This window comes from Rhizobium leguminosarum, from assembly GCF_019798305.1.
In the GTDB taxonomy this organism is placed as follows: Bacteria; Pseudomonadota; Alphaproteobacteria; order Rhizobiales; family Rhizobiaceae; genus Rhizobium; species Rhizobium leguminosarum_U.
The window spans coordinates 1-224,234 of the sequence record NZ_JAAXDD010000008.1; the positions used below are offsets into that span (position 1 = coordinate 1).

Below are 224,234 nucleotides of genomic sequence, written 5' to 3' on the forward strand. Positions count from 1 at the left end.
GCTCCTCAACACCGTCCTCACGATCAAATGGGCCGACCAACTTGGAATGCCCAGGCTCGCCTAACCTCAATCTCTCGAACCGCCCGGTGCGGACCCGCATGCCGGGTGGTGTGGCAGGGGTGCGATCACATAGGATCGCCCCCTATGCCGATTGGACGAATGGCACACAATGCCAACTACCCGGTGTCGGTGAGGCTATGGGCAGGTGGCGAGAAAAGCTCGAATGGCTGTGGGGATGTTATCAAGATGCAACAGCGGGGCATGTCCTTGCCCTTCGGCAGTATGTCGGATCAAGCCCGAATGCCGCCGTGCCATTTCGCCGGCGATTTCCTGTGAAAGCAGCGATGTATTTTCACCGCGGATCAGCATCAGCGGCAACCGGCTCAGGCTTTCGAATTGCCCCCAGAGATCAGGCAGAGGCTGGCTGAAATCGATCGATTTCAGTGCCTCCGCGATCGCCGGGTCGAAGTCGGCGACAGGCCTTCCATCGATATCGCGATAAAGGGCAAGCGCCATCTCGTGCCAATCTTCTTCTGCAAGCGCGGTAAATGACGCGCCATGATTTTCCTTCAAAATAACGGTCGCCTCGTTCCAGTCCTCCGGCTTCCTGCCGCTGTTGAGGTAGTCGCGGATCCGCGCCAGACCCTCAATCTCGAGCACAGGTCCGATATCGTTGAGGATGACGGCTTCGAGAAGATCCGGCCGTGTCGCCGCGATCAGATGCAGGATCAGCCCGCCCCGCGATGTGCCGATGAAGATCGCCCGCTCAATGCCGAACGCCGTGCAGGCGGCGATGACGTCGCCGGCCTCGATGGCGAGATTGTAGTTCGCCTTGTTCTCATCCCATGCCGAGTTTCCCCGTCCGCGCGAATCGAGCGCAATCACCCTGCGCGGCATTGTTGTGTCCTGGGAGAGAAGCAGCGCAAGCGGATGAAAGTCCCGCGTATTGCGGGTCAGGCCGGGCAGGCAGATCACCGGTAGCCGTCCGGCGGTTGCCGCCTGGTCGGGTCGGTAGTCGCGGGCATAAAGCCTCAGCCCATCGGAAGAAGTGTAAAATCGTTCCTGGAAACCGCCTGCATCTGTATCCAGCATCGCATCCTCGGGACCTGTTTGATCCCGAAGATGTAGCTTGCTTTTCGAGCCGCGCCAAACGGCTTCAGGAGGCGCTGCGTCCGCCGATGAGGTCGCGCTCGATGTCGGTGGGCTGGCCGAGACGGGCTTTATAAACTTCGTAATTCTCCATCACCCGCTGCACATAGTTGCGCGTTTCGGGGAAGGGGATGCGCTCGATCCAGTCGACGATCTCGTCGATCGGCCTGCCGCGCGGATCGCCGTAGCGGCCGATCCATTCCGGCACCCGCTTCGGTCCGGCATTATAGGCAATGAAGGTGAGGATATAGGAGCCGCCGAAGGCGTCGATCTGCTCGCCGAGATAATGCGCACCGAGAGTGGCGTTATAGCCGGCATCGGCCGTCAGCTTGTCCTTCGAATAGGCGATGTTGTGACGCTTGGCCACCGCCTGGGCCGTTCCCGGCAGAAGCTGCAGCAGGCCGCGCGCGTTCGCCGCCGAAACGGCGGCCGGGTTGAAGGCGCTTTCCTGCCGGGCGATGGCATAAGCAAGCGCCTTGCCGGAGCCTGTTATATTGGCGTTCGCCGGGATGACGCCGACTGGAAAGGCAAGCGCTGCGACATCGATGCCGCGTCCATAGGCGATCTTGCCGATCTGCAGTGAGAGATGATGATCGCCGGATTGCTCGGCCTGTGCCGCAAGCACAGCCAATTCACCGGGGCTTTGCAGTTGATCGGCGAGCGCGAGATAGAGAATGGCGGCCCGCCATCCATGGCCGGCGGCCTCCAGCCGGGCGATCGCCTGCACGGCTTCGCGTGCCTGGAAGCGCTGCCGGTCGGCCGTGCTCGGTGCGGGATAGGTGACATTAAGCGTCTTTCGCCCTAGCCTTTCGGCCGCGAGCTGTCCATAGAAGGTGCCGGGAATATTCGCGGCCTTCGCATAGAATTCGCTGGATTTGCCGGGGCCTCCGGCCTCCGCTGCTCGTCCCAGCCAATACCAGGCGCGTGAAACCGAGATCGGTCCGTTTGATGTCTGGAGGATCTTGCGGAAATGTCTTTCCGCCGTTGCCGGGTCCTGCAGACCGCGAAGCGCGTACCATCCGGCATGGAATTCAGCCTCGACGATATCCGTCGGGCTCGTTGCGGCGTAGTTTGCGACGATGCGATAGGCAGGCTTGAACTGTCCCTGGTCGACGAGACCACGGCTGATGATGCGCTGCTCGTTCCACCATTCGCCGGAATTGACGAGTTCGCTACGCTCTGGCGGCATCTGCTCCAGAAGCACAGCCGCTTCGGCATATTTGTCCTGCTTGCGTAGATATTCGATCCGCGCGAACAGCAGGCCGGCATCGCCGCGCCATTTCGCATCGACGGCGTTGAGCAAGGCGCTGGCATTGCCGGCTTTGGCGTCGACGGCAGCCCAGGCGGTGTAGAGTGACTGCGCCTGGCCCATGTCTCCGAAGCGCTTGGCCTGCGCCACCCGGCCGCGATACATCAGATAGTCCATCCGCGCCTTATGGTCGGCAGGCGTCAACAGCGCGGAAAACTCGATGAGGATCTTGTCCTCGGTCGCCTTGTCGAGCGCCTCTCCGCGCCAGACCTTGCGGATATATTTTGCCGCCTGCGCCTGCTTGCCTGACGCAACCAGCGCCCGGCCGAGGATGACGGCGCCCTGCATCGTCTCGGGCGCGGTATCGCCGAAAGCGGCGAGCACGGCGGAAGGGGCGGGATTTTCGTCATAGATCGCCCGTTCGGAATAGGCGCGCAGGCGCGAAAGGCCCGGCCAGCCCTTGAGCTCCTGCGCGGCGCTGGCGATTTCATAGGAGGGAACGCCCTTCAATCCGGAAACGGCAATCGCCCAGGTGAGGATATGGCGGTCGAGCGTCGCGTCGCGCATGCTATCGCGGATCGAAAGCGCCAGCTGCGGGTCCTTGTCGGAAAGCGCATCGAGGCCGGCTTTCAGATCGCCGTTGACGGGCGCGATTGCCGGGTTGCGCGGAATGGCGCCTGTCGTGATCGATTCCGGTATGGCTGTTTCGGGAATGAAGCCGAGCGGCTTGACGGCAGGCATGGGAGTGCTCTCGCCGGGAAGCGGCGACGCAACACTGCTCCACGCGGCGGCAATGAAGCCGAAGGCGGACAGAATCAGGACAGCTTTCTTCATCCGGGATCTCGCAACGAAAACACGCCCTGCCATTTGGCTAGAGGCATCTTAACGAAACCTTACCGTACCAGGTAAAATTCATTCATATCTGCTATCGGAATTTGCCCTAAACCGAACTCTGCGCGCTTGTCGCGATGATTTCGGCGCTCTATGGTGCGCAACTCATATTCATGGAATGCGGCCGAAGCAAGGATTTGGTCGTGAGGAGCTTTGCATGTTCAATGGGTCCATTCCCGCCCTCGTCACCCCCTTCACGGATGCCGGACTGATCGACGAAGACAGCTTCGCCGCTCATGTCGACTGGCAGATCAAGGAAGGCAGCGGCGGTCTCGTTCCGGTCGGCACGACCGGCGAATCCCCGACGCTGTCGCATGCCGAGCACAAACGGGTGGTGGAACTCTGCATCGAAGTTGCCGCAAAACGCGTTCCCGTCATGGCCGGCGCCGGCTCGAACAATACGCGTGAGGCGATCGAGCTTGCCCAGCATGCCGAAAAGGTCGGTGCGAACGCCGTGCTGGTCGTCACGCCCTATTACAACAAACCGACGCAGAAGGGTTTGATCGCCCATTTTTCGGCCATTGCCGGTGCCGTCGATCTGCCGATCTATATCTATAATATCCCCGGCCGCTCGGTGGTCGATATGACGCCGGAAACGATGGGTGCGCTCGCCAAGGCGCACAGGAATATCGTTGGCGTCAAGGATGCGACGGGCAAGATCGAGCGCGTTTCCGAACAGCGTATCACCTGCGGGACGGATTTCCGGCAACTGTCCGGCGAGGATGCGACGGCGCTGGGCTTCAACGCCCATGGCGGTGTCGGCTGTATTTCGGTAACGGCCAATGTGGCCCCACGTCTCTGCGCCGATTTCCAGGCGGCGACGCTGGCAGGCGATTATGCCCGCGCGTTGGAATATCAGGATCGGTTGATGCCGCTGCACAAGGCGATTTTCCTTGAGCCGGGCCTTTGCGGCGCCAAATACGGGCTCTCCAAACTTGGCCGGATGAGCCGCAACGTCCGCTCGCCGCTGCTTCCGACGCTGGAGCCGGCAACGGAATCGGCGATTGACGCCGCCATGCGTCATGCAGGCCTGTTGAACTGACGAGACCGGCCGTCTTCACAAGACGGAGTCTCTCCCTTACATAAAGGGCAAGGAATGAGGGCGCGGCTTTTCGCGCTCTAAAAAAGCAATTGGAATATCGTCATGGCCCCCAAAGGCAGCCAGCGCGTGGTGAACAAGATCGTGGCCGAAAACCGCAAGGCCCGCTTCAACTACGAGATCATCGATACTTACGAGGCGGGCATCGTGCTGATGGGCACGGAGGTCAAGTCGCTGCGCGAAGGCAAGGCCAATATCGCCGAATCCTACGCCTCGGATGAGGGCGGCGAGATCTGGCTGATCAATTCCTATCTGCCGGAATATCTGCAGGCCAACCGCTTCAATCACGAGCCGCGCCGGCGCCGTAAACTGCTGCTGTCGGGCCGTGAAATCCATCGCCTGCGCTCTGCCATCAACCGCGAAGGCATGACGCTGATCCCGCTGAAGATCTATTTCAACGATCGCGGTCGGGCGAAGATGGAACTGGCGCTCGCCAAGGGTAAGAAATTGCACGACAAGCGCGAATCCGAGAAGGAACGCGATTGGAACCGGCAGAAGAACCGCCTGCTGAAGGCTCATGGCTGACCGCGCTGCCGTGGTTGATGATCACGTCCTGATCGTCGCGGCCACTCCGGTTCGGGATGATGGATAGATCAATCCTCGAAATCGCTGGCCGGGGCGACTTCGGCCGGGCGTGGCGCCCGCTCCGAGGGATCACGACCGATTTCAGCCTTCAGAGACAAGAGATCGATGAAATGATCGGCCTGACGGCGCAGGTCGTCGGCAATCATCGGCGGCTGCGTCGCCATGGTTGAGATCACCGAGACCTTGCGGCCTCTGCGCTGCAACGCCTCGACCAGGTTCGTGAAGTCGCCGTCGCCCGAGAAGATGACGAGGTGATCGACCGTTTCGGATTGTTCCATGGCGTCGATCGCAAGCTCGATGTCCATGTTGCCCTTGATCTTTCGGCGACCCATGGAATCCGTGAATTCCTTGGCAGGCTTGGTGACGACTTTGTAGCCGTTATAGTCGAGCCAATCGATCAGCGGCCGGATCGATGAATATTCCTGGTCCTCGATCAGAGCGGTATAATAATAGGCACGCAGCAGATATCCGCGTTTCTGGAATGCTTTCAGGAGCTTGCGGTAATCTATGTCAAAGCCGAGGCTCTTGGATGCAGCGTAGAGGTTGGCGCCGTCAATGAAGAGTGCAATTTTCTCGCGTGGGTCAAACATCGCTTACCAATCCAATGAGAGCAATCGAAATCAGAAGGCACCAAACCTCAACAAAAACAATAGCTTGTGTTTCAATTTCGACCTGATCCTTACTTTATGAATTATTCATATATGAAAGATTTAGGGCACGATTCGACATATTCCAAGCAACCTTCGGTGGAATTATGACCTTCTCCATGGAAATTTAGCTCAGCCACGGATAAAGACGAGGGGAGCCGGAATGAAAAACTTGTATTTGCCCGGTTTTAATTGTATCGGGCGTGTTAATCCCGAAATGACGACCGTAAAGGACAGGCAATGGCCCGTGTCACAGTTGAAGATTGCATCGACAAGGTGGAGAACCGCTTCGAGCTGGTTCTCCTCGCCAGCCACCGCGCCCGGCTGATTTCCCAGGGTGCTTCGATCACCATCGATCGCGACAACGACAAGAATCCTGTGGTGGCCCTGCGCGAAATCGCCGACGAGACGCTTTCGCCCGACGACCTCAAGGAAGATCTGATCCATTCGCTGCAGAAGCATGTCGAAGTCGACGAGCCCGAGCCCGATCCGGCAAGCATGATCGCCGCCGGCGGTGTCGCCGCAGCCGACAGCGAGGAGCAGGACTACGTGCCGGAGACGATCACTTTCGACCAGATGTCGGAAGAAGAGCTGCTTGCCGGCATCGAAGGCCTCGTGCCGCCGGAAAAGAGCGACGACTACTAAGCGCGCAGGCGGGATCTCCGGTCGCATCGGTTAGCTACGACCCTGAAAAAGCTTCATGCGGCGCAAAAGAGCGACGATTACCAATCGTCAATCTTGCACCTTTATTGCTTAGGCATATTATTGCCCATGTGTGCGCCAATCGTTGATTGGCGCGCTTTTATTTTTATCGGAGTGGCTTTGGAATGATGCGGCAGTACGAGCTCGTGGAGCGGGTTCAGCAATACAAGCCCGATGCCAATGAAGCACTGCTGAACAAAGCCTATGTCTATGCCATGCAGAAGCATGGCCAGCAAAAGCGCGCGAGCGGCGATCCCTATATTTCCCATCCGCTCGAGGTCGCCGCCATCCTCACCGACATGCATCTCGATGAATCGACGATCGCGGTCGCCCTTCTACACGATACGATCGAGGATACGACGGCGACGCGCGCCGAGATCGACGAACTCTTCGGCGAGGATATCGGCCGGCTGGTCGAGGGTCTGACCAAGATCAAGAAGCTCGATCTCGTCACCAAAAAGGCCAAGCAGGCGGAAAACCTGCGCAAGCTGTTGCTCGCCATATCAGACGATGTGCGGGTGCTGCTCGTCAAGCTTGCCGATCGCCTGCACAATATGCGCACCCTCGATCACATGTCGGCCGACAAGCGTGCCCGCATCTCCGAGGAGACGATGGAAATCTATGCGCCGCTCGCCGGCCGCATGGGCATGCAGGATATGCGCGAGGAGCTCGAGGAACTCTCCTTCCGGCATATGAACCCGGAAGCCTACGAGACCGTCACCAAAAGGCTGGAAGAGCTTTCGAAGCGCAACGAGGGCATCGTCAAGAAGATCGAGGCCGAACTGCGCGACCTTTTGGTCGCAAGCGGCCTGACGAGCGCCTACGTCAAGGGCCGGCAGAAGAAGCCCTATTCGGTCTTCCGCAAGATGCAGTCGAAGTCACTTTCCTTCGAGCAGCTTTCCGATGTCTACGGCTTCCGCCTGATCGTCGAGGACATCCCTTCCTGTTACCGGGCGCTCGGCATCGTTCATACGCGCTGGCGCGTCGTGCCCGGTCGCTTCAAAGATTATATCTCGACGCCGAAACAGAACGATTACCGGTCGCTGCACACCACCATTGTCGGTCCCTCCAGCCAGCGCATCGAACTGCAAATCCGCACCAAGCGCATGCACGAAATCGCCGAATTCGGCATCGCCGCCCATACGCTCTACAAGGACGGCGCCACCAATGCCGATGGCGACATCCTGTCCCGCGAATCCAATGCCTATTCCTGGCTGCGCCATACGATCGAGGCGCTGGCCGAGGGCGACAGTCCGGAAGAATTCCTCGAACACACCAAGCTCGAGCTCTTTCAGGACCAGGTCTTCTGCTTCACGCCGAAGGGCAAGTTGATTGCCCTGCCGCGCGGCGCCACCCCGATCGATTTCGCCTATGCGGTGCACACCAACATCGGCGATACCACGGTGGGCGCCAAGATCAACGGCCGCATCATGCCGCTGGTGACGCGGCTTGCAAATGGCGACGAGGTCGAGATCATCCGCTCCGGCGTGCAGGTTCCGCCCGCCGCCTGGGAGGAGATCGTCGTGACCGGCAAGGCGCGCGCCGCCATCCGCCGCGCCACTCGCATGGCGATCCGCAAACAATATGCCGGCCTCGGCCACCGCATTCTCGAGCGCACCTTCAACAGGGCCGGCAAGATCTTCTCGCGCGAGGCGATGAAGCCGGCGCTGCACCGTCTCGGCCAGAAGGACGTCGAGGATGCGATCGCCGCCGTCGGCCGCGGCGAGATGTCCTCGCTCGACGTGTTGCGTGCCGTCTATCCCGATCATCAAGATGAGCGCGTCACCGTGAAGCCCTCCGGCGATGACGGCTGGTTCAACGTCCGCAGCGCCGCCGGTATGATCTTCAAGATCCCCGGCAAGACCAAGACAGGGCACGACGGCGGCCATTCGGAAATCGACGCCGATGCCGATATCGGGCCGATCCGCGGCCTGTCCGGCAATGTCGACGTCAAGTTCGCGCCGACCGGCGCCGTGCCCGGCGATCGCATCGTCGGCATCATGGACCAGGGCAACGGCATCACCATCTATCCGATCCAGTCGCCGAGCCTGCAGCGCTTCGACGATCAGCCCGACCGTTGGATCGACGTGCGCTGGGACCTCGACGAAGCCAATAAGTCGCGTTTCATGGCGCGTATCATGGTGAATGGGTTGAATGAACCCGGCACGCTTGCCAAGGTCGCTCAGACGGTCGCAGGCCTCGACGTCAATATCCGCTTGCTGAACACGGTGCGGGTGGCGGCCGATTTCACCGAAATGATGCTCGAGGTCGAGGTCTGGGACCTGCGTCAGCTCAACCAGCTGCTCGCCCAGATGAAGGAACTGGATTGCATCGCCACGGTCCGGCGCCTCTACGAGTAAGCTTTTGTTAAGCCGCGCCAGAGGGTTGGCCGAAAAATTGCACATTTTATAATCGGGATGACGTCTCAAAAAGGCAGGCGATGCGCTGAGCGCATGGCTGTCTCCATGTTGCGGCGGTGGTAATTAACCTCTTCCGGGCCTATCTTCTGGCTATCGAAACACAAACAGAAGATGAGACAAGATAATGTTTGACCCTATCAAGAAATTCGCACGTGCCTTCCGCGCTCCGACCACGCAGGAACGTGAAATGGCTTATTTGAACGGCTCGCTCGATCGTATTGATCTCGAGTTTCGTCAGCGCCAGGTCGACCGCGGTCTGTTCCGCAATCGCTGATACTGGACTTTATACTTGAGGTAAGTGAGGGACGTTATACATAACGGACGCCCCTCCGCATGAAGAAGCTCCTCTTCGCAGCGAGAACTGAGGGGCGGTTTTTCGAGCGGTATCATTTGCCGCTCTTGTCATGGTGGTGTGCGCTGCACTAAATACCGGCCATGTTGTTTCGCCGTCGCAAGCCTGCGGGATTCAAGGAAAAGATGCGGGAGCTTTTATGGCCTCGCAAGGGTTTCCTTCGCCCGCTCCGTTACCTGACAATGCGCATCCTGCGCCTGAGCGCTTCGCCGCATGCGGTTGCCGCCGGCGTCGCTGCGGGTGTCTTCGTCTCGTGGACGCCTTTCATCGGCGTGCATTTTGTCATGGCTTTCGTCATCACCTATTTCCTCTCCGGCAGCATGGTGGCCGCCGCCCTCGGTTGCGCCGCTTTCGGCAATCCCCTGACCTATCCCTTCATCTGGGGCATTACCTGGGAGATTGGGCATCTGCTGTTGAGCCGCGAGGATCAACTGGCCGGTCAGACGGTGGATCTCGCCGCCCTTATTCACAAGCTGAACTTCACCGAATTATGGAAGCCGGTGCTGGAGCCGATGCTGGTCGGCGCCATTCCGCCGGCAATGATCACCTCCGTTGCACTCTATGCGGTGACGTTCTACACCGTGAAGGGTTTTCAGACGCGCCGCCACATACGGCTGATGGAGCGGGCGCGCCTGCGTCTTGCCAGTCCGGCCGGCGACATGCAGAGCGTATGAACCTGATCAAGAATTCTTAAGCGACGGAAGGTTCCGCATGATCATCGGCATTGGCAGCGATCTGATTGACATTCGTCGTGTCGAGAAATCCATCGAGCGCTTCGGCGAGCGCTTCACCCATCGCTGTTTCACCGAGATCGAGCGCGCGCGTTCTGACCGCCGGGCAAATCGTGCCGCATCCTATGCCAAGCGTTTTGCCGCTAAGGAGGCGTGTTCCAAGGCGCTCGGCACCGGCATGGCGCAGGGTGTCTTCTGGAAGGACATGGGCGTCGTCAACCTGCCGAGCGGCAAGCCGACCATGCTTTTATCGGGCGGCGCCGCGCTGATCCTCGAATCACTGCTGCCCGTGGGCCACAGGCCCGCCATTCATTTGACAATAACGGATGATTATCCCTTGGCGCAGGCCTTCGTCATTATCGAGGCGTTGCCCGAGAGCCTCTGATCGCGACTTCGGGAGCTGTTGATCGCGACCCCTCGTCGCTTTTGATGTTGTCGCCATTGCCGCAACCGGTCGAAGCCGCTAGAACAGGATGATTTCAGGCCGACCGGCCTAAAATCTGAATCCTATTCTAGATTAAAGAATTAGAGCATGATGTCGTCCGAAAACCGCTCACACTTTTCGGCATCATGCTCTAGAGAGAAAGACAGAAAGAATTGCGCCTCCGCGGCGTCTTGAAGGAATAAGACTGCGTGTCCGAAAAAGTCGAAGCCAAGCCGAACGCCCTCTGGGAAAATATCAAAGTCATCATCCAGGCGCTGATTTTGGCGATGGTGATCCGTACGGTGCTGTTCCAGCCCTTTACCATTCCGTCCGGTTCGATGATGCCGACGCTGCTGGTCGGCGACTACATCTTCGTCAACAAGTTCGCTTACGGCTATTCGAAATATTCGCTGCCCTTCTCGCCTGACGTCTTCAGCGGCCGCCTGTTCGGCGCCGATCCGAAGCGTGGCGATATCGTCGTCTTCCGCTTCCCGCCAAACCCCGAGGTCGATTACATCAAGCGCTGCATCGGCCTGCCGGGTGACCATATCCAGGTTACCGACGGCGTGCTCTACGTTAACGGCAAGCCGGTTCCGAAGGTGGCGGACGGCAGCTTCACCTCTGATTACAAGCTTGATCCGGGTGCCGATGTGCCGGTGTTCCGCGAAACGCTCGACAACGGCAAAACCTATGACACTCTTGATCAGTCTCAGGTATCGCGCGGCGATAACACCCGCGAGTTCATCGTGCCCGAAGGCCACTATTTCATGATGGGCGATAACCGCGACAACTCGCTCGACAGCCGCTTTGACGTCGGCTTCGTGCCTGCGGAAAATCTTGTCGGCCGCGCCAGCGTCATCTTCTTCTCGCTCGGCAACGATACCTCCTTCCGCGAAATCTGGAAGTGGCCGACGAACATGCGTTGGGACCGCCTCTTCAAGGTTGTTGAATGAGTAAGGCGCAGACGCTTTCTGCGGCGGACCGCGCAAAGCTTGAAGGCCTGATCGGTCATGACTTCGCTGAAAAGGAACGCCTGGATCGCGCGCTGACCCATGCCAGCGCCCGCACGGAAAAGGGCAGCAATTACGAACGGCTGGAATTCCTCGGCGACAGGGTCCTCGGGCTCTGCATCGCCGAGCTGCTATTCCGCACTTTCGGCACGGCGGGAGAAGGCGAACTCTCGGTTCGCCTCAACCAGCTCGTCAGTGCTGAAACCTGTGCCGCGGTCGCCGACGAGCTCAATCTTCACCTCTATATCCGTACCGGCGCCGATGTGAAGAAATTGACCGGCAAGCGCATGATGAACGTGCGCGCCGACGTCGTCGAAAGCCTGATCGCCGCGATCTATCTCGACGGCGGCCTCGAAGTTGCCCGCCGGTTCATTCTGCGTTTCTGGCAGGGCAGGGCGGCGCGGGCCGATGGCGCCAAGCGCGACGCCAAGACCGAGTTGCAGGAATGGTCGCACGCGAAATTCGGCGTCACGCCAATCTACCGGGTTGATGAACGCAGCGGACCGGATCATGATCCGCGTTTCAAGGTGACGGTGGAAGTTGCTGGCGTTAAGCCCGAAACCGGCGTAGAGCGGTCGAAGCGTGCCGCCGAACAGGTCGCGGCAACGAAGATGCTTGAGCGCGAAGGCATTTGGCAGCAATCGCCTGCCGGAAACTGACGGGACAATGACACAAGAAGAAGATATCGCGGCCGAAGCTGCCGCAGAAACCAATGGTCCGACGCATTCGGGCTTCGTCGCGCTGATCGGGCCGACCAATGCCGGCAAGTCGACGCTGGTGAACCGCCTCGTCGGCGCCAAGGTCTCGATCGTCAGCCATAAGGTACAGACGACGCGGGCCATCGTTCGCGGCATCGCGATCCACGACAATGCCCAGATCGTCTTCATGGATACGCCTGGTATCTTCAAGCCGCGCCGCCGGCTTGACCGCGCCATGGTGACCTCGGCCTGGGGCGGTGCGAGGGATGCCGATCTGATCGTGCTGCTGATCGACAGCGAGCGCGGCCTGCGCGGCGATGCCGAAGCCATCCTCGAGGGCCTCAAGGAAGTCCGGCAGCCGAAGATCCTGCTGCTCAACAAGATCAACCGCGTCAACCGTGAAGATCTGCTGGCACTGGCCGCTGCCGCCAACGAGAAGATCGCTTTCGAGCGCACCTTCATGATCTCCGCCGAAAACGGCTCCGGCTGCGACGACCTCATGGACTATCTGGCGAAAACGCTCCCGGAGGGGCCGTGGTACTATCCGGAAGACCAGATCTCCGATCTGCCGATGCGCCAACTCGCCGCCGAGATCACCCGCGAGAAGCTGTTTCTGCGCCTGCATCAGGAGCTTCCCTACGCCTCGCATGTCGAAACGGAGAAATGGGAAGAGCGCAAGGACGGCTCGGTGCGGATCGAGCAGGTGATCTATCTTGAGCGCGACAGCCAGAAGAAGATCGCGCTCGGCAAGGGTGGTGAAACCATCAAGGCGATCTCGACTGCGTCGCGCAAGGAATTGTCGGAGATCCTCGAACAGCCGGTCCATCTCTTCCTGTTCGTCAAGGTTCGCGAGAATTGGGGTGATGATCCCGAGCGGTTCCGCGAAATGGGTCTCGATTTTCCGAAATAAGCATAGCAAGGATGTCATCGGGTAGACGCTGGCCCCTGTTGGCGCGCCGGTTTTGCGACGGCAAGGGCAAGTATGGCGACGTCGAGACCCATCAATTCGTTCAAGACCCCATGCGAGCAATGTCCTTTGCGGCCGTTGCCGCATTTCAGGGAATTCAGCCGCGACGAGCTGGCGTTCGTCTCGAGTTTCAAGAGGGGTGAGCTTGCCGTCGATGCCGGCTCCACCATTCTCGTCGAGGGAGCCCATAGCGCTCATCTCTTCACGGTGCTCTCCGGCTGGGGCTTCCGCTACAAGATGCTGGAGGACGGGCGTCGCCAGATTCTGAACTATATCATGCCGGGCGACCTGATCGGCCTGCAGGGAACGATTGCCGGTGAGATGCAGCATTCCGTCGAAGCGCTTTCACCCGTTTCGCTCTGTGTCTTCGAACGAGACAGGCTGATGACGCTCTACAACAAGCACGCCTCGCTCGCCTTCGATATCACCTGGATCGCCGCGCGCGAGGAGCGCATCCTGGATGAGCATCTCTTGAGCATCGGCCGCCGCACGGCGCTGGAAAGAGCAGCCTACCTGATCGCTTTCCTGTTTGAGCGCGGCCGGAAGCTCAATATTTTCAACGGCCGCAAATTTATCCCCATCACCCAGCAGCACATTGCCGACACGCTCGGTCTCTCCATCGTTCACACCAACAAAACCTTGAAAAAGCTCAGCGAACGTGGGTTGATCCGCTGGCAGGAGCGCGGCTGCGAGGTGCTGAACGGCGAGGAATTGATGGTCATCGCCGGCTGGGAAGGGCTTGGAGAGGGCAAACGCCCGTTTATCTAAAGCGCGTCGCGATCTTTCAGATTCGCTCCTGGCGCTTCAGGTCTTTGTTTTACGCATGTCGTTGTCGCAAAACCGCTGCACAGTTTCGCGCGACATGCATTAGCCAAGCAGTCCGGTTATGTCTTTTTTAAATGCAGATTAGCAGCAGGGAAAATAAGGTCAGTCGACATCTTTCCTCCGATTTTGATTCTTATCGACCGGGCAGAAAAATGGTTTATTCAGAAAAGGTGGCGGAATTCACCGATAGCGTGCCATGCGGGGCACCGGAGGGCAATGATGTTGGCGAAATGGCCGGGGCGCTGCGACAGGTGCCCGACGAGGGGCATGGAATCATGAGCGCAATCCGGGTTCTGGTTCTTGAAGACAGTCTGATCATCGCGATGGAGGCGGAAGATATTTTGCGCCTGGCAGGCGTCGAGAGCATAGATATCGTCGGCAGTTTGGAACAGGCGAGGGCTGCCATCGCTGCGGAGAAATATGATTTCGCTCTCCTCGACGTCAATCTCGGCGAGGGCATGAGCTTCGGATTTGCCCGCCATCTTGTCGATATCGGCATCCCCTTCGGCTTCGTCAGCGGCTATTCGGATACCGGCGATTTCCCGGTCGACTTGCAGCACATACCGCTTCTGGTGAAACCTTTCGACGAAACGGCGATGCGTGAATTCCTGCAGAGGCTTTTCCCGACTGTAGCCTGACGCGGTTCATCACAGAAGTGGTCCATGACAGAAACCGGCCCTTGGATTAGGATGGATTCGTCAGCCGCAGGGACTTCTTTCGATGCAATGGCAGGATCAGGCGATCATTCTGGGCGTCAAGCGCCACGGCGAGACGAGCGTCATTGCCGAGGTGATGACTCGTGATCGCGGCCGCCATCTCGGCCTAGTGCGTTCCGGCCGCTCGCGCGCCATGCAGCCGGTGCTGCAGGCGGGCAATGCCGTGGAGGTCATCTGGCGTGCCCGGCTTGACGAGCATCTCGGCGAATTCCGCGTCGAGCCGGTGACGCTGCGCGCCGCCCGCCTGATGGAAACGGCGACCGCCGTCTACGGTGTCCAGGCGATGGGCGCGCTGCTGCGGCTGCTGCCGGAGCGTGACCCGCATCCGCACCTCTTCGATGCGCTGGAGGTCATCCTCGATCACCTGCACAACCCGGCCGATGCCGGCGAACTCTTCGTGCGCTTCGAGCTCGCTGTGCTGAATGATCTCGGTTTCGGCCTGGATCTTGCCGAATGCGCTGCGACCGGCGCCCGTTCCGATCTCGTCTATGTCTCGCCGAAATCCGGCCGCGCCGTCAGCCGCAGCGCCGGCGCCCCCTGGGCGGACAAAATGCTGCTCCTGCCGCCGTTCCTCAGCATCGAAGGCAACCATGCCGCCGACTTTGATAGTCTCTCAGCTGCATTCCGCCTGACAGGGTTCTTTCTGCATCGTCATGTCTACGAGCCGCGCGGCATCGAGGCGGCAACTGCCCGCGACGGCTTCGTTCAGGCGGCGCTCAAGGCGCTTAATCCAGCCTTGCGGACGCTTTCCGGCCCGAATGGTATTTCCGACTGACCTCGTTTTTTACGGGTGCAAAACATCCTCCGGATTTGGCGGTTTACCTGCCGATGAGCGCTTCCTATGTCTTCACAGGATTGCCAATCAAGGAGGACCTCATGCTGACCAAGACCGCATCACCGACGACGATCACGCTCTGGAACGGCCGCGAAATTCCGCGCCTCGGCATGGGATGCTGGGCGATCGGCGGTCCCTTCTTCGCCGGCGACACGCCGCTCGGCTGGGGCGATGTCGACGACGATGAATCGGTGGAAGCGATCCACCGCGCCATCGAACTCGGCATCCGCTTCTTCGACACGGCCTCGAACTATGGCGCTGGCCACTCGGAGGAGGTGCTCGGTCGGGCGATCGGCAACCGCGAGGATATCGTCATCGCCACCAAGTTCGGCTTCGCCACCGATTCGGTAACCAAGCAGGCAATCGGCGCCTTTGCCGATGAGGCCTTCATCCGCCGTTCGGTCGAGACCTCGTTGCGCCGCCTCAAGCGCGATCGCCTCGATCTCCTGCAGTTCCATCTCAATGATTTTCCGCTGGATCGATCGGATACCGTCTTCGATACGCTGGAGGCGCTGCGCGCCGAAGGCAAGATCGCCGCGTTCGGCTGGAGCACCGATTTTCCCGATCGCGCCGCCCGTCATACCGGCCGCCAGGGCTACGTCTCGGTCCAGCATACGATGAACGTCTTCGAGCCGGTGCCGGAGATGATCGCGGTGATCGAGAGGAAGGGGCTTATCTCCATCAATCGCGGTCCGCTGGCCATGGGTCTGCTCACCGGCAAGTTCACCGCCGACAAAGCAGTGGGCGCCAAGGATGTCCGCGGTGCTGCGCTCGAGTGGATGGTCTATTTCAAGGATGGCCGCATGGCCCCGGAATTCGCTGCAAGGCTCAATGCCGTCCGCGATCTCCTGACATCGGGCGGCCGCACGCTGACGCAGGGCGCGCTTGCCTGGCTCTGGGCACGCTCGCCGCGCACCCTTCCTATTCCGGGCTTCCGTACCGTTGCCCAGGTGGAGGAAAACGCCGGCGCGCTGGAGAAGGGACCACTGCCGGCCGATGTCATGGCGGGGATCGATGCCGCGCTCGATCGCGCGTGACGCTCTAACTCTTTGTTTTCACGCAATTTCGGACGGAAAACCGCTTCGCACTTTTCCTGGAATTGCTTATGCTGCGGCGCGACGCTTTAGCGCCCAGCCTGCCGGCCTCTCTTCAATGATGCTGACGGTGTCACCGATCGTGATCCTGCCACTGCCGCGTGGGGTGACGTTCCAGCCGAAGAGCGGGCCGGGCACGCGCCGGTCGGCCGACATGCGGATGCGGGCCATGGCCGGCATCGGGTTTGGCCCCTCGCGTGAACCGGTCATCTGGTCCTGCGTCGTCATGATGCAGCGGGAGCAGGGTTTGACGAGATCGAAGCGGATACCGGCGATCTCGATCGCCGCCCAGCGATCCTCCGGCCAGGCTTCGTCCGTATCGATGACGATGTTCGGACGGAAGCGTTCCATGCCGACACTGCCTTCGCCATGGCCGGCGAGATCGGCATTCAATGCCTTCAGCGAGCCCGTTGTCGTCACCAGGATCTGATAGCTGTCGGTAAAGGTGACGGGCGTGCCTTCGCCGGCCCATTCGGCATTCGCCGTCCGCCGCGCTTGCCCGTCGAAGAAGACCAGCCGCACCTCGCGGCCAAGCCATTCGGAAAGCTGCCGGTTGCTCTCCGGATCGGCGACGGCGGCGCTGACGGCAGATTTCCACACGATGACATCCATGCGGTTTTCAGGCTGAGGCGCTGCTACGGATATGTCTGCTTTCCCCTGCATCAGCAGCCAAAAGGTGCTTGCCTCCGGTCGCACCTCGATGCGCGCGAGATCCGGCAGTTCGCGTTGGGTGATGAAGTGACCCTGCGCATCAGTGATCATCGCCCGCCGGTCACCGGGAAGCCCATAGGCGTCGATGTCGGCAGCCGGCAGCGCAATACCGCGGGCGCTCTTGAGCGGGTAGATGAAGAGATCGCTGACATGCATGTTGTGCTCCTAGATTTCGTCCATGAAGGCCGAGAGGAAGTCGCGCAAGCTTTTGTCGCGCGCAGCCGCCAGCCTGCGGCCGGTCTCGGTCTGGAATCCTTCCGCCAGTTTGAACAGCTTCGTCTGGAAATGGTCAATGGCATAACGCTTGTCATCAAGCGGGCGGTCTGCCGCCGCGGGGTCGAACGGATCGTAGAGCCCAGATCCCAGTCGCCCGGCAATATAGAAGCAGCGGGCGACGCCGATCATGCCGATCGCATCCAGCCGATCGGCATCCTGCAGGATCTTCGCCTCCAGCGTCTGTGGCGCCACCCCGGCCGAGAAACTGTGCGCGGTGATTGCGTGAGCCGCGGCTTCGATATCCACGTTGCTCCAGCCGAGTTTCGCCAGGATCGCCGATGCCTTCTCCGCCGCCAAAGCCGATGCTTTTGCCCGCAGCGGCGAATTCTTCTCGACGGCGACGCAGTCGTGCAGCAGCACGGAAGCGGCAAGCACCCGCCCGTCGCCGCCTTCTCCCGCATGAATGCGCATGGCATTCCTGAAGACGCGCAGGATATGGGCAAGGTCGTGCGAGCCGTCGTCGCCGTCGGCCGCATGCGCAATCAACGCCGCGGCAAGCGTTTCGTGTGGGGAGAAGGCTTCAGCCGCGAACATAGCGCCACCTGTCATGATGAAGATCGTTTTCCGCCGATAGAGCATCGGCGCGGAAGTGGATGCGGGCGGGTAAAAGAATGCGACAACCAGATCTCGGGATCGCAGCCGATTTTGTAGCGGCTTGCCGTGCGAGTCGCAATCGCGGGATCTCAGCGCTTGGCTTCAGGAAGCCGCATCATGCCGCCGTTCTTCGGCGGCAGGGAGAGAAGATCGGCCACCTCACGCGCCGGTCTCGGCGGACTGATGTGATAGCCCTGGATCTCGTCGCATTCCTCACATTCGAGCAGCGCCAACTGCGCGGCCGTCTCGACGCCCTCGACGGTGACGCGCATCCCGAGCGCATCGCCAAGCAGGATGATCGCGTGCATGATCGCATGCGCTTCCTTGTTGTCGACGATGTCGTTGACGAAGGATTTGTCGATCTTGATCTTGTCGAAGGGGAAGCTCGAGAGGTAACTCAGTGAGGAATAGCCGGTTCCGAAATCGTCCATCGAGATTCGGATCCCACGCTCCTTCAGCGCATGCAGGATCGGCAGCACTTCGTTCAGATTTTCCATCAGCACGCTCTCGGTGATTTCGAGTTCTAGCCGCGACGGCGACAGCGCGGCAGCGGCAAGCGCCTCGGCCACATCGCGCGTCAGATCGCTGCTGCTGAACTGGATTGCCGAAACGTTGACGGCGACCTTGATGCCCTCCGGCCATTGCGCCGCATCATTGCAGGCCCGGCGAACCCAACGGCCGATATCGACGATGAGGCCGACTTCTTCGGCAAGCGGAATGAAATCCATCGGTGGAACGCGGCCTCGAACCGGGTGGTTCCAGCGGATCAAAGCTTCGAAGCCGCAAATGCGCCGCTGCGAGAGGTCGTAAAGCGGCTGGTAATGCAGCTCGAATTCCTCGTTCTCCATGGATGCTCTAAGGTCCGCCTCCAGTGCGTGGCGCAGTTGCATCTGCGCTTCCATCTCGCTGGCGAAGAATCGCTCGCGTTTGCGCCCGTCGGCCTTGGCATGTGACAGCGCCACGCCGGCATTCTTCAGCAGGATATCGGTTTCCTCGCCATCATCAGGGGCGATTGCGATGCCCATGGAGACGCTGAGCTCCACCTGTTTTTCGCCGTGGAGGAATGGTTCGGAAAGCTCACGGCGGATCCGTTCGGCAAGCGCCGTCACGTTCCACGGCTGCTGCTTGCCCGCCTGCAAGATGGCGAATTCGTCCGAGCCGAGGCGCGCCAGGGTGTTTTCCGAACCGGCGGAGGCTCGGATGCGCTCGGTGACCTGCTGCAGGATCTTGTCGCCGGCCGACACGCCCATCGTGTTGTTGATCGATTTGAACCGGTCGAGATTGAGGTGAACGAGGGCGATCTGCTGATCTGGCCTGCGCTCTGTGAGCGTCGCATCGACCTGCTCGCGGAAATGGATGCGGTTCGGAAGGCCGGTCAGCGGGTCGTGGTGGGCGAGATAGGCAATACGCTCGGCCGCCCTTCGATCCTCGGTAATATCGGCATGAATGGAAATGTTGCTGCCGTCGGAAAGGATAGTCACCATGCTCTGGATGACGCGGCCATCGTCCATCAACCATTCGCGCCGACGGAGACGACTGCTTCTTGCGCTTGCGGAGGAATGCCGCCCGGTCCGCCGGCCAGGCTCGGCGGTGGCGTTCTCCGTGCCGTGCATTTTGGCCGTGAGGTCGGCGATTGTCGCGCCGGCAGTGACATCTTCTTCCGTAAGGTCGAAGAGCTGACGGAAGCGGGTGTTGGAAAGCGTCAGCCGCTGGTCGGCGTCGAAGACGCTGAGACCGAGCGGCAGGTTGTTGAGAATGATTTCGAAGAGTTTTTTCTGTCCGTCGAATGCCTGACTGAGGGCTGATATATTGCCTCTCAGCACATCGTTTTCCCGCAGCAGCGTTTCCACGCTTCTCTCGATCTCGTCATAGTTGCTTTCATGGACACGATAGGTCGCGATCACGAGATCCATCAGGCGCTGCGCATCGATCGATCCATCGTCGGTGACGGCCTGGGTGCATTGCTGCCAGAAAAGCGCTTCAGCTTTCATGTGCACGCGTCTTGCGCAGCGATCGCGACCGCCATGACCAAAGGCGTCTCTAATTGATGTACATGCCTCACTGCGCGTGAAAGACCTTTGTAAAGGAACACAGAAATTGCTTTTTATAAACCGGGACCGTGTGGTGTTGTGTGACGCCCATTTTCTATGGGCCGAATTAATATTCGGTTGCAGTGCAGCAGCGACATTCCCTTCGTCAGATAATTGTTTTGTATGTCAAAAATCGCGGAAATATGAGGGAAATCCGCCGGCTGGCGCAGGCGGCAGGTCACCCTCGCGGCGCTCCGTTAACTTTTGTCAATCATCGTTAATGAGAAGTTAACAGCTTATTGACGCACTGCGCAAATCAGTTTAACCACCGAGTCAGCACTGATTTTCCACGTTCGTATTGCGTACAAACGCCACCGGCAAAAGGCGGTGAATGGAGGTTTGTATGACCAGCACCACATCCGTTTCAGACACGTCATATGCATATCTGGCGACGCTGTCGCGGCTCGACGCCAACGGCGATGGCGTACTCAGCCGCGGCGAACGTGCCGCCGATGAGAAGCCCGGCATCATCAAAGAGATCTTGGAAGACGACACGAGCAGCGACACGCAGCCGAAATTTTCCGGCAGCCTGATTGCTCTGATGATGGACACGCACGACAGCGGCACGGCAAGCAGCATCGCCGTTTCCTATCCGTTGCAACAGATCGCGCCGACATCAGGCAATCAGTCCGACGATCTCTACCGCAACACTTACGGCCAGTTCGATTTCGACGCCGTCGCCTAGCTGCGACTCAATTCGGGTGATCTGCAAAGCCGGCCGTTTGGCCGGCTTTTCTTGTTCGGCTCGAAAATCGGAATGATTTCGGAAAGCATTATGCGCCAATAATGTCGTAGAGCGTCATTAGTGCGTCCTACCCGACGCGCGGCGTTTTAGATTAGGAACACCTTCCGGTTTGACACGTTCAGAAGGACAACCGCACGGAAGGAGATCTCCATGAAAGCCATGCGCACTATCGCCGCCTTGAGCCTGCTTGTGGTTGCATTGCCGGCAGGCGCTCAGGACAAGCAAACGGCGGTCGCCAATTTCGTCGGCAAGGACGGCAAGGAGGACGGTCGCGCGCAACTGACGGCTGCCGCCAATGGCGGCGTCCTCATCGAAGTCGAGATATCCGGACTGCCTGCGAACAAATGGGTAGCCTTTCATGTTCATGAGACCGGCCGCTGCGACGCTGCAACCCATCACGAGTCGGCGGGCGGTCACTTCAACCCTGAGAAGGCCGAGCACGGCATCCTTGCCGCTAAGGGTCCGCACGCAGGCGACATGCCCAATCAATATGTCGGGCAGGACGGCGTGCTGCGGGCGCAGGTCTTCGACAGCATGGTCACGCTCGACGGCAAGACCGACGGCATTCGTGGCCGCGCATTGATGGTTCACGCCAATTCGGATGATTATCGCAGCCAGCCTTCGGGTGATGCCGGGGAAAGACTGTCCTGCGGCGTCATCCAATAGCATTGGGCATAATCCTAAAATCGGAATCGATTGAAGGACAAAACTATGCAGCAATTCAAAGTGTACAGTGTCGCTGGTCTTAAAAGGACCCCGCGGCGCTGCAATGTCCTACTGCCGCGTCGGCATCGGCTTTTCGGCAGCCGTCTTGCCGTTGGACTTTTTTGCCGGCGCGGCATCTGAGGCATCCGGCGCAGCGTCAGGATTGTCGTCGAAGGCGAGTTTCACGCGCTTCACCATGTCACGGCTGACCAGCCACCAATCGCCGGTCTTTGCCCAGTAGCGCAGTGTTACGGAGATCGCGCTGTCACCGAGGCTGTCGATGAACACGCTGGGTGCCGGTGAGGTCAGCACTCTGGAATCGGCTTTGGCAAGGCCCATCAGCCTCTCCATCGCCAGATCGATGTCATCCTCATCGGCAACCCTGATTTTCAGCTCGTCCCGCCGCGTGGGCTCGCGGCTGAAATTGGTAATCGGCGTGTTCCAGAGCGTCGAATTCGGCGCCAACCGGTAGAGCCCGTCGCCGGTTCTGAGCTCGGTTGCAAACAATCCGATTTCGCGCACCGTGCCGGCCACGCTGCTGGTCTCGATATATTCGCCGACGCGGAAAGGCCTGAGGATCAGCAGCATAATGCCGGCGGCGATATTCTGCAGCGTGCCTTGCAGCGCCAGTCCGATCGCCAGGCCTGCTGCGCCGAGGGCTGCGATGATCGAAGCGGTCTGGACGCCGAATTGACCGAGGACGGTGATGAACACCAGGATGAGCAGCGCATAGCGCAGCACATTGGTGAAGAATCGCGCCAGCGTCTCGTCGATGCCATGAACGCGCGATAGGCCTTCATAAGCCCAGCGGCTGGTAAAACCGGCCAGCGCCCAGCCAAGAACGAGCAGGATCACCGCCCCGAGGACGGAGAACGAATATTGCACCGCAAGTGCGCTTGCCTGGCTGAGTGCCGTTTGCGTGGCGAGGAGGACATCGGCTGCCTGTTGTTCCATGATCTGGCCCTGTCGATTGTGCGTGGTCGGGGCCTAGATGGAGCGGCTGGCGGCAGCGTCAACCGCAGGCGGCGTCCCGGATCGCAAGCACGAAGGGCGCGTTGCCGTCGGCATCGGCGCCACGCCCGATTGCCCGTACTGCTGCGACCAGCCGGCCGCCGCGGCCGAGCAGCGCGTCACCGATCTCGATCAGCCGGGCATTCGGCGTCGCGAAAGGCGAGGCGGCCCTGAGCCGGCGGGCAAGCGCTTCCTCGCTCTGATCGGGTGCCAGCGACAGCGCGGCGATGAGGGCTGCCGCCGGCGATCGCGACACGCCCATCCAGCAATGGATGAGCAGCGGCGTCTCCTGTCGCCACGAGGCAGCAAAGTCGATAATTGCTCGCACATGCGTCTCGTCAGGCGCCACGAGATCGCCGGTGCCCTTGAAGACGATGTCGTTCATGCCAAGTGTCAGATGACGTTCGGCCGCGATCACGCCCGGTCGGTGAAAGGCCTGCTCCTTAGCGATCAGGCTGATCATATCGCGCGCCTTATGGCGCACTGCCATTTCGGCAATGCGCGACAGCGGCGAGACGACGATAAAGGTCACGACACCATCTCCCGCTCGGCCTCGATCGCCGCGAAACGTTCGCAGAACAATCGCTGCGCCTCGATCGCCGGCAGGGGCTCGATCATCAGTATGTCCTTGCTGATGCCGCGTGGCTGGCCGAAGAATTTCTGCGCCTCGGCGGGGGTGAAGCCGGCGAGCACCGTCGCCTCGAAATAGGCAGCGATGGTGTCGGCCTTCTTGATCCGGTCCTTGAGATCGCGCGAGGGATGCGGCGGCAGGCCGAAGCGCAGGTGCACGGCAGCTTCCAACCGCTTTTCCACCGTTTTATAGCCGCCGCCGACCACTGACTTGAACGGCGAGATCATGTCGCCGATCACATATTCGGGTGCATCGTGCAGCAGCGCCATCAGGCACTCCTGCGGCCGCGCATCGTTGAAGCGGCGGAAGATATCCTCGACGACGAGACTGTGCTGAGCCACCGAAAAAGCATGATCGCCGAAGGTCTGGCCGTTCCAGCGGGCCACGCGCGCAAGCCCATGAGCGATGTCGGCGAGTTCGACGTCGAGCGGCGAGGGGTCGAGCAGGTCGAGCCTGCGCCCGGACAGCATGCGTTGCCAGGCACGCGGCGCTTTCGTCGTTGTCACGCGCTGGCCTCGTCGGCGCTGGCGGGAAAGACAAGGCCGGACCATGCCGGCAGGGTGAGAGAAACGGGCGTTTCTCCGGCCAGCAGAGGTGTGCCTGCGGCCATCGCCGCGCCGGCGCGGTCGATGCGCACGATCGCAAGTCCAGTGCCGCCTTCGACCGAACCGAGTGTTCCCACAGGCTTACCGGCGGCGGTGATCTCCGTCCCGGTCCCCGGCAGGGCCGTTGCGGCGGACACTGTGACGACGCGCCGGCGCGCAGTGCCGCGATGCTGCATGCGCGAGACGACCTCCTGGCCGACGTAGCAGCCTTTCCGGAAGGAGAGGCCGCCGTTGAAATCCATCAGCACGTCATGCGGGAAGGCATCCTGCAGGGCGAAATCCGATCCTGAGCTGACGATGCCGTGGCTGATGCGCAGCGCGTCGTAGAGCGCTTCCTTGCCATCGCCGTGTCTTCCTGCCCGACGGGTCAGCGTGAGGCCCGCCTTGGCGAAACGGCTGTCTCGGACGCCCTGGCTGTCCCGGACGCCCTCGGCATCCTCGCCCCAGCAAACGGTGACGCCCTCTTCGGTGCTTGGCGCAAGTGTGATGGCGGCGCGCAGTTTGTACATCGTCAGCCGCTTCAGCAGGCTGTCGCGCTGGCCCGCATCGGTTTCGATCATGTAGCCGTCGCCGTCCTGCCAGATCATGAAATCGAACAGGATCTTGCCCTGCGGCGTCAAGAGTGCCCCGGGCCGCGCCTCGTCGGGCCCGAGCGAGCTGATATCGGTGGTGATCAGGTTTTGCAGGAAGGATTGGGCTTCCGCGCCGCTGACGAAGAGCAATGAGCGGTCTTTCAGGAATACGGCTGGCATGGCGGAACCTGTCGCGTTGGTCATCGCTCAGAGGTATGTCTTCATGAGCTCGATCGCAAGCGCCATGCGAGACGCACAAGGCGCAGCCAAGACGGGTCAGTCGCCCGCCGTGAAGAATTTCCATTTGCCCTCAGGCGTAATGCCGAGGCGATAGAAATTATATCCGCCGAATTCCTGCATGTCGGAGAGATCGCCGGCGGTGACGATGCGCAGCAGCTCGACGCGCTCCGGCGGCGTCAGCGACTTCAGGTCCTTTTCGGCAAAATAGGGCCAGACATACATGTCGTCTGCTGTGCCCTGGCCGACATGCACGAAGCCGGTCGAGACGATGTCGAGCATGATGGCAAGGATCTCGTCTCCGTCGGGATCGCCCGACAGATCCTTCAGCGTGCCGATAGCATCGTCGGTCGGCTCGCCCACAGTCACCTGCGTCTGGTCGGCGCCGGTGCCCATCAGTGGCCGCAGCCGCTCGAGATCGCCGGAGGCGGCCGCCTCGACGATCTGCTCTCGCATCTTGCGAACGGGCTCTGGCACCTTGCTGATGTCGTAGATCACCTCGACGGGCTTGGAACCGTCCTGAGCGCCCGGCGTCTTGTCGGCACCCTGATTGTTCTGGCTGTTGACCAGCGGATCGGCCATGGGAACACCGGGAGTCGTCCCGCCCTGCGACTGGCTCTGTCCCTGAGCGCTTCCCTGTGCGGGCGGCGTGTCGTTGGCCGCCTGGCCGGGGATCTTGTGCAGTTCGGAAAGCGCGTAGGCTGCCGGCGCAAGGAAAACATTGCCGGCGGCGAGGCTGAACGCAAGCAGCACCGGCGCGAGGGAAATTCGCGAAACGTTCTCTTTACCGGTGTGCATCAAACTCTCTGATAACAATTATTGCAGGGTGCGGTTCGCGGAGAATTCGCCGGCAAGCATGCGCTCACGCAGCGAATCCAGCAGGGCTTCGGCGCTCTTTTCCCCATGCAATCTGATCGTCTCGCGCAGCGCATGTGCAATGGCGGCATCAGCGATGATTTCAGGCTCGATACCGTCGGCCATGCCGTCGGCCCAAGCCTCGTTCTGGTACTCCAGAGCCGCCTGCATCTTTTCGTGGACGATCATGTCGTCGATGTCGTTGAGGCTTGCTTCCATTGTCTTTTCCTCAGAACTTCTCATGTCTTACTGCACCGTTAACAACACTAACAGCCTTTTCCCAAAACGACACGTCCGCATGCGAAAACAGGTTAATTAAACGTCAATTTCCAAACCGCGAGGTAATTTCTGTGGCAAGTGTTGCACCTTCGTTACGGTAGCGCTCTTCTGCCACGATGGCCGCCGGGGTGCAATCCGTATAGACCGAGGCGAAGGCGCGATAGCCGCGATTGAAGGCCGCTGTCAGCTTTTCCTTGCGCTGCGGCTCGTTGCCCGTCTCCGAATCGAGCAACTGCTGCATGCCGTTTCGCCACTCGTCGCCGCCAGGCGCCTTGCAGAGCGTTCTCAGATAATGCACCGAACCCAGCACCTCGGCGAACCGCGCCAGCTTGTCGTCATAGGGCACGCTCACGATCGGCGGCGCAATCTCCTCCTCCTGTGCAGGTGGCGTGTTCTTGCCCTGCGCCATCGTGGGGCCGGCGAGCACGAGCAGGGACAGAAAAACGCGTCGAACGGGAATCATGCTCGTAGTTGATACGTTCAGCATGACAGCAACAAGGCGTGGTTCAAAGTTTCCACGTCTATTCGCCGCCCGCCAGCCGCTCTGCGCATTCGAGCACGCTCTGCGGCACGGGCAGCCGCCGGATTTCCTCCACCGTGTACCAGCCGAGCGCGGCCGCATCGTCGGCGGCTTCCGCCACCGCGTCTTCGTCCGCATCGACGCGAAAGACCGACAGCAGGAAATGGCTGTTGACGCTGCCGTCGGCCGCATGCGTCTTCAGATCGTAGGTCGACAACAGCCGCGGATTACGTGCCGAAATGCCGGTCTCTTCATGAAGTTCGCGCAATGCCGTTTGCTCCGGCGTTTCGCCGGGCTCGGCGCGCCCGCCCGGAAAGGCGTACATGTCGGCGGAAGGCGGATTGCGCCGCAACACCAGGAGGAATCGCTTGTCTCGTTTGAGAATGGCGGAGGAGGCGGCTCTGGCGGTGGAGGTCATAGGTGGCCCGCTCTTGCTGTGGTCGCCCATCTTATCGGATGAAGAGTGCGACGGAGATTCGAAAGGTGCTTCCATGACCTACATCATCTTTGCGTTTGCTGCTCTCTTCGAGATCGCCGGCTGCTTTGCCTTCTGGGCATGGCTGAAGCTCGAAAAGCCCGTCTGGTGGCTGGCGCCGGGCATGGTCTCTCTGGCGCTTTTCGCCTGGGCTCTGACGCTGGTGCCGAGCGAGGCTGCCGGTCGTACCTTCGCGGCTTATGGCGGCATTTATATCCTCGCCTCGCTGCTCTGGCTGTGGCTGGTCGAGAGCCGCGTGCCTGATCGTTACGATATCGGCGGCGCGCTGATCTGCCTTGCCGGCGCCAGCCTCATCCTCTTCGCACCGAGAGGCTGAGGCGCCTTGACCGGACACGAGCCGGGTGTAAAGACAGCCCGATGTGTGGACGTTTCGCCCTGACAATCTCCAGCGCCGACCTGAGCGACTTCTTCTCCGGTGTCGATCTCGACGATTTTCCGGCGCGTTACAATATCGCGCCGACGCAACCGATCCTCGTCGTCATATCCGGCGAGGGCAGGGAGCAGGGCAGCAACCTGGCCGACCGGCGCGCCGTGCTCGTGCGCTGGGGCCTGACGCCGGGCTGGGTCAAGGATCCGAGAGATTTCCCGCTGCTGATCAACGCGCGCTCCGAAACCGCGATCGGCAAGGCTTCCTTCCGCGCCGCCATGCGTCATCGCCGCGTGCTGATTCCGGCCTCCGGTTTCTATGAATGGCATCGCCCGTCTAAGGAAAGCGGCGAGCTGCCGCAGGCCTACTGGATCAGGCCGCGCCAGGGTGGGGTCATCGCCTTTGCCGGGCTGATGGAGACATGGTCTTCGGCCGACGGCTCCGAGGTCGATACCGGCGCGATCCTGACGACATCAGCCAATTCAGCCATATCGGCGATCCACGATCGCATGCCCGTCGTCATCAAGCCCGAAGATTTCTCGCGCTGGCTCGATTGCAAAACTCAGGAACCGCGCGCAGTGGTCGACCTGATGCAGCCCGTTCAGGACAATTTCTTCGAGGCCGTCCCGGTCTCCGACAGGGTCAACAAGGTTGCCAATATGGGTCCCGACCTGCAGGAGCCGGTCGTCGTCGAAAAGCCGCTGAAGGCGCCCGAGAAGAAAAAGCCTGACAACGGCCAGCTCAGCTTCTTCTGAACACTATCCGCCGCACCAGCAGGCCCGTCGGCGACCTATCGGCGCCGACGTCTGACATAAGCGGCGGCGATGCGTCGCTTCGTCCATCCCGTTTTTCAGGTTGTGCTTATGTCGCCAGAGCGTTGTCAGGAGATTTCCGGCGATCACCTCGTCATTCACTTCGTCAGCGGTGCCTAACGCATGTAACCCGAAAGCACGCATGATTCCAATGTGAAGCCTTCCGCCTCACGCGGATTTCTTGACGCTGGTCGGCCTATGCTTCGCCATCAGCGATGCTGCGGCAACAGCCTTCAGGCCGACGGGGCGATAGTTTGCGGCGAGGTCTGGCTTGGCCGCCTGCTGTTCGCCGGTACTGCTCTTCTTCGAAGTCACGATACTCTCCTTACGTGGTTCTTCCCTGGGTATTTTATAGTTTTATGTTTCGTCACGAATAGCGACAAAATGGGGGCGTAGCTTATCAGGATTTGTAAACGCGCACCATAATTCGCGAGGCTTAACTGAAGCCTACGTTGGTTAAAACTTACTGAAGAGAGTAGTTCCAATAAAAGTGCGAAAGCGGTTTTCTGGGGAAAAGCGCGGAACAGTTTTCACCCGGATAAGCGCGCGGTTTCTCCGGGGAAAACGCATGCTTTTCCCGGGGATCCGTCAGAACGAAGGGAGAGAAGCATTTCCGTCATTTGGAGAAATCCGGAAATGCTCGGAGATCAGATGTGCCGGCCGATATCGTCGTCGCCGACGCCGGGGTCCTCGATCGTCAGCGTCCCATATTTCCGCTGCCATTTCCGCGCGCCGAAGGGAAGCGATAGGAGGTAGGCGGCAACGGTGAAGACCATAACCTGCCAGGTGTAGCTCATCAGCAGAGCCACATAGAGCACGACGCCGAGCATCATCGGCAGCACGAGATCGCGCCGCAAGCGGTTGCCTTCCGATTTGCCCGACCAGACCGGCAGCCGGCTGATCAGCAGGAAGGCGATAAGCACGGTATAGATCGACGAGAGATAGGCGAAGGTGCGGTCCGTCGCCAGCCCGAGGAATCCGAGATAGACCGGCAGCAGCACCAGCATAGCGCCAGCCGGCGCCGGCACGCCGACAAAATATTCCGATTGCCAGCTCGCCTTGTTTTCGCGTTCGGCCATGACGTTGAAACGGGCAAGGCGAAGCCCGGCGGCGATCGCATAGATCAGGGCGGCGATCCAGCCGAGCGAGCGCGCCTGGTCGAGCGCGAAGACATAAACGACGAGGGCGGGTGCGACGCCAAAATTGACGATGTCGGCAAGCGAATCCATCTGCGCGCCGAATTTGGAAGTCGCCTTCATCAGCCGCGCCACGCGCCCGTCGATACCGTCGAGGAAGGCGGCGAGCAGCACCATGGCGACGGCGAGCTCGTAACGATTCTCGAAAGCCAGCCGGATGCCGGTCAGCCCGGCGCAGATCGCTAGAATGGTAATGAGGTTCGGAAAGACGAGCCGGAGCGGGATTTCGCGCAGACGCGGGCCGCGGGCGGAATCATCCGGCCCATTGGGCTCGAAAGGCGGAAAAGGCGTTTCCATATCGCGTTCCAATCGTTCCTAAAGCAATTCCAGCAAAACTGCGCAGCGGTCGCTTCCGTGAAGCTGAACCGCTCTAGCTGCGGCGGCTGATGACGGGACCCTTGGCGGAGGCGAATTCGGCGATGACGGTTTCTCCCGCAACCGCCGTCTGGCCGAGCGAGACGCGTGGCGCAGCACCGGCGGGCAGGAATACGTCGAGCCGCGAGCCGAAACGGATCAACCCGAAGCGCTCGCCGGCATCCACCGGCTCGTTGGGGTTTGCCCAGCAGAGGATGCGCCGCGCCACGAGGCCGGCGATCTGCACGACGCCGATCTGCCCGTGGCGGGTTTCGATCACCAGTCCATTGCGCTCATTGTCCTCGCTCGCCTTGTCGAGCTCGGCGTTGACGAAACTGCCGGAGCGGTAGTTGATGCTGACGATTCGCCCGCGCATCGGCGCTCGGTTCACATGGCAATTGAAGACGTTCATGAAAACGGAGATGCGCAGCATCGGCTCGGAGCCGAGGTTGAGCTCGGCCGGCGGGGTCACCATCTGGATCGCCGAGACCTTGCCATCGGCGGGGGAGATCACCAGGTCGTCGTCCTGCGGGGTCACGCGCTCGGGATCGCGGAAGAAATAGGCGCACCAGAGCGTGAAGATCATGCCGATCCAGAAGAGCGGCTTGAAGATCCAGCCCAAGACCAGCGATGCGACGAAGAAGGCGGCAACGAAGGGATAACCCTCCTTGTGCACGGGGACGATCGTGTTGCGAACCGTGTTGAACAGGCTCATGGCTGCCGGTCTCCTTGCGTTTTCATTTTTGCTGGTTAGCGAAAAACCGTCTTCGGGGCAATGCTGCCGCCTCGGCCCTGGTTCCCACGCCAGGGTTCTGAACAACAAAAGCCGGCCGCCGTCGGTTTCCCCTCAGCTTGCCGGGGCAAGGCGAGTTATGACCCCCAGGTCGTCGCTTTCGCGCACCTGCTTCAGATGTTCTTCGGCCTGTGTCGCCTCGCGCTGGCGGTTCCACATCGAGGCATAAAGGCCGTTTCGTTCGAGGAGGGCGGCATGTGTTCCGCGCTCGGCAATCTCGCCGCTTTTGAGCACGATGATTTCATCGGCGCTGATGACAGTCGAAAGCCGGTGGGCAATAACAAGCGTCGTGCGGTTCTTCGAAACCAGGTCGAGTGCCTCCTGGATTTCCTGTTCCGTCGTCGTGTCGAGCGCAGACGTCGCCTCGTCGAGGATCAGGATCGGCGGTGCTTTAAGAATGGTGCGGGCGATCGCCACCCGCTGCTTCTCGCCGCCCGAAAGCTTCAGCCCGCGCTCGCCGACCTTGGTTTCGAACCCCTCGGGCAGCATTTCGATGAAATGCGCGATCTGCGCCACCTCAGCCGCCGCAAAGACCTCGCCCTCGTTGGCCGATGTGCGGCCGTAGCGGATGTTGTAGGCGACGGTATCGTTGAAGAGCACGGTATCCTGCGGCACCATCCCGATGACCGAGCGCAGGCTCTTCTGCGTCACCGTGCGGATATCCTGACCGTCGACGGTGATCGCGCCGCTCTGGATATCGTAGAAACGATAGAGCAGGCGCGACAGCGTCGATTTCCCCGCACCCGACGGACCGACGACGGCGACCGTCTTGCCTGCCGGCACCTCAAAGGAAATGCCCTTCAGGATCGGGCGGGCCGGATCGTAGGCGAAGTGCACGTCCTTGAAGGAGATCGCGCCCTGGCCGATCCGAAGTTCTGTCGCATCGGGCGCATCGTTGACCTCGGCTTTCACTTCAAGCAGGTCGAACATCTGCTCGATATCGGTCAGCCCCTGGCGGATTTCGCGATAGACGAAGCCGATGAAATTCAGCGGTGCGGAAAGCTGCAGCAGCATCGAATTGACGAAGACGAAATCGCCCACCGTCTGCTCGCCGCGCTGCACGGCCAGCGCCGACAGCACCAGCATGATCGTCGTGCCGATGCCGAAGATGACGCCCTGGCCGAAGTTCAGCCAGCCGAGCGAAGTCCAGACGTCGGTCGCCGCCTTCTCGTAGCGTTCCATCGATTTGTCGAAGCGCTTTGCCTCCATCTCCTCATTGCCGAAATATTTGACGGTCTCGAAATTGAGGAGGGAGTCGATCGCCTTGGTGTTGGCGTCCGTATCACTGTCGTTCATCGAGCGGCGGATGGCGATGCGCCAGTCGGAGGCGCGGATCGTGAACCAGATATAGGCCCAGACGGTAAAGGCGGTAACGGCGAGATAGGAGAAGCCGTAGCCCCACCAGAAGATCACTGCCGTCAGCAGGAATTCGATGACGGTCGGGACCGAATTGAGGATCGTGAAGCGCACGATCGTCTCGATGCCCTTGGTGCCGCGCTCGATGATGCGCGAAAGTCCGCCGGTCTTGCGCTCCAGATGGAAGCGCAGCGACAGCTCGTGCATGTGCACGAAAGTCCTGTAGGCAAGCTGGCGCACCGCATGTTGTCCGACGCTGGCAAACAGCGCGTCGCGCAACTGGTTGAGGCCAAGCTGGATCAGTCGGGTGATGTTATAGGCGATCACCAGCGCGATGGCGCCGGCCAGCAGCGGCGGCACGGAGCCTGCAAGATCCATTCTGCCGTTCAGCGCATCGGTCGACCATTTGAAGAAATAGGGAACGAGCAGCAATACGAACTTGGAGATCAGCAGAAAGACCGAGGCCCAGACGACGCGCATCTTGAGGTCGGGCCGGCCGGCGGGCCACATATAGGGCCAGAGGTTGAGAAGCGTCTGCAGCAGGTTGGATTCCGAGACTGTCTTGCCGTTTGCCATGCTTGTCTCCAGCCCGGATGGGCTTGCCGCGATTGCGGCGCTTCGATGCCGGCAAAAGCACGGAACCGGGACGTGCCTGAAAGCGCTTCCCACAACGCGCAGCCGCCACCGCCAGATAGGGTGCCAGGCGGACGAATACAACAAATGCAGGGGTAAGGAAACGACGAGGCCGGGCGCCTATCCCACCCGGCCTCGTCGTGTTGTCTTGCAGCTTAGAGATGATGGCCGGACATGCGCTTTCGGTGCAGCTCTTCGGCATTCGGCAACACATCCTTCGGTAGGCCGAAGATCTGACCGGGGCGGATGCGATCGGGATTGATGATCTTGTCCTCGTTGGCGATGTAGATCGTCGTGTAACGAACACCGAGGCCATAGGTGCGGCGCGAGATCTGCCACAGCGTGTCGCCGCGGCGAATGATGACCGCCGCATTGTTTGCCGTCAGCGGCGCCTGTTCGATCGTCTTCGGCTGGTTGCTTCCGACATCGTTTGCAGATGGCGTTGCCGGCGCGGGTGCAGCGGTGAGTTCGGCGATGATCCCGCCCAGCTTGTCGAGTGCGGCGCCGACGGACTTCGCATCCCCAGGCAGGCTCTGCAGCAGCTTCAGCGCGTTGCCGGCGATCCGAGAGGCGGAGCCTGACGTCTGCTTGAAGACATCAGGCGCATCGGCCGCAGGCCGGAAATCGGCGACGGAGCGAAGAGCGAATTCCGTTCCCGAGCGCGCCGCGGCGAGCTGCTCGGCACCTGGCAGCTTGCCATCGGCAAAGAGCCCCTTGAGCAGGCCGAAAGCCTTGCCGACTTCGGCTTTGAGTTTGCCGAGTTCGCCTTCGTCGAGCGGCACCATCGAGGAAGCGCCGTTGGTGTCGGCGGGGACCGATTGCGCGGCGACCCTCACCTGGTCGCCGGCTGGGCGATTGAAATTCACCGCCGCGCGCACGATCACCTTGCCTGTGGGATCAACGACATCGACGCGGATCTTGTGGTCGCCGACCGAGAGCGCCACCACGCCGTCGATGACAAAGTGGCCGTCGGAGCCGGCGGTATCCTGGCCGACGAGGCTGTCGTCGGCATAACCGATAACCTTGGCGTTGGGGCGCGTCGTGCCGGCAATAAAGATCTTGTTGCCCTCGATTTCGACGGCATTGACCATCACATCGGGCACATTCGTCTTATCCGATGGCGTAGCTGCGCCGCCGGAGGAGGTGTCGGTGAGGTTCGGCGTCTGCAGCGCCAGCTCGCCGGTTGGTGCAGCTGTTGCGGCAGGCGCAGCCGGGCTTTCGCCCGTTGCCGGCTTGTCCGCAGGCGGCGCCATCGGATTGGAGGCATCGGCAACTTCGGTTCCGGCCTTCGGCGCGGTGATGATGCGGCTCGCCGTCCCGGGTTTGGAGACCATGGCGAGCAGATTGGCGCCATTGCCGTCCTTCGGCACGGAAATGGTCGCGACTTCGTCGGAAAGCGTGCTCTTGCCGTCCTTGTCCGTGAACTTGAGCACGAGCTGGTGGTCGCCGGCCGGAAGCGGATCGTCGAGAACGGCAGCAAAATCGCCGCTCGCATCGACATTGGCCGTCGTCACCACCTTCTCGCCGTCGAGCACCTCGAGCTTGCCGTTCGGTTCGGCGGAGCCTGCAATCACCGTCGATCCGTCGGGCTCGACGCGCAAAACGTCGAAGGCCGGAAGTTTCGGCCCGGTATTCTCCGCTGCCGTGTTCGCTGCAGGGGCGGTCTCCGGCGCACCGGTCAAAGCAGCCTCTGCCTTGGCGATCGCGGCAAGCGCATCGGCAATGTTCTCAGGCAGCGACTGGACGATGGCGAGCGCCTTCGCGCCGCCATCCTTGGCCTTGGCGGCAAGGGTCTGGGTCGCGGGATCGAGGCCCTCGGGGATTGTAAAATCGGCAAGCGCGGTCAGCGCGCTGACGGCCTTGGTCTTGGCGGCGGTGAAGACATCGATGGCAGGGCCTTTGCCGTCGGCAAACAGCGCCTTGAGCTCGCTGAGCGACACGCCGGCATCGGCCGATAGGCGGCCCACCTGGTCGGCGACCGCAGCCGCGTCGCCCACAGCGGAGCGCGATGTCTTCGCCGCTTCGTTAACCGTGTTCTTGAGCTCCGTGCTCGCTTGGTTGATGGCGTCGCCGACCTTGGCTGCATCGCCGCCGATGCGCGGCATGACGAAAAACACCATCAGTATGATTGCGATTGCGAGGACTGCAAGAGCCAGCAAGCCGGCACGGTTCTTCATCATTATGTCTCCCAGAGCGGCAATTTGCCGTAATACCCAAAATTGCTAGCGATTCCCGTTGCTTTCCACAAGCATTCAAAGCAATTAGGCAAGCTAGGCACGCTGCTTTTCAGTCAATTTTCTTGACTGCATTGAAATGGAATAGTTGTTTTGCCCTCATGACCGAACAATCTGTATCGATTCGATCCATCTGCGTTTACTGCGGCTCAAGGCCGGGACGCGATCCTTCCCACATGGCGGCCGGGCGTGCTCTCGGAAGAGAGATCGCCGAATACGGCCTGCGCCTCGTCTATGGCGGGGGTACCAAAGGCATCATGGGCGCGGTTGCCAGCGGCGTGCTCTCAGGCGGCGGTCAGGTCACGGGCATCATTCCTGAATTCCTGATCGATATGGAAGCGACTCGCCACTCGCTCGGTCAGCTCAACGAACTCATTGTAACCCCTGACATGCATGCGCGCAAACACACCATGTTCGAGCGCTCCGATGCCTTCGTCGCGCTGCCCGGCGGCATCGGTACGCTGGAGGAGATCGTCGAGATCATGACCTGGGCGCAGCTCGGCCGCCACGAGAAGCCGATGGTCTTTGCCAACGTCAACGGTTTCTGGGATCCGATGATGGAACTGATGCGCCATATGACCGAAGAAGGCTTCCTGCACACCGCCCACCGGGTTCAGCCGCTCGTCGTCGATGACGTCTCGGGCATCATTCCGGCGATCATGGCCCAGGCAGCCCAACTCGCCGCCGATCGCGACGGCGAGGACGAGGTAATTTCGAAGATGTAGGCGGGCAGGCGGCCGCCCTGGCGCGGTCAAGCTATTTTGCAAGCGAATTCAGCTATAAGCCGAAACAAGCTGCGTCACCTGAGATCGCATCCATCGATTGGCGGGATCATTGTCGCTTGCCGCCGACCAGACCATCGATATCGGGCTTACCGTTAAATCGAGGGGAACGTCGGCGACTGCCAAGCCAAACAGGTCGGCATATCGCTTCACAATCCTGGTCGGCAGCGTCGCGATCAAGGGCGCTTCCAGGGCAGCGGTCAGCACAGTCAGGAATTCCGGCGCTGCCACCGACACGTCGAGCCGCACGTTGATCCGCTTCAACGCATCATCAATGCAGCCTTCGATGGCATCCTTCTGTGAAACCAGTGCATGCTTCAGCCCGACATAGCTGTCGCGGTCCAATGCTTGAGGAAGATCGAGAAGCTTCGGATTGTAGCAGCACATCAGTGATTGTTCGAACAGCAGACTGCGCCGATGTCTGTTGTTGCCGTCATCGTAGCAGCCGACGCCGAGATCGATGACGTTGTCGTCCAGAAGCTTGTGGACCATCTCGGGATTGACCGCACGGGCGAGCACTCTAATGCCGGGCGCCGTCTCGTTCAACATAGCGGCGAGACGCGGAACGAGCAGCACCTCAAGCTCGCTGGAAAAGCCGATACGGAATATCTGCTCGGCCTTGCCGGGCTCAAAGGCATTAGGCGTTACGATCGCCTGCTGCGTACGGCTAAGTATCTGCTCCACCGCCTCGGCGAAACGCAGCGCGCGATGGGTCGGCTGCATGACCTGGCCGACACGCACGAACAGCTCATCCTGAAGCAGTGTGCGAAGAGTTCCGAGATTGTGGCTCATGGCAGGCTGCTGGATTTTCAGACGAACAGCAGCTTTCGTCACGCTCCGCTCCTTCATGAGCGCATCGAATGCGACGAGCAGGTTCAAGTCGAAGGACCACAAATTGAAATGATCGATGGAGACAATTTCATTCATCGATTTGATCGTTGCACGGAATCTCCCTATTGTCCATAGGCATCAGACAGCGCTGTCCCCGGTTCCAGTTCAACTCGAAAGGAAATTCCATGAGCGATCTTGGAAAGGAATATCGTATTGCCGGCGTGACGGTGAGGAAGGTGCAGGAGCAGTATCTGCACAACGTCCCGCCCTCGTTTCTCTATCCGGCTGCCGCTTCTGAGGAATTCAGGGCGATCGAGCCGCGGCTTTCCGCCGTCGATATGGAAGAGGGCCGCGATGCCCTTGTGGTGAGTATACACACTTGGCTCATAAGGACGCCCGACCACATCATCCTCATCGATACCGGCTCGGGCAACGACAAGGAAAGACCACGTAATCCCGGCTTCCACCATCAGACCATCCCGTTTCTCGAGAGGCTGCGCCAGGCGGGGGTCGGGCCGGAAGACGTCGACTTCGTCATAAATACCCATCTCCACGTCGATCATTCCGGCTGGAATACCGTGCTTGAGGACGGAAGATGGATCCCCACTTTCAAAAATGCGCGCTACATCTTCCCCCGCGCCGAGCAGGAATATTACTCGTCAACGGCAAGCCACAACGACGTCAACATTCCTAGTTCCGGCGTCTATGAAGACAGCGTGCGGCCCGTTATCGAGGCAGGGCTTGCTGATTTCATCGATAGCGCAGGCGGTCCTTTCCAGGATCGATTCACCTTCTTGCCGACACCTGGCCACAGCATCGGCCATATGTCCGTTATTCTGGAATCGGACAAGGAAGCGGCGTTTTTTGGCGGCGATGTTATGCACCATCCGATCCAGGTGGAGCGTCCCGACCTCAACACGGTGTTCTGCGAATTCCTAGATCAGGCTGCCCAGTCCAGACGGCGTGTCCTCGAGTTCGCAGCCGATAATCGTGCCATTTACTTCTCCACGCATTTCCCCGGCTCGTCTGCTGGTTATGTGACCCGCGACGGCGAAAAATTCAGGTGGTCCTATGTCTGAGAACAAGCTCGCATCTTCAGCTTTTGACGCAGGCGAGATCGTATTCGACGAGCATTACGTCGATAGCGGAACCGATGGCATCAAGCTCTATCTCCGCAATAAGCGAAGGAGAGATCACAAAGCCTTTCTCGCGGAGAAAACAATCGTAATGGTGCACGGGGCGACCTTCTCGTCCGGAAGTCTTTACGATGTTCCCTTCAACGGGATGTCTTTCATAGACTTCCTCGCCCATCAAGGCTTCGATGTCTTTGCGGTTGATGTCCGGGGCTATGGAAAGTCGACCCGCCCGCCGGAAATGCAGACGGAGCCCGATCTCAACCCGCCGCTTGTCGGCACCGACACTGGCGTCATGGACTTCGCAACGGCTGTCGATTTCGTCCTTCGACTTCGCGGTCTCAACGCCGTCAACGTCTTCGCAATGTCCTGGGGCGGCACCGTGGCCGGCGCATATGCTGCGAGCAACGGCGACAAGATCGTCAAGCTTGCACTGCTCGCGCCGCAATGGCTGAGCGACGTTCCCATCCCGATCGACCAGGGTGGTGTCCTCGGTTCATATCGGCTTGTCCCAGTCCATGCGGCCTTGGCGCGTTGGCTGAGCACCGCACCCGAATACGCGCGTGAGCGACTTGTGCCGGAGGGCTGGTTCGACCTCTGGGCCAAACTGACCCTTTCGGAAGAGACGTCGCAGGCTGACAGGGAGCAAGGCAAACTTCGGGCCACGAATGGGCCGATCCAGGACATCCGCACCTACTGGCGATCTGGAAATCCCTACTATCGGCCGAGCGAAATCCGCTCTCCGGTGCTGCTGTTGCACGGCGAATGGGACATCGACGTTCCGCTTGATCTGGCGCGGACCTATTTCGAGCAACTGACCGGCGCCTCCTACAGGCGATGGGTGGGAATCGGGGAGGCGACGCACCTCGCTCTCATGGAAACCAACCGCATGCAGGCCTATTCCGAGGTTGCCCGCTTTTTCGATGAATCCTTCCAACCGGAATAGAATTTGAACGAACGGGCTCCGGGATCGGATTTCGGAGCCCGTTTCCTCCGTTAAGTCCGCCGCAAGTCCGGCGCGGCCATCAAGCCACTCGTTCCCATGACAATTCTGATCACCGCCATTCTGGATGCCGGACGAAGTGCCGTCGACATAGCAATATTCACCTTTCTGCCGTTGATGATCGTGACCTTCTCGCTGATGCGCTATCTCGAAGGCATGAGGGCATTGCGATGGATCGCCGGCAAGGCCAATCCGCTCTTCGGATTGTTCGGTCTGGACGGTTTCGGAGCCTTGGCGATTATCCAGCTCAGCCTCGTCAGTTCGGCTGCACCGGTCTCGGCCCTGTCGCTCATGGCGCACAAGGGGACGTCGGAGAGATGTCGGGCCGCTGCCTTTGCCGCGGTGCTTGCGGCCGCGCCGGCAAATGCCAGTTTTCCGCTCGCAAGTCTCGGTGTCGATCCCGGCTTGATCATCGTGAACGGTATTTGCGGAGCGCTTGTGGCCTCCACTCTTGCCTGCTGGCTGGTTGGGCGCCGTTCCCAGTCTGGACAGATCTGTTCCTGTTACAAGGCGGATGAGTCCGTCGCCGCAAGGCTCGATCTGCTGACGGCGATCAACCGCGGTGGCGCAGACGCCGTTCGGGTCATTTCTGCAACCCTGCCGGTGCTGGTGATCTCACTTCTAATGGTCAGGCTTATCCAAAGCACAGGCGCACTTTCGGCCTTCACGTCCGTCGCGCTGCCATTGCTTCAGTTGCTCGGCGGCTCGCAGCAGGATGTCCTGTTCTTCCTCACAAAGTGCCTGGCAGGATCAAGTGCAGCGGTCACCCTGTTACTCGACGTCCACAAGGAGCTAAGTCTTCAGCCTGAGAAAATAATTCGCGGGTCCGCATTTCTGCTAAACCCTCTCGACCTTCCTGGTCTTTCCATCCTTATCGCTTCGGTGCCAGCGCTCCGGTCGGTGGCAGGCGTCGCCGTCGTAAGCGCATTGGCCGGAATCCTTGTCCGCACAGCGCTGCTGTCCTGCCTTTGAGCCGACGCGCTCCTGCTTTGATGGATCGATCGTTACGGAGCACCGACCACATGCTTCGGGCTGTGGCCAGCAAAAGCTCGCATCTAGTGCCCTCGGCTTCCCTTCAGCATCGACCAGCTATAGAGAAACAGCCCCGCCCAGATCAGCGGGAAGGCGATCATGCGCGCCGTGCCGAATGGCTCGTGGAAGACGAAGACCGCGATCAGGAAGATCATCGTCGGCGCGATATACTGCATGATGCCGATCGTCGAGAGTTTCAACAGCTTGGCGCCGTTCGCATAGATCATCAGCGGCACGGCGGTGATGACGCCGCAGCCGAGTAGCAGGGTCGTGTCGGCAAGACCGGTGCGGTAGAGGTGGCCCTGGCCGCTGCCGAATTCGAGATAGAGGATGTAGAGGAGGGCCGGCCCGCTGAGGATCAGCACTTCGAGGAAGAAGCCCTGGTTCGGCCCGAGCGGCAGCGTCTTGCGCAACAGGGCGTAGAACCCCCAGCTGATTGCCAGGGTCAGCGCCACCCACGGGATGCCGCCGCTGTCCAGCGCGAGAATGGCGACGGCAAGCGCCGCAAGCGCGATCGCCGCGATCTGCAGCGGCTGCAGCTTTTCCTTGAGGAACATAGCGCCGAGGAAGATGCTGAACAGCGGATTAATGAAATAACCGAGGGCTGCGTCGAGCGAATGGCCGGCGCCGATCGCCCAGACATAGGTGCCCCAGTTGATGGTGATCAGCGCCGCCGTCAGCGCCGCCATGGCCAGCATGCGCGGCGAGCTGAGCGCTGCGCGGATGTCCTGCGTGCGCCCGAGTACGATCAGCACGATGCCCGCCAGCGGCAGCGACCAGACGATGCGATGGGCGATCACCTCGGCCGGCGAGATATGCGCCACCGCCTTCATGTAGATCGGCAGGAAGCCCCAGAGCAGATAAGCCGTCAGCGCGAAGGCGAACCCGCGCGGACTGTCTTCGTTCTTGGCCAACGGAACGGATGCATCGGTCGACATCGGTGTTTCCATCTTTGTTCTTCTTCTGATCCGGCCTAGCTTAAGCGCCGTGAATAGGCCAATTCATTTCGTTGAATGAAGGGTGAGAGGATTTGAAGCGGGAGACGACGCGATGATCCGGCGCCCTGCGGTGGCAGGCGGAGTCCGAAGGAAGCGAATGGTATTCTGGCGAGGGGTGGAGCCCCTCCGCCGAGCCGCGGAATGGGTTTATTCCGCCGCGATCTTGCCCGCCAGGTGCCGGTTCTTCATCAGCTTGTAGATGACCGAATCCATCAACGCTTGGAACGAAGCGTCGATGATGTTCTCCGAGACGCCGACCGTCCACCAGCGCACCCCATCGCTGTCGGTGGATTCGATCAGCACGCGGGTGATTGCCTCCGTGCCGCCATTGAGGATACGCACCTTGAAGTCGGCGAGCACCAGGTCGTCGATCTCGTGCTGGTACTTGCCGAAATCCTTGCGCAGCGCGAGGTCGAGTGCGTTGACCGGACCTTCGGCATCGGCAACCGACATCAGCGTCTGGCCGTCGATGGTGATTTTGACCACCGCCTCCGAAACGATCTTCACACGGCCGAGACTGTCGAAGCGGCGTTCGATCATCACGCGGAAGCCTTCGATGGTGAAGAATTCCGGGATCGTGCCGAGCGTGCGGCGCGCCAGCAGCTCGAAGCTTGCATCCGCGCCCTCATAGGCATAGCCGATAGATTCACGTTCCTTGACGATCGAGATCAGCAGGTCGAGCTTCGAATCGTCCTTGGCAACCTCGATGCCGCGCCGTTTCAATGCATTGATAAAGTTCGCCTTACCGCCCTGGTCGGAGACCATGACCTTGCGGAAGTTGCCGACGGTTTCCGGCGGCACGTGTTCATAGGTCCGCGGATCCTTGAGCAGGGCGGATGCATGAATGCCGGCCTTGGTAGCGAAGGCCGAAGCGCCGACATAGGGCATCTGGTGGTCGGGCGAGCGGTTGAGCAGCTCGTCGAAGGCATGCGAGAGCTGGGTGAGGTTCAGCAGCCGCTCCTCGTCGATCGCCGTTTCGAAACGTGTGTTGTAGGCGCTCTTCAGCGCCAGCGTCGGGATCAGCGTCACCAGATTGGCATTGCCGCAGCGTTCGCCGATGCCGTTCAGCGTGCCCTGGATCTGCCGGACGCCGGCTTCGACCGCGGCAAGCGAATTGGCAACTGCCTGTCCCGTGTCGTTATGCGCATGGATACCAAGACAGTGGCCGGGAACGCCGGCGGCGATCACCGCCTCGACGATCGCCCGCACCTCCGGCGGCTGCGTGCCGCCATTGGTGTCGCAGAGCACGACCCAGCGGGCGCCGCTGTCATAGGCCGTCTTGGCGCAGGCGAGCGCATAGGCCGGATTGGCCTTGAAGCCGTCGAAGAAATGCTCGCAATCGACGATCGCCTCCTTGGCCGCGCCAACCGCTGCCTTGACGCTTTCGGCGATGCATTCGAGGTTTTCCTCATTGGTGCAGCCAAGCGCTACCGCGACATGATAATCCCAGCTCTTGGCGACGAAACAGATGGCGTCGGATTTCGCCTGCAGCAGCCCGGCAATGCCGGGATCGTTGGAGACCGAAACGCCCGCCCGCTTCGTCATGCCGAAGGCGACGAAACTGGCCTGGCTGGTGCGCTTCTCGTTGAAGAAGGCGGTATCCGTCGGATTGGCGCCGGGATATCCGCCCTCGACGTAGTCAAGGCCGAACTCGTCCAGCATGGCGGCGATCGCAATCTTGTCCTCGACGGAAAAATCGATGCCGGGCGTCTGCTGCCCGTCCCGGAGCGTCGTGTCGAAGAGGTAGATGCGTTCTTTCATGTCGTTTCCTCCCGCCAAGCGGGTGTTGTTGGAATGCGGATGCTGCCCATCAATCCGGTTGCCGCCGCATTCTCACCATTCTAACGGGAGAATGCCGCACCATTTGGCAAGGCACGTCCCCTCTCCCCGCGAGCGGGGAGAGGGTTAGGGGTCGCCCCGAACAATCAGTCACGCTTCCCGGCAAACTTGTCTGTCGCCCGGATCAGCCGATCGAGAATGCCCGGTTCCGAATAGGCATGGCCGGCGCCCTCGATCAGGTGAAATTCCGCCTTCGGCCAGGCCTTGTGGAGCAGCCAGGCGTATTTTGCCGGGCAGGGCATGTCGTAGCGACCGTGCACGATCATGCCCGGAATATCCTTCAGCCTGCCGGCATCGCGGATCAGCTGTCCCTCGTCCATCCAGCCGGCATTGACGAAGAAATGGTTTTCGATGCGCGCGAAGGCATAGGCGAATTCCGGCTCCTCGAACTTGCCGCTCGTCGAAGGTTCGGGCAGCAGCGTGATCGTTTCGCCTTCCCAGATGCTCCAGGCCTGCGCGGCTTGAAGGCGTACGCTTCTGTTCTCATGCGTCAGGCGGCGATTATAGGCATGCATCATCTCATGCCGCTCTTCCGGCGGAATGGGAGCGATGAAGCGCTCCCACTTGTCCGGGAACATTTCCGAGACGCCGAACTGATAGTACCAGTCGAGCTCGGCCTTGGTCAGCGTATAGATGCCGCGCAGAATGAGTTCGGACACGCGCTCAGGATGCGCCTCGGCATAGGCGAGCGCCAGCGTCGAGCCCCACGAGCCGCCGAATACCTGCCAGCTCTCGACACCGGCAATTTCGCGCAGCCGCTCGATATCGGCGACGAGGTGCCAGGTCGTGTTGGCATTGAGCTCGGCATGCGGCGTCGACCTGCCGCAACCGCGCTGATCGAACAGCATCACGTCGTAGAGGGTGGGATCGAAAAGCCGGCGATGGGCGGGCGAGAAGCCGCCGCCCGGGCCGCCATGCAGGAAGACGGCGGGTTTAGCGCCTGGGGTCCCCGAGCGCTCCCAATAGATCACATGCCCATCACCGACGTCGAGATGGCCCGAGGCATAGGGTTCGGTTTCGGGATAGAGCGTGCGCAGTCTCTCGGTCATATCTTCACGCCTTTCGCGGGCCAAGCATAGGTATCGTGATCGGGGTGCTGGAAGGAAATGATCGCCTCCTGCCGTGCGTAGAAATCCTGATCCTTCAGGACCGGCGCCTCGAAGATTTCCTCGACCCAAGGCAGGCGGGCGTCGTAGTTGACCTGGATCAGCGGTGCGAGGTCGCTGCGGTCGTCGAAGGTGCCGATCGCAAGCTCCAGCCCGCCCGGATGACGATAGGTCATCGGCGTGCCGCAATTGTTGCAGAAGCCGCGATCGATATTGACCGAGGACTGGAAATAGCTCGGCTCGCCGCGCGTCCATTCCATCCCTTCCTCCGGCGCGGTCACAAGCGCCGAGAAGAAACCGCCAAACTGCTTCTGGCACATGCGGCAATGGCAGATCGAGGGTCGCCCCAGTCTGCCTGAGATGCGGAAGCGCACGGCACCGCACTGGCATCCGCCTGTCTTGATCGTGTCCGTCATGAGCTTTCTCCGAGGGGCCAGCTTTTCGTGTCGTGGTCCGGGTGCTGATGGTTGCTTGCCGCGATCGCGTTCTCGCGGTCGGGCGTTTCAGGCTGTGGTTCCAGCGGCAGGCCGTCGAGCGCGTGAAACCAGGACATCTTGCGGCCGGTGTTCGATTGCATCACCGGCTTGACCGCATCGGGATCATCGAGCGAGCCGAGCGTGATGTTGATGAATTCCGCTTCCGGAATGTCATAAAACAGCGGCGTGCCGCAATCGCCGCAGAAGCCGCGCCGCACCAGACCCGAGGACTGAAACCATTTCGGCGCGCCGCGCGTCAGGGTAAAATCATTGCGCATCACGGCGGCAAGCGGCATGAAATAATTGCCGGCCGCCTTCTGGCACATGCGGCAATGGCAAAGATGGGGATAGCCGAGTTCGCTTTTGGCGCGGTAGCGCACCGCCCCGCACTGGCACCCGCCGCTTCTGTCCACTTCCGCCGTCATCTGAGCTCCTTTGGTGGCCATGCCGGCGTCTCATGATCCGGATGCTGGTGGGAGACAAGCTCGAGCAGGAAGGGGGCAGCCTGCGCGTCCTCCTCCGTCCGGTGCCCCGGCAATTCGTGCAGATGATCGACGAAACCGATCTTGCCTTCGATCCCGAATTGGACCATCGGCGGAAATGCCGAAGGATCGTCGAAGGCGCCGGCAGCAATCGCCATTCCATCCGGCGCCTCATAGGTGAGCGGCGTGCCGCAATCGCCGCAAAAGCCGCGCTCGACAAAGTTGGAAGAGCGGAATTTTTTCCGCTCTCCACGTGTCCATTCGAAATCGGCGCCACGCACCGAGACAAGCGGCGCATAATAGGCCCCGAACGCCTTCTGGCACATGCGGCAATGACAGATCGACGAATCCTTGATCTCGCCGCTGACGCGGAAACGGATCGCTCCACATTGGCAGCCGCCGGTATAGGTCGTCATCTCTTGACCTCCCACGTCGTCACGCGCTCGCCGGTCACCGGATCCTTGCCATCCTTCAACTGGATGCCCTTCTCCGTCAGTTCGTCGCGGATCTTGTCAGCCTCAGTGAAGTTCTTCGCCTTCAGCATTTCGAGACGCATCGCGACCAGCGCATCGACCGCCGATGCGACGGCTTCGTCGATCTCCATCTTTTTCGGCAACAGGCCCAGAAGGTCGGCCGTTGCGGCAAAAGTGGCGCCCACGGCGGGATCCGTGTGGGCAGCTTGCGCCAACGCATGCAATGCTTGCACCGCCGCGACCGTGTTGAGGTCGTCCGAAAGCGCGTTCAACACGCTTTCATCGGGCGCCGCATCGCCTGCATCTGTTGCCGGCCATTTGGCGAGCAGACGTTCGGCTTCCTCCAGTCGCTTGATCGAGAAATCGATCGGCTCGCGGTAATGCGTCATCAGCATGGCAAGGCGCAGCACCTGACCCGGCCATTTACGGCCGCCGAAGATTTCCGTCTGAAGCAACTCGTTGATGGTGATGAAATTGCCTTCGGATTTCGACATCTTGCGGCCTTCGACCTGCAGGAAGCCGTTATGCATCCAGACATTTGCCATCCCCTCGGTCCCGTGCGCGCAGCGCGACTGGGCGATCTCGTTTTCATGATGCGGGAAGATCAGGTCCAGCCCGCCGCCGTGAATGTCGAAGATATCGCCGAGATAACGCTTGCTCATCGCCGAGCATTCGATGTGCCAACCGGGCCGGCCGCGGCCCCATGGGCTCTCCCAGCCGGGTTCGTTGTGGCTCGACAGCTTCCAGAGCACGAAATCACCCGGGTTTTTCTTGTGCGCGTCGACAGCGATGCGGGCGCCGGCCTGCTGCTCGTCGAGCGGACGCTTCGAAAGCTGACCGTAATCCGCCATGGATTTGGTGTCGAACAGCACTTCGCCCGATGCGACATAGGCATGGCCGTTGCCGATCAGCTTCTCGATGATCTCGGTCATCTCAACGATATTGTCGGTGGCGCGCGGCTCGAAGCTCGGCTCCAGGCAGCCGAGTTCGGCGAGATCGGCGTGATATTGCGTCTCTGTCTTTTCGGTGACCGCGCGGATCGCTTCATTGAGCGGCAGGCCCGGATGGTCCCGAAGCGCCCGCGCATTGATCTTGTCGTCGACGTCGGTGATGTTGCGGGCATAAGTGACGTGGTCTTCGCCATAGACATGGCGCAGCAGCCGGAACAGCATATCGAAGACGATGGCTGGCCGGGCATTGCCGATATGAGCGAAGTCATACACGGTCGGGCCGCAGACATACATGCGGACATTCTTGGGATCGATCGGCGAAAAGACCGATTTTTCCCGTGTCAGCGTGTTGTACAGCTTCAGTTCCGGCGTCGCGTCCATTTCACTCTCCAAAATGCACGATCAGAAAAATATCGCGACCGGCGGACCGGGGCGTTTCGCATCTTGACTATTTGGGAGACGAAAACGGCCGGGCCAGCGCTCGCGCTAGCGAATAATCTTCCGGCAGATAATGCAGATAACCGTTTTCATGGCGGGTTTTATGGCCCGGTTCGCGCTTCCGGTCAAGGGGGGCGAAGAGCGATCCAGCGGCAACGGGATCCATCTATCCGGTGAATCGATTGCAGCGACCAATGTCTTTGAAACCAATTAGCGAGCTCTTGAAATTCGTCCGCCATTTTCGGAGCACAAATCTCGCATAGCCAGTTGAGAAGCTGTTGATAATAGGGGGGGAGGGATGCGGAAACTTGCGCGATCGACGATCGCAGCGACTGCGGTCCTGGTGGTCGCATTCGCGGCATATTTCGCATACGATTTCGGAATGCTTCGCTTCAACAATCCCTCTCTCAGCAACTATCCAATCCAAGGCATCGATGTCAGCCATCACCAGGGCGATATCGATTGGAAAGTTGTTGCCGCGCAGCCGAATGTCCGTTTCGCCTTCATGAAGGCGACCGAAGGCGGAGACCATCGGGATTCCAAGTTCGCCGACAACTGGCAGCGCGCTGGAGATGCTGGAGTGGTCAGGGGCGCCTATCATTTCTTCACCTTCTGCCGCCCGGGCAAGGATCAGGCGCAGAATGTCCTGGCGACCGTGCCGAAGGAGCAGGGAACTCTGCCGATCGCCGTCGATCTGGAGTTTGTCGGCAATTGCAACAAGATCCCGACACTCGAGGAAATGGTTGCCGAGGTGAACGCCTTTTTCACCGAGCTGAACGGCACTTTTCCGGAAAAGCCTATTTTCTACGTCACCCAGGAGTTCTTCGATCAATATCTGAAAGGCAATGAATCACGCTTCCCCGACCACTATCTGTGGCTGCGCAGCGTGTTTAGGGAGCCGAGGCAGGAAGAGTGCGGTCGTTGGTCGATCTGGCAATTTGCCGATAACGGCACCTTGGACGGCATCCAGGGACCGGTTGACCTCAATGCGCTATGCCCGTCGCAAACGGGCTTGGCGCATCTGTTCCCCGCCGTTGCAGCGAATTGAAACGTCCGGCCTATTCGGGCAGCCGGTAATCGACCAGCTTGTTCTCTCGGACGATGAACAGCTTGCCCGTCTCCGTTACACCAGGCCCCAGCAACGGCAGGATCGCCTTTGCTACCTCGGACGGATGCGGCAGCGTCTGCGGATCTTCGCCGGGCACAGCCTGCGCCCGCATCGCCGTACGTGTCGCCCCCGGATCGACGCTGGTGACCCGCAGCGGTGTGCTTTGGCTTTCGCCGGCCCATGTGCGTGCCAGCGCTTCAACCGCAGCCTTGGAAGCGGAATAGGCGCCCCAGAAGGGCCGGCACTTGTGGGCAGCACCCGACGAGATGATCACCGCACGGCCGGCATCCGAGCGGGCAAGCAGCGGGTCAATCGAGCGGATCAGCCGCCATGTCGCGGTGACATTGATAGTCATCACCTTCTCGAACACTTTCGCTTCGATATGGCCGATCGGCGAAATGACGCCGAGCACACCGGCATTGGCGACGAGGATGTCGAGCTTGCCCCAGCGCTCGAAGATCGAGCCGCCGAGCGCATCGATAGCATTCATGTCGGCAAGGTCGAAGGGCACGAGCGTCGCCGTGCCGCCGACAGCCTTGATCGCATCGTCCAGATCCTCGAGCCCGCCGACTGTGCGTGCGCAGGCAATCACATGGGCGCCGGCTTTGGCAAGTTCCAGCGCCGTGAAGTAGCCGATGCCGCGCGACGCACCGGTGACGAGTGCGATCTTGTCCTCAAGATTGATATTCATGATGCCGTGTTCCCTCACGAAGGGAGAGGGGTGCGATGAACCCCTCGGGATGGACAATGGAAAAGCCGGCGCTCCGTGTCAGCCGTTGCTGGCAAGCATCGAAATCTTGTTGCCCATGGACTCGCCGTTCTTGTCGAGCAGGCGGGTCGGATAGTCGCCGGTAAAATAGTGGTCGGTGAACTGCGGTCGGGCCGGGTTGCGGTCTTCACCGCCAACGGCCCGATAGAGGCCGTCGATCGACAGGAAGGCGAGCGAATCCGCGCCGATATATTTGGCCATGGCTTTGACATCGGCATATTGGTTTGCCAGCAGCTTGTCTGCGTCAGGCGTGTCGATGCCATAGAAATCCGGGAAGAAGATCATCGGGCTTGCGACGCGGACATGGACTTCGCGCGCCCCGGCTTCACGGATCATCTGGACGATCTTGAGAGACGTCGTGCCACGCACGATGGAATCATCGACCAGCACCACGCGTTTGCCTTCGATCATCGCCCGGTTGGCCGAATGCTTCAGCTTCACACCGAAGGCACGAATCTGCTGCGTAGGCTCGATGAAGGTGCGCCCGACATAATGATTGCGGATGATGCCGTATTCGAAGGGAATGCCGCTCTGCTGGGCATAGCCGAGTGCCGCCGGCGTGCCACCATCCGGCACCGGCACGATCACCTCGCCATCGACGGGCGATTCCTTGGCAAGGTTCATGCCCATGCTCTTGCGCGTCGTATAGACGTTGCGGCCGCCGACGACCGAGTCCGGGCGGGCGAAATAGACATATTCGAACAGGCAGAGGCGCTCCGGCTGCGGCTTGCTGGGCTTGCGCGCATCGATGCTGATCGAGCCATCGGGCTGGATTTCACAGATGATGACCTCGCCGTTCTCAACGTCGCGGATGAACTTGGCGCCGATGATGTCGAGCGCGCAGGTCTCCGAGCAGAAGATCGGCTTGCCGTCGAATTCTCCCATGACGAGTGGGCGGATGCCGGTCGGGTCGCGCGCGGCAATCAGCTTGGTGCGCGTCATGGCGAGCATCGAATAGCCGCCTTCCATCTGGCGAATGGCATCGATGAAGCGGTCGGATGTGGAAGCGTGGCGGGAACGGGCGATGAGGTGGAGGACGACTTCGGTATCGGAGGTCGACTGACAGATGGCGCCGGTCGCGATGATCTGGCGGCGCAGCGTCAGGCCATTGGTGAAATTGCCGTTATGGGCAATGGCGATGCCGCCTTCTTCCAGTTCGGCAAAGAGCGGCTGCACGTTGCGCATGGCCACTTCGCCGGTTGTCGAGTAGCGGGTATGACCGATCGTAATGCTGCCGGGCAGGCGGGCAAGCGTCATCGGATTGGTATAGTGGTCACCGACGAGGCCCATATGGCGCTCTTGATAAAAGCGCTTGCCGTCGAAGGAGACGATGCCGGCCGCTTCCTGTCCGCGATGTTGAAGCGCATGCAGGCCGAGAGCCGTGAGCGCGGCGGCATCGGGATGTCCCAAAATTCCGAAAACCCCGCATTCTTCATGCAGTGTATCTCCGTCGAGCGGATCGTCGGTCGGGAAGGAATGGGACTGGTTCATTTCTGCGGGCCTCTGCTCTCACAAGAATGGATCGGCATTTCCAGAAATAGCTGAGCCCGGCAGAGCTGGAATGCTCGGCCGGACCCTCATTCACATCCCGCTCAAATGGCAATTGCCGGAAGGCGGGTCAAGCTCTTGAACACTGTGTCAATTCGCCGGCTGCTGTGCGCCGTCTGCAGGCGCGGTCGGTGCGTCTTCCGCCGGAGCCTGGTCGCCCGTCGGCGGAGTAGTACCTCCAGCGCCCTGTGCCGGCGGCTGCAGTTTATCACGGATGCTTTCCGGTATCATCTGGGCAAATTGCTCCGGCAGAACCGATTTGAGCTTCACGACCATCGAATCCAGGAAGGGCTTCGACTTCGCTTCGTTGACCCAGGCCGGACGGTGGTCGACATCGACGAGCCAATTCCAGAAGGCGACGGCGACGACCAGGAGCAGCACGCCGCGCGCCGCCCCGAACAGGAAGCCGAGCGTACGGTCGAGAGCGCCGACACGGCTGTCGATGATGAAATCGGCGATCTTCATCGTGATGAAGGAGATGACGATGAGCGCGATCAGGAAGACGACCGCTGCCGAACCGACGATCGCGATGCGGTCGTCATCGGTGTATTTTTTCGCATAGGGCAGCAGGTAAGGATAGAGGTAATAGGCAGCGGCGGCCGAACCACCCCAGCTCGCGATCGAAAGGATCTCGCGCGAAAACCCGCGGACCATCGCCAGCACGGCGGAGAAGAGCACGACGCCGATGACAATACCGTCGAAAATCGTAATGGGCATGTAAATTCAACTCCAGGACTGCCGCTTGGCGGCCGTGTCGTGCCTTATCGTGTGCTCCTATATCATCACCGTTCACGGCAATGAAAGGATCAAACCTCGTCTTCCACACGCAACGCCCCCTTCGATCCGGCGATGCGCGCGACCAGATCCGGCAGACTTCCGACTTCGCTCCAGCGCCCGCCGGAGCCCTTCGGCAGTTCGGCGGAGGCGGATGGAAGCAGTGCTGCAGAAAAGCCCAGCTTCTCGGCTTCCTTGAGGCGCTGGGCGGTGTGCGCAACCGGCCGGATGGCGCCCGACAGGCTGACTTCGCCGAAATAGACGCAATCGGCGGGAAGGGCAATACCGGCAAGCGAGGAAACGAGCGCCGAGGCGACGGCAAGATCGGCCGCCGGTTCGGAGATGCGGTAGCCGCCGGCGACGTTGAGATAGACGTCGTGCTGGCCGAGCCTGACGCCGCAATGGGCCTCAAGCACTGCGAGGATCATCGACAGCCTGGCCGAATCCCAACCGACCACGGCGCGCCGTGGCGTGCCGAGTGAGGTCGGCGCCACCAGCGCCTGCACCTCGACGAGAATGGGACGCGTGCCCTCCATGCCCGCGAAGACGGCAGCACCCGGCGATTTTTCGTTGCGTTCGCCGAGGAAGAGTTCCGAGGGGTTGGCGACTTCGCGCAAGCCTTTGTCTGACATTTCGAAGACACCGATCTCGTCGGTCGGGCCGAAGCGGTTCTTGACCGTGCGCAGGATGCGGTAGTGATGGCCGCGATCGCCTTCGAAATAGAGTACGGCATCGACCATGTGCTCGACGACGCGTGGCCCGGCGATCTGCCCGTCCTTGGTCACGTGGCCGACGAGCACCATGGCGGCACCTGTCTGCTTGGCGAAACGGATCATTGCCTGGACGCCGGTGCGCACCTGCGTCACCGTTCCCGGCGCGGATTCGGCAAGTTCGCTCCACAGCGTCTGGATGGAATCGATGATGACGAGGTCCGGCCGCTTGCCCTCGGCGAGCGTCGCCAGAATATCCTCGACATTGGTTTCTGCTGCCAGCATCACGTCGGTGTCGGCCGCCGCAAGGCGTTGCGCCCGCAGCCGGACCTGCGCCACGGCTTCTTCGCCGGAGACGTAGATGATCTTGTGGCCGCGCCGCGCAAGGGCGGCTGCTGCCTGCATCAACAGCGTCGATTTGCCGATGCCGGGATCGCCGCCGATCAGCACCGCTGAACCGCGCACGAATCCGCCGCCGAGCGCCCGGTCGAGCTCCGACATGGCCGTATGGATGCGCGGTGCCTCTTCGATTTCGCCGGAGAGCGCCGTCAGCGCGACCGGGCGGCCCTTCTTCGGCGTCTTGCCGGGACCGGAGCCGATCCCGCCCATCGGGTCTTCCTCGACGATGGTGTTCCACTCGCCGCAGTTCTCGCATTTGCCGGCCCAGCGGTTATGAACCGTGCCGCAACTCTGGCAGATGAATTGTGTCCTGGCCTTCGCCATCAATTACTCTTTCAGTCCGGGTTCCCGAGCGAAGCGACGCGCCGCTTCACCGAATCATTGTCGCGCTTGAGATAATGGCTATCGAGACGGATCAAAACTAATGATTTCCCCATCAGCGCACCCATGCCTATCCTTTGCATCTGGCGCATCGGGCCGATGCGAGGATTGAAAGTGTTACGGCGCCCTTTGCGCGTCTGAAAAGACGCGCGACGCTGTAATCCGGGAATAGTGAAGATGTTCGATTATTCGTTTGCTCACTGGCTTGCATTTCTGTCGGCGGCGGTTCTGCTCAATCTCTCGCCCGGTCCCGATATCGCTTTCATCCTCGGCCACACGATGAGAAGCGGAAAACGCGCCGGTTTTTCCGCGCTGTTCGGCGTCTGGTCCGGCGCCTGTCTGCATGTGCTGATGGCGGCACTCGGCCTCTCGGCCATACTTGCCGCTTCCGCCGTCGCCTTCTCGACAGTCAAATGGATCGGCGCCGCCTATCTCGTCTGGCTCGGCATTCAGGCTTTGCGCTCCGGTGGCGGCGATGGCCTGATAAAGGCCGTCGGTGAAAGATTGCCGGTGGCAAGGATTTACCGGCAGGGAATCCTGGTATCGCTGCTCAATCCGAAAGTGGCGATATTCTTCCTGGCCTTCCTGCCGCAATTCGTCGTCGAACGGGCAGGGCCGGCATGGGCCCAGCTCCTGCTGCACGGTGGGCTCATCATTGTCGTTGCCGCCTTCATCGAACCACCGCTCATCCTTCTCGGAGGGCGCCTTGCTGACGCGATCAGGCATAATCAAAAAATCGGACTCTGGCTCGATCGCGGCCTCGGTGCGCTTTTCCTCGCGCTCGGCGTCCGTCTCGCCCTCAGCAGCCGCTGAACATGATGCCGAAAAGTGTAAGCGGTTTTCGGACGACATCATGCTCTAACTATTTAATGTAACAGGATTCAGATTTTAGGCCGACCCGGCCTAAAATCATCCTGTTCTAGGAAGGCTATTCCTCGGCCACATATCGCCGCTCGTGGCGGAGGCCCATGCTGGTCAGGATCTCGTATCCGATCGTGCCTGATGCCCGCGCCACATCGTCCACCGGCATGTTCTTTCCGAACAGTTCGACATAATCCCCGGCGCGGACGGCGTTGTCAGGCAGGTCGGTGATGTCGAAGATCGTCAGGTCCATGGTGATCCGGCCGGCAACCGGAACCTTGTGGCCGGCGATGAAACCTTGCCCGCCTTGCGGCACCACCTGGCGCAGCGGCACGCCGCCGCTCGACTGGCTGCGCATATAGCCGTCGGCATAGCCGGCCGAAGCGATCGCCAGCCGGCTTTTGCGGCGAAGCTGCAGCGCCCGCCCATAGCTGACGGTCTCGCCGGCTTCGACGCTGCGTACCTGGATGATGCGCGCTTCCGCCGTCGCCACCGGCCGCATCGGGTTGGCCATGCCGCTGACCGCTTCGCCGCCATAGAGCGCGATGCCGGGGCGGGTCAGGTCGAAGTGATAATCCTCACCGAGAAAGATACCGGCCGAGGCGGCAAGACTTGAATCGATGCCTTCATAAGCGGCGCTAACCCTGTGGAATGATTCGAGCTGTTGCCGGTTCATCGCATGGGCGGGATCGTCGGCGCAGGCGAGGTGGCTCATGACAAGCACAGGCGCGAAGCTCGCCGGCCGCGAGACGTCGTCCGCGAGCGCGATCGCATCGTCGATATGCAGTCCGAGCCGATTGAAGCCGGTATCGACATGCAGTGCGCAGGGGTAGTCGCCGTAATCGGCAAGCACCGCCATCCAGAAGGCGAGCTGTTCGTCGGAGGAAATCACCGGCACCAGATCATTGTCGAAGAAGCGCCGCTCGGTGCCCGGCCAGATGCCGGAAAGCACGAAGATGCGCGCCTCGGGCGCATAGAGGCGAAGTGTTACGCCCTCGTCGACGGTCGCGACGAAGAAGTCGCGGGCGCCGGCCATATACAGCGCTTCGCCGGCATCCTCGATGCCCATGCCGTAAGCATCCGCCTTGACGACCGCCGAGGCGCGCGCCGCACCGGAGCGGCGCGCCATGTCGCGCCAGTTCTCCGTCAATGCGCTCAGATCGACGGTCAGCCGCAGGCCCGCGGAAGCGAAAAGATCGTCGTCTTCGAAGGGGATAGGAAAATCTGTCATGAATCGCCGTAGAGAATCGAAGGAAACCACCTCGCCCAGTCTAGAGAGCATTGTGGCCAAGAAAAAGCGGAAGCGGGCAAATACCTTCCGCGACATGGAATGCCTGAGCGCCACCTTCCTGACGCATGAATATGCGCCGCATGCGCATGATACCTTCAGCATCGGCGCGATAGAAAGCGGCAGTCAGATCGCCACCCTCAGCGGCAGGCGGGAGGAAACCGGGCCTGGCGACCTTTATCTGATCGATCTCGGCGTCATCCATGACGGCGCTCCCGGCGGCGAGGGCTACCGCTACCGCATGATCTATCCCGACATGAAGCTGTTCGTCCATATTCTGGAGGATGTCACCGGCAAGGCTTTTGCCGTCCTTCGCCGGCGGGCTTCCACGCGATCCGCAACTCGCCAATGCCTTTCACGCCGCTCATCGAACGCTCGAGAGTGGCGCAGGCGCGCTGGAATCCGATGAGAGCATGTTCTCGGTGCTGGCGGCGATCTTTGCGCGCCACGGCAGCGCCATCATCGTTCCAATCGATACGCAGGAGCGCAGCGCGGTCGCTCGCGCCCGCGACTACCTGATCGAGAATTTCGACAGCGATGTCGGCCTCGATGAACTGGCCGGCGTGGCGAGGTTGAGTCGCGCGCACCTCATCCGCGCTTTCCGCAAGGAATATCACATCACGCCGCACGCCTTCCTGACAGATCGGCGCGTGCAGGTGGCCCGCCGGCTGCTGCGGCAGGGGCGTGCGCCGGCCGACATCGCGCTCGAATGCGGGTTTGCCGACCAGGCGCATTTCACACGGCACTTCAAAGCACGCACGGGCGTGACACCAGGCCAATTCCGCACGGGCTGATCACTTTTGTTCAATACTGCCGTTTCGGGCTGGGCTAAGCCTGCGCGATCCCAATCAGGAGGTTGCCATGTTGCAGCACAGCCGGCGATCCGGCGAATTTATTGCCGGAACGCGTGCCATTTTTCCTCTTGTTGTCGCCGTCCTGCCGATCGGTCTGGTCTTCGGCGCGGTCGCCGCCACCAAGGGCCTTTCACCGCTGGAAACGACGCTGATGAGCGCGCTTGTCTTCGCAGGCGGTTCGCAATTCGTCGCCATGGACATCTGGACGCATCCGGTAAGCTGGGTCGGCGTCGGCTTCGCGGCCCTTCTGGTCAATATCCGCCACGTGCTGATGAGCGCGTCGATCGGCACGAAGATGCAGTCCTTCTCCGGCGTCAAACGCTATATCGCCATGCTCTTCCTTGCCGATGAGCTCTGGGCCATGGCGGAGTTCCGCGCCGGCAACACGCGGCTGACGCCCGCCTGGTATGCCGGTATCGTCACGCCCTTCTATCTCGCCTGGGTCGGCTCGTCGCTGACCGGCGCACTGCTCGGCGCCTTTCTCGGCAACCCTGCCGTTATCGGCCTCGACTTCGCCTTTCCGGCTGTCTTCATCGTGCTCGTCATGGGCTTCTGGAAGGGGCCGGAAACCGGCGCGGTCCTTGCTGCAAGCGGTGTCGCATCCGTGGCGGTCCACCACTTCGTGCCCGGCGTCTGGTATATCGCCGCCGGTGCGCTGGCCGGGCTGGCAACGGCCCTCTGGCAGGGCAGGGCGCGGGAGCAGGCGGCATGACGCTCGATCTCAACACCTTAATCGCCATCCTCGCAATGGCCGCCGCAACGGTCTTCACCCGTGTCAGCGGCCTGGTATTGATCCGGCATGTCGAGATGGATGAGCGCCGGAGAACCACGATCGAGGCCATTCCGCCGGCCGTGCTGATGGCCGTCATCGCCCCGACCGCCTTTGCTACCGGCTGGGCGGAGACGCTGGCCTGCGCGATAACTGCGATCGCAGCACCCCGCCTGCCGATGCTCGCGAGCGTCGTGGTTGGCGTCGCAATGGTCGCCCTATTGAGGGCTGTGGGTCTCTAAAGAAATTGACCCGGCAATACCGCGTCAATGTTCCTCATATTGGGTGAAGGAGGGATCGGCGAGATCGGCAAAGCGCGTGAATTCCGCCTGGAAAGCGAGCTTCACCGTGCCTGTCGGCCCGTGGCGCTGCTTGGCGATGATGACGTCGGCCGTGCCCTTCACCTTGTCGAACAGCGCTTCCCATTCCGGATATTTCGGATCGTGGATGTCGCGCGGCTCCGAATTCTTGACGTAATATTCCTCGCGGAACACGAAGAGCACGACGTCGGCGTCCTGCTCGATCGAGCCGGATTCGCGAAGGTCGGACAGCTGCGGCCGCTTGTCGTCGCGGCTTTCGACCTGACGCGAGAGCTGCGAAAGCGCGATGATCGGAACGTTGAGCTCCTTGCCGAGCGCCTTGAGGCCGGTGGTGATCTGGGTGATTTCCTGCACGCGGTTGTCGCTGGATTTGCCCGAGCCGGTCATCAGCTGAATGTAGTCGACCACGAGCACGTCGAGGCCGCGCTGGCGCTTCAGACGCCGCGCGCGGGCCGAAAGCTGGGCGATCGAGATACCGCCGGTCTGGTCGATATAGAGCGGCACCTTCTGCATCATCATCGAGCAGGCGACGAGCTTTTCGAAATCGGCATCGTTGATGTCGCCGCGCCGAATCTTCGAGGAGGAGACTTCCGTCTGCTCGGAGATGATACGGGTGGCGAGCTGTTCGGACGACATTTCGAGCGAGTAGAAGCCGACGACACCGCCGTTCTTCGCCTTCATGCTGCCGTCCGACTGGACTTCGCCTTCGTAGGCGGCGGCGATATTGTAGGCGATGTTTGTAGCAAGCGAGGTCTTGCCCATGCCGGGACGTCCGGCAAGCACGATCAAGTCCGACCGCTGCAAACCACCCATCTTGGAATCCAGCGAATGGATGCCGGTGGAAATGCCGGAAAGCCCGCCGTCGCGTTCCTTGGCGACGGCCGCCATATCGATGGCGAGCGCGACCGCATCGTTGAAGGCCTGGAAGCCGCCGTCGTAGCGGCCGTTTTCCGCCAGTTCGAAGAGGCGGCGTTCGGTATCCTCGATCTGCGACTGCGGCGGCATGTCGAGCGGCGCGTCATAGGCGATGTTGACGACGTCCTCGCCGATGGTGATCAGCGCCCGGCGCAGCGCCAGGTCGTAGATCGCCCGGCCGTAATCCTCGGCATTGATGACGGTGACGGCATTGCTGACGAGGCTCGCCAGATATTGCGAAACCGTCATGTCGCCGACCTTCTCGTCGGCTTTCAGGAAGGTCTTGATCGTCACCGGATTGGCGATCTTGCCCATGCGGATGATATCGCCGGCAACTTCAAAGATCTTCCGGTGCAGCGGTTCATAGAGATGGATTGGCTTCAGGAAGTCCGACACCCGGTAATAGGCGTCGTTGTTCATCAGGATCGCACCCAGAAGCGCTTGCTCGGCTTCGATATTGTTGGGTGCTTCGCGATAATGCTGCTCCGACGGGGCAACAGCTGCAATCTTTCGAGCGGCGTCGTTCATCATCATCCGTTCTGTCTTTTTCCAGCTCCGGATTTGCAATTCCGGACGCGAAAATCAAGAGGCTACGAAAGGAGCGGGGGCTCGCTTCGCCTAAATCCTGAACGCTGTGCACGTTGTTCGACTTCTCCACAGTCTTGGGCGACACAAAGGAGAAATACTGGCAGTGTCACCCGCACGACACGGTATGGCGCCGACTCAGCCCATCCGCTTCGGAGAATGTCATTTTAGCGCGATGCGATAAGGCACGCAGCAAAAACATCCGGAAGATCCCCTTAAAAAAAGCGAACCGATCGGCAGCTCACATCGAGGGGGTGGAAACGAAAAAGCCCGGCGCGGTGGCCGGGCTTTCCTTCACGCGGATCGCTCCGACGAGAATTATGCTTCGTCTTCGTCGACGCCATCGGCTTCCGGATCGAAGAAGTCTTCCGGACGCAGCGCGTCTTCGTCGACGCCGTAGATCGCGTCGACCGAGGTGAGTTCTTCGCCCTTGGACTGGCGCTCTGCCTCTTCGGCAGAACGGGCAACGTTCAGCTCGACGTGAATTTCGACTTCGGCATGCAGCTGCAGCTCGACCTTGTGCAGGCCGATCGACTTGATCGGCGTGTTGAGGTGAACCTGGTTGCGGCCGATGTTGAAGCCTTCGGCGCCGAGAATATCGACGACGTCACGGGCAGCAACCGAACCGTAGAGCTGGCCGGTTTCGCCGGCGGAGCGTACGACGATGAAGGACTTGCCGTCGAGAACGTCGGCGACCGTCTGGGCTTCCGACTTGCGCTCCAGGTTGCGGGCTTCGAGCGTTGCGCGCTCGGCTTCGAAGCGGGTCTTGTTGGCGGCGTTGGCGCGCAGCGCCTTGCCGAGCGGCAGCAGGTAGTTGCGGGCAAAGCCGTCGCGAACCTTTACGGTTTCGCCCATCTGGCCGAGCTTGGAGATGCGTTCGAGAAGGATGACTTGCATTTTCTTTTTCCTTTCTTGTGTCTCAGATTTTCGTATCGGATTGTTTGGGGGCATCAGCATCTTTCGTCGGGGTCAGTGCGATCGCCTTGCGCGTATCGCTGAGACCGAGGACGAGGATGAGGAGAGCTGGCAGCAGCATGAGCATCGAGCCCAGATAGCAGAGGATGAGGGCCGGTATGCGCCAGTCCTTGCCGCGCGTGCGGAAATGCAGCGAGGCGAAACCGGAAAGCATGAAACCGGCACCGAAGGCGCCGATCACGGTCGCGCCGACCAGTGCCGGAACGCCGCCGAAAAAGCAGGCGGCAAGCCCGGCCAGGAAGATGAAGATCGAGTTGCGGTTCATCCGCAGCGACGAGGGAATGTCCTCGCGCGGGCGAAGGCCGCGGCCGGAGGCTGCAACGATGCGCACGGCAAAATAATAGGCGGCAAACAGCATGCTGACCCACATGCCGCCCTGCAAAGCCGGCAGCATCAGCAGGATCAGCGACTTGGTCTGCGCGGTCGCTGCCGGATCGGGCATGAATTCCGGCTGCTGCTGCTTGAGCGAGGTGATCAGCAGATCGACGATCGGATCGGTAATCTCAGGCCCGTAGCCGATGATCACGCCGATGACGATGACGGCGAGCGTCACCAGACCGCAGAGATGCAGCAGAATATCGGAGAGCGGATACCAGGCAAGCAGATGGTCGGGTCCGCCGAGTTCGGCGGCCGGACGCGCCAGATTTGCGAGATGGCTGAGCCAACCGGCCGGCAGCAGTGTCACCATCGTCATGATCAGCGCGAAGGAAGGCGAGATCAAGATCGCGCCGAGTGCCGCGGCGCTGACGACGGCCGAGATCGCGGCGGTATTGCCCCAGCCGAGCCCGACGATCAGGATCGGCAGAGCCGAGGCCGTGTAGAGAAGCGCGCTGAAAAACGACGGCTGCATGCTCGCGCCCAGCACCAGCAGGGCGGCGGTCAATCCGGCGAGTGCGCCGATCAGCAGCGTTTTAATGTTCGGTCGTTTCAAGGTCGCTGTCCTGCTTCATCAAGCAGTTAGAGGATGTTGCTGAATCAGATTCAGAAACGTCTCAACATGGGTTTTAAGAGTTCCGATCCGCGCCCATCGCGGAAGGGAGAAGGGAAGGCACGAATGCCTTCCCTCAAGGGTGTGTGCGTCGGTCGATGATCAGGCGACGACGTAGGGCAGCAGGCCGAGGAAACGGGCGCGCTTGATCGCTTGGGCGAGTTCGCGCTGCTTCTTCTGGGAAACGGCCGTGATGCGGGACGGAACGATCTTGCCGCGCTCGGAAATGTAGCGCTGCAGCAGGCGTACGTCCTTGTAGTCGATCCGCGGCGCATTGGCGCCGGAGAACGGGCAGGTCTTGCGGCGGCGATGGAACGGGCGGCGGACCGGAGCGGAGGAAGTTTCAGACATATCTCAGATCTCCCTTATACACGGTCTTCGCGCGGACGGCGCGGACGGTCGTCGCGGTCGCCGAAGCCACCTTCACGCGGCGGACGCGGGCCGCGGTCGCGATCGCCGAAGCCGCCTTCACGCGGGCCACGGCCGCCTTCGCGCGGACGGTCGTCACGGTCGCGCTTCTGCATCATGGCAGACGGACCTTCTTCATGCTTCTCGACGGCGATCGTCATGTAGCGAAGAACGTCTTCGCTGATGCGCATCTGACGTTCCATTTCCTGGACGGCAGCAGCCGGTGCATCGATGTCCATCAGGGCGTAGTGCGCCTTGCGGTTCTTCTTGATGCGGTAGGTGAGGGACTTGAGGCCCCAGTTCTCGATACGCCCGACTTTACCGCCATTCGCTTCGATCACACCCTTGTACTGTTCTACGAGGGCATCGACCTGCTGAGCGGAAATATCCTGCCGGGCAAGGAATACATGTTCATAAAGAGCCATGACAGCTTTGCCTTTCTTGCGTTTGGTTCAACCCGATATTCGGCGGCTAAGCCTCAACGACTGCTCCTGATTGGGCGGACCCAGGCAAGAAAGCGTTTCCGAGACGGTCGAGAGCGGAGACACGGGAGGCTGGAACGCTTCCGTTCCGAACGATTTCCGTGAGGAAACCGGCCCTCCGTTCAGCCACCAGCCAGAAGACCGGGTTAACGAACAGGGCGGCTTATACGGATTTTTTGGGCAAAGGCAAGCGCAATCGGACACCCACCCGATGCCGGCCAATGGTCGGCATCGGGCAGGCGCCAGACAAATAGGATCAAAGCGTCAGCGGATACTGCCGGTGCACCTTGGCGATTTCCGCCAGAATCTCGTTCGAAAGCGTAATATCTGCCGCGCCGATATCGATTTTCAACTGCTCCATCGACGTCGCGCCGATGATGACCGAGGCCATGAAGGGACGGGACAGGCAGAAGGCGAGCGCCATCGCTGCCGGGTCGAGGCCGTATGTTGCGGCGATCTCCAGATAGGCTTTGGTCGCCGGCTCCTGCAGCGGTTGCAGGCGGCCGCCGATATCGTGGTTGATCGAACCGCGCGAACCTTTCGGCCTGCCGCCGTCGATATATTTGCCGGACAGGATGCCGCCGGCAAGCGGCGAATAGGCGAGCAGCCCGACATCCTCATGATGCGAGAGTTCGGCGAGATCGAGGTCGAAATGGCGGCAGAGCAGGTTGTATTCGTTCTGGACGCTGGCGACCCGCGGCAGGCTCTTCTGTTCGGCGAGCGTCAGGTATTTCTGTATGCCCCAGGTGGTTTCGTTGGAAAGGCCGATCGCGCGGATCTTGCCTTCCTTCACCAGCGCACCGAGCGTTTCCAGGATGTCCAGCATATTGGCGACGGCCTTGTCGCGATCCTGGGTGAACGGATTGTAGTTCCAGTTCTGGCGGAAATGGAAATGGCCGCGGTTCGGCCAGTGGATCTGGTAGAGGTCGACGTAGTCCGTCTTCAGCCGCGTCAGACTGGCCTCGAGCGCCAGGCGGATATTCTTTGCATCGGCACCTTCGCCGCCGCGCAGATAATCGCGGCCGCGGCCGGCGACCTTGGTGGCGAGCACGATATCGCCGCGCTTGCCGGTCTTATTGAACCAGCTGCCGATATAGTCTTCGGTCCAGCCCTGTGTCGCGGCCGAAACCGGGGTGGTCGGATAAAGTTCGGCCGTATCGAAGAAATTGACGCCCTTTTCGACGGCGTAATCCATCTGCGCATGCGCATCGGCTTCGCTGTTCTGCGAGCCCCAGGTCATGGTGCCAAGGCAAATCTCTGAAACGGAAATATCGGTGCGGCCTAGTGAATTGTACTTCATGGAAAAACCTTGGGAGAGAGGTGAAAGCCTTGGGGAGGTCCGGGCAAATCTAGGCTGGATTTGGCGGAGCGCAAGAGCAAAAGCCGGGCTTTCGCGCCCGCGCGAAAGGCTTTGCGGAGAATGAGCCGCTACTTGACTCTGCCGGAAAGAATGTCAATTGGAGGCAAAACAGCCTCATGGGGCGCAATCAGGGGCATGAGCCAGGGACACGAGAATGACCATTGCTTTCACTTTTCCCGGTCAGGGCAGTCAAGCCGTCGGCATGGGCAAGGACCTCGCCGAGAATTTCGCGGAAGCCCGCGCCGTTTTCCAAGAAGTCGATGAGGCGCTCGGTGAAAAGCTTTCGGACGTCATGTTCAACGGTCCCGAGGATACGTTGACCTTGACTGCGAACGCCCAGCCGGCGCTGATGGCCGTCTCGATCGCCGTCGTCCGCGTATTGGAGGCCAAGGGGCTGGATCTGAAGTCCAAGGTCGCCTACGTCGCCGGCCACTCGCTCGGCGAATATTCGGCGCTTTGCGCCGCCGGCACCTTTTCGCTCGCCGACACCGCGCGGCTGTTGCGCATCCGCGGCAACGCCATGCAGGCGGCCGTTCCCGTCGGCGTCGGCGCCATGGCCGCGATCATCGGCCTCGAACATGCCGACGTCGTTGCCGTCTGTGAGGCAGCGGCCGCCGTTGGCGCCTGCCAGATCGCCAACGACAATGGCGGCGGCCAGATCGTCATCTCGGGCGAGAAGGCAACCGTCGAAAAGGCGGCCGCCCTTGCGACCGACAAGGGCGCCAAGCGCGCCATTCTGCTGCCGGTCTCTGCTCCGTTCCATTCGACGCTGATGGCGCCTGCCGCCGACGCCATGCGCGAAGCGCTGGCAACGGTCGCCAAGTTCGACCCCGTCGTGCCTCTCATCGCCAATGTCCGTGCCGCCCCGGTGACCGGCGCCGACGAGATCGCCAGCCTGCTGGTCGAGCAGGTGACCGGTCAGGTCCGCTGGCGTGAGACGGTGGAATGGTTCGCCGGAAATGGCGTGACGACGCTTTATGAACTCGGTTCCGGCAAGGTGCTGACCGGCCTTGCCCGCCGCATCGACAAGACGATCAACGGCATCTCCGTCAACGGTCCGGCGGATATCGACGCGGCCGTCGCCGCCCTCATGGCCTGATTGGTATCCCCGGACACCGGATTTGGTGTCCCTGTTATAAGGAACGTTTCCATGTTCGATCTTTCCGGCCGCAAGGCTCTCGTCACCGGCGCATCGGGCGGTATCGGCGAGGAAATCGCCCGCCTTCTTCATAAGCAGGGCGCCATCGTCGGCCTGCATGGCACCCGCGTCGAGAAGCTGGAAGCGCTGGCCGCCGATCTCGGCGAGCGCGTCAAGATCTTCCCGGCGAACCTCTCAGACCGCGATGAGGTCAAGGCGCTCGGCCAGAAGGCCGAGGCCGACCTCGAAGGCGTCGACATCCTCGTCAACAATGCCGGCATCACCCGCGACGGGCTGTTCGTACGCATGAGCGACGAGGACTGGGACTGCGTCCTCGAAGTAAACCTGACGGCGACCTTCCGCCTGACGCGCGAATTGACGCATCCGATGATGCGGCGCCGCTATGGCCGCATCATCAACATCACCTCCATCGTCGGCGTCACCGGCAATCCGGGCCAGGCCAATTACTGCGCCTCCAAGGCCGGTATGATCGGCTTCACCAAGTCCCTGGCGCAGGAGATTGCCACCCGCAACGTGACGGTCAATTGCGTCGCACCGGGCTTCATCGAGAGCGCCATGACCGGCAAGCTGAACGACAAGCAGAAGGAAGCGATCATGGGAGCGATCCCGATGAAGCGCATGGGCACGGGCGGCGAGGTGGCTTCGGCGGTCGCTTACCTTGCGTCCTCCGAGGCTGCTTATCTGACGGGCCAGACGCTGCACGTAAACGGCGGCATGGCGATGATCTGAAACGACAAACTGTTGGCGTGTGAATAATTCCGCCAATAGCATGTTGAGCAATCACGAACCGTTGATTTTCTGGCTTTGCGGCAGACATAAAGCATGTTAAGCGGGCCATGACTGTGAACAGTCGTCCCGAGAAAGCAGACGGACCGGCGGGCTTTTTGCAAGCCTGGGACATCTCTGAAGCCGGGTAAACGAGTTTGCCGAGATGTCTGAAAACATCGCAGGCTGAAACAGGGTAGGGGTGCCGCGATGGCATTCCGATCAGGACATAAGGTCGAGGAAACCGACATGAGCGATATCGCAGAACGCGTAAAGAAAATTGTTATTGATCATCTTGGCGTCGACGCCGACAAGGTCGTCGAGAGCGCCAGCTTTATCGACGATCTGGGCGCTGACTCGCTCGACACGGTCGAACTTGTCATGGCTTTCGAAGAAGAATTCGGCGTTGAAATTCCTGACGACGCTGCCGACTCGATCCTGACGGTCGGCGATGCAGTGAAGTTTATTGAGAAGGCCCAGGCCTAATCCTGTGAATTTGAGAAAGGGCGGGCCTGGAGTCCGCCCTTTTCTTTTCGGCATATTTCTCCATAGAACATAAGAGACGGGGGAAAGCACGCGATGAGACGTGTCGTCATCACCGGTACCGGCATGGTATCACCCTTGGGATGCGGAACCGAGGTGACGTGGTCCCGGCTGCTTGCCGGTCAGAACGGCGCCCGCCTCGTCACCGAATTCGAGGTCGATGACCTTCCCGCCAAGATCGCCTGCCGTATTCCTATCGGTGACGGCACCGACGGCACCTTCAATGTCGATCAGTGGATGGAGCCGAAGGAGCAGCGCAAGGTCGATCCCTTCATCATCTACGGCATGGCCGCCGCCGACATGGCGCTTGCCGATGCCGGCTGGCATCCTGAAACCGATGAGGACCAGATCGCCACCGGCGTGCTGATCGGCTCCGGCATCGGCGGCATCGAAGGCATCGTCGAGGCGGGTTACACCCTGCGCGACAAGGGCCCGCGCCGCATCTCCCCCTTCTTCATTCCCGGCCGCCTGATCAACCTCGTCTCCGGCCAGGTCTCGATCCGCCACAAGCTGCGCGGACCCAATCATTCGGTCGTCACCGCCTGCTCGACGGGCGCGCATGCGATCGGCGATGCCGCGCGGCTGATCGCGCTGGGCGACGCCGACGTCATGGTCGCCGGCGGCACGGAATCCCCCGTCAGCCGCATTTCGCTGGCAGGCTTTGCCGCCTGCAAGGCGCTATCGACCCAGCACAATGACGACCCGCAGAAGGCTTCGCGCCCCTATGACCGCGACCGCGATGGTTTCGTCATGGGCGAAGGCGCCGGCATCGTCGTGCTTGAGGAGCTGGAACACGCCAAGGCGCGCGGCGCCAGGATCTACGCCGAAATCGTCGGCTACGGCCTGTCGGGCGACGCTTATCACATCACCGCGCCCTCCGAAGACGGCGAGGGCGCCGGCCGCTGCATGGCGATGGCGCTGAAACGCGCCGGGCTGACGCCGGCCGATATCGACTACATCAATGCCCACGGTACCTCGACCATGGCCGACATAATCGAACTCGGCGCCGTCGAGCGGCTGGTCGGCAATGCGGCGTCGAAGATCTCCATGTCCTCGACCAAGTCGGCGACAGGACACCTTCTCGGTGCTGCCGGCGCCATCGAGGCGATCTTCACCACGCTCGCCATCCGCGACAATATCGCGCCGCCGACGCTCAACCTCGACAATCCCGAACGTGAGACGGCGATCGATCTTGTTCCGCACAAGGCGCGTGAGCGGGACATCAATGTGGCGCTGTCCAACTCGTTCGGATTCGGCGGCACGAACGCGTCGCTCGTATTGCGCCGTTACGCGCAATAAGAGTCCTGCAAGCGCGGTGTGACGGGTCTCCCTTGCACCGCAAACCGGCCGTCCTCTACGTTGCGTAAGGGGGCGTGCGAAAGCATCACGACGGGCAGCGGCGTCGTTGAACGGCGGCAGAACCTGCTTTTGCCGCATTGCTTCGCGAAATAGCGAAGTGAGGATCAAGTTTTAGAGGATTGCCGGTGAGCGATACGACGAACCAGAGCAACGATACCCAGGCGCAGAAGGGACCGATCATCCCGAAGTCGCCGAGCGAAGCCCTGCGTCCGGAGCGCGTTCCGGAGCCGCCGAAGCGGTCCAAGAAAGCCCGCGGTCAGGTCGTTCTTTTCCTGAACTTCATCATGACGATGGCCGTTCTGGTCTGCGTCGTCGCCGTCATCGGCTTCTACTACGCCACATCGACCTATCGGAATCCCGGTCCGCTGCAGACCAACACCAATTTTATCGTCCGCAACGGCGCTGGTCTGACCGAAATCGCCTCGAACCTCGAGCGCAACGCGATCATCAGCGATGCCCGCATCTTCCGCTATCTCACCGCAACGCATCTGTCTGCGGGTGAGAGCCTCAAGGCGGGTGAATACGAGATCAAGGCGAGGGCTTCCATGAGCGATATCATGGAGCTACTGAAATCGGGCAAGTCCATTCTCTATTCCGTTTCCTTCCCCGAGGGCTTGACGGTCCGCCAGATGTTCGACCGCATGCTGCAGGATACTGTGCTGGAAGGTGACCTGCCGGCCGCACTGCCGACCGAGGGCAGCCTTCGTCCGGATACCTACAAATTCTCGCGCGGCACCAAGCGCTCGGAAATCATCGACCAGATGGCGGCTGCGCAGCAGAAGCTCGTCGATCAGATCTGGGACAAGCGCGACTCCTCGCTGCCGCTGCGATCCAAGGCGGAATTCGTGACACTCGCCTCGATCGTCGAAAAGGAAACTGGCGTTCCCGACGAGCGTGCGCATGTCGCCTCCGTTTTTCTGAACCGGCTCGGCAAGGGCATGCGCCTGCAGTCTGATCCGACGATTATTTACGGCCTCTTCGGCGGCGAAGGCAAACCGGCCGACCGACCGATCTACCAGTCGGACCTGAAGCGGGATACACCTTACAACACTTATGTCATCAAGGGTCTGCCGCCATCGCCGATCGCCAATCCCGGCAAGGATGCGCTGGAAGCCGTCGCCAATCCCTGGAAGACGCAGGATCTCTATTTCGTCGCCGACGGTACAGGTGGCCATGTTTTTGCTGCGACGCTCGAAGAGCACAATGCCAACGTCAAGCGCTGGCGTAAGCTCGAAGCCGATAAGGGCTCGGACCCGAACATCGCAGTCGACGGCCAGCCGGAAGAGCAGCCGGCGGATAATGGCGCGACCGTCGTGCCGCCGAAGAAAAAGAAGATCAACTGATACTTTCGGGAGGCTCGGATGGCTTTACAGTCCATGACTGGTTTTGCGCGGCGCGAGGGAACGAGCGGCCGCTGGCGCTGGGCATGGGAACTGCGCTCGGTCAACGGCAAGGGCCTCGATCTGCGCCTGCGCCTGCCGCCCGGCCTCGAACGCATGGAGGCAGAGGTCCGCCGCCTTGCCGGCGAAAGCTTCAGCCGCGGCAACCTGCAGGCATCGCTATCCGTCACCGCCGACGAGAACCGTTTCGAGGCGGTGCTGAACAAGCAAGCGCTTGCTGCCGTGCTGGCCATGCGCGAGCAATTGGACGGTGTCATCGACCCGGCGCCGCTGAAGCTCGATACGCTGCTTCTGGTGCGCGGCATCGTGGAATTCCGCGAAAGCGAGGATGGCGAGGAAGCGCTTGCCGCCCGTGACGCCGATATCGCTGCCGGCCTACTGGCCGCGCTTGCCGATCTGAGAGCAATGCGCGAACAGGAAGGATCGGCGCTGTCCCGTATCCTCCTCGACCATGTCACGACGATCGAAAACCTGACACGGACGATCGAGGCCGATCCGTCGCGCTCGCCGCAGGAGATCGCCGCGCGGCTGGTCGCGCAGGTCGCTTTGTTGATGGACGGCATGGCCGCACTCGACCGCGACAGGCTGCATGCCGAAGCCACACTGCTGGCGACCAAGGCGGATTTGCGTGAGGAAATTGATCGTCTGAAGGCGCATGTCGCCGCGGCGCGCGATCTCCTGGTGAAAGGTGGCCCCGCCGGGCGCCGGCTGGACTTCCTTGCACAGGAATTTAACCGCGAATCGAATACCATCTGCTCGAAGTCGAATGCCTCGGCGGTCACCGCTGCCGGCATCGAGCTGAAAGTCGTGATCGACCAGTTCCGCGAGCAGGTCCAGAATTTGGAGTAAGACATGAAACCGGCGAAATCCTCGCCCGTGCAGATCGCCCGCCGCGGTCTGATGCTTGTCATCTCGTCGCCGTCAGGCGCCGGCAAGTCCACCATCGCGCGCACGCTACTGGAGACCGACAGGCATATCGGCCTTTCCGTCAGCGTCACCACGCGCCAGCGCCGCCCAAGCGAGGTCGAGGCTGTGCATTACCACTTCAAGAGTGTGCGCGAGTTCGAGCGGCTGCGCGATAGCGACGCGTTGCTCGAATGGGCCGAGGTCCACGGCAATTTCTACGGCACGCCGCGTGAGCCGGTCGAGCAGGCCATGGCGGAAGGCCGCGACATGCTCTTCGATATCGACTGGCAGGGCGCCCAGCAATTGCAGGAGAAGATGTCGGCCGACGTCGTCTCGATCTTCGTGCTGCCGCCGACCATGACCGAGCTGCAGTCGCGGCTGCACCGTCGCGCCGAGGATTCCGAGGAGGTCATCCAGACGCGCCTCGCCAACAGCCGCGCCGAGATCGCCCACTGGCGCGAATACGATTACGTCATCATCAATGACGACCTCAACGCTGCCTTCGACGCCGTTCAGTCGATCGTCAAGGCCGAACGCCTGCGCCGCGACCGCCGCCATGGCATGTTCGACTTTGTCCGCGAACTCCTGGAAGAGACGCCGTCGCTTTAAGACGCGATGCCGGAACGTGCCCGGTTTCGGATGACGACATCCTGGATCTAGAACAATTCCAGCAAAAGTGCGCAGCGGTTTTGCGTCCGGAATTGCGTAGAAACAAAAGGTTAGAGCCGTTCTACGCTTCCATGAAAAGCTGAACCGCTCTAAAGGCTGTTCGCCAACAGGCAGAATTCCTCGACGGAAAGGGTCTCAGCCCGTCGCGCCGGATCAATCCCGGCCTTGACGAGCAGGCTCTCGCCGCCGAGCGGTTTCAGGCTTTGGCGCAGCATCTTGCGACGCTGTCCGAAAGCGGCCTGCGTCACTTTTTCCAGATTGGCGACAGTGCAGGGGATGGGGTTTTCGCGGGGGACCAGATGCACGACCGTCGACGTCACTTTCGGCGGCGGCGTGAAGGCTTGTGGCGGCACGTCGAAAGCCATGCGTGCCTCCGTCCGCCAACCGCAGAGCACGCCGAGACGGCCGTAATGGTCGTCGTCTTCATTGGCGACGATGCGCTCGCCGACCTCCTTCTGGAACATCAGCGTCAGCGACTGCCAGAACGGCGGCCAGGCTTTCGGCAGCAACCAGTTGACCAAGAGCTGCGTGCCGACATTGTAGGGCAGGTTGGCAATGATCTTGATCGGGCCTTCCGGCGCCAATGTCTCGAAATCCGTTTTAAGCGCATCGCCTTCGATCACCTCGATCCTGCCGGGATAATGATCGGCGATCTCGGCCAGTGCCGGCAGGCAGCGTGTATCCCGCTCGATGGCGATAACCTTCCTGGCGCCGAGCGCCAGGATCGCGCGCGTCAGTCCGCCGGGGCCGGGGCCGACCTCGAAAACGGTCGCCTCATCGAGCGCCCCCGCCGTCCGGGCGATTTTCTGGGTGAGGTTGAGGTCGAGCAGGAAATTCTGCCCAAGCGCCTTGCGCGCATCGAGGCCGTGACGCTGGATGACGTCACGAAGCGGCGGCAGGCCATCGAGTGCTGCCATCAGCAGCGGCTTTCCGCGCTGCGGCCGAGCTGGGCGGCGAGCTTCAGCGCCGCAACAAGGCTCTGCTCGCGCGCCAGTCCCTTGCCGGCGATGCCGAAAGCGGTGCCGTGATCCGGCGAGGTGCGTACGAAGGGAAGCCCAAGCGTCACGTTGATGCTGTCGTCGAAACCGAGTGCCTTGGCTGGGATCAGTGCCTGATCATGATACATGCAGACGGCGACGTCGTATCGCGCGCGCGCCTCGTCGTGGAACATCGTGTCGGCGGGCAGGGGACCGATCGCATCGACGCCCTCGTCGCGCAGACGCTCGATCGCCGGACGGATGACCTCCTCGTCCTCCTTGCCGATCGCCCCGCCTTCGCCCGCATGTGGGTTGAGGCCGGCAACGGCAAGCCGCGGCGCCTCGATGCCGAAGCGCTGCCTCAGGTCTTCGTGAGCGATCCGGCAGGTTTCCATGATCAGTTCGCACGTCAGCGCCTGCGGCACATCCCGGACCGGAATGTGGATGGTGACGGGAATGGCCCTCAGTTTCGGTCCGCACAGCATCATGACAGGTGTCACCGGCCGGCCGGTCGCTCTGGCGGCGAGATCGGCGAGAAATTCGGTATGGCCGGGAAACCGGAAACCCGCCTCGTAGAGTACGGCTTTGGCGATCGGGTTGGTAACGATCGCGAGCGCCTCGCCGTTGATGACAAGCGACACGGCTTTTTCGATCGCCGCGATCGTGCCTTTCGCCGTTGCCGCATGCGGCTCGCCAGCCACGACCTCGATGCCGGCCGGTATGGTCATGACGGGCAGTGCGTCGGCAAACATGCCGGCGGCCTCGCTGGCATTATCGGTCTCGCGGATCGATACCGCCAGATTGAGTTGGCGGGCTCTCAGCGCCAAGACATCGGGATCGCCGATCAGGAAGAAAGGCGGCAGCCCGAGTTCACGCCGCCGGAGCCAGGCCATCAGAGTAATGTCCGGCCCGATGCCGGCGGGGTCGCCCTGGCTCAGCGCAAGCGGTCGAGAAAACGGTATCGCCATTGTCGGTCAGCGATAGGCGATCTGCGCCTTTTTGCGCAGTTCATCCAGGTATTTCTTGCTGTTTTCGTTTTCCGGGCTGGCGTCCTTGCCGCCCTTGGACTTGTCGAGATCTTCCTGGCGGAAGACCATTTCGGCTGCCTGGTCGTCGGAGACCTGCCGCTGGCTGCAGATTGCCAGATATTCGACACCCTTGTCGGTGACGCGGGTCCCTGTCGTGTTGCCCTTGGCCTGCTCGACCAGCGGCTTCCAGTCCGGCGGGATCTCGGGGGCGAGCAGGCGGCCGAGATCGCGCACGGAAACGTCGCGCATCGTCGCAGCAAACACCTTTGCCTGATCGCAGCCCGGAAATTTGGAGCGCGACGCCTCGGCCTCGCCCTTGCGCTTGCCGGTGATGGCCCCGCGCTTGGCTTGCGGAATGACGAAGATGATCTGCTGCAGCATATATTCCGTCGTCACCGGCTTCTGCTTGTTGTTTTGCATCATGCGCGAGACGAGATCATAGTTCGACAGCCGCGAGGTCGAGCCGTAGCGGGCGTTGACGACACGCGGCCAGCTCATCTGCACGGCGATGAAACGCTTGAAATGGTCGACGCCGACGCCGGCGCGATCGAGGATCTGCGACATCTGCTCGGGGGAAAGCTTGTTGCCGCTCGAAAAGCGCGCGAAAGACGCATCGACGTCCTGCTGCGACACCGACATATGCACGCGGGAGACTTCCTGCTGCTTGAGCGCTTCGTCGACTAATTGCTCCTCGGCGGTCTTGGCATCGGCCTTCGTATGCTGCAGGCGCAGGAAGGCTTGGCGCTTGGCGACATCGCCGCTGGTGATGGCGGTGCCGTTGACCACGGCCTTGACTTCACTTACCGCGAGCGCTGGTCCGGCAAGGCCTGTCAGCAACGCAAGCGCTGCCCCGGCGAGGAACTTGGTTATGGCTTTTTTCGCGTCAATCATCTGTTGACCTCCCGATAGCGTCGCGAGCCGTTGTTCGCGGCGTTCTTACCACAGTGCGAGACACGCAGAAATCGCTTCCATCACGGCGCGAAACCCCTATGCCTCAGATACCGACTGGCGGCAATGTCCTGCACAGGCTTACGGCGAAACAATGGCTTCAGGCCCTGTTTGCACCGATCGCCCGTCATTCGAGGGTGTCGGAACCGATCTTGATGTCGCCGAGCGTGCGGAAGGTCAGCCGTGCGCCGATCGTCCAGTCGCTTCCCGACTCGTCGTCGGTATCTTTGCTGTCCGTATAGGCGATCGTGAAGATCGTGCATTCGTCGTCATAAGAGAGGCCGATCGTCCGCCGGCTGATCACATCATTGTTCAGATCCCAGGCAATGCCGCCGAAAATCGACCAGTAATCCTTGAACTTGACGCTGCTGTTGGTCTGGATCTCGTCATTGTCCTCGGCAAAGCCATATGCCGGCTGGGCGCTGAGATGGGTGTAGGTCAGCTGCGTCGCGAAGGTATCGTTCTGGTAGGCCGTCGTCAGATCGCCGCGGCGGAATTCGAAATCTCTTTCGTCGAGCCGGTAGGAGGCTGCGACGGAAACGCCGTACGGCGTCTCGACGCCGCCAAGGCCGACATAATCGGAGCGGTCTGTTTCAAGGCCCGAATCCGCGCCGACATTGACGAGGTCATCGGTCGCAAACGAGTTCTGGCCGGCGATCTGATAGGATTGGCCGAAGATACCGTGCAGCTTGTAACCGCTGTCGAATGTACCGGTGTACTGAACGCCGAGATTGGCGCGGGTCCCGCCTTCGATCCGGTCGTAGCCCGAGAACTTGTCGCGGTCGAACAGCGAGGTGGCGTCGAAGACGAAGCTCTGCGCATCCTCGTTCGGCAGGCGGCCTGCCAACTGCTCGTCGGGGCGGGCATAGATCTGTGCGATCGGCTCGAGGATATGGGTGCTATTGTCAGTCGTCATCAGGATCGGATAACGCATTTCCAGCCCGGCGGTGAACATCGAACGGGTGGCGGAATTGCCGTCGTCGTAGTTGCCGGCGTAACCTGTGGGGTCGTCCATGTTCAGCGCGAAGGCATCGCCGCGCGCGGCCAGTAGCGGCGTGATCACCAGGCCGGTCGGCGTGACGTAGGTGCGCTTCCACTGCAGCTCGGCAGTCAGGCGCGAAGTCTGGCCCTTTAGGCCGGCGAAGCGCTCGAAGCCGTCGACGGTATAGAAGTCGTCATGGGTGCGCGAAATATTCGTCAGGTTGACATCAGCCGAAAGCTCGCCGCCTGCAAGCGGTTGCGGCGCCACGTAATGATAGTCGAGCGACGGATAGACGATCGGCTGCTGTTTTTGGGCGGTGTTCGTCCGGTCGGCATCCTGGACGTCGAAATAGAACGCCCGCATGTCGAAATAATTGCGTTTCCCAAGTCCCGTCAGATAGATTTGGTTGGTCCGATCCGTGCTGGCCAGGCCGCGGAGTTTGTACGTTTTCGAGAAATTGTTGTCGCTCTGCACCATGACGTCCCAGCCGAACGTCCAGCGTGGATTGATGCGGAATTCGGCCTTCGATGCCACCATGGCACGCTGGCCGGCTTCGGCATCGGTGGTGCCGGAGCTGAAGTTGCCCGGCTTTGCCTGGTCGATGCCGGCGACGCGCAGAATATGCGTGCCATTTTCGAAGCGTTGGCGAAATTCGCCTTCGATGAGGAAGCCCTGGGCGGTATAGCCCGTGGCGGTGACCGTCGCGTCCATGCTCGGCGAGATCACATAGTAATAAGGGACGGAAAGACCGAAGCCGAGATTCTGCGACAGGCTCATCGTCGGAAACAGAAAGCCGGACTTGCGTTTCACTGTATTGTCGGGAACTTCGATGAACGGCAGGAAGGCGATCGGATGGCCGAGCAACTCGAAGCGCGCTCTCTCCAGACGGATCGTATGCGTCTCGCCGTTCTGGATCACCCGCTGGGCCTTGACCTGCCAGAAGGGCGCGCGCTTCGGATCTTCGGCGCAGGGAAGGCAGGCCGTGTAGACGCCCTTGTTGAGAATCATCTTGGTGCCGCCGACGCGCTCGCCGGTTTCGGCGGCAATACGCGTATTGTCGGCGGTTTCAATCCGCAGCGAGTTCATGAACCCGTCGGCGAAATTGTCCGTCACGTCAAGGTTGTCGGCATAGATGCGGTTGCCGTCGGGACTGACCAGCTCGATATTGCCGATCGCCATCATCCGGCCGGTCTTCTGATTGTACTCGACCTTCTGCGCGACCATCTTGTAGCCGGCATAATTGATCTGCACGCCGCCAACCGCCGACACCAGATCGGCGTCACGGTTATAGACCAGTTCATTGGCCGAAAGCAGAAGCTTGGCCCCTTCGGGAATCTTCTTCTCTATATTTTGTTCGGGCGCGCTGGCCTGGCCGAAAGAGGCCGGAGCGCTGCCGAAATAGGAACATAAAGCCGCGCCGACAAGCAGGGCAACCAACTGTTTACTAAAATACTTGCGGTCGCCTGCCGCCACTAGCCGTCCTCCTGATGAAGCAGAATAGTCGCACCCAAGGCCAGCGCGACGACCACCGGTATCCACGTCGCCACGAACGGAGGCACGACTCCACTGCTTCCGAATGCCTTTACAAGCACGGTGATGACATAAAGCATGAAGCCCGAAAGGATGCCACCCAGAATCACGGAGCGGGATTGGTTGAACCGGCTAAATTTTAGAGACACTGTTGCAGCAATGAAGGTCATGGCCACCAGCAGCAATGGCTGGGACAACAGGGAGTTGAATTGCGTCTCCAATGCCTTGGTCGAGATGCCGAAGGATTTGGCCGCCGCAATCCGGTTGGAAAGGTCAAAGAAACCAATTGTTTCCGGCGCTGTCAGCCGCTCCTGGACGAAGTCCTGTTTCAGATTGGTGCGAAGTTGAACCGAAGCTTTGCGCACGGGGATTTCGCCAGGCTTGCGCTCGACAACGTTGTTAAGTTGCCAGTAACCATCTTCCAATTTTGCCGTGGCGGCGTCCTGTCTCAGAATGACCTGACCGCTTGAATCGAAATGGATCAGCACGGCGTCGATCAGCTTGGTTCCGTTCTCCTGGACCGTCTGCGCGCCGATGATGACATCGTCGCGGCCGCTGATCTGGCGCAGCCACGGAATCTGCGGCGCCTTGCGCAGAACCGCGTTCTCGCCGCGCCAGTCGGATTCGACCAGCAGCGCCTGGCGCTGTCCCCAGGCGGCAAGCGGGTTCAACGCCGCCATCGTCAACAGGCCGAGCGCCAGCGAGCCGGCGATGAAGGGGAACATGAACTGCCAGACCGAAATGCCGGCTGCGCGCGTGACCACGAGTTCATATTTGCGGTTGAGCCCGATCAGCACCGTCATGCCGACGAAGAGAGCGATGAACGGCACTGTCTGCTGCAGGATGAGCGGCAGGCGCACCGCGGTCATCAGGACGCCGCCGCCGATCGTGTAGCCGGGAAGGCCGGACATGCGGCCCGCCGTCTCGCTGAAATCGAGAAGGAAGGAAATCGCCGAGACGCCGATCAGGAACCAGCCCGTCGTCACCAGGTAGCGGCGAAAGAAATAACGCGACAATGTCCCGAACATCATTGGGCAGCGCCCCCGCCGGTCCTGCCGGTCGCGGCAAGCAGCCTTTCCTGCATCCCTCTCCAGAAGGACGAAATCCGGTCCCGAATGAACGAAGGCATGACCAGTCGCTTATGCAGGCCGAGGAAGACGATCGAGACGATGCTGCTGGCGATCGGAATGGCGTAGAGGACGGCGATATATTCAGGGTCAGTGTCGATCTGATTGGCCGCGTAGAAGGCCGCCCATCGCATCGCGAAGGCATAGGCAAGCGCGCTCACCATTGGATGCAGCCGCGCTTCGCGGTGTGAGCGCGCATCGCCGGCGATCGCCAGTGAAAACAGTGCAAAGACAACGGGCAGGATCCAGTCTGTCAGCCGGCGGTGCAGTTCGGCGCGGTAGCTCTGCGGCCGGATCGTATAGTCCTTGTCGGCCGGATCTGGATTGAACAGGAACCACAGGTCGCGGTCGCTGGCACGCAGCGTCGCCTGACCGCGATTCTCCGTCATGTCCGAGAGGTCGAAGGAATAGGAATCGAAATTGATGACCGAGACGTTGCCGTCGGGCGTTTTGCGGTGCACTTCGCCCTCATGCATGATCAGCGTCGTGCCCGTATCGTCAACGGCGCCTTCCTTCGCATAATAGATCAGTTCGTCGGCCGGGTCGCGCTCGTCGGCGACGAAAAGGCCCTTCAGCATGCGGCCGGCCATCCGCTTCGAGATCTGCACATAAAGGCCTTCATCAAGCTTGCGGAAGGTCTTTTCTTCGATCACCGAAGAGAGGAGGTCGGCATAGGTCTCGGCGATCATCTGGCGCACGACGGTCTTTGCGCGCGGCTCGACAACGTTGTCGACGAAGAAGGAAAAGACGCTGATGACGGCGGCAAGCAGCAGGATCGGTCGGATCAGCACGCTGCGCCGCGCCCCGGCTGCGTCGATAACGGTGAGCTCTGAATCGTTGTTCATCGTCGTCAGCGTCTGGGTGATCGCGATAACGAGGGCGAAGGGCAGCACGACGGGAATGATCGACGGCAGGATCATCGTCGCCAGCTTGGCGAACGTGCCGATCGACTGGCCGCTGTCGGTGACCAGATTGATGCGCTGCAGAACCTGTGTCGTCCAAATGATCGCCAGAACGGGCAGGAGCGCCACGAGAAACATCTGGCCGACGCGCCGCAATATGTATGTCTCGAGTAGTTTCATGCCTGCCCTTGAAAGCACCTGCACGCCCAAACGGCTTTGCAGGAGAATCCCTCTACGCTCTTTGTCGCGCTTTTGCGACAAGCTGGTGTCAAAAATTCATTCAAATTTCAGAATTTTTTTGATGCTGTTGCGACTCAGTTAACGCCAGCAACGCGGCGAAGACGACAAGCGACGAAAGCCATCCAAGAACGACGTCGGAAAGGTAGTGCGCGCCGAAGGATAGCCGCATCGCCGGGGTGAGGATCGAGATCGCTGCCACAGGCGCCGCCAGCGCATAACGCAGGGGTTTCGGAACGAAGAGCAGAAGGCAGACGAGCCAGCCGGCGCTTGCTGCCTCGCCCGAGATGAACGAACAGTTCGAAACGCATTTTCCGGCAAGCGAACCGGCCTCGACGAAATGCAGCGCACCGCCGAAAATATCCGTCTGTATCGGCCGCGGCCGGCCCCAATGTTCCTTCAGGACGACATTGACCAGCAACACCGGCCCGATCAGCAGCGTTCCGAGCGCGACTTTGAGCTTTTGCGCCCGTTCGGCGTTGAAGGTCGCGCCGTGCTGCTGGTGGCATTCGACGAGTTTCCACAGCATCACGATCGCCACCACATAGGGCAGGCGGAAGAAGACCGTGCGCAGCAGGTCGAAGGTCGCGACGTCGCGATAGGGAAAGCCGCCGCAGATGCTCCCGGTGGCGGCCGTCGCGTCGCAATCTGCACCCACGAAAAAAAGCCGGGAAAAATAGATGTCTATTCCAGGGAAGGCGCGGAAGACCACAAGCAGCGCCCACCACGTCCAAAACAGCAGCATGAATGCACCGAAAGTCGTTTTCGGCAGGCGGATTGCCAGGTCCCACCATCGATTTTTCGAAAAAACTGTCAACGCGAATATCTACGAAACTGACGAAAACATGAGGGCCATGATGGCCGCGGGCGACCATAACAATTGTCGCAAGCCATTGACAGACCCGCCAAACGCGAAATTATCCGCGAGGGACGGATTTCAAAGAATCCCAGCGGAGAAGACATGGCAGTAAAGTTGGAAATTTCATTCTCGAAGTCGGCAAAGCTCAATGGCGGCCTGGCGATCCTGTTGAAGACTGCGGAGGCCGACAGCGCTGCCGGCGCCGAAGCGGTCGATCCGGCAGGCGTGATCGCCAAGGCTGCCAGGATCGCCCGATTCTCCGCAAAATCCATGGGCGCGCTCGATATTGTTGCGCCCGAAGGCGCGCCCGTCGAGCGCATCGTGGTCATCGGGCTTGGCAAGGCCGCCGAACTCACTGCCCATGACTGGCTGAAGGCCGGTGGTGCTGCAGCATCGCGAATCAAGAATACTGACAAGGCTGCTGTCTTCATCGATGTGCCCGGGCTTGAGACGAGCGCGCGGGCAGCGGCCGATTTCGCGCTCGGCATGCTGCTGCGCGCCTATAGTTTCGATACCTACAAGACGAAGAAGGGCGACGAGGAGGAAAAGCCGGCGAAATCCGTCAAGGTGACGATCGTCACCGCCGATCCGGGCGGTGCCAAGAAGGCGTTTTCCGATTCCGAGGCGATTGCCGGCGGCGTCAATCTTGCCCGTGACCTCGTCAACGAACCGCCGAACGTGCTCGGCCCCGTCGAGTTCGCTGCCAAGGCGAAGGAACTGGAAAAGCTCGGCGTCGAAGTGGAAATCCTGACGGAGCGGGAGATGCGCCGCCTTGGGATGGGCGCCCTTCTCGGCGTCGCCCAGGGCTCGGTGCGCCCGCCGCGCCTGGCGGTCATGCAGTGGAAGGGCGGCAAGGGCAAGGATCGTCCCGTCGCTTTCATCGGCAAGGGTGTCGTCTTCGATACCGGCGGCATTTCGATCAAGCCGGCAGCCGGCATGGAGGACATGAAGGGCGATATGGGCGGTGCGGCAGCCGTCACCGGCCTCATGCATGTTCTCGCCTCCCGCAAGGCCGCCGTCAACGCAGTCGGCATCATCGGCCTGGTCGAGAATATGCCCGACGGTAACGCCCAGCGTCCGGGCGACATCGTCACGTCAATGTCCGGCCAGACGATCGAGGTGATCAACACCGATGCCGAGGGCCGCCTCGTGCTCTGCGATGCGCTCTGGTATTGCAACGACCGCTTCAAGCCGCAGTTCATGATCAATCTCGCCACGCTGACCGGGGCGATCGTCGTGGCGCTCGGCAATGTGCATGCCGGCCTGTTCTCCAATGACGACCAGCTTTCCGCCCAACTGACGGCAGCCGGCCTTTCGAGCAATGAGAAGCTCTGGCGCATGCCGCTCGGCAGGGACTACGACAAGCTGATCGACAGCAAGTTCGCCGATATGAAGAACACCGGCGGGCGACAGGCCGGCTCGATCACGGCCGCGCATTTCCTCAAGCGCTTCGTGCAGGAGACGCCTTGGGCGCATCTCGATATTGCCGGCACGGCGATGGGCTCGCCGCAAGACGAGATCAACCAGTCCTGGGGTTCCGGTTTCGGCGTGCGCCTGCTCGACGAGCTCGTTCGCGCCCATTATGAATCCTGATGACGGACGTTCTCTTCTATCATCTGACCGAAACCAGGCTGGAGGACGCGCTTCCGCCGCTTATCGACAAAAGCGTCGAGCGCGGCTGGCGCGTTGTCGTCCAGACGCGTGAGCCGGCGCGGCGCGATGCTCTCGATCAGCATCTTTGGACTTTTCGCGAGGAGAGTTTCCTGCCGCATGGTACCGACGAGGCCGATTTTGCCGAAAGCCAGCCGGTGCTTTTGACCGTGACGCCAGACAATGCCAATGCAGCGACCGTGCGTTTCATCGTCGACGGCGCCGAGCCGCCGCCGGCCGATGCCTATGAGCGCATCGTCTTCATGTTCGACGGTCACGATCAGGCGCAACTGGAAACCGCCCGTGCGCAGTGGAAGAAGCTGAAAGGCGAGGGGCATAACCTCACCTATTGGCAGCAGACACCGGAAGGTCGGTGGGAGAAGAAGGCTTAAGGCGAAAAGCGCCTTATTTGCTGTTGTCAAATGATCTCACTGCGTCGAACCTGTGTCCTCGTCGAGGTTCGTCAGGATATTGAGAGGCACGATCCCGCCAGCACTTTCCGATGCGTTGAGCGCCTCGATTGCTAAAACATGCTTTCCATTCGGGCTGACAAAAGCGAATGCCCACGCCCTGTCGGCAAAGGTGCTGACGGGCATTTCTGCCCAGTCGGCTTGGTGGGTAAGGCGTTCGGCATAGTAAGCCTTTATGGTCTGCGGGTCGGTGGCGCTGTCGAGATTGCGCGCCAGGATGCGCATGGACTTCTCTCCGAACCGCCCTTCCAGTTGGCCCAGCACCTTTCTGGTGGCCTGCCAGTCCTGGGCCTGGGTCGCAGAACCAAATGAATACTCCTGCGATCGGGAAACACCCGGTGCGTCAGGAGGCATGGCGGGCTGCTCGTCCCAACATGCCGAAAGGCTCAGAAGCGGCGCGAGAACGCTCCCGATTTTCAATGTGTGGAAAAATCGACCCTTGCGGCGGATCTTGCTGCCCATGAGCGGCTGCCTCCAGCTGTCATATGTCCGCAAGTCTTGCCAGTTTTTACGACGACATTACGACAATACCACGCCAGGTGTCGCAAACCACATCTGCCCAAGCCGGGGTTGAAGCCCCCGGCACAGGCAAGCCAATCGCTCAGTCGTGGAAGGCGTCGACGAATTTCCGCTTGCCGAGCATGAAGGCATCGGCGATGTGGCGCAGCGGCGCGAGGTCGACATCCGATTTGCCGGCCTTGATGATTTCGGCAAAGCGACGGTAGAGCGAGGGATATTCCTGCTCCGGCTCGGCGAATCTCAGCGCGCCGTCGATCAAGAGCTTGGCGCCGCCCTCGGCGAGCACCATCTGGCCGGCTGCCGTCTCCGCGACGATGTCCCAGCTCTGCTTGCCGGTCTGGCGCCAGTCGAATTCGGCGTGAACCGGCAGGCCGTCCGCATTGCGGAAGTGAATGTCGGCCGCGATCGGCGCGTCGCGATTCTCGGGAAACTCAAGCACTGCCTCGGTGATGAAGATCGGCCGCGACAGGATGTGGGTGACGATCGACAGCGCGTTGATGCCGGGATCGAAAACGCCGAGACCGCCGGCCTGCCAGATCCATTCCTGGTTCGGATGCCAGTGGCGGACATCCTCCTTCCAGATCACATGCACGCTTTCGATCGTCGTCGAGGCAAGAAATGCCTTCGCGGCTTCGACGGCCGGTGCATAGCGCGAATGCCAGCTGGCAAAGAGCGACGCCCCCTGCTTGTTCGCCAGTGCTTCGAGATCGGCCACTTCGCTGAGCGTCGCGCCGGGTGGCTTTTCCAGGAAGACGTGCTTGCCGGCGACGAGCGCCTTATAGGCCGCCTCGTAGCGATATTGCGGCGGCATGCAGAGCGAAACGGCATCGATCGAGGGCTCGGCGTCGAGCATCGCTTCGATCGTCGTATAACTCTTGACGCCTTCGACCGTGCCGTGGCGGCTTGCCGTGGCGACGAGTTCGAAATCCAGGTTCTTGGCGACAGAGGGAAGGTGCTGGTCGCGGACAATTTTGCCGACGCCAACGATGGCGAGGTTGATGGGGGACATGGTGTTTCGCTCCAGCTTATGAAAAGTATGACTTATTGGGTTCGTTTTTTTAGCAGAAAGAGGAACGCCGACAAGCTCTCCCTCTTCATTCTTTGCATGATGGCATTCTACCGCATGATAGTTTGGCGAAGGAAGCTGTAACCCATCGCCGCGCGGGCGGCGCGCTCTTCGGAATTGCCGTCGCCGCCATGCCCGCCGGAGCCGAATTCATGGAAGAGCGGCCGGTGTCCTTCTTCCTCCAGCCGCGCGGCAAAGCGGCGCGCATGCGAGGGATGCACGCGGTCGTCATTGGCGGAGCTTTCGATGTAGATCGGCGGATAGCTGACCTTGGTCGCCGGCCCGACATTGTGAAGCGGCGAATAACCGAGCATGAAATCCCGGTCCACCGGCGTCTCCGGATCGCCATATTCGTCCATCCAGGCTTGCCCTGCACTGAACAGGTGGAAACGTGTCATGTCGAGGACAGGCACCTGGCACCAGACGGCGCCGAAATCGTCGGGATAGCGCGTCACCATCACGCCGGTGAGCAGACCGCCATTGCTGCCGCCCTGGCAGGCGATCCGCGACGGCACGGTATAGCCGCGGGAGACGAGATCGCGCGCGATGGCGACGAAATCGGCAAAAGCCCGGTCTCGCCCCTGCCGCTTGGCGCTGCGATACCAGTCGGGCCCGAATTCGCCACCGCCGCGAATATAGGCCTGCACATAGGCGCCGCCTTGTTCCAGCCAGCGTCCTGTCACGCCGGAATAGCTTGGCGACAACGGGACATCGAAGCCGCCATAGCCGTAAAGCAACACCGGCAGCGCGCCCTTGGTCCATTGCTTCGGCAGGACAAGCCGATAGGTAACTCTCGTTCCGTCCTCGGAAACAGCCTCCAGCAGCTCGGATGACATATCGGTCGCATCGAAATAGCTCGGCGCCGCGGCGCCGAAAATCGGCTCGGCCTGCTTGCTGCGATCCGAGAGCTCGAGGCGGTAACAGACGGGCGGCTGCAGGAAGCCCTGGCCGACGATGTGGAGCGTATCGTCGCCAAGATGCAGATCCGCATGGAGCGGCCTGAAGTGAGCCGTCTGCATATCCGCCGGCAGTGCAATCTCGCGCTGTTCGGCGTCAGGCCTTGTCAGGTCCAGCACCATGAGACGCGGACGCAGCCGCTCGGAGATGATGAAGACGCACCACTCCTGCATCAGCATCATCTGCGCGATGGACTGGCCCTCGCCAGGCTGAAACAGGATCCGCTCCGGCCCGAGCAGGGCCGTCTCCGAGGCGGGATCGAAGCGTTGCAGCACAAGACTGCCGGTCGCAACGCGTTCATCGGTCTTTGCCCGCCAAAGGCAATAATCATGATTGAACTGGAAATCGGCTTCCTTAGGCAGATCGATGCGCCGCTGTGTGCCGTCGTTGGCGATCAGGAAAGCGCTCGCGACGCCGATCTCGTGGGCGGCGACAAAAATATCGATCAATCCGCGATCCGCCGAAGCGCCTGATAGGGCAGGGTCGATGACGAGATTGAAGCCGTAGACGTCCTCGTCTGCTGCTTCGAACATGACGGCGGCATCTTCCGGCCGCTGCCCGCGCTTCAATCGCCGTCCGACACGCGGCCATCCGGAGCGGGTCGCCGAAAATCTGTCGATGGAACCGAAATAGCAGATTTCGTCGCGGCTCAACCAGGTGGCATGCGATCGTGCGGCCGGTGTATCGAAGCCGCCCTCGACGACCTGTTTCCGCTCGGCGTCGAATTCGAGCAGACGGAGAAGGTCGGAGCCGCCGTCTGAAAGCGTGAGCAGCACCCGCATCGGCTCCCATGGGCAGGTGACGGCGCCGCGCCAGTTCCAGCGCTTGCCTTCGCTGACGCAGAAGGCGTCGAGATCGAAGACCGGCTCCCAGGCGGCGTCCGGCAGCGGCTCCTGATCTGCGGGCAGGCGGAGCCAGATGCCGAGAGGATTGTCCTTGCTCTGGCGGAAATCGAACAGCCACTCGCCTCGGCGCATCGGAACGATCAGTCTGTCCTGCCGCTCGATCAGCGTCTTGATCGCGTCGCGATCCCTGGCGAATTCAGGTGTTCTCAGTGCCGCGTCGGAAACCCGGTTGTGCTCGTCGATGAACTGGCGGGTGCGCGGATCGTCGTCCGTTTCGAGATGAAGGTTCATATCCGACCTGCCGGCTTCCGTTGACGTCGGACAGATCTAGGCAGCCGGTCTCGACTTGGCAACCCGCCTTACAGCGCCGCGCGTCTCTTCAGACGCGCGAAGGACGCTGTAACACTTTGAATCTAAGCATCGGCCCGAAAATCGATTTCGATTTTCGGGCCGATGCGCTAGCGGATCGTCACGAAATCGGCCGCCGCGACGACCGTGTTCGGCACCTCGGTCTTCTTGAATTTCAGCGTCACCACCTTGTAGCCTTCGGATTCGAGCCTCGAGAGCAGGCTCGGCAGCATCGCCACCGTGCGTTTGTGGATGTCGTGCATCAGGATGATCCCGCGGCCGCGCTTGTGCAAGAGGTTCATCGTCCGCTGCGTCGCGGAGACCCGCGTCGTGGTGAAATAGTCCTTGCTGTCGATATCGACATCCATGACCACCATATCGCGCATGGCGATCGCGGCGCGCAGTCTGTGGCTCTCGGCAAGATAGGGGAAGCGGAAGAAGGAGACATCGGTTCCGGTCGCCTTGGTCACCGCCAATTCGCCCTTGATCACCTCGGCCATCGCCGCGTCGAAACTTAGTGAACTCAAATTGGCGTGGTCATAGGTGTGGCTGCCGATCGTGTTGCCGTCCTGGGCGACCTTGCGGGCGAGCGCCGGATGCATCTCGGCCATCTCGCCGACCATCATGAAGGCGCCCTTGACGCCGAACTGGTCGAGGATTGCCAGCACCTTGTCCGTCCGGCCTGGGATCGGGCCATCGTCGAAGCTGAGGATCACTTCCTTGTCCTGCAGCTTGAGATCGGCGAGCGAGGAGACCTCCAGTATCCGTCCGGCCAGATGGTGCGGGCCGGCAAGGCGCGGGGTCGCATCGTCGCCGTCATAGGCAAGTTTCCGCTCTTCGGGCGCGATCACCGATGAGGTCTTGATCGAGGTATCGGGAGCGGCTTGTCTGGTGGTGCTGCAGGCGGAGAGGGTGGCCGTGAAGGCCATGCAGGACAGAACGAAAAAACGATACATGGAAAGGGCTCAACAAATCGGTAACGAATGTTGAGACAACCTTTCGGATTATGGTTAATGATCGGTTGAGAGCGGCAAAAATTGCGTTGTAGCGCGGCACTTCGCCACGCTTTCCTTAAGACTTGTGGCTATCCCGCCATCGCTTCTTCGTATTCGGCCGACAGCATCAGCCAGTCTTCCTCGGCGGCAGCGAGTTTCGCCGCAGCTTCGCCGCGCTGTTTTGCCTTCTCGGCGGCTTTAGTGGGCGTCTTCTCGTAAAGGGCCGGATCCGCAAGTTCCGCATCAAGCGCCTGAATCTGTTTCTCCAGCTTCGCCGTCAAGGATTCAATTTCATTGATCTTTTTCCTGAGCGGCGTCAGCGAGGCGCGACGTTCGGCATTGAGCTTGCGCTGGTCGGCCTTCGACGTCGCGTCTTCAACTAGCTGCGGCTTTTCTTCTTTTTTTTTACCGGAAGTGACGATCAGGTCGCGGTACTCGTCCATATCGCCTTCGAAAGTCGTCACCGTACCGCCATTGACCAGCCACAGCCGATCGACCGTCGCCTCGATCAGATGGCGATCGTGCGAGATCAGGATGACGGCGCCTTCGTAGTCGTTCAGCGCCTCGATCAGCGCGCGGCGGCTGTCGATGTCGAGGTGGTTGGTCGGCTCGTCGAGGATCAGCAGATTGGGCGCGTTGAAAGCGGCAAGCCCCATCAGCAGGCGGGCTTTTTCGCCGCCGGAAAGATCCTTGGCGGCCGTCGCCATTTTCTCGGTCGCGAGCCCCATCTGGGCGACGCGGGCGCGTACCTTGGCTTCCGGCGCGCCGGGCATCAGCCGGCGCACATGCTCCACCGGCGATTGCTCGGGGATGAGGTCGTCGAGCTGGTGCTGGGCGAAGAAACCGATCTTCAGGCTCGGCGCGATCTTCACTTCACCGCTCTCCGGCGCGAGCCGTCCGGAGATGAATTTGGCGAAGGTCGATTTGCCGTTGCCGTTCGAGCCGAGCAGGGCGATCCGGTCGTCATTGTCGATTCGAAGATTGAGGTTCTTCAGGATCGGATTGCCGGGCTCGTAGCCGACGGCGCCGCTCTGGATCGCGACGATCGGCGAAGCCGGCTGCTTTTCCGGCTCGGGAAAAGTGATCGGCTGGACGTGGTCCTCGATCACCGCGGCGACCGTTCCCATGCGTTCGAGCGCCTTGACGCGCGATTGTGCCTGCCGGGCCTTGGAAGCCTTGGCCTTGAACCGATCGATGAAACCCTGCAGATGTTTGCGCGCCGCGTCGTTCTTGGCCTTGGCCTTGGTCTGCAACTCGTCGGCTTCCGCCTTCTGCCGCTCGAACTGGTCATATCCGCCGCGATAGAAGGTGAGCTTCTTCTGGTCGAGATGGACGATCGCATTGACCGCATTGTTCAACAGGTCGCGATCATGGCTGATGATGATGACGGTGTGTGGATAGCGCCTGACATAATCTTCGAGCCACAGGGTGCCTTCGAGGTCGAGATAATTGGTCGGCTCGTCGAGCAGAAGCAGATCCGGCTCGGAAAACAGCACGGCGGCAAGGGCGACGCGCATGCGCCAGCCGCCGGAGAAGGAGGAGGCGGGGCGGGCCTGCGCCTCTTTGTCGAAGCCGAGGCCGGCAAGAATGCTCGCCGCACGCGCTTCGGCCGAATGGGCGTCGATATCGACGAGGCGCATCTGGATTTCGGCGATGCGGTGCGGATCGGTTGCTGTTTCCGCCTCGGCCACGAGGGCGGTGCGTTCCTTGTCCGCGGCAAGCACGATCTCGATCAGCGCGTCTTCGGTCGCCGGCGCTTCCTGCGCCACCTGGCCGATGCGTGCGGCCTTCGGGATCGACACCGTTCCGCTCTCCGAGCCGAGATCGCCGGTGATGACGCGAAAAAGCGTGGACTTGCCGGCGCCGTTGCGCCCGACGAGCCCTGCCTTCGTGCCCGAAGGCAGCGAAATGCTGGCATTGTCGAGAAGCAGGCGCCCGGCGATGCGGGCGGAAATATCGGTGAGCGTGATCATGGCCGGCGTTTTGGCCGAAAGCGCTCGCCAAGGCAAGAGCGCTTATCCCGCGCCAAGCTTGCTTGTGCGCTGACAAGCTTGCTTATCCCCGCGCCAAGCTCGCTTGTCCGCCCCAAGCTTGCCTATCCCACGACAAGAACACGTGTCCGCCGCCTCAGCGGCCGAAAGCCTGCACCGGCAGCCGGGGGTTCGACTGCGCGGCGAGAAGCGCCACGCGGGCATTGGCCTGCAATTGTCCTGGTGTCGCCGCATCGGTGCTGAGCGCCACGCCGATCGAGATGGTGAGCCGGCCGGGATCGGCGTTGTCGGATGTCGCAAAGACTAGATTGTCTTCGACGGAGGCGCGCAGGCGCTCGGCAATCGTCATCGCATCCTGCATGCCGACATTGGAAAACAACAAGGCGAATTCGTCAGCCTCTGTGCGGGCGACGAAATCGTTTTTCTTGACCGACTTGCTGAACAGGCCGGCGAGCTTCTTCAGGAGTTTGTTGCCGGCCTGGGTGCCGTATTTGTCGTTGAGATCGGTGAAATTGTCGATATCGACCATGAGCAGCGCGCTGCCGGCCGCACCTTCGTCGCGCTTGTAGAGATCGGCGATCGTCCGGTTCAGCGCGATGCGGTTCGGAAGTCCGGTGATCCTGTCGGCGATCGCGGCCGATTGCATCGCCGAAATGCCGCGCTCCAGCGTTTCCAGCGTCTTGATATCGTCCTGCAGCTTCGCGCCGATGTCCATCTCGGCTGCAAGAACGGTCGAAAGCGAGGCAGTGAGGTAGTCGATCTCGCTGAGGAAGGCGGCAAGGCTTTGATCGTCATGGCCGGACACGGATTTCAGGATCGTGCCGCAGGCGCGCGCAAAGGCGCTTTTGTGCTTCAGCCCTTCGGCAAGCCTTTCCGCCACGTCGCGCAGCATCCGGCTCGCCTCGTTCCGTGATGTCTCGCCTGCCAACCCGCAATGGCCGACGAGGCGATATTTCAGGCCGAGTTCGTCGAGCATCGGCTGCTGCGGCTGCGGCCCAAGTGCAGCGATATCCTGCGCAAGGCCGGCATTGAGCCCGACGATCGCCTCGTGAAAGAGCTCGTAATTGCGCGGCAGCGCGGCGACGTTGAGGCGCGCCATGTGCTGGGCGATCTTCTGAATATCCGCCATCGGCGCGGCGCGCGCGGCCTCGCGCGGCACCAATGCGTTTGCGCTTGCATTCTGCATGACGATCCCTCGCGACCCGGCCTCATCTCTCACATCCGCTATGCCCGCAAGTTTTTAAGAGAGGCTGAATTTCAACCGGAAGTCCTGGATTCGCGGGCGGAACCGGTAAAGGCGGTTAACGCGGCCTTGATGGCGAAGGCCTCACGTCCATTCGCGGCCCTCAACCCGCAGAAAGTAGATGAGGTCCAAACTAAGGCTCGGCTTGTTGAGCGCCGTCAGCGTCATATGGCACTGGCCGCGGTGATGGGTCTGGTGATTGAAGAGATGCGCAAGCGCCGGCGCCAGCGGCTGGGTGATTTTGATCGGCTGCGTCACCGGCACATAGGTGAAGTCGGCGGCGAGCGCTGCCTCGTCGAGCGTGTCCATCCAGGCAATGATACGCTCGTCCTCGATTTTGCGTGCGGCGGCAAGCGCATCCAGATCTTCGAAGAGCACGGCATCGAGTGTCGCTGGCGCTTCGCCGGTGCCGGTGAAGCGCTTCATCCATATCCGATCTGCGACGATCAGATGATTGAGCGTGCGATGCAGCGAGCCGAAGAAGGCGCCGCGGTCGCTGCGGAATTCATCGTCGCTGAGTTCGGCCGCAGCCGCATAAACTTGCGTGTTGGCCCAGCGGTTATAGGCGGCGAACATCCTGTAATGTCTGAGCATTCCGTCCCTCCCGGATTGGTCGCGGCAGTCTAGCCCGTTTTCCCGGAAATTGCAGTGATGCGCCCATGAAATTTCCTGATTTGATCGCAGCCGCTTTCTGTCGTGGAATGGATGGAGCTGCGATTTCGAAAGGACCGTTATGACCAGAGCCCTCTATTCCCTCTGCGGCGCAGACGAGCGGCGCTTCTTTTCGCCCCATTGCTGGAAGGCGGTGATGGCGCTGGCGCATAAGGGGCTCGATTTCGAGGAGATTCCGACGACCTATGCTCGCATCCGCGCGATCGGCGGCGGCGTTTCGTCGATAGTGCCCGTTCTTGACGATAATGGCCGGATGATCTCCGACAGTTTCGACATCGCCCTCTATCTGGAAGAGGCCTATCCCGAGCGGCCGTTGCTGTTTAGCGGCGAAGGCGGCAAGGCGCTGTCGCGCATGGTGGAAGGTTATTCGCAGATGGTCATCCATCCGGCGATCATGCGCATCGCCCTTCTCGACATTCATGCGAACCTCGACGAGGCAGACAAGGCTTATTTCCGCGAAAGCCGGGAGGCTCGGCTTGGCAAGCCGTTGGAAGTAGTTGCCGCCGACAGCGAGGCGGAGAAAGCCACCTTCGGCGCCAAGCTGAAGCCGCTCCGGCACATGCTGAAGTTCCAGCCCTTCATCGGCGGGCAGACACCGCTCTTTGCCGACTATATCGTCTTCGGCGCGCTGCAATGGCTGCGTGTGTCCGCCGGTCTCGCCATGCTGGCCGCCAATGATCCCGTCATGGCCTGGTTCGAACGCTGCCTCGATCTTCACGAAAGCCGCGGCAGGACTGTGACAGCGGCGTGAAATTGCCGCCTACCTCTTGTTTTCGGGCGTTGGGGCGGGTAAAGACCGCCCACTTTTCCCGAGAAAACAGAGGATTTGACTATGGCGATTGAACGCACCTTCTCGATGATCAAGCCGGACGCAACCAAGCGCAACCTGACGGGCGCCATCACCAAGATGCTCGAAGATGCCGGCCTGCGTGTCGTCGCTTCCAAGCGCGTCTGGATGAGCCGTCGCGAAGCCGAAGGCTTCTACGCCGTTCACAAGGATCGTCCCTTCTTCGGCGAACTGGTCGAAGGCATGACCTCCGGCCCGACCGTCGTTCAGGTGCTGGAAGGCGAAGGCGCGATCCTCAAGAACCGCGAGATCATGGGCGCGACCAACCCGGCAAACGCTGACGAAGGCACGATCCGCAAGGTTCACGCTCTGTCGATCGGCGAAAATTCCGTTCACGGCTCGGATGCTCCGGAGACGGCTGCCCAGGAAATCAAGTACTGGTTCTCCGATACCGAAATCGTCGGCTGAGGCCACGCTTCGGCATTCGCTGGCAACGCCTTGAATTGACTCTCGAAAGCCGGGGCCACGCTCCGGCTTTTTCTATGCCGGACATTTGTCCGTATTCGAGAAATCGACGCTGCCGTCAGGCTTGAAGACCTCCGGGTTCTTGTCATAAAACGCACCGACCACGAGCGGCTTGCTCGGCAGGACGGTCTGGTCGAGGTCGGACCGGAACTGCGTCTTCAATTCCTGCAACACCTTGCCGTCCTTGTCGACCAGCCGGACGCTGACGGAATAGGGACGGTCCTTGCGCACGCAATGCAGATTTTCGCTCTGCAGCGCGATCTTGTCGTCGATCGGGTAGATCTTCTGGTTCAGCACCAGCGGATCGCCACCTTGCGGATTTTCGAATTCGGCGATGATGACCGAACCGTCGGGAATAGGCCCCGTCTTCTTCAGCGTCAGCAGATAGGTGGCGCTCGCCACCCGATAGTTGAAGACGAAGAGATGGCCGGTGACCTCGACCAGGTTTTCAGCCTGGCGCTGGCAGGCTGACAGCATCAGCCCGGCCGCCGCCGCTATCACGATCCAATAGTTTCTCATGGCGTCTCCTCCTTCTTGCGGCGATAGTGACGGTTCGCCTTGGCGCGGTTGCCGCAGACCGCCATGTCGCACCAGGCCCGGCTCCTGTTCTTGCTACGGTCGATGAACAGCCAGCCGCAATTGCCGCAGATCTTCATGCGCCGGGGATCAGGCATGGCGATCAGCCGCAGGACCGAATGGGCGGTCGCCGCGGCCAGGCTGTCGGGGCCTGCGTCGCGCAATGTCTTCGCCAGCGCTTCCAGTAACCGGGCCAGCAATTGGTCGCCGCCTCCATTCAGTATACGCTCGCGGAAATAGAGGTCGATTGTTTCCCGCAGCGCGATGAAATCCGCTTCGTTTTCCGCCGCCACCGGCGCGATGTCGCCGAAGAGGGTGCGCTCGGCGCAGAATTCGGCGGCGGCGCGCGGAAAGCTCCGCATCTGGTCCCTGACCGCGAAGCGGTCGATCCGCCGCGTTGCATCGTGGCGCAGAACGACGCTGTTGACGACATCAAGCGCCAGCGCGCCGCCGGCAAAGCGGTGAGGGGTCCAGGAAAAGCTCATGGTGAAATTATAACTGGTGAAATAGGTTTTACCAGTTATAATTTCGGTGACGCGGAGTGTTTTGAATGGCCTATCTTCTGCAGCAGCTGGCGAATGCGGTTCCGCTGGCCGCCCTCTATGCCGCGCTTGCCTTCGGTTATGCCGTCGCCTTCGGCGTGACGAAGCGGGCCGATATCACCTATGGGGCGATCTTTGCCTTCGCGGGGCAGATCCTGCTACTCTTCACCGAACTCGCCTTCAACCGCTTCTGGCTGGTGCTGCCGGCCGCCCTTGCCGTCGGCGCCTGCGCTTCCATTGTCTATTCGCTGGCGGCGGGCCTATGGATCGGCCGCTCGATCATGCTGCCGCTGGTCAGCAGATCGCCGAATACGGTCATCGTCGCTGCGCTCGGCATCATGATCGTGCTGATGGAGACCGCCCGGCTCGCCGCCAATACCCGCGCCATCTGGCTGCCGCCGTTCCTGAACGAAACGGTCGTCTTCTGGAGCGACGGCCCCTTCAAGGTGACGCTCACCCATATCCAGTTGATCGACACCGCACTGATGTGCGTCATCGTCGCGGTGGGCACGCTGATCCTCAGGCGCACGGCCTGGGGTCGCGTCTGGCGCGCCGTCACCGATGACCCACTGGCCGCCGAACTCTGCGGCACCAGCGCCAATCGCGTCTTTCTCATCGCCTATGGGACCGCAGCTCTCGTCGCCACGATCTGCGGCATCCTCGCGACCTTCTACTACGGTTCGATGGATTTCGGCGCTGGCCTGATGTTCGGGCTGAAGGTGCTGCTGATCGCGGCTGTCGGCGGCCATTCCGATCCGCTGCGCTCGGCAGGCGGCGCTGCCGGGCTCGCCGTCGCCGAAACTATGTGGGGCGCCTACGGCCCCTTCGTCTGGCGGGATCTCGTCATCTTCTCGCTGCTCGTCCTGCTCTTGGTGATGAGCCGCAGGGAGCGTGTGGTTCTCTAACTTATTTCCACTTGTCGCGCGCCGTGTCGTCAGCGTCTTTTGCCGCGACCCAGTCGCCGGTGGCGCCATCCCTGGCGTGCTCCTTCTTCCAGAAGGGGGCTGCCGTTTTCAGGAAATCCATGACGAAATTGGCGCCGTCGAACGCCGCCTGCCGGTGCGGTGCGGCTGCGACGACGAGCACGATATTCTCGCCGGCGGCGATCTTTCCGTAACGGTGGATGGCGGTGAGGCCGAGAAGTCCGAAACGCTCGATGGCAAGATCGCCGATGCGCCGCATCTCCGCTTCGGCCATGCCGGGATAATGCTCGAGTTCGAGTGCAGCCAGCGTCCCGTCTTCATCGCGGCAGAGGCCGGAAAAGGTGACGACGGCGCCGATGCCGGGTTTGCCTTTGGAGAGGCGATCGACCTCGGCTTGCAGGTCGAAGTCTTCGCGCTGGACGCGGATGGTGGGGGTGATGGTCATGATAACATCCCCAACTGCTTTGAGGTCTTAGCGGAGGCTATAGTGAGGGCGTGCCGTGCCACCCCCCCTCTGCCCTGCCGGGCATCTCCCCCACAAGGAGGGAGATTACGGGTGGCTTGACCATCGTGCCCATCTACAGTTTTGCCAGGCTGCGACGTTGATTGCTTGGGGAAGCCGGTGCTCCCAGCCAATCTCCCTCCTTGTGGGGGAGATGCCCGGCAGGGCAGAGGGGGGTAGCGATACGGCACCACCATCACGGTCTCACCCCCCCGTCATCGGCGGAAATATCCCGATCTCCCGCGCACCCGATATCGGCTCGTCATGCTCGACATGCTCCATGTCGAGCGCCACGCGGATCACGTCGGGATATTGAAGTGCGATCTCATATTCTTCGCCCAGCGTCTTCAAATGATTCAACAGATCGGCGACGGTGACGACGGAGGAGGGGAGGTCGATCTCCTCTTCGCCTTTGCCGATGCGCTCGCGCACCCATGCGAAATAGACAAGCTTCGTCATTCTTCGTCATCCACGATATGTTTCAGCCCGGCGCGAAAATAATCATAGCCGGTATAGATGGTCAGCAGCGCGGCGATCCACAGCAGCGCGATTCCGGACTGCGTCGTATAGGGGAAAATCTCGTCGCCGGCCGGGCCGGCGAGCAGGAAGGCGATGGCGACGAGCTGCAGCGTCGTCTTCCACTTGGCGATCCGCGTGACCGGTACGCTGACCTTCAGCGCCGCCAGATATTCGCGCAGTCCCGAAACCAGGATCTCGCGGCAAAGAATGGTGATCGCCGCCCAGATCGACCAGCCGGCGATCGTCTGATCGGCCGCGACCAGGAGAAGAATCGAAGCGACCAGCAGCTTGTCGGCGATCGGGTCGAGCATGCGGCCGATATTCGACGTCTGGTTCCAGATGCGCGCGAGATAGCCATCGAGGAAATCGGTGAGCGAGGCGATGACGAAGATCCACAGCGCCACCCAGCGTGCCGTGTTGCTGATCGACAGCCTGCCCTCGATGAAGAAGCAGAGAACGATCAGCGGTACGGCGAGGATACGACCGTAAGTCAGAAGATTGGGAATGCTGTACGCACGCGATGCCATGGGATCGGTTCTCTGAATTGATGCGCCGCTACAGCGGTGCGCGGCTTTTCAGACGCGCCAAGGATGCTGTAACACTTTAGGACCTCCGCATCGTGCTCGGGCCGTTGCGGTAGATGACGGCTTTGGCCGCGGACCGTCAACATTCTTTCTGTCTTTTCACCGCCTTTGCGTGGAATTTGCGACGGACGCCGGTTATTTCGCGGCGTCGTCGTGGAAATGGTTATAGACCTGCTTGGCGACGGCTTCCGATATGCCTTCCACCGCCATCAGATCGGACAGGGCGGCGCGCGAAACCGCCTTTGCCGTGCCGAAATGCTGGAGCAGCGCGCGTTTGCGCGATGGGCCGATGCCGCCGATCTCGTCGAGCGGGTTCTTGATCATTTCCTTCTTGCGCCGCGCCCGGTGGGAGCCGATCGCGAAACGATGCGCCTCGTCGCGCATGCGCTGGACGAAGTAGAGCACCGGATCGCGCGGCGGCAGCGTGAAGCTCTCGCGCCCCGGCGGGAAGAAGCGCTCGCGCCCGGCCTCGCGGTCGACACCCTTGGCGATGCCGATCGCCGTCACGCTGTCGGTGATGCCGAGTTCGGTAAGGATGGCGCGCACCGCCGTCATCTGGCCCTGGCCGCCGTCGATGAGGATCACGTCGGGCCAGGTCGGGAACGGCATGTCGGCGGCGTCGGCAGCGGCTGTCCGCGCCGTCCGGTCCGGAATGCCTTCCTCCTTGATCAGCCGCGAGAAGCGCCGCGTCATCACCTCCTTCATCATGCCGAAGTCGTCGCCGGGCGTAATGTCGGTCGATTTGATGTTGAACTTGCGGTACTGGTTCTTGACGAAGCCTTCCGGCCCCGCGACCACCATGCCGCCGACGGCATTGGTGCCCATGATATGCGAGTTGTCGTAGATCTCGATACGTTGCGGTGCATAGGCAAGCCCGAACGTTTCCTTGAAACCTTCGAGCAGCCGCGACTGCGACGCCGTCTCGGCGAGCTTTCGCCCATGCGCCTCGCGCGCATTGCCGACGACATGGTCGACCAGGTCGCGCTTCTCGCCGCGCTGCGGCACGAGGATGGAAACCTTGTGGCCGGCCTTTTCGCTGAGTGCTGCGGCGAGCAGTTCCAGCTCCTCGACCGTCTGCGACAGCATGATCTGCTTCGGCACCGGCTTATCGTCGTAGAACTGTGCGAGGAAGGAATTCAGCACTTCGGCGCCGGAAAGCTGCGGATCGGCCTTCGGGAAATAGGCGCGGTTGCCCCAGTTCTGGCCGGTGCGGAAGAAGAACACCTGGATGCAGGAGATGCCGCCCTCATGGTGGATGGCGAAAACGTCAGCCTCCTCGACGCCGGCCGGATTGATGCCCTGGTGGCTCTGCACATGCGAAAGTGCTGCCAGGCGATCGCGATAGATCGCCGCCCGCTCGAAGTCGAGGTTTTCGGCCGCCTGGTTCATGGCCTCGGCCATATGCGACTTCACCTTCTGGCTCTTGCCGGACAGGAAGTCCTTCGCCTCCTGCACAAGTTCGCCGTAACCCTCGTCGCTGACCTCATGCGTGCACGGCCCGGAACAGCGCTTGATCTGGTAGAGCAGGCAGGGCCGCGTGCGCGTTTCGAAGACGCTGTCGGTGCAGGTGCGGATCAGGAAGGCGCGCTGCAGCGAGTTGATCGTCCGCCCGACCGCGCCGGCCGAAGCGAAAGGCCCGAAATAGTCGCCCTTTCGCGCTCTCGCACCACGATGCTTGAAGATCGCCGGCGCGCGGTGGTCGCCGGTAATGAGGATATAGGGAAACGACTTGTCGTCGCGCAAAAGCACGTTAAAGCGCGGCCGCAAGCGCTTGATCAGATTCGCTTCCAGAAGCAGCGCTTCCGTTTCCGTGCGCGTCGTCACGAATTCCATGTTGGCCGTCTGGCGCACCATCTGGGCGATGCGGTTGGAATGCACGCGGCCGACGGCGTAATTGTTGACGCGCTTCTTCAGGCTGCGCGCCTTGCCGACATAGAGCACGTCACCCTCGGCGTTGAACATGCGGTAGACGCCGGGGCTGTTGGGGAGCCGCTTGACGAATTCGCCGATCAGTTCCGCGCCGATAAGCCCGGTCTCGTTGAGGCTGCCCGCATTCCAGTCGACCGCAGCCGCAAGCGGGACGGCGGCGGAAACGTCGCCTTCCACTTCGATATCATCTTCGCTCTCATCCGTCTCGTCGTAGAGAACGCCGCCATCCGGCAGCTTTCGTCCGTTCATTCCGTAATCTCCGCCACATCGGGCGTCTGCCAGGCGAGGTGCTGGCCGCCGTCGAGGGCAATCATCTGGCCGGTGATCGAGGGCGTGTCGTAAAGGAAGCGAATCGTTTGTCCGAATTCCTCCAGCGCCGGCCCTCGCTGCAAGATAAGGGCTGAGACCTGCGCTTGGAAGTCCTCCATCGCCTGCCGCTCGCTCGGCATTGAGGGGCCGGGGCCGATGGCATTGACGCGGATGCGTGGCGCCAATGCTTGTGCAAGCGTCTGCGTCGCCGTCCACAGCGCGGATTTGGAGAGGGTATAGGAATAGAAGCTGGGCCTCAGGGCCCAAACCCTCTGGTCGATAATATTGACGATCAGCCCCGCTGCCTCAGCGGGCATCTGCTGCGCGAAGGCCGCCGCAAGGATAGAGGGCGCACGGACATGCAGGTCGAAGTGCAAAGCCCAGGTGGCGGCATTGAAACTACGCGCTGAATCATGCTGGAAGACCGACGCATTATTGACGAGCAGATCGAGCGGCCCGAGCGCTTCCGACGCCTTCGCGATCAACGCGCCCGTTTCGCCGAGATCGCTAAGGTCAGCCTGCAGCGCGATCGCCCTTTGTCCCTTCCGCCGCAATTCCGTCACCAGCTCTTCGGCCTCGCCGATGGAGCCGTTCGCGTGGATCGCAACGGAAAAGCCATTTGCAGCAAGGTCTTCGGCGATTGCCCGGCCTATTCTTTTAGCAGCCCCTGTTATAAGGGCCGAGCGAAGTCTTTTGTGGTTCAAAATCGTGCCTTCTGATCCCGCGAGTCTGTCAGCAGACTATATAGGGGCCGACGGAGATTATATAAATAGGTCGTTGCGGTTGCGTCGGGGAGGGGGATATTCTATGTATTATTTAAGAATGCAACTTCTTAAAATAAGTATTTTCAGTTTAACACTTCAGTAGGGTTAATGAAGTGTATGTTGCGCCAAAGCAACATCGAATTTCAGCCATCCGGCAGCCACAATGATATCACAATTTGGCTCTTTCAAATCCGCATTTCAGTTCCAATTTCAGTCTCGATCCGGAAGGGACATCTGGCAATATCCCGCCAATGCTTCACTGATAGACAGTTGACAAGCGGCGCGGGACTGAAAGGAGACTAAGTATGCGTGTACTCATTGCTGGCCTCATGGCCTCCGTTTTTGCAATTGCGGGCGTCTCGGCAGCTCAGGCGGCCGATGCCGTCGACCAGGTTCCGGAAGCACCGGTCGCCCAGGAAGCTCCGGTCAAGCCGGCCGGCAACTGGGAAGGTTTCTACCTCGGCGGTGCCGGCACCTATAACATGGGTGACTTCGGTTCCGACCGCCACACCTACGGTTTCGGCGGCCAGGTCTTCACTGGCTACAACTGGCAGCAGGGCCAGATCGTTTACGGCGTTGAATCCGATCTCGGCTACAGCGGCGACGACGTCTCCTCGGGCGGCGTCAAGAACAAGTATGGCTGGAACGGCTCCGTCCGTGGCCGCGTCGGCTACGACATGAACCCCTTCCTGCTCTACGGCACGGCCGGTCTTGCCATCGGCGACGTCAAGGTTTCCGACGACACTTCGGACGAAAGCAAGACGAACTTCGGCTATACGGTCGGCGCCGGCGTCGAAGCCTTCGTGACCAACAACATCACGACGCGCCTCGAATATCGCTACACCGACTATCAGAGCAAGGACTACGACCTCGACTCCGGCAGCTTCTCGCGCGGTTACGACGAGAACAGCGTCAAGCTCGGTATCGGCGTCAAGTTCTAAGCTGGTTGATATCCGAACATGGAAAAGCCGGGCACCTCGCCCGGCTTTTTGCTGTCATCTCGTTGTTTCCGGGAGCTCAACCGTCAGACTTGAGTCCGCTATGGGCAGGGAATTTCTTGTCGAACTGCCTGAGCCAGTCGGTGAGCGGCGCATGATCGGCTTCCCACTGGTCCTTGAAGCGCAACTCGAGATAATCGAGCGTCGCGGCCAGCGCGAAATGTCCGCCATTGAGCTTCTTGCCTGTTTTCGGCGGATTGGCGCTGAGATGAGCGAGCCCGCTCGTCGCCTTCTTCCATTGCCGGTCGATCCACGGCTGGTGAATTTTTTCCTCGTCGCGGAAGCGCCGCTCGTAGACGATCGCCAACAGGCAGTCGCAGATGCCGTCGCAGAGCGCTTCGAGGATTTCCGCATCCGTGCGCTTGCCCTTCTTGGAAGGGTAGAGCCCGCCCTTCGTCAGCCGGTCGAAATAATGCATGATCGCTACGCTGTCGTAGATCGAGACCCCGTCATCGTTCAGAAGCGTCGGGATCTTGCCGAGCGGATTGTTGTCCAGCAGGATCGCCGGTCCGGTATTGGTGTCGACCCGGATGGCGTTCAACTCCAGGCCCAGAAAATGCGCGGCCATTCGCACCTTGTTGGAATAGGGCGAGGCGGGCGAACAAAGGAGCTTCATGGGACACCTGATGAGGTTGTAGACTGCGGCGCGGACTATTCCTGAAGGCGATTGGCTGGTCAATCGTCCTTGACGGCCTTGTTTTCGCCGCGCAGCCAGAAGGCGCGGTGGGAGGCGAAACGGTCCTGCGCCAGATGGTCTTTCAATGCGGGCAGCAATTGGTGCAACTCATCCTTCAGTGTGAAGGGCGGGTTGACGATGACGAGTCCGGAGCCAGTCAGTCCGGTAATGCCGCGGTCGCTGCGAACGGCAAGTTCGGCGCAGAGCATTTTCGGGATATCGAGCGCCTGCAGCCTCTCGTGGAATTCCTTGATCGGCGCGCCTTTCTTCAGCGGATACCACAGGCAATAGGTGCCGCCGGGAAAGCGCCGATAGGCCTTTTCCAGCCCTTCGGCCAGCCGCTGATATTCGTCCTCCTCCTCGAAGGGCGGATCGACGAGCACAATGCCGCGCTTCTCCTTCGGCGGCAGATGCGCGCCGAGCGCCAGCCAGCCGTCAAGTTCGGTGATGCGGGCATGGTGATCGCCCTCGAACAGCCGGTGCAGCCTAACATAGTCCTCGGGATGCAGTTCCATCGCCGACAGCCGGTCCTGCGGCCGGAACAGCATGCGGGCAAGTTTCGGCGAGCCGGGATAGAAGCGGATGCCGCCCTGCGGATTGAGTTCGCGGATCGCCGAGAGGTAGGGCTCCAGCAGTTCGGAAACTTGAGGGCCGAGGTCTGCCTCCATCAGCTTGCCGATGCCATCGAGCCATTCGCCGGTTTTCTGCGCTTCTTCGGAGGAGAGGTCGTAGAGTCCGATGCCGGCATGCGTGTCGAGCACGCGGAAGCCGCCATCCTTCTTCTGCATGTAGCGGATCAGCCGCGTCAGCACGACATGTTTCAGCACATCGGCAAAGTTGCCCGCGTGATAGATGTGGCGGTAGTTCATTTTTGCTGATGTCCGTATGAATTCGCGTCATGGGGAATTTTTGTGGCTTTTGGCCGTGCAAGCCTTGGAATATACAAATGCCATGAACATTGCGACCCCCATCCACGCCAAATCAGAAAAGCCGGACAACAGGGTGGGCCACACGGCCTGTCCGCATGACTGTCCCTCCACCTGCGCGCTGGAGGTCGAGATATCGGAGGATGGCCGCATCGGCCGTGTGCGCGGCGCCGGCGGCCATTCCTACACGTCGGGCGTCATTTGCGCCAAGGTCGCCCGTTATGCCGAGCGGCTCTACCATCCCGACCGCCTGATGCATCCGCTACGCCGCGCCGGCGCCAAGGGGGCAGGGCAGTGGCAGCAGATTTCCTGGGACGATGCGCTGGATGAGATCGCCGAAGCCTTTGTGAGGTCCGAGGCAAGGGACGGCAGCGAGGCGATCTGGCCCTATTTTTACGCCGGCACCATGGGCTGGGTGCAGCGCGATTCCATCGATCGCCTGCGTCATGCCAAGCGTTACTCCGGCTTCTTCTCCTCGATCTGCACCAATCCCGCCTGGACCGGCTTTACCATGGCGACCGGCACGCTGCGCGGCCCCGATCCGCGCGAGATGGGTCGCACCGATTGCGTCGTCATCTGGGGCACCAACGCGGTCTCCACCCAGGTCAACGTGATGACCCACGCCATCAAGTCGCGCAAGGAGCGCGGCGCGAAGATCGTCGTCATCGACATTTACGACAATCCGACGATGAAGCAGGCCGACTTGGCGCTGATCGTCAAGCCGGGCACCGACGCCGCACTCGCCTGCGCCGTCATGCACGTCGCCTTCCGCGACGGTTACGCCGACCATGACTATATGGCGAGATATGCCGATGATCCCGCCGGTCTCGATGCGCATCTGAAGACCAAGACGCCGCAATGGGCCGCTGCCATCACCGGGCTTTCGGTCGAGGAGATCGAAGCCTTCGCCAGCCTCGTCGGCACGACGAAGAAGACCTTTTTCCGCCTGGGTTATGGCTTCACCCGCCAGCGCAACGGCGCGGTCGCCATGCATGCGGCCGCCTCGATCGCCACCGTTCTCGGCTCCTGGAAATATGAGGGCGGCGGCGCCTTCCATTCGAACAGCGATATCTTCCGCATGAACAATGCGGAGCTGACTGGCCGGTCGATGAAGGACGCCGATATTCGCATGCTCGACCAGTCGCAGATCGGCCGGGTGCTGACCGGAGATCCGGTGGCGCTGCGCCATCGCGGTCCGGTGACGGCGATGCTGATCCAGAACACCAATCCCGCCAACATCGCCCCCGAGCAGCGCCTCGTCAGACGCGGCTTTGCCCGCAACGACCTCTTCGTCGCCGTGCACGAGCAGTTCATGACGGAAACGGCCGAGATCGCCGATATCGTCATTCCCGCGACGATGTTCGTCGAGCACGACGACATCTACCGCGCCGGTGGCCAGAACCATATCCTGCTGGGGCCGAAGCTGGTCGAGCCGCCGCCGACCGTGCGCACCAATCTCTTCGTCATCGAGGAACTGGCCAAACGCCTCGGGGTCGCCGATCGCCCCGGCTTCGGCTTTACCGCCCGCGAGATGGTCGACCGCATCCTCGAATCGAGCGGCCTGCCGGATTACGATCATTTCCTCGAACATAAATGGTTCGATCGCCAGCCTGCTTTCGAGGAAGCGCACTACCTGAACGGCTTTGCCCATCCGGATGGCAAGTTCCATTTCCGCCCGGACTGGATCAATCAGCCGGCGCCGAACAAACCGCCGGCGGCGATCGGCGTGCTCGGTCCGCACGCAGCACTTCCGGCCTTCCCCGATCAGGTCGATGTCATCGAAGTCGCCGATCTCGAGCATCCCTTCCGCCTCGCCACGTCGCCGGCGCGCAACTTCCTGAATTCGAGCTTCTCCGAGACCAAGACCTCTCGTCAGAAAGAAGGCCGCCCCGAGGTGATGATCAATCCGGCCGACGCCGAAGCCAACGGCATCGGCCACGGCGATCTTGTCCGCATCGGCAACAGCCGCGGCGATATGCGCATCCACGCCCGCATCACCACCGAAGTGAAATCAGGCGTGCTGATCGCCGAGGGGCTTTGGCCAAACAAGGCGCATGTCGACGGCGAGGGCATCAACGTCTTGACCGGCGCCGACCCTGTCGCGCCCTATGGCGGGGCGGCCGTGCATGACAACAAGGTCTGGCTTCGCAGGGACGCAGCATGATGCAGCCGAAATCACGCGTGAAGATCGCCGGCGAGGAAACGCTGTCGAATGGGTGGACGCGGCTGAGCAGCTACCTGCTCGACTATATCGACCGCAAGGGCGCAACCCAGCGATTGAAGCGGGAAGTTTATCACCGCACACCGGCCGCCTGCATCCTGCTTTATGATCCCAAGCGCGACCTCGTCGTTCTCGTCCGCCAATTCCGCCTCGCCGTTCATCTCAACGGCGATCCCGCCTGGATAATCGAGGTGCCGGCCGGCCTTCTCGACGATGACCATCCCGAAGCGGCGATCCGTCGCGAGGCGATGGAGGAGACCGGCTATCGCCTGCGCGATGCGCGCTTCCTGTTCAAATCCTACACCTCACCGGGTGCCGTCACCGAAGTCGTGCATTTCTTCGCAGCCCTCGTCGACATCGCCGACCGCGTGGCGGAAGGCGGCGGCCTGGACGAGGAACACGAGGATATCGAGGTCCTCGAAATCCCGCTCGACGAGGCGGCGGCGATGATCGAAACCGGCGAGATCTTCGACGTCAAAACGATCGTGCTTCTGCAATGGGCGCTTTTGAACAGGAGAACGCTTTTCTAACCCAGCCCGAAGGTGAGACTTTCCGCTGACGCGGCACGTTCTAGTCTGGCGTCCAGCGTCGCAAGCGATACGTTCTCTGCGACCGCAAGCGCCAGATAAGCGGCGTCATAGGCCGATAGCTGATATTTTCCGGCAAGCCGCAAGATCGGAAGATGGTCTTCGCTTGACACAGTGCGCAGCGGCAGGCTGGTGAGTCGCATGAGACAAGCGAGCACATCCTCGTTGGAGATGCGTTTCCGCCGTTCCGCGGTCAACAGGATGTTGCGTATCTCATGCCAGAAGAGATCGGGCACCAAGGCATCTTCCGTTTCGAGAAACGACAAGGCTTCTTCGGCAGTCCGGCTTTCCTCATCGGCAAGCAACCAAGCCGCCGCAACCGAAGCATCAACCACGAACGGCATCAGCGCTGGCCTTCGCGCCGCCAGGCTTGAATTTCGGCCGCGGTTGCTCCGGCGCGTTCTGCCCGTTCGCTGCGGAGTGCACGGATGGCGTCGAGCCTCTGGCGACGGTCATCGATCTTGATCATGCGGGCGACCGCATTGTTGCCGCGTGATATCACCACATCTTCGCCTGCTTCCACCTTTGTCAGAAGCTCCGAGAGATGCGTTTTTGCCTCTGCCACTTTCACTTTGATCGTCATAGCCACCGTCCATTTGTGTTTAATGTAATGTCACGTCAAAACTTGGTCAACTGATTGGTCAAGTATGGCGAAGCAAGAACGGAAAGAGTAAGAAGTTTGGAAGTTCTTCATGCAGTTGTCACGAAGCAGTTCTATGCGCTGCGGTTTGTCAATCATCGGATGCGGTCAGGAGAAAGCCCATGTGGCTCAGCAATTTCACCCTCGTTCTCCCAAACGAGGTGGTGAGTGAAGGTTCCGTGCGTGTTGAGGACGGCGCCATCGCCGAGATCAGGCCGGAGCCGGTCGCCGGTGCCGCCATCGATGGCGGCGGACGGCTGCTGATGCCCGGATTCGTCGATCTGCACGGCGACATGATCGAGCGCGAAATCGCCCCGCGGCCGAACGCAACGATGCCGATCGATTTCGGCATCCACGAACTTGACAAGAAGCTTGCCGCTGCCGGTGTGACGACGGCGTTCGCCGCCGTCTCCTTTGCGACCGAAAGCGTCTACGGCCACGTCCGTTCGCTGGAGACGACATCAGCGGTGATCGAGGGCATCAACCGCCTGCGTGACGATCTCCTGATCGACCACCGCGTCCACGCCCGCTACGAAATCACCAACGTCGGCGCAGCCGCGGCACTCGAACGCCTGCTGAATGCTGACCAGATCGACATGGTCTCCCTGACCGACCACACGCCGGGCCAGGGCCAGTACAACAACCTCCAAAGCTATATCCTCAGCATCTCCGAGCGCCGCGCCATCTCCGAGGAAATGGCGGCGGAGATCGTTGCCAAGCGCATCGCCATGCGCAGCAATCCTGACATCGAGGCCAAGCTGAAGGAGATCGTCGCGCTGTCGCTGAAGCACAAGCTGTCGCTTGCCTCGCATGACGATGACAGCGTCGAAAAGGTCGCCGAGATGCACGATCTCGGCGTCACCATCAGCGAGTTTCCGGTCACCGCACCTGCGGCCGAAGAGGCGCGCCGTCGCGGTCTCTGGACGTTGATGGGCGCGCCGAACGCGCTGCGTGGCCACTCGATGTCGGGCAATCTCAGCGCGCTCGATGCTGCGAGGGCCGGTCTGCTGAGCGTCATTGCCGCCGATTATCATCCGGCCGCCTTCGTGCCCGGCATCTTCAAGCTCGCGGAGATGGTGGAAGGCGGCCTGCCGGCAGCCGTTGCCATGGCAACCGGCAACGCGGCCCGCTCGGCCGGCCTATCGGATCGCGGCGAGATCGCCATCGGCCAGCGCGCCGATCTTGTCGTGGTCGAGCCGGGTGACATCAACCGCATCCGCGCCACCTTCCGCGCCGGCCGCTTCGTCTACAGCGACGGCACGCTGCATCCGCTACAGGCTCTGGCGGCTTAATGCATGTCGCCCAAAAAATGCGATTTTTGGGACGACGATATGCATAAAGCAATGAAAGATGGCTGCCCCTCACCCTAGCCCTCTCCCCGTAAACGGGGCGAGGGGACGTGCCATACGACAGGTTGCGGGGAACGGAGAGGTTGCGGCATGGTCCCTTCGCCCCGTTTACGGGGAGAAGGTGGCGGCAGCCGGATGAGGGGCGGCCATTCGAACCAGGCGGCAAGCTGGCCGACTTTGTCACCAGTCTGAAGCGCGTCGTGTGGCGATGCGCTTAGGCGCGCTCGCCGATCAGCGAGATCAGTTGAGCCTTGGGTGCGACGGTCGAAACCTCAGCGCCGACGGCCTTGCCGCCTTCCATTGTCACGCGGCCTTCGGCAAACAGCCGCAGCGCTTGCGGATAGATCTGGTGTTCGACGGTGAGCACACGTGCGGCAAGGCTTTCGGCCGTATCGCCGGAAAGAACCGGTACGGCCGCCTGGCCGATCACCGGACCCTCGTCCATGCCTTCGGTGACGAAATGCACCGTGCAGCCGGCGATCCGCATGCCGGCGTCGAGCGCGCGTTGATGCGTATGCAGGCCCGGAAACAATGGCAGCAGGGAAGGGTGGATGTTGAGCATCCGGCCTTCGTAACGCTGGATGAAGGTCGGCGTCAGCAGCCGCATGTAGCCTGCCAGGCAGAGAATGTCGGGCGAAAGCTCATCGAGCGCCGAAAAGATCGCCGCTTCGTGCGCGTCCTTGCTGGCATAGTCCTTGCGGGGAAAGGCAAAGGTGGCAATACCTTCGGCGGCGGCCTTGGCAAGCCCGCCGGCATCCGCCTTGTCGGAGATGACGCCGACGATCTCGGCCGGGTAGTCGGCTGCCTTTGCCGCCGCAACCAGCGCCATCATGTTGGAGCCGCTGCCTGATATGAAGACGACGGCGCGTTTGCGCGGCGAACTCATATGGCAAGCGTGCCCTTGTAGACCGTGCCGGCAGCGCCCTCGTCGCGGGCGATCATGCGGCCGAGCGTGATAACCGTCTCGCCCTCGGCTTCGAGTGCGGCGGAAACCGCCGCGACATTCTCGCCGGCGACGACGGCGATCATGCCCACACCGCAGTTGAAGGTGCGCAGCATTTCCTTGGATTCAACGCCGCCCGTCTTGGCGAGCCATGAAAACACCGGCGGCACCTTGACGGCGGCAAGATCGATCTCGGCCGCCAGATGCTTCGGCAGGACGCGCGGAATATTTTCCGGGAAGCCGCCACCGGTGATGTGCGCCAGCGCCTTGATGGCGCCGGTCTCGCGGATCGCCTTCAGAAGCGGTTTGACATAGATGCGCGTCGGCTCGAGCAGGGCTTCGCCGAGCTTCTTGCCTGCGGCGAACGGCGCCGGTGCATCCCAATCGAGGCCGGACAATTCGACGATCTTGCGCACCAGCGAGAAACCGTTGGAATGGACGCCGGAGGAGGCGAGGCCGAGGATCACGTCACCCTCGGCAATATCGCCGGATGGCAGGAGCTTGCCGCGTTCGGCAGCACCGACGGCAAAACCCGCGAGATCGTAATCGCCGGAGGAATACATGCCGGGCATTTCGGCCGTCTCGCCGCCGATCAGCGCGCAGCCGGCCTCGCGGCAGCCGGCGGCAATGCCGCCGACGATGGCCGCGCCCTGATCGGGGTCGAGCTTGCCGGTCGCGAAATAATCGAGGAAGAACAGCGGCTCGGCGCCCTGTACCACGAGATCGTTGACGCACATGGCGACGAGGTCGATGCCGACGGTGTCGTGATAGTCGGCATCGATCGCGATCTTCAGCTTGGTGCCGACGCCGTCGTTGGCGGCGACGAGAACCGGATCGGCAAAGCCTGCGGCCTTGAGGTCGAAGAGCCCGCCGAAGCCGCCGATCTCGCCGTCGGCGCCAGGACGGCGCGTCGAGCGCACCGCCGGCTTGATTTTCTCGACGAGCAGGTTTCCGGCATCGATATCGACGCCCGCATCGCTATATGTCAGGCCGTTTTTCCCAGACTGGCTCATGCTGGTCTCCGATGGCTATTTCAGGCGGCAAACGTGCCGCGTCATCTGCCGGTCGCAATTGCATGACAGGGGCTTTTATGCAAGCGTTGCATGGCAAAAGCCCCCAATTTCCCGCGCCTTCCTCCGGCCTTTCGGGGATTTGGCGCGACAGGGTTGACCATCTTTGCGCCTGCATCCTATGTGCTGAATGGCCGCTTCGGTTCCGATGCGGCGTTTGGCGGCGGCGACGATCAGCGGGGAAGCGATGCCACAGCATGTCAGCGGCAACAGTCTCAAGCGTCAGATCTTCTTCTGGCTGGCGGTGCTCGTCTTCTTCATCGTCTTTCTCTATGTCTTCAGCTCGATCCTGCTGCCCTTCATCGCTGGCATGGCGATCGCCTATTTCCTCGATCCGGTGGCCGACCGGCTTGAACGCCTGGGTCTGAGCCGCATGATGGCGACCATCGGCATCCTCGTCGCCTTCGTCATCGTCTTCACGCTGGCGCTGATGATCCTCATTCCGGTGCTCATCAGCCAGTTCAACGATTTCGCTCAGCGTCTGCCGGGTTATATCAGCCAATTACAGCAGTTCATCACGCAGGCGCATAATTCGCTGCTGCCGGACTGGGTCGAGAACCAGATGGGCGCGATCAAGGACAATCTCTCCGGCATCCTGTCGGAGGGCATGGGCTTCCTGACCGGGCTTTTTGCGCAGATCTGGAATTCCGGCAAGGCGATCGTCGACGTCATATCGCTGCTCGTGGTCACCCCCGTCGTCGCCTTCTATATCCTGCTTGATTGGGATCGTATGGTTGCCAAGGTCGACCAATGGATCCCGCGCGATTATGTCGGCGATGTCCGCCAAATCGCCAAGGAGATCGACCAGGCGATCGCCGGTTTCATCCGCGGCCAGGGCTCGCTGTGTCTCATCCTCGGCATCTATTATGCCGTCGGCCTTTCCCTCGTCGGGCTGAATTTCGGCCTGCTGATCGGCCTCTTCGCCGGGATGATCAGTTTCATTCCCTATGTCGGCTCGATGGTTGGCCTCGTGCTCGCCATCGGCGTGGCGCTTGTGCAGTTCTGGCCCGATTATCCCTGGATCGGCCTGGTGCTCCTCGTCTTTTTCACCGGTCAGTTCCTGGAAGGCAACATTCTGCAGCCGAAGCTCGTCGGCTCCAGCGTCGGCCTGCATCCGGTCTGGCTGATGTTTGCGCTTTTTGCCTTCGGCGCGCTCTTCGGTTTCGTCGGGCTTCTGGTTGCCGTGCCGGCTGCCGCTGCCGTCGGTGTCCTTGTTCGTTTCGCGCTTTCACGCTACCTTCAGAGCGATCTTTATTTTGGCGGGTCGCCCAGCGGCCGCGCCCGAAAGACGAAATCTGTTCCCAATGAATGACGTGAAGAACGCTGATCCGAAGCGCAAGGCCGGAGAGCAGCTGCCGCTGGTCTTTTCGCACGATGCGGCAAGCGGGCGCGACGACCTCCTGATCTCGGAGCGTCTTGCCGCCGCCGTTTCGATCGTCGATGCCTGGCCGGCATGGCCATCGCCGGTGGTCGTGCTCGCCGGCCCCGTCGGCTCGGGAAAATCGCATCTCGCCCGCATCTGGCGGGAATTGAGCGGCGCCGTCGACATTCATCCCGAGCTTGGCTCGGATGCCGCGGTTGCAGCCGCCGCCGGCCCGGTGCTGTTCGAGGACGCCGACCGCCTCGGCTTCGACGACAACGCGCTCTTCCACGTCATCAACAGCGTGCGCGAAAACGGCACCAGCCTGTTGATGACCAGCCGCCTCTGGCCGATGTCGTGGCCGGTTTTGCTGCCCGATCTGCGCTCGCGCCTGAAAGCGGTAACCGTCGTCGAGATCGGCGAACCGGATGAGGCGCTGTTGTCGCAAGTGATCGTCAAGCTCTTCGCCGACCGGCAGCTTTATATAGATGACAAACTCGTGCTCTATATCGTTAACCGGATGGAGCGGTCGCTGAACGCGGCCCAGACGATCGTCGAGAGGCTTGACCGGCTGGCCCTGTCGCGGGGCACGAAAATCACCCGGTCTCTTGCTGCCGAAGTATTGAATGAATTGGGAAATTCGGAACCAGCCGATTGACTGTCACAGTTCCGTCGTCAAACTGATATAATTGCCTTTGGCGATTGAAAACGGGGTAAGCGGACAATGGATAGCGCAGTCGCAGAACATCAGGAACTCACTCCGGAAATCAACGACAACACCCCCCCGCTGGAAGAGCTGCTCAAGAGCCCCGAGCGCTTCATCAACCGAGAATTCTCCTGGCTGCAATTCAATCGCCGTGTCCTGGAAGAAACGTTGAACACCGAGCATCCGCTGCTCGAGCGCGTCCGTTTCCTGTCGATCTCGGCCGCCAACCTCGATGAATTCTTCATGGTGCGTGTCGCCGGTCTCGAGGGCCAGGTGCGCCAGAACATCGCCATCCGCAGCCCCGACGGCAAGACGCCGGCCGAGCAGCTGGATTCGATCCTGCAGGAGATCGACCACCTGCAGATGGAGCAGCAGGCCTCGCTCGCCGTCCTGCAGCAATATCTCGCCAAGGAAGACATCCTGATCGTGCGCCCCGGCGCCTTGAGCGATGCCGACCGCCAGTGGCTGGCCGCCGAATTCGAACAGGCGATCTTCCCGGTGCTGACGCCGTTGTCGATCGATCCTGCCCATCCGTTCCCCTTCATTCCGAATCTCGGCTTCTCCATCGGTCTGCAGCTTGTCAGCAAGAACGGCCGCGAGCCGATGACCGCGCTGCTGCGCCTGCCGGTGGCGCTCGACCGCTTCGTCCGCCTGCCGGATGATGGGAACACGATCCGCTACATCACGCTGGAAGACGTCGCCAACATCTTCATCCATCGGCTCTACCCGGGTTACGAGGTGCAGGGCTCTGGTACGTTCCGCGTCATCCGCGACAGCGATATCGAAGTCGAGGAAGAGGCCGAGGATCTCGTCCGCTTCTTCGAAACGGCACTGAAACGCCGCCGCCGCGGCAAGGTCATCCGCATCGAGACCGATTCGGAAATGCCGGCGTCGCTGCGCCAATTCGTGGTCCAGGCGCTGAGCATCCCCGACAACCGCGTCGCCGTTCTGCCGGGTCTTCTGGCGCTGAACACGCTGTCGGAGATCACCAAGGCGCCGCGCGACGATCTGCGCTTTGCCCCCTACAATGCGCGATTTCCCGAGCGCGTCCGCGAACATGCCGGCGACTGCTTCGCAGCCATCCGCGAAAAGGACATGGTTGTCCATCACCCCTACGAATCTTTCGACGTGGTGGTCCAGTTTCTTCTCCAGGCTGCGCGCGATCCTGATGTCCTGGCGATAAAGCAGACACTTTACCGCACCTCCAACGATAGCCCAATCGTTCGCGCGCTGATCGATGCCGCCGAAGCCGGCAAGTCGGTGACGGCGTTGGTCGAGCTCAAGGCCCGTTTCGACGAAGAGGCAAACATCCGCTGGGCGCGCGACCTCGAACGTGCCGGCGTCCAGGTCGTCTTCGGCTTCATCGAGCTCAAGACCCACGCCAAGATGTCGCTGGTCGTCCGTCGCGAGGATGGCAAACTGCGCACCTATTGCCATCTTGGCACCGGCAACTATCACCCGATCACCGCGAAGATCTATACCGATCTCTCCTACTTCACCTGCAATCCCGTCATCGCCCACGACATGGCGAACATCTTCAACTTCATCACCGGCTACGGTGAGCCGGAACAGGGTATGCAACTCGCGATCTCGCCCTATACGATGCGCTCGCGCATCCTGCGTCACATCGAGGAAGAGGTCCAGCATGCCAGGAACGGCGCGCCGGCGGCGATCTGGATGAAGATGAATTCGCTTGTCGATCCTGACATCATCGACGCGCTCTATCGCGCCAGCCATGCCGGCGTCGAGATCGATCTCGTCGTGCGCGGCATCTGCTGCCTGCGTCCGCAGGTACCCGGCCTTTCGGAAAAGATCCGCGTGAAGTCGATCGTCGGGCGCTTCCTCGAGCACAGCCGTATCTTCTGCTTCGGCAACGGCCACGGCCTGCCGTCCGACAAGGCGCTGGTTTACATCGGCTCGGCCGACATGATGCCGCGAAACCTCGATCGCCGCGTCGAAACCATGGTTCCATTGACGAATCCGACGGTTCACGAGCAGGTCTTGTCACAGATTATGCTCGGCAACGTGATTGACAATCAACAAAGCTACGAGATATTGCCCGACGGTACGTCGCGACGCATGGAAGTGCGCAGGGGCGAAGAACCGTTCAATGCGCAGCAATATTTCATGACCAATCCAAGCCTGTCAGGCCGTGGTGAAGCTCTGAAGTCCAGTGCGCCGAAGCTGATCGCCGGCCTGCTCGAAGGCCGCAACAACAAGTAAAACTGGACCTAAATGGTTGAATCTGAAGCCCAGGGGCGCCTTCCGGGGATCGCCCCGGTCTCCGTCGTCGATATTGGATCGAATTCCATTCGTCTTGTCGTCTACGAAGGCATGTCCCGTTCGCCAACCGTCCTCTTCAACGAAAAGGTCCTCTGCGGCCTCGGCAAAGGCGTCGCCCTTACCGGCAAGATGGACGAAGACAGTGTCAGCCGGGCTCTGGCGGCGCTGCACCGTTTCAAGGCTCTGTCAGATCAGGCCCGCGCTGCCACCATGTATGTGCTGGCGACGGCGGCCGCGCGCGAGGCGAGCAACGGCCCCGATTTCATCCATCAGGCGGAAACCATCCTTAACCGCAAGGTCCGCGTGCTCTCGGGCGAGGAGGAGGCAAAATTCGCCTCGCTCGGCATCATCAGCGGTTTCTATAATCCTGACGGCATTGCCGGCGATCTCGGCGGCGGCTCGCTGGAGCTGATCGATATCAAGGGCAAAGAGGTCGGCAAGGGCATCACGCTGCCGCTCGGCGGCCTGCGCCTGTCGGAATATGCCGGCGGTTCGCTCTCCAAGGCCCAGACCTTTGCCCGAAAGCAGCTGAAGACGGCAAAGCTGCTGTCGAAAGGCGAGGGGCGCACCTTCTACGCCGTCGGCGGCACCTGGAGAAACATTGCCAAGCTGCACATGGAAATCACCCATTATCCGCTGCATATGATGCAGGGCTATGAGGTGTCTTTCGAAGCGATGATGCTGTTCCTCGAACAGGTGACCGCGCGCGATTCCAGGGAGCCGGCGCTGCAGGCCGTTTCCAAGCACCGCCGTTCGCTGCTGCCCTTCGGCGCTATCGCCATGAAGGAAGTGTTGAGCGCGATGAAGCCGTCGGTGATTTCCTTCTCGGCGCAGGGTGTGCGCGAGGGATATCTTTATTCGCTGCTGTCGGAATCCGAGCGCCGCCTGGATCCGCTGCTTGCCGCCGCCGGCGAACTGGCGATCCTGCGTGCCCGTTCGCCGGAGCATGCCCGCGAGCTGGCGGAATGGACCGGCCGCATGATGCCCCTTTTCGGCATCCAGGAAACCCAGGAGGAAAGCCGCTACCGTCAGGCCGCCTGTCTGCTGGCCGATATCAGCTGGCGCGCTCATCCCGACTATCGCGGCCTGCAGGCGCTGAACGTCATCGCCCACTCTTCTTTCGTCGGCATCAGCCATCCCGGCCGCGCTTTCATCGCGCTTTCCAACTATTACCGTTTCGAAGGCCTGCATGACGACGGCGCCACCGGCCCGCTGGCGCAGATCGCCACGCCGCAGCTCATCGAGCGCGCCAAGCTGCTCGGCGGCATGTTGCGCGTCGTCTATCTCTTCTCGGCCTCGATGCCCGGCATCGTCAAGAACCTGACCTTCCGCAAATCATCGAGCCCGGACCTCGACCTCGAATTCGTCGTGCCTCCCGAATATCGCGACTTCGCCGGCGAACGCCTGGACGGCCGCCTGCAGCAGCTGTCGAAGCTGACGAACAAGCGGTTGGCGTTTCGGTTCGAATAGGTTTGATTTGCGGTCGTTGTGCCGGACCAGCCCCCTCTGCCCGGCAGGGCAGAGGGGGCTGGTCCGGCACAACGCCAAAATTTCGAAATCACCACAAAACAAAAAGCGGCACCTTCGCACCGCCCTCCGTATTCAGTGTCAGAATTCCGAATTACTTCGCGTTCAGGAACTCGCCGACTTCGAGCAGGCTGAACTCGTTGTTGTCAGCCTTGTCGACGGCGCGGCCGGCCGAGAAGGGCAGGTTGTTGTCGTTGCCGATGATGATGTGCGTGGCGTCGACGCGGTCGACGTTTTCGATCGTCACGAACGCCATGTCGTAGACGCCGTCCTTGCTGCCGGCCTTCTTCTTGTTGTCGGGGTCCTGGATGTTCAGCAGGTCGATATAGCCGATCTTGCGAACGGCCTTGCCGACATTGGCGTCGTTGAACTCGATCTTGTAGACGCGCTTCAGCACGGCCGGAGCTTCAAAGCAATCCGGCTTCGGCTGCTTGGGGTCGGCGCAGGCCTTGTCCGCAATGCCGGCGCCGTTGTCGCGCTCTATGACGAGAGCGGTCGTGTCGTCGAGCATGTTGAAATCGCCGATCGAGACACCCTTGTCCTCGAACGGATAGAGCCAGCTGCGGCCGGTCCACTTTTTCGAAGCGACATCGAACTCGATGACGCGGGTGGCGGTGTGGCCGTCGATGGTTTCCACCGTGCCGTCATCCTTGTAGATGGCGCCTTCGAGCAGGCCGTAAAGCTTGGCGCCGTCCTTCGACATGGCGAGGCCTTCGAAGCCGCCGGAGCGCTTCAGATTGAAGACCGGCATCTTTGCGGCCGGGTTTGATGGAACCGAGAGAAGCGGACTGTCGGGCGAAAGCACCGGCTTGCCGTCGAGCGTCGTCGGAATGACGTCGGTGAGGCGGCCTGATGTGTCGAACTTCAGGATGTAGGGACCGAATTCGTCGCCGAGCCAGAAGCCGTCGGCAACCGGCTGGATCGATTCGATGTCGAAGTCGGCGCCGGTGAGATAACGCGTGTCGCTGCCTTCAAGCACGATCGGGAACGGGGCGATCTTGTTGGGGTCGGAAAGGAAGAGGTTCTTGACGACCTCAGCCTTGTTGCCGGCCCAGTCGAACTTTATCTGGTGCAGGAAGAGCATGGAATCCGACGAGTTGAACTTCGAGCCGAAGCCGTTGTCGGAGAGTGTCCAGAAGGTGCCGTCGGCCATCGTCTTGACGCCCGAGAAACCCTGGATCGGCTGGCCGTCGAAGGGAAGCTTCAGATCGGTGATGCGGGCGCCGTCCTTACCGGGAACGGCGCCGAGCGCTTCGGTGCGCTTGCGGTCCGGCGTGGTAAACTTGCCGGAATGCTTGAGGAATTCGGGGGCATCGGCCGGTGCCGGAACCATGGTGTTGGCGGGCAGGATCGCCTGGCCGGCGAGCTTGGCCGGGAACTGCTGCTGGTCGGCCGAAGCGGAGCCTGCGACCAGGATGAAAAGCGATACGGAAGCAAAAAGGGCGTTCTTCATAATATCCCCGTGGAACGGATTGCAAAGGCCTTCCGCTTAGCAGGGCTTCCGTGTCAGCGAATTGACGGTTGGGTGAAGCTTTGGTGACGTACTTACAGCGCCGCGCGTCTTTCTCAGACGCGCAATGGATGCTGTAACACTTTGAATTTACGCATCAGCCGTGCAGAACGACCGCCGGCGTGTTCAGCACGGTGACCGCGCGCGAGGTAAGCGCCACGACGCCGAGCGCCTGCCCGCGTCCCTTCACCGCATGAGTGCCGAGATCCTCGCAGGTGATGTCGTCGGGAAAATTCATGCGCCGGGCAAGCTCGCTGGAGATCAGAACCGATCGGTTCAGACTGCGGCAGAGCGTCTCCAGCCGGGCGGTGGTGTTCACCGTATCGCCGAAATAGCTGATCTTGTGATGGTCGACGCCGATTTCGGCGGTGATGATCTCGCCGCCGTGAAGGGCGGCGCGCAGCTTTGGCACCTGCCCGTAATTTTTCCGCCAGCCGGCGGCATTGGCGTCGATGTCGGCAAGGATATCGAAGATGCAGCGCACACAGCGCGCATCCTTGACGCCGCGGGCAAGCGGCCAGGTGATGATCGCCGCATCGCCGACATAGTCGTTGATCATGCCCTTGTGGCGCCTGACGGGCTCGGCGAAGGTCGCAAACAGCGAGTTCAGCAGTTGTTGCGCCCTGAGGTCGCCATGCTTCTCGGCAAAAGCCGTCGAATCGACGAGGTCGATGAACAGAAAGACGCGTTCTTCCTTGACCGGATTGCGGTAGCGGCTGATGAGCATGCTGAGGAAGACCTCACGACCAAGCAATTCTCGCACGCGCAAGACGAAGATCAGCATCGTGCAGACCGCAAGCGCATACAGGAAGACCTCGAACGGCATGATGACGAGGTCGAGGAGCGACGCCGGCTTCAGCATGCCGAGCGACCAGAGCAGCAGGCCGGCGCAGGCAAAGCCGATGCTCATCAGGATCTCATAGATCACCAGTTCGGTGATGATGAAGGCGAAGGTCGGCAGCTTCTGGATGCGTCTATAAAGCGTTCGAAACAGCACCTTGCGCTCGAAGGCGAGGATCGGCATGCCGATGAAGAGCGCGAAGATCGCCCCGATAACCGGCGTCTGATTAGAGTAGAACATCAGATCATAGATGACGCCGCTGGCCGCGAGGACGATCGCGATCAGGATCCAATTCTGTGTCGGAGATATTTCCCGCATGCAGCCTCTGCGCCGTGATGTTTCCTCCCGCCATTGTTTCAGGCCGGAAAAAACCGTCAAGCGAATTCGAAGCTACTGCGTCCTTAGCGTGTCTTTTCGAGAGCCGCTAAAGGACGCCGCAGCACTTTGAATTGCCGCACAATTTTAATCCTCAAATCGATTCCGATTTAAGGAATTCTGCAGCAGTCTCAGAGGCTGACGGTCTCGACCTTCCGGTCCACGAAGCGCAGGCCGATCGCGCCCTGGATCAGTTGCAGTGCCGGCTCGCCGAAAAGATCGCGCCGCCAGCCGTGCAGGGCAGCGACTTCGGCCTTCTCGCCCTCGGCGGCGATCTTGTCGAGATCCTCGCTGTTGGCAATCACCTTCGGCGCCACGCCGTGTTTTTCCGAAATCAGCTTCAGCAGTACCTTCAACAATTCGACGGCAGCAGCGGCCCCTTCGGGCGCCTGCGCCTGGCGTGGCACATGCGGCATATCGGCCTTCGGAAGAGCAAGTGCGGTGTTGACGGCCTCGATGACCGCGGCGCCGGAGACCGAGCGCTCCCAGCCTTTCGGAATGGTGCGCAGCCGGCCGAGCGCCTCGGTATCCTTGGGCTGCTGCTGGGCGATCTCGTAGATCGCATCGTCCTTCAGCACCCGCGAACGCGGCACGTTGCGGGCCCGCGCCTCGCGTTCGCGCCAGGCAGCGACATATTTCAGGATCGCCAGCTCCTGCGGCTTGCGCAGGCGCATCTTCAGCCGCTGCCAGGCATCGTCAGGATGCATGTCGTAGGTTTCGCGCGACTCGAGAATATCCATTTCCTCGGAGAGCCAGGAGGTGCGGCCTTCGCGATCAAGTTCCGCCTTCAGCGACAGGTAGACGTCGCGCAGGTGGGTGACATCGGCCAGCGCATAATCCAGCTGCTTCTCAGACAGCGGCCGGCGGCTCCAGTCGGTGAAGCGCGACGACTTGTCGATATGCACGTTCTTGATGCGGCTGACCAACTGGTCATAGGAGACGCTGTCGCCGAAGCCGCAAACCATGGCGGCGACCTGCGTGTCGAAGATCGGATGCGGTATGAGATTGCCGCGATTGAAGATGATTTCGATGTCCTGGCGCGCCGCATGAAAGACCTTCAGCACCTTCGTATCGGCCATCAGCTCGAAGAAGGGGGCGAGATCGATTCCCTTGGCCAGTGGATCGACGAGAACTTCCGTCGTCGGGCTTGCCATCTGGATCAGGCAGAGCTCCGGCCAGAAGGTCGTTTCGCGCAGGAATTCGGTGTCGATGGTGATGAAGTCGGACTTGGCCAGCTCTTTGCAGGCGGCCGCCAAATCGGCGGTGGTTTCGATCATATCATTTCATTCGCAAGGAAAAGGTCGGTTAAACCTTCCTTCTCCTTTCGGTTCGATATGTCAATACAACAGCATACGCTTCGAGCATTGCTGGCTAAGAATCACGTCCAAACTGAGGCAAGGCGCGAACGCCGGCGCGAAGCGCAGCCCAACCGTGGTGAAAGCGCACTGCCTCAGCTTACCCTGAGATAGCTCGTCATCCCCGTCTTCTGATGCTCAATGATATGGCAATGCAGCAGCCAGTCGCCGGGATTGTCGGCGACGAAGGCAAGCTGCACCTTCTCGTCCGGCTGGATGAGATAGGTATCGGACACCAGCGGCATCACCTCCCGCGTCGAGGAGGAGATCACCGTGAAGCTCATCCCGTGCAGATGGATCGGATGGGAATGCGGCGTGGTATTCTCGAGATTGAAGACATAGCTCTTGCCGAGCTTCAATTCCGCAAGCGGTGCCGTCGGATCGGGCGTGTCGCCTGGCCATGGCACCTTGTTGATTGCCCAGAAACTGTAGCCGAGCGTGCCGCAGATGCCTTCGACGGCGGCATTCTCGGCAGTGGCGCTCAGTATCAGCGGGATCTGCTCGGCGATGGAAAGATCGGCCTTCGGGACGGGATTGTCGACAAGCGGCCCAAGATCGCCGATAGCGCGCTTCAAGGATGATCCGACCGCGCGCAGGCTGGCGATCGTCTTCGGCGCTGTGCCGCGGATATCTTCCAGCGTTGCGATCGCGCCTTCGTCGTCCGGCATGCGCACGGCAAGATCGAGCCGTTGACCCGGCCCGATCTGCAGGAGGTCGAGGGAAAAACGCTTCGGCACCGGATTTCCGTCGATCGCAATCACGGTCGCATCGGCGCCTTCCATCTTCAGCGAGAAGATCCGCGTCACGTCGGTCACGGCAATGCGCAGCCGAACCAGCCCGCCGGCCGGTGCGTCATATCGCGGCTCCTGATGCCAGTTGGCGGTGCGCACCGTGCCGTAGGTGCCGGTCTTGGCCGCATCGCGCGGGCGGAAGGGGGCGATGAATTGTCCGTCGCCGCCGAGCCGCCAGTCGCGCAGGTTCAGCACCACCTCGGTATCGAACTCCGGATCGGCCGGATCTTCGACGACGATGACACCGGTCATGCCATGCCCCATCTGCGTCAGCGTGTTGCAATGCGGATGATACCAGAAAGTGCCGGCATCAGGTGGCGTGAAGGCGTAATCGAAGCTATCGCCGGTATAGACGTAAGGCTGCGTCATGAACGGCACGCCGTCCATGCGGTTGTCGATGCGAAGCCCGTGCCAGTGGATCGTCGTCGGCTCATCAAGGCCGTTTTTCAGCCGTGCCGCGAAGGGGCGCCCCTTCCTCATCCGCAGGAGCGGCGGCATGCCGCCATGGCCCCAGCTCATGATATCCCTGGTCGGTCCCGCCTCGGTCAGCATGGCCTCGGTCTTCACCGCCGTCAGCAGCTGCGGCTCGGGCGCCGCCTCGGCAAACCCGAATTTACCGGCAATGCCGATGCCGACGCCATAAGCCCCCGCAACAGCGGATGCCTTCAAGAGGTTGCGGCGGCTAAGGAGAGGCATGCGGACGCTCCACGGTGAGAATGCCGATCCTTTTAAAGTTGACCGGTGGCTTCAGCAATACGGGAAGTGCGGCCAAACTGCCGCAGCATACCGGTCGCAGGCTCGCCATAAACGCATGTCAGACGATCGGTGGCGTGCGCCAAGCCTTGACAAATCGGAGCGTCCATGCGCTTTTCCGCCCGATTTTCTTGTCGGCGCTTGAGGGTTCTTGGAACCCTTGCTGCCGTCTCAGCATATGCCAGGATTTGAGATCATGCATCGCTACCGCAGCCACACATGTGCCGCCCTCCGCAAGTCGGATGTCGGCTCGACCGTCCGCATTTCCGGCTGGGTCCACCGCGTTCGCGACCATGGCGGCGTTCTCTTCATCGACCTTCGCGACCATTACGGCATCACCCAGGTCGTTGCCGATCCCGACAGCCCGGCCTTCAAGATGGCGGAAACGGCGCGTGGCGAATGGGTCATCCGCATTGACGGTCTCGTCAAGGCCCGCACCGAAGATACTGTCAACAAGACCATGGCAACGGGCGAGATCGAGCTCTATGCGCAGGAGATCGAAGTCCTCTCCGCAGCCAGGGAATTGCCGCTGCCGGTCTTCGGCGAGCCGGACTATCCCGAAGACGTCCGCCTGAAGTATCGCTTCCTCGATCTTCGCCGCGAAACGCTGCACCGGAACATCGTCAAGCGCACCCAGGTCATCTCGGCCATGCGCCGCGAAATGGGCAATGTCGGCTTCACCGAATATACGACGCCGATCCTGACGGCCTCCTCGCCGGAAGGCGCGCGCGACTTCCTCGTGCCCTCCCGCATCCATCCCGGCACGTTCTACGCGCTGCCGCAGGCGCCGCAACTGTACAAGCAGCTGCTGATGGTGGCGGGTTTCGACCGCTACTTCCAGATCGCGCCCTGCTTCCGTGACGAAGACCCGCGCGCCGACCGCCTGCCAGGCGAATTCTACCAGCTTGACCTCGAAATGAGCTTCGTCACCCAGGAAGACGTCTGGGACACGATGGGTCCGCTGATATCAGGCATTTTCGAAGAGTTCGCCGAAGGCAAGCCGGTCACCAAGGAATGGCCGCGCATCCCCTATGACGAGGCGATCCGTAAATATGGTTCGGACAAGCCGGACCTGCGCAACCCGATCGTCATGGAAGCTGTGACCGAACATTTCGCCGGCTCCGGCTTCAAGGTCTTCGCCGGCATGATCGCCTCGAACCCGAAGGTCGAGATCTGGGCTATTCCGGCCAAGACCGGCGGTTCCAGAGCATTCTGCGATCGCATGAATGCCTGGGCGCAGTCGACCGGTCAGCCTGGTCTCGGTTACATCTTCTGGCGCAAGGAAGGTGACAAACTCGAGGGCGCCGGCCCGCTTGCAAAGAACATCGGCGAGGAGCGCACCGACGCGATCCGTACCCAGCTCGGCCTCGATGACGGTGACGCCTGCTTCTTCGTTGCCGGCGATCCGGCCAAGTTCTACAAGTTTGCCGGTGAAGCCCGCACCAAGGCCGGCGAAGAGCTGAACCTTGTCGATCGCGACCGTTTCGAACTCTGCTGGATCGTCGACTTCCCGTTCTTCGAATGGAGCGATGAAGAAAAGAAGGTCGATTTCGCCCACAACCCGTTCTCGATGCCGCAGGGCGGCCTCGATGCGCTTCAGAACCAGGATCCGCTGACCATCAAGGCGTTCCAGTATGACGCCGTCTGCAACGGCTTCGAAATCGCCTCGGGCTCGATCCGCAACCAGTCGCCGGAAACCATGGTCGCCGCCTTCGAGAAGGTCGGCCTCAGCCAGCAGGATGTTGAAGACCGTTTCGGCGGCCTCTATCGCGCCTTCCAGTATGGCGCGCCCCCACATGGCGGTGCTGCCTTCGGTATCGACCGTATCATCATGCTGCTCGTCGGCGCGAAGAACCTGCGCGAAATCTCGCTCTTCCCGATGAACCAACAGGCCCAAGACCTGCTGATGGGGGCGCCGAGCCCGGCAACGCCGACACAGCTGCGCGAGCTCTCGATCCGGCCGATCCCGCCGGTCAAGAAGGACTGAGATCATCTGATCCCGAATGCAAAAGCCCGGCAAATCGCCGGGCTTTTCTTTTGGTTCGGTCGCTCAGGCGCCATCATCCGGGGAATGTCGGTGCAGGCGAGGGACGGAGCATCCCGCGAGGAATTGCTTGATATCGCAGCCCTTGCCATTTCTGAAGTCGCTCGCCACTGCGCATGAAAACGAAAAGGCCCGCCAGAACGAGTTGCCGGGCCTTCCATCGCAAGAGGAAGCGATCAGTCGTTGGCGGTCACCTTGACGCCAAGCACCTGCGGCAGCGTGTTCGGAGCGCCCATCGCGGCACCCACGATCGTCGGGAACGGCACCGGCTTTTCAGGAGCGGCCTTGACGGTCAGGCTCTTCGGGTCGTCGAGGAAGGTGTTGACGGCCGCCGAAACGGCGTTCTGCAGTTCCGGGATATTGAGCTGCGCCAGCATGATCGGCGTCATCGCCTTCAACGAATCGGCCATCTGCTTGCCCGATATGTTCTGCTGCGAACCGGCATAATCGAGCGCGCGCTTGGTGATCGAGGCATCTTCGAAGCGCACCTGCGCGGCCTCGAAGGACAGCTGCTGCATCAGGCCGAGCATGGCAAGGCCGAGCGCCTGCTGCGATTCTTCTTTGTTCGCACCGGCTTCGGATTGCTTCATCGCATCCTGCAGCGACTTCACGAAGGCCATCGTGTAGCCCGAGATCTTGAAGCCAAGGTTCAGCTTGCCGATGTTGGTGAAGTCGAAGGCGAATTCCGAAATGTCGATCGTGCCGGGGGCCAGTTCCCAAGCGCCCTTCATGGTGATGTCGCCCTGGACGTGCTGCAGGGCCAGTTTCTCGATCGCGTCCTTGCTCTGCGGATCCTCGGCTTTGCTGAGATCGGCCTTCATGCTTTTGAAGGCGCCGTCGAAATCGAAGCCGGATTCGTCCTCGCGCAGCGTCAGGTTCATGTCGCTTTCGAGCAGCGAGAATATTTCCGCGCCGTCCTTGACCACCTTCAGCGGGCCGGTATGGGCGGTCTCGTAAAGCATCATGGTATCGAGCGTGTCGCCGCCCGCCGTTGCCGGGATCGAGATGCCGCCGAGCGTCAGCTCCTGCGCCGTGACCGTGACGCCGTCTTTCGTGGTGTTGATATCGGGGAAGGCGGCCTCTTCGATGTAATAGCCGCCATCCTCGTCTTCTTCGACGCCGGAAAGGGTGACTTCGCCGACGGCCAGGCTTTCGCCGCCGGCCGATTTGACGGTGACATTCTTCAGCGTTGCGGTCGTGCCGTCGATATCGACGGCGTCAGCCGAAATCGTTCCGCCCTGTACGGCATAGGCAGCATTGAGCTTCTTCAGCAGATCGGCGCCGTCGAGGGCGAAGGCCGAACCGGCGAGTGAGAAAAAGGCGGCGCCCGACAGCATCAGCCGCGTTGTCCGGGAAAAGTTCATGGGGTGATTCCTCTGGTGGCGTGGTGGCGGTTGAAAATCTGCAGTTACGCTACTACGGATTAGGCCCGCTTTATATTTGCGGATCTCTAAATTTCTGTTGAGAGGAACGGCAAACGAAGTCCAAATTGCGGCGGAACGTTTGTCTCATCCTTTGATGTCAGTCCCAAGACTTCATCCACAGCTGCAATGGCCCGGATTCCTTGCCCGCCGGCCTCTTCTGAGCTAGTCAGGACCTATGGGACAAGAGATTTTGCCGCCTTCAGGCGGAGACGACGATCACATCCAGCCGGTCGACCTCAAGGCGGCGCTCGAGCAGCGTTACCTTGCCTATGCGCTATCGACCATCATGCACCGCGCCCTGCCTGACGTGCGCGACGGGCTGAAACCTGTCCATCGCCGCATCGTCTATGCGATGAACGAGATGGGGCTGAGGCCGAACTCGGCCTTCAGAAAATGCGCCAAGATCGTCGGCGAGGTGATGGGTAATTACCATCCGCACGGCGACCAGTCGATTTACGATGCGCTTGCCCGTCTCGCCCAGGACTTCTCGCAGCGCTACACGCTGGTCAACGGCCAGGGTAATTTCGGCAATATCGACGGCGATAGCCCCGCCGCTATGCGTTACACCGAATCGAAGATGACGGCGGTCTCCGAACTGCTGCTCGAAGGCATCGACCAGGATGCCGTCGATTTCCGCGACACTTACGACGAATCGAATTCCGAGCCGGTCGTCCTTCCCGGCGCCTTCCCGAACCTGCTCGCCAACGGCTCCTCCGGCATCGCCGTCGGCATGGCGACCTCGATCCCGTCGCACAATGCCCACGAGCTTTGCGACGCCGCTCTGCATCTGATCAAGCATCCCGATGCAACCGTCGAAAAGCTCGTCGAATTCATTCCCGGCCCGGATTTCCCGACCGGCGGCATCATCATCGACAACCGCGACAGCATCATCGAGAGCTACCGCACCGGCCGCGGCGGTTTCCGCGTGCGGGCGAAATGGCAGACGGAAGATCTCGGCCGCGGCGGCTACCAGATCGTCATCACCGAAATTCCCTTCCAGGTGCAGAAATCGCGGCTGATCGAGAAGATCGCCGAGTTGCTGATCGCCCGCAAGCTGCCGCTGCTGGAAGATATTCGCGACGAATCGGCCGAGGACATCCGTGTCGTGCTGGTGCCGAAGACCCGCAGCGTCGATCCGACGATCCTGATGGAATCGATGTTCAAGTTGACGGAACTCGAAAGCCGCTTCCCGCTCAATATGAACGTGCTCTCCATGGGCCGCATCCCGCGGGTCATGGCGTTGAACGAGGTGTTGAAGGAGTGGCTGGACCACCGCCGCGAAGTTCTGCAGCGCCGTTCGCGCTTCCGCCTGGCGGCGATCGACAGACGTCTTGAAATCCTCAGCGGCCTGCTGGTCGCCTACCTCAACATCGATGAGGTCATCCGCATCATCCGCGAGGAGGACGAGCCGAAGCCGGTGATGATGGCGCGCTGGGATCTCACCGACAATCAGGTCGAAGCGATCCTCAATATGCGGTTGCGCGCCTTGCGCAAGCTGGAAGAGTTCGAGATCCGCAAGGAATTCGACGAGCTCACCAAGGAGAAGGGCGAGATCGAAGCGTTGCTGTCCTCCGACGACAAGCAGTGGCAGACGGTCGCCTGGGAAATCGGCGAGGTGAAGAAGAAATTCGCCAAGGCGACCGAGGTCGGCCGCCGCCGCACCCAGTTTGCCGATGCGCCCGAGACCGACGAGGAAGCAATCCAGCAGGCGATGATCGAGAAGGAACCGATCACCGTCGTCATTTCCGAAAAGGGCTGGATCCGCGCGTTGAAGGGCCATATCGCCGATACGGCGGCGCTGACCTTCAAGGAAGGCGACGGCTTGAAGATCGCCTTCCCGGCGCAGACGACGGACAAGATCCTCATCCTCACCACAGGCGGCAAGGCCTTCACGCTAGGCGGCGACAAGCTGCCGGGCGGCCGCGGTCACGGCGAGCCGCTGCGCATCATCGTCGATATGGATAACGACCAGGCGGTGCTGACCGCTTTCGTCCATGATCCCTCGCGCAAGCAACTGATCGTCTCGACCGCCGGCAACGGCTTCGTCGTTCCGGAGGCCGAGCTGGTCGCCAATACCCGCAAGGGCAAGCAGATCATGAATGTCGGGCTGCCCGAGGAAACGCAGCTGCTCGTGCCCGTCAGCGGCGACCATGTCGCCGTCGTTGGCGAAAACCGCAAGCTGCTGGTATTCCCGCTGGCGCAGGTGCCGGAAATGTCGCGCGGCAAGGGCGTGCGTCTGCAGCGCTACAAGGATGGCGGCATTTCCGACGTCCGCTGCTTCGCGATATCAGACGGCCTCGTCTGGGAAGACAGCGCCGGCCGCACCTTCACGAAGAACAAGGACGAGCTTGCCGAATGGCTGGCCGATCGCGCCACTGCCGGTCGCACCGTGCCGAAGGGCTTCCCGCGCAGCGGCAAATTCGCCGGCTGAGGCCTAAAAATTCCGCGCCCGACTCTTGGCGGGCGCGACAATTCCTCTATCTCACTCCTGTTACCAAAGATACGAACAGGCCGGCTCCGAAGGCGGACGGAATGGCCGAGGCTCGTGCGCTTGGGGAAAGTGCGCGCGCCGTTAACGGAGGAAAATCGATGCCCGCCAGCACCATCAAATTGCATGTCAGCCACACCTACAAAGTGCCGCCCGCTGTCGTCTACGACGCCTGGCTCAACCCCGAAATCGCCCGCCGTTTCCTGTTTGCCACCGATGACGGTCATGTCATCCGCGCCGAAATCGATCCACGTGTCGGCGGCCGTTTCTTTGTCGTCGACCGCCGGCCGACCGGCGACGCCTTTCACCAGGGCGTCTTCCTGGAACTGAAGCGCCCGCAGCGCATGGTCTTCAGCTTCTCAGTCGAGGAGCACGACCACAATTGCGACCGCGTCGAGATCGACATCGAACCTCTCGGCAGCGGCAGCCGTCTGACGCTGACCCATGAAATGTGCGCCGAATGGGCCGAACACGAGGAAAAGACCCGGAAGGGCTGGGCTCATGTGGTCGAGGGGCTGGGCAGGGAACTGGAGCAGCAGCAGTTCAAGGCGACGGGCTGAGCGGTATGCTGAAATCCCGCAGGAAGCGGGTCGCACCTTCTTCGTCGATCTCGCCGGCTGCGACGTCTAGTACAAATGCAACGACCTGCGCATTTTCGGCGTTGATGACGTAGCGGTTGATGTAGAGAAAGGTAAATGCCGCGAGATAGCAGGTACGCTTGTTTCCATCCACGAATGGGTGGTTTCTCACAATGGCATAGAGATAGGCTGCGGCGAGTACGAAGATGTCAGTCTCGCCGTATGCCGCCTTGTTAAGCGGGCGTGCCAAGCTGGTTTCCAATGCATTGGCATCCCGCAGGCCAGCCAGACCGCCATGCTCGGCGATTTGCTCGTCGTGCATATTTTCAATTGCTTGGCGGCTTAGCCACTTAAGCCGTATCATTTCGCGAGTTCGCGGAGTGCCACCCGATATTTTTCCATGCCGATGCGGGCTGCCCGCATTTGCTCGGCAAGATCGGCCGATTCCGGTACAAGCTGGATGCTACCCTCGATCTCTCGCAGTTCGAGGCTGTCGCCGCTGCTCAGGCCCAACCGCTGCAGCACCTCTTTAGGGAGGATAACACCCTCGGAATTTCCGATCTTGCGGATCGTGACATTCATCGTTTTGTCCTCTGTGGTAACGGAGTTATAACATCAGGCCAAGCAGGCGACAACTCTTATCCTGCCATTTGCCTGATGCTTTTCTTCCGCACCATCCAGACGGAATGCGCTGCGATCGCCATCACCAGGATGCCGCCGCCGACCAGCGTCATCGGCGCTGGCGTTTCGGCAAAGATCAGCCACACCCAGATCGGTGCGAGCACGGTTTCGAGCAGGTAGAACATGCCCACCTCCGGCGCGGAGAGGTAACGCGGCCCGGTCGCCAGGCACCAGAGGGCAAGCGGCATCATGACCGCGCCATTGAGGAGGATCCAGGCGGGATGCTCGATCGAAAAACCACCCGCCGGCATGACGGCGATCAGGCCGACCGCCGCCGGCAGCACCGTCGAAAGCAGCGAGACGAAGCCCATCTTCCGGCGGGAGGCGCGGCTGATGGTGATGGCGGCGGCAATGATGAAGGCGGTGAGCAGCGCCATGCTGTCGCCGAAGAGATGGCCGCCCGAAAGCCCGTCCCGCACGATCAGGCCGACGCCGAAGATCATCGCCGCCATGGCGATCAGCGTTGCTGGTGCCGGCCGTTCTTTCAGGAAAATCCAGGAAAGCAGGGCAGCGAACATCGGATTGAAGGCGACGATGAAAACGACATTGGCCGTCGACGTGTTGAAAACGGCGAGAAGGAAGACCACCGTCGTCAGGCCGTAAAGCAGACCAGTGACCAGGCCCGGCCAGCCCGGCACCAGCACTGGCCATCGCCCCTTGGCGATCCTGAGCACTGTGGCGACCAGAAGCGCCGCGCCAAGGGTCGCTATGCTTCTCGCGGCAAGGATCGACCAGAGCTCACCGCCGGCGAGCCGCATCAACGGAATATCCACGGAAAGCACCAGCCCGCCGATCGCCGTCAGCAGCAGGCCCTTCCGATGGTCGGAAAGAGCGGTGGGGAACATTCAGTCGTGGATGCTCTCCGGCATGGACGAGGGATCGAAGCGTTCCCAGCCGCGCGGGGTCAGATGCTCCTGAGGCTGGAAGCGCGTCTTATAGTCCATTTTCCGCGACCCTTGAACCCAGTAGCCCAGGTAAACATGCGGCAGTCCCAGCGCTTTCGTGCGCCTGACATGATCGAGGATCATGAAGGTGCCGAGCGAACGCCGATCGAGTGCCGGATTGAAATAGGAATAGACCATCGATAGCCCGTCGCTCATCGTGTCGGTCAGCGCAGCGGCAAGCAGTTCACCTTTCGGACGCTGCTCCAGTCCTGAGCCTTCTTCGCGCCGGCGGTATTCGATGATTCTCGTATTCACATGCGTGTCTTCCACCATGATTGCATAGTCGAGCACGGTCATGTCGGACATGCCGCCCTGCTGGTGGCGAAAATCGAGATAGCGTCGGAAGAGTGAATATTGCTCGCTGGAAGGCTGGGCTGCGAATTCGGTGGCGATGACGTCGGAATTGGCGGCAAGCACCCGTTTCATCGATTTCGTCGGCTCGAATTCCTGGGCGAGAATTCTCACGGAAACGCAGGCGCGACAGGATTCGCAGGCCGGGCGATAGGCAATGTTTTGCGAGCGGCGGAAACCGCCCTGCGTCAGGATGTCGTTCATCTCGGCAGCACGCGGGCCGACCAGATGGGTGAACACCTTGCGTTCCATCTCATGCGGCAAGTACGGGCACGCAGCCGGAGCCGTCAGATAAAACTGCGGGGATGGCGTCGTCTGCGTATTCATTTGTCGCGGAAATTTCCCTGTCGAGACCGTGCCGTTTCCTGACAGCATGACCTAAGAATAAAAAACGTCAACAGCGGGGCGCGTTTCGCCCCTTCATATCAGTCTTCTAATTCTAGATATGGAGCGCCGGCGCCCGCCGGCAAAGAGAAGGCGGAGACTTTATTTCGTCTCCGCCCCCGAGATCGCAGTTAGGGTTTCAGCTAAGGTCTCAGCCAAAGTCTCAAGCAGTGCGCACCGTCGCCGTGCCCACCAGCAGGTCGTGAACGAGACGGCTGCGTTCGATAAACAGGCCGGCAAGTAGAATGAGCGGCGTCAGCACCGAGTTGAGGATCCAGAACAGTGCCAGATGCACGATCGCCGTCATGAAATCCATCGGCCGTCCATCGACGCGCACGATCGCGATCCCCATGGCGCGCATGCCGAGCGAGGCCTGGCTCGGCCCGCCCACCGTCAGGCCGAAGTAAATGCCGGCAACGATGACGAAGAGGGCAGGGTAGAGAAAGAAGCCGAGCCCCAGCGTAACGATCGACAGGAAGAACAGCACGATCGCCGCGGGAATGCAGAGCAGCGCCACGATGACGTAGTCGAGGATGAAGGCGAAGACCCGGCGGCTCAACACGCCGCTATAGGCGCGCCAGTCCTCCGGTGCGGCATAAAGCGGATTGGGGTTGTAGCTCATCTCAATCTCCTGCGGAAAAACGATGCCGCTGATATGGTATCGGCAGGGCAAAATGCAATATTTGCTCTAGATTTGGATGATTTTCGGCCGGTTCGGCCCAATCACCGCTTTGCGAGAATTTTCGCCACTTCGACCGCGAAATAGGTGAGGACACCGTCGCAGCCCGCCCGCTTGAACGACAGCAGCGTTTCGAGCATCGCCCGCTCGCCGTCGATCCAGCCATTCATCGCCGCCGCCTTGATCTGCGTATATTCGCCGGACACCTGGTAGGCGAAGGTCGGCAGGCCAAACGCCTCCTTCATCCGCCAGCAGATATCGAGATAGGGCAGGCCGGGCTTGACCATCAGCATGTCGGCGCCTTCCTCGACGTCGAGGGCCGCGTCGCGGATCGCCTCGGTGCCGTTGGCGGGGTCGATATAATAGGTCTTCTTGTCGCCTTTCAGCAGCCCGCCCGTCGAGATGGCCTCGCGATAGGGACCGTAGAAGGCGGAGGCGAATTTCGTCGCATAGCTCATGATGCCGACGCTCTGGTGACCGGCTGCATCCAGCGCCATGCGGATCGCGCCGATGCGTCCGTCCATCATCTCCGACGGCGCGATGATGTCGGCGCCGGCATCTGCCTGCATCACGGCGGCGCGCGCCACCTGGTCGACCGTCTCGTCGTTGACGATCTCGCCGCCTCTAAGAATGCCGTCATGACCGTGGCTGGTGAAGGGATCGAGCGCGACGTCGGTGATGATGCCGATATTGGGCACCGCCTTCTTGATCGCCGCCGTCGCCTGATTGATCAGGTTGTTGGCTTCGAGGCTGTTCGAGCCGGTCTCGTCGCGCAGTTCCATCTCGATATTCGGGAAGGTGGCGAGTGCCGGAATGCCGAGGCCGGCCGCTTCCCGCGCGGCTTCGACGGCCTTATCGATGCTCATGCGGTTGACGCCCGGCATGGCCGCGATCGGATCGACGATGCCGGAACCCGGCACGATGAAGATCGGCCAGATCAGGTCATCGACCGTCAGCCGGTTCTCCTGCACCAGCCGGCGTGTCCAATCTGCCTTGCGGTTGCGCCGCATGCGGCGATGACCGGTGATGTCGTCGACGAGATGCGTCCTGTCCTGCATGATATCTGTCCTTGGCCCATTCCATTTATCGGAGCGCTCATTATCATGGCGCCTGGAAAATCCAAACCGGACGATTGGCCGCGGCGGAAAAACCTATTCATGTCGCCCGGAAGTGTGCAGCGGTTCCGGGATAACGACATGCATAAATACAAGATGCTTTAGCGCATGACCCCGAAAATCGGACTGGATTTTCAGGGTTATGCGCCAGCGCAATGTTATAGAGCGTCCTTGGCGCGTCTTGCCAGACGCGCGGCGTTCTCTATGAAAATGCAACCCCGAACCGATGTCTGCGCTATGGAAACCGACTCCCCGACGATACCGAAACACACACTGGCGGATATCCTCTTCATTCTCTTCCTGAGACTGGTTGCCGTATCCTGCTTCTGGTTCGGCCTCCAATATTGGGCGATGCTCGTCGGCTACTCGCTGGTCGGCGCCGGCCGCTTCGATCTTTTGAGCCTGCCATGGAAGGTGGCGAGCACCAGCCTCGCCGTGCTCTTCCCCGTCGCCTCCCTCGGCCTCTGGCTGACCGTCTCCTGGGGACCGGTTATCTGGGTGCTGGCCGCCGGCGGACAAATCCTCATGTATGGCCTGCTGCCGGATATTTTCGGCCCCAACCGGCTGATCATCCTGCTGCATGTCATGGTCGCCGTCGTCTACTTGATTTTCCGCCTGCTGCTCTGGCTGGAAAAGCGCCGGCATCGCCGCCAGGTAAGTGTTGATTTACCCTGAGACAACGTGGGGTTACCGGTAAGGCTCCGTTAAGCCTGCGGTTTAAGTCGAATTTTATATGTATTCGATAGGGTCTCACTCAAGGCGGGAAGAAAACACACCGCCAAACAAACAGTGAGGCAGTCAATATGAACACGAAAATCAAGCCGCAGGCGGTATCGACCTTCCGTGACCAGCAGGACCACGACATCCGTGATCTTTACATGGAATCCCTTCATCTCGTTGAACGTCTGCACCGTCGTCTTCTCGACGTCATCAAGGACGAATTCGACCGTCAGGGTCGCAGCGACGTCAACGCCATCCAGGCGCTGCTCCTTTTCAACATCGGCAATTCCGAGCTGACCGCCGGCGAGCTGCGCTCGCGTGGCTACTATCTCGGCTCCAACGTTTCCTACAACGTCAAGAAGCTGGTCGATCTCGGCTTCATCAACCATCAGCGCTCGCGCATCGACCGTCGCTCGGTCCGCATCAGCCTGACCGAAACCGGCCAGGACATCGCCGAAACGGTGGCCAAGCTCTACGAACGCCACATCGCCTCGATCGACAAGGTCGGCGGCATCGGCACCGACGAGTTCACGCAGATGAACAAGCTGCTCCAGCGCCTGGACCGTTTCTGGAACGACCAGATCCTGTACCGTCTCTAAGACCCCTGACCTCCTTCCAGGGTTGCAGAAAATCGGACGTGCTCCCTGCACGTCCGATTTGCCGTTTATATCCGCGTGGCATCTTTGCAACGCATGGCAGGCAAGCGCAAAGCCCGGTATTCAAGCCGTTTTTTAGCCGTTATTAACCGGCACGCTTTACCCCGTCATATGGTTCGTCGCGTCGTGTTTCCGGTAGCCGGCAGTCCTTCTACCCGCCCGGCAACACGAATTGGCCATATTGGTGTGGCAGCGGAAGGCCTAACAACCGGCGCTTTCAATAGACCGATCAGGAATGTTCAGGCTGCCGCATCGCAATCTTGTGATGGGGCAAGCGGAATTTTTCGGTGCGCCGGGACAACGAATGGACTGGGATCTGCGTTAAAGCGCAGTGATATCGCAAAAGGCCGCAGATCTCTTTGTAGCGGCATTCAGTGGTTGGGACTATGTCGAAGAAAAACGGAATTGAAGCTCTCTCGCGCCGCGCTTTCCTGGCGTCCGCGGCAACGGTTGGCGCCAGCGCGATTGCCGCGCCGGCATTCGCGCAATCGGCGCTCGATACGCTGATCAATGCACCGCGCCGCGGCAACTGGGACGACCAGTTCGACGCCAAGGCGGCTTCGCGCACGGCAAGCGCCATGGTTTCCAACACACCGATCCTCGGCCCGCAGTCTGTTGCGAGCGCGCAGCAGGCGATTATGCAGTATCAGCAGATCGCCGCAGCTGGCGGCTGGCCTGAGGTCAATCCCGGTGACCAGCGCCTGCAGCTCGGCGTCAGCTCTCCTTCCGTCCAGGCGTTGCGTCAGCGCCTTGCGATCACCGGCGACCTGCCGCGCGAAGCCGGCCTGTCCAACGCTTTCGATTCCTACGTCGATGGCGCCGTCAAGCGCTTCCAGGCCCGCCACGGTCTGCCGGCCGATGGCGTTCTCGGCGAATTCACGCTGAAGGCGATGAACATTCCTGCCGATGTCCGCCTGCAGCAGCTGAACACCAATCTGATCCGTCTGCAGACCTTCCCCGAAGACATGGGCCGCCGTCACCTGATGGTCAACATCCCGGCCGCGTATGTCGAGGCTGTCGAAGACGGCAGTGTCGCGACGCGCCACACCGCGGTTGTCGGCCGTCTCAGCCGCCCGACGCATCTCGTCAATTCGAAGATCTACGAAGTCATCCTCAATCCTTATTGGACGGCGCCGCGCTCGATCGTCGAAAAAGACATCATGCCGCTGATGCGCAAGGATCCGACCTATCTCGAAAAGAACGCCATCCGCCTGATCGACGGCAAGGGCAACGAAGTCGCCCCCGAGACCATCGATTGGAACGGCGAGGCGCCGAACCTGATGTTCCGTCAGGACCCCGGCAAGACCAACGCCATGGCGTCGACGAAGATCAACTTCTACAACAAGAACGGCGAGTATATGCACGACACGCCGCAGCAGGGCCTGTTCAACAAGCTGATGCGTTTTGAATCGTCGGGTTGCGTCCGCGTCCAGAACGTCCGCGACTTGTCGAACTGGCTGTTGCGCGAGACCCCCGGCTGGAACCGCCAGCAGATGGAGCAGGTGATCGCAACCGGCGTCAACACACCGGTCAAGCTCGCCACGGAAGTTCCGGTCTATTTCGTCTACATCTCCGCCTGGGGCATGCCCGACGGTATCGTCCAGTTCCGCGACGACATCTATCAGATGGACGGCAATGCCGAGCTGGCGCTCGACACCACGGCTGGCATGGAACAGCCGGTCCAGTAAGCGGCGACTCTGCATCGTGATTTGAGAACCGCGCTTTTGAACTGACCCCCGAAAGTTGGACATCCAACCTCGGGGGTCAGTTCATTTCGGGCGCGGTTTTTTATGTCCGAGGAGACGCTCCTTGAGGCGGTCGCCAAAGATCGGCGCGGCGCGGCCGCAAAAGAGCGTGAGCGCGCGCTTTGCTCAGCAAATGTCGTTCTCCGTATTGCTCTCGCCACAGCGGAAGGCTAATACCTCAGCGCATTCCAGTTGAGGAGCCCGCCCATGACCAATGCTTCCACCGAATCCTTCTTCAATCGCTCGCTTGCGGATGTCGATCCGGATATTTTCGGCGCGATCGGAAAGGAACTCGGTCGCCAACGGCACGAGATCGAACTGATCGCTTCTGAGAACATCGTCTCCCGCGCCGTGCTGGAAGCCCAGGGCTCCATCATGACCAACAAATATGCCGAGGGTTATCCCGGCAAGCGTTATTACGGCGGCTGCCAATTCGTCGATATCGCCGAGGAACTGGCGATCGAGCGTGCCAAGAAGCTGTTCGGCGTCAATTTCGCCAACGTCCAGCCGAATTCCGGTTCGCAGATGAACCAGGCCGTGTTCCTGGCGCTGCTGCAGCCGGGGGACACCTTCATGGGTCTCGACCTGAATTCGGGCGGCCACCTCACGCATGGTTCGCCGGTCAACATGTCCGGCAAGTGGTTCAACGTCGTCTCCTACGGCGTGCGCGAAGGCGACAACCTGCTCGACATGGATGAAGTCGCCCGCAAGGCCGAGGAAACCAAGCCGAAGCTCATTATCGCCGGCGGCACTGCCTATTCCCGCATCTGGGACTGGAAGCGCTTCCGCGAGATCGCCGACAGCGTCGGCGCCTATCTGATGGTCGACATGGCCCACATCGCCGGCCTTGTCGCCGGTGGCGTTCATCCGTCCCCGTTCCCGCATTGCCATGTCGCGACGACGACGACCCACAAGTCGTTGCGCGGTCCGCGCGGCGGCGTCATCCTCACCAATGACGAGGATCTGGCGAAGAAGTTCAATTCGGCCGTTTTCCCGGGCCTTCAGGGCGGCCCGCTGATGCATATCATCGCTGCCAAGGCTGTGGCCTTCGGCGAGGCGCTGCAGCCGGAATTCAAGGATTATGCTGCCCAGGTGGTCAAGAACGCCAAGGCGCTTGCTGAAACGCTGATATCGGGCGGACTTGACGTCGTCTCCGGCGGCACCGACAACCACCTGATGCTGGTCGACCTGCGCAAGAAGAACGCCACCGGCAAGCGCGCCGAGGCAGCTCTCGGCCGCGCCTACGTCACCTGCAACAAGAACGGCATTCCCTTCGATCCGGAAAAGCCCTTCGTCACCTCAGGTGTTCGCCTCGGCGCGCCGGCCGGCACGACCCGCGGCTTCAAGGAAGCCGAATTCCGCGAGATCGGCAATCTGATTGTTGAGGTTCTCGACGGCCTGAAGATCGCCAATTCCGATGAAGGCAATGCCGCCGTCGAAGCCGCCGTGCGCGGCAAGGTGGTCAGCCTCACCGACCGCTTCCCCATGTATGATTACTTGGGATAAGGAGTAGGGATGCGCTGCCCCTATTGCGGTTCGGAAGATACCCAGGTCAAGGATTCGCGCCCGGCGGAGGACAACACGTCCATCCGCCGGCGGCGCATCTGTCCGGATTGCGGCGGCCGCTTCACCACGTTCGAGCGCGTGCAGCTGCGCGAGCTGATGGTCATCAAGAAGACCGGCCGCAAGGTGCCCTTCGACCGCGACAAGCTGGTGCGCTCCTTCGAAGTGGCGTTGCGCAAACGTCCGGTCGAGCGTGATCGCATCGAGCGCGCTGTCTCGGGTATCGTCCGCCGGCTTGAAAGCTCCGGCGAGACCGAAATCTCCTCCGAGCAGATCGGCCTGCAGGTGCTGGAAGCCATGAAGAGCCTCGATGATGTCGGCTTCGTGCGCTACGCCTCGGTCTATCGGGATTTCTCGCTTGCCGAGGATTTCGAGAAGGTCATTTCCGAAATCAACGCCAAGATCGCTCGCGACCCGCTGGACAGGTGAGCCATGAGCATCACGCCGCATGATGAACGTTTCATGGCGGCGGCGATCCGCCTGTCGCGCTGGCATCTCGGCCGCACGGCCACCAACCCCTCCGTCGGCTGCCTGATCGTCAAGGACGGCATCATCGTCGGCCGTGCGGTGACGGCGCTCAGTGGCCGCCCGCATGCCGAGACGCAGGCACTCGCCGAAGCCGGCGTGCTTGCCCGCGGCGCCACCGCCTACGTGACGCTTGAGCCCTGCTCGCATCACGGCAGGACGCCGCCCTGTTCCGAGGCGCTGATCGCCTATGGCGTTGCCCGCGTCGTCATCAGCGTCACCGATCCCGATCCGCGGGTTTCAGGCCGCGGCATCGCCATGCTGCGCGAAGCCGGCATAGAGGTGGATGCCGGCGTGCTGGAGGCGGAGGGCCGGCAGTCGCTTGCCGCCTATCTCACCCGCCAGACGAAGAACCGGCCCTATGTGACTCTCAAACTTGCCGTTTCCGCCGATGGCATGATCGGCCGCGAGGGGGCAGGGCAGGTGGCCATAACAGGCCCGGAGGCCCGCGCCCAGGTGCAGGCGCTGCGCGCCGAAACCGATGCCATCCTGGTCGGCATCGGCACCGCGATTGCCGATGATCCGCTGCTGACGGTACGGGCGCCAGGTCTTCAATCGCAATCGCCGATCCGCATCGTGCTTGATCCCTCGCTGGCATTGCCGCTGACCAGCAAGCTCGTCGCGACGGCGCGGGAAGTGCCGGTCATGGTGGTGGCAAGCGAGGAAGTGTGGCCGTTGTCATCGGATGCGGAGGGATTACCCCCCTCTGCCCTGCCGGGCATCTCCCCCACAGGGGGGGAGATCGGCAAGAGGCGCGATCCGAATTCCCCAGTTTCCGATGGTGATGGTTTCGCCTTGAGGCAAGACGTAGGGAAAGGGGCTAACCCCGATCCGATCTCCCCCCTTGTGGGGGAGATGCCCGGCAGGGCAGAGGGGGGTGCCTCACCCACCGACATGGACTCCCGCCGTGCCGCGCTGGAAGCCGCCGGCGTCGAGGTCGTCCATTGCAATCCCTATCATCCGGAAGTCCTGCTGCCGGCACTCGCGACGCGCGGTATTTCTTCGCTTCTGGTCGAGGGCGGCGCAAAGACGGCGCGGCTTTTTCTCGAGGCTGGCCTCGTCGACCGCATCCAGCTTTACCAAGCGCCAGTTGTCATCGGCGAGGGCGGTATTGAATCCCCGCTTGATGCAACCGACATACCATCGGGTTTTGCCCATACGGGCACGCTGATGTTCGGCGAAGATCGCCTGGACGAATACGAAAGAGGGCTTTGATGTTCACCGGAATTGTTACTGACATCGGTACGATCGAATCCGTTTCGCCGCTCAAGGAGGGCATCAAGCTCCGCGTTGCGACGAGTTACGACCCGGCAACCATCGATATGGGCGCTTCCATCTCTCACGCCGGCATCTGCCTCACCGTCACCGGCCTGCCGCAGGAAGGCAGCAACGGTCGCTGGTTCGAGGTCGAGGCCTGGGAAGAGGCGCTGCGGCTGACGACGATCGGCACCTGGCAGGAGGGCAGCCGCATCAATCTCGAACGGTCGCTGAAGATCGGCGATGAACTCGGCGGCCACATCGTTTCCGGCCATGTCGACGGCAAGGCGGAAATCCTCTCGGTGACAGCAGAGGGCGACGCCACCCGCTACCGCCTGCGCGCCCCCGAACATCTGGCGAAATTCGTCGCCCCCAAGGGTTCGATTGCACTCGACGGCACCTCGCTGACGGTCAATGCGGTCGACGGCACGGATTTCGACGTGCTGCTCATCCGCCACACGCTCGAGGTCACCACCTGGGGCGATCGCAAGGCCGGCGATTTCGTCAATTTCGAAGTCGACACCATGGCGCGCTACGCCGCCCGACTGGCGGAATTCCCGAGCACCTGAATCAAAAACCTGTAACGGTTTCCAGCGTCACACCACGACTGGCATGCTGGGCGCGCAAGATCATCAGGCGCTCGTCGACGCATCCAACTGCACGTCTGCGACGCGGCGCCGGCCGGATAGCTCACCAATCCGGGGACAGCTTGGTCAGATACTGGCCGTAGGCGCTCTTGCCAAGCTTCTCCGCGAGCTTGGCGAGGTCGTCCTGGGAGATGTAACCCATGCGCCAGGCGACTTCTTCAGGGCAGGCGATTTTGAAGCCCTGGCGTTTCTCCAGCGTGCTGACAAAACCTGCGGCATCGTGCAGGCTGTCCGGCGTACCGGTGTCGAGCCAGGCATAGCCCCGACCCATCAGCTCCACGAAAAGCTGGCCGCGCTCAAGATAGGTGCGGTTGACGTCGGTGATTTCCAGTTCGCCGCGCGGTGATGGCTTCAGGTTGGCGGCGATATCGACCACCTGCTGGTCGTAGAAATAGAGGCCGGTCACCGCCCAGTTCGATTTTGGCTCCTTCGGTTTCTCCTCGATCGACAGCGCATTCATTTTTTCGTCAAAGCCGACAACGCCATAGCGTTCCGGATCGGTGACGTGATAGGCGAATACCGTCGCGCCTTCCCGCCGGCTCGTGCCGGATTTCATGATTTCCGGCAGTCCGTGCCCGTAGAAGATGTTGTCGCCGAGAACGAGTGCCGAGCTGTCGCCGTGCACGAAGTCGGCGCCGATGATGAAGGCCTGGGCGAGGCCGTCCGGGCTCGGCTGTACGGCATAGGTCAGCGAAATTCCCCATTGCGAGCCGTCGCCGAGAAGGCGCTTGAATGCTTCGACGTCGTGAGGCGTGGTGATGATCAGCAACTCCCTGATGCCGGCGAGCATGAGCGTCGTCAGCGGATAGTAGATCATCGGCTTGTCGTAGACCGGCATCAACTGTTTCGAGACGGCCTGCGTGATCGGATGCAGACGCGTGCCCGTGCCGCCGGCGAGAATAATCCCCTTCATGCCCATCTCCCTAAAGACCTTTAATCAAGAGGTCTTGCATGACAATCTTCATAGACTGCTTCCACTCCGGCAGCCGGATTCCATATGTTCTGGCGAGCTTGTCGCCATTGAGACGTGAATTGGCGGGACGCTTGGCCGGTGTCGGATAATCCGCTGTCGGGATGCGCTCGACGGCGACGTTTCTGCCGCCGGATTTAAGAAGCTCCGCGAAAATCTCTTCGGCGAAATCAGCCCAGCTTGCTTCGCCGCTGCCGGTCAGGTGAAAAGTGCCGCGGAGCGATGGCTCAGGGTCCGCTATGATACGGGTTGCGATCGCAACAATCGCGTCGGCGATGTCGAGTGCCGAGGTCGGGCATCCTGTCTGATCGGCGACAACGCGAAGATGATCGCGCGTCTCGGAAAGCCGCAGCATTGTTTTCAGGAAATTGGTGCCAAAGGGCGAATAGACCCAGGCGGTGCGCAAGATGACGTGGTTCGGGTTCGCCGCCGCGACGGCCTTCTCGCCCGCGAGCTTCGAACGCCCGTAGACGGAGATCGGCGCCGTCGCATCCTCTTCGGAATAGGCAGAGGTCTTGTCGCCGCTGAAGACGTAGTCGGTCGAAATGTGGATGATCGGGGCCCCAATCCGCGCGGCAGCCTCGGCAACCGCCCCCGCGCCTGCCGCGTTGACGGAAAAAGCAAGCTCGGGTTCGCTCTCGGCCTTGTCGACCGCCGTATAGGCGGCGGCGGAGACGATCACATCCGGGCGCAGAGCCGAGAAGGCGGCTACGATGCTTGCCGGATCCGCGAGGTCCATTTCCGGGCGCCCGACCGCGCTGATTTCGGCGCCCATTTCGCCGCCACGTCTGAGCAGCGACTGAACGACCTGGCCCTGTTTGCCGGTGACGGCAATGCGCATCGCTTATTGTCCCTTGAAAACGCCAAGGCGTTCGCCGGAGTAGACGTTTTCGCGCAGCGGCCTCCACCACCATTCGTTTTCCAAGTACCAGTGCACGGTCTTCTCGATGCCAGTTTCGAAGGTCTCTTGCGCCTTCCAGCCGAGTTCGCTTTCGAGTTTGGAGGCATCGATCGCATAGCGTGCGTCGTGTCCGGGGCGGTCCGTGACGTTGTTGATCAGACGTTTATGCGGTCCCTTGTCACTGTGGACGCCGTCGAGAATAGCGCAGATGCGATGAACGACATCGATGTTCCTGCGCTCATTGCGACCGCCCACATTGTATTTTTCGCCGGGGCGCCCTCTGGATGCGATCGTGAAGAGCGCTCGGGCGTGGTCTTCGACATAGAGCCAGTCGCGGACATTCGCGCCATTGCCGTAAACCGGAAGAGGCTTGCCCTCCAGTGCGTTCAGGATCATCAGCGGAATGAGCTTTTCAGGGAAATGGAACGGGCCGTAGTTGTTGGAGCAATTGGAGACGACGACGGGCATGCCGTAGGTTCGGTGCCAAGCGATCGACAGATGGTCGCTCGCGGCCTTGGAGGCGGAATAGGGCGAGGACGGATCGTAAGGCGTCGTTTCCTCGAAGAGGCCCTCGTCGCCGAGCGAGCCGTAGACCTCATCAGTCGAGACATGCAGAAAGCGGAAGGCACTCTTGCGGCGAGCATCAAGCCCATCCCAATAGTGCCGTGCGGCATCCAGCAGACTGAATGTGCCGACGATGTTGGTCTGAATGAAATCGTCCGCGCCCGAGATCGAGCGGTCGACATGGCTCTCTGCCGCGAGATGCATGACGGTATCAGGGCGGAAGGACGCGAATGCTTCCTGCATCCTGGCGCGGTCGCAGATATCAGCGTGCAGGAATTGATAGTTCGGCGCCGATTCGACGGATTTCAGCGATGCCAGATTGCCGGCATAGGTCAGCGCGTCGACATTCAGCACTTCGGCGCCGATCCCGCTGACGAGATGGCGCACCAATGCCGATCCGATGAAGCCCGCTCCGCCCGTGACCAGTATGCGCATAGTGAATCAATCCCTGGTTACTGTGCTGAATTGGAAAAATGGCTTGGCAGATCGGCGAGCCATGGCAGCGTCTTGTCCTTGTCGGACAACACAATGTCTCCCTCATCGAAGGGCCAGCGGATGCCGATCGCCGGATCGTTCCACGCGATGCCCCGATCATGCTGCGGGCTGTAGGGTGCGGTTACCTTGTAGCTGATGACGCTGTTCGGCTCGATCGTTGCGAATCCGTGTGCGAAACCGGCCGGTATCCAGAGCTGCATGCCGTTTTCCGGCGAGAGCTCCTGAGAGAGCCATTTGCCGAAGCTCGGCGATCCCTCGCGAATATCGACGACGACATCCATGATCCGGCCGGCAAGGCAGCGCACCAGCTTGCCCTGTGCGAAGGGCGGTATCTGGAAATGCAGCCCCCGAACGGTGCCCGCCTGCGCCGAAAGCGATTCATTGTCCTGGATGAACGTGACGTCGGCCACATTTTCCCGGAACCAAGCATCCTTGAATACCTCGGAGAAGTAGCCGCGGTGATCGCCGAAGCGTGGCGGCGTGATCGCAATGATGCCCTCGATGACCGTAGTCTCAATACGCATGATTTACCTTTTCTGCGGCCTTCATCAAGCGCCCGCCCTCATGACGCTCATCAGCATGTCCGCCTGCGAGCGGCTCTGCATAGCCGCAAGGCCCTTCGCGGCAATGGCATCGCGCTCGTCGGCATCTGCGATCAGCTTGTAGCAGCGCTCGATCATGTCGTCATAGGGCTCAATTGCCAAGCCGCCGATGAAGGGCTGAAGGTCCGGATCGCGGATGTCGCCTTCCGTCAGCACGCAAACGCGATTGGCGAGCAGATAGGAAATGCGCACGATCTCGAAGACGCCGCTCGCATAATGATGGATGTTGATCACGATCTTGGCGCGGGCAATCGCCGCATCGCGTTCCGCGCCATAGATGTTGAAGAGGTGCGCGACCTCGAGCCCGCCGTCCTTCAGCGTCTTCAGGATATGGTGGCGACGTTCGTTCATAGAGCCGTAAAAGAGCACGTCGATATCTTTGACGGCGGCGTGCTGTATCTGGCTGAGGCAGCGGCTATAGCCGATTTCGAGCACGCCGGCGTGATCAATGCCCTTGGCGGCGAGATTTTCACGGTTGCGCGGGCTGTAGTCGAGAACAGGAAACGACTTCAGGATCGAGGTGTAGCGCGAATTGATCCAGATGCTTTCTTCGGACACCTGCTCGAGATTGATAACGACGCTGTCCTTCGGCAGATGGCTGACGATTTCGGCCGGGAGAAGATTGCCGCCATAGATGATCGGCGTACGACCGGCGAATGCGTTCATGTCCCGGGTGATCGGTGCCGAGCCGCCGAGTTCCTCGAAGGCGCCCTGTAGGCCAAGCGCGACTTCATCGAAGGCGTGGCTGTGATTGTAGTGGTCGGGCGTCACGATCCAGATGCAATGACGGTCCCTGTGTGCCTGCCATCCGCCTGCAAAGGGCTGCAACACGTTGCGGAGCGGCTGCTCGATCTTCGGCGCGGCTGGTGTCGCGGGGCTTTCCGTCCGCACCGGCTGCTGCGGTGCCGGGGAAGCGCCTGACGCTTGCTGGGCATAGGCGCGCATCAATTCGCGGCCGCCGATAAATTGGCCGCGCGGCATCCAGCCGGGCGGATCATCAGCCCCCCAGATCAGGTGCGGCTGCTTGATGAGGGGCTGGCGGCCTTGCTGCCACGAGGTCAGGACAGCCTCGTCACGGCTCTGCAGAAAAGCTTCCTTGGCGGCGAAGAGGCCATGCAGCATTCGGCCGAGGCGGACACCGAACTTCCATTCAAAATCGGCAACGGTCGGTACGAAGGCGGCGATCTTCAGTCCGGAGGCGATAGCCTGCTGGACATAAAGTCCGAGCAGACGCTCGATCACGAAGGGGCGCATCTGCGCGTTGGCATCGCGTGAATAGTGCGCCGAACCGGCATAGGCGGCGCCGGCCGCCGTGCCGGCGCGGGCTTGGTTTTCCAGCGATTCCAGAATGCGTTCGCAAAAGGCGAAATACCCGGACCAGAATTTGCGGTTGCCGCAGAAATAGTTGCAGAACATGAAGGCAGTCTTGTCCTGCGGCGGAGCGATCGGATAGCCGAGCTCCTGGATATGGAGAAAGATCGGCTCCATGCCGGGGTGACCGCCAAGCAGTGAATGCTCCCAGACGTTGCTGTAGATCGCCGCGTGGCCGATCAGCGGGTTGTAAAGATAGGCGTCCGCACCTTCTGCCCTGGCCTTTTCTGCCTCGGTGACAAAAGCCGGAAAGCTCGTCACCGACTTCATCTCGAATTTGCTCGAGAGCAGCCCCCAAAACACGTCGTCACCGAGGCCGATCGCCTCGTGATGCTGATGCAGGGTGAGGAAGAGTTCATATTCGCGGGTCGTAGCCTGCGTATTGAACGAGATGTCGAGCGGCATGGCAGCCGCATCGAGCTGGCTGCGCTGCGAGGGATCGAGATAGGGCTGATAGACAATCACGGATCCCGTGCCGGCGGCCTTCTGCGTGAGAAGCGCCAGGTCGGGAAGACCGGCCGGCAAAGAAGAAATGGGCTGATTGATCGTCAAGGTATGTCCTTTGCGAAGAGCTGGCGTCTCCACGGGAAATCCGCAGAGCGGCAATTCGAGCCTGTTTGATGCCTACTATTTGAGATGAAGCTTGCGCCACACTGTTCGCAGAACTTTCGCTGGTCAGCATGGAGCGGGTGTGGGCGCTCGACTTCCGTGCTCAGTTTTCTCTAGCCAGCTTTATTGGCTCAGCCGTTTCTGCTGCCAGTATCGCAAAGAGTTGCGATGGCACATTTGGAATTGGGCCGCCTCGGTTTATACGCCGCTTTTGTAGACCCCATCATTCGATAGGGTAGCCAATTCTCATTCCCTACCGCGAAAACTGAATGATCTCGCCGTTGTACTGCGTGCGCGCCGTCTCGCGGAAGCCGAGCTTGGTTGCGACCCGCAGCGAGGCCTGGTTCTCGGGACTGATGATGCAGCTCATTTGTTTTTCGGGAAAATGCGTTTCCGCCCAGCCGATCAGGACTTTCAGCGCCTCAGTGGCATAACCGCGGCCGTGCGCCGAGGGCATCAGCGCCCAGCCGACCTCCATCGTCCCCTCGATCGACGGTTCCATCTCGCGCCGGGCTTCCAGGAAGCCCGCTTCGCCGATGAACCGGCCGCTCTCCTTTTCGACGATCGCGAGAAAGCCGAAGCCCATGTGATGCCACATGCCGGCGACGCGCAGCATGCGGCTCCAGCTCTGCTCGCGCGTTGACGGCACGCCGGTGATGAAGCGCACGACGTCCTCGTCCGCCCATAGTGCCGCATGTGCGTCGAAATCGTCGAGGCGGTGAGGGCGAAGCGTCAGCCGCGCCGTTTCGAGGGTCGGAATGTCGGTCATGATGGGTCCTTGGAATCGCGCTCTCAGGCGCCGGGCTCGCCGTCCCAATAGTCGAGATCACCTTCCGCCCGTCCGATATGACGAAAGCGCTTGTTTTCTGCACCGTCCCTATTCGTCTTGGCAAGGAACTTTCCGGAATCGGGATATTCGACGATCTCCGTCTTCGCCATCGTCGAAATGCCGAGATAGACGAGTGTGGCCGTGCCGGTATTGATGATCTGGTGCGCCGTTTCAGGCCCGCCGGCCGGCGCGCCGAGTACGTCGCCCGCCTTGATCGCATGGCGCGCGTCGCCGAAGCGGTATTCGCCGGTACCCGCGATCACATGGAAGAGCTCGTCTTCGACGTGGTGGTTGTGGAAGGGGCAGCCCGATTTGCCCGGCGGCACCTCGTTGTAGCTGACGCCGAGGCCGACCAGGCCGAGAAGCGCGCCGAAAGAGGTGTCGGTGCCTTCATAGAGCTCGCCCTGTTTCCAATGGTCGAGCTTGAGATCGGCGGTATTGATCACCGCCTTCGATTCCGTCATGACGTCCTCCTGTTTCAGCAAGAGAAGCCGTCATCCCAGGAAAATACAATGATTATCTGGGCCTATCTCCGATATCCCCAGCATGGGCGGAGAGGAGGCGGCCGCCCATGCTTTCAGCGCCGTGCGTCGAATGGAAACGCTAGGGACGCTCGATCACTTCAACCCACGCATACCCCCCCCGACGATCGATTCCGGTCTCGGGGTATGCGCTGGCGCGTCAGCGGACGTAGAAGGTCAAGCTTCCGTCGGCTGCCTGCTCGGCGTTGACGATGTTGCGGACGTCGACGCCTTCGTTGTTAAGCCGGTGGGCAAGCGATCTGTTGGCGTCAATCGAGGCTTGGATGCCGCGAACGGCCTGGCTGGAGCGTTCCGGTGCCGAGCGCGGACCTGTCGTTTCGTCATCGCGATTGCGCCAGTTATAGACCTGCTCGACATTAAAATCATTGCCCTGGAAGGTTCGGAGCGTCTGCTCGATGCCCTGGGCAGTGTTCATCCCAAGGCTTTCGGCCCGGCTGACGCCGGCAAAGGCGAGAGATGAGAGGGCTGCAGCGATAGTAATGGTGACAACGCGGTTCATGATGGTATCCTTTCATCTGCTTTGACGGTCGACTGTCGTTGCAGGGGATCGTCTTCGTCACGACATGGAATTGGCGCTCTCCCTTCCGCGATTCAATGGTTTAAGCCACTGAAAATACGTTAAGAATTGTTCACGAAGACTGCCTTCGAATTGTCGCTTTCGAGGCATCGCGGAAAGTCGGTTTTGGAAGCTTGCCCAGCTGTGCATCTGTGGTGCTGCTATCCCCTTGCAGATATTTCCTCTTTCCTATTGCGGCATCGGGCGAAATTGCTTGCCATTCGGACGAAGGCATGTTTTGACCGCGGGCTGCCGAGCGGGTAAATGTCCCGCCAACCGAAGGTGAACCATGTCGAGAGAGACCGCTCCCCATATTTTGATCGTTGAGGCCCGCTTCTACGACGACATGGCCGACGCCCTGCTCGAAGGCGCGACCTTCGCATTGACGGAGGCCGGCGCCACCTTCGAGGTCGTCACCGTTCCCGGCGCACTGGAAATTCCGGCGGCGATTGCCATGTCGCTCGATGGAGACGACAATGGCGGAACGCATTATGACGGCTATGTCGCCCTCGGCATGGTCATTCGCGGCGAGACCTATCACTTCGATATCGTGTCGAACGAATCCTCGCGCGCCTTGATGGATCTTGCGGTCAGCGAGTCCCTTGCCATCGGCAATGGCATCCTGACCGTCGAAAACGACGAGCAGGCCTGGACGCGCGTGCGCCGCTCGGAAAAGGACAAGGGCGGATTTGCCGCTCGTGCAGCTCTGACCATGATCGAGCTGAAGCAGAAACTGGGTGCATAACGAATGAACGAAGATAAGACGGAACGGCCGGTCAAGACTGCGAACCAGCGGGGCGCTGCCCGTCTTGCTGCCGTTCAGGCACTGTATCAGATGGATGTCGGCGGCACGGGCGTTCTGGAGATCGTGGCTGAATACGAGGCGCACCGTCTTGGTCAGGAAATCGATGGCGAGACTTATCTGAAAGCCGATGCAGCCTGGTTCCGTTCCATCGTCTCCGGTGTCGTGCGAGATCAGGTCCGCCTCGATCCGCTGATTGCCGCAGCTCTGCAGGATGATTGGGCCTTGTCGCGCCTCGACAGCACAGTGCGCGCCATCCTGCGCGCCGGCGTTTTCGAGATCACCGACCGCAAGGACGTTCCGGTGGCGGTCATCGTCACCGAATATGTCGAGATCGCCCAGGCCTTCTTCGACGACGACGAGCCGAAGCTCGTTAACGCCGTGCTCGACCGCATCGCAAAGCAGGTTCGCGGCGAGGCGAAGAAATAAGTCCTTAGCCGCCAAATAATCCCCCTACGTCTTTCTTCGTACTGCAATGGTTTTCGCCCGCTGCGGTCTTGACGCCACGTGATCGACCAAGCAATCTCCGCACCGCTTAGCTGTGGCATTTCTGTGGAGAGGAAGGCGATTCGGCGGCGTATCTGCCGGAGAAGGAGTGAGCTCCGGCCTATGGGAGGAAAGAGCGAAATGACGATTCTTTTATGCGTAATCGCATGCGGTCTGCTCTCGGTGGTTTATGCCGCCTGGGCAACCCGGTCGGTGCTTGCCGCCGATCAGGGCAACAGCCGCATGCAGGAGATCGCGGGCTATATCCGCGAAGGTGCGCAAGCCTATCTGACGCGCCAGTACAGAACCATTGCCATTGTCGGGGTTGTTGTTTTCATTTTAGCCTGGCTGCTTCTTTCCGCCGAGGCCGCGATCGGCTTCCTGATTGGCGCCGTGCTTTCCGGTGCTGCTGGTTTCATCGGCATGCACGTCTCCGTCCGCGCCAATGTGCGCACCGCTCAGGCAGCTTCCGTGAGCCTTTCCGCCGGCCTCGACATCGCCTTCAAGTCGGGTGCGATCACCGGCATGCTGGTGGCTGGCCTGGCGCTGCTTGGAGTTTCCATCTACTATACGGTCTTGACCATCGGGCTCGGCCATGAGAGTGGCTCGCGCGAAGTCATCGATGCGCTGGTGGCGCTCGGCTTCGGCGCGTCGCTGATCTCGATCTTCGCCCGTCTCGGCGGCGGCATCTTCACCAAGGGCGCCGATGTCGGCGGCGATCTGGTCGGTAAGGTGGAAGCCGGCATTCCCGAAGACGATCCGCGCAACCCGGCAACGATCGCCGATAACGTCGGCGACAATGTCGGCGACTGCGCCGGTATGGCTGCCGATCTTTTCGAAACCTATGCGGTCTCGGTCGTCGCCACCATGGTTCTCGCCGCGATCTTCTTTGCCGGCGCGCCGATCCTCCAGTCTGCGATGGTCTATCCGCTGGCGATCTGCGGCGCCTGCATCATCACCTCGATCATCGGCACCTTCTTCGTCAAGCTCGGCTCGAACGGCTCGATCATGGGCGCGCTCTACAAGGGCCTCATCGTCACCGGCCTGCTGTCGATCGTCGGCCTTGGCGCTGCCACCTCTCTCACCATCGGCTGGGGATCGATCGGCTCCGTCGGAGGCGCCGACATATCCGGCGCGAACCTCTTCTTCTGCGGCATCATCGGCCTCGTCGTCACCGCACTGATCGTCGTGATTACTGAATATTATACCGGCACGGGCAAGCGCCCGGTCGTTTCGATCGCCCAGGCCTCGGTCACCGGTCACGGCACCAACGTCATCCAGGGCCTGGCCGTTTCACTGGAATCGACGGCACTGCCGGCGATCGTCATCGTTGGCGGCATTCTCGCCACCTACCAGCTCGGCGGCCTGTTCGGCACCGGCATTGCGGTCACGGCCATGCTCGGCATCGCCGGAATGATCGTCGCGCTCGACGCGTTCGGACCTGTGACGGACAACGCCGGCGGTATCGCCGAAATGGCGCATCTGCCGCCGGAGGTGCGCAAATCCACCGATGCGCTCGATGCTGTCGGCAATACGACCAAGGCCGTGACCAAGGGCTACGCCATCGGTTCTGCCGGTCTCGGCGCCCTGGTGCTCTTCGCGGCCTACTCCTATGACCTCAAATATTTTGCGGCGAATGGCGACAAGTTCCCTTATTTTGCCGGCATCGGCGAAATTTCCTTCGATCTTTCCAACCCTTACGTGGTGGCGGGATTGATCTTCGGAGGTCTCATCCCCTACCTTTTCGGCGGCATCGCCATGACCGCCGTCGGCCGCGCGGCCGGCGCGATCGTCGAGGAAGTGCGTCGTCAGTTCAAGGAAAAGCCCGGCATCATGCAGGGCACGGAAAAGCCGGATTACGGCAGGGCGGTCGACCTTCTGACCAAGGCCGCCATCCGCGAGATGATCGTGCCGTCGTTGCTGCCGGTGCTGGCGCCGATCGTCGTCTATTTCGGCGTGCTGCTCATCTCCGGCTCCAAGGCCTCCGCCTTTGCCGCCCTCGGCGCATCGCTGCTCGGCGTCATCATCAACGGCCTTTTCGTCGCCATCTCGATGACGTCGGGCGGCGGTGCCTGGGACAACGCCAAGAAGAGTTTCGAGGACGGTTTCGTCGACAAGGACGGGTTGCGCCACATGAAGGGCTCGGATGCGCACAAGGCTTCCGTCACCGGCGATACTGTCGGCGATCCCTACAAGGATACCGCCGGCCCAGCCGTCAACCCGGCGATCAAGATCACCAACATCGTCGCGCTGCTGCTGCTCGCCGTTCTCGCCGGATGAGGCATGCCGCCCGGCTCGGCGCGGCAAACTGGAACAGCGACTATCAAAAAACCCCGCCGGAGCGATCCGGCGGGGTTTTCGTATAAGGCGTATCCGATCAGCGCAGGCTGCTTGGGTTCTGCGGCGTGCCGCCGGCACCACCGCCGAACAGGCTGCGGGCAGCACTCGCGGCGCTGCCGCCGGAAAGCATCTGCTGCAGGAAGGTGAGTTCCTTGCCGCCGGTCGGCGTGACGCGCCCGATCGTGTCGAACACCTTGCCGTCCTGTAGCGTATAGTTGGCGCGGCGGCTGACGACGCCGTCCTTGTCGAAATAGATCGCCAGAACGCTCTGATCGACGACCTTCAGTTTCTGGAAGGCGACGGCACGCGTACGCCGCTGCGAGATGTAATAGAAGACTTCGCCATCGAAGGTCGCCGTCGTCGACGGGGTCCCGAGCGAAAGCAGCACCTGCTCGCGGCTGGAGCCTTCGGGAACGAGGTTCAGCGACTGCTGGTCGGCGACGTAGCCGCCATTGAGCACGGTGCTGGTCTGGCAACCGGAAAGAGCTGATGTGGAGGCGATTATGAAGGCAATGGCCGCACTGCTGAAGAATTTCACGTCAGACTTGAAATACCGTTTATTCAACGACATCTACTCCCTTGAGTGTCGATAGCAGCCATTTGGGGCCTTGCACGCTTTCCTCCTGCAAAACCATTGTGGCCATTCCGGGTCGAATGTCCCGAATTCGCTTCGCTGACGCATCGAAGGCGTCGTCCCGAAACTGGCCATGATCGGCATTGCAATTCGCGCCTGCTTCGGTAAACCAGCTTTCGAAATCATGCAACAAGGCCAGACGCCAGCCGGCATGAAGAATGAGGCATTTCCGGAAAAAACAATGATCTTCGGGCTCTTCCGCAAGAAAAACAACAATCAGGCGATCGTCGATCGGCAATATGCGGCGCTAGCGGCGGCTGCGCGCATGCCGGAACTCTACGAGCGGCTCAATGTGCCGGATACGGTCATGGGCCGTTTCGAGATGCTGTCGATCGCCATGATTCTGTTTTTTCGCCGCACACGTGCTTCCGCCACCAGCGGCCAGGAGATCGCCCAGGAGATCGTCGACGCTTTCTTCCAGGATATCGACTATTCGATCCGCGAACTCGGCATCGGTGACAACAGCGTGCCCAAGCGCATGAAGAAGCTCGCCGGTATGTTTTACGGCCGGCTTGAAGCCTATTCGAAGGCGATGGACACAGGCGATGCCGAAGCGCTCGCTCTCGCTCTCCAGCGCAATATCTACCCCGAAACCTCGGCGCCTGCCGATATGTCCGGCCTCGCCGGATGGATGATGGCCGCAGAATCGCATCTGTCCGCTGTTGCCGAAGAGGTGATCGCCACCGGTTCGGCGACGCTCCCACCGGTCGCCTACCTACCGGTCACCTGAAGGAGGAAACGATGAAGAACAATCGGGACGATGTTCCCTTCTCCTATCACGTCAAGGTCGGCCACATCTCGGCCAACCCCGTCGAGGTCCATGTCGAGGCCGACACCAGCGAACTGAAGGCGCTTGCCGAGACCTGGAACGTCGTCTCCGTCGACGATCTCCGCGCCGATCTGCAGATTGCCCGCTGGAAGCGCGACGGCGTGCGCATCAAGGGCCGCGTGCAGGCGAAGATCGTTCAGTCCTGCGTCGTGACGTTGGAACCGGTCGAATCCGCCATCGACGAGAATTTCGAGCAGATCTTCGTGCCGGAGGGCTCCAAGCTTGCCCGCCAGGCGGGCAACGACGCCGGCGAGATGCTGCTCGATCCGGACGGTCCCGATCTGCCCGAGACCTTCGTCGGCGATACGATCGATGCCGGCGAGGTGGTTGCCGAATTCGCTGCTCTCGCAATCGATCCCTATCCGCGCAAGCAGGGCATCGAATTCGCCGGCCATGTCGAGGACAGCGGCGAGGACGACAAAAAGCCTTCCGCTTTCGCCATCCTTAAGGACTGGAAAAAGGACTGAAGCCCCTCTGGCATTTGACACAATTCAGTTGTAAGCGACGCCAAAACCGGTATTTTGGCCGAAATTTCGCCCTCGGCGAAAAGAAGGATCAGGGACGCGTGATCAGAATATCTCTCGACCTCATGGGTGGCGACTTTGGTCCCCAGGTTGTCATCCCCGGCGCCGCCAAGGCGCTGGATCGGCATCCGGATATTTCCTTCGTTCTCTATGGTCTCAAGGAACAGTGCGATCCGGTTCTCGCCAGGTTTCCGAAGCTTAAGGAAAAGTCGCTCTTTCACGACTGCGAGCTTGCTGTTGCCATGGATGAGAAGCCGAGCCAGGCGCTGCGCCGTGGCCGTTATATCTCCACCATGTGGCGTTCGATCGAGGCGGTGAAGACGGGCGACGCCGACGTCGCGGTCTCGGCCGGCAATACCGGGGCGCTGATGGCAATGGCGAAGTTCTGTCTGCGCACCATGGCCAATATCGAGCGTCCGGCGATTGCCGCGATCTGGCCGACGCTGAAGGGTGAGAGCATCGTGCTCGATGTCGGTGCGACGATCGGCGCCGACGCGCAGCAGCTGATGGATTTTGCCCTGATGGGCGGCGCCATGGCGCGTGCGCTCTTCGAGGTCGAACGTCCGACGGTCGGCCTTCTGAACGTCGGCGTCGAGGAGATGAAAGGCCAGGAGGAAGTCAAGGAGGCCGGCCGGCTGTTGCGCGAGGCGAACATCGATTCGCTCGAATATTCCGGCTTCGTCGAGGGCAACGACCTTGGCAAGGGCACGGTCGACGTCGTCGTCACCGAAGGATTTTCCGGCAATATCGCCCTGAAAACCGCCGAAGGCACCGCCAAGCAGATCGGCGAATATCTGCGTGCCGCCATGTCGCGCACGCTGCTGGCCCGCATCGGCTACCTCTTCGCCAAAAGCGCCTTCGACATGCTTCGCGAGAAGCTCGATCCGAGCAAGGTCAATGGCGGCGTGTTCCTCGGCCTGAACGGCATCGTCATCAAAAGCCACGGCGGGGCGAATGCCGAAGGCATCGCAGCCGCCATCGAAGTCGGCTACGACATGGCCAAGAACGGCCTCAATCAGAAAATAGAAAACGATCTTAAGAAATACCATGCCAAGCGGCTGCCCCCGATGGGCCCGGAAGCGGCATGAGCGATGGGGTTCAATCAAAGATGATCCGTTCAGTGGTTCGCGGGTTCGGAGCCGCACTCCCGAAGCGCGTGATGACCAATCGTGACATGGAGGCCATCGTCGACACATCAGACGAATGGATCGTCCAGCGCACCGGCATCCGCCAGCGTTATATCGCCGGCGATGACGAAACGACCGCGTCGCTCGGCGAGGCCGCCGCACGCGCAGCCCTTGCCAATGGCGGCCTGACGCCTGCCGATATCGATCTTGTCATCTGTGCCACCTCCACGCCGGATAACACCTTTCCGGCAACGTCGGTCAACATCCAGAACCGCCTCGGCATGAGCCACGGCTTCGCCTTCGACGTCCAGGCCGTCTGCACCGGTTTCGTCTACGCGGTGACGACCGCCGATGCCTATATCCGTGGCGGTCTTGCCAAGCGCGTTCTCGTCATCGGTGCCGAAACCTTTTCGCGCATTCTCGACTGGAACGACCGCACCACCTGCGTGCTTTTTGGCGACGGCGCCGGCGCGATCATACTCGAAGCGACCGAAGGCGAGGGCACCGTTGCAGATCGCGGCGTGCTGACAGCGCATCTGCGTTCCGACGGCTCGCACAAGGACAAGCTCTATGTCGATGGCGGAGCGTCGACGACGGGCACTGTGGGCAAGCTGCGCATGGAAGGCCGCGAGGTCTTCAAATACGCCGTCGGCATGATCACCGACGTCATTCAGGCGGCTTTCGATGCGACCGGGACCACCGCCGATGACCTGGACTGGCTGGTGCCGCATCAGGCCAATCGCCGCATCATCGACGGTTCGGCGAAAAAGCTGAACATCGATGCGGCGAAGGTCGTCATCACCGTCGACCTGCACGGCAATACGTCGGCCGCCTCGATCCCGCTGGCGCTTGCCACCGCTGCCGGCGACGGCCGCATCAAAAAGGGCGACCTGGTGATGCTCGAAGCGATGGGCGGCGGTTTTACCTGGGGTGCGGTTCTGCTGCGCTGGTAGGCACGAATCCTAAAAAACTGGCGGCGAACAAGAGCTTGACCGTAAGGCGCAAGACAAATACTCTTCGTGCGATTTCACAAAATATTTTATATGGGCGGGGAAACCATGACCGGAAAAACAGTGACGCGAGCAGACCTGGCGGAATCCGTTTTCCGAAAGGTTGGGCTGTCCCGGACCGAATCTGCCGAACTGGTCGAAACTGTCATCGACGAGATCTGCAACGCCATAGTGCGTGGTGAAACCGTCAAGCTTTCCTCCTTTGCCACCTTCCAGGTGCGCGACAAGAACGAACGAATCGGCCGCAACCCGAAGACCGGCGAGGAGGTTCCGATTTCCCCCCGCCGGGTCATGACCTTCAAAGCGTCGAACGTGCTGAAGACGCGCATTCTCAAGGCGCATGTCGCTCGCAAGATCAAGCTGAAGCCGCTGAATCCGGCTCCTTGATAATCGGCTTCCCGTTTCGAAACGGCTTTTTTTCTCTCTCGCACTGACCATCCTTGTGCGCAACGTCGAGACATGACTTGAATTGTCGGCGCCAAACCGTTGAAATACGATGAGTCGCCGTAGGATCGAGCCGCGAGGTCGCGTAGCAGTATGACGTTGGACAAGAGCCCCGATGCCTTTCGCACCATCAGCGAAGTCGCAGACGATCTTGATCTGCCGCAGCATGTGCTGCGCTTCTGGGAGACGCGTTTTCCCCAGATAAAGCCGATGAAGCGCGGCGGGGGCCGTCGCTACTACCGACCGGAGGATGTGGATCTTCTCAAGGGCATCCGGCATCTGCTCTATGATCACGGCTATACGATCAAGGGTGTGCAGAAGCTTCTGAAGACCAACGGCAACAAGTTTGTCATATCAGTCGGCCACGGTGATCTTGCCAGCGTCGAGGCGCTTGCGTCGGGCGTACAGGAGGTGGGTGCCGGGGAACCGCGCGTCGGCATGGCTGATGAAGACCAGATTGTCGGCCGCGCCAAACCGCCGATCACCCGCAGGTTCTTCAATTTCGTCGCTGGAGACGACGAGCAGGAAGTCTCGATCGGCAAATCGAGCGTTGGCAAGGAAGACCGAGCGCTGCTGCAGGAGGCGCTCTACGACCTCCTGGAATGCAAGCGTCTGCTTGATCAGGTGCGTTGAACAGGAACTCAGGTTTCAGTAAGCCGCTTCATCGCCTGTTCGAGTTCGCTGAGCTGGAAGGGTTTTTGCAGCACGGGCAGCATGCTTGGGCTGCTGCCATCAGGCGGCGCGCCATATCCCGTTGCATAGAGATAGGGTTTCCCGCGTTCGTCGAGCAGCTTTGCGACCGGCAGCGAACTCTGCCCGGCAAGCGAGACGTCGAGGATTGCAGCGTCGAACTCAGTATCCCTGGCGGTTGCCAACGCCCGTTCCAGATCCGGCGCGCTGGCGCAGACCCGGTAACCCAAATCGGCAAGCATGTCCTCGAGCAGCATGGCAATCAGCGTGTCGTCTTCGACGATGAATATGTCTTTCATGATCCCGTCCACCCATTGCCCCCTTGCTAAAGCATGTCGCGCAAAAGTGTGCCGCGGTTTTGCGATAACGATATGCGTAAAAACAAAGACCTAAAGCGCGAGGAGCGAATCTGAAAGATCGCGACGCGCTTTAGGCACGGAGATTTATGTGGACTGCTTGCACGGCTCGTCAAGACGTCGTGCCCGGCGGTACGAGAAACAGCATATTGCCGGTTGAAATTCGATGTGCAAAAGCTGGGATGCCGTTTTCCGCAACGGCTCCTGCATAATTCCTTAAACCGGCATAGATTCGAGGAATAGAATTATGCAGCAATTCAAAGCGTTGCAGCGTCATTTGCGCGTCTGAAAAGACATGGCGGCGCTGTAAGAAGGGGTGTCGAATGGATTTGCTGAGTGCCACGGATTGGCTGCGTCACAGGCCGGGTTATACCTATCCGCTGGCCATTGCCTTCGTTGGCCTGACATTTCTTCTGAGGCTTGCCGCCAGCGACACTCTCTCCGAATTTCCCTTCCTGAGCTTTCTTCCGGCGATATTGCTCGCCAGTTTCATAGGCGGCGCGGGGCCGGGCCTTGTCGCGGCCTTGGTTGCCGGTTTCATAGTCCAGCAGTTTTTCGTCGAGCCGCACAATGTCTTCTGGCCGGTCAGCGCCGGCCAATGGGTCGGCCTTTCCACTTATTTCATCAATGCCGCGATCATCGTCGGCCTGATGGAGATGATCATTATCGCACATGAGCGACAGAGCCGCCTTCGTAGCGAGCTCAACAGCTTCAACACGCGCCTCGAAGAGACGGTGGTCCAGCGCACTGCCGAGCTCAGGCATGAGATGGAAGAGAATGCTGCCGCTCAGGCGCAAGTCCGCCAGTTGCAGAAGATGGAGACGATCGGCCAGCTGACCGGCGGCGTCGCCCATGATTTCAACAACATGTTGGCGATCATCATCGGCAACCTCGATCTCGCGCAGCGGCGGCTGAGCGGCAGCGAGGATCCCCGCCTGCCATACTCCATCCAGAATGCCAAAGACGGTGCGCAGAGGGCGGCGGTACTGACCGCGCGTCTTCTCGCGTTCTCGCGCCAGCAGCCGCTCGCCCCGGAGGTGATCGACCTCAACAAGCTGGTCGGCGGCATGTCTGAGCTGCTGCGGCGCACGCTCGGAGAGCAGATCCGCATCGAGACCGTGCTTGCCGGCGGTCTCTGGCCGAGCTTTGCCGATTTGAGCCAGCTCGAAAATGCCATCTTGAACCTTGCCGTCAACGCCCGCGATGCTATGCCGGGCGGCGGAAATCTAACGATCGAGACAGCCAATACCGAACTCGACGAGCGATATTCGCGCATGCATTCGGAGGTCGAGGCGGGCCAATATGTGATGGTCAGCATCACTGACACCGGCACCGGCATGTCGCCGGAGGTGATCGAGCGCGCCTTCGACCCGTTCTATACGACCAAGGGACCCGGCAAAGGCACTGGCCTCGGTCTCAGCCAGGTCTATGGCTACGTCAAGCAGAGCGGCGGCCACATCAAGATCTATTCGGAGATCGACAGGGGCACGACGGTGAAGATCTATCTCCCCCGTCGTGTCGGCGTGACGGACGCCCGGTCGGGCGCAGCCGGCACCCAGCCGATTCCTCACGGCAGTCTCAACGATACGATCCTGGTGGTGGAGGACGATGAGCACGTCCGCACCATGACCGCCGAAAGCCTGCATGAACTCGGTTACACCGTATTGCAGGCGGCAAGCGGCATCGAGGCGCTTCTGTTGCTCGAAGAAAATCCGGCAGTCGACCTGATCTTCACCGATATCGTCATGCCGCAGATGAGCGGACGCCAGCTTGCCGATGTCGTCGAGGAGAAATGGCCGACGATCCGGATCCTTTACACGACGGGATACACCCGAAATGCCATCGTCCACAATGGTGTGCTCGATCACGGCGTTTCCCTGCTCTCCAAGCCCTTCAGCCTGCAGCAGCTCGCTCATAAGATCCGCGAACTTCTGAATGTACCGGCGAGGGCGGGAGACGAGCGGACGTGAAGCCGGAATAAGGCCGCACGTCCGCAAATCCAGACCTCGTTATTCCAGCACCTGAATGATGCGGCGGGTCTTCGGCTCGACGATCACGCGCCGTTCATTGACGACGGTATAGCCGTAGCCGTCCATGTCCGGCACGGTGTGCACTTCGACGGTATCGGGCAGCGTCGCTCCGACCGCGATATCACCGTCATAGACGACGGACGGCGTGTTTTGCTCCATCACATAGGTACGCACCTCGCCGGGCAACACGACGGAGCCGGTTGGTGCGGGATCTGTGACAATGACGGTGCTCTGCGCGAAGGCGGCGGAGCTGATGGTCAGTATGGCGGCCGCAGCCAGCATGGTCTTGCGCATGGGATGTTCTCCTTTCTACCCCAGACCTCAAGGCAACGCCGGCCATGCGGCATGGTTCCCCGCGAGCTTTTCGCCGTAGCGGAAGACAGGCGCAATGAGAGTAATTAAGTTGTTACTAAATTAATTTCTGCATCATACGGTTGAGCTGCCTGAACAAAGTTCGAAAAGAGTCCATCCAGCGATGTTAGGGCTCGCTTGTTTACTTTTCGCTAACCATGTTGGACGTTTATTCCGAACGGACGACCAACCGGTCGTTGATTCGACGATTCGTCGCGTTTCGGCTTGCGAATGGATCTCTAGAAATACGATTTCGGCGGATCGAGACATGCGATTGCGGAAGACGATATCGCTGGTGGCAGTGGCGGGCATGATGGCCGGCTGCACATCGACCGGCGGTGTGCGCCAGCCTTCCGGGCCGGAGACGGTGACGCCGGAAAAGGCGCTGGTCCTGCCGCCGCCGGGCGGCCCGTCGATCGTCAGCGTCGTCGAGCGCAAGCGCGGCAACGGCGTCGAGCAGACGATCTCGCTATTTACGTCATCCTCTGTGCCCGGTCAGAATTTCCTGAAGGTCCAATTCTTCGGCGCCTCCGGGGCCAATCCCGGTACCGGCAATGCCGGCTACAGCATGATCAACGAGAGCGGCATTGCCCGCGAGGTGGCGCGTTCGGCCCCCGGCGTGCCGATGGCGACGTCGGCGACCTTCCTGCAGAACGCCTATGGCCCCTTCGGTTATGCCTCCGGCCGCAGCCGTGCCGGCGACACCTGCGTCTATGCCTGGCAGCAGATCCGCTCGAGCACTGCCGCCAATACCCAGGCGCGCAATTTCGGCATGATCCAGCTGCGCCTGCGTCTTTGCGATGCCAGAGCGAGCGAGCGCCAGCTGCTCGGCATCGTCTATGGCTACACCATATCAGGCACCTTCGACGGCGCGGTCTGGAACCCTTACGGCAATCCGCCGCCCGCCGACGCAGCACTCGGGCACACCGGCGAGCCGATCTATCCGGACGAGGGCGGCTATCGTGCCAGCCCGATGCCGATCGGTTACGAGCCGGCGCCTGCCATTGTCAGCCGGCCGCGGGCAGCTGCCGTTCGTAGCGCCTCATCGCCGCAACCGGCTCAAGGCGCCGCATCGGTGCCTGCACCCATCGGCCCGCGCGTGCCGCTGCCGGGCGAGGCTTCACAGACGAGTGCAAGGTCGGATGCGGCCGCCGCGCCAATCGAACAATCGGTAAGGGCAATCGGCGTCACCGTGCCTTCGCCGGACTGCATAGGCGACGCGGCCACGACGGCCGCCTGCCGGAGATAATGAGCATGCCCGCGGGCGCCAGTTGGTGCCCCGGTTGAGCAATTTCGAAGGAACGCCGATGCGCAAAGCCCGCAGTGTCATCATATGGGCAGTGGTTTCGCTCTGCATGATCGTGCTGATCACGCTGCCGGTCAACCTGCAGACCCAGCTCATCACCAGCATCACGGTCGTGACTGTGATGGCGCTGATCAAGATTCTGAAGGGCGAGGGGACGTGGCGCCTGGTGGCGCTCGCCTTCGGCACGTCGATCGTGCTGCGCTATGTTTACTGGCGCACCACCAATACGCTGCCGCCTCTGAATCAGCTGGAAAACTTTATTCCCGGCCTGCTGCTCTATCTTGCCGAAATGTATAGCGTCGCGATGCTGGCGCTCAGCCTGTTCATCGTCGCCACGCCGTTGCCGTCGCGCCCCTCGCGTGCCGCCAATCCCGGGCGCCTTCCTCATGTTGACGTCTTCGTGCCATCCTACAATGAGGATGCCGGTCTTCTCGGAAACACGCTGGCCGCCGCCAAGGCCATGGACTATCCGGCCGAGAAACTGCATGTCTGGCTGCTCGACGACGGCGGCACCCTGCAGAAGCGCAATTCCGGCAAGCTGCTCGAAGCCCAGGCGGCCGCCGCCCGCCATAGCGAACTGAAGCAGCTCTGTGATGATCTCGACGTCAGCTATCTCACGCGCGACCGCAACGAGCACGCCAAGGCCGGCAATCTCAACAATGGCATGAAACATTCGACCGGCGAACTCATCGCCGTCTTCGATGCCGACCACGCGCCGGCGCGCGATTTCCTGCTCGAGACCGTCGGTTACTTCGAAGACGATCCGAAGCTCTTCCTCGTCCAGACTCCGCACTTCTTCATCAATCCCGATCCGCTGGAGCGCAACCTGCGCACCTTCGACAAGATGCCGAGCGAGAACGAGATGTTCTACGGCATCATCCAGCGCGGCCTCGACAAATGGAACGCCGCCTTCTTCTGCGGCTCGGCCGCGGTTCTGAGCCGCAGGGCGCTCGAATCCCAGAACGGCTTTTCCGGCATCAGCATCACCGAGGATTGCGAGACGGCGCTGGCGCTCCATGGCAGCGGCTGGAACAGCATCTATGTCGACAAGCCGCTGATCGCCGGTCTGCAGCCAGCCACCTTCGCAAGCTTCATCGGCCAGCGCAGCCGCTGGGCGCAGGGCATGATGCAGATCCTGCGCTTCCGCTTTCCGCTTCTGAAGCGCGGCCTGACGATCCCGCAGCGCTTCTGCTACATGTCCTCCACGCTTTTCTGGCTCTTCCCGTTCCCGCGCACGATCTTCCTGTTTGCGCCGCTCTTCTACCTGTTCTTCGATCTGGAAATCTTCACCGCCTCGGGCGGCGAGTTCCTCGCCTATACGCTTGCCTATATGCTCGTGAATCTGATGATGCAGAACTATCTCTACGGGTCCTTCCGCTGGCCCTGGATTTCCGAGCTCTACGAATATGTCCAGACCGTGCACCTGCTGCCGGCCGTCGTCTCCGTCATGCTCAATCCGAGAAAGCCGACCTTCAAGGTCACCGCCAAGGACGAATCGATCGCTGTCAGCCGACTGTCGGAGATCAGTCGTCCGTTCTTCGTCATCTTTGCGGTGCAGATCGTTGCGCTCGTCATCACCATCTACAAGATCTACGCCGAGCCCTATAAAGCCGACGTCACGCTCGTCGTCGGCGGATGGAATGTCATCAACCTGATCATGGCCGGCTGCGCGCTTGGTGTCGTGTCGGAGCGCGGCGAGCGCGCCTCGTCCCGTCGCGTCCGCGTCAACCGGCGCTGCGAATTCGGCGCCAACGGCAAGTGGTACACGGCCTCGATCGAGGACGTCTCGGTTCACGGCGCAAGGCTTCACATCTTCAACAAGCATCTCGACGAGATGCTGGTCGGCGCCGTCGGCGAAATCCGCTTCCGGCCCTATAGCGGCGCGGATCTCGAAACCCTGCCGCTCATCGTCCGCAACATCGAGCCGTCGGGCGACATCAGCAATGTCGGTTGCCAGTACGTGCCGAAAAGCGCGCTCGACCATCGCCTGATCGCCGATCTGATGTTTGCCAATTCCGACCAGTGGACTGAGTTCCAGGCCTCGCGCCGCCGCAATCCGGGCCTGATCCGCGGCACCATCTGGTTTCTCGGCATGTCGTTCTACCAGACGAGCCGCGGCCTCGTTTACTTCTTCCGCAGTATGCGGCCGGAGCGGGAAGCCCAGCAGCAGGCGGCAAAGGTCAACGCCGGATGAGAACGATCGTCGTCGCCTCGCTTCTCCTGCTGAATGCCTCCGCCTTCGTCCAGGCGCAGACGGCACCCTTCGACATGTCCGGCGAACGGCCGCCCGGTGCGTCCGTTACCCCGAGATTGACGCCGCCCACACAGGCCGCGCCGCCTGCGGTCATTGCGCCCGTTCCCGTCATGCCTCCAGTTTCCGTCGTACCCGCGCCTGCAACCCCGGCTGCTCCCCCTCCTGTTGCTTCGCCGGTTGCCACTCAGCCGCAGCCGACGATGCCTGCGCCCCGGCCTGCCGCAGCCGCAAACAGCGTTGCGCCGCTGCGTGCCGGCGATGTCCGTCGCTTTGTCGTGCCCTTTTCGAAACTCGGCCTTAGCGGCGAATACGATCGCCGGTCATGGACTATTTATCTGACACCGGAGCAGGCGACGGCTAAGGCAAGCTTCACCTTTGCCTACCAGAATTCAATCGTCGTTGCGCCTGAGGCCTCGGCGCTGACCGTCTATCTCAACAGCCGCCCGATCGGCCAGCAGCGCGTCGGCTCGCCGGATGGCTCTTCGGCCGTCACCTTCGAGGTTCCGCCCGGTCTGCTGCAGCCGGGTGCCAACCTCGTCACTTTCGAAGCCAATCAGCGCCATCGCACTGATTGCAGCATCCAATCCACTTATGAACTGTGGTCGAATATCGATCCGGCCGGAACCTATCTGAGCTTTGCCGGCAGGGATGCCGCCCAGCTATCGAGCGCCGACGCAATCCGCGCCATCGGCGTCGACGGAGCCGGCAAGACGGAGTTCGACATCGTTGTCCCGGCGCTGGAGCAGCCGGGAACCACCAAGCCGCTGCTACGGCTGGCGCAGGGCCTGTCGTTGCTGAGCAGCATGCCGAACCAGATCTTTGCCTTCAGCACCGCTTCGCTTCCGCCCAGCGGGCCTGGCAAGCTCAGCGTACTCGTCGGTACCGCGGCGGAGTTGCGGCCGCTCTTTCCCGGCCTGCCGCCCGGCGCCGAAAGTGCAGCACTCGCCGCTTTCGTCACCGATCCGCGCAGCGGCTCGCCGGTGCTTCTGATCAGCGGCCCCTCCTGGCAGGCGGTCTCCTCGGCGATCGACACCATCGTCTCGCCGACCGACAGGTCCTCGGATGTTCGCCGCGACGTGCTGACCACCGAGCGCTGGAGCGCGCCGAACGCGCCGCTGGTCTTTTCCGACACGAACATCGCCTTGTCTCAGCTCGGCGTGAAGACCGCCGAATTCTCTGGCAGGCGGTTGCGAACCAGTTTCAATATCGCCGTGCCGGCCGATTTTTATGCCAATGCCTATGGTGAGGCGAAGGTGCTGCTCGACGCCGCCTATACCGATAACGTAATGCCCGGCAGCCACATCGATATCTACGTCAACGACAACATCGCCTCCACCGTGCCGATCACCACGACATCGGGCGGCATTCTCCGTCATCTGCCGATCCGTGTGACGATGCGTCACTTCAAGCCAGGTCTCAATTCGGTGGCGATCGAGGCGATCCTGATGACCAAGGACGATGCCGTCTGCGCGCCGGGCTCAACCGCCGGCGCCACCCCACGTTTTGCCCTGTTCGATACCTCCGAGCTGCAGATTCCGGATTTCGCCCGCGTCGGTCAGCGTCCGAATCTGGCCGCAATGGCCGGCACCGCCTATCCCTATGGTCCGGCCACGGAGCCGACGCCGCTCTTCATCGACCGCATCGACGCCGATACGCTTTCGGCCGCCGCCACGCTGCTCGGCCAGATGGCGATCACCGCCGGCCATCCGATCGCCGTCGAAACCGTCGCCTCGGCGAATACGATCGGCGATCGTGACGCGATCTTCATCGGTTCCATCTCGCAGATGCCGGCAACCGCGCTGTCGCAGACCAATATCGCCACGGCGAGCCAGGCCTCATGGCTTCCCGTGCCCGATGCGCAGGCGGGCGTCGTCGATACCGGTACTGCTTTCGAGGAGTGGAATTCCAAAGTCAGCGGCGGTGTCCTGCGCAACCGGGTCACGGCCTTCCGCGAGTGGCTGTCGCGCAATTTCGATATCTCTCGCAGCTCGCTGCAATTCATCCCCGGCGCCGAGCAGATTTTCACGCCGGCCAACGCCGACACGCTGCTGGTTGCCCAGGGCTCCAGCCCCGCGGGGGCTGGCGCCTGGACCGTGGTGGCGGCGCCATCGGCAAAGGACCTGCGTGAAGGGCTCGAGGTTCTGACCGCGCAGCTGAACTGGCCGCAGATGTCAGGCCACATCACCACCTATTCGAGCAAGACAGGCAAGATCGAAACCGTGCCCGTTACCCGTTTCGATTTCGTGCCGTCCACCCCCTGGTCGATCGCCAATTATCGTCTGATCGCCGCCAACTGGCTATCGACGAATATCCTCTCCTACGCCTTCCTGCTGGTCGTCTTCGTGCTGCTGATCGGGATCACCACCTCGAGCATGCTCAGAAAACTGGGTCGGTCCAAATGAGGCAGTGGCACGCGCTCCTGCTGGCGGCAACGGTCGCGCTTGTCCCGGCGGGCTCGCCTGCCGGGGCACAGCAGGCGATGATCAATGCTGGCGCATGGTCGGCCTACAAGGCGAAGTTTCTCGATGCGACCGGCCGCATCATCGATAACGGCAACGGCAATATCAGCCACAGCGAAGGGCAGGGCTATGGCATGCTGCTCGCCTATCTCTCAGCCAGCCCCGCCGATTTCGAACAGATCTGGTATTTTACCCGCACCGAGCTGCTGCTGCGCGACGATGGCCTGGCCGTCTGGAAATGGGATCCGAACGGCAAGCCGCACGTCACCGACACCAACAACGCCTCGGACGGCGACATGCTGATCGCCTATGCGCTAGCGCTTGCCGGCACGGCGTGGAAACGCAACGACTATATCCTCGCCGCCTCCCGAATGGCGCAGGCGCTGCTTGCCGAAACGGTCGTGCACTCGGCCGGCCACACACTCCTGTTGCCGGGGAGCCAGGGTTTTGCCGCTACCGACCGTGAGGATGGCCCCGTCGTCAACCCGTCCTACTGGGTTTACGAGGCGATCCCGGTGATGGCGGCGCTTGCTCCGTCGGATGCCTGGCAAAAACTGACTAACGATGGCTTGGCGCTGTTGAAGACGATGCAGTTCGGCCCGCGCAAACTTCCAGCCGAATGGGTGAGTCTCAGCGGTCTGCCGCAGCCGGCGCAGGGTTTCGACGTCGAATTTGGCTATAACGCCATCCGCATCCCGCTCTATCTTGTTCGTGGCGGCGTCACCGACAAGGCGCTGTTGACCCGTCTGCAGCACGGGATGTCCCAAGACGGCGTTCCCGCCACCATCGATCTGACCACCGGCCGGACGAAGACCGTGTTGCCGGACCCAGGTTATCGAATTGTTAACGATGTTGTGGCCTGTGTGGTCGATGGGACCAAGTTGCCGGTCTCGGCCCTGCAATTTGCGCCCGCACTCTATTATCCGTCCACGCTTCAACTGCTGGGGCTGGCCTATATTGGGGAGAAGCATCCGGAGTGTCTGTGAAGTCTTCTCTCGTGGCGGTTTCAGCGGCAGTCGTGGTGGCAACCCTCGTCACCGGACTAAAAGATCGTGCCGCTCTGCAGGAAAAGTTCGGCCTTGGGTCTGCCGGCAAGCCGGCACCGGAGCTGATGATGATAGGCCGCATCAAGCCGACTGATACTTCCACCGGCAATCCTGAATTCAATGCGCAGCTGGTGGCCGACAAGATCGAGGCGATCACATCCCCGTCGCCGCCAGCACCGGGCGTGCGCGAGCCGGATGCCGCAGCACCGGAACCGGCGGCACCGCCCGCGACACCTCAGACCGTCGCCCAGCCGGCGCCGGTCACGCCGCCCATCGTTTCCGCGCCGCCAGCACCGCAACAGGCGGCCGCGCCTGCGCAGCCTGCCGTCGATGAAAGTGCGCTTCGTTATTTCGCCAGCCGCGGCGACAAGGTGCGCCTGCAGGCCGAAATCTCCCGCCTTCAGGCGCTCTACCCAAACTGGGTTCCGCCGGCCGATCCGCTCGCCGTGCCGCAGAATGGCGACAAAAAGCTTGAGGCCATGTGGCAGCTCTATTCCGATGGCCGCTATGCGGAGCTGCGCAAGGCCGTCGCCGACCGCCAGGCAGCCGATGCCGGATGGCAGCCGCCGGCCGATCTGCTCGACCGGCTCGACGTCGCCGAGGCCCGTGCCCGTCTCGTCAATGCGTCGGACCTCAAGCAATATGCGACGGTCGTCGATATCGCTGCCGCAACACCGAGCCTGCTCACCTGTAGCGAGGTCGATATTCTCTGGCGTGTCGCCGAAGCCTTCATCCGGACGGAGAGGGCGCAGCGCGGCCAGGATGCCTACGCTTATATCCTGAAGAACTGCACCAATCCCGCCGAGCGGCAGGCGACGGTCGAAAAAGCCTCGACGCTGCTTGCCTACCAGCCGATGCAGGCACTTCTCACGCTGGAGAGGCCTGCTGCCGACGGCAGCAAGGAATTCGATGCGATCCGCGACAATCTCACCCGACGCTTCATGGCCGAGGGCAATGACGATCCGAAGCTTGTTATCGCACCCGACTACATCGCCCGTCTCGAAAAACTCGCCGAGACTGAGGGGCTCGCCTCCGACGCGTTGCTGCTCGGCTGGTATCAGCTTCGCCGCAACAACGATGCCGATGCCGAGAAATGGTTCCGCGCTGCCCGAGCCAAGCAAGATTCGGCGGCCGCTTCGCAGGGGCTGGCGCTGGCGCTAATCGCCCGCAAGGCGCCTGAGGAAGCCGAGGAGGTGATGTTCCGCTGGCGCGCCGATTCCGTGGATGCGACTTCAACCTATCTCGCCGCGACCGCCAACCTGATGGCATTGCAGCCGCCGGCCGATTTGGCCGAAGACGTGCTGCACCGTATTGCCGCCGAGGTCATCGCCCGCAAATACGTGCCGACGGCGCAGCAGTTCGGCTGGTATGCCCGTTCCCTCAACCAGTTCCAGACCGCCACGCGCTGGTTCGAGACGGCGCTTGCCTGGAAACCTGATGACGAACCGTCCGCCTATGGCCTTGTCGTCACCCGCGAGCAACTGAGCGACCGCAAGGGCGTGCTCGACCTCCAGCGCGCCTGGGCCGGCCGGTCGAGCCGAATCACCAATCTTGAAGACACGTCCTCCCTGATACCGAATGCCGTTACGCCGCCGCCGGAGAAGGGTACGCTTGCCGCACGGCAACCATCGGCTCAGCCGACGCAAAATCCCCCGACAGAGCCGCTTCCGGCCGAGCGCCGCGTTATCCTGCAGCCGGGGTCGCAAGTGGTCGTTCGCGCCGCGAGCCCGGCGATGGAGACGGTGACCGTTCCGCGCGGCCCGCGCCAGACGCGCGGCTGCTCGACGACAATCGATGCGGGGCAGCTTAAGCCGGCCGAGGCGCTGTCGCGCGGCTGGTGCCTGATGGATATCAACCGGCCGATGGAGGCGATCTCGGCCTTCGAGGCCGCATTGCAGAGCCCGACCCGCAAGGTCCGCGAAGACGCAGCCTACGGCCAAAGCCTTGCTTATCTGCGCGCCGGCCTCTCCGGCAATGCCGCCGTCGCGGCCACCAAGGCGCCGCAGAACCGCCAGCGCGCCGCCGAGCTTCAGGTGGCGATCCTCGCCGACCGTGCGCTTTTGGCCTTCGACGCTGGGCGTTATCGCGAAACCCTCATCTATCTCGATCAGCGCGCGCAGCTGCAGCAGGAACGCATCGACCTGATGGTTCTGCGCGGCTATTGCTACCTCAATCTCAAAATGTACGATGATGCGACCCGCATCTTCGAAGCCGCTGCCGCGACCGGCAGCCGCGATGCTGCCCGCGGTCTTGCCGACGTCAGAAACGTCACGCACCCCGACGTCAACGACTGACGTTGACGCCGCCGCACCTCTACGCTACTCGCCTGCGCAGGGGCTGCCCGGCCCTCATGCTGGAAGGAAACACCCGTGCCCGCTCTCCATGACATCCTCGATAGGTCCTACGACGCTTTCCTTTTCGACATGGACGGAACGCTGCTGAATTCCATTGCCGTCGTCGAACGCGTCTGGAGCGAATGGGCAAGACGCCACGGCTTCGAGCCGGAGGTCTTCCTGAAGACGATCCATGGCATCCGCGCCTCCGACGTTATCCGCGGGCTCGGCCTGCCCGGCGTCGATCCGGCCCATGAGGCGGATCTGCTGCTCGCCGAGGAGATGGAGGATGTCTCCGGCATCGTTGAGATCCCCGGCGCCGTCCGCTTCCTCTCCGCCATCGCTGAGGGCCGGTGGGCAATCGTCACTTCGGCGCCGATCGAGCTCGCCAAGCGCCGCATGGCCGCCGCCGGCATCCCGATGCCGAGGGTCATCGTCAGCGGCCAAGAGGTCAAATCAGGCAAGCCCAGCCCCGAAGGTTATCTGCTCGGCGCAAGCCGCCTCGGCGTCGATCCGAAAAAATGCCTGGTCTTCGAAGATGCCGTCGCCGGCATTCTCGCCGGCGAAGCCGCCGGCGCCGGCGTTACCGTCATCACCGAAACCCACGCCACGCCGTTCGAAACACCGCATTTTTCGATCGCCAACTACCAGACATGGCAGCCCCACCAGACCATCGAAGGCCGGCTGAAGCTCGCCGCGATCTGACCATTCGGGCAAACCGCTCCCTTTTTGTTGGAGGCAAGGTTTTTCCGCTTGCATTGCACGCGCTGAAAAACTAAACGAAGCAAGCCGTTTCGGCAGGTCGGGGCGTAGCGCAGCCCGGTAGCGCACTTGACTGGGGGTCAAGGGGTCGCTGGTTCGAGTCCAGTCGCCCCGACCATTTAAATCCTTGAAAACCCTAGTCGTTCCGGAAAAAAGTAAAGCCTCGAAAGAGGCAAGTTGCAAAAATTGGCGCCATTCTGGGGCCATGACAGCCACGGCACCCTAGTGACGATTCGGCCCAGCTATGGCATTCTCCGCGACATGCCCACACCGAAGCTTCGCCCCACCCTCGTTGAGAGTCCGTACTTCTCCCGCGCCAATCCGCCAGATGCGACGAACCCGCACACGATTCCCGCGATGATGAACATCGTAAGCGGTGCCTTGACCCCACCTTCCGGATCAGCGTGTGATTGTTGATGTTGTTGCCGAACGAGGCTTCGACATATGACGATTACAGGATTTACGCATGGCACCACTGAAGATGTGCCATGGCAACGGTTTGAGGTTTTCACGGGAACAGGCCGTCGCCGCGACTGGAGCGACGAGGAGAAGGACCGCATTGTCGCCGAGAGCTAAAGCGGCGAGATGTCGGTCAGTGCTGTTGCGCGTCGGCATGGGTTGTCGCCCGGACAATTGTTTACCTGGCGTCGGCAGGTGCGAAGTCAGGCGAAGCAAGACTCGCCGTCCATGTTTGTGCCAGCGGTAATTGATCGTCCGGCAGAGCCACCCCCGACACGGCGAAAGACGATAACGAGGAGCGCACTTCCAATTGCGGCAATCGAGCTGGAGGTTGGCGGCGCGATCGTCAGGATCGCATCTGGCACGGACAGCGCGACCATTGCTGCCGTGATCCAGGCCTTGAAGGCTCAGTCGTGATCGGTCCGTCCGGTGCGGTAAAGGTGATGATCGCCACCAACCCCGTCGACTTCCGCAAAGGTGCTGAAGGATTGGCAGCACTGGTGAAGGCGGAGATGGGTGCCGACCCGTTCTCTGGCACGATCTACGTGTTCCGTGCCAAACGAACGGACCGGATCAAGCTGATCTTCTGGGACGGTAGCGGCGTGTGCCTGGTCGCCAAGCGGCTTGAGGATGGCGAGTTCCATTGGCCCCGGATGCAGGACGGTGCGATGCATCTGACGGCCGCACAGTTCTCGGCTTTGTTCGAGGGATTGGACTGGAAACGCGTGCATACGCCGAGCGAAACGCGCACGCCGGTAAAGGCTGGATGACGGCCGCGACCAATTGAATCAGCAACATCCAGCCTCTCGATCCGAGCGGTAAAATATGCTGTTCTCGATCCATGACGATAACGGCGGACGAGCTTCCGGATGACCTGAACGCGCTGAAAGCGATGGTGCTTTCGCGCGAGGCGGAGAATGCCCGGCTGCGTCAGATCATCAAGGAATTGCAGCGCCACCGGTTCGGTCGCCGGGCAGAGACGCTTCCCGAGGATCAGCTTCTGCTTGGGCTTGAAGAAGCCGAGCAGGTCGAAGCCGACGGACTGGAAGAGAAGGAAAAGGCTGCCACGGCTCCTCGCCAGTCGCAAGTTGCCAAGCGGCGCACGAACCGGGGCTCGCTACCAGCGCACCTGCCGCGCATCGAGGTCGTGGTCGATATCGATGACCATGCCTGTCCTTGCTGCCGCAATAACCTGCATCGGATCGGCGAAGATGTCAGCGAGAAGCTGGACATTGTGCCCGCCCAATTCCGCGTGCTGGTGGTGCGCCGCCCAAAGTATGCTTGCCGGGCCTGCGAGGAGGTCGTTGTCCAGGCTCCGGCCCCGGCAAGGCTGATCGAGGGCGGGATTCCGACAGAGGCAACTGTCGCCCAGGTTCTGGTCTCTAAATATGCCGATCACCTGCCGCTGTACCGCCAGGCGCAAATCTACAAGCGCCAGGGCATTGATCTTGATCGTTCGACGCTCGCCGACTGGGTCGGCCGTCTGCCTGGCATCTGCGCCCAGTCCATCAGCGGCTGCTTGATCATTTGAAGTCGTCGTCCAAGCTCTTCGCCGACGAGACGACAGCCCCGGTGCTCGATCCGGGACGTGGCAAAACCAAGACCGGGCAACTTTGGGCCTATGCGCGTGATGACAGGCCATGGCAGGGCAATGACCCACCAGGCGTCGCCTATGTCTATGCGCCGGACCACAAAGGTGAACGGCCTATGGTCCATCTCGATGGCTTCGCCGGTATCCTGCAAGTAGACGGCTACAGTGGATATCGCCCGCTCGCGGCAAAGAACACCGTGTCGCTGGCCTTCTGCTGGTCCCATGTCCGTCGCCGCTTCTATGAGCTGGCTGCCGCCGGTCCCGCGCCCATCGCCAGCGAGGCGCTCGAACGCATCGCCAAACTTTACAAGATCGAAGACGAGATACGTGGCCGGACCCACGAGGAGCGTCGTGTCGCCCGTCAGGAAAAAATCGTTCGACCACCGACAGCCTCGCTCCCTGGCTGCGCGAACAACTCGGCTACATCAGCCAAAAGACAAAGCTCGCCGAAGCCATCCGTTATGCCTTGTCACGCTGGGACGGCTTGACCCGCTTCATCGACGATGGCCGGATCGAGATCGACTCCAACACCGTCGAACGATCCATCAGGCTGATTGCCCTCAATCGCAAGAATGCGCTATTTGCCGGGTCCGACGCCAGGGCCGAACACTGGGCGACCATCGCCTCGCTCATCGAGACTGCCAAGCTCAACGATGTCGAGCCACTGACCTATCTCTCAGACGTCCTCACCAGGATCGTCAACGGGCATCCAAATAGCCAGATCGACGACCTGCTGCCTTGGGTCTACACCGCAAAGCATGAACTCAAAGCCGTGGCCTGAAAACAGCGCTTACGATGGACTCAAACCTGAGTGAGTTTTGAGAGTATCCCCTTGGGGATCGAGACGAGACGTTCCACGCCTCGGGGGCAAAGGTCCGGATGTGGCGCACTCGGGACCTTGGTCAAGTTCGCGAAATGGCTCGAAGCGATTCCGCATCGAGGTGCACCAGAAGGACCGCAAGAGGTGGAATGCGGCCCTTGATGTCAATCAGCGCGAACGAGCACGCAGGCAATCCTACGCTTAGGCAGGCATTAAAATAGCGACTCGATGAACACCCACTACATTGCTTATGTTCGTGGCGTGGTCCGTCTTACCCTTGCCGCATGTGTAGTATTCGCCTTCTTTGATGTTGAATTCCCTGTCTGCCTTCTTTATCGTGAACTCACCCGCAGTGATATGGCAAATCATATCCTGGTCCATGACTGATTCTATGTCTTTAGCGCCAGGCTGAAATACTACGTCGACCACGTTGATGCTCTTGACTCCGGTCATATCATCTGACTGCCAGGTGCCCACGTCTACAACTCGAACGCCAGGGGCAATTTCCTTCCCTTCAGTTGGACCATAGTCCTTCGCCCTTGCGGGCGTTGCGAGCCCCAACAGAGGCGTCGCGGCGGTGGCCGCGAGACCAAGTGCCAGTGCAGACCGACGACTAATGTCTTCCATGGCTTCCTCCCTTGTTGTGCGGTGCACGAAATGCACCAGAAAGACTCGGCACCTGAATGAACCGACTGTCAAGTCAATTTGCGGCTGTTAATTGTGCTGCAGCACGCTAGCACTGGATTTGAATTGTGCGGCTCTGAAGGGAAGAGGTATTACCCGTCTGGACGTTCGAGAAGTATTCAATCTTAGGCAAATGTGCGCCGCTGCCAGTGACCGGAGTTGGCGCGTTCCTGCCAAAACCGGTAGGCGGCTATCGGCCCGAAGCAGACTTCTTTCGTGGCCCTCAAGGAATCTGATATGGTTGCCTCAGAGACGAGATGCCGAACGTCATGAGACTTGCTCACATCAACTTGGTTGCCCGCGATGCGGAAGCGCTCGCCGCGTTCTACGTGAAGGTCATGAAATGCGATGTTCTTCGCGAACCGAAGACGTTGTCTGGTGAAAAGGTCTCGCGAGGGAATGGGCTTTCAAATTGTGAGATTCGTACAATCTGGCTTAAATTCCCGGAACTGGAACGGCCTTTTCTGGAATTCACGAACATACGGTCACACATCATCGTGCCCGGCCAAGGGTCAACGAGCCCGGCTTCGGACACTCAGCATTCCAGATGGAAGATATTAGCGACACACTTTCAAACATCATCCAAGCTGGAGGGGCGCAGATCGGACAAATTACGGGACGCCAGAGATGCCCTATCTGATCGCTTATGCACGCGATCCAGAGGGAAATGTGCTTGAGCTTGAGCAAAGACCTCATGCCTGTTAATGGCGCATAGTTGCGTCCCCGTAATAGCCGCAGTCCCCAACGTGCATAAGGCATCTTGGTCAAGATGTGAGCGGGACACCGCTAACTGAACATCCGCAAAAGCGCGATCACGACATTGGCGGCGAGAGGTGTTCTCGATGCTGCTCAGGTGGCCGCCGCGACGCACTTCCGGGCGCTGTGGGAATCGATGGGTGGCAAAGGTGCTTCGGCCATCGACTGGAGAGGTCGTGGAAGGTTCAAATTTCGGTTCGCTTGACGCATCTGAAGCCAACGTGACTGGTGGAGGTGTCCTCCGGTTCCGCATGACGGGCGGCTGGACGGTAGCGACGGCAGTAGTTCGGCGCGCAGAGATGTGACCCGCCTTTCAGCACCCGTCTTGGGATTCGAACATTCGGTTCGCGGGGATCAAGGCTTGCTTCTCGGTCACCACCACGAGGGTTTTGACGAATGCAACACGATTTGGTCGCGGGTTGAGGATGGCGGGTTGACCAGTAGTCTGACGTCCACTCCCAGACGTTGCCGATCATGTCGTAAAGACCGTACCCGTTCGCGGGGAAAGACCCAACCCGCGATGTCCTGTCGGCGCCGGGCCGCTTCGTGCTCATTGTGGGAAACGTTCCCTGCCACGTATTGGCCATAAGCTTGCCATCTGGGTTGAATTCGTCGCCCCAGGCGAATTCGGCATCGTCAATCCCGCCACGCGCTGCCAGCTCCCACTCAGCTTCGGTTGGTAGATCCTTGCCAGCCCAATGGGCGTAAGCCAGCGCGTCGCGGTAGGCCACATGAACGACGGGATGGTCGAGCTTCCCACGAATGTCACTGCGACCACCGTAGGGGTGTCGCCAGTCTGCGCCGAACTTGAACGACCACCATTGTGTTATGTCGGAGCCGATGACCGCCTTTGGTTGGGTGAACACGAGCGAGCCGGCCCGCAGCATTCCGGGAAGTGCCCCTGGGTAGTCGGCAGCTTTTGGCGTCATTTCCGCGACGGTGACATGTCCGGTGGCTTTGACGAAGGCGGCAAACTGGCGGTTTGTGACTGGCGTCGCGTCGATCCAGAAGCCGTCGACCTTGACCGGATGCGCAGGCGCTTCCTCCGGATAGTGCCTGTTCGATCCCATGGTGAACGTCCGTGCAGGCACCCAGGCCAGCCCGTCAAATGCGGGATCGTATGCATCTGCTGCGCTCATGGCCATGCCCACCTGAATGTCCGTGTGAGTATCTTTATGACATGCGGTTTCTGATCGTGCCTATTGTCCTTTAGGGAGGGTGTTCGCGACGGCTCCGGTGGAATTCGCAATCCCTCACGGGGATTCCCCAAAGGGCAATATCTGCTTACGCTAATACAATGTAGAAAATGGATGGAAGAGTGGACATGCCCTCTTCGGCAAATCGAGGGTGACCGCGCACGCGGGTCGAGAGCCGCGTCTCTACCGAAATGATCTGTCCGATTTGCCAGTCGGCAATTGGACGTCGCCGACAAACCCTCTTTTGCTTCGACTCGTCTTTCAACCAACCTTGGTCGTCCATGTGGCGACCCCCTGAGGGAGGCATTCGAAATGAGACGGACTACAAAGTTCATAACAGCAGCAATGGCGGTCGCCGGCAGCCTGTTGGCGAGCACGGCGGCAATACATGCGCAGGAGAACAGCAAGCCCAACATCCTGTTCATCATGGGTGACGACATCGGCTGGATGCAGCCGAGCATCTATCATGAGGGCCTGATGGTCGGGGAAACGCCCAACATCGATCGCATCGGCCACGAAGGCGCGAAGTTCATGACTTACTACGCCGAGCAGAGTTGCACGGCAGGGCGCACTGCCTTTATCACCGGCATGCAGCCGGTGCGCGTCGGCATGGTTTTGCCGGAAATTCCCGGAAGCCCGTCCTACCTGCGGGCCGGCACGCCTCACCTCGCCAAGTTCCTGTACGATCTCGGCTACACGACAGGCGAGTTCGGCAAGAACCATCTCGGAGATACCACCGAATCCCTGCCGACGGCGCACGGCTTCCAGGAATATTGGGGCTACCTCTACCACCTCGACGCCATGCAAGGGGTGAGCTTCCCCGACATTAACAAGACGGCGGCCGAGCAGGGGATCGCGCCAGCTTGCAAGAACACGCCGATCCCCGGACTTGCGGAGAATCCCGCAGCCGTGGACCCGAAGACCACGACCTGCCTGACGCCGCCGCGTCCGATGCTGTCGTGCAAGTCGTCCGACGGATCCCCAGCCAACCAGAGCTGCACCGACGAAGGTCCGCTGACGCTGGATCGCTCGAAGGGCATTGACGAGGAGATCTCGGCCAAGGTCATCGACTTCCTCGACCGCAACGATCCCAAGAAGACCAACAAGCCGTTCTTTGTCTGGTACAACCCGGCGCGCATGCACATCACCACCGTGCTGCCGGACAAGTACCAGGCCATGGTGGGCGAGCCCGGCGGCAAGGACTGGGGCGTCAACGAAGCCGGCATGAAGCAGATGGACGATAACATCGGCTACGTCCTCAAGAAGCTCGAGGAGATGGGCCAGCTCGACAACACCATCGTTGTCTTCACCACCGACAACGGCGCCGAGACGATCACCTTTCCCGATGGCGGCACCACCCCGTTCAAGGGCGGCAAGCTGAGCACCTGGGAGGGCGGCATGCGTGCACCGCTGGTCGTTCGCTGGCCCGGGCACATCGAGCCCGGCACGGTCAAGAACGACATCTTCGCCTCGCTCGACTGGATGCCGACATTGGTCGACATCGCTGGTGGACCCAAGGGTGATGGGCTGAAGAAAGAGATCGAGGCGGGTAAGTATCCCGGGATCGTCAAGACCACGCTTGACGGGATGGATCAGCGCGACTTCCTGGAAGGCAAGGCGCCATCCAAGCGCGACACTTTCTTGTACTATTCCGGCAAGGACCCGTCGGCGGTCCGTTACAAGAACTGGAAGATGTACTTCGCAATGGTGTCCGACGATCCGGCGGGCTTCATTCACGGAGTGCAGCCGTACTCGTGGACGCAGGTCGTCAACATCAAGCGCGATCCGTTCGAGACCTCGGTCGGAACACAGATCAAGACACTCTTCGGCATGGGCGGCGCCATTGCATCACCGTCCACCGCCTACGTCTATGACTGGAATATCCTGCCCATCGGCCAGCAGTTGTGGCTGAAACACCTCGAGAGCTACATCGACTTCCCGCCACTGCAGAACCCTGCAAGCTACAATCTGGAGCAAGTTATGCAGCAGGTAAAGGAGATGAAGACCTCTGGCGGCACCGACTGACCGCCACCTGGCGTGCGATACGGAGGGGCGGCCGGAAAGGCCGCCTCTCAAGACAAAATCCGATATCCGACGAAGGGCGGGACGATGAGCGATGTCATCCAAGCAGGTCGTGACGAAGCACGCTGGCCTCCGGTGATGGCGATCCTAGCGGTGTTCGCCCTTTTGGAGCTGCTGCCGCACCACGTCTATGCCATGCCGCGATGGGTTTCATACGCGGTCCTAGTAGCAGCTATCGTTCCAATGATCATGGTGACGGTGTCGACCGACAAGGCCATGTGGCTGCGCATCGAGCATGTCGCCATCATGCTACTTGCCAGTATCTACGCAGGCAATACGGCGGCGGAACTCGGAGATATGGTCGGGATCATCACCGTGCATCCGCCCGAGACGCGATCAGTGTCGCTGTTGACGTCGTCATTTACCATCTGGATCACTAACGTTCTCACCTTTTCGCTGCTCTATTGGCAGATCGACGCGGATGGCCCCTCGCGCATCGCGCGTGGCATGGCGGGACAACCCGACTGGCTGTTTCCCCAGGCGTCGGCTCCCGAACTAGCGGCGCCAGACTGGCGGCCGCTCTACATCGATTATCTTTCCCTTGCGTTCAACACAGCGACCGCGTTCAGTCCCACCGACGTGCTGCCACTCGCCCGACGTGCGAAGGGGCTGATGATGCTCGAAAGTGCCATTTCATTGCTGACGCTCGTGCTCGTGGCCGCGCGTGCAGTCAATGTCATTCCGTAGCGCCTCGCCGGCGCCGCGGTCGTCCGTTCGTGCCGAAAGGATCGAAGGTGCCCGTATGTCAGTGGAAGCTGATCAGCTTTCAACAATGATCAATCACGCGGTCGCGCCGGCGTTCATGCTCAATGGCGTCGCGGCGATGGTGGCGGTTTTGGTCAATCGGATTTCCGGCGTCACCGAGCGGATCAGAAACCTCCGTGAGATCCACGAGAGTGACGTCGCCCGAGCCCCGCTGAAGAAGGGAATCGGGGAGCTGAGGCGGCGTGAGCGCCTATTGAACAGTGCATTGCACCTGGCTGTCCTGTCAGGGATAGGCGTGACGCTCCTACTCCTATTCGGCTTCGTCGTAGCCTTTTTGGGATACCGTCACGAACCAGGCGCCGCCGTACTATTTGTTGCGGCACTCTGCTTCCTGGCGGGCTCGCTCGTCCGATTCCTGCAGGACATCCGGCTGTCGCAAGGTGAGCACGACGACCGTCCGTTGCGCTGACGGCCGAATTGCTCAAGGCCCTCTGGCCTTCACTAATCTAAAGCGTGTCTCACTTATTCCGCCTCATAACCTGCTGTGAAGAAATTCAGGCATTCCTCGACGGAGAAGATGCCGACAATCTCACCCAGGGCTTTGTTATTGTATCGAAGCTTCGTGCGGCACGTTTTCGCAGTAAGGTCTTGAGCTTGGAGTATACCATCTCGATGGGGTTGAGGTCGGATCAATAGCCCGGCAGGGCGCGGCAGAATGCCTGAAGCTGTGGCTCGTCGGCTTCAGTCTTGCCTGTGCTCCTGCTCGGAGGGACACGCCACGAAGGTGACGTGTCCCTTGCTCAGATCAATAGCAAGGCGGGTAGGGATAGTAGCCGCACTGCGGACCGTTGTAGTAGGAATTGTAGTAGGGCCGCGCTGCAGCGGCTCCAATGGCAGCACCGGCGACCACGCCCGCCGCGACGGGAGCGCCGCGATACCAGGCCCCGTGGTAGACGGGCGCATGCCAGTAGGTACCTCCGACACGGTTGATGTTCGTGTCGCCGATATGCACGTCGTCTCCATGGAAGCCGCCGCGGAAATCACCTCCCGCGAAGTCTCCGCCGCGGAAACCGCCGCCGCCGAAGCTGCCGCCGCCAAAGCCGCCGCCATGGAAGCCACCGCCCCCCCCTCCGCCGAAACTTCCACCGAAGTGATCGATGAAGAGGGCCGCGGGTCCGGTCGCACCGCTTAGGCTTCCCTCCAGAATGGCGATATCGAATGTCAGTGTCGTGCCGTCGAGTTTCGGAGTCTTCAGCGTGACGACGGCGTCACTGACATCCGATCCTTCACCGCCCAGCACCGACACTGTTGCGTTCGGAGGATCGACGGCGAAATTGTCCTTGCCGTCGTCCCATTGCATAATGAACTGTTCAGTCGTCACATGCCCGGCAGCTCGCACCGGCCGGTCGGCGAAGACGATCGAATTGGCCGAGACGCCAGTCAGAATGAGCTTTCCGTTTTCGATTTTGGCGCCAGCCGAATTGATCACTGCCAATGACGGCACCGGACCCGTTGGCGTGACTTGGCCAATTGCCTTTTCGAGCGGTACGTGCGGCTTCTTCGGGGCGTCCTGCGCAAAGCCAGTGGAGGCCAGGGCGAAACTTCCGGCGAAGATGAGCGTGGTGAGACGGTCGACTTTCATGGCGAATATCCTCCCAGTTTGAACGGGCAGGAAGCCCGTCACCTTAATGCACGTTGTTGAAGTCTGATGTCACAAGCGTTAGGCACGCCGCCCAGCCGAGGCGCACACAGTCCTAGTTCTTGAAGATCTGCTTCCAGTCGTTCTTCATGTCGACGACGGTCCAGCCGGTGATCGCGGCCGCGTCCAGCGCCTTGTCGAGGCGTCCGAAATCGGTCTTACGGTCATAGGCGTATTCGCGCTCCGCATCGGTGTGATGAACAAGCATCCCGAGGCGCGCCGGCGCACCCGCCATCGTCGTCCATTGGAGCATTTCGAGATCGCCGTCGGAATTGCCGAACGCTGCGATGGGGCGGCGGCCGATCTCCTGGTTGATCCCGACAGGCTTGCCTGCCTTGTCGTCGATGAAGTTGACTTCCGGCAGACGGAACAGGGTCGGCGTGTCGTCCTGCATCTTGAACTCGGTCTTGATTGAGGAGCCGACAACCTGCTCTGGCGGGACGCCGTAGACCTTCTCCGTCCATGGCCGCATGAACTCTACGCCGCCACCCGACACGATGTAGGTCTTGAAGCCGTTGGCGCGCAGGTAGGACAGCAGTTCGACCATCGGCTGGTAGACGAGCTCGGTGTAGGGTCGCTTGAATCGAGGGTCGCGTGCCGTGGAAAGCCAGTCGGTCACGACCTTCTGGAAATCCTCAGTCGTCATTCCCGCATGGGTGACCATGATGAGTTCCAGAAGGCCTTCGCCCGATGCGGCAAGGGTTTTCATGTCGCCGTCGAGCACCGCCTTGAATGGCTGGACGTTTTTCCATTCAGGATGCTGCGGCGCGAGCGTCTTCACGCGGTCCAAGGCGAAGGCAAGTTGGGTGTACATGGGATGCTCGACCCAAAGGGTCCCATCATTGTCGAATACTGCAATCCGTTCGGGCTCCGGGACGAAATCGGTCGAGCCCTGTTTGGACACTCTCTCGACGAAGGAGACTATCGCCTGTTTCGGACCGGTGTCGTTCCAGGAGGGCAGAGGATCGCTTTGTGCATACGCGGACGCGGTGAGCAAAAGTGCTGCGATGACAACCGGAATCAGATCGCGTGCCGACTTGATGAGGTGGCGGATAGTGAGCATTGGGTGTACCCTCAAGTGAGAGAGCGCCCAGCGAATTGCACTCCGACCCGGCGCCGCCCAACTCTAGCGAATGTGATCGCCCTCCGATATTGCACTTTGGGGAATCGTTGGGATCCTAAAGCAATCAATAGTGGTGTTTGCAACGGATGAGACCACACCAAGAAGGTGTTATCGTCACAAAGCTTTGAGGGTGGACCGATGGCCTTGGGCAATGGGAAGGTCGATTGCGATGGGCTGGTCCTTGCTGGCGTCGCTCCTGCGGATTGCTTCGAATTCCTTCGGTGTCACTGCCGATACGTGGCCCGCACTCCTCGATCGGCCGCCACGGGTTCTAATACTTTATCCCTATGATAAGCGGATCGCCGCAACAACCACTGCCGGAGAAGCGTTGCGCAGCCGCGTGCTGGAAGCGACAGATGGCAAGTCGATCTGTTCTCGGGGCGCATCGGGGCTTGATTGGGCGACCTTCCCCTTAGGACAATATGAATCGAGATCTAGCAGGCCTACTGTGCCGAGGAGCCCGCAATCACGAGGGAGGCTGGAGGTGGGCGATCTGCGTCGCACGATCGCTGTCGTTGATGATGACGCAAGCATACGTCGAAGCGTCGGGCGGTTGGTCAACGCTTACGGGTTCGCGAACGTAGAGTATGCATCCGCAGAAGCCTTTCTCGCGATCCAGCGGTGGCGATCGACTGTCTTGTTCTGGACATCGGTCTCGGCGGCATCGCAGGTATCGAATTGCAGCGCAGGCTGAAAGAGGCTGGGGTGAACTTGCCGGTGATCTTCATCACGGCGCTCGAAGATGACCGGCTGAGAGCCGAAGGGGTGTATCGCGTATCTGCGAAAGCCCTTCGCGGGATCCGTGCTCATCGCGGCGATCAAAAAGGCGCTCGAGCGAGCGCTGCACATATGAATGGCTATCCAAAGGTCTTCAATACCGAGTCCGATCCGCAGGAGGATCACAATATCGGCGAGATGTACAACTGGGTCCTTGGGCCGATACTGAAGACGGTCGAGGAATACAAGAAGACCCTTGTCCCGACACCCAATCCACCTGCGGCCAACATGACCAATTTTGAATTCAAGCACCGCGATCTTTTGGCCGTTGAGCTGACGGGTGGCGCTAACCAAAGGGAAAGGAACGACAATGTTCAGACACTTGATTGCCGCATGCTCGGTATTTCTCATTCCAGTCGCAGCAGGCGCTGCAAAGCTCGAGGTCGGAAAACTGGAGTGCGATATTTCCAAAGGCGTCGGGATGATCATCGAAACCAAGCAGACCGTCTCGTGCACATTCACGCCATCGCCCTCGGGCCCGACGCAGACTTACAAGGGTTCGATCGACGAGTTCGGCCTCGCCGTCGGCGACGTCAAGGCTGGGAGGATGGTCTGGCTGGTCTCGAGCGTTAGTGGCAAGCCGACTTTGGGCTTGCAGGGGACCTATCGAGGTGTCGAGGCCGATGCCAGCCTTGGCCTCGGCGGCGGCGCGAAGGTTCTGGTTGGCGGAAGCCGCGACAGCGTTTCCCTTCAACCGTTGTCGCTGGAAGGCGAAGAAGGCGTCAACGTTGCGATTGGTGTCGCTTCGTTGAAACTGAGTGCAGTTGACTGAGACATCCGCGTCCTGCTGATCGCGGTGTGGGACTTCGTCAACACACCAGGTCTTGTCTCTGATCAGTCGCGCGTCGGGGCCGAGAATGGAATATTCACCGTCAGAAACACGCTGCCGGCGCTATTTCGGTTCTCGACCCCGAACTCCCAATACCCCGTAGATTGGTGAAGATCTGTCGGTCGTTGATATTGAAGCTGCCAAGTGCGGCTGGTTGTCAGTCGTCGGGTGTTAGCTGAACGTACGCACAGGAGAAACGCCGAAAGAGAAGATTGCTAGGCTCTCCTTAGACCATGAGGTGCTCACTCGGGAGCGCGATCAATTCGCCACGCAATTTGCTGAAGCTTGCCTCTCAATCACGTTGTTGCAACGGAAGATTTCCGTTCTAAAAGCTGAGGTCAGTCGCCGCGCAAAAAACCTTCTGGATTTTGAAAAGCCCTCCGGAGACATCATCTGAACAATAGGACTCTAAGGTTCGAAGTCCAGTCGCCCCGACCGTTTATCCCCTTGAAATCCCAGTCAGAATGTCACTTCCTTCGTCCCGCTGGCGGCGGAAAACGGAACGAGACATTGGCGGAAATGCTGAAACAGGAACTGAGAATCCCGAACGAAAATGTCATTTGTTCACGTTGCAAGCCAGCTGTAGCGCCGTCCTTGCAAAGAATGGTGGCCCTCGACCGCCTTCAGTGCGGTTTTTGAGCGATCGCGATCATCGATTTCGCCAGCAGTGGAATTCTCCCGACATATTCGAAGTCGACGCCTTCGAAGCCTGTTTCGACGAGCAGCGTGCTGAGCGTTTCGGGAGACCAGAACTTGATATGGCCATGGTCCTTGAGGGGCATAAAATGGTCGTCCATCTTTCCGCTCACGGCCAGAGCCAGATTTTTCCAGTAGCCGTGAAACGGCGTCGATACGACCGCGATGCCGCCGGGCTTCACCAGATCGTAAATGGTCGTCGAGAAAGCCTTGGGATCATAGACATGTTCCACCACTTCAAGACTGATCACCGCATCGAAGGTCCCATACCGGCTGGATAGATCTTCGTAACCGGAACCGATTTCCAGCGGAAGATCGGGGTGGGCCATTCTCGCTTTCGCGATCCCGTCCTTCGAGGGATCGACACCGACGACGTCATAGCCTTTTTCCGCAAGCACGGCTGCAGCGCCGCCGGTGCCGCAACCGAGGTCGAAGACTGCCGTTTCATTTGCCTCCTGGAAACTGTTCTCGAGAACATCGACAACGGCCGGCAAAATATAGGAATGGGCGGTCGCCGGCTTGGCGTGTACATAGGTAGTAGCGTCTAGTTCGATAGACATTTTACCTCCTGAAAACCTGAAGAAGTGAGCCGCCAATGGTACGGCGGACTTTGACCGGAGTGTGGTGTCGTTGTGGTATTAAGGTGATTAACGCCGCAGGCGTTCCCGGCGGTTAGGGCCCGCCAGCCGATTGGCTCTACCGACTGCGCGCGACATCCTCCAGCGAGCCCGACGCTCACCCCATCCAAGATGACGAAGCTGATTGACAGGGAGTCAAGAAGATGTTGAAAACGGGCCGCATTCGGATTTGCCGCATTCTTGTGGTCGGTGGGCCGCTGCATCGGCTCCGGCCGCCTTGACCATTTAAAATAAATAACGCGATGAAATGCGCTTAGAGAGTGCATCGCAAATAGATCCTTTAGTTCTTTTTGGTACTCCCTCAGTTGGGGGAGGTGGTATTTGTTGCCTTTTGTTAAGGATATACCCAGTTTTGGCGTTATCAACCCGATTTTGAATTGAAAAATATCTGAAACCTCTTCGCATTCTCGCGAACTTGTGTAAATTAACATTACCCCTGTCACAGATAGCCTAGTGCGAACGCATGGCGGATATGAAGCACAATCTAACTTGCAGGCAGAGCCTCGCCAACGCGTTTCAGGCTCTGTCGGACGAGGCCGTCAAAGCCGGCTGGTCGGAGGGTGATGTCGCCCTCGCGCTCGCCGACCTCGCCGAGGAGCGGGTGATCGAAGTTACCGCCAAGGTGATTATGGAAGGTTCTATTCATCCCCAGCGCATCGCCGCCGGCGGCCGTAACGGCTAACCGGTCTTAAACCAGCAATCCTGCCGTTTTCGCTGCCGTGACGAAGGAAGCCTGCGCTGCGCGCGGGCTGCGCAGTCCGTCGAGCGCATCCAGGCAGTGCTGGCGGGCAATGCGATAATCGCGCCCACACTTGCTCGGCCACCTTTTTAAAATATTCGACGGCCTCCCAGACAGTCGAAACGATCAGGCTGCTGTTTGGAGAAAGGACCCGGACGGGGAAGGGAAAGCGTTTTTCACTCACGTCTGCACTCACTGATTCCTGCCACAAAACGCGGTTACAACGCGCGGGGCAAAATTTTGTTCCACAATTTTATCTCGCTAAAATTTGCGCAGTTGCTAAAGTTCAGGCCCTCGCGCATAATGGCTTTATGACGGTTGCGGAGGGCGGCCGGCGATGCAAGCGTGGATGCGTTTGCCCTCGGAGGATATGCGGCGTGATGTTACGATCATCAATTCATCCGCATGATTTACCGCTATTTTCGGAAGATCTCGATCTGCTTTCGCAGGTGCTCGACAAGGTCTGTGACGAACGCGGCCTCGTCAAAACGACGCCGGAGGCCGAGCGGATCGGTGCGGTCATCATTCAACTCTACAGGCAGGGCGTGAAGGATGGCGGCAAACTCGCCGACCTTGCAAAAACCTACCTTTAGTTCTGCTCGATCGAGACGCCGTTCTTACCGATGCTCATCTCAATGCCCTGCGGCTTGCTTTCCTCGTGGAAGGTATAGGCGCCAAGGCCGAGGACCGCGACGACAAGAACGCCGATGATGACGTGGAGACCATTGCTGCGATTCAAGAGACTGCCCCCGATATGTTATGGGACAGCAAAACGCTCGGGCGACCGACTGGTTCCGTCAGTCGTCATTGGCGGCGTTGAGGTTTTCCGGCCGGATGCCGTCATCGGTAGAGGTGCGTGCGCGCAACCGGATGCCGGGGCCGCCTTCATCCTGATTGCCGCTCGACAGGAAGATGATGCCGTTCGCCTCGAGCGTGCTGCGCACATCGAACAGCGCATGCGGCTCGCCGGCAAATTCGCCGTTTTCCAGCGCGGTCACGGTCTCGACCGGCAGCCCGCTGGCGGCGGCGAGCTCTTCGATGCTCATTCCGATCATGGCGCGCGCGCCGCGTATCTGCGTTGCTGTTATCATGATGGAAAATCTAGCGCATTTCCTGCGCTTCTCAAGTGGCGGCGCTCTCACGCCGGCCGGTTTCGCTACCAGGAAAGGCTCTAAGGCATGCGCTCTTCAAACTTCCCTCAATTTTACACCAAATAGATCGTCATGCATGCGTTCGACCGCGATCCCCATTCCTCCCATCAGGGCGGCCCGGTTCCCAAAGCGACTGATCTCGATGCGCGGCGGATAAGGCGTACAACGCGGCAGGAAACCGCGGATGGCGTTTACGAGTTCCGGTCTTGCGCCGATGCTGCCGCCGGTGATCACCAGTTCAGGATCGAGAGCCGCACCGATTGCAGCAATGGCGACTGCGACCAGCCTTGCCGTCTCTTCGATGGCAGCCGCGGCGCTTGTTTCTCCTGCATTAAAAGCGGCGAAGAGATCCGCCACGGTGGATGCGTTGCGCCCGCCGAAACCGACGTAGCGGCGCAGCATCGCGACGCTGCCGACCGCACTCTCAAAGGTTCCAAGCGTAAATCCGCCAGGATCAAAAACATCTCCGCCGATCGGAAGATAGGCGATTTCGCCGGCCGCCCCACGCGCGCCGCGCAACAGAGTTCCGTTGGCGATGATGCCCATGCCGACGCCCGTTCCGAGAGCAACGAAAGCAAAATTGTTGGTTTCGATACCGTGTCCCCGCCATCTCTCCCCTTGCGCGGCCAGGTTGACGTCATTTTCAACGATCACGGGTATACCCATTCTGTCGCTGAAGACTTGCCGCAGATTGATTGCGTCGATGCCGGGGATGCTTGGCGCTACGTTGATATGCCCAGTGGCCGGATCGAGCACACCGGGGCTGCCTAGAACGACGAGACGGAGTTTGTCGGCACCCGTCCCGGCCGCAGACGCGAGTTCCACGATAAGATCGCTGAACTGATTGACGAGATGCATTCCGCCGCGCGGGTCGGTGGATACTTTGGTTTCAGCAACCACGTTCCCCAACAGATCGCAAATAGCCGCAGCAATCTTGGTGCTCCCGAGATCTATAGAGACGGCCAGTCCGGCCCTGGCATTGATTTCATAGGTGATCGCATTCCGGCCCGGGCGGCCATCAGTCTGCCCGACTGGTTTCAGCCAGCCGTCATCCTCAAGGTCGCGCACGACATCGGAAATCGTTTGCTTTGACAAGCCGGTTAGCTTGGCAATATCGGCGCGAGAGATCGATCCGTTCGCGAACACGGTTCGGATGACGGCATTGGTTGAAATTTTTCGTGCGATCGGAGTCTGTGCGACAGAAGATGTCATTGCCATCCGGCCAGCTAGTCCAATTAGTTCGGAGCACATACTTAATGGGGGCGATATTGACTTCACAACTATCGCGACCACCCGGAATTCAATACATCGGAGCAGGCAATTTGTCTATGTCCTTGACAAATGGGAGGCCAGCTGTAGGCTTTGGATTAACGTGCGATGAAAATGCGCGATGAAATAAAGAGGGTCGAGTAGAAGTATGCGCCATACGTATCGTCTGGTTAGCCGTGAGCCCGTTAAGATAGCTCGAAGAGGAACTGGCCGAGGCTCACCTGGCTATTTCCTTATTCGCGTTCCGCCGACTCCTTGAACCTAGCTGCCGAGGATTTGCTCATGATGAAGCCCTCGATTGATAGAGCCGCCGAGCAACCTGTTTTACTGCCGATAGCGGCGCCACGCCTTCCGGCGGACGTTCATCCAGACGGGTCCACTGATCTCGCCTTGTGCGGGGCAGGCAGCATTGGGCGTGTGAGATTTTCGCCAATCAAGGCTTCTCATACTTATGAGATAGGGCCTTTCCGTGCCTCGGAGAAACCAGGAAATGCTTCAACCCAATCCCTGATCAATCCGCATAGCAAAGGCGACGGAGCCGTCCCGCTCGAATTGGGAAAAGCCAAGGTGACGGTAAAAACCTTTGGCGCGTTCGTTGTTTGGGTCGACCCCGAGATGCACGGCTCCGACCCCGTGATTCCGAAGCGCTTGAAGTTCCGTGTCGATCATCCTGCGCCCCCAACCGCTTGCCTGAAGTCCGGAAAGGATGTTGATGTGAAGATGCGCCGGGTACTGGTCTTGAAGCCACGCCGTTCCGCTGCGCGGATTTTGAATTCGTTCCATCACGTCGGCGTCGCGTGGACGGGTGGGTGCCAGTCCCGCAATCTGCTGGCGGACGAACGGCCACCAGTTTGTTTGCAAGTCTTTGTCGAACCCGCCGGTGTCCGGCACCCCTACAACGTAGCCGACCGGCCGGTCATCCTGAACGAGAACAAAGGCAAAGTCTTTGGCGAATTTGAGGTAGGGTACCGACCAGATGTAGCCGGGCAGATGCGGGTCGCTATAAAGCGCGCTGGCATCCTGACCGCCATTCGCGGTTTTCAGGCAGATGTCGAAAAGGGCGTCGATATCCGCTTCAATCGCGGGGCGGATGAAGCAGTTGGTGTCCATCACTTTGCCACCTCCAGCGTGGCGCTTTGTCATTTTGGGTCGCGAGAGGAGCGGATGCATTGACGATTACCTCAGATTCGCCAGCCAGGCAAAGCTCTGGGGGAAGAAAACGGTCGGCCGGTGCTTGGCGCAAGGCCTGAGCGGGGAGTGGAGAATAAACCAGATGAAGGTGGAGCAGATGACAAGAACTGTGAAATCGATCAGCATACTGCCGGCATACCGATTGAAAGCAGCTGTCGCGCTTGCTGGCGCGGCGCTTTTGAGTTTTGGCCTTTCGGCAGCCGCGCGCGCTGACGACCTGGCCGTGTGGGATGACCAAACCTATGAAGGCCAGAGTGCGGTCATAGAGCAGCTGAACAAGGAGTTCGAAGCTGCCCATCCCGGCGTCACGATCAAACGCACCGCCCGCACCTTTGATGACATGAAGTTGACGTTGAAGCTTGCGGTTTCGGCAGGTGATGGCCCGGTCATCACGAAGGTCAACCAGGGTGCTGGTGACATGGGGGCAATGGTCAAGGAGGGATTGCTCCTGCCGGTCGACGACTACATCAAACAATATGGCTGGGATAAGCTCCAGTCGGATTCCGTACTTGCTCGAGACCGCTGGGAAGATGGAAAATTTGGGGTCGGTAAGACCTACGGCATATCAGGCCTCGGCGAGATCGTTGGCCTCTACTACAATAAAAAGATCCTCGGCGATGCGGGAGTAGCGCTGCCGCAAACCTTCGAGGAGCTTCTAGCCGATCTCGACAAGCTGAAGGAAAAGGGCATTCCGCCCTTCATGATGGGCTCGGCAAAGCAGCATCTGGCTTTGCACATGATCGGCGCCATCGACCAAGCGCATATCGACGCGAGCAATCGCGCCGAGCTTGACGACCTGATTTACGGCCGGGGCGGCTCCTGGAACACCAAGGGGAACATCGAATCCGCCAAACTCGTGCAGCAGTGGGCACAGGGCGGTTATTTTTTCCCTGGTTTCGAAGGCATCTCGGGTGACGACGCCGTCCAGCTTTTCATTTCCGGGCAGGGCGCTTTTCTCATCTCCGGGACCTGGTATTTCGGTGACATGCAGCACAATCCGGATATCGGCTTCATGGCCATTCCCGCCCCGAAAGGCATTTCCAAGCCCATGAGTGTCGGCGGCGTGGATCTTGCCTGGGCGATAACGAGCCTTGCCAAAACTAAGCCGACACAGGACCTGGCCGGCGCATATATCGACTATGTGGTCTCAGAAAAGGCTGCTGAAACCTGGGCCAATGCTGGCTATCTCCCGGCAACTTCGCTCGCGGCTGACGCAAAGCCAAAGCTCACGCCGCTCCTCAGTTCCGGCATCGAAATGTGGAAGACACTCAACGCAAACGACGCTCTCGGCCATTACCCCGATTGGTCGAGCCCAACGATGCTGAAGACAATAGACGACAATACGCCGCTTCTTCTGTCCGGCAATATCACGCCCGAAGCCTTTGTCGATACTATGGACAAGGACTATCAGGCCTACCTGAAGGATAATAAATAAAGATTGCGGGTACACGTCACGGCCGTCCCCTGCGGTCGTGACCTGCGTCTCGTCGATCGAGATAAATGGACATTGCGGTCTGCTTTGCTGCGCGATGACCACAGCTTTGGTTTTATGGAGTACTGGATGAAACGCTCCGCACTTGATAGCTCGCAACATACCAATTTTATCTATTTATTGCCTGGATTGCTGTTTTACGCGGCGTTTGTCTTTGGACCGATCCTCGCGGCTTTGGGTTTGAGCCTGACCAGCTGGGACGGCTTGACCATGCCCAAGTGGGTTGGTTTGGGCAATTACGCCGATCTCTTTTCTGACAGTCGTTTTTATATAGCCTTGCGTAACAATGCCGAGCTTATGATCTTCTACTGTGTCCTGCCGCTCGTGCTCGGTATCGCTCTTGCTGCTTGCGTCTGGAATCTGAAGCAACGCGAACAGCTCGCTCTGCGCACGTTCTTGTTCCTGCCTTATATCATGCCGACTGCCGTGTTGGGCATCATCTGGGCGTGGCTCTACAATCCTGCATTCGGCCCGTTCAATCAGTTTCTCAGAGCAGTAGGGCTAGGCGCCTTCGCACTCCCGTGGCTCGGAGATTTCAATTTTGTCCTTCCCGCGGTCGGGATCGTTGCCACTTGGTATTTCTTTGGTTTTTGCATGGTCATTTTCCTGACCGGAATCCAACGCATCGACCCGTCGCTTTTCGACGCTGCCAAGGTCGATGGTGCTTCGGCGCGAAAAACTTTTTTCTGGATAACGCTGCCGCTTCTATTGCCTGAAATAAGGGTGGTTTTGCTTTTAACGGTCATAGCCTCGATCAAAAGCTTCGACCTGATTTTTACAATGACCCGGGGCGGACCCGCCAACGCTACGCTCGTGCCGAACATCTACATGTATCAGCTCGGCTTCGAGCTCAATCGGTTCGGCGCCGCGGCGGCCATCGCCATTGTCGGCGCGATACTCACATTCGTGATCAACTACGCAATTCACCGATTTGTAGGCTCGCAGCATAAAGGATTGGCTTGATGAGCCGTTTGATGAGGCGTTCATTTAACATTTCCGCCGGTCCGCTATTCCTCCGCATTGTCCTCTGGCTTCTTGCTTTCGTCACGATCATCCCCTTCCTGCTCCTGCTTCTAACCTCAATAAAGAGCAAGGCTGACGTTCTGCAGGGTGCATTCGCGTTGCCGGCATATCCACATTTCGAAAATTACGTCGATGCTTGGAATGCCGGACATTTCAACATTTACTTCTGGAATTCGATCATCGTTGTCATACCCGTCGTTGCTGCAAGCGTCTTGTTAGGCCTGCTGACCGGTTTTGCCTTCGCATACCTGTCATTTCCGCTGCGGCGTACGCTGTTCGCTATCCTGACGCTCGGCATGATGGTGCCGGCGGAAGCCTTCATCATCCCGCTCTATTATGAAATGCGGTATCTCGGACTGATCAATACCTATGCGGCTCTGATTATGCCACAGATCGCGATGTCGATACCATTCTCAACGATCTTCCTCGCCAGCGCGATGCAGCAACTGCCGGAAGAAGTTCTCGAAGCGGCGGTTCTCGATGGCGCCGGACGATTCTATATCCTGCGCAAGATCGTTATCCCGCTCATGGTGCCGGCAATGTCGACACTGGCGCTGTTTTTGTTCATATGGACCTGGAACGAGTTTCTGATCCCGTTCATTCTGGTCAACGACGACGCCTATCGGACGCTGCCCCTCGGCATGCTGTTTTTCCAAGGGCGTTATACCGTCAACACGCCGGTTCTGACCGCCGGCGCGGTGATCGTGATTTTCCCGCTCATCGTGACTTATCTGATTTTCCAGCGACGGTTCATTGCCGGCCTGACGGCAGGAGCGACGAAATAGACAGCCATATGCGAAGGTGTCGTTTCGGAGCCGCACGCCTACTTGGACAGCAAGACGTCACGCTGCCCTTAGTCTTTGTTCGCGCTTGTGGCGCACTTCCAGCGCCGCGCAGCCCCAGATCGTGCCAAGCAGCAGATAGACATGGCGCCAGTGGTCGATATCGATGACGTTGCCGATTGTCGCATGGCCGAGAACCGAGATCCAGGCGATCATCAGGAAGGGCTGCCACGGCCGGTCGAGCAGCAGGTTTCGGAAGCCGAGAGCGAGCGTCCAGAGAAGCATGCCGACATAGCTGACGAAGCCGAGCCAGCCATAAGAAGTGAGCGATTTCAGCCAAATATTGTGCTCGTCCTCGGGAAACATCGTGCCGAACACCAGCGGCCCGATGCCGAGCGGGCGCTCCATCATCATAGTGAAGCCGATCCGATGGCGCTCGAAGCGGCCGAGATGTTCGCCGTCATATTGCTGCACCAGTTGCGCGCGCGCCGAAAACAGTTCGGCGACCTTCGGGATCTGCAGTGCCACCAGCAGCGAGGTGACCAACATGATGATCGCCGCCAGCGACAGGACCAGGACTCGCAGGCGAAAGGCGCCGCTGCGCTCCTTCAGCAGCATGATGAAGATCAGCAGCGCCACGCCAAGCGCGAAGAGCCCCCAGGCGGCGCGGGAGAAGGAGAGGAAGATGCCGAGCGCAAGCACGAGCAGGGCGGCGGCCTTCAGCGGCGATTTCTTCAGGTCGCCGGCCAGGATACCGTGGACGAGATAGAGCGATGGCGGCACCAGGAAGGGACCGAAGACGTTGGGGTCTTGGAAGGCGCCCTTGGCGCGGTCGTAGAGCGTGAAGATTTCCGCGCCCGGAAAGGCGTGGAAATAGCCGAGTATGCCGAGCGAGGAGGTGGCGACGGCGGCGAAGGTCCAGGCATTGAATATCAGCGGCAGCCGCTTGTGGCTGTCCTCGATGATTGCCGCGTAGAACACCGCCGTCAGCGCCAGGAAGGTCGACACCGCGATATACATCGGCGCCGTTGCCAGGTCCTTCATCTGCGTCAGCGACAGCATGCCGCCGATATTGAAGGTCAACAGCAGGGCGAGCAGTGGCGCCACGCCGCGCGAAATCCTGAGGCCCAGGATGAACCAGAGACCGATCAGCCCGGCCATCCAGAGTTCATAGGGCGCCGGCTCGTCGATCACGAAACCGGAGAGGAACACACCGAAGGCGACAAAAGCCGAGCCGATCAGGCACAGCGTCATCCGCTGCGGTTGGGCGACACGGGGATATGTCGCCTCGATCGCGCTCAATAGGCGTTTTCCGTGTTGAGCAGCCGGATCGGCGTCAGGAACAGGATCTTGAGATCGAACCAGAGCGACCAGTTCTCGATGTAATAGAGGTCGTAGGCGGTGCGGAACTTGATCTTCTCGTCATTGTCCACTTCGCCGCGCCAGCCGTTGATCTGTGCCCAGCCGGTGACGCCGGGCTTGACCCGGTGGCGGGCGAAATAGCCCTCGACGACATCGCCGAAGGCGCGGTCGCGCGCCTGGGCGAGAACGGCATGCGGACGCGGGCCGACGAGCGAGAGATCGCCCCTCAGCACGTTGAAAAGCTGCGGTAGTTCATCGATCGAGGTCTTGCGGATGAAGCGGCCGACGCGCGTGACGCGCGGATCGCCCTTGGTCACCGCGGCCTTGCCCGTGGGGTCGGCCATGTTGGTGTACATCGACCGAAACTTGTAGACGTTGATGATTTCGTTGTTGAAGCCGTGGCGCTTCTGCATGAAGAAGACCGGGCCTTCGGAGGTCGCCTTGATGGCGATCGCGGTCGCGACCATGATCGGCCAGAGCAGCGCCAGTGCGACGAGCGTGAAGAAGATGTCGAAGCCGCGCTTGGCTACGGAATCCCAGTCGCGGATCGGCTTCTTGAAAATATCGAGCATCGGCACCGAGCCGACATGCGAATAGGCGCGCGGCCGGAAGCGCAGCCGGTTGGCATGCGCGGCAAGGCGGATATCGACCGGCAGAACCCAGAGTTTCCTCAAAAGGTCGTAGATGCGGGCCTCGGCCGAAAGCGGCAGGGCGATGATCAGCATGTCGATGCGCGTCAACCGCACGAATTCGACGAGTTCGGTTACGGTGCCGAGCTTCGGATAACCGGCGACCATGATCGGCGAGCGCTTTTCGCCGCGGTCGTCGAAGATGCCGCAGATGCGGATGTCGTTGTCGGCCTGCTGTTCGAGGACGCGGATCAGGTCCTTGGCCGGCTCGCCGCCACCGACGATGACGGCGCGACGTTCCATGATGCCGTTGCGCGCCCAGTTGCGGATGCCGTAGGCGACGACAAAGCGTTCGGCTGCAAGGAAGAGCGCGCCTGCGACGAACCAAGGGATGTAGGCGTCGACCATCGCCCACGTGGTGCCGCGAATGAGCCCGAACAGGCCGACGGTCAGGAGAAGCGCGATCGTCCAAGCGGCGACGATGCGCGGCATGAGCCGCAGCTTCGCCCGAAGTGCGGGAATGGTGTAAGTGTCGGCAAGCTGCAGGCCGATAACGGTCAAGGCCGAAACGATCACTGCCATGCCCGCCCGCACCAGCGTGGAATCGTTGCCCTCGCCGGGCCAGAAATAGTGAATGGTCAGGGCGATCGCAAAGAGTGCCAGGAATTCCAGCAGCCGCAATTGCCCGATGATGATCGCCGGCGAATGAGTTCCGTCGCGGAACTGTTCGGCGATCTGGCGGGCATAGGGATTAATTTCGGTCGGGTCGGAGGAATTCTCCTGAACCGCGTCGCCGCGAACCTCGATGTCGGAGACCTGCTTGCGCAGTGCTTCCACGTCGAATTGATCGCCTTTGTCCAGCTTGTTCATGGGGGCCCAGTTTGTTCATGGGGCATAGTCGCTCGTTGTCACCCAGCGAAATACCAGAAAGCCCCTAAGAAATATTTACGAGGCGGCGGGCATTGCTTGGTCGGCAACGGGATTGACGAGCTCATGGTACAGTTTCAGGACATCGCGTGCCATGACGGCGGACGAAAACACCGCCTTCACCGCTTCGGGCTTCGGCATCGTCCTGGCGTGCCAATTGGGCGTGCTCAGCGTTTCCGCCATGACGCGGGCGAGATCGTCGGAATTGCCGGGCTCGACCAGCGCCGCGCTGTCCGCGCCGAGCACCTCGGGAATGCCGCCGACACGGCTGGCGATAATCGTCTTGCCGGCGCCGAGCCCCTCGAGCACGATATAAGGCATGGCTTCGGCGCGCGAGGGAACGACGAGGTTCTGCGCCATGGAGAAGGCTTCGTGGACCCGCATTGCCGGCAGCATGCCGATGCGTTTGCCAAGGCCGCGTTCGACCATCATCTCGCGGTAGCGGTCGCGATCCGGCCCGTCGCCGATCATCAGCGCCGATAGTGGCCTGCCGAGCAGCCGCTCGGTCTTGGCGAAGGCATCGACAAACAGATCGGGACCCTTGAGATCCCGCAGCATTCCCACATAAATGAAATGCACAGCATCCGAGCGGGTCGGGATCGCCTCGAAATCGCGCTCGCTGATACCGTTGTAGATCAGCCTCGTCTTCGTCCGCGGTCGGCCGACCTTGCGCGCATAGGTATCGCGCTCATATTCGCAGATGAAGACCAGCGCATCGGTGAAATATTCCTGCAGGCGCTCCATCCTGAGGACGAACTGTCCGCTGAGCGAGGAGCGCGAATAATGCAGGCTTCCACCATGCGCGGTATAGAGGCGGGCTACGCGATACCTGTTCACCCGCAACGCTGAGCCGGCAAGTCGCGCGAGCACGCCGCCCTTGGCGCCGTGTCCGTGCAGCACATCCGGCCGCAAACTTTTGATTTTCTTGTATGTATCCCACATCGTCGCAATATCGGACGGGCTGATCGACCGCCGGATCGGCACGCGTGTCAGGCCGAGCGAGAGATACGGACGGATATCGTCGAACAGGCTGTCCTCGTACTCGCCGCCGGTCGAGCTGTCGCAGAGGATGCCAATTTCATGGCCGGCCTTGCTGTGCTCCTCGACGAGATCGCGGACATGGCGGAAAATTCCGCCGACCGGCGACCTGAAGCAATGGAGGATGCGGAGCGCCTGCTGTCTTGCCATCGCTCAGAAAAGCCGTTCGCGAACGTAGATCGTGTCACCTGCGATGATCGGCCCTGATATGTTGATGCGGCCGGTCAGCACCTGTCCATTGATCTTGCGGGTGACATCGACCATGCGCTGGTTGGCGCGGCTGGTGAAGCCGCCGGCAACCGCGATGGCATTCTGCACTGTCATGCCGGGAACATAGGCATACTGGCCGGGCTGGCCCACTTCACCCATGATGAAGACCGAACGGTAGCGATCGACATCGATCGTGACGTCTGGATCGCGAAGATAGCCCTGCTGCAGTTTTTGGGCGATCTGCCCCGAGAGTTGCTGCAGGGTTCGTCCGCGGGCAGGGACCTGGCCGATGAGCGGGAAGGCGACATAGCCGGCCTGATCTACCGTATAAGTGTTGGTCAGACTCTGCTGGTCGAAGACGGTGATGCGCAGTCGATCGCCGCTGTCCAGCGCATAAGGCTGAATGGTCGCCTCGTTGAAGGCCTTCGGCGCAGGCTTGTACGTCGTGCAGCCGCCCAGTGCTGCGGTCATGGCTGCAAGGCTCAGGGCCAAAAGGATCTTGGGCTGGACGACAGACATCCGCTTGTGCTCACAAAAATGAACTCGGTGCAGTCGTTATCGATCCGTTAGGGTTAATGCCCGGTAAAGGCGCTTGCAATTTCCCGGTTTCCTTCATCGATCATCGCTCGTTTCTTGGCGAGCTTGTCATTAACCGTTGAGTTACCATGGTCGTTTACGCTTACGGCACCTTTGTTGTGGAGTAAGAGCATGTCCGGCGTAGCTCGTGATCAGGATGTGGACATAGACCTTGGCCAGTTGGTCCGTGCGGTCTGGGCGCGCCGTCTGCGGATTTTGACGATTACGCTCGTGGGGGCGGGCGTCGCCTTTGCCGGCGCCAAGATCATGTCGCCGCAATATCGCAGCGAAACACGCATCCTCATCGAACCCCGTGCGCCGGCCTTCGCCAGCACTCAGCAGATCAACGACGCCAGCGCCGGTCCGCTGATGGACGAACTGAACATCGCCAGCCAGGTGCAGCTTCTGCAATCGGCCGATCTCCTCAAGAAGGTCATCAACGACCTGAAGCTTTATAACCTGCCGGAATTCGACGATGCCGCCAGCGGCTCGGCGATGAGCAGTATCCTGGTGAAGCTGCATCTGAAGAAGAACCCGCTGGCGAACCCGCCGGAAGAGCGCGTCATCGACGCGTTCGTCGAACGCCTGCAGGTCTATCAGGTGCCGGGTTCGCGCGTCATCGGCATCAATTTCACCTCCAAGGACCCGAAGCTCGCGGCCGCCATCCCGAATGCCATGGCGAATGTCTATCTTTCGACCCAGAGCGGCGCAAAGCTCGATTCCAACTCCGAGGCGACCCGCTGGCTGGAGCCGGAGATCGAGGGCTTGCGCCAGAAGGTCAGCGAAGCCGAGAAGAAGGTCGCCGAATATCGCACGTCGCACGGGCTATTGCAGACGAACGGCACGACCACTTTTCCGGCCCAGCAACTGAACGATATCTCCGCCGAGTTGACCCGCGTGCGGGGCGATAAGGCCAATGCCGAGGCGCGGGCGCAGGCGGTGCGAAACGCATTGTCCTCGGGCGAGGCCTTCGACACGCTGCCGGACATCATGTCCTCACAGGCGATCCAGCGGCTGAAGGGGACGGAATCCGGCCTGCAGTCGCAGATCTCCGATCTGCAGACCAGCCTTCTCAACAACCATCCGCGGCTGAAAAGCCTGCGCGCTCAGCTCTCCGATATCCGCACCCAGATCCGCCAGGAGACGCAGAAGATCCTGGCGAGCATCGAGAATGAATCCAAGGTTGCGGATCTGAGGGCAAACGAACTGGAGCGCCAGTCGGACACTGCGCAAGCCAACAGCGCCCGCGCCGGCGAGGACGAGGTCGGTCTGAATGCGCTGGAGCGCGAGGCGAACGCCCAGCGCCAGTTGCTCGAAACCTATCTGGTGCGCTACCGTGAGGCCGCCTCCCGCGCCGACAGCAATTCGAGCCCGGCGGACGCCCGTATCGTTTCCAAGGCTATCGAGCCGGTCGATCCCTATTTCCCGAAAATGGTGCCGATCGTCGTCGTCGCTGCCGTCGCGACGCTGATCATGAGCGCCATCGTCATCATGCTGTCCGAACTCTTCAGCGGCCGGGCACTTCGCCCGACAGATGCGGCTCCGGAGACAATCGAGGCAGAAGCGGTCGCCGAGGAGAAGCATGTGTCGCAGGCCGCTCCGACCGTCGCTGCCGCCAAAAAGCCCGTCCAGCCGAGCATGCTTGCCGTTGTCGCGGACGAAGAAGATGTGATCGAGGACGTGAAGGCCGCTGAGGAGGCGCCAGAGGACGAGGACGAGAATGAATTCTCCGTCGCCTCAGTTGCAGACTATCTCACTGGCAGCCGCGCACCACTTGCTATCGCGATATCTCCGACCGGTGACAATGGCTCGGCGGCGACGGTTTCGCTGACACGCATGCTCGCCGACGCCGGCCGTCGCGTCATCCTGATCGACATGACCGGTTCCGGCTACCCCACAGAACTGATGGCCGAGGACCAAGCCGCTCTCGGTGTCACCGATCTGCTTTGCGGCGAGGCTGCCTTCGGCGATACAATCCACGGCGACCGCCTTTCCGATGCCCATCTCATCCCTCAAGGCCAGAGCGACGTCCGCCGCGCCATGCGCGGTGTCGACCGGCTGTCATTGCTGCTCGATGCACTCGCCGCCGCCTACGACCTCGTGGTGGTCGAATGCGGTTCGGCCGATGTCGCCGGTGTCTCGCGGCTGACGCGCAGCCGGGACATCGAGATCATCCTCTCGCTGCCTGAGGTCGAGGAGACCATCTTCGTTGCGCTGATGACGGAATTCCAGGCTGCAGGCTACGAGCGCGTCGTGCTGATGTCGGGCGGCGAAGGGGCCGAGCAGACGCTCGGCCGGGCTGCTTGAACGGTTAGCCGATCCGTGCCCGAATGCCTTGGGCGAATTTATAGAGCTTCGGGCGCGCCTTGATGTGTGCCTTGCCGCGGGTGACGATCCGGTGTGCGGCGCCGGCGATCACACCGAACGGCGAAACCGGCAGCACCACGTCGTAGTGTGCGGTCTCGACCGGCGCCCAGGAACGCTTGTAGGTCTGGTCGCCGAGGCCGAAATCGAACAGCGCGACACCCTTGCCATGCAATCCCGAGGTGGTCTGCCAATAGAGAAATTCGCCGGGGCTCGTATCCGGCACGAGCTCTTCATCGATCGCCCCGAACTGGCAGATGATGTGGTCACCCTTGCGCGAAATGCCTGAAATCGCGGCGATCTTACCCTCAAGTTCGCCCTTGAGCCGGAGCATATGCATCTGCAGCCCGAAGTACTGCCTGGTGTCATCCCGCTTGTCGATGAGACCGTGCAGGAAGGCCTGCGTTTCCCTGTCGGCAAAGACGTCGGGCAGGCCGAGGCTGGCGAAGCGGGCGCTCTTCAGCCGGAAGAAGATATCGAGCAGGCTATGCTGTTCTTCTGGTGTCTCGGGAATGACGTATTCGAAGCCGCCGGCCGCCTCGAAGCGCTTCGACTGAACGCGGAATTTCTTGCGCCGGTTCTTGGCATTGAGCTGCTTCAGCGTGTCCTCGAAAGCGGGAAGGAACGGCAGCTGATAGGCGTGATTCTGGTTGTGCACCATCGGCAGCCCCGCGAGCGGGCTCTCGCGCCCGCGCCATTGCAGCGGAATGTTCTGCAGCAGCAGGAGATCGGCGCGGCCCTTCAGTGCATGCTGGAGCTGGCCGGCGAACTCATGGGGGTCGCTGGTTTTGCCGGCTTCGGCAAAGCTTTCCGCGAACAGGCCGGTATTGATATTGCTGTGATCGGCGGCGATGAATTTCGCCGTCGTGAGCCCGCGAGACTTGACGATCTCGACCGGCAAAATGAAGGCGGTCTGACCCGCATGAGTGGCTTTGAGGATCGCAAGCGGCCGCCGAAAGGCGCTCACCCAGGCGGCGCACCAGTCGTAGCTCTGATGCAGAGACTGGAGATTGTCGCGCTCCAGCGCCCGCCAGTCATCTTCTAGCGGCTGCATCGTCTCGAAGACTTCGATGTCGAGTTCGGCCATGGTGAGTTTCATGCTCAGCTGGCGCAGGCGCGAAATGGCCGTATCGGCCAGCGCCTTGTCGGACGGCTGTTCATGGACATCGAGCTTTTGCGTCTGCACGGTTTTCTCCGGTCAAGAATGCTGAACGGGAACGTAGGTATGCCAGACGTATATTTGGTTTAACCGCACGCGATGGGCGAGGTTTTCCGCAGATCACGGTTATTCGGCCGTTAATGGCCCTAAAGCATGTCGCGCAAAAGTGTGCAGCGGTTTTGCGACAACGACATGCGTAAAAGCAAAGACCTAAAGCGCGACAAGCGAATCTGAAAGATCGCGACGCGCTTTAGCGCTGCGGGGGACCGGCCATCCATTTGATGATCACCATCGCCGGCAAGACCCAGAGCAGGCCGGTGAGCAGGAAGTAGAGCAGATGTCCCCACCACGGCGCGTTGCCGAGCGTTGCCACCGCGATCGTATTCGCCACCAGCGCATAGACGAGCACGAGCACGATGATGAGGATCGTGCCGATGAATTTGCGGAGGCGGACGGGCATCGGTTATCTCTCGGCATGGACGGGTCGAACCGGCGCGACGGCATGCCGCAAAGGTTCAGGGCTTGTTTTGCATGAGCCGGTGGGGCAAATCAACTGCCGGATGGAAGGAGACATCATGGCCGTCGCAAACCTGACCACGGAACAGGCGATCCTGAGCGAAGTGCGCAAGCAGAACCGCGACCGCCGCGCCTTGCGCCTCTGGCTCGGTTTCGTGCTTTTGGCGCTCTTCTGTCTCGTGCTCGTCGGAGGCGCCACGCGGCTGACCAATTCCGGCCTGTCGATCACGGAATGGAAGCCGATCCACGGCGTCATCCCGCCGCTGTCGGCTGCCGAATGGGAGGAGGAATTCCGCCTCTACCAGCGTATTCCCGAATTTCAGCAGCTGAACGACTCCATGACCGTCGATGAGTTCAAAGGCATCTTCTGGTGGGAATGGGCGCACCGGCTGATCGCCCGCGGCATCGGCGTGATCTTCGCGCTGCCGCTCATCTATTTCTGGCTGACGGGGCGGATCGAAAAACGTCTGCGCTGGCCGCTCGTCGGCATCCTGGCGCTCGGCGGCCTGCAGGGTTTTATCGGTTGGTGGATGGTGTCCTCGGGCCTGTCCGTCCGCACCGACGTCAGCCAGTACAGGCTCGCAACGCATCTCGTCATGGCCTGCCTGATCTTTGCCGGCTGCATGTGGATCATGCGCGGTCTCTCCAGACATTCCGATGATCCGGCGCCGGCACGAAGCTCGCGCGGTTTTGCCGCCGCGATCGCCATTTTCGCGCTATTCCAGATCTATCTTGGCGCGCTGGTGGCGGGCCTCGACGCCGGTTTTTCCTACAATACCTGGCCGCTGATGGATGGCGCCGTCATTCCCTCCGATCTGCTGATCCAGCAGCCCTTCTGGATCAATGCCTTCGAGAACCCGAAGACGGTGCAGTTCATCCATCGCATCGGCGCCTATACGCTGTTCGCACTGACGCTGATCAACATGGTGATCGCCCTTCGCGCAGCACCTTGGACCACCCATGCGCGCCGCGCGATCCTGCTTTTCGCGCTGGTGACGCTGCAGGCAGCAATCGGCATCGCCACGCTGCTGATGCAGGTGCCGCTTCACTGGGGCCTGCTGCACCAGGCCGGTGCGCTTGTGGTTTTCGGTTTCGCCGTCGCCAACTGGCGCGGCTTTTACGGCGAATATCCGCACGGGACGATGATCGCCGAACGCGACTGAAGCGAGCGGCCCTCTCGGGGTGGATCTACCGCAGCACGCTGTCGAGCAGCGGCATACCGATGATCGCGGCGGCGGCGATCAGGATGTAGCAGGCGATGCGGAAGGTCCGCTCCTCGGCAAGCCCAAACAGTTTCGAGCCGCCGTAGAGCCCGACCGCATAACTCGGCAGGATAACGGCGGTGAGCGCGAAGACGGCAGGCACGAACAGTCCGCCGACATAATAGCTGATGGCGCTGAAAACAGACGAGATCGAGAAATAGATAACGACATTCGCCCTGATGCGGGTGAAGTCGCTTTTGCCGCCAAGCCAGTAGGCGACGACCGGCGGTCCGCCGAGCTGCGCGGCGCCGCTGAAAAGTCCGGCGATCAGGCCGATGCCGCTGGTGATCGGTGCGGACGCCTCCCCGCGATATCGCCATCCCGATACCAGCAGCGCAAGCAGGCTGATGGCGATGATCGTGATACTCCAGCGCAAGAGCATCGGGTCGAGTAGCGCCAGCATCGCCGTGCCGGCCGGCACGCCCAGGGCGGCCCCCGCCGCCATGACGAAGACCTCGGGCCGGTTGGCGCCGCGCCAGGCGGAAGGGATCATCCCAAGCGCCGCAATGCCGTCGATGACGAGCAGGATCGGCGAGATCAGCTTCGGCCCAACGATCGCGCCACCGAGCGGAATGAAGATCAATGCGGCGCCGAAGCCCGAAAAGCCGCGGGCAAGCCCGGCGACGAAGGCAAACGCCATCAGCGCATAGATGCCATGATCGGGCAGGGCGGTGGCAAACCATGCGCCTACGCCAGCGACAAGCGCATCCAGCGTCATGATATCGGCTCCGTGATTCGGGATTGGTAGCGAGGAAGGGTCCGTTTTCATAACCCAATCGTCATCGATGATCGAGCGCGAAAGCGATGCTGCGGCCGCCGATGCAAGCGGCCGCAGGAAAGATCATGATGAAGAGATCGACACAAAGCTCGAGCGGCGATCGCGCCTTACGAGGCGAGCATCAGGTCCATATTCTGGACGGCGGCGCCCGAGGCGCCCTTGCCGAGATTGTCGAGCAGAGCCACGAGGTTCACCTGCGATGCACCTGATGTGCCGAAGACGAAGAGCTTCATCGTGTCCTTGCCTTCGAGCTCGACGGCGTTGACGCGGGGCATGGCCTTGCTTTCGGCCAGCGGCACGACACTGACGATATCCTGGCCGGCATAATGGGCGACGAGTGCGGCATGGATGCTTTCCATCGTCGTGCCCTCGGCGAGATCGTCGAGATGCAGCGGCACCTGCACGATCATGCCCTGCGCGAACTTGCCGACCGACGGCGAGAAGATCGGTGCGCGATCGAGCAAGCCGTGCACGGTCATCTCGGGCACGTGTTTATGGGTGAGCGGCAGGCCGTAGAGGAAATGCGGCGCGGTGATCGCATCCGGGTGATCCGGGTCTTCCATCTGCGCGATCATCTGCTTGCCGCCGCCGGTATAGCCGGAGACCGCGTTGACCGTGATCGGATAGCCGTCCGGCAGAATGCCGGCGGCCCGCAGCGGCCGGATGAGGCCGATCGCTCCCGTGGGATAGCAGCCGGGATTGGCGACGAAACGGGCGGCCCTGATCCTGTCGGCCTGCGCACCGTCCATTTCGGCAAAGCCATAGGCCCAGTCGGGATTGACGCGGAAGGCAGTCGAGGTGTCTATAACGCGCACATTGTTATTGGCTGAAACCATCTGCACCGCTTCCTTCGACGCATCGTCTGGCAGGCAGAGAATGGCTATATCGGCGCTGTTCAGCATGTCCTCGCGCATGGCGGCGTTGCGCCGCTCTGCTTCGCGTATGGACAGAAGCTCGACATCGCGGCGGCCGGCCATACGCGTGCGGATCTGCAGACCCGTCGTGCCGTGTTCGCCGTCGATGAAGATTTTCGGTGCCATGTTAAACCTGCGCTTTCAATGGGTTCTGAAGGTTTCCGGATTCAGATTGAGGATAATAGCTTAGCCTTGTAACACGGCGATGGCGCGTCGCTCCGCATGAAGCCCCAGCATATACATTGCGACCGTTGCCCCCGCAATGGCGGTGATATCGGCATGATCGTAGGGCGGCGAAACCTCGACGACGTCGGCGCCGCGGATATCGAGCTGGTGCAGACGCTGCAGCACCGAGAGGATCTTGGCGCTCGACGGCCCGCCTGAAACCGGCGTGCCGGTGCCCGGCGCAAAGGCCGGATCGAGGCAATCGATATCGAAGGTGAGATAGGCCGGCGCCCCGCGCGTCTGGGAGATGATCGCCGAGGCGATATCGCTGGCGCTCATCTCCTCGACCTGATGACCATAGAGAATATTGACGCCGCAATCCTCCGGCGCATGGGTGCGGATGCCGATCTGAATGGAGCGGTCGGGGTCGATGATGCCCTCTCGGGCGGCCCGCGCTACGAAAGAGCCATGGTCGATGCGCCGTTCCTCGTCGAACCAGGTATCCTGGTGCGCGTCGAACTGCACGAGCGCCAGCGGCCCGTGTTTTGCCACATGGGCTTTCAGCAGCGGCCAAGTGACGTAATGATCGCCGCCAAGCGTCAGCAGGAAGGCGCCGCTGTCGAGGATGACATTCGCCTGGCGTTCGATAGCGGCCGGCGTGTCCTGATGATTGCCATAGTCGAGCAGGCAATCGCCGTAATCAATCACGGACATGTCGGCGAAGAATTCGCGGTTGAAGGGATATTGCGCATCATTGTCGAAGATCGCCGAAGCGCGCCGGATCGCCTGCGGCCCGAACCGTGTGCCCGGCCTGTTCGATGTCGCGGCATCGAAAGGAATACCCCAGACGGCGACGTCGACGCCGGCGAGCTCCTTGGTGAAGCGGCGGCGCATGAAGGATAGGGCACCGGCAAAGGTCGGGTCGCTGGCGGCGGAGGTGAGGCTGGTCGCCGTGAAGGCGTGGTCAATCGATCTGTTCGCCAAGTCGTGCTCCTTCTTCGGCCGCAAAACCATAGTCGCGTTTGATGCGGACGCTGCATTGCAGGATCGCCGTTCGACGCGAGGGTGTCGGCGGCGGGTGTCTCTCGCAAAGGAATTGGCCGATCCCTCGCGCGCAGAAAGGGGTAGGCGAGGTGCGGACGGATTTCAAGCAATCGTTCGGACGACGGCCGCTCGTGATCGTCGAGCGACAGTCGTTCGCCCGCTGCCTATCGGGCCGGCTCCCACAGGCACCACAATCCAGCCAGCGTCGTCAGCGCGGTCGCTGAGACATAGCCCACGAGCGGCCAGGCACTGTCGCCGCCGAGCAGAATCACAAAGAAGGTTCCGGCAAAGCCGACGATGATGCTCTGGATGCAAAAATAGAACGCGACCGCCGTTCCCGCCGTGTCCCCAAAGGCGGCGAGCGCGCCGTTGGCCGTGACCGCCGTCGCAAGGACGATGCCGATCGCGATGATCCAACATCGGCACGACGAAACTGACCAGGGAAGGCTGCAGAAACAACTCTCCGAACACAAGCAGCACGGCGCCGAGAAGCAGCACTGCCATGCCTCTGGCAAGGCTGCCTGCAATGCCCCAGCGCATCACGAAGCCTTTGGCGAAACGCGCCGTCACGATCATCACCAGCGCCACCGTAGCAAAGACGAAGCTGAAGCCGATGCCGGAGAAGCCGGCTTCGTCGATCAAGATACGGGGTGCCGTCGAGAAGAAGACGAAGAAGGCGCCCATCGCCGTGCTGAAGCCGCCCGTATAAACCCAGAAGGGAAGGCTTGTAAGGATCGGGCGGACATCGATCTTCGCGGTAACGGCAGGGCGGGTTTCGTGCCCCCGCATGCCGGCGTTGAAAAGCGCGGCAATGGAAAGGAGGCCGATGACGAGGAAGATGGCGCGCCAGCCGAAGCGATCCGATATCAGAGCTCCAGCGATCGGACCCAATGCGGGCACGAAGGAGAGAATGGAGCCGAGAAGGCTATAGATCGTGCTGCTTTCGGGACGCTCGGCGTAGACGTCACGCACAGTTGCGAAAGTTGCGACGAGGGTCGCCGATGCGCCGACTGCTTGCAGCAATCTCAAGGCCACGAAGAGCGGCGCCGACGAGGAGCCCGCAAGCAGAAAGGATGAAGCGGCAAAGAGTGCAGCACCTCCAAGCAGGACAGGCCGTCGTCCGACAATATCGGAAATTGGGCCGAAGACGATCTGGCCGACACCGAGCACGAGCATGTAGAGGCTGAGGGTCAGTTGGATGACGGTCGGCGAAGTGCCGAGTGCCTCCGGCATCATCGGCACGATCGGCAGATAGATATCCATGGCGAGCGAGGCCAGGATGTCGAAGGGTGCCATCAGCAGCAAGGTTGCCGGCAGGGAATAGGTCCAGTGCTGGATTTTGGGATAAGACATGGGAAAGAACCCGCTCAAATGATTTCATTCGGCGGCGATCTGTCTCTTCATCGGTATCGGGATTGACCGGACAGACGCCGCAACAACAGGACAAAGTTGCTGCGGCTCATTTGTCTGCGGACTTGGTTGTTCCCATAATGCGACCCTGACCGCGGCTTCGCTCATTTCCGAAGCGCTTTGCCAAGGTTCTACCAGCAGAGCTGGAATGCGACAATGGCATGCCAACAAGCTTCCGATTGGTTTAAGCAGCGCAATACAAAAAGGCCGGGTTGCCCCGGCCTTCGTAAATCCCATCTGCCCGAAGCGATTAACGCTTGGAGAACTGGAACGAGCGGCGGGCCTTTGCCTTGCCGTACTTCTTGCGTTCGACGACGCGGCTGTCGCGGGTCAGGAAGCCACCCTTCTTCAGTACCGCGCGCAGGCCCGGTTCGAAGTAGGTGAGCGCCTTGGACACGCCATGGCGAACGGCACCGGCCTGGCCGGAGAGGCCGCCGCCGGCAACGGTTGCGACGATGTCGAACTGGCCGTCACGGGCAGCCGCAACGATCGGCTGGCGCAGGATCATCTGCAGCACCGGACGTGCGAAATATTCCGCGAATTCCTTGCCGTTGACGGTGATCTTGCCGGAGCCCGGCTTGACCCAGACGCGGGCGACGGCGTTTTTGCGCTTGCCGGTCGCGTAGGAGCGGCCGAGCGAATCGACCTTGCGGACGTGGGCCGGAGCAGCAGCTTCGGAAGCTGTGCCGAGATCCTTCAGGGAGGAGAGGTCAGCCATATCAGGCGCTCCTTACATTCTTTTTGTTGAGCGCGGCAACGTCGAGCGCGACCGGCTGCTGGGCTTCATGGGGATGGTTGGAGCCGGCGTAAACGCGCAGGTTCTTCATCTGGCGACGGCCGAGCGGGCCACGCGGAACCATGCGTTCGACGGCCTTTTCGAGGACGCGCTCCGGGAAGCGGCCTTCGATGATCTGGCGTGCGCTGCGTTCCTTGATGCCGCCGGCATAACCGGTGTGCCAGTAGTAGACCTTGTCGGAATACTTCTTGCCGGTGAAAACGACCTTTTCAGCATTGATGACGATGACGTTGTCGCCGTCGTCAACGTGAGGCGTGAAGGTTGCCTTGTGCTTGCCGCGCAGGCGCATAGCGATGATGGAAGCGAGACGGCCAACGACCAGCCCTTCGGCGTCGATGATCACCCACTTCTTCTCCACCTCTGCAGGCTTCTGGGAGAAGGTTGCCATAGTGAATACTCTCTTTTGGGACCCTTGGCCCGAGGGCTTGAAGGGCGTTTCTTGTTGCTTGGATTGGCAGGCTAAAGGCATGCCAAAAAGAAAGCAGCCCGGATAGGCTGCGTTCTGGTGCGGTGTATAATGGGAATGTGACATCGGGTCAATATCGACTTCCCGAAGGTTTTGAAAAATTGCGAAGTAAAAACAAGCACTTACATATGTGGTATTTTAATACCTCATATTTTCGCGGTCGCGGGCTGCTGCGCCTGACGTTTTTCACGTCGTCTCTGCCAGTTTGAAATCGCGTCCCACTGTCGAAAGCGGCTCTTAACCTTTGAATGCGCGCAGGCATTTCATCATTTCGCGAAGGCCGCGCGTCAGATGTTTGTCCCGGCGCAGAACCATGCCGAGGCGGCGCGTGAGCCGCGGGTTCAGCGATGAAGTCGTGACGAGGCCGGCGCGGTCGCGCTTCAGCGCCAGGCCCGGCAGGATCGACCAGCCGAGCCCCACGGCCACCAACTCCTTGATCGCCTCGATGCTGCCGAACTCCATCGCAGGTCGGATCCTGGTATCCGGGGCGGCCAGCCATGCGTCGATTGCCCGCCTGGTATTGCCGCCCTCATAAAGCAGCAGCGTCCTGTCGCGCATGAAGGCGGCGTCCGGTCCGCCGTCGGGCATGAGGCTGCCCTCGGGGGCGACGGCCAGCAATTCCTCCTCGTAGAACGGTTCGATCTCGAAGTTGCGTCCCGAGGAGGGCAGGGCGACGACGGCGATATCGAGGCTGTTGGCCTCCAGATCACGCAGAATGTCGTCGGCATCGCCGATGCGCACGGTGATTTCGAGGCCGGGCATGGATTTTCTGGCAACGGCGATGGCGCGAGGAAGCAGATGGATTGATGCCGTGCCGCCGCTGCCGATGCGCACGCGGCCGCTGGCTCCATCTCTGTACCGCATCATCGCTTCTTCCGCGGCGGCCGATTCCTGGAGCAGCCGCCTTGCATGCACGAGCAGGTCGAGGCCTGCCGCGGTCGGCAGCGCCCGACGACCGACGCGCTCGATCAACCGGACGCCGAGCCGCTGTTCGAGCCCCTTGACCTGCAGGCTGACGGCCGGTTGCGTCAGGCCTTCCTTGTCGGCCGCAGCCGTAAAACTTCCGAGATCGGCGACATTGACGAAGGCGGCGAGCTGATCGAGGTGAAGAGGCATACCAAAGAAATCCTTATGCATAATATAATATCCATAAGCTTCTTTGGCGGCATCTTCCAGTGCATCTTTCATCCGTTGAAGAAAGGAAGAAGAGATGGCCCTGGAATTAAGCGGGATCCTTGACACACCCCGCGATGTCGTTCGCTCGAAACTTCACGGCATGGTGCGCTGGAGCCTGCGGCTGCTGATGACGATCGAACATCACCTCGAAAAGCGCCGCAGCCGCCGCACGCTTTCGGAACTCACCGACGACGAGCTTTCTGATGTCGGTCTGACCCGTGCGCAGGCGAGGGCCGAGACATCGAAGTCGTGGTTCTGGTCCTGACGTCCCGCGGCTACGCCGGGAGTGCGGATCCTGCTCGAAATTGCCGGCGCCTTGTGGCAAAACGTCTGACTGGAATCGAGCGCAGGGAGCAGCATCATGGCCGAAATCGTATCCTTCCCGGACGCAGCCAGAGCGGAGGGGGGCGGATTGCTGACCCGCTCTCTGCGCGACGGCGTGCTGCGGCTCGTGCTCGATAACCCGCCGGCCAATGTACTTTCGATCGCGCTTCTCGAAGCGCTGATGGAAGAGCTCGATACGGCCGGAGCGGAGCCGGATGTGCGTGTCGTCGTTATCGCCTCGACCGGCGACGTCTTTTCCGCGGGACATGATCTGAAAGAGCTGACGGCCCATCGCGCCGATGAAGATCAGGGCGCCCATTTCTTCGAAAAGACCTTTCGGCTCTGCGCCGATCTGATGCTGAAGATCATGCACCTGCCGAAGCCCGTCATTGCCGAGATCGATGGGCTGGCGACGGCTGCAGGCTGCCAGCTCGCTGCCTCCTGCGATCTGGCGATTTGCACGGATAGTTCGACATTCTGCACGCCGGGCGTCAATATCGGCCTGTTCTGTTCGACGCCGATGGTGGCTGTTTCGCGTGCCGCGCACCGCAAGCAGGCAATGGAGATGCTGCTGACCGGCGAGACGATCGACGCCTCGACCGCCAAGGATTTCGGCCTCGTCAACCGTATCGTACCGAAGCAGTATCTGGCGCAGGTGGTTTCCAAATATGCGGCTGTGATCGCCAGCAAGTCACCGCTGACGCTGAAGATCGGCAAGGAAGCCTTCCACCGGCAGCTCGAACTGCCGGTGGAAGCGGCCTATGATTATACCGCCGGGGTGATGGTCGAGAACATGCTGACGCAGGATGCGCAGGAAGGGATCGGCGCCTTCCTCCGCAAGCGCAAGGCCGAATGGACCGGTGAGTGATCACGCCAGTTTCAGAACCAGCCCGCCGATCGCGATGACGACGCCGGCGACGTAGCGCCAGATGCTGGCTTTTTCCTTGAAGACGGTGATCGAGATCACCAGCGCAAAGAGGATCGCGGTTTCGCGCAGGGCCGCAACGGTCGCGACCGGGGCCTTCGTCATTGCCCAGAGTGCCAGCCCGTAGGAAGCGATCGAGCCGGCGCCGCCGATGAGACCGCGCCACCAGTTGCGGCGAACGTGACGCACGACTGCGAAAGCGCCGCGCTGCGACACCGCCCAGGAAAACAGCAGTACCGGCGGCAGCAGCGACATCCACAAAGTGTAGGAAACCGCATTGCCGGAGATGCGCGCGCCGATGCCGTCGACATAGGTGTAGCTGGCGATGACGCAGGCATTGGCAAGCGAGAGGACGACGGCGCGGCGGCTGCCGCGTCGCGCCTCCAAGGCGAGCGTCAGCACACCGGCGCAGATTGTCATTGTGCCGGCAAGAGCGCCGGCGGAAAGATTTTCCTTGAGGATGAAACCGCTTGTCGCGGCGATCAGGAGAGGAGCACAGCCACGCATCAGCGGATAGACGAGGCCGATATCGCCGGCCCGATAGGCGGCAGCGACCAGCTGGAAATAAGCGAATTGCAGGATGGCAGAGACGCCGATGAACGGCCATGCTGAGGCGTGTGGCAGCGGCAGGAACGCCAGGAACGGCAGTGCCGAAACGGCGCCGCCGGCAGAGATCAGCGCCGCATCCAGGGATTTATCGCTCCCTGCCTTGACGATGGCGTTCCATGTCGCGTGCAGCAGTGCGCCGAAGAGAACGAGCAGGATAACGTCGAGAGGCAAGGGAGTAAATCCGGATAGGATGAGAGGAAGCGGAATACGCCTCGCCTTCGGCGTCTCAAATTCCTGAAAAGACAACTGGGATTTGCACGAAAACGTGCGGCTGCGGTCGCTTATGCGTTCATATGTCGAATAGCATCCTTTCAGGATACGAACAATGGTGGGGCATTCGAGCAATTTTTACGTGCGCGCGATATACGTTCAATCAACGCGACGCTTTCAACTATGAGATGTTTCTAATGGATGAGGGAACAAATGGCGGAATTACCACGAACAGAAAGAGAAAATACCTGCGGGAATTCGGGAGGTGATTATTCTATGCTGCTGAAATATAGATATTATTCTATAGCTTTGACATATGGGAAAATTAAAGCCTTTGGTTGTGCAATCTTCAAGAAATCGCAGCGCGGAATTGAGCTCAAACCTTTCGCAAACGCGAAAGACGTACAGTTTCGGCGGCTGTCACGACGGCGAAAAAATCAAAGCTGATGATGCGGAATGAAGAACATCCCGTTCAGGTTGTCTATGCTCTGGCAGTTCAGTACCTGGCAGCGGGGATTGTCTTTGGAGGGGATATGCGTCCATTCCGCATAATCGGTCGCGTCGCAATAATTGCTGTTGCGGATATAGCGATCATAGAGCGGCAAGCCTCGCGGAGACTGGTAGCGGAAGATGACGGCGCCTTGATTGTGGATGGCAGCGCGCACGCTGGCACAGCTCATGGCGAGCGGATTGTAACGCGAGATCGCCAGCGCCGGCGATGCGGCGAGCACGAGCATGAGGGCAAGAGCGATTTTTTTCATCGAATCATCCTCAGGGAGTAGCCAATTCATATATACGAAGGAGACACGCCGCCGGTTTCACGAAAACGCAAAAAACATGTCGGCTGTGCCGAAGGGATTTCGGGAATGGAGAAGCGGACATGAATCACGACGCCTACACAGATGAATACCTCGCCGGAATTCTGCATTCGGTTAAAACCATCGCGCTGACCGGCGCTTCGCCCAATCCGGCCCGGCCGAGCAACGGCGTCATGGGCTATCTGCTGTCGCGTGGCTACGAGGTCATTCCTGTCAATCCGGGGCAGGCGGGCAAACAGATCCAAGGCCGTACCGTGTATGCCCGGCTAGCCGACATTCCCGTGCCGATTGACATGGTCGACGTATTTCGCGCCTCCGAACATCTGGATGGAGTTGTCGAGGAGGCACTGGCGCTGGGACCGCTGCCGAAGATCATCTGGGCCCAGCTTGGTGTCCGCGACGATGCGGCTGCGGCAAAGGCGGAGGCCGCCGGCATCCAGGTCGTGATGAACCGCTGCCCTGCGATCGAGTATCCTCGTCTTATTGCCTGAGTTGCGGTCCGCTGAGACGGATTTTCCACCGAACGCCCATGGGTTGAAACGGATCGCGATTAACTTTCGCAAACGACAGGCTATGATCCTGCCCGTCAGCAATAACGGGAGGACGACATGGCCAAGAACGATCCGGGATTCAACACGTTGGCGATCCACGCCGGCGCACAGCCCGACCCGGCGACTGGGGCGCGTATAACGCCGATCTACCAGACGACCGCTTTCGTCTTCAATGATTCCGATCATGCCGCCGCCCTCTTCGGGCTGCAGGCCTTCGGCAACATCTACACCCGCATCATGAACCCGACGCAGGCCGTGCTTGAGGAGCGCGTCGCAGCGCTCGAGGGCGGCACGGCAGCCCTTGCCGTTGCTTCCGGCCATGCGGCGCAGATGATCGTCTTCCACAACATCATGCGCCCCGGCGAGAATTTCATCGCTGCCCGCCAGCTCTATGGCGGCTCGGTCAACCAGTTCGGCCATGCCTTCGAGAATTTTGGCTGGCAGGTGCGTTGGGCCGATGCCGCCGATCCGGCGAGCTTCGAAAGCCAGATCGACGACAAGACGCGCGGCATCTTCATCGAAAGCCTAGCCAATCCCGGCGGCACCTTCGTTGATATTGCGGCGATTGCCGACGTCGCACATCGCCACGGCCTGCCGCTGATCGTCGACAACACGATGGCGACGCCCTATCTCATCCGCCCGATCGAGCACGGTGCCGACATCGTCGTTCATTCGCTGACGAAATTTCTCGGCGGCCACGGCAATTCCATGGGCGGCCTCATCGTCGACGGCGGCACCTTCGACTGGTCGAAATCCGGCAATTACCCGATGCTGTCGAGCCCTCGGCCGGAATATAACGGCATGGTGCTACACGCGACCTTTGGCAATTTTGCCTTCGCGATCGCCGCCCGCGTGCTTGGCCTGCGCGACCTCGGGCCGGCGATCTCGCCCTTCAATGCCTTCCTGATCCTGACCGGTATCGAGACGCTGCCGCTCAGAATGCAGCGCCACAGCGACAATGCGATCGCCGTCGCCAAATGGCTGAAGGCACACAGCAAGATCGCCTGGGTGAATTATGCCGGCCTCGACGACGACCCGAACTACGCCCTGCAGCAGCGCTATTCGCCGAAGGGCGCCGGCTCCGTCTTCACCTTCGGCGTCAAGGGCGGCTATGAGGCGGGCAAGACGCTGGTGGAGGGGCTGGAACTCTTCTCCCACCTCGCCAATATCGGCGACACCCGCTCGCTCGTTATTCATCCGGCCTCGACGACGCACCGGCAGTTGACCGACGAGCAGAGGATCGCTGCCGGCGCGGGGCCTGACGTGGTTCGCCTTTCCGTCGGCATCGAGGACGTCAAGGACATCATCGCCGATCTCGAACAGGCGCTTTCGAAGATCTGAGATCAGAGGGATCTACGGCGGCCATGACAAATTTTTTCATCACCTTCGATATCGACGGCGTCGAACCCGAGTTCGGCGCCCCGGAGCCCGGCCGGATCATTTCCGGCGATCCGCATTTCCGCACCTGGAATCTGGAGGAAGGCGAAGGCGGCCTCTATTCCGGCATTTGGGAGGCGACGCCGGGCAAGTGGCGGATCACCTACGAGGAATGGGAATATTTCAGTCTGCTGTCCGGCCATTCGATCGTGACGGAGGATGGCGGTGAGCCGGTTCATCTGAAGACAGGCGACCGGATGATCGTCAGGCCCGGCTTCAAGGGAACGTGGGAAGTCGTTGAAACGACTCGCAAGGATTATGTGATTAAGGTTTGAGCGGCGGCGAACGAAGCCGAGCCTGTCCCGTTTTCGGCTTCGCCTTTGTCGTCACTTTCACGGCGATGATCCGCGACGGCAAGCAGGCAACGACGGTGTTCGTGACACTTTGTCCCGGATTGAGATGCTTTTAACCAATCCCATTAATCGTGCCTACATCGACAAATGCTAAACCTTATTTGCAGCGCATTGCGGACATGATGTCTCCTGCCGTCCCACAGACATGGCCTTGCAATTAATCTTTGCGGAATATGCATGTCGTCGAATCTTGCAGGTAGGTACATTCGGACCCAGACGTCTTCCATCATCGCGACAACCGTCTTCTTCCTTGTCGTCGCCCTCGTCCTGACTGGCCTGGTGGCACATGTTGTCATTACGATGACCCGGTCGGCGAACGAAATCGATGATGCCAGGGCCAGTCGCGCCGCCCGCGCGGCAATCGGTGCATTTGTGGGTCGCCTGAGCGCGACGACGACGGACAATGCCGTATGGGACGATGCCTACAGTGCTGCCTCATCTTCGGCCGCCGCGGATTGGGCCTATGAGAATTGGGGAAAAACCAGCGAGGATTACGCGCTCTATGACGGCGCGATCGTGATCGGCCCTGACCGGTCTTCGATCGTCTCGGCCTATGCCAAAGGCAAGCCCTTCCAGCCGAGCGCCTTTTTCGGGCAAGGTTTTTATCAGCAGATCGATGTGGCTGCCGATCCGGGGCGGGCGCCAGTGATCAATTTCATCAAGACCGAAAGCGGTATCGCGCTGATCGCATCGCAGGCAATCCAGCCTTTCGAGGCGACCGCCGAGCTTCCGAAGCTTAGCACGCTGAGTTTCTACAAGGAATTTACATCGGAAGTTGTCGACACGCTCTCGAACGAACATGAACTTGAAGGCTTGCGCCTTGAGACGACGCCGAAGCCGGATTTCCTGAACACGCCGATCACCGACATTAAGGGGGCCGTCATCGGCTATCTCGTCTGGCCCAGCAAAGCGCCGGGAAGCGCCGTGTTTCATCAGGTCTACCCCTATGTTGCAGCCGCTATCGTCATCCTCGCGCTGTTCCTGATCGGCGTTCTGCTGGTTGGTGCGTCCGAGGCGCGGCGCCTGCGCCAATTGGCGCAAACAGCGATTTTCGAAGCCGACCACGATAGCCTGAGCGGTCTGTTGAACAGACACGGGCTTCTCAACATGTTGGAAGAGCTGGAAAATTCGGCATCTTCGCCACATCGGCTTTATCTGGTCGACCTTGATGGCTTCAAAGCCGTCAACGATGCCTGGGGCCATGCGGTGGGGGACGATTTGATCCGGCTGGTCTCGAAGGCGCTAACCGCCTGCCACCCCGAAATCATTGCCACGGCGCGGCTCGGGGGCGATGAATTTGCGCTGGTGCACGTCGGTTCCGCCACGTGCGGTGATATGGAAAAGACGATTTTGGCGCAGTTTGCCGAGCCCTTCAAAATCGACGGACGAACAATCGAAGTTGGCGCAAGCATCGGAGCTGCTGTTCGCAACGGCGACGTCCCGCCCTTGGAGCTTCTCCGCAGAGCGGACATGGCCCTTTATCGTGCCAAGGCAAATGGCAGAGGCCAGGCGATCGAATACGACCCCGAACTGGACCGGGAACGCCAACGAGTCGCCGAACTGGAAGGCCTGTTGAAGAGCGCCATCAGCAGTGGCGCAATCGAAGCCGTTTTCCAACCTCTTGTCTCTGCCACGACCGGTGCTGTGACCGGTCTTGAAGCACTGGCGCGCTGGCGAACTGCAACGGGAAACATCAGCCCGGAGATTTTCATCCCTCTTGCCGAGAGGTGCGGCCTCATCGATGCGCTCGGCCTTCATATGCTGAGAACATCGATCGAGCACGCCAAGAGCTGGCCCGATCTGGCATTGTCGGTGAACGTTTCGCCAATCCAGCTCTGCAATCCGGAGTTTGCCGCCGAAGTGATCTCGGTCCTGCAGGAGCTCGATTTTAATCCCAACCGCCTGACATTGGAAATCACAGAAGGCGTTCTGATGACAAATCCGGATCAGGCCCGGCGATCGATAGACCAGCTCAAACGCGTCGGCATCAAGTTCGCGCTTGATGACTTTGGCTGCGGTTACGCAAGCATTGGTGCATTGCGGCAGTTCGGGTTTGATCGCATGAAGATCGACCGCTCGCTCGTGTCTGCTCTCGACGAAGGCGCAAATGGCGCCGATGTTCTGCGGGCAACCATCTCGCTCGCGACCGCGCTGCGGATTCCCGTGACCGCGGAAGGTATCGAGACCGCTCGCCAGGCGGCGATCTTGCGCGACGCCGGCTGCGATCAGCTTCAAGGATATCTGATTGGAAAACCCATGTCGGCATATGACATATCCAGCAGGCTGGAAGAAGAGTCAGTCGCATGATGCCGCCAAGATCGTGGTATATGCTCGGTGTTGATGGCTCGTTACCGGCGTTCTAGCAGAGGGGTGACCGCTGAACGTGACTCCCTTTCACTGGCTGCCGGACGTCTTCACCGTTAACCGGGAATGTTTGTCCTGCTGCAGCATACAAAAGCCCAAAAATGACATTTCCAAGCATGATTGCGGCAATCCACCACAGCCATAAGTCAATCTATCCCGATGTTTTTACAAAGGCTTTATTAAATCCGCACTCCGTGCTGTCCAAATGGTCTGCGGACTACAAGAAGCAGACCGACGACAAGCTGAACTACCAGTCGATCGGTTCGGCGGTATCGCCCAGATCAAGACTGCAACGGTTGACTTCGGCGCGTCTGGTGCCCAAAGCCGGAAGACCCGACGACCGGCGGCCTCGGTCAGTTCCCTCGTCGTCGGCGGCACCCAAAACATGCAGCACGCGAGCCGCATCTCTGACAACACGGCCTTCACGTATCTGGGCGAGCTGATCGAATACGGCCCGACCGCTGAGATTTTCCAGTCGCCGAAGGTCAAGCGCACGGAAGACTATATTACCAGCCGTTACGGCTGATCCGCGATCCCGGGATCGCTTCAGCGATGCCCGAAGGAGGAATCGATCACCATTGCAGATCCAGCCGGTCCAGCCCGTGGAAATGGTAGACGTCCTTGACCACGGGTGTCTTTGCCAGCTTGAGGCTGGCCAGCCGTTCGAACAGGATCGGCAGCACGACGTTGAGCTCCAGCCGTGCCAACGGCGCACCGATGCAGAAATGGATGCCGGCGCCGAAGGAGAGGTTTGCCGCCTCGTTGCGGTCGGGCTTGAAGGTGAGGGGATCGGTGAATTTCGCCGGGTCGAGATTGGCGGCGGCGAGGATGAGGCTAACCTTGTCGCCGCGCTTGAAGGAGACGCCGTCGATTTCAGCAGGCTCCAGGGCCCAGCGCTGGAAGATGTGGACCGGCGCGCAGATGCGCAAGGTTTCCTCGACGGTGCGCTCCGTCGTCGCCTCGTCCCGGAAGAGTTTCGCCGGATCGCAGCCGCTGTCCAGGATGGTGCGTACGGAATTGCCGATCTGGTGCACGGTCGCCTCATGCCCGGCATTGAGCAGCACGATCGTCGTCGAGACGAGCTCCTCCTCGGTCAGATACTGGCCCTTGTGCTCGGTATGGATCATGTGGGTCAGCAGGTCGTCGCGCGGCTCGGCGCGGCGTTCGGCGATCACCGTCTTGACGTAGTCGGAAAATTCCTTGGCCGCCCGTTCGGCCTCTTCCTCCTGCTCGCGCGTACGGCCGAACATGTACATGCGGACATAGGCGTGTGACCAGGCAAGCAGTTGCGGCCCCATCTTCTCGGGGATGCCGATCATCCGCGCGATCATCGTCACCGGAATGATGTCGGCAAAGGCCGAGAGCAACTCGACCTCACGCTTCTCCGCGAAGCCGTCGATCAGCCGGTTGGCAAGTTCCGCAAGTTCCGGTTTCATCTTCTCGACATGGCGGGAAACGAAGGCGCGGTTGACGAGCGTGCGCAGCCGCGTGTGCTCCGGCGGTTCGAGTTCGAGCAGCGAATAACGTTCCGAGAGATCGAAACTGGCAAGATGCGGCATCGGCTCGGCAAGGCCGAGTTCCTCGCGGCTGGCGATATGCAGGATCTGCCGGCCGAAGCGCCGGTCGCGCAGCAGACCGTTCACATGGTCGTAACCCGTGAAGAACCACTGCTTCTGCTCGCTCCAGTAGAAGGTCGGGCAATGGGCGTGAAGCGCGGCATAGACGGCATTCGGGTTGCCGTAGAAGGCCGGGTTGCGGCTATCAAGCGAGACATGACGGTTGGCGCGGTCGATCGAGAGAAAGGATGGGATCATCATGCCCCGAGGCTTAGCGGATTTGCCGGGGCTCGGAAAGATGCGGGGTAAGCGATCCCGGACTACCCGGCCCGTGACAGGGTCCCCATGCGTCGCAGCGCTTCGACCTGGTCGTCGACCGTCGGCACGAGTTCGCCGGCAGTGCTGCTCGGCGTGGCTGGTGCAGGGGCTGCGGCCTCCGCTTCGCCGAAGGTGACCGTGCAGTTGCGGCCTGCGGCCTTCGCCGCATAGAGCGCCCGGTCGGCGGCTGAGATCAGCTTGTCGATATTGGCTTCGATCGAGGAGGCGAGCGCGATGCCGATGCTGACGGTGACCGGAACGATCGCTTCGCCGGTGCTGACGGGAAGACGGCAGAAGTCGGTGCGGATCGCTTCGGCGATCGCCTCGGCTTCGCTCTGGTCCGTGACCGCGGCGAAGGCGGCGAATTCCTCGCCGCCCATGCGGCCGAAGATGTTGTTCGGAATATACTGGCGGGCCATCCGCGCGAATGCGGTCAGCACGGCGTCACCGGACTGGTGGCCGAAACGGTCGTTGACGCGCTTGAAATGGTCGAGATCGAAAAGCAAGACCGCGACCTGGCGCCGGTCGTCATGGGCCTTTTCCTGGGTGGCGTCGAAATAGCCGAGCAGGCCGCGGCGGTTGAGCACGCCGGTCAGCGAATCGGTCAGGGTGAGCGCACGCAGGTGCCGTTCGGAACGCTCCATGATCAGCCGGCAGGTGAACGCGAAGGCGATGGTGAGCAGGAAGGCGCTGGCCATGGCGGAAGCGCCGCCGAGATTGGTCGCTTCGATATCGCTCGGCAGCGTCAGCGCCATTATCAGCGCCGAGCCGAAGCACAGGCAGCCCTGGATGACGAACACGCCCATCAGCTTGACGCGGGTGCGCTCGCGGCGCATGTCGCCGGCGGCGACTGCCATGGCAAGTGCCGTCGCACCCGTCGCCGAAGCAAGGTTATAGAGCACCACGCGGTTTGAATAATCGCTGTTGACCCAAGGCAGGAAGACCCCGGCGAGCCAGATGGCCGGCGGCAGCAGCGCCCACCATTCGATCCGCTTGCGGTCGAGCGCCAGAAAACCCGCCACCCAGGCGCTCTGGCCGAGCAGGGCAATGGCGTTGCCCGCCTCTACGGAAAGCACGCTGGGGATTTCGCCGCGCAGCGCGACCATCGCAAAGCCAATGCCGGTCAGGAGGAAGCCCAAGCCCCAATAGAGATAGGTCTCGTTCCTGACGTTATGGCGCCAGGCAACGAACAGCACCAAAGCGAGCGTCATGGCCTCTGAACACCAGATGGCGAGACCTGTAGCAATATTGAACACGGCAGCAACCCCTTGTCTGTCCGCCCTTTTCTGTTGGCTTGCATCCTTGCTGAGGAAGCTCGCCACTTCCTTAATGTCGCTGCGCTGCGGCATTGTTTCGGGCCGATATCTGCCGGTAGGCTTTCCGTTGTGTAAACGTGTATGAGTTTTATCGAATGGCGTAAGCCTTCCTTCATCCTGTCATGGGGAAAAGCGGGGGGAGATCATACAGAGGGCTCGCCGTTAACAGGCGTTTGGGGGAAAGACGCTACCAGGAGCCGAAACTTAATGCATGTCGGTCGGAAGTGTGCAGCGGTTCCGGGATAGCGACATGCATGAAGAAGGCGCTAAAGCCGCCTGGCCGCGCCTTCTTAACGTTATCCTCATGCGTGTCTTGAAGAGGAGGGCCGGGACACTCTATGTAGGGGTAAGATATTTTTCTTTGATTCCCGGCGCTGGCCGGCGAGACGTTGACAAAGGACGCACATGAGAAACCCAGTCGATACCGCAATGGCCCTCGTGCCGATGGTCGTGGAACAGACCAACCGCGGTGAACGCTCTTACGACATCTATTCCCGCCTGTTGAAGGAACGCATCATCTTCCTGACGGGTGCCGTCGAAGACCATATGGCAACGCTCGTCTGCGCCCAGCTGCTCTTCCTCGAGGCCGAAAACCCGAAGAAGGAAATCGCCCTCTACATCAATTCGCCCGGTGGCGTCGTCACCGCCGGCATGGCGATCTACGATACGATGCAGTTCATCAAGCCCGCGGTTTCAACGCTCTGCATCGGCCAGGCCGCATCCATGGGCTCGCTTCTGCTGGCGGCCGGCCACCAGGACATGCGCTTTGCGACGCCGAATTCCCGCATCATGGTGCATCAGCCATCGGGCGGCTTCCAGGGCCAGGCGTCGGACATCGAGCGTCATGCCCGCGACATCCTCAAGATGAAGCGCCGCCTGAACGAGGTCTACGTCAAGCACACTGGCCGCACCTACGAGGAAGTTGAAAAGACGCTCGATCGTGACCATTTCATGGATGCGGACGAAGCCCAGAGCTGGGGCGTCATCGACAAGGTTCTGACGTCGCGCCTCGAAATGGAAGGCGAACAGGCCTAGTAATTAATAGGGATGGTGTTTTCCTCGCCACAGTTCTATCCCATTTGTGATTGAACAAGGGCTTTCATCCTGCGACGAAGACGCTAATAGTAGCTATTAATGCTATGTTGAATTTTTATGACATAGCATTCGGCATTCGAAGGGGAGTTCGTTGCCGCCGGGACCAGGACATGATTGGTTGGCCCGGTTCGTACCCCCTGAAGCCCTTCTCGGCAAAGGCTCCGGAAACGGAGTGCCGCCAGGAGCTGATAGAGTGGACCGCGATTTCGCCTTGAAATGCGGCGTGCTGGAAGGAAAGTGATATGAGCAAGGTCAGCGGCAGCAACGGCGGCGACTCCAAGAACACTCTTTATTGTTCGTTCTGCGGAAAGAGCCAGCACGAAGTCCGGAAACTGATTGCCGGACCGACCGTCTTCATCTGCGATGAATGCGTCGAACTGTGCATGGACATCATCCGCGAGGAGAACAAGTCCTCGATGGTCAAGTCCCGCGACGGCGTTCCGACGCCTCAGGACATCATCAAGGTCCTCGACGAATACGTCATCGGCCAGCGGCAGGCGAAGAAGATCCTGTCGGTTGCCGTTCACAACCATTACAAGCGCCTGGCGCACGCCTCCAAGAACGGCGAAGTCGAGCTGGCGAAGTCGAACATCATGCTCGTCGGCCCGACCGGCTGCGGCAAGACCTATCTTGCCCAGACGCTCGCCCGCATCATCGACGTTCCCTTCACCATGGCTGACGCGACGACGCTGACCGAGGCCGGTTATGTCGGCGAGGATGTCGAAAACATCATCCTGAAGCTGCTGCAGTCGGCCGATTACAATGTCGAGCGTGCGCAACGCGGCATCGTCTACATCGACGAAGTCGACAAGATTTCGCGCAAGTCCGACAACCCGTCGATCACCCGCGACGTCTCGGGCGAGGGCGTACAGCAGGCGCTGCTGAAGATCATGGAGGGCACGGTCGCGTCCGTTCCGCCGCAGGGCGGCCGCAAGCACCCGCAGCAGGAATTCCTGCAGGTCGACACGACGAACATCCTGTTCATCTGCGGCGGCGCCTTTGCCGGCCTCGACAAGATCATCTCTGCCCGCGGCGAGAAGACTTCGATCGGCTTCGGCGCCACCGTCAAGTCGCAGGATGACCGCCGCGTCGGTGAGGTCCTGCGCGAACTGGAGCCGGAAGATCTGGTCAAGTTCGGGCTCATCCCCGAATTCATCGGCCGTCTGCCGGTTCTGGCGACGCTTGAGGACCTCGATGAGGATGCGCTGATCCAGATCCTGTCCGAGCCGAAGAACGCGCTGATCAAGCAGTATCAGCGGCTGTTCGAGATGGAGGATGTGGAACTGAACTTCCACGAGGACGCTCTGCGCGAAATCGCCCGCAAGGCGATCGTGCGCAAGACCGGCGCGCGCGGCCTTCGCTCGATCATGGAGAAGATCCTGCTCGACACGATGTTCGAACTGCCGACGCTGGAAGGCGTGCGCGAGGTCGTCATATCAGAGGAAGTGGTGCGCGGTTCGGCCCGTCCGCTTTATATCTATGCCGATCGGCAGGAAGAAAAGGCTAACGCTTCGGCGTGAGCTCGAGCTTTTGTGTGATTATTTTGGGGGCTTGCCATAGGCAGGCCCCTTTCTATTTGAAAAACCATGCGGAGCGCTGTTAGTATTTGCCGGTGGGAACCGAATTGCCTTTGCCGATGTTGCGCAAGGGGTCGTGCTTGGCAATGATGCAATGATCCGTAAGCCTCTTGCTGGCGTTTGCATTTTAGCCGGGTCGAAAGTGGTAAGCGCCGGTCCAGCCACGCGCGTCATAGTGTTGGCGTTCCGTGTAATAAAGCTGTCACATCCGAGGGACGCGGGCGTTGGCGTGGCTTGAAAAGCGTAGTCAGAACCTCCACTTGTAGCAACAAGTGAGATTGCCGGCCGGTCCCAAGCGGCCGTGCAGAGAGCCCGGCAACGGGACGATGGAAAGGACATAAAATGACGAAGAAAACGTCTGTAGCGACCAGCACTGCCTACCCTGTTCTGCCCCTACGCGACATCGTGGTTTTCCCGCATATGATCGTGCCGCTATTCGTCGGACGGGAAAAGTCGATCCGTGCGCTCGAAGAGGTCATGGGTTCCGACAAGCAGATCATGCTGGTGACACAGATCAACGCCAGCGACGACGATCCGGATCCTTCGGCGATCCACAATGTCGGCACCGTGGCGAACGTGCTGCAGCTCTTGAAGCTGCCCGACGGCACCGTGAAGGTTCTGGTCGAAGGTCGCGCCCGCGCCGAGATCGACACCTATACCAGCCGCGAGGATTTCTATGAGGCGCTCGGCCATGTGCTCGAGGAGCCGCATGACGATCCGGTCGAACTGGAAGCCTTGTCGCGTTCGGTCGTCTCCGAATTCGAGAGCTACGTGAAGCTCAACAAGAAGATTTCGCCCGAAGTGGTCGGCGCTGCCAGCCAGATCGACGACTATTCCAAGCTCGCCGATACGGTCGCTTCTCATCTGTCGATCAAGATCACCGAGAAGCAGGAGATGCTGGAGACCACCAGCGTCAAGCAGCGCCTCGAAAAGGCCCTCGGCTTCATGGAAGGCGAGATCTCGGTCCTGCAGGTCGAAAAGCGCATCCGCTCGCGCGTCAAGCGCCAGATGGAGAAGACCCAGCGCGAATACTACCTCAATGAACAGATGAAGGCGATCCAGAAGGAACTCGGCGACGGCGAGGAAGGCCGCGACGAGATGAGCGAACTGGAAGAGCGCATCTCCAAGACCAAGCTGTCCAAGGAAGCCCGTGAAAAGGCCGATGCGGAGCTGAAGAAGCTGCGCCAGATGAGCCCGATGTCGGCGGAAGCCACTGTCGTGCGCAATTATCTGGACTGGTTGCTCGGCATTCCCTGGGGCAAGAAGTCGAAGATCAAGGCCGACCTCAACAATGCCGAGAAGATCCTCGAAGCCGATCACTTCGGTCTCGACAAGGTCAAGGAGCGCATCGTCGAATATCTGGCGGTGCAGGCCCGTGCCACCAAGATCAAGGGCCCGATCCTCTGCCTCGTCGGTCCTCCGGGTGTCGGCAAGACCTCGCTCGCCCAGTCGATCGCCAAGGCGACCGGCCGTGAGTATGTCCGCATGGCGCTTGGCGGCGTTCGTGACGAAGCCGAAATCCGCGGTCACCGCCGCACCTATATCGGCTCGATGCCCGGCAAGGTCATCCAGTCGATGAAGAAGGCGAAGAAGTCCAACCCGCTGTTCCTGCTCGACGAGATCGACAAGCTCGGCCAGGACTATCGCGGCGATCCATCCTCGGCCCTGCTCGAAGTGCTCGATCCGGCGCAGAACATGACCTTCATGGATCACTATCTGGAAGTCGAATACGACCTGTCGGATGTGATGTTCATCACGACGGCGAACACGCTGAACATTCCAGCGCCCCTGATGGACCGCATGGAGATCATCCGTATCGCCGGCTACACCGAGGATGAAAAGCGCGAAATCGCCAAGCGGCACCTGCTGCCGAAGGCCATCAAGGAACATGCGTTGCAGCCGGAGGAATTCTCGGTCAGCGACGACGCCCTGATGGCGATCAGCCAGCAGTATACCCGCGAAGCCGGCGTCCGCAACTTCGAACGCGAACTGATGAAACTCGCCCGCAAGGCGGTCACCGAGATCATCAAGGGCAAGACGAAGGCCGTTCACGTGACGGCTGCCAACATCTCCGACTATCTGGGCGTCCCGCGCTTCCGCCATGGCGAAGCCGAGGGCGAGGATCAGGTCGGCGTCGTGACCGGTCTTGCCTGGACGGAAGTCGGTGGCGAGCTGCTGACCATCGAAGGCGTAATGATGCCGGGCAAAGGCCGCATGACGGTCACCGGCAATCTGAAGGAAGTCATGAAGGAATCGATCTCGGCGGCGGCCTCCTATGTCCGCTCGCGCGCTGTCGATTTCGGCATCGAGCCGCCGCGCTTCGACAAGAGCGACATCCACGTGCACGTGCCGGAAGGCGCGACGCCGAAGGATGGCCCCTCGGCCGGCGTCGCCATGGCAACCGCGATCGTCTCGATCATGACCGGCATTCCGGTGGACAGGCATGTGGCCATGACCGGTGAAATCACCCTTCGCGGCCGTGTGCTGCCGATCGGCGGTCTCAAGGAAAAGCTGCTCGCAGCGCTTCGCGGCGGCATCAAGAAGGTGCTGATTCCGGAGGAAAACGCCAAGGACCTGGCGGAGATTCCTGATAACGTGAAGAACAACATGGAGATCATCCCGGTATCCCGCATGGGCGAGGTGATCAAGCACGCACTGATCCGGCGGCCGGAGCCGATCGAATGGGATGGTACGGTGGAAACGCCGGTCATCGCAACGGTCGAAGGCCTCGATGAGACAGGCGCAACCATAGCGCATTGAGTGGCCTTTGCCACATTTATGCCCCATTGGGACAAAACACGCAAAAAGGCTGGCGGAAACGCCAGCCTTTTTTGTGAAAACGTCATGTAGACGCTTGCTTTTCCTTGATTTGCAGGGCTTTTGGGTTTTCGGCGGGCCTGATGAAACCTATTCTGCGCCTAGCTTACTTTTGAGTCGTTTCATACCATTTAGAAAGGGGTGGAAACATGAACAAGAATGAACTCGTGTCCGCAGTAGCCGAAAAGGCAGGACTGACGAAGTCTGACGCGGCTTCCGCTGTTGACGCGGTTTTCGACGTTGTCCAGGCTGAACTCAAGAACAAGGGCGACATCCGCCTCGCGGGTTTCGGCAGCTTCACCGTTTCTCATCGTGCCGCAACGAAGGGCCGTAATCCGTCGACGGGCGCTGAAGTCGACATTCCGGCTCGCAACGTGCCGAAATTCACGCCCGGCAAGGGGCTGAAGGACGCCGTCAACGGCTGATCTGATATTATCCGTCAACCGGAAACGAGACCGGCTGTGCAGGATTTGAGAGGGGTTCGGCTTTGCCGGACCCCTTTTGCTTGGCAGGTCGGTGCGAAGCGAGCGGACAATCGCCTGACGCAATCAGGTGCAAAATGTCGCATCTGTCATGCCCGTGTCATGCCGCTCCCTCAGAAAACCTATGTTTCGAATGTTCGATACATGGGGGATTTCATGACAATTTCATTGGGCCAGGCGGCACTCGCTGCCGTGTTTCTCGCATCCGTCGCCTTTCCGGCTGCGGCCGAACCGGTTTTCAACCGCATCGCCTCCTTCCCGGTTGCGGCGAACCTGCCGGCCGACAAGGACAAGCTGTCGGCGAGCTCCGCAGAAATCATCACCGTGACCGACGACGGCAACACGCTGATCTATAGCGACAGCCCGCTCGGCGCGATCGGCTTCATCGACATTACCGACGCCAAGGCACCGAAGGCCGGCGGCGCGGTGATGATGGACGGCGAGCCGACATCGGTCACCTCCAGCGCCGGCAAGGCGCTCGTTGCTGTCAACACCTCCGAAAGCAAGGCGAAGCCCTCGGGCCGTCTCGCGATCGTCGACGTGGCGACCAAGAAGATCGAGAACACCTGCGATCTCGGCGGCCAGCCGGATTCGATCGCCCTCAACAAGGACAAGACGCTCGGCGCCGTCGCAATCGAAAACGAGCGCGACGAAGACGTCAATGACGGCAAGATCCCGCAAATGCCGGCCGGCGACCTCGTCGTCTTCCAGGTCAAGAACGGCACCGTCGATTGCGGCACCATCAAGCACGTGGCGCTGACCGGGCTTACCGGCGTCGCCCCTGAAGATCCGGAGCCGGAATTTGTCGCCTTCAACGGTCTGAACGAAATTGCCCTCACGCTGCAGGAGAACAATGAGATCGTCATCATCGACGCCAACACGGCTGACGTGAAGACGCATTTCTCCGCCGGCAGCGTCGATCTCTCCGGTATCGACACCAAGCGTGACGGCGCCCTGAAATTCTCGGGCGAAGCCCAGGGCGTGCTGCGCGAGCCCGACGCTGTCAAGTGGCTGGACGATAACCGCCTCGTCGTCGCCAATGAAGGCGACTACGAGGGGGGCTCGCGTGGTTTCACCATCTTCGACAAGACGGGCAAGCTTCTCTACGAATCAGGCGCATCCTTCGAACGGGCCGTTGCCCATATCGGCCACTATCCGGAAAGCCGTTCGGGATCGAAGGGCGTCGAGCCCGAAGGCCTTGAAGCCGCCAAGTTCGGCGATGATCGGTATTTCTTCCTGCTCGCCGAGCGTGCCTCGGTCGTCGGCGTCTACAAAGATACCGGCGCTGATCCCGAACTCGTCCAGTTGCTGCCGTCGGGCATTTCGCCGGAAGGCGCGATCGCCATTCCCGCGCGCAAGCTTCTTGCGACCGCCAACGAGCTCGACCTCGGCAAGGACGGCGGCACGCGTTCGAATGTGATGATCTACGAGCGCTCGGAAGGCGAGAAGGCCTATCCGCAGATCGTCTCTGCCGAGAAGGATGGCAATCCGATCGGCTTCGCCGCCCTTTCGGGTCTCGCCGCCGTCCCGGGCAAGCCGGGCATGCTCTACGCCGTCAGCGACAGCGTTCTGGGCTCGCAGCCGACGATTTATACGATCGATGCCAGCCAGAAGCCGGCCGTCATCACCGACGCCCTCGTCGTCAAGCGTGACGGTGCTCCCGCCCAGAAGCTCGACATCGAAGGCATCGCGGTTGCCGCCGATGGCTCCTTCTGGCTCGCCTCGGAAGGCTACAGCGAGCGTCTCGTCCCGCATGCGCTCTACAACGTCAATGCCAAGGGTGACATCAAGGCCGAGATCGCGCTGCCGAAGGAACTCGTCGCCAACGAAATCCGCTACGGCTTCGAAGGCGTGACCATTATCGGCACCGGCGACGATGCGACGCTCTGGATGGCGGTCCAGCGCGAGTGGAGCGACGACGAAAAGGGCTTCGTCAAGCTCGTCTCCTACAATCCGAAGAAGAAGGAATGGGGTGCTGTTCGCTATCCGCTCGACAAGACGGAAAGCGGCTGGGTCGGCCTGTCGGAAATCTCGGCTCAGGGCGACAGCGTCTTCATCATCGAGCGCGACAACCGCGTCGGTGATGCCGCCAGGCTGAAGAAGCTTTACAAGGTCGCGATATCGGACCTGAAGCCCGCCAAGCTCGGCGGTGCGCTGCCGGTCGTCAAGAAGACCGAAGCGCACGACTTCCTCGGCGAGCTGAAGTCTGCCACCAATGGCTATGTGCTGGACAAGCTTGAAGGCTTCACCTTCGACGCGTCGGGCGAGCCCTACGCGGTCACCGACAATGACGGCGTCAGCGACTCCTCCGGCGAGACCCTGTTCTTCCCGGTCGACCTGGTCGGCACCAACTGACCTTGACGGATCGATAATATGCAAATGGCCGGGCGAAAACCTGGCCATTTGCATTTTGGAGTGTTGGACGCCTACCAGCGCTGATGCACATGCGGCGCGATCAGCCGCTCATAGATCTCGCGCGTTGCCGCCATGACGTCGGCCGAAAGCGGCGCAAGGTCGGCGGCGGCGGCGTTGGCCCTGGCTTGCTCGCCATTGCGGGCACCGGGGATGACGACGGTGACGGCATCACTCATCAGGATCCAGCGGAGCGCGAAGGCAGCCATGGTGGCGCCCGCGGGCACCAGCTTGCGCACCTCTTCCACCGCCTGCAGGCCGACCTCGAAGGGCACGCCGGCGAAGGTTTCGCCGACATCGAAGGCTTCGCCGTTACGGTTGAAATTGCGGTGGTCGTCGCTGGCGAAGTGCGTGTCCCGGTTGATCTTGCCGGAGAGAAGACCGCTTGCAAGCGGTACGCGGGCGATGATCGCCACATTCCTGCGGCGTGCTTCCTGGAAGAACAGGTGATCGGGGCGCTGGCGGAAGATGTTGAAGATGATCTGGATGCTGACGGCCGGGATATTCGATCGCCTTCAGCCCGTCCTCGACCTTTTCGACGCTGACGCCGTAACCCTTGATCTTGCCGGCCTTCTGCAGCGCGTCCAGGCCAGCGAAGACCTCAGGTTGGTAAAGCACGTCGCGCGGCGGGCAGTGGAGCTGTATGAGGTCGAGACTGTCGACGGCAAGATTCGTCAGGCTGCGGTCGATGAAGCCTTCGAGATTAGCCTTGGTGTAGCCTTCGGCGACATGCGGGTTGAGGCGACGGCCGGCCTTGGTGGCGACCATCGGCCGTTCGCCGCCGCGTCTCTTCAGCACGTCGGCAATGATTTTCTCCGAGCGGCCGTCGCCATAGACATCCGCCGTATCGATAAATGTCATGCCGGCATCGAGCGCGGCATTCAGCGCCGCGCGTCCGTCGGCCTCGCTGATGTCGCCCCAGGAGCCGCCGATCTGCCAGGCGCCGAAGCCGACATTGGTGACGGTGAAGGCCATGCGGCCAAAAGCATGGTGTTTCATGAAAAATCCTCCCTACTGCACGTCAAGCAAGATGCAACGAGCTGATGAAAGACACTGGCACTATCAGCCGGGTGACTCCGCGGCAATTGCCGATCAGGCTTTGATTGGTCGCCCCGATGAAATATCGTTCTGCTACAAGGCTTCAACCGCATGGATGGAAAAGGACAGATCATGGAGATCAAACCCGCCGGCTCTCGCCCCTCGACGAAGCCATCGGCCGATTATTTCACCGGTGCCGTTCGCCAGGATCCGCTGATGGAAACGCCGGCGCCGGCACGGGCGAGGGCGGTCTCCGTCACCTTCGAACCCGGCGCCCGCACGGCCTGGCATACGCATCCGCTCGGCCAGACGCTGATCGTGACATCAGGCAAGGGTCTCGCCCAGAGCTGGGGCGGGGAGATCCGCGAGATCCGCGTCGGCGATACCGTCTGGTTCGCGCCGGGCGAAAAGCATTGGCATGGTGCTGCCCCGGACACGGCGATGACGCACATCGCCATCCATGAAGCGCTGGACGGCAATCACGTCGACTGGATGGAAAAGGTCAGCGACGAGCAATATTCCGGCAAGGCCTGATCAGAGCCGCTTCAGGCAATAGGAAAAATGCGCGTGCGATTCGACCGTCAGGAACTCGAATTGCCAGCAGTAATCCTTGCAGAATTTGGTGACCGCCTCGACGACGCCATAGACGATCGGCTTGACCGTATTGCCGGTGCAGAAATCATGCCCGGCAATACGCCCCGTCCGCTTCACCTTCTTTTCGCAGAGCAGCAATTCCTGCCAAGTCAGCTCGAAGGAATGATCGGTATCGATATAGGCCCAGTCGAGGAAATCGTTCTCGAATTCGGCAAGCTTCTCAAGCGATGTGCCTTGCATCAAATGCAGCCGGCCGGCCTCGATCTCGGCGGCGAAATTCGTGTGGATCGCGTCGAGCCCGGAGCTGTAGCGATCCATCGACCAGGGATCGATGAGATAGAGCCGCGCCGGGCGGTTCTTTTCGAGGATCTCCGCTGTATATTCGCCGAAGGCTGCTCCCACCTCGACGCCGATGCCGTCGTTCGGGATCCGATAAAGCAATTCGCCGCGATCCGGCAGCAGTCGGGCGTTTTCCATATGATGGGCGCTGAGCGGAGTGCGCGGCATGCTCGCCCGGAGCGCCTGCCTTTCTTCACGTGTCTTCATCTCTGATCTCGGGATTGCGGGCGACCGACGGCCCTGATGCGGTTTGACGGGAAGGTAGGAGCAGCCGGCACCGATGACAACCGCATGACAGGAATTTGCTTCTTTCGAACAAACCGCTAAGCTGTGAACTGACGAAAAAGCCTCGGGAGGAGCGATTTCATGAAACGCATGTGGCCTGAAGAATTCAACGCCATCATCAGCGGAGCTGAGGAGGTGATGTTGGAAACACCAGCCGAGGCCGGCGAAGCGCCGCTGCAGCGCAAGGCGCTGAAGGCGCGAATCACCATGCAGGATTACGAGCGGATCTGGCCGCTCGCCGAGATGCGCTTCCGGCTTGGCGAAAGAGATGGCAAGGCCATCACGCTGATTACCACCAACCCCCACTATCATCCCTGGCACCCGAAGGACGGCGGCAGCGTCGATTCCATGTCGGACAGCGGCCGCCATTACAAGACCGATTATCTCGTCGTGCACTTCCTGCTCGACGACGTGAAGGAAACGTCTCCCGCCTGAGGTGCTGAGGCCCGGTGCGGCCGGAAGCCGCACCGGCGTCCTGTGGAAGCCAAGTTGATCCCGACGCTGATGACAACAGCGGCGATATCGCTAAGCTTCGCGAAACATATCCTTACGAAATTGGAGGTTCCCGTGACGGGCAATGTGCTGGATATCCCGGTCAAGACTGTGGATGGTCGCGAGACCACGCTCAACGAATACAAGGGCAGGGTGCTCTTGGTCGTCAATGTCGCCTCGAAATGTGGGCTCACGCCACAATATGAGGGGCTGGAAAAGCTCTATGGGGAAAAGCGCGAGCGCGGCTTCGTCATCGCCGCCTTTCCCGCCAACGACTTCAAGGG

General features: G+C 60.8%; 213 protein-coding genes, 1 tRNA gene and 9 pseudogenes (1 of these 223 running past the window's edge). 106 read left to right on the forward strand and 117 right to left on the reverse strand.

What is annotated here, in order from left to right:
• Nucleotides 1–195: 195 nt before the first annotated feature.
• Together HFO99_RS15260 and HFO99_RS15265 are read right to left on the reverse strand one after the other, a co-directional pair.
• On the reverse strand, nt 196–1,092 hold the full coding sequence (locus HFO99_RS15260) for an alpha/beta fold hydrolase (RefSeq protein WP_222362087.1): 897 nt from the start codon (nt 1,090–1,092) through the stop codon (nt 196–198).
• A 64-nt stretch (nt 1,093–1,156) separates the two neighbouring features.
• A complete protein-coding gene (locus tag HFO99_RS15265; RefSeq protein ID WP_222362088.1) occupies nt 1,157–3,232 on the reverse strand; it encodes a lytic transglycosylase domain-containing protein in 2,076 nt (691 codons plus the stop codon).
• A 214-nt stretch (nt 3,233–3,446) separates the two neighbouring features.
• Here HFO99_RS15265 and dapA point away from each other — a divergent pair, with 214 nt between their 5' ends.
• Entirely contained in the window at nt 3,447–4,331 is an 885-nt protein-coding gene (gene dapA, locus HFO99_RS15270; RefSeq protein WP_222362089.1) for a 4-hydroxy-tetrahydrodipicolinate synthase, read from the forward strand.
• 102 nt (nt 4,332–4,433) lie between these two features.
• On the forward strand, nt 4,434–4,913 hold the full coding sequence (gene smpB / locus HFO99_RS15275; RefSeq protein WP_222362090.1) for an SsrA-binding protein SmpB: 480 nt from the start codon (nt 4,434–4,436) through the stop codon (nt 4,911–4,913).
• A gap of 68 nt (nt 4,914–4,981) precedes the next feature.
• On the opposite strand, the gene HFO99_RS15280 is transcribed toward smpB, so the two are convergent.
• The gene (locus HFO99_RS15280; protein WP_003546927.1) at nt 4,982–5,563 is read right to left on the reverse strand and encodes an NYN domain-containing protein; all 582 of its coding nucleotides are present in this window, start codon (nt 5,561–5,563) and stop codon (nt 4,982–4,984) included.
• Between the two features lie 297 nt (nt 5,564–5,860).
• Here HFO99_RS15280 and rpoZ point away from each other — a divergent pair, with 297 nt between their 5' ends.
• From rpoZ to HFO99_RS15340, 12 genes are all read left to right on the forward strand, one after another.
• Entirely contained in the window at nt 5,861–6,265 is a 405-nt protein-coding gene (gene rpoZ / locus HFO99_RS15285) for a DNA-directed RNA polymerase subunit omega (RefSeq protein ID WP_222362091.1), read from the forward strand.
• A 182-nt stretch (nt 6,266–6,447) separates the two neighbouring features.
• The gene (locus tag HFO99_RS15290) at nt 6,448–8,682 is read left to right on the forward strand and encodes a RelA/SpoT family protein (protein WP_003546931.1); all 2,235 of its coding nucleotides are present in this window, start codon (nt 6,448–6,450) and stop codon (nt 8,680–8,682) included.
• A 184-nt stretch (nt 8,683–8,866) separates the two neighbouring features.
• Nucleotides 8,867–9,016 (forward strand): DUF3563 family protein, encoded by a 150-nt coding sequence (locus HFO99_RS15295; RefSeq protein ID WP_003558084.1) that lies wholly within the window; start codon nt 8,867–8,869, stop codon nt 9,014–9,016.
• Nucleotides 9,017–9,177: 161 nt separating this feature from the next.
• The gene (locus HFO99_RS15300; RefSeq protein ID WP_222332893.1) at nt 9,178–9,768 is read left to right on the forward strand and encodes a DUF2062 domain-containing protein; all 591 of its coding nucleotides are present in this window, start codon (nt 9,178–9,180) and stop codon (nt 9,766–9,768) included.
• A 37-nt stretch (nt 9,769–9,805) separates the two neighbouring features.
• Complete coding sequence (acpS, locus tag HFO99_RS15305; RefSeq protein WP_222332894.1) at nt 9,806–10,210, forward strand: holo-ACP synthase; 405 nt, start codon at nt 9,806–9,808, stop codon at nt 10,208–10,210.
• A gap of 248 nt (nt 10,211–10,458) precedes the next feature.
• Nucleotides 10,459–11,202 (forward strand): signal peptidase I, encoded by a 744-nt coding sequence (gene lepB / locus HFO99_RS15310; protein ID WP_222362092.1) that lies wholly within the window; start codon nt 10,459–10,461, stop codon nt 11,200–11,202.
• Nucleotides 11,199–11,918, forward strand: a complete 720-nt coding sequence (gene rnc / locus HFO99_RS15315) for a ribonuclease III (protein WP_064251392.1) — start codon at nt 11,199–11,201, stop codon at nt 11,916–11,918. The genes lepB and rnc overlap by 4 nt, the downstream gene beginning before the upstream one ends.
• A gap of 7 nt (nt 11,919–11,925) precedes the next feature.
• Nucleotides 11,926–12,867 carry a GTPase Era gene (gene era, locus HFO99_RS15320; RefSeq protein WP_222362093.1) on the forward strand — a complete coding sequence of 314 codons (942 nt, stop codon included), beginning with the start codon at nt 11,926–11,928 and terminating at the stop codon, nt 12,865–12,867.
• Between the two features lie 72 nt (nt 12,868–12,939).
• On the forward strand, nt 12,940–13,692 hold the full coding sequence (locus HFO99_RS15325) for a Crp/Fnr family transcriptional regulator (protein ID WP_222332895.1): 753 nt from the start codon (nt 12,940–12,942) through the stop codon (nt 13,690–13,692).
• Nucleotides 13,693–13,901: 209 nt separating this feature from the next.
• Nucleotides 13,902–14,387 carry a hypothetical protein gene (locus HFO99_RS15330; protein WP_222362094.1) on the forward strand — a complete coding sequence of 162 codons (486 nt, stop codon included), beginning with the start codon at nt 13,902–13,904 and terminating at the stop codon, nt 14,385–14,387.
• Nucleotides 14,388–14,469: 82 nt separating this feature from the next.
• Nucleotides 14,470–15,240 carry a DNA repair protein RecO gene (gene recO, locus HFO99_RS15335; RefSeq protein WP_222362095.1) on the forward strand — a complete coding sequence of 257 codons (771 nt, stop codon included), beginning with the start codon at nt 14,470–14,472 and terminating at the stop codon, nt 15,238–15,240.
• Between the two features lie 101 nt (nt 15,241–15,341).
• A complete protein-coding gene (locus HFO99_RS15340) occupies nt 15,342–16,337 on the forward strand; it encodes an aldo/keto reductase (RefSeq protein WP_222362096.1) in 996 nt (331 codons plus the stop codon).
• A gap of 66 nt (nt 16,338–16,403) precedes the next feature.
• Here HFO99_RS15340 and HFO99_RS15345 read toward each other — a convergent pair whose 3' ends face one another.
• From HFO99_RS15345 to HFO99_RS15355, 3 genes are all read right to left on the reverse strand, one after another.
• Nucleotides 16,404–17,261, reverse strand: coding sequence for an MOSC domain-containing protein (locus tag HFO99_RS15345; RefSeq protein ID WP_222362097.1), 858 nt, complete (start codon nt 17,259–17,261; stop codon nt 16,404–16,406).
• A gap of 9 nt (nt 17,262–17,270) precedes the next feature.
• The gene (locus tag HFO99_RS15350; protein WP_222362098.1) at nt 17,271–17,930 is read right to left on the reverse strand and encodes an HD domain-containing protein; all 660 of its coding nucleotides are present in this window, start codon (nt 17,928–17,930) and stop codon (nt 17,271–17,273) included.
• Between the two features lie 134 nt (nt 17,931–18,064).
• The gene (locus tag HFO99_RS15355) at nt 18,065–19,966 is read right to left on the reverse strand and encodes a putative bifunctional diguanylate cyclase/phosphodiesterase (RefSeq protein WP_222362099.1); all 1,902 of its coding nucleotides are present in this window, start codon (nt 19,964–19,966) and stop codon (nt 18,065–18,067) included.
• 430 nt (nt 19,967–20,396) lie between these two features.
• Between HFO99_RS15355 and HFO99_RS15360 the strand changes: the two genes are divergently transcribed.
• Together HFO99_RS15360 and HFO99_RS15365 are read left to right on the forward strand one after the other, a co-directional pair.
• Nucleotides 20,397–20,750, forward strand: a complete 354-nt coding sequence (locus HFO99_RS15360; protein WP_196767215.1) for a hypothetical protein — start codon at nt 20,397–20,399, stop codon at nt 20,748–20,750.
• A 210-nt stretch (nt 20,751–20,960) separates the two neighbouring features.
• Nucleotides 20,961–21,476 carry a superoxide dismutase family protein gene (locus HFO99_RS15365; RefSeq protein WP_222332902.1) on the forward strand — a complete coding sequence of 172 codons (516 nt, stop codon included), beginning with the start codon at nt 20,961–20,963 and terminating at the stop codon, nt 21,474–21,476.
• Nucleotides 21,477–21,584: 108 nt separating this feature from the next.
• Here HFO99_RS15365 and HFO99_RS15370 read toward each other — a convergent pair whose 3' ends face one another.
• The 8 genes from HFO99_RS15370 to HFO99_RS15405 form a co-directional block, all read right to left on the reverse strand.
• The gene (locus HFO99_RS15370; protein ID WP_222362100.1) at nt 21,585–22,469 is read right to left on the reverse strand and encodes a mechanosensitive ion channel family protein; all 885 of its coding nucleotides are present in this window, start codon (nt 22,467–22,469) and stop codon (nt 21,585–21,587) included.
• Nucleotides 22,470–22,527: 58 nt separating this feature from the next.
• A complete protein-coding gene (locus HFO99_RS15375) occupies nt 22,528–23,058 on the reverse strand; it encodes a tyrosine phosphatase family protein (protein WP_222362101.1) in 531 nt (176 codons plus the stop codon).
• The gene (locus HFO99_RS15380; RefSeq protein ID WP_222362103.1) at nt 23,055–23,663 is read right to left on the reverse strand and encodes a YfbR-like 5'-deoxynucleotidase; all 609 of its coding nucleotides are present in this window, start codon (nt 23,661–23,663) and stop codon (nt 23,055–23,057) included. Before HFO99_RS15380 ends, HFO99_RS15375 begins: the two co-directional genes overlap by 4 nt.
• Nucleotides 23,660–24,514 carry a YgfZ/GcvT domain-containing protein gene (locus tag HFO99_RS15385; protein ID WP_222362105.1) on the reverse strand — a complete coding sequence of 285 codons (855 nt, stop codon included), beginning with the start codon at nt 24,512–24,514 and terminating at the stop codon, nt 23,660–23,662. The genes HFO99_RS15380 and HFO99_RS15385 overlap by 4 nt, the downstream gene beginning before the upstream one ends.
• 96 nt (nt 24,515–24,610) lie before the next feature.
• On the reverse strand, nt 24,611–25,369 hold the full coding sequence (locus tag HFO99_RS15390; protein WP_222332906.1) for a hypothetical protein: 759 nt from the start codon (nt 25,367–25,369) through the stop codon (nt 24,611–24,613).
• Nucleotides 25,370–25,387: 18 nt separating this feature from the next.
• Nucleotides 25,388–25,645 carry a hypothetical protein gene (locus HFO99_RS15395; protein WP_003546972.1) on the reverse strand — a complete coding sequence of 86 codons (258 nt, stop codon included), beginning with the start codon at nt 25,643–25,645 and terminating at the stop codon, nt 25,388–25,390.
• Between the two features lie 103 nt (nt 25,646–25,748).
• The gene (locus HFO99_RS15400) at nt 25,749–26,192 is read right to left on the reverse strand and encodes a TIGR02301 family protein (protein ID WP_222253566.1); all 444 of its coding nucleotides are present in this window, start codon (nt 26,190–26,192) and stop codon (nt 25,749–25,751) included.
• A gap of 34 nt (nt 26,193–26,226) precedes the next feature.
• Nucleotides 26,227–26,643, reverse strand: coding sequence for an NUDIX hydrolase (locus tag HFO99_RS15405; protein WP_222253567.1), 417 nt, complete (start codon nt 26,641–26,643; stop codon nt 26,227–26,229).
• 73 nt (nt 26,644–26,716) lie between these two features.
• Here HFO99_RS15405 and HFO99_RS15410 point away from each other — a divergent pair, with 73 nt between their 5' ends.
• Nucleotides 26,717–27,037, forward strand: a complete 321-nt coding sequence (locus HFO99_RS15410) for a YnfA family protein (protein ID WP_064251408.1) — start codon at nt 26,717–26,719, stop codon at nt 27,035–27,037.
• 41 nt (nt 27,038–27,078) lie between these two features.
• Nucleotides 27,079–27,843: an SOS response-associated peptidase gene (locus HFO99_RS15415; RefSeq protein WP_222362114.1), complete on the forward strand. Its 765-nt coding sequence runs from the start codon at nt 27,079–27,081 to the stop codon at nt 27,841–27,843.
• Between the two features lie 225 nt (nt 27,844–28,068).
• On the opposite strand, the gene HFO99_RS15420 is transcribed toward HFO99_RS15415, so the two are convergent.
• From HFO99_RS15420 to HFO99_RS15440, 5 genes are all read right to left on the reverse strand, one after another.
• Nucleotides 28,069–28,215, reverse strand: coding sequence for a hypothetical protein (locus HFO99_RS15420; protein ID WP_165419150.1), 147 nt, complete (start codon nt 28,213–28,215; stop codon nt 28,069–28,071).
• 332 nt (nt 28,216–28,547) lie between these two features.
• The gene (gene pssA, locus HFO99_RS15425; protein ID WP_222362121.1) at nt 28,548–29,393 is read right to left on the reverse strand and encodes a CDP-diacylglycerol--serine O-phosphatidyltransferase; all 846 of its coding nucleotides are present in this window, start codon (nt 29,391–29,393) and stop codon (nt 28,548–28,550) included.
• Between the two features lie 73 nt (nt 29,394–29,466).
• Nucleotides 29,467–30,273, reverse strand: a complete 807-nt coding sequence (locus HFO99_RS15430; protein WP_315857785.1) for a phosphatidylserine decarboxylase — start codon at nt 30,271–30,273, stop codon at nt 29,467–29,469.
• A gap of 24 nt (nt 30,274–30,297) precedes the next feature.
• Nucleotides 30,298–32,175, reverse strand: coding sequence for an ABCB family ABC transporter ATP-binding protein/permease (locus HFO99_RS15435; RefSeq protein WP_222308025.1), 1,878 nt, complete (start codon nt 32,173–32,175; stop codon nt 30,298–30,300).
• A gap of 212 nt (nt 32,176–32,387) precedes the next feature.
• Nucleotides 32,388–34,412 carry a LysM peptidoglycan-binding domain-containing protein gene (locus HFO99_RS15440; protein WP_222362123.1) on the reverse strand — a complete coding sequence of 675 codons (2,025 nt, stop codon included), beginning with the start codon at nt 34,410–34,412 and terminating at the stop codon, nt 32,388–32,390.
• Nucleotides 34,413–34,567: 155 nt separating this feature from the next.
• Here HFO99_RS15440 and HFO99_RS15445 point away from each other — a divergent pair, with 155 nt between their 5' ends.
• On the forward strand, nt 34,568–35,191 hold the full coding sequence (locus HFO99_RS15445; RefSeq protein ID WP_097580278.1) for a TIGR00730 family Rossman fold protein: 624 nt from the start codon (nt 34,568–34,570) through the stop codon (nt 35,189–35,191).
• Between the two features lie 48 nt (nt 35,192–35,239).
• On the opposite strand, the gene HFO99_RS15450 is transcribed toward HFO99_RS15445, so the two are convergent.
• Nucleotides 35,240–36,175, reverse strand: a complete 936-nt coding sequence (locus tag HFO99_RS15450) for a LysR family transcriptional regulator (RefSeq protein WP_222362125.1) — start codon at nt 36,173–36,175, stop codon at nt 35,240–35,242.
• Nucleotides 36,176–36,264: 89 nt separating this feature from the next.
• On the opposite strand from HFO99_RS15450, the gene HFO99_RS15455 reads away from it, so the two are divergent.
• The 3 genes from HFO99_RS15455 (at nt 36,265) to HFO99_RS15465 (ending at nt 39,187) form a co-directional block, all read left to right on the forward strand.
• Nucleotides 36,265–37,158 carry an MBL fold metallo-hydrolase gene (locus tag HFO99_RS15455; RefSeq protein WP_222362127.1) on the forward strand — a complete coding sequence of 298 codons (894 nt, stop codon included), beginning with the start codon at nt 36,265–36,267 and terminating at the stop codon, nt 37,156–37,158.
• Nucleotides 37,151–38,158, forward strand: coding sequence for an alpha/beta hydrolase (locus HFO99_RS15460; protein ID WP_017963690.1), 1,008 nt, complete (start codon nt 37,151–37,153; stop codon nt 38,156–38,158). Before HFO99_RS15455 ends, HFO99_RS15460 begins: the two co-directional genes overlap by 8 nt.
• Before the next feature lie 96 nt (nt 38,159–38,254).
• A complete protein-coding gene (locus tag HFO99_RS15465; protein WP_222362129.1) occupies nt 38,255–39,187 on the forward strand; it encodes a hypothetical protein in 933 nt (310 codons plus the stop codon).
• An 83-nt stretch (nt 39,188–39,270) separates the two neighbouring features.
• Here the strand turns inward: HFO99_RS15465 and rarD are convergent, their stop codons facing one another.
• From rarD to cysS, 7 genes are all read right to left on the reverse strand, one after another.
• Nucleotides 39,271–40,185: an EamA family transporter RarD gene (gene rarD / locus HFO99_RS15470; RefSeq protein WP_222362132.1), complete on the reverse strand. Its 915-nt coding sequence runs from the start codon at nt 40,183–40,185 to the stop codon at nt 39,271–39,273.
• Between the two features lie 207 nt (nt 40,186–40,392).
• Nucleotides 40,393–42,006, reverse strand: coding sequence for a citramalate synthase (cimA, locus tag HFO99_RS15475; RefSeq protein WP_222362134.1), 1,614 nt, complete (start codon nt 42,004–42,006; stop codon nt 40,393–40,395).
• 164 nt (nt 42,007–42,170) lie between these two features.
• On the reverse strand, nt 42,171–43,133 hold the full coding sequence (gene pip / locus HFO99_RS15480) for a prolyl aminopeptidase (RefSeq protein ID WP_222362136.1): 963 nt from the start codon (nt 43,131–43,133) through the stop codon (nt 42,171–42,173).
• Nucleotides 43,130–43,606: a GFA family protein gene (locus HFO99_RS15485; RefSeq protein ID WP_222362138.1), complete on the reverse strand. Its 477-nt coding sequence runs from the start codon at nt 43,604–43,606 to the stop codon at nt 43,130–43,132. The genes pip and HFO99_RS15485 overlap by 4 nt, the downstream gene beginning before the upstream one ends.
• Nucleotides 43,603–44,091 carry a GFA family protein gene (locus tag HFO99_RS15490; RefSeq protein ID WP_222362357.1) on the reverse strand — a complete coding sequence of 163 codons (489 nt, stop codon included), beginning with the start codon at nt 44,089–44,091 and terminating at the stop codon, nt 43,603–43,605. Before HFO99_RS15490 ends, HFO99_RS15485 begins: the two co-directional genes overlap by 4 nt.
• Nucleotides 44,088–44,564 carry a GFA family protein gene (locus HFO99_RS15495; RefSeq protein WP_222362139.1) on the reverse strand — a complete coding sequence of 159 codons (477 nt, stop codon included), beginning with the start codon at nt 44,562–44,564 and terminating at the stop codon, nt 44,088–44,090. The genes HFO99_RS15490 and HFO99_RS15495 overlap by 4 nt, the downstream gene beginning before the upstream one ends.
• Entirely contained in the window at nt 44,561–45,952 is a 1,392-nt protein-coding gene (gene cysS / locus HFO99_RS15500) for a cysteine--tRNA ligase (protein ID WP_222362140.1), read from the reverse strand. Before cysS ends, HFO99_RS15495 begins: the two co-directional genes overlap by 4 nt.
• Nucleotides 45,953–46,307: 355 nt before the next feature.
• Between cysS and HFO99_RS15505 the strand changes: the two genes are divergently transcribed.
• Nucleotides 46,308–47,057 carry a glycoside hydrolase family 25 protein gene (locus HFO99_RS15505; RefSeq protein WP_222362141.1) on the forward strand — a complete coding sequence of 250 codons (750 nt, stop codon included), beginning with the start codon at nt 46,308–46,310 and terminating at the stop codon, nt 47,055–47,057.
• Between the two features lie 10 nt (nt 47,058–47,067).
• Here the strand turns inward: HFO99_RS15505 and HFO99_RS15510 are convergent, their stop codons facing one another.
• From HFO99_RS15510 to radA, 4 genes are all read right to left on the reverse strand, one after another.
• Complete coding sequence (locus HFO99_RS15510) at nt 47,068–47,808, reverse strand: SDR family NAD(P)-dependent oxidoreductase (RefSeq protein WP_222253581.1); 741 nt, start codon at nt 47,806–47,808, stop codon at nt 47,068–47,070.
• Between the two features lie 78 nt (nt 47,809–47,886).
• A complete protein-coding gene (gene purF / locus HFO99_RS15515; RefSeq protein WP_222362142.1) occupies nt 47,887–49,377 on the reverse strand; it encodes an amidophosphoribosyltransferase in 1,491 nt (496 codons plus the stop codon).
• Nucleotides 49,378–49,524: 147 nt separating this feature from the next.
• On the reverse strand, nt 49,525–50,151 hold the full coding sequence (locus tag HFO99_RS15520; RefSeq protein ID WP_011651236.1) for a CvpA family protein: 627 nt from the start codon (nt 50,149–50,151) through the stop codon (nt 49,525–49,527).
• An 89-nt stretch (nt 50,152–50,240) separates the two neighbouring features.
• Nucleotides 50,241–51,641 carry a DNA repair protein RadA gene (gene radA / locus HFO99_RS15525; protein ID WP_026238923.1) on the reverse strand — a complete coding sequence of 467 codons (1,401 nt, stop codon included), beginning with the start codon at nt 51,639–51,641 and terminating at the stop codon, nt 50,241–50,243.
• A 234-nt stretch (nt 51,642–51,875) separates the two neighbouring features.
• Between radA and HFO99_RS15530 the strand changes: the two genes are divergently transcribed.
• Complete coding sequence (locus tag HFO99_RS15530; protein ID WP_222362143.1) at nt 51,876–52,511, forward strand: LysE family translocator; 636 nt, start codon at nt 51,876–51,878, stop codon at nt 52,509–52,511.
• 115 nt (nt 52,512–52,626) lie between these two features.
• Here HFO99_RS15530 and alr read toward each other — a convergent pair whose 3' ends face one another.
• On the reverse strand, nt 52,627–53,790 hold the full coding sequence (gene alr, locus HFO99_RS15535) for an alanine racemase (RefSeq protein WP_222362144.1): 1,164 nt from the start codon (nt 53,788–53,790) through the stop codon (nt 52,627–52,629).
• A 94-nt stretch (nt 53,791–53,884) separates the two neighbouring features.
• Here alr and HFO99_RS15540 point away from each other — a divergent pair.
• The 3 genes and pseudogenes from HFO99_RS15540 to HFO99_RS15550 all read left to right on the forward strand — a co-directional run bounded on the left by HFO99_RS15540 (nt 53,885) and on the right by HFO99_RS15550 (nt 55,712).
• Nucleotides 53,885–54,641: pseudogene (locus tag HFO99_RS15540) on the forward strand (AraC family ligand binding domain-containing protein).
• A 67-nt stretch (nt 54,642–54,708) separates the two neighbouring features.
• Nucleotides 54,709–55,413, forward strand: a complete 705-nt coding sequence (locus HFO99_RS15545) for an AzlC family ABC transporter permease (protein WP_222362145.1) — start codon at nt 54,709–54,711, stop codon at nt 55,411–55,413.
• Nucleotides 55,410–55,712 carry an AzlD family protein gene (locus HFO99_RS15550; RefSeq protein ID WP_222362146.1) on the forward strand — a complete coding sequence of 101 codons (303 nt, stop codon included), beginning with the start codon at nt 55,410–55,412 and terminating at the stop codon, nt 55,710–55,712. The genes HFO99_RS15545 and HFO99_RS15550 overlap by 4 nt, the downstream gene beginning before the upstream one ends.
• Nucleotides 55,713–55,736: 24 nt before the next feature.
• Here HFO99_RS15550 and HFO99_RS15555 read toward each other — a convergent pair whose 3' ends face one another.
• The 6 genes from HFO99_RS15555 to HFO99_RS15580 form a co-directional block, all read right to left on the reverse strand.
• Nucleotides 55,737–57,233, reverse strand: coding sequence for a replicative DNA helicase (locus HFO99_RS15555; protein WP_063474885.1), 1,497 nt, complete (start codon nt 57,231–57,233; stop codon nt 55,737–55,739).
• Between the two features lie 375 nt (nt 57,234–57,608).
• Nucleotides 57,609–58,187, reverse strand: a complete 579-nt coding sequence (rplI, locus tag HFO99_RS15560; RefSeq protein ID WP_011651241.1) for a 50S ribosomal protein L9 — start codon at nt 58,185–58,187, stop codon at nt 57,609–57,611.
• Nucleotides 58,188–58,209: 22 nt separating this feature from the next.
• Nucleotides 58,210–59,196, reverse strand: a complete 987-nt coding sequence (locus tag HFO99_RS15565; RefSeq protein WP_065279470.1) for a DUF2232 domain-containing protein — start codon at nt 59,194–59,196, stop codon at nt 58,210–58,212.
• Between the two features lie 159 nt (nt 59,197–59,355).
• Nucleotides 59,356–59,604 (reverse strand): 30S ribosomal protein S18, encoded by a 249-nt coding sequence (rpsR, locus tag HFO99_RS15570; RefSeq protein WP_003547038.1) that lies wholly within the window; start codon nt 59,602–59,604, stop codon nt 59,356–59,358.
• A 14-nt stretch (nt 59,605–59,618) separates the two neighbouring features.
• Nucleotides 59,619–60,086 carry a 30S ribosomal protein S6 gene (gene rpsF, locus HFO99_RS15575; RefSeq protein WP_003547040.1) on the reverse strand — a complete coding sequence of 156 codons (468 nt, stop codon included), beginning with the start codon at nt 60,084–60,086 and terminating at the stop codon, nt 59,619–59,621.
• Between the two features lie 313 nt (nt 60,087–60,399).
• Complete coding sequence (locus tag HFO99_RS15580; protein WP_222362147.1) at nt 60,400–61,443, reverse strand: aldo/keto reductase; 1,044 nt, start codon at nt 61,441–61,443, stop codon at nt 60,400–60,402.
• A gap of 214 nt (nt 61,444–61,657) precedes the next feature.
• On the opposite strand from HFO99_RS15580, the gene fabD reads away from it, so the two are divergent.
• The 7 genes from fabD (at nt 61,658) to gmk (ending at nt 68,244) form a co-directional block, all read left to right on the forward strand.
• The gene (gene fabD, locus HFO99_RS15585; RefSeq protein WP_222362155.1) at nt 61,658–62,602 is read left to right on the forward strand and encodes an ACP S-malonyltransferase; all 945 of its coding nucleotides are present in this window, start codon (nt 61,658–61,660) and stop codon (nt 62,600–62,602) included.
• 51 nt (nt 62,603–62,653) lie between these two features.
• Nucleotides 62,654–63,391 carry a 3-oxoacyl-[acyl-carrier-protein] reductase gene (fabG, locus tag HFO99_RS15590; protein WP_222362157.1) on the forward strand — a complete coding sequence of 246 codons (738 nt, stop codon included), beginning with the start codon at nt 62,654–62,656 and terminating at the stop codon, nt 63,389–63,391.
• A 285-nt stretch (nt 63,392–63,676) separates the two neighbouring features.
• Nucleotides 63,677–63,913 (forward strand): acyl carrier protein, encoded by a 237-nt coding sequence (locus HFO99_RS15595; protein ID WP_003547058.1) that lies wholly within the window; start codon nt 63,677–63,679, stop codon nt 63,911–63,913.
• Nucleotides 63,914–64,006: 93 nt separating this feature from the next.
• Entirely contained in the window at nt 64,007–65,269 is a 1,263-nt protein-coding gene (gene fabF, locus HFO99_RS15600; RefSeq protein ID WP_027665256.1) for a beta-ketoacyl-ACP synthase II, read from the forward strand.
• 185 nt (nt 65,270–65,454) lie between these two features.
• A complete protein-coding gene (mltG, locus tag HFO99_RS15605) occupies nt 65,455–66,672 on the forward strand; it encodes an endolytic transglycosylase MltG (RefSeq protein ID WP_222362159.1) in 1,218 nt (405 codons plus the stop codon).
• Between the two features lie 18 nt (nt 66,673–66,690).
• Nucleotides 66,691–67,578, forward strand: coding sequence for a YicC/YloC family endoribonuclease (locus HFO99_RS15610; protein WP_222362162.1), 888 nt, complete (start codon nt 66,691–66,693; stop codon nt 67,576–67,578).
• Nucleotides 67,579–67,581: 3 nt separating this feature from the next.
• A complete protein-coding gene (gene gmk / locus HFO99_RS15615; RefSeq protein WP_064251432.1) occupies nt 67,582–68,244 on the forward strand; it encodes a guanylate kinase in 663 nt (220 codons plus the stop codon).
• Nucleotides 68,245–68,393: 149 nt separating this feature from the next.
• On the opposite strand, the gene rsmA is transcribed toward gmk, so the two are convergent.
• From rsmA to HFO99_RS15650, 7 genes are all read right to left on the reverse strand, one after another.
• Entirely contained in the window at nt 68,394–69,221 is an 828-nt protein-coding gene (gene rsmA / locus HFO99_RS15620; RefSeq protein ID WP_222362163.1) for a 16S rRNA (adenine(1518)-N(6)/adenine(1519)-N(6))-dimethyltransferase RsmA, read from the reverse strand.
• Nucleotides 69,221–70,249, reverse strand: coding sequence for a 4-hydroxythreonine-4-phosphate dehydrogenase PdxA (pdxA, locus tag HFO99_RS15625; RefSeq protein ID WP_222362165.1), 1,029 nt, complete (start codon nt 70,247–70,249; stop codon nt 69,221–69,223). The genes rsmA and pdxA overlap by 1 nt, the downstream gene beginning before the upstream one ends.
• Nucleotides 70,250–70,255: 6 nt before the next feature.
• Nucleotides 70,256–71,200 carry a peptidylprolyl isomerase gene (locus HFO99_RS15630; protein ID WP_164578383.1) on the reverse strand — a complete coding sequence of 315 codons (945 nt, stop codon included), beginning with the start codon at nt 71,198–71,200 and terminating at the stop codon, nt 70,256–70,258.
• Nucleotides 71,201–71,384: 184 nt separating this feature from the next.
• Complete coding sequence (locus tag HFO99_RS15635) at nt 71,385–73,712, reverse strand: LPS-assembly protein LptD (protein WP_222362166.1); 2,328 nt, start codon at nt 73,710–73,712, stop codon at nt 71,385–71,387.
• Nucleotides 73,712–74,800, reverse strand: a complete 1,089-nt coding sequence (lptG, locus tag HFO99_RS15640; protein ID WP_018070552.1) for an LPS export ABC transporter permease LptG — start codon at nt 74,798–74,800, stop codon at nt 73,712–73,714. The genes HFO99_RS15635 and lptG overlap by 1 nt, the downstream gene beginning before the upstream one ends.
• Nucleotides 74,797–75,978 (reverse strand): LPS export ABC transporter permease LptF, encoded by a 1,182-nt coding sequence (gene lptF / locus HFO99_RS15645; protein ID WP_164578380.1) that lies wholly within the window; start codon nt 75,976–75,978, stop codon nt 74,797–74,799. The genes lptG and lptF overlap by 4 nt, the downstream gene beginning before the upstream one ends.
• Nucleotides 75,979–76,078: 100 nt before the next feature.
• A complete protein-coding gene (locus tag HFO99_RS15650; protein WP_222362176.1) occupies nt 76,079–76,852 on the reverse strand; it encodes a phosphatase PAP2 family protein in 774 nt (257 codons plus the stop codon).
• A gap of 144 nt (nt 76,853–76,996) precedes the next feature.
• On the opposite strand from HFO99_RS15650, the gene HFO99_RS15655 reads away from it, so the two are divergent.
• Both HFO99_RS15655 and HFO99_RS15660 read left to right on the forward strand, forming a co-directional pair.
• Nucleotides 76,997–78,487 (forward strand): leucyl aminopeptidase, encoded by a 1,491-nt coding sequence (locus HFO99_RS15655; protein ID WP_222362178.1) that lies wholly within the window; start codon nt 76,997–76,999, stop codon nt 78,485–78,487.
• Entirely contained in the window at nt 78,487–78,936 is a 450-nt protein-coding gene (locus HFO99_RS15660; protein ID WP_222362180.1) for a DNA polymerase III subunit chi, read from the forward strand. Before HFO99_RS15655 ends, HFO99_RS15660 begins: the two co-directional genes overlap by 1 nt.
• A 36-nt stretch (nt 78,937–78,972) precedes the next feature.
• Here HFO99_RS15660 and HFO99_RS15665 read toward each other — a convergent pair whose 3' ends face one another.
• The 7 genes from HFO99_RS15665 to HFO99_RS15695 form a co-directional block, all read right to left on the reverse strand.
• Nucleotides 78,973–79,476 carry a hypothetical protein gene (locus HFO99_RS15665; RefSeq protein ID WP_222362182.1) on the reverse strand — a complete coding sequence of 168 codons (504 nt, stop codon included), beginning with the start codon at nt 79,474–79,476 and terminating at the stop codon, nt 78,973–78,975.
• 139 nt (nt 79,477–79,615) lie between these two features.
• Entirely contained in the window at nt 79,616–80,542 is a 927-nt protein-coding gene (locus HFO99_RS15670) for a Gfo/Idh/MocA family protein (protein ID WP_222362184.1), read from the reverse strand.
• A 107-nt stretch (nt 80,543–80,649) separates the two neighbouring features.
• Complete coding sequence (locus HFO99_RS15675) at nt 80,650–82,692, reverse strand: prolyl oligopeptidase family serine peptidase (protein WP_222362186.1); 2,043 nt, start codon at nt 82,690–82,692, stop codon at nt 80,650–80,652.
• Nucleotides 82,693–82,859: 167 nt separating this feature from the next.
• Nucleotides 82,860–83,705 carry a polysaccharide deacetylase family protein gene (locus HFO99_RS15680; protein ID WP_222362187.1) on the reverse strand — a complete coding sequence of 282 codons (846 nt, stop codon included), beginning with the start codon at nt 83,703–83,705 and terminating at the stop codon, nt 82,860–82,862.
• 128 nt (nt 83,706–83,833) lie between these two features.
• Nucleotides 83,834–85,717, reverse strand: a complete 1,884-nt coding sequence (locus tag HFO99_RS15685) for an ABC-F family ATP-binding cassette domain-containing protein (protein ID WP_222332939.1) — start codon at nt 85,715–85,717, stop codon at nt 83,834–83,836.
• A gap of 154 nt (nt 85,718–85,871) precedes the next feature.
• Nucleotides 85,872–86,921 (reverse strand): GGDEF domain-containing protein, encoded by a 1,050-nt coding sequence (locus HFO99_RS15690; protein WP_222362189.1) that lies wholly within the window; start codon nt 86,919–86,921, stop codon nt 85,872–85,874.
• A 141-nt stretch (nt 86,922–87,062) separates the two neighbouring features.
• Nucleotides 87,063–87,572 carry a DinB family protein gene (locus HFO99_RS15695; protein WP_222024215.1) on the reverse strand — a complete coding sequence of 170 codons (510 nt, stop codon included), beginning with the start codon at nt 87,570–87,572 and terminating at the stop codon, nt 87,063–87,065.
• Nucleotides 87,573–87,711: 139 nt separating this feature from the next.
• Between HFO99_RS15695 and HFO99_RS15700 the strand changes: the two genes are divergently transcribed.
• Both HFO99_RS15700 and ndk read left to right on the forward strand, forming a co-directional pair.
• Nucleotides 87,712–88,401, forward strand: coding sequence for a glutathione S-transferase family protein (locus HFO99_RS15700; RefSeq protein ID WP_221955642.1), 690 nt, complete (start codon nt 87,712–87,714; stop codon nt 88,399–88,401).
• A gap of 81 nt (nt 88,402–88,482) precedes the next feature.
• Nucleotides 88,483–88,905, forward strand: coding sequence for a nucleoside-diphosphate kinase (gene ndk, locus HFO99_RS15705; protein WP_004680549.1), 423 nt, complete (start codon nt 88,483–88,485; stop codon nt 88,903–88,905).
• A 72-nt stretch (nt 88,906–88,977) separates the two neighbouring features.
• Here the strand turns inward: ndk and HFO99_RS15710 are convergent, their stop codons facing one another.
• Together HFO99_RS15710 and HFO99_RS15715 are read right to left on the reverse strand one after the other, a co-directional pair.
• Nucleotides 88,978–89,481 carry a hypothetical protein gene (locus HFO99_RS15710; protein WP_207155850.1) on the reverse strand — a complete coding sequence of 168 codons (504 nt, stop codon included), beginning with the start codon at nt 89,479–89,481 and terminating at the stop codon, nt 88,978–88,980.
• Nucleotides 89,478–90,023 carry a CGNR zinc finger domain-containing protein gene (locus HFO99_RS15715; protein WP_221992971.1) on the reverse strand — a complete coding sequence of 182 codons (546 nt, stop codon included), beginning with the start codon at nt 90,021–90,023 and terminating at the stop codon, nt 89,478–89,480. The genes HFO99_RS15710 and HFO99_RS15715 overlap by 4 nt, the downstream gene beginning before the upstream one ends.
• A gap of 65 nt (nt 90,024–90,088) precedes the next feature.
• Here HFO99_RS15715 and HFO99_RS15720 point away from each other — a divergent pair, with 65 nt between their 5' ends.
• Nucleotides 90,089–90,985, forward strand: coding sequence for a branched-chain amino acid ABC transporter permease (locus HFO99_RS15720; protein ID WP_222362191.1), 897 nt, complete (start codon nt 90,089–90,091; stop codon nt 90,983–90,985).
• Between the two features lies 1 nt (nt 90,986).
• On the opposite strand, the gene HFO99_RS15725 is transcribed toward HFO99_RS15720, so the two are convergent.
• From HFO99_RS15725 to HFO99_RS15745, 5 genes are all read right to left on the reverse strand, one after another.
• Nucleotides 90,987–91,448, reverse strand: coding sequence for a molybdenum cofactor biosynthesis protein MoaE (locus HFO99_RS15725; RefSeq protein ID WP_222332947.1), 462 nt, complete (start codon nt 91,446–91,448; stop codon nt 90,987–90,989).
• Nucleotides 91,449–91,709: 261 nt separating this feature from the next.
• Nucleotides 91,710–91,964 (reverse strand): molybdopterin converting factor subunit 1, encoded by a 255-nt coding sequence (gene moaD / locus HFO99_RS15730; protein ID WP_222332948.1) that lies wholly within the window; start codon nt 91,962–91,964, stop codon nt 91,710–91,712.
• Nucleotides 91,961–92,551 carry a CDP-diacylglycerol--glycerol-3-phosphate 3-phosphatidyltransferase gene (gene pgsA / locus HFO99_RS15735; RefSeq protein WP_064251452.1) on the reverse strand — a complete coding sequence of 197 codons (591 nt, stop codon included), beginning with the start codon at nt 92,549–92,551 and terminating at the stop codon, nt 91,961–91,963. Before pgsA ends, moaD begins: the two co-directional genes overlap by 4 nt.
• Before the next feature lie 192 nt (nt 92,552–92,743).
• A complete protein-coding gene (uvrC, locus tag HFO99_RS15740) occupies nt 92,744–94,786 on the reverse strand; it encodes an excinuclease ABC subunit UvrC (protein ID WP_222362193.1) in 2,043 nt (680 codons plus the stop codon).
• Nucleotides 94,783–95,550: an SDR family oxidoreductase gene (locus HFO99_RS15745; RefSeq protein WP_027665275.1), complete on the reverse strand. Its 768-nt coding sequence runs from the start codon at nt 95,548–95,550 to the stop codon at nt 94,783–94,785. The genes uvrC and HFO99_RS15745 overlap by 4 nt, the downstream gene beginning before the upstream one ends.
• Before the next feature lie 365 nt (nt 95,551–95,915).
• Between HFO99_RS15745 and HFO99_RS15750 the strand changes: the two genes are divergently transcribed.
• Complete coding sequence (locus tag HFO99_RS15750) at nt 95,916–96,551, forward strand: outer membrane protein (protein WP_011651271.1); 636 nt, start codon at nt 95,916–95,918, stop codon at nt 96,549–96,551.
• A gap of 76 nt (nt 96,552–96,627) precedes the next feature.
• On the opposite strand, the gene HFO99_RS15755 is transcribed toward HFO99_RS15750, so the two are convergent.
• On the reverse strand, nt 96,628–97,224 hold the full coding sequence (locus HFO99_RS15755) for a glutathione S-transferase (RefSeq protein WP_222362195.1): 597 nt from the start codon (nt 97,222–97,224) through the stop codon (nt 96,628–96,630).
• 59 nt (nt 97,225–97,283) lie between these two features.
• Nucleotides 97,284–98,153 carry a 23S rRNA (adenine(2030)-N(6))-methyltransferase RlmJ gene (locus HFO99_RS15760; protein ID WP_065279497.1) on the reverse strand — a complete coding sequence of 290 codons (870 nt, stop codon included), beginning with the start codon at nt 98,151–98,153 and terminating at the stop codon, nt 97,284–97,286.
• Between the two features lie 16 nt (nt 98,154–98,169).
• On the opposite strand from HFO99_RS15760, the gene HFO99_RS15765 reads away from it, so the two are divergent.
• Both HFO99_RS15765 and HFO99_RS15770 read left to right on the forward strand, forming a co-directional pair.
• On the forward strand, nt 98,170–100,374 hold the full coding sequence (locus HFO99_RS15765; RefSeq protein WP_222362197.1) for a molybdopterin oxidoreductase family protein: 2,205 nt from the start codon (nt 98,170–98,172) through the stop codon (nt 100,372–100,374).
• The gene (locus HFO99_RS15770) at nt 100,371–100,961 is read left to right on the forward strand and encodes an NUDIX domain-containing protein (protein ID WP_222362199.1); all 591 of its coding nucleotides are present in this window, start codon (nt 100,371–100,373) and stop codon (nt 100,959–100,961) included. Before HFO99_RS15765 ends, HFO99_RS15770 begins: the two co-directional genes overlap by 4 nt.
• On the opposite strand, the gene HFO99_RS15775 is transcribed toward HFO99_RS15770, so the two are convergent.
• Nucleotides 100,958–101,362 carry a type II toxin-antitoxin system VapC family toxin gene (locus tag HFO99_RS15775; protein WP_222362201.1) on the reverse strand — a complete coding sequence of 135 codons (405 nt, stop codon included), beginning with the start codon at nt 101,360–101,362 and terminating at the stop codon, nt 100,958–100,960. The genes HFO99_RS15770 and HFO99_RS15775 overlap by 4 nt on opposite strands.
• A complete protein-coding gene (locus HFO99_RS15780; RefSeq protein WP_017959842.1) occupies nt 101,362–101,601 on the reverse strand; it encodes a type II toxin-antitoxin system Phd/YefM family antitoxin in 240 nt (79 codons plus the stop codon). Before HFO99_RS15780 ends, HFO99_RS15775 begins: the two co-directional genes overlap by 1 nt.
• A gap of 179 nt (nt 101,602–101,780) precedes the next feature.
• On the opposite strand from HFO99_RS15780, the gene HFO99_RS15785 reads away from it, so the two are divergent.
• A complete protein-coding gene (locus tag HFO99_RS15785) occupies nt 101,781–102,950 on the forward strand; it encodes an alpha-D-ribose 1-methylphosphonate 5-triphosphate diphosphatase (protein WP_222362203.1) in 1,170 nt (389 codons plus the stop codon).
• 271 nt (nt 102,951–103,221) lie between these two features.
• Here HFO99_RS15785 and purN read toward each other — a convergent pair whose 3' ends face one another.
• Both purN and purM read right to left on the reverse strand, forming a co-directional pair.
• A complete protein-coding gene (gene purN, locus HFO99_RS15790; protein WP_222362204.1) occupies nt 103,222–103,893 on the reverse strand; it encodes a phosphoribosylglycinamide formyltransferase in 672 nt (223 codons plus the stop codon).
• The gene (gene purM, locus HFO99_RS15795) at nt 103,890–104,963 is read right to left on the reverse strand and encodes a phosphoribosylformylglycinamidine cyclo-ligase (RefSeq protein WP_222362206.1); all 1,074 of its coding nucleotides are present in this window, start codon (nt 104,961–104,963) and stop codon (nt 103,890–103,892) included. The genes purN and purM overlap by 4 nt, the downstream gene beginning before the upstream one ends.
• A gap of 244 nt (nt 104,964–105,207) precedes the next feature.
• Between purM and HFO99_RS15800 the strand changes: the two genes are divergently transcribed.
• From HFO99_RS15800 to ppx, 4 genes are all read left to right on the forward strand, one after another.
• The gene (locus HFO99_RS15800) at nt 105,208–106,332 is read left to right on the forward strand and encodes an AI-2E family transporter (RefSeq protein ID WP_222252060.1); all 1,125 of its coding nucleotides are present in this window, start codon (nt 105,208–105,210) and stop codon (nt 106,330–106,332) included.
• Nucleotides 106,325–107,038, forward strand: coding sequence for a DnaA regulatory inactivator HdaA (gene hdaA, locus HFO99_RS15805; protein ID WP_064251464.1), 714 nt, complete (start codon nt 106,325–106,327; stop codon nt 107,036–107,038). The genes HFO99_RS15800 and hdaA overlap by 8 nt, the downstream gene beginning before the upstream one ends.
• A 66-nt stretch (nt 107,039–107,104) precedes the next feature.
• Complete coding sequence (locus tag HFO99_RS15810) at nt 107,105–109,309, forward strand: RNA degradosome polyphosphate kinase (RefSeq protein ID WP_222362207.1); 2,205 nt, start codon at nt 107,105–107,107, stop codon at nt 109,307–109,309.
• A gap of 12 nt (nt 109,310–109,321) precedes the next feature.
• Nucleotides 109,322–110,839 carry an exopolyphosphatase gene (ppx, locus tag HFO99_RS15815; protein ID WP_222362209.1) on the forward strand — a complete coding sequence of 506 codons (1,518 nt, stop codon included), beginning with the start codon at nt 109,322–109,324 and terminating at the stop codon, nt 110,837–110,839.
• Nucleotides 110,840–110,990: 151 nt separating this feature from the next.
• On the opposite strand, the gene HFO99_RS15820 is transcribed toward ppx, so the two are convergent.
• The 4 genes from HFO99_RS15820 to HFO99_RS15835 all read right to left on the reverse strand — a co-directional run bounded on the left by HFO99_RS15820 (nt 110,991) and on the right by HFO99_RS15835 (nt 116,464).
• Nucleotides 110,991–112,349 (reverse strand): esterase-like activity of phytase family protein, encoded by a 1,359-nt coding sequence (locus HFO99_RS15820; protein ID WP_222362212.1) that lies wholly within the window; start codon nt 112,347–112,349, stop codon nt 110,991–110,993.
• A 154-nt stretch (nt 112,350–112,503) separates the two neighbouring features.
• Nucleotides 112,504–113,565, reverse strand: coding sequence for an adenylate/guanylate cyclase domain-containing protein (locus tag HFO99_RS15825; protein WP_222362214.1), 1,062 nt, complete (start codon nt 113,563–113,565; stop codon nt 112,504–112,506).
• A 188-nt stretch (nt 113,566–113,753) separates the two neighbouring features.
• Nucleotides 113,754–114,899 (reverse strand): ribonuclease D, encoded by a 1,146-nt coding sequence (rnd, locus tag HFO99_RS15830; protein WP_064251469.1) that lies wholly within the window; start codon nt 114,897–114,899, stop codon nt 113,754–113,756.
• Nucleotides 114,900–115,072: 173 nt separating this feature from the next.
• A complete protein-coding gene (locus tag HFO99_RS15835) occupies nt 115,073–116,464 on the reverse strand; it encodes a multicopper oxidase family protein (RefSeq protein ID WP_222332962.1) in 1,392 nt (463 codons plus the stop codon).
• A 253-nt stretch (nt 116,465–116,717) separates the two neighbouring features.
• Here HFO99_RS15835 and aspS point away from each other — a divergent pair, with 253 nt between their 5' ends.
• Together aspS and HFO99_RS33935 are read left to right on the forward strand one after the other, a co-directional pair.
• Nucleotides 116,718–118,508, forward strand: coding sequence for an aspartate--tRNA ligase (aspS, locus tag HFO99_RS15840; RefSeq protein ID WP_222252065.1), 1,791 nt, complete (start codon nt 116,718–116,720; stop codon nt 118,506–118,508).
• A 69-nt stretch (nt 118,509–118,577) separates the two neighbouring features.
• A pseudogene (locus tag HFO99_RS33935) lies at nt 118,578–118,685 on the forward strand (TetR/AcrR family transcriptional regulator); the annotation flags it as partial.
• A gap of 56 nt (nt 118,686–118,741) precedes the next feature.
• On the opposite strand, the gene HFO99_RS15845 reads toward HFO99_RS33935, so the two are convergent.
• On the reverse strand, nt 118,742–119,929 hold the full coding sequence (locus tag HFO99_RS15845; protein WP_222362216.1) for a YdgA family protein: 1,188 nt from the start codon (nt 119,927–119,929) through the stop codon (nt 118,742–118,744).
• A gap of 235 nt (nt 119,930–120,164) precedes the next feature.
• Between HFO99_RS15845 and parC the strand changes: the two genes are divergently transcribed.
• Nucleotides 120,165–122,420: a DNA topoisomerase IV subunit A gene (gene parC / locus HFO99_RS15850; RefSeq protein WP_222332964.1), complete on the forward strand. Its 2,256-nt coding sequence runs from the start codon at nt 120,165–120,167 to the stop codon at nt 122,418–122,420.
• A gap of 158 nt (nt 122,421–122,578) precedes the next feature.
• Nucleotides 122,579–123,037 carry an SRPBCC domain-containing protein gene (locus HFO99_RS15855; protein WP_025394013.1) on the forward strand — a complete coding sequence of 153 codons (459 nt, stop codon included), beginning with the start codon at nt 122,579–122,581 and terminating at the stop codon, nt 123,035–123,037.
• Here HFO99_RS15855 and HFO99_RS15860 read toward each other — a convergent pair.
• From HFO99_RS15860 to hemB, 6 genes are all read right to left on the reverse strand, one after another.
• Complete coding sequence (locus HFO99_RS15860; RefSeq protein WP_222362218.1) at nt 123,021–123,419, reverse strand: type II toxin-antitoxin system death-on-curing family toxin; 399 nt, start codon at nt 123,417–123,419, stop codon at nt 123,021–123,023. The genes HFO99_RS15855 and HFO99_RS15860 overlap by 17 nt on opposite strands.
• Complete coding sequence (locus tag HFO99_RS15865; RefSeq protein WP_222332966.1) at nt 123,416–123,637, reverse strand: AbrB/MazE/SpoVT family DNA-binding domain-containing protein; 222 nt, start codon at nt 123,635–123,637, stop codon at nt 123,416–123,418. Before HFO99_RS15865 ends, HFO99_RS15860 begins: the two co-directional genes overlap by 4 nt.
• Nucleotides 123,638–123,693: 56 nt before the next feature.
• The gene (locus HFO99_RS15870; RefSeq protein ID WP_222332967.1) at nt 123,694–124,581 is read right to left on the reverse strand and encodes a DMT family transporter; all 888 of its coding nucleotides are present in this window, start codon (nt 124,579–124,581) and stop codon (nt 123,694–123,696) included.
• A complete protein-coding gene (locus HFO99_RS15875; RefSeq protein WP_222362220.1) occupies nt 124,582–125,358 on the reverse strand; it encodes an arginyltransferase in 777 nt (258 codons plus the stop codon).
• Between the two features lie 220 nt (nt 125,359–125,578).
• Entirely contained in the window at nt 125,579–126,037 is a 459-nt protein-coding gene (locus tag HFO99_RS15880; RefSeq protein ID WP_003547150.1) for an RDD family protein, read from the reverse strand.
• Nucleotides 126,038–126,138: 101 nt separating this feature from the next.
• On the reverse strand, nt 126,139–127,152 hold the full coding sequence (gene hemB / locus HFO99_RS15885; protein ID WP_221981211.1) for a porphobilinogen synthase: 1,014 nt from the start codon (nt 127,150–127,152) through the stop codon (nt 126,139–126,141).
• Nucleotides 127,153–127,446: 294 nt separating this feature from the next.
• On the opposite strand from hemB, the gene HFO99_RS15890 reads away from it, so the two are divergent.
• From HFO99_RS15890 to HFO99_RS15920, 7 genes are all read left to right on the forward strand, one after another.
• A complete protein-coding gene (locus HFO99_RS15890) occupies nt 127,447–127,884 on the forward strand; it encodes a DUF6163 family protein (protein WP_222332970.1) in 438 nt (145 codons plus the stop codon).
• A gap of 128 nt (nt 127,885–128,012) precedes the next feature.
• Nucleotides 128,013–128,528, forward strand: a complete 516-nt coding sequence (ldtR, locus tag HFO99_RS15895; RefSeq protein ID WP_003547156.1) for a transcriptional regulator LdtR — start codon at nt 128,013–128,015, stop codon at nt 128,526–128,528.
• Between the two features lie 443 nt (nt 128,529–128,971).
• Nucleotides 128,972–130,273 (forward strand): murein L,D-transpeptidase, encoded by a 1,302-nt coding sequence (locus HFO99_RS15900; protein WP_222362222.1) that lies wholly within the window; start codon nt 128,972–128,974, stop codon nt 130,271–130,273.
• A 264-nt stretch (nt 130,274–130,537) separates the two neighbouring features.
• Nucleotides 130,538–131,836: a serine hydroxymethyltransferase gene (gene glyA, locus HFO99_RS15905; protein WP_164577666.1), complete on the forward strand. Its 1,299-nt coding sequence runs from the start codon at nt 130,538–130,540 to the stop codon at nt 131,834–131,836.
• A 9-nt stretch (nt 131,837–131,845) separates the two neighbouring features.
• Nucleotides 131,846–132,322, forward strand: a complete 477-nt coding sequence (gene nrdR, locus HFO99_RS15910; RefSeq protein WP_003547190.1) for a transcriptional regulator NrdR — start codon at nt 131,846–131,848, stop codon at nt 132,320–132,322.
• Between the two features lie 3 nt (nt 132,323–132,325).
• Nucleotides 132,326–133,633 carry a bifunctional diaminohydroxyphosphoribosylaminopyrimidine deaminase/5-amino-6-(5-phosphoribosylamino)uracil reductase RibD gene (gene ribD, locus HFO99_RS15915; RefSeq protein ID WP_222362224.1) on the forward strand — a complete coding sequence of 436 codons (1,308 nt, stop codon included), beginning with the start codon at nt 132,326–132,328 and terminating at the stop codon, nt 133,631–133,633.
• Complete coding sequence (locus HFO99_RS15920; RefSeq protein WP_164577668.1) at nt 133,633–134,244, forward strand: riboflavin synthase; 612 nt, start codon at nt 133,633–133,635, stop codon at nt 134,242–134,244. The genes ribD and HFO99_RS15920 overlap by 1 nt, the downstream gene beginning before the upstream one ends.
• Nucleotides 134,245–134,365: 121 nt before the next feature.
• Here the strand turns inward: HFO99_RS15920 and rfbA are convergent, their stop codons facing one another.
• The 8 genes from rfbA to HFO99_RS15960 all read right to left on the reverse strand — a co-directional run bounded on the left by rfbA (nt 134,366) and on the right by HFO99_RS15960 (nt 141,704).
• Nucleotides 134,366–135,235 carry a glucose-1-phosphate thymidylyltransferase RfbA gene (rfbA, locus tag HFO99_RS15925; protein ID WP_222362226.1) on the reverse strand — a complete coding sequence of 290 codons (870 nt, stop codon included), beginning with the start codon at nt 135,233–135,235 and terminating at the stop codon, nt 134,366–134,368.
• A 10-nt stretch (nt 135,236–135,245) separates the two neighbouring features.
• Nucleotides 135,246–136,133: a dTDP-4-dehydrorhamnose reductase gene (gene rfbD / locus HFO99_RS15930; protein WP_222362227.1), complete on the reverse strand. Its 888-nt coding sequence runs from the start codon at nt 136,131–136,133 to the stop codon at nt 135,246–135,248.
• Nucleotides 136,134–136,136: 3 nt separating this feature from the next.
• Entirely contained in the window at nt 136,137–137,192 is a 1,056-nt protein-coding gene (gene rfbB / locus HFO99_RS15935) for a dTDP-glucose 4,6-dehydratase (RefSeq protein WP_222362229.1), read from the reverse strand.
• Nucleotides 137,193–137,209: 17 nt separating this feature from the next.
• Complete coding sequence (gene rfbC, locus HFO99_RS15940) at nt 137,210–137,776, reverse strand: dTDP-4-dehydrorhamnose 3,5-epimerase (RefSeq protein WP_162117194.1); 567 nt, start codon at nt 137,774–137,776, stop codon at nt 137,210–137,212.
• Nucleotides 137,777–137,800: 24 nt separating this feature from the next.
• A complete protein-coding gene (locus HFO99_RS15945; protein ID WP_222362231.1) occupies nt 137,801–139,777 on the reverse strand; it encodes a glycosyltransferase family 1 protein in 1,977 nt (658 codons plus the stop codon).
• Nucleotides 139,778–140,087: 310 nt separating this feature from the next.
• Nucleotides 140,088–140,603 carry a GNAT family N-acetyltransferase gene (locus tag HFO99_RS15950; protein ID WP_222332978.1) on the reverse strand — a complete coding sequence of 172 codons (516 nt, stop codon included), beginning with the start codon at nt 140,601–140,603 and terminating at the stop codon, nt 140,088–140,090.
• A 23-nt stretch (nt 140,604–140,626) separates the two neighbouring features.
• The gene (locus HFO99_RS15955) at nt 140,627–141,127 is read right to left on the reverse strand and encodes a cupin domain-containing protein (RefSeq protein WP_222362233.1); all 501 of its coding nucleotides are present in this window, start codon (nt 141,125–141,127) and stop codon (nt 140,627–140,629) included.
• Between the two features lie 217 nt (nt 141,128–141,344).
• A complete protein-coding gene (locus HFO99_RS15960; RefSeq protein ID WP_222362235.1) occupies nt 141,345–141,704 on the reverse strand; it encodes a hypothetical protein in 360 nt (119 codons plus the stop codon).
• 346 nt (nt 141,705–142,050) lie between these two features.
• On the opposite strand from HFO99_RS15960, the gene ribH reads away from it, so the two are divergent.
• The 3 genes from ribH to HFO99_RS15975 all read left to right on the forward strand — a co-directional run bounded on the left by ribH (nt 142,051) and on the right by HFO99_RS15975 (nt 145,329).
• Nucleotides 142,051–142,506 (forward strand): 6,7-dimethyl-8-ribityllumazine synthase, encoded by a 456-nt coding sequence (ribH, locus tag HFO99_RS15965; RefSeq protein ID WP_003547214.1) that lies wholly within the window; start codon nt 142,051–142,053, stop codon nt 142,504–142,506.
• A 3-nt stretch (nt 142,507–142,509) separates the two neighbouring features.
• A complete protein-coding gene (gene nusB / locus HFO99_RS15970) occupies nt 142,510–142,992 on the forward strand; it encodes a transcription antitermination factor NusB (RefSeq protein ID WP_222332980.1) in 483 nt (160 codons plus the stop codon).
• Between the two features lie 198 nt (nt 142,993–143,190).
• A complete protein-coding gene (locus HFO99_RS15975; RefSeq protein ID WP_222332981.1) occupies nt 143,191–145,329 on the forward strand; it encodes a sodium-translocating pyrophosphatase in 2,139 nt (712 codons plus the stop codon).
• Nucleotides 145,330–145,426: 97 nt separating this feature from the next.
• Here the strand turns inward: HFO99_RS15975 and HFO99_RS15980 are convergent, their stop codons facing one another.
• Nucleotides 145,427–145,960: an outer membrane protein assembly factor BamE gene (locus tag HFO99_RS15980; RefSeq protein WP_017963789.1), complete on the reverse strand. Its 534-nt coding sequence runs from the start codon at nt 145,958–145,960 to the stop codon at nt 145,427–145,429.
• 136 nt (nt 145,961–146,096) lie between these two features.
• Here HFO99_RS15980 and HFO99_RS15985 point away from each other — a divergent pair, with 136 nt between their 5' ends.
• The 6 genes from HFO99_RS15985 (at nt 146,097) to HFO99_RS16010 (ending at nt 150,590) form a co-directional block, all read left to right on the forward strand.
• Nucleotides 146,097–146,753, forward strand: a complete 657-nt coding sequence (locus HFO99_RS15985; protein ID WP_222362237.1) for a ubiquinol-cytochrome C chaperone family protein — start codon at nt 146,097–146,099, stop codon at nt 146,751–146,753.
• An 11-nt stretch (nt 146,754–146,764) separates the two neighbouring features.
• The gene (locus tag HFO99_RS15990; RefSeq protein ID WP_222252086.1) at nt 146,765–147,319 is read left to right on the forward strand and encodes a YceD family protein; all 555 of its coding nucleotides are present in this window, start codon (nt 146,765–146,767) and stop codon (nt 147,317–147,319) included.
• A 98-nt stretch (nt 147,320–147,417) separates the two neighbouring features.
• Nucleotides 147,418–148,464: a phosphate acyltransferase PlsX gene (gene plsX / locus HFO99_RS15995; protein ID WP_064251549.1), complete on the forward strand. Its 1,047-nt coding sequence runs from the start codon at nt 147,418–147,420 to the stop codon at nt 148,462–148,464.
• A 20-nt stretch (nt 148,465–148,484) separates the two neighbouring features.
• Entirely contained in the window at nt 148,485–149,456 is a 972-nt protein-coding gene (locus tag HFO99_RS16000; protein ID WP_222308218.1) for a beta-ketoacyl-ACP synthase III, read from the forward strand.
• Nucleotides 149,457–149,561: 105 nt separating this feature from the next.
• Complete coding sequence (locus tag HFO99_RS16005; RefSeq protein ID WP_018241528.1) at nt 149,562–149,900, forward strand: integration host factor subunit alpha; 339 nt, start codon at nt 149,562–149,564, stop codon at nt 149,898–149,900.
• Nucleotides 149,901–150,050: 150 nt separating this feature from the next.
• Nucleotides 150,051–150,590 (forward strand): MerR family transcriptional regulator, encoded by a 540-nt coding sequence (locus tag HFO99_RS16010; protein ID WP_017963795.1) that lies wholly within the window; start codon nt 150,051–150,053, stop codon nt 150,588–150,590.
• A gap of 8 nt (nt 150,591–150,598) precedes the next feature.
• Here the strand turns inward: HFO99_RS16010 and HFO99_RS16015 are convergent, their stop codons facing one another.
• The gene (locus tag HFO99_RS16015; protein ID WP_064251550.1) at nt 150,599–150,946 is read right to left on the reverse strand and encodes a response regulator; all 348 of its coding nucleotides are present in this window, start codon (nt 150,944–150,946) and stop codon (nt 150,599–150,601) included.
• 169 nt (nt 150,947–151,115) lie between these two features.
• Nucleotides 151,116–151,346 (reverse strand): hypothetical protein, encoded by a 231-nt coding sequence (locus tag HFO99_RS16020; protein ID WP_222252090.1) that lies wholly within the window; start codon nt 151,344–151,346, stop codon nt 151,116–151,118.
• On the opposite strand from HFO99_RS16020, the gene HFO99_RS16025 reads away from it, so the two are divergent.
• Nucleotides 151,327–152,973 (forward strand): ATP-binding protein, encoded by a 1,647-nt coding sequence (locus HFO99_RS16025; RefSeq protein ID WP_222362239.1) that lies wholly within the window; start codon nt 151,327–151,329, stop codon nt 152,971–152,973. The genes HFO99_RS16020 and HFO99_RS16025 overlap by 20 nt on opposite strands.
• 39 nt (nt 152,974–153,012) lie before the next feature.
• On the opposite strand, the gene HFO99_RS16030 is transcribed toward HFO99_RS16025, so the two are convergent.
• A complete protein-coding gene (locus tag HFO99_RS16030; protein ID WP_222332983.1) occupies nt 153,013–153,327 on the reverse strand; it encodes a DUF1236 domain-containing protein in 315 nt (104 codons plus the stop codon).
• Nucleotides 153,328–153,652: 325 nt separating this feature from the next.
• Between HFO99_RS16030 and bcsN the strand changes: the two genes are divergently transcribed.
• The 10 genes and pseudogenes from bcsN to tnpC all read left to right on the forward strand — a co-directional run bounded on the left by bcsN (nt 153,653) and on the right by tnpC (nt 166,375).
• Nucleotides 153,653–154,633, forward strand: a complete 981-nt coding sequence (gene bcsN, locus HFO99_RS16035; protein ID WP_222362241.1) for a cellulose biosynthesis protein BcsN — start codon at nt 153,653–153,655, stop codon at nt 154,631–154,633.
• 58 nt (nt 154,634–154,691) lie between these two features.
• Nucleotides 154,692–156,884, forward strand: coding sequence for a UDP-forming cellulose synthase catalytic subunit (gene bcsA, locus HFO99_RS16040; protein WP_222308221.1), 2,193 nt, complete (start codon nt 154,692–154,694; stop codon nt 156,882–156,884).
• Nucleotides 156,881–159,346: a cellulose biosynthesis cyclic di-GMP-binding regulatory protein BcsB gene (locus HFO99_RS16045; RefSeq protein WP_222362242.1), complete on the forward strand. Its 2,466-nt coding sequence runs from the start codon at nt 156,881–156,883 to the stop codon at nt 159,344–159,346. The genes bcsA and HFO99_RS16045 overlap by 4 nt, the downstream gene beginning before the upstream one ends.
• Nucleotides 159,343–160,389 (forward strand): glycosyl hydrolase family 8, encoded by a 1,047-nt coding sequence (locus HFO99_RS16050; protein WP_222362244.1) that lies wholly within the window; start codon nt 159,343–159,345, stop codon nt 160,387–160,389. Before HFO99_RS16045 ends, HFO99_RS16050 begins: the two co-directional genes overlap by 4 nt.
• Complete coding sequence (locus tag HFO99_RS16055) at nt 160,386–162,743, forward strand: cellulose synthase (RefSeq protein ID WP_222362246.1); 2,358 nt, start codon at nt 160,386–160,388, stop codon at nt 162,741–162,743. The genes HFO99_RS16050 and HFO99_RS16055 overlap by 4 nt, the downstream gene beginning before the upstream one ends.
• Before the next feature lie 75 nt (nt 162,744–162,818).
• Nucleotides 162,819–163,487, forward strand: coding sequence for an HAD family hydrolase (locus HFO99_RS16060; protein ID WP_222332988.1), 669 nt, complete (start codon nt 162,819–162,821; stop codon nt 163,485–163,487).
• Nucleotides 163,488–163,585: 98 nt separating this feature from the next.
• Nucleotides 163,586–163,662: transfer RNA gene (locus HFO99_RS16065), tRNA-Pro, on the forward strand.
• A 467-nt stretch (nt 163,663–164,129) separates the two neighbouring features.
• Complete coding sequence (locus tag HFO99_RS16070; RefSeq protein ID WP_261323175.1) at nt 164,130–164,420, forward strand: transposase; 291 nt, start codon at nt 164,130–164,132, stop codon at nt 164,418–164,420.
• Nucleotides 164,417–164,773 carry an IS66 family insertion sequence element accessory protein TnpB gene (gene tnpB / locus HFO99_RS16075; RefSeq protein WP_222282033.1) on the forward strand — a complete coding sequence of 119 codons (357 nt, stop codon included), beginning with the start codon at nt 164,417–164,419 and terminating at the stop codon, nt 164,771–164,773. The genes HFO99_RS16070 and tnpB overlap by 4 nt, the downstream gene beginning before the upstream one ends.
• 71 nt (nt 164,774–164,844) lie before the next feature.
• A pseudogene (gene tnpC, locus HFO99_RS16080) lies at nt 164,845–166,375 on the forward strand (IS66 family transposase).
• Between the two features lie 240 nt (nt 166,376–166,615).
• On the opposite strand, the gene HFO99_RS16085 reads toward tnpC, so the two are convergent.
• Nucleotides 166,616–167,041, reverse strand: coding sequence for a hypothetical protein (locus HFO99_RS16085; RefSeq protein ID WP_222332989.1), 426 nt, complete (start codon nt 167,039–167,041; stop codon nt 166,616–166,618).
• A 998-nt stretch (nt 167,042–168,039) separates the two neighbouring features.
• Nucleotides 168,040–168,999 (reverse strand): formylglycine-generating enzyme family protein, encoded by a 960-nt coding sequence (locus HFO99_RS16090; RefSeq protein WP_222333091.1) that lies wholly within the window; start codon nt 168,997–168,999, stop codon nt 168,040–168,042.
• 396 nt (nt 169,000–169,395) lie between these two features.
• On the opposite strand from HFO99_RS16090, the gene HFO99_RS16095 reads away from it, so the two are divergent.
• From HFO99_RS16095 to HFO99_RS16105, 3 genes are all read left to right on the forward strand, one after another.
• The gene (locus HFO99_RS16095; protein ID WP_222332990.1) at nt 169,396–171,075 is read left to right on the forward strand and encodes an arylsulfatase; all 1,680 of its coding nucleotides are present in this window, start codon (nt 169,396–169,398) and stop codon (nt 171,073–171,075) included.
• An 84-nt stretch (nt 171,076–171,159) separates the two neighbouring features.
• Nucleotides 171,160–171,819, forward strand: coding sequence for a hypothetical protein (locus tag HFO99_RS16100; RefSeq protein ID WP_222332991.1), 660 nt, complete (start codon nt 171,160–171,162; stop codon nt 171,817–171,819).
• A gap of 55 nt (nt 171,820–171,874) precedes the next feature.
• Complete coding sequence (locus HFO99_RS16105; protein ID WP_064251507.1) at nt 171,875–172,306, forward strand: DUF2721 domain-containing protein; 432 nt, start codon at nt 171,875–171,877, stop codon at nt 172,304–172,306.
• Between the two features lie 336 nt (nt 172,307–172,642).
• Here HFO99_RS16105 and HFO99_RS16110 read toward each other — a convergent pair whose 3' ends face one another.
• Together HFO99_RS16110 and HFO99_RS16115 are read right to left on the reverse strand one after the other, a co-directional pair.
• Entirely contained in the window at nt 172,643–173,479 is an 837-nt protein-coding gene (locus tag HFO99_RS16110) for a hypothetical protein (protein ID WP_222362248.1), read from the reverse strand.
• Nucleotides 173,480–173,591: 112 nt separating this feature from the next.
• Complete coding sequence (locus tag HFO99_RS16115) at nt 173,592–174,599, reverse strand: HAD family hydrolase (RefSeq protein ID WP_222332992.1); 1,008 nt, start codon at nt 174,597–174,599, stop codon at nt 173,592–173,594.
• Between the two features lie 544 nt (nt 174,600–175,143).
• On the opposite strand from HFO99_RS16115, the pseudogene HFO99_RS16120 reads away from it, so the two are divergent.
• Both HFO99_RS16120 and HFO99_RS16125 read left to right on the forward strand, forming a co-directional pair.
• Nucleotides 175,144–175,512 (forward strand): annotated as a pseudogene (locus HFO99_RS16120) (response regulator transcription factor).
• Between the two features lie 234 nt (nt 175,513–175,746).
• On the forward strand, nt 175,747–176,208 hold the full coding sequence (locus HFO99_RS16125) for a DUF992 domain-containing protein (RefSeq protein WP_222307700.1): 462 nt from the start codon (nt 175,747–175,749) through the stop codon (nt 176,206–176,208).
• 680 nt (nt 176,209–176,888) lie between these two features.
• Here the strand turns inward: HFO99_RS16125 and HFO99_RS16130 are convergent.
• A complete protein-coding gene (locus HFO99_RS16130; protein WP_164577694.1) occupies nt 176,889–177,521 on the reverse strand; it encodes a class I SAM-dependent methyltransferase in 633 nt (210 codons plus the stop codon).
• A 541-nt stretch (nt 177,522–178,062) separates the two neighbouring features.
• Here HFO99_RS16130 and HFO99_RS16135 point away from each other — a divergent pair.
• A complete protein-coding gene (locus HFO99_RS16135) occupies nt 178,063–178,281 on the forward strand; it encodes a hypothetical protein (protein WP_164577695.1) in 219 nt (72 codons plus the stop codon).
• 6 nt (nt 178,282–178,287) lie between these two features.
• On the opposite strand, the pseudogene HFO99_RS16140 reads toward HFO99_RS16135, so the two are convergent.
• Nucleotides 178,288–178,522 (reverse strand): annotated as a pseudogene (locus tag HFO99_RS16140) (DUF982 domain-containing protein).
• Nucleotides 178,523–178,718: 196 nt separating this feature from the next.
• Here HFO99_RS16140 and HFO99_RS16145 point away from each other — a divergent pair.
• Complete coding sequence (locus tag HFO99_RS16145; protein ID WP_003558379.1) at nt 178,719–178,931, forward strand: hypothetical protein; 213 nt, start codon at nt 178,719–178,721, stop codon at nt 178,929–178,931.
• On the opposite strand, the gene HFO99_RS16150 is transcribed toward HFO99_RS16145, so the two are convergent.
• From HFO99_RS16150 to HFO99_RS16165, 4 genes are all read right to left on the reverse strand, one after another.
• Nucleotides 178,928–179,077 (reverse strand): hypothetical protein, encoded by a 150-nt coding sequence (locus tag HFO99_RS16150; protein WP_222362250.1) that lies wholly within the window; start codon nt 179,075–179,077, stop codon nt 178,928–178,930. The genes HFO99_RS16145 and HFO99_RS16150 overlap by 4 nt on opposite strands.
• 58 nt (nt 179,078–179,135) lie before the next feature.
• A complete protein-coding gene (locus HFO99_RS16155; protein ID WP_222332996.1) occupies nt 179,136–179,429 on the reverse strand; it encodes a helix-turn-helix domain-containing protein in 294 nt (97 codons plus the stop codon).
• 96 nt (nt 179,430–179,525) lie between these two features.
• Entirely contained in the window at nt 179,526–180,707 is a 1,182-nt protein-coding gene (locus tag HFO99_RS16160; protein ID WP_222362252.1) for an ROK family transcriptional regulator, read from the reverse strand.
• 546 nt (nt 180,708–181,253) lie between these two features.
• Nucleotides 181,254–181,868, reverse strand: a complete 615-nt coding sequence (locus HFO99_RS16165) for a GNAT family N-acetyltransferase (RefSeq protein WP_222333093.1) — start codon at nt 181,866–181,868, stop codon at nt 181,254–181,256.
• Between the two features lie 178 nt (nt 181,869–182,046).
• Between HFO99_RS16165 and HFO99_RS16170 the strand changes: the two genes are divergently transcribed.
• The 3 genes from HFO99_RS16170 to HFO99_RS16180 all read left to right on the forward strand — a co-directional run bounded on the left by HFO99_RS16170 (nt 182,047) and on the right by HFO99_RS16180 (nt 185,249).
• Entirely contained in the window at nt 182,047–183,384 is a 1,338-nt protein-coding gene (locus HFO99_RS16170; RefSeq protein ID WP_222362254.1) for an extracellular solute-binding protein, read from the forward strand.
• Nucleotides 183,385–183,510: 126 nt separating this feature from the next.
• Nucleotides 183,511–184,404, forward strand: coding sequence for a carbohydrate ABC transporter permease (locus HFO99_RS16175; protein WP_222332998.1), 894 nt, complete (start codon nt 183,511–183,513; stop codon nt 184,402–184,404).
• Between the two features lie 11 nt (nt 184,405–184,415).
• Nucleotides 184,416–185,249: a carbohydrate ABC transporter permease gene (locus HFO99_RS16180; protein ID WP_222362256.1), complete on the forward strand. Its 834-nt coding sequence runs from the start codon at nt 184,416–184,418 to the stop codon at nt 185,247–185,249.
• Between the two features lie 57 nt (nt 185,250–185,306).
• Here the strand turns inward: HFO99_RS16180 and HFO99_RS16185 are convergent, their stop codons facing one another.
• The 4 genes from HFO99_RS16185 to HFO99_RS16200 all read right to left on the reverse strand — a co-directional run bounded on the left by HFO99_RS16185 (nt 185,307) and on the right by HFO99_RS16200 (nt 189,931).
• Nucleotides 185,307–186,548, reverse strand: coding sequence for an O-antigen ligase family protein (locus HFO99_RS16185; RefSeq protein WP_222362258.1), 1,242 nt, complete (start codon nt 186,546–186,548; stop codon nt 185,307–185,309).
• Nucleotides 186,545–188,107: an undecaprenyl-phosphate glucose phosphotransferase gene (locus HFO99_RS16190; protein ID WP_222362260.1), complete on the reverse strand. Its 1,563-nt coding sequence runs from the start codon at nt 188,105–188,107 to the stop codon at nt 186,545–186,547. Before HFO99_RS16190 ends, HFO99_RS16185 begins: the two co-directional genes overlap by 4 nt.
• A 75-nt stretch (nt 188,108–188,182) precedes the next feature.
• On the reverse strand, nt 188,183–189,352 hold the full coding sequence (locus tag HFO99_RS16195; RefSeq protein WP_222333002.1) for a glycosyltransferase family 4 protein: 1,170 nt from the start codon (nt 189,350–189,352) through the stop codon (nt 188,183–188,185).
• Nucleotides 189,353–189,355: 3 nt separating this feature from the next.
• A complete protein-coding gene (locus tag HFO99_RS16200) occupies nt 189,356–189,931 on the reverse strand; it encodes a polysaccharide biosynthesis/export family protein (RefSeq protein ID WP_222333003.1) in 576 nt (191 codons plus the stop codon).
• Between the two features lie 189 nt (nt 189,932–190,120).
• On the opposite strand from HFO99_RS16200, the gene HFO99_RS16205 reads away from it, so the two are divergent.
• The gene (locus HFO99_RS16205) at nt 190,121–192,295 is read left to right on the forward strand and encodes a GumC family protein (RefSeq protein WP_222362262.1); all 2,175 of its coding nucleotides are present in this window, start codon (nt 190,121–190,123) and stop codon (nt 192,293–192,295) included.
• Nucleotides 192,296–192,299: 4 nt separating this feature from the next.
• Here the strand turns inward: HFO99_RS16205 and HFO99_RS16210 are convergent, their stop codons facing one another.
• Together HFO99_RS16210 and HFO99_RS16215 are read right to left on the reverse strand one after the other, a co-directional pair.
• Nucleotides 192,300–193,538, reverse strand: a complete 1,239-nt coding sequence (locus HFO99_RS16210) for a GNAT family N-acetyltransferase (RefSeq protein ID WP_222362264.1) — start codon at nt 193,536–193,538, stop codon at nt 192,300–192,302.
• 223 nt (nt 193,539–193,761) lie between these two features.
• Complete coding sequence (locus HFO99_RS16215; protein WP_018483581.1) at nt 193,762–193,971, reverse strand: DUF2842 domain-containing protein; 210 nt, start codon at nt 193,969–193,971, stop codon at nt 193,762–193,764.
• Between the two features lie 115 nt (nt 193,972–194,086).
• Here HFO99_RS16215 and HFO99_RS16220 point away from each other — a divergent pair, with 115 nt between their 5' ends.
• Complete coding sequence (locus HFO99_RS16220; protein WP_222362266.1) at nt 194,087–195,190, forward strand: COX15/CtaA family protein; 1,104 nt, start codon at nt 194,087–194,089, stop codon at nt 195,188–195,190.
• A gap of 25 nt (nt 195,191–195,215) precedes the next feature.
• Here HFO99_RS16220 and HFO99_RS16225 read toward each other — a convergent pair whose 3' ends face one another.
• The 7 genes and pseudogenes from HFO99_RS16225 to HFO99_RS16255 form a co-directional block, all read right to left on the reverse strand.
• Nucleotides 195,216–196,007, reverse strand: a complete 792-nt coding sequence (locus tag HFO99_RS16225; protein WP_222362269.1) for a sulfite exporter TauE/SafE family protein — start codon at nt 196,005–196,007, stop codon at nt 195,216–195,218.
• A gap of 167 nt (nt 196,008–196,174) precedes the next feature.
• Entirely contained in the window at nt 196,175–197,107 is a 933-nt protein-coding gene (argC, locus tag HFO99_RS16230; RefSeq protein WP_222362271.1) for an N-acetyl-gamma-glutamyl-phosphate reductase, read from the reverse strand.
• Nucleotides 197,108–197,167: 60 nt separating this feature from the next.
• Complete coding sequence (gene speB, locus HFO99_RS16235) at nt 197,168–198,130, reverse strand: agmatinase (RefSeq protein ID WP_222362273.1); 963 nt, start codon at nt 198,128–198,130, stop codon at nt 197,168–197,170.
• Nucleotides 198,131–198,354: 224 nt separating this feature from the next.
• Nucleotides 198,355–199,543, reverse strand: a pseudogene (gene cml, locus HFO99_RS16240) (CmlA/FloR family chloramphenicol efflux MFS transporter).
• A 307-nt stretch (nt 199,544–199,850) separates the two neighbouring features.
• A complete protein-coding gene (gene rpsI / locus HFO99_RS16245; protein WP_017963826.1) occupies nt 199,851–200,318 on the reverse strand; it encodes a 30S ribosomal protein S9 in 468 nt (155 codons plus the stop codon).
• Between the two features lies 1 nt (nt 200,319).
• Nucleotides 200,320–200,784, reverse strand: a complete 465-nt coding sequence (rplM, locus tag HFO99_RS16250) for a 50S ribosomal protein L13 (protein ID WP_003558420.1) — start codon at nt 200,782–200,784, stop codon at nt 200,320–200,322.
• 315 nt (nt 200,785–201,099) lie between these two features.
• Nucleotides 201,100–201,999 (reverse strand): LysR family transcriptional regulator, encoded by a 900-nt coding sequence (locus tag HFO99_RS16255; protein ID WP_222362275.1) that lies wholly within the window; start codon nt 201,997–201,999, stop codon nt 201,100–201,102.
• 73 nt (nt 202,000–202,072) lie between these two features.
• On the opposite strand from HFO99_RS16255, the gene HFO99_RS16260 reads away from it, so the two are divergent.
• Both HFO99_RS16260 and HFO99_RS16265 read left to right on the forward strand, forming a co-directional pair.
• Complete coding sequence (locus HFO99_RS16260; RefSeq protein WP_222333012.1) at nt 202,073–202,303, forward strand: DUF1127 domain-containing protein; 231 nt, start codon at nt 202,073–202,075, stop codon at nt 202,301–202,303.
• A gap of 96 nt (nt 202,304–202,399) precedes the next feature.
• A complete protein-coding gene (locus HFO99_RS16265; protein ID WP_222362277.1) occupies nt 202,400–203,230 on the forward strand; it encodes an enoyl-CoA hydratase in 831 nt (276 codons plus the stop codon).
• Here HFO99_RS16265 and HFO99_RS16270 read toward each other — a convergent pair whose 3' ends face one another.
• Both HFO99_RS16270 and HFO99_RS16275 read right to left on the reverse strand, forming a co-directional pair.
• Nucleotides 203,231–204,067, reverse strand: a complete 837-nt coding sequence (locus HFO99_RS16270; RefSeq protein ID WP_222333014.1) for an EamA family transporter — start codon at nt 204,065–204,067, stop codon at nt 203,231–203,233. It lies immediately after the preceding gene.
• Nucleotides 204,068–204,543: 476 nt separating this feature from the next.
• Complete coding sequence (locus HFO99_RS16275) at nt 204,544–204,867, reverse strand: hypothetical protein (protein ID WP_222362279.1); 324 nt, start codon at nt 204,865–204,867, stop codon at nt 204,544–204,546.
• A 119-nt stretch (nt 204,868–204,986) separates the two neighbouring features.
• On the opposite strand from HFO99_RS16275, the gene HFO99_RS16280 reads away from it, so the two are divergent.
• The 6 genes and pseudogenes from HFO99_RS16280 to HFO99_RS33945 all read left to right on the forward strand — a co-directional run.
• Nucleotides 204,987–205,415, forward strand: a complete 429-nt coding sequence (locus HFO99_RS16280; protein WP_222252125.1) for a CoA-binding protein — start codon at nt 204,987–204,989, stop codon at nt 205,413–205,415.
• A 117-nt stretch (nt 205,416–205,532) separates the two neighbouring features.
• Nucleotides 205,533–206,816 (forward strand): O-acetylhomoserine aminocarboxypropyltransferase, encoded by a 1,284-nt coding sequence (locus HFO99_RS16285; protein ID WP_222333016.1) that lies wholly within the window; start codon nt 205,533–205,535, stop codon nt 206,814–206,816.
• A 23-nt stretch (nt 206,817–206,839) separates the two neighbouring features.
• Entirely contained in the window at nt 206,840–207,187 is a 348-nt protein-coding gene (locus tag HFO99_RS16290) for a cupin domain-containing protein (protein ID WP_222252127.1), read from the forward strand.
• Between the two features lie 255 nt (nt 207,188–207,442).
• Nucleotides 207,443–209,572: a putative bifunctional diguanylate cyclase/phosphodiesterase gene (locus HFO99_RS16295; protein WP_222252128.1), complete on the forward strand. Its 2,130-nt coding sequence runs from the start codon at nt 207,443–207,445 to the stop codon at nt 209,570–209,572.
• A 245-nt stretch (nt 209,573–209,817) separates the two neighbouring features.
• Nucleotides 209,818–209,992, forward strand: a pseudogene (locus HFO99_RS33940) (phosphate ABC transporter substrate-binding protein PstS); the annotation flags it as partial.
• A gap of 13 nt (nt 209,993–210,005) precedes the next feature.
• Nucleotides 210,006–210,155 (forward strand): annotated as a pseudogene (locus tag HFO99_RS33945) (phosphate ABC transporter ATP-binding protein); the annotation flags it as partial.
• 46 nt (nt 210,156–210,201) lie between these two features.
• Here the strand turns inward: HFO99_RS33945 and HFO99_RS16305 are convergent.
• On the reverse strand, nt 210,202–211,446 hold the full coding sequence (locus HFO99_RS16305) for a cytochrome P450 (protein ID WP_222307762.1): 1,245 nt from the start codon (nt 211,444–211,446) through the stop codon (nt 210,202–210,204).
• A gap of 59 nt (nt 211,447–211,505) precedes the next feature.
• Complete coding sequence (locus tag HFO99_RS16310) at nt 211,506–212,759, reverse strand: GGDEF domain-containing protein (RefSeq protein ID WP_222362281.1); 1,254 nt, start codon at nt 212,757–212,759, stop codon at nt 211,506–211,508.
• A 465-nt stretch (nt 212,760–213,224) separates the two neighbouring features.
• On the opposite strand from HFO99_RS16310, the gene clpP reads away from it, so the two are divergent.
• From clpP to HFO99_RS16335, 5 genes are all read left to right on the forward strand, one after another.
• The gene (gene clpP, locus HFO99_RS16315) at nt 213,225–213,854 is read left to right on the forward strand and encodes an ATP-dependent Clp endopeptidase proteolytic subunit ClpP (protein WP_017963838.1); all 630 of its coding nucleotides are present in this window, start codon (nt 213,225–213,227) and stop codon (nt 213,852–213,854) included.
• A gap of 302 nt (nt 213,855–214,156) precedes the next feature.
• Nucleotides 214,157–215,434 carry an ATP-dependent Clp protease ATP-binding subunit ClpX gene (gene clpX / locus HFO99_RS16320; RefSeq protein ID WP_017963839.1) on the forward strand — a complete coding sequence of 426 codons (1,278 nt, stop codon included), beginning with the start codon at nt 214,157–214,159 and terminating at the stop codon, nt 215,432–215,434.
• A 399-nt stretch (nt 215,435–215,833) separates the two neighbouring features.
• Nucleotides 215,834–218,251 (forward strand): endopeptidase La, encoded by a 2,418-nt coding sequence (gene lon / locus HFO99_RS16325; protein ID WP_222252131.1) that lies wholly within the window; start codon nt 215,834–215,836, stop codon nt 218,249–218,251.
• 206 nt (nt 218,252–218,457) lie between these two features.
• Nucleotides 218,458–218,733 (forward strand): DNA-binding protein HupB, encoded by a 276-nt coding sequence (hupB, locus tag HFO99_RS16330; protein WP_003558438.1) that lies wholly within the window; start codon nt 218,458–218,460, stop codon nt 218,731–218,733.
• A gap of 201 nt (nt 218,734–218,934) precedes the next feature.
• Entirely contained in the window at nt 218,935–221,145 is a 2,211-nt protein-coding gene (locus tag HFO99_RS16335) for an esterase-like activity of phytase family protein (RefSeq protein WP_222362283.1), read from the forward strand.
• Between the two features lie 71 nt (nt 221,146–221,216).
• Here HFO99_RS16335 and HFO99_RS16340 read toward each other — a convergent pair.
• Nucleotides 221,217–222,201 (reverse strand): annotated as a pseudogene (locus tag HFO99_RS16340) (aldo/keto reductase).
• Nucleotides 222,202–222,372: 171 nt separating this feature from the next.
• On the opposite strand from HFO99_RS16340, the gene HFO99_RS16345 reads away from it, so the two are divergent.
• Nucleotides 222,373–222,774 carry a cupin domain-containing protein gene (locus tag HFO99_RS16345; RefSeq protein ID WP_261323176.1) on the forward strand — a complete coding sequence of 134 codons (402 nt, stop codon included), beginning with the start codon at nt 222,373–222,375 and terminating at the stop codon, nt 222,772–222,774.
• Here HFO99_RS16345 and HFO99_RS16350 read toward each other — a convergent pair whose 3' ends face one another.
• Nucleotides 222,775–223,380: a class I SAM-dependent methyltransferase gene (locus HFO99_RS16350; protein WP_222362286.1), complete on the reverse strand. Its 606-nt coding sequence runs from the start codon at nt 223,378–223,380 to the stop codon at nt 222,775–222,777.
• A 159-nt stretch (nt 223,381–223,539) separates the two neighbouring features.
• Here HFO99_RS16350 and HFO99_RS16355 point away from each other — a divergent pair, with 159 nt between their 5' ends.
• Nucleotides 223,540–223,893: a hypothetical protein gene (locus tag HFO99_RS16355; protein ID WP_222252136.1), complete on the forward strand. Its 354-nt coding sequence runs from the start codon at nt 223,540–223,542 to the stop codon at nt 223,891–223,893.
• Nucleotides 223,894–224,025: 132 nt separating this feature from the next.
• Nucleotides 224,026–224,234: the 5' portion of a glutathione peroxidase gene (locus HFO99_RS16360; RefSeq protein WP_222307778.1), read on the forward strand. 340 nt of this gene lie beyond the right edge of the window; 209 of the gene's 549 nt are visible here — the first part of the coding sequence; the start codon lies at nt 224,026–224,028; its stop codon lies off the right edge, out of view.

What these genes read in the sequence shown, in the direction of transcription:
- HFO99_RS15260 (WP_222362087.1), bottom strand. Translation starts at nt 1,092, where the DNA reads ATGCTGGATACAGATGCAGGCGGTTTCCAGGAACGATTTTACACTTCT.
- HFO99_RS15265 (WP_222362088.1), bottom strand. Translation starts at nt 3,232, where the DNA reads ATGAAGAAAGCTGTCCTGATTCTGTCCGCCTTCGGCTTCATTGCCGCC.
- dapA (WP_222362089.1), top strand. Translation starts at nt 3,447, where the DNA reads ATGTTCAATGGGTCCATTCCCGCCCTCGTCACCCCCTTCACGGATGCC.
- smpB (WP_222362090.1), top strand. Translation starts at nt 4,434, where the DNA reads ATGGCCCCCAAAGGCAGCCAGCGCGTGGTGAACAAGATCGTGGCCGAA.
- HFO99_RS15280 (WP_003546927.1), bottom strand. Translation starts at nt 5,563, where the DNA reads ATGTTTGACCCACGCGAGAAAATTGCACTCTTCATTGACGGCGCCAAC.
- rpoZ (WP_222362091.1), top strand. Translation starts at nt 5,861, where the DNA reads ATGGCCCGTGTCACAGTTGAAGATTGCATCGACAAGGTGGAGAACCGC.
- HFO99_RS15290 (WP_003546931.1), top strand. Translation starts at nt 6,448, where the DNA reads ATGATGCGGCAGTACGAGCTCGTGGAGCGGGTTCAGCAATACAAGCCC.
- HFO99_RS15295 (WP_003558084.1), top strand. Translation starts at nt 8,867, where the DNA reads ATGTTTGACCCTATCAAGAAATTCGCACGTGCCTTCCGCGCTCCGACC.
- HFO99_RS15300 (WP_222332893.1), top strand. Translation starts at nt 9,178, where the DNA reads ATGTTGTTTCGCCGTCGCAAGCCTGCGGGATTCAAGGAAAAGATGCGG.
- acpS (WP_222332894.1), top strand. Translation starts at nt 9,806, where the DNA reads ATGATCATCGGCATTGGCAGCGATCTGATTGACATTCGTCGTGTCGAG.
- rnc (WP_064251392.1), top strand. Translation starts at nt 11,199, where the DNA reads ATGAGTAAGGCGCAGACGCTTTCTGCGGCGGACCGCGCAAAGCTTGAA.
- era (WP_222362093.1), top strand. Translation starts at nt 11,926, where the DNA reads ATGACACAAGAAGAAGATATCGCGGCCGAAGCTGCCGCAGAAACCAAT.
- HFO99_RS15325 (WP_222332895.1), top strand. Translation starts at nt 12,940, where the DNA reads ATGGCGACGTCGAGACCCATCAATTCGTTCAAGACCCCATGCGAGCAA.
- HFO99_RS15330 (WP_222362094.1), top strand. Translation starts at nt 13,902, where the DNA reads ATGGTTTATTCAGAAAAGGTGGCGGAATTCACCGATAGCGTGCCATGC.
- recO (WP_222362095.1), top strand. Translation starts at nt 14,470, where the DNA reads ATGCAATGGCAGGATCAGGCGATCATTCTGGGCGTCAAGCGCCACGGC.
- HFO99_RS15340 (WP_222362096.1), top strand. Translation starts at nt 15,342, where the DNA reads ATGCTGACCAAGACCGCATCACCGACGACGATCACGCTCTGGAACGGC.
- HFO99_RS15345 (WP_222362097.1), bottom strand. Translation starts at nt 17,261, where the DNA reads ATGCATGTCAGCGATCTCTTCATCTACCCGCTCAAGAGCGCCCGCGGT.
- HFO99_RS15350 (WP_222362098.1), bottom strand. Translation starts at nt 17,930, where the DNA reads ATGACAGGTGGCGCTATGTTCGCGGCTGAAGCCTTCTCCCCACACGAA.
- HFO99_RS15355 (WP_222362099.1), bottom strand. Translation starts at nt 19,966, where the DNA reads ATGAAAGCTGAAGCGCTTTTCTGGCAGCAATGCACCCAGGCCGTCACC.
- HFO99_RS15360 (WP_196767215.1), top strand. Translation starts at nt 20,397, where the DNA reads ATGGAGGTTTGTATGACCAGCACCACATCCGTTTCAGACACGTCATAT.
- HFO99_RS15365 (WP_222332902.1), top strand. Translation starts at nt 20,961, where the DNA reads ATGAAAGCCATGCGCACTATCGCCGCCTTGAGCCTGCTTGTGGTTGCA.
- HFO99_RS15370 (WP_222362100.1), bottom strand. Translation starts at nt 22,469, where the DNA reads ATGGAACAACAGGCAGCCGATGTCCTCCTCGCCACGCAAACGGCACTC.
- HFO99_RS15385 (WP_222362105.1), bottom strand. Translation starts at nt 24,514, where the DNA reads ATGCCAGCCGTATTCCTGAAAGACCGCTCATTGCTCTTCGTCAGCGGC.
- HFO99_RS15390 (WP_222332906.1), bottom strand. Translation starts at nt 25,369, where the DNA reads ATGCACACCGGTAAAGAGAACGTTTCGCGAATTTCCCTCGCGCCGGTG.
- HFO99_RS15395 (WP_003546972.1), bottom strand. Translation starts at nt 25,645, where the DNA reads ATGGAAGCAAGCCTCAACGACATCGACGACATGATCGTCCACGAAAAG.
- HFO99_RS15400 (WP_222253566.1), bottom strand. Translation starts at nt 26,192, where the DNA reads ATGCTGAACGTATCAACTACGAGCATGATTCCCGTTCGACGCGTTTTT.
- HFO99_RS15405 (WP_222253567.1), bottom strand. Translation starts at nt 26,643, where the DNA reads ATGACCTCCACCGCCAGAGCCGCCTCCTCCGCCATTCTCAAACGAGAC.
- HFO99_RS15410 (WP_064251408.1), top strand. Translation starts at nt 26,717, where the DNA reads ATGACCTACATCATCTTTGCGTTTGCTGCTCTCTTCGAGATCGCCGGC.
- HFO99_RS15415 (WP_222362114.1), top strand. Translation starts at nt 27,079, where the DNA reads ATGTGTGGACGTTTCGCCCTGACAATCTCCAGCGCCGACCTGAGCGAC.
- pssA (WP_222362121.1), bottom strand. Translation starts at nt 29,393, where the DNA reads ATGGAAACGCCTTTTCCGCCTTTCGAGCCCAATGGGCCGGATGATTCC.
- HFO99_RS15435 (WP_222308025.1), bottom strand. Translation starts at nt 32,175, where the DNA reads ATGGCAAACGGCAAGACAGTCTCGGAATCCAACCTGCTGCAGACGCTT.
- HFO99_RS15440 (WP_222362123.1), bottom strand. Translation starts at nt 34,412, where the DNA reads ATGATGAAGAACCGTGCCGGCTTGCTGGCTCTTGCAGTCCTCGCAATC.
- HFO99_RS15445 (WP_097580278.1), top strand. Translation starts at nt 34,568, where the DNA reads ATGACCGAACAATCTGTATCGATTCGATCCATCTGCGTTTACTGCGGC.
- HFO99_RS15450 (WP_222362125.1), bottom strand. Translation starts at nt 36,175, where the DNA reads ATGAATGAAATTGTCTCCATCGATCATTTCAATTTGTGGTCCTTCGAC.
- HFO99_RS15455 (WP_222362127.1), top strand. Translation starts at nt 36,265, where the DNA reads ATGAGCGATCTTGGAAAGGAATATCGTATTGCCGGCGTGACGGTGAGG.
- HFO99_RS15460 (WP_017963690.1), top strand. Translation starts at nt 37,151, where the DNA reads ATGTCTGAGAACAAGCTCGCATCTTCAGCTTTTGACGCAGGCGAGATC.
- HFO99_RS15465 (WP_222362129.1), top strand. Translation starts at nt 38,255, where the DNA reads ATGACAATTCTGATCACCGCCATTCTGGATGCCGGACGAAGTGCCGTC.
- rarD (WP_222362132.1), bottom strand. Translation starts at nt 40,185, where the DNA reads ATGTCGACCGATGCATCCGTTCCGTTGGCCAAGAACGAAGACAGTCCG.
- cimA (WP_222362134.1), bottom strand. Translation starts at nt 42,006, where the DNA reads ATGAAAGAACGCATCTACCTCTTCGACACGACGCTCCGGGACGGGCAG.
- pip (WP_222362136.1), bottom strand. Translation starts at nt 43,133, where the DNA reads ATGACCGAGAGACTGCGCACGCTCTATCCCGAAACCGAACCCTATGCC.
- HFO99_RS15485 (WP_222362138.1), bottom strand. Translation starts at nt 43,606, where the DNA reads ATGACGGACACGATCAAGACAGGCGGATGCCAGTGCGGTGCCGTGCGC.
- HFO99_RS15490 (WP_222362357.1), bottom strand. Translation starts at nt 44,091, where the DNA reads ATGACGGCGGAAGTGGACAGAAGCGGCGGGTGCCAGTGCGGGGCGGTG.
- HFO99_RS15495 (WP_222362139.1), bottom strand. Translation starts at nt 44,564, where the DNA reads ATGACGACCTATACCGGCGGCTGCCAATGTGGAGCGATCCGTTTCCGC.
- cysS (WP_222362140.1), bottom strand. Translation starts at nt 45,952, where the DNA reads ATGGACGCGACGCCGGAACTGAAGCTGTACAACACGCTGACACGGGAA.
- HFO99_RS15505 (WP_222362141.1), top strand. Translation starts at nt 46,308, where the DNA reads ATGCGGAAACTTGCGCGATCGACGATCGCAGCGACTGCGGTCCTGGTG.
- HFO99_RS15510 (WP_222253581.1), bottom strand. Translation starts at nt 47,808, where the DNA reads ATGAATATCAATCTTGAGGACAAGATCGCACTCGTCACCGGTGCGTCG.
- purF (WP_222362142.1), bottom strand. Translation starts at nt 49,377, where the DNA reads ATGAACCAGTCCCATTCCTTCCCGACCGACGATCCGCTCGACGGAGAT.
- HFO99_RS15520 (WP_011651236.1), bottom strand. Translation starts at nt 50,151, where the DNA reads ATGCCCATTACGATTTTCGACGGTATTGTCATCGGCGTCGTGCTCTTC.
- radA (WP_026238923.1), bottom strand. Translation starts at nt 51,641, where the DNA reads ATGGCGAAGGCCAGGACACAATTCATCTGCCAGAGTTGCGGCACGGTT.
- HFO99_RS15530 (WP_222362143.1), top strand. Translation starts at nt 51,876, where the DNA reads ATGTTCGATTATTCGTTTGCTCACTGGCTTGCATTTCTGTCGGCGGCG.
- alr (WP_222362144.1), bottom strand. Translation starts at nt 53,790, where the DNA reads ATGACAGATTTTCCTATCCCCTTCGAAGACGACGATCTTTTCGCTTCC.
- HFO99_RS15545 (WP_222362145.1), top strand. Translation starts at nt 54,709, where the DNA reads ATGTTGCAGCACAGCCGGCGATCCGGCGAATTTATTGCCGGAACGCGT.
- HFO99_RS15550 (WP_222362146.1), top strand. Translation starts at nt 55,410, where the DNA reads ATGACGCTCGATCTCAACACCTTAATCGCCATCCTCGCAATGGCCGCC.
- HFO99_RS15555 (WP_063474885.1), bottom strand. Translation starts at nt 57,233, where the DNA reads ATGAACGACGCCGCTCGAAAGATTGCAGCTGTTGCCCCGTCGGAGCAG.
- rplI (WP_011651241.1), bottom strand. Translation starts at nt 58,187, where the DNA reads ATGCAAGTCATCCTTCTCGAACGCATCTCCAAGCTCGGCCAGATGGGC.
- rpsR (WP_003547038.1), bottom strand. Translation starts at nt 59,604, where the DNA reads ATGTCTGAAACTTCCTCCGCTCCGGTCCGCCGCCCGTTCCATCGCCGC.
- rpsF (WP_003547040.1), bottom strand. Translation starts at nt 60,086, where the DNA reads ATGGCTCTTTATGAACATGTATTCCTTGCCCGGCAGGATATTTCCGCT.
- HFO99_RS15580 (WP_222362147.1), bottom strand. Translation starts at nt 61,443, where the DNA reads ATGAAGTACAATTCACTAGGCCGCACCGATATTTCCGTTTCAGAGATT.
- fabD (WP_222362155.1), top strand. Translation starts at nt 61,658, where the DNA reads ATGACCATTGCTTTCACTTTTCCCGGTCAGGGCAGTCAAGCCGTCGGC.
- fabG (WP_222362157.1), top strand. Translation starts at nt 62,654, where the DNA reads ATGTTCGATCTTTCCGGCCGCAAGGCTCTCGTCACCGGCGCATCGGGC.
- HFO99_RS15595 (WP_003547058.1), top strand. Translation starts at nt 63,677, where the DNA reads ATGAGCGATATCGCAGAACGCGTAAAGAAAATTGTTATTGATCATCTT.
- fabF (WP_027665256.1), top strand. Translation starts at nt 64,007, where the DNA reads ATGAGACGTGTCGTCATCACCGGTACCGGCATGGTATCACCCTTGGGA.
- HFO99_RS15610 (WP_222362162.1), top strand. Translation starts at nt 66,691, where the DNA reads ATGGCTTTACAGTCCATGACTGGTTTTGCGCGGCGCGAGGGAACGAGC.
- gmk (WP_064251432.1), top strand. Translation starts at nt 67,582, where the DNA reads ATGAAACCGGCGAAATCCTCGCCCGTGCAGATCGCCCGCCGCGGTCTG.
- rsmA (WP_222362163.1), bottom strand. Translation starts at nt 69,221, where the DNA reads ATGGCAGCACTCGATGGCCTGCCGCCGCTTCGTGACGTCATCCAGCGT.
- pdxA (WP_222362165.1), bottom strand. Translation starts at nt 70,249, where the DNA reads ATGGCGATACCGTTTTCTCGACCGCTTGCGCTGAGCCAGGGCGACCCC.
- HFO99_RS15630 (WP_164578383.1), bottom strand. Translation starts at nt 71,200, where the DNA reads ATGATTGACGCGAAAAAAGCCATAACCAAGTTCCTCGCCGGGGCAGCG.
- lptG (WP_018070552.1), bottom strand. Translation starts at nt 74,800, where the DNA reads ATGATGTTCGGGACATTGTCGCGTTATTTCTTTCGCCGCTACCTGGTG.
- lptF (WP_164578380.1), bottom strand. Translation starts at nt 75,978, where the DNA reads ATGAAACTACTCGAGACATACATATTGCGGCGCGTCGGCCAGATGTTT.
- HFO99_RS15655 (WP_222362178.1), top strand. Translation starts at nt 76,997, where the DNA reads ATGGCAGTAAAGTTGGAAATTTCATTCTCGAAGTCGGCAAAGCTCAAT.
- HFO99_RS15660 (WP_222362180.1), top strand. Translation starts at nt 78,487, where the DNA reads ATGACGGACGTTCTCTTCTATCATCTGACCGAAACCAGGCTGGAGGAC.
- HFO99_RS15665 (WP_222362182.1), bottom strand. Translation starts at nt 79,476, where the DNA reads ATGGGCAGCAAGATCCGCCGCAAGGGTCGATTTTTCCACACATTGAAA.
- HFO99_RS15670 (WP_222362184.1), bottom strand. Translation starts at nt 80,542, where the DNA reads ATGTCCCCCATCAACCTCGCCATCGTTGGCGTCGGCAAAATTGTCCGC.
- HFO99_RS15675 (WP_222362186.1), bottom strand. Translation starts at nt 82,692, where the DNA reads ATGAACCTTCATCTCGAAACGGACGACGATCCGCGCACCCGCCAGTTC.
- HFO99_RS15680 (WP_222362187.1), bottom strand. Translation starts at nt 83,705, where the DNA reads ATGTATCGTTTTTTCGTTCTGTCCTGCATGGCCTTCACGGCCACCCTC.
- HFO99_RS15685 (WP_222332939.1), bottom strand. Translation starts at nt 85,717, where the DNA reads ATGATCACGCTCACCGATATTTCCGCCCGCATCGCCGGGCGCCTGCTT.
- HFO99_RS15690 (WP_222362189.1), bottom strand. Translation starts at nt 86,921, where the DNA reads ATGCAGAATGCAAGCGCAAACGCATTGGTGCCGCGCGAGGCCGCGCGC.
- HFO99_RS15695 (WP_222024215.1), bottom strand. Translation starts at nt 87,572, where the DNA reads ATGCTCAGACATTACAGGATGTTCGCCGCCTATAACCGCTGGGCCAAC.
- HFO99_RS15700 (WP_221955642.1), top strand. Translation starts at nt 87,712, where the DNA reads ATGACCAGAGCCCTCTATTCCCTCTGCGGCGCAGACGAGCGGCGCTTC.
- ndk (WP_004680549.1), top strand. Translation starts at nt 88,483, where the DNA reads ATGGCGATTGAACGCACCTTCTCGATGATCAAGCCGGACGCAACCAAG.
- HFO99_RS15710 (WP_207155850.1), bottom strand. Translation starts at nt 89,481, where the DNA reads ATGAGAAACTATTGGATCGTGATAGCGGCGGCGGCCGGGCTGATGCTG.
- HFO99_RS15715 (WP_221992971.1), bottom strand. Translation starts at nt 90,023, where the DNA reads ATGAGCTTTTCCTGGACCCCTCACCGCTTTGCCGGCGGCGCGCTGGCG.
- HFO99_RS15720 (WP_222362191.1), top strand. Translation starts at nt 90,089, where the DNA reads ATGGCCTATCTTCTGCAGCAGCTGGCGAATGCGGTTCCGCTGGCCGCC.
- HFO99_RS15725 (WP_222332947.1), bottom strand. Translation starts at nt 91,448, where the DNA reads ATGACCATCACCCCCACCATCCGCGTCCAGCGCGAAGACTTCGACCTG.
- moaD (WP_222332948.1), bottom strand. Translation starts at nt 91,964, where the DNA reads ATGACGAAGCTTGTCTATTTCGCATGGGTGCGCGAGCGCATCGGCAAA.
- pgsA (WP_064251452.1), bottom strand. Translation starts at nt 92,551, where the DNA reads ATGGCATCGCGTGCGTACAGCATTCCCAATCTTCTGACTTACGGTCGT.
- uvrC (WP_222362193.1), bottom strand. Translation starts at nt 94,786, where the DNA reads ATGAACGGACGAAAGCTGCCGGATGGCGGCGTTCTCTACGACGAGACG.
- HFO99_RS15750 (WP_011651271.1), top strand. Translation starts at nt 95,916, where the DNA reads ATGCGTGTACTCATTGCTGGCCTCATGGCCTCCGTTTTTGCAATTGCG.
- HFO99_RS15755 (WP_222362195.1), bottom strand. Translation starts at nt 97,224, where the DNA reads ATGAAGCTCCTTTGTTCGCCCGCCTCGCCCTATTCCAACAAGGTGCGA.
- HFO99_RS15760 (WP_065279497.1), bottom strand. Translation starts at nt 98,153, where the DNA reads ATGAACTACCGCCACATCTATCACGCGGGCAACTTTGCCGATGTGCTG.
- HFO99_RS15765 (WP_222362197.1), top strand. Translation starts at nt 98,170, where the DNA reads ATGAATTCGCGTCATGGGGAATTTTTGTGGCTTTTGGCCGTGCAAGCC.
- HFO99_RS15770 (WP_222362199.1), top strand. Translation starts at nt 100,371, where the DNA reads ATGATGCAGCCGAAATCACGCGTGAAGATCGCCGGCGAGGAAACGCTG.
- HFO99_RS15775 (WP_222362201.1), bottom strand. Translation starts at nt 101,362, where the DNA reads ATGCCGTTCGTGGTTGATGCTTCGGTTGCGGCGGCTTGGTTGCTTGCC.
- HFO99_RS15780 (WP_017959842.1), bottom strand. Translation starts at nt 101,601, where the DNA reads ATGACGATCAAAGTGAAAGTGGCAGAGGCAAAAACGCATCTCTCGGAG.
- HFO99_RS15785 (WP_222362203.1), top strand. Translation starts at nt 101,781, where the DNA reads ATGTGGCTCAGCAATTTCACCCTCGTTCTCCCAAACGAGGTGGTGAGT.
- purN (WP_222362204.1), bottom strand. Translation starts at nt 103,893, where the DNA reads ATGAGTTCGCCGCGCAAACGCGCCGTCGTCTTCATATCAGGCAGCGGC.
- purM (WP_222362206.1), bottom strand. Translation starts at nt 104,963, where the DNA reads ATGAGCCAGTCTGGGAAAAACGGCCTGACATATAGCGATGCGGGCGTC.
- HFO99_RS15800 (WP_222252060.1), top strand. Translation starts at nt 105,208, where the DNA reads ATGCCACAGCATGTCAGCGGCAACAGTCTCAAGCGTCAGATCTTCTTC.
- hdaA (WP_064251464.1), top strand. Translation starts at nt 106,325, where the DNA reads ATGAATGACGTGAAGAACGCTGATCCGAAGCGCAAGGCCGGAGAGCAG.
- HFO99_RS15810 (WP_222362207.1), top strand. Translation starts at nt 107,105, where the DNA reads ATGGATAGCGCAGTCGCAGAACATCAGGAACTCACTCCGGAAATCAAC.
- ppx (WP_222362209.1), top strand. Translation starts at nt 109,322, where the DNA reads ATGGTTGAATCTGAAGCCCAGGGGCGCCTTCCGGGGATCGCCCCGGTC.
- HFO99_RS15820 (WP_222362212.1), bottom strand. Translation starts at nt 112,349, where the DNA reads ATGAAGAACGCCCTTTTTGCTTCCGTATCGCTTTTCATCCTGGTCGCA.
- HFO99_RS15825 (WP_222362214.1), bottom strand. Translation starts at nt 113,565, where the DNA reads ATGCGGGAAATATCTCCGACACAGAATTGGATCCTGATCGCGATCGTC.
- rnd (WP_064251469.1), bottom strand. Translation starts at nt 114,899, where the DNA reads ATGATCGAAACCACCGCCGATTTGGCGGCCGCCTGCAAAGAGCTGGCC.
- HFO99_RS15835 (WP_222332962.1), bottom strand. Translation starts at nt 116,464, where the DNA reads ATGCCTCTCCTTAGCCGCCGCAACCTCTTGAAGGCATCCGCTGTTGCG.
- aspS (WP_222252065.1), top strand. Translation starts at nt 116,718, where the DNA reads ATGCATCGCTACCGCAGCCACACATGTGCCGCCCTCCGCAAGTCGGAT.
- HFO99_RS15845 (WP_222362216.1), bottom strand. Translation starts at nt 119,929, where the DNA reads ATGAACTTTTCCCGGACAACGCGGCTGATGCTGTCGGGCGCCGCCTTT.
- parC (WP_222332964.1), top strand. Translation starts at nt 120,165, where the DNA reads ATGGGACAAGAGATTTTGCCGCCTTCAGGCGGAGACGACGATCACATC.
- HFO99_RS15855 (WP_025394013.1), top strand. Translation starts at nt 122,579, where the DNA reads ATGCCCGCCAGCACCATCAAATTGCATGTCAGCCACACCTACAAAGTG.
- HFO99_RS15860 (WP_222362218.1), bottom strand. Translation starts at nt 123,419, where the DNA reads ATGATACGGCTTAAGTGGCTAAGCCGCCAAGCAATTGAAAATATGCAC.
- HFO99_RS15865 (WP_222332966.1), bottom strand. Translation starts at nt 123,637, where the DNA reads ATGAATGTCACGATCCGCAAGATCGGAAATTCCGAGGGTGTTATCCTC.
- HFO99_RS15870 (WP_222332967.1), bottom strand. Translation starts at nt 124,581, where the DNA reads ATGTTCCCCACCGCTCTTTCCGACCATCGGAAGGGCCTGCTGCTGACG.
- HFO99_RS15875 (WP_222362220.1), bottom strand. Translation starts at nt 125,358, where the DNA reads ATGAATACGCAGACGACGCCATCCCCGCAGTTTTATCTGACGGCTCCG.
- HFO99_RS15880 (WP_003547150.1), bottom strand. Translation starts at nt 126,037, where the DNA reads ATGAGCTACAACCCCAATCCGCTTTATGCCGCACCGGAGGACTGGCGC.
- hemB (WP_221981211.1), bottom strand. Translation starts at nt 127,152, where the DNA reads ATGCAGGACAGGACGCATCTCGTCGACGACATCACCGGTCATCGCCGC.
- HFO99_RS15890 (WP_222332970.1), top strand. Translation starts at nt 127,447, where the DNA reads ATGGAAACCGACTCCCCGACGATACCGAAACACACACTGGCGGATATC.
- ldtR (WP_003547156.1), top strand. Translation starts at nt 128,013, where the DNA reads ATGAACACGAAAATCAAGCCGCAGGCGGTATCGACCTTCCGTGACCAG.
- HFO99_RS15900 (WP_222362222.1), top strand. Translation starts at nt 128,972, where the DNA reads ATGTCGAAGAAAAACGGAATTGAAGCTCTCTCGCGCCGCGCTTTCCTG.
- glyA (WP_164577666.1), top strand. Translation starts at nt 130,538, where the DNA reads ATGACCAATGCTTCCACCGAATCCTTCTTCAATCGCTCGCTTGCGGAT.
- nrdR (WP_003547190.1), top strand. Translation starts at nt 131,846, where the DNA reads ATGCGCTGCCCCTATTGCGGTTCGGAAGATACCCAGGTCAAGGATTCG.
- ribD (WP_222362224.1), top strand. Translation starts at nt 132,326, where the DNA reads ATGAGCATCACGCCGCATGATGAACGTTTCATGGCGGCGGCGATCCGC.
- HFO99_RS15920 (WP_164577668.1), top strand. Translation starts at nt 133,633, where the DNA reads ATGTTCACCGGAATTGTTACTGACATCGGTACGATCGAATCCGTTTCG.
- rfbA (WP_222362226.1), bottom strand. Translation starts at nt 135,235, where the DNA reads ATGAAGGGGATTATTCTCGCCGGCGGCACGGGCACGCGTCTGCATCCG.
- rfbD (WP_222362227.1), bottom strand. Translation starts at nt 136,133, where the DNA reads ATGCGCATTGCCGTCACCGGCAAACAGGGCCAGGTCGTTCAGTCGCTG.
- rfbB (WP_222362229.1), bottom strand. Translation starts at nt 137,192, where the DNA reads ATGCGCATACTGGTCACGGGCGGAGCGGGCTTCATCGGATCGGCATTG.
- rfbC (WP_162117194.1), bottom strand. Translation starts at nt 137,776, where the DNA reads ATGCGTATTGAGACTACGGTCATCGAGGGCATCATTGCGATCACGCCG.
- HFO99_RS15950 (WP_222332978.1), bottom strand. Translation starts at nt 140,603, where the DNA reads ATGACCGACATTCCGACCCTCGAAACGGCGCGGCTGACGCTTCGCCCT.
- HFO99_RS15955 (WP_222362233.1), bottom strand. Translation starts at nt 141,127, where the DNA reads ATGACGGAATCGAAGGCGGTGATCAATACCGCCGATCTCAAGCTCGAC.
- HFO99_RS15960 (WP_222362235.1), bottom strand. Translation starts at nt 141,704, where the DNA reads ATGAACCGCGTTGTCACCATTACTATCGCTGCAGCCCTCTCATCTCTC.
- ribH (WP_003547214.1), top strand. Translation starts at nt 142,051, where the DNA reads ATGTCGAGAGAGACCGCTCCCCATATTTTGATCGTTGAGGCCCGCTTC.
- nusB (WP_222332980.1), top strand. Translation starts at nt 142,510, where the DNA reads ATGAACGAAGATAAGACGGAACGGCCGGTCAAGACTGCGAACCAGCGG.
- HFO99_RS15975 (WP_222332981.1), top strand. Translation starts at nt 143,191, where the DNA reads ATGACGATTCTTTTATGCGTAATCGCATGCGGTCTGCTCTCGGTGGTT.
- HFO99_RS15980 (WP_017963789.1), bottom strand. Translation starts at nt 145,960, where the DNA reads ATGTCGTTGAATAAACGGTATTTCAAGTCTGACGTGAAATTCTTCAGC.
- HFO99_RS15985 (WP_222362237.1), top strand. Translation starts at nt 146,097, where the DNA reads ATGATCGGCATTGCAATTCGCGCCTGCTTCGGTAAACCAGCTTTCGAA.
- HFO99_RS15990 (WP_222252086.1), top strand. Translation starts at nt 146,765, where the DNA reads ATGAAGAACAATCGGGACGATGTTCCCTTCTCCTATCACGTCAAGGTC.
- HFO99_RS16000 (WP_222308218.1), top strand. Translation starts at nt 148,485, where the DNA reads ATGATCCGTTCAGTGGTTCGCGGGTTCGGAGCCGCACTCCCGAAGCGC.
- HFO99_RS16005 (WP_018241528.1), top strand. Translation starts at nt 149,562, where the DNA reads ATGACCGGAAAAACAGTGACGCGAGCAGACCTGGCGGAATCCGTTTTC.
- HFO99_RS16010 (WP_017963795.1), top strand. Translation starts at nt 150,051, where the DNA reads ATGACGTTGGACAAGAGCCCCGATGCCTTTCGCACCATCAGCGAAGTC.
- HFO99_RS16015 (WP_064251550.1), bottom strand. Translation starts at nt 150,946, where the DNA reads ATGAAAGACATATTCATCGTCGAAGACGACACGCTGATTGCCATGCTG.
- HFO99_RS16025 (WP_222362239.1), top strand. Translation starts at nt 151,327, where the DNA reads ATGGATTTGCTGAGTGCCACGGATTGGCTGCGTCACAGGCCGGGTTAT.
- HFO99_RS16030 (WP_222332983.1), bottom strand. Translation starts at nt 153,327, where the DNA reads ATGCGCAAGACCATGCTGGCTGCGGCCGCCATACTGACCATCAGCTCC.
- bcsN (WP_222362241.1), top strand. Translation starts at nt 153,653, where the DNA reads ATGCGATTGCGGAAGACGATATCGCTGGTGGCAGTGGCGGGCATGATG.
- bcsA (WP_222308221.1), top strand. Translation starts at nt 154,692, where the DNA reads ATGCGCAAAGCCCGCAGTGTCATCATATGGGCAGTGGTTTCGCTCTGC.
- HFO99_RS16045 (WP_222362242.1), top strand. Translation starts at nt 156,881, where the DNA reads ATGAGAACGATCGTCGTCGCCTCGCTTCTCCTGCTGAATGCCTCCGCC.
- HFO99_RS16050 (WP_222362244.1), top strand. Translation starts at nt 159,343, where the DNA reads ATGAGGCAGTGGCACGCGCTCCTGCTGGCGGCAACGGTCGCGCTTGTC.
- HFO99_RS16070 (WP_261323175.1), top strand. Translation starts at nt 164,130, where the DNA reads ATGTCGGTCAGTGCTGTTGCGCGTCGGCATGGGTTGTCGCCCGGACAA.
- HFO99_RS16085 (WP_222332989.1), bottom strand. Translation starts at nt 167,041, where the DNA reads ATGGAAGACATTAGTCGTCGGTCTGCACTGGCACTTGGTCTCGCGGCC.
- HFO99_RS16090 (WP_222333091.1), bottom strand. Translation starts at nt 168,999, where the DNA reads ATGGCCATGAGCGCAGCAGATGCATACGATCCCGCATTTGACGGGCTG.
- HFO99_RS16095 (WP_222332990.1), top strand. Translation starts at nt 169,396, where the DNA reads ATGGCGGTCGCCGGCAGCCTGTTGGCGAGCACGGCGGCAATACATGCG.
- HFO99_RS16100 (WP_222332991.1), top strand. Translation starts at nt 171,160, where the DNA reads ATGAGCGATGTCATCCAAGCAGGTCGTGACGAAGCACGCTGGCCTCCG.
- HFO99_RS16105 (WP_064251507.1), top strand. Translation starts at nt 171,875, where the DNA reads ATGTCAGTGGAAGCTGATCAGCTTTCAACAATGATCAATCACGCGGTC.
- HFO99_RS16110 (WP_222362248.1), bottom strand. Translation starts at nt 173,479, where the DNA reads ATGAAAGTCGACCGTCTCACCACGCTCATCTTCGCCGGAAGTTTCGCC.
- HFO99_RS16115 (WP_222332992.1), bottom strand. Translation starts at nt 174,599, where the DNA reads ATGCTCACTATCCGCCACCTCATCAAGTCGGCACGCGATCTGATTCCG.
- HFO99_RS16125 (WP_222307700.1), top strand. Translation starts at nt 175,747, where the DNA reads ATGTTCAGACACTTGATTGCCGCATGCTCGGTATTTCTCATTCCAGTC.
- HFO99_RS16130 (WP_164577694.1), bottom strand. Translation starts at nt 177,521, where the DNA reads ATGTCTATCGAACTAGACGCTACTACCTATGTACACGCCAAGCCGGCG.
- HFO99_RS16135 (WP_164577695.1), top strand. Translation starts at nt 178,063, where the DNA reads ATGGCGGATATGAAGCACAATCTAACTTGCAGGCAGAGCCTCGCCAAC.
- HFO99_RS16145 (WP_003558379.1), top strand. Translation starts at nt 178,719, where the DNA reads ATGTTACGATCATCAATTCATCCGCATGATTTACCGCTATTTTCGGAA.
- HFO99_RS16155 (WP_222332996.1), bottom strand. Translation starts at nt 179,429, where the DNA reads ATGATAACAGCAACGCAGATACGCGGCGCGCGCGCCATGATCGGAATG.
- HFO99_RS16160 (WP_222362252.1), bottom strand. Translation starts at nt 180,707, where the DNA reads ATGGCAATGACATCTTCTGTCGCACAGACTCCGATCGCACGAAAAATT.
- HFO99_RS16165 (WP_222333093.1), bottom strand. Translation starts at nt 181,868, where the DNA reads ATGGACACCAACTGCTTCATCCGCCCCGCGATTGAAGCGGATATCGAC.
- HFO99_RS16170 (WP_222362254.1), top strand. Translation starts at nt 182,047, where the DNA reads ATGACAAGAACTGTGAAATCGATCAGCATACTGCCGGCATACCGATTG.
- HFO99_RS16175 (WP_222332998.1), top strand. Translation starts at nt 183,511, where the DNA reads ATGAAACGCTCCGCACTTGATAGCTCGCAACATACCAATTTTATCTAT.
- HFO99_RS16180 (WP_222362256.1), top strand. Translation starts at nt 184,416, where the DNA reads ATGAGGCGTTCATTTAACATTTCCGCCGGTCCGCTATTCCTCCGCATT.
- HFO99_RS16190 (WP_222362260.1), bottom strand. Translation starts at nt 188,107, where the DNA reads ATGAACAAGCTGGACAAAGGCGATCAATTCGACGTGGAAGCACTGCGC.
- HFO99_RS16195 (WP_222333002.1), bottom strand. Translation starts at nt 189,352, where the DNA reads ATGGCAAGACAGCAGGCGCTCCGCATCCTCCATTGCTTCAGGTCGCCG.
- HFO99_RS16200 (WP_222333003.1), bottom strand. Translation starts at nt 189,931, where the DNA reads ATGTCTGTCGTCCAGCCCAAGATCCTTTTGGCCCTGAGCCTTGCAGCC.
- HFO99_RS16205 (WP_222362262.1), top strand. Translation starts at nt 190,121, where the DNA reads ATGTCCGGCGTAGCTCGTGATCAGGATGTGGACATAGACCTTGGCCAG.
- HFO99_RS16215 (WP_018483581.1), bottom strand. Translation starts at nt 193,971, where the DNA reads ATGCCCGTCCGCCTCCGCAAATTCATCGGCACGATCCTCATCATCGTG.
- HFO99_RS16220 (WP_222362266.1), top strand. Translation starts at nt 194,087, where the DNA reads ATGGCCGTCGCAAACCTGACCACGGAACAGGCGATCCTGAGCGAAGTG.
- HFO99_RS16225 (WP_222362269.1), bottom strand. Translation starts at nt 196,007, where the DNA reads ATGACGCTGGATGCGCTTGTCGCTGGCGTAGGCGCATGGTTTGCCACC.
- argC (WP_222362271.1), bottom strand. Translation starts at nt 197,107, where the DNA reads ATGGCACCGAAAATCTTCATCGACGGCGAACACGGCACGACGGGTCTG.
- rpsI (WP_017963826.1), bottom strand. Translation starts at nt 200,318, where the DNA reads ATGGCTGACCTCTCCTCCCTGAAGGATCTCGGCACAGCTTCCGAAGCT.
- rplM (WP_003558420.1), bottom strand. Translation starts at nt 200,784, where the DNA reads ATGGCAACCTTCTCCCAGAAGCCTGCAGAGGTGGAGAAGAAGTGGGTG.
- HFO99_RS16255 (WP_222362275.1), bottom strand. Translation starts at nt 201,999, where the DNA reads ATGCATAAGGATTTCTTTGGTATGCCTCTTCACCTCGATCAGCTCGCC.
- HFO99_RS16260 (WP_222333012.1), top strand. Translation starts at nt 202,073, where the DNA reads ATGGCCCTGGAATTAAGCGGGATCCTTGACACACCCCGCGATGTCGTT.
- HFO99_RS16265 (WP_222362277.1), top strand. Translation starts at nt 202,400, where the DNA reads ATGGCCGAAATCGTATCCTTCCCGGACGCAGCCAGAGCGGAGGGGGGC.
- HFO99_RS16275 (WP_222362279.1), bottom strand. Translation starts at nt 204,867, where the DNA reads ATGAAAAAAATCGCTCTTGCCCTCATGCTCGTGCTCGCCGCATCGCCG.
- HFO99_RS16280 (WP_222252125.1), top strand. Translation starts at nt 204,987, where the DNA reads ATGAATCACGACGCCTACACAGATGAATACCTCGCCGGAATTCTGCAT.
- HFO99_RS16285 (WP_222333016.1), top strand. Translation starts at nt 205,533, where the DNA reads ATGGCCAAGAACGATCCGGGATTCAACACGTTGGCGATCCACGCCGGC.
- HFO99_RS16290 (WP_222252127.1), top strand. Translation starts at nt 206,840, where the DNA reads ATGACAAATTTTTTCATCACCTTCGATATCGACGGCGTCGAACCCGAG.
- HFO99_RS16295 (WP_222252128.1), top strand. Translation starts at nt 207,443, where the DNA reads ATGTCGTCGAATCTTGCAGGTAGGTACATTCGGACCCAGACGTCTTCC.
- HFO99_RS16305 (WP_222307762.1), bottom strand. Translation starts at nt 211,446, where the DNA reads ATGATGATCCCATCCTTTCTCTCGATCGACCGCGCCAACCGTCATGTC.
- clpP (WP_017963838.1), top strand. Translation starts at nt 213,225, where the DNA reads ATGAGAAACCCAGTCGATACCGCAATGGCCCTCGTGCCGATGGTCGTG.
- clpX (WP_017963839.1), top strand. Translation starts at nt 214,157, where the DNA reads ATGAGCAAGGTCAGCGGCAGCAACGGCGGCGACTCCAAGAACACTCTT.
- lon (WP_222252131.1), top strand. Translation starts at nt 215,834, where the DNA reads ATGACGAAGAAAACGTCTGTAGCGACCAGCACTGCCTACCCTGTTCTG.
- hupB (WP_003558438.1), top strand. Translation starts at nt 218,458, where the DNA reads ATGAACAAGAATGAACTCGTGTCCGCAGTAGCCGAAAAGGCAGGACTG.
- HFO99_RS16335 (WP_222362283.1), top strand. Translation starts at nt 218,935, where the DNA reads ATGGGGGATTTCATGACAATTTCATTGGGCCAGGCGGCACTCGCTGCC.
- HFO99_RS16345 (WP_261323176.1), top strand. Translation starts at nt 222,373, where the DNA reads ATGGAGATCAAACCCGCCGGCTCTCGCCCCTCGACGAAGCCATCGGCC.
- HFO99_RS16350 (WP_222362286.1), bottom strand. Translation starts at nt 223,380, where the DNA reads ATGAAGACACGTGAAGAAAGGCAGGCGCTCCGGGCGAGCATGCCGCGC.
- HFO99_RS16355 (WP_222252136.1), top strand. Translation starts at nt 223,540, where the DNA reads ATGAAACGCATGTGGCCTGAAGAATTCAACGCCATCATCAGCGGAGCT.